The organism is Klebsiella sp. P1954, from assembly GCF_018199955.1.
GTDB classification, from domain to species: Bacteria; Pseudomonadota; Gammaproteobacteria; order Enterobacterales; family Enterobacteriaceae; genus Klebsiella; species Klebsiella pneumoniae.
In genome coordinates, this window is the sequence record NZ_CP073373.1 from 4,056,504 (window position 1) to 4,281,402 (window position 224,899).

231 protein-coding genes, 5 tRNA genes, 1 rRNA gene, 1 other RNA gene, 1 pseudogene and 1 other annotated feature (2 of these 240 only partly in view) are annotated in these 224,899 nt (G+C 57.8%); of the genes and pseudogenes, 136 read left to right on the forward strand and 103 right to left on the reverse strand.

Annotated elements, in window-relative coordinates; all coding sequences use genetic code 11:
* From mazG to eno, 3 genes are all read left to right on the forward strand, one after another.
* Positions 1-712, forward strand: partial view of a nucleoside triphosphate pyrophosphohydrolase gene (mazG, locus tag KB890_RS19535; protein ID WP_002915215.1) — the 3' portion only. The gene continues 80 nt to the left of window position 1, outside the view; the window shows 712 of its 792 coding nt (coding positions 81-792); its start codon lies beyond the left edge, outside the window; its stop codon occupies positions 710-712.
* Between the two features lie 280 nt (positions 713-992).
* The gene (gene pyrG / locus KB890_RS19540) at positions 993-2,630 is read left to right on the forward strand and encodes a glutamine hydrolyzing CTP synthase (RefSeq protein ID WP_004142808.1); all 1,638 of its coding nucleotides are present in this window, start codon (positions 993-995) and stop codon (positions 2,628-2,630) included.
* Between the two features lie 81 nt (positions 2,631-2,711).
* Positions 2,712-4,010 (forward strand): phosphopyruvate hydratase, encoded by a 1,299-nt coding sequence (gene eno, locus KB890_RS19545; RefSeq protein WP_002915213.1) that lies wholly within the window; start codon positions 2,712-2,714, stop codon positions 4,008-4,010.
* A gap of 63 nt (positions 4,011-4,073) precedes the next feature.
* Here eno and KB890_RS19550 read toward each other — a convergent pair whose 3' ends face one another.
* Entirely contained in the window at positions 4,074-5,183 is a 1,110-nt protein-coding gene (locus KB890_RS19550) for an SDR family oxidoreductase (protein ID WP_004181104.1), read from the reverse strand.
* A gap of 474 nt (positions 5,184-5,657) precedes the next feature.
* Here KB890_RS19550 and queE point away from each other — a divergent pair, with 474 nt between their 5' ends.
* The gene (queE, locus tag KB890_RS19555) at positions 5,658-6,329 is read left to right on the forward strand and encodes a 7-carboxy-7-deazaguanine synthase QueE (RefSeq protein WP_004181101.1); all 672 of its coding nucleotides are present in this window, start codon (positions 5,658-5,660) and stop codon (positions 6,327-6,329) included.
* Positions 6,330-6,369: 40 nt separating this feature from the next.
* On the opposite strand, the gene queD is transcribed toward queE, so the two are convergent.
* Complete coding sequence (gene queD / locus KB890_RS19560; RefSeq protein ID WP_004174641.1) at positions 6,370-6,735, reverse strand: 6-carboxytetrahydropterin synthase QueD; 366 nt, start codon at positions 6,733-6,735, stop codon at positions 6,370-6,372.
* A gap of 316 nt (positions 6,736-7,051) precedes the next feature.
* Here queD and cysJ point away from each other — a divergent pair, with 316 nt between their 5' ends.
* From cysJ to cysH, 3 genes are all read left to right on the forward strand, one after another.
* Complete coding sequence (gene cysJ, locus KB890_RS19565) at positions 7,052-8,851, forward strand: NADPH-dependent assimilatory sulfite reductase flavoprotein subunit (RefSeq protein WP_004149551.1); 1,800 nt, start codon at positions 7,052-7,054, stop codon at positions 8,849-8,851.
* Complete coding sequence (cysI, locus tag KB890_RS19570; protein ID WP_004142787.1) at positions 8,851-10,563, forward strand: assimilatory sulfite reductase (NADPH) hemoprotein subunit; 1,713 nt, start codon at positions 8,851-8,853, stop codon at positions 10,561-10,563. Before cysJ ends, cysI begins: the two co-directional genes overlap by 1 nt.
* A gap of 98 nt (positions 10,564-10,661) precedes the next feature.
* Entirely contained in the window at positions 10,662-11,396 is a 735-nt protein-coding gene (gene cysH, locus KB890_RS19575) for a phosphoadenosine phosphosulfate reductase (RefSeq protein ID WP_002915177.1), read from the forward strand.
* 72 nt (positions 11,397-11,468) lie between these two features.
* Here cysH and KB890_RS19580 read toward each other — a convergent pair whose 3' ends face one another.
* Positions 11,469-12,515, reverse strand: coding sequence for an aminopeptidase (locus tag KB890_RS19580; RefSeq protein ID WP_004174643.1), 1,047 nt, complete (start codon positions 12,513-12,515; stop codon positions 11,469-11,471).
* A gap of 246 nt (positions 12,516-12,761) precedes the next feature.
* Here KB890_RS19580 and cysG point away from each other — a divergent pair, with 246 nt between their 5' ends.
* The 13 genes from cysG to rpoS all read left to right on the forward strand — a co-directional run bounded on the left by cysG (position 12,762) and on the right by rpoS (position 23,992).
* Positions 12,762-14,168, forward strand: coding sequence for a siroheme synthase CysG (gene cysG, locus KB890_RS19585; protein ID WP_004217556.1), 1,407 nt, complete (start codon positions 12,762-12,764; stop codon positions 14,166-14,168).
* Positions 14,169-14,177: 9 nt separating this feature from the next.
* On the forward strand, positions 14,178-15,086 hold the full coding sequence (gene cysD, locus KB890_RS19590) for a sulfate adenylyltransferase subunit CysD (RefSeq protein ID WP_004181096.1): 909 nt from the start codon (positions 14,178-14,180) through the stop codon (positions 15,084-15,086).
* 9 nt (positions 15,087-15,095) lie between these two features.
* Positions 15,096-16,523, forward strand: a complete 1,428-nt coding sequence (gene cysN / locus KB890_RS19595; RefSeq protein WP_004181094.1) for a sulfate adenylyltransferase subunit CysN — start codon at positions 15,096-15,098, stop codon at positions 16,521-16,523.
* Positions 16,523-17,128: an adenylyl-sulfate kinase gene (gene cysC, locus KB890_RS19600; RefSeq protein WP_002915158.1), complete on the forward strand. Its 606-nt coding sequence runs from the start codon at positions 16,523-16,525 to the stop codon at positions 17,126-17,128. Before cysN ends, cysC begins: the two co-directional genes overlap by 1 nt.
* Positions 17,129-17,178: 50 nt before the next feature.
* Positions 17,179-17,505, forward strand: a complete 327-nt coding sequence (locus KB890_RS19605) for a DUF3561 family protein (RefSeq protein ID WP_002915157.1) — start codon at positions 17,179-17,181, stop codon at positions 17,503-17,505.
* A 140-nt stretch (positions 17,506-17,645) separates the two neighbouring features.
* A complete protein-coding gene (gene ftsB, locus KB890_RS19610) occupies positions 17,646-17,963 on the forward strand; it encodes a cell division protein FtsB (protein ID WP_002915156.1) in 318 nt (105 codons plus the stop codon).
* Positions 17,964-17,982: 19 nt separating this feature from the next.
* On the forward strand, positions 17,983-18,693 hold the full coding sequence (gene ispD, locus KB890_RS19615) for a 2-C-methyl-D-erythritol 4-phosphate cytidylyltransferase (protein ID WP_004174645.1): 711 nt from the start codon (positions 17,983-17,985) through the stop codon (positions 18,691-18,693).
* Positions 18,693-19,172 carry a 2-C-methyl-D-erythritol 2,4-cyclodiphosphate synthase gene (gene ispF, locus KB890_RS19620; RefSeq protein WP_004181093.1) on the forward strand — a complete coding sequence of 160 codons (480 nt, stop codon included), beginning with the start codon at positions 18,693-18,695 and terminating at the stop codon, positions 19,170-19,172. The genes ispD and ispF overlap by 1 nt, the downstream gene beginning before the upstream one ends.
* Entirely contained in the window at positions 19,169-20,218 is a 1,050-nt protein-coding gene (gene truD, locus KB890_RS19625) for a tRNA pseudouridine(13) synthase TruD (RefSeq protein WP_004185423.1), read from the forward strand. Before ispF ends, truD begins: the two co-directional genes overlap by 4 nt.
* Complete coding sequence (gene surE, locus KB890_RS19630) at positions 20,199-20,960, forward strand: 5'/3'-nucleotidase SurE (protein ID WP_004174648.1); 762 nt, start codon at positions 20,199-20,201, stop codon at positions 20,958-20,960. The genes truD and surE overlap by 20 nt, the downstream gene beginning before the upstream one ends.
* The gene (locus KB890_RS19635; protein ID WP_002915108.1) at positions 20,954-21,580 is read left to right on the forward strand and encodes a protein-L-isoaspartate(D-aspartate) O-methyltransferase; all 627 of its coding nucleotides are present in this window, start codon (positions 20,954-20,956) and stop codon (positions 21,578-21,580) included. The genes surE and KB890_RS19635 overlap by 7 nt, the downstream gene beginning before the upstream one ends.
* A gap of 125 nt (positions 21,581-21,705) precedes the next feature.
* Complete coding sequence (gene nlpD, locus KB890_RS19640) at positions 21,706-22,842, forward strand: murein hydrolase activator NlpD (RefSeq protein ID WP_004149542.1); 1,137 nt, start codon at positions 21,706-21,708, stop codon at positions 22,840-22,842.
* Between the two features lie 157 nt (positions 22,843-22,999).
* Entirely contained in the window at positions 23,000-23,992 is a 993-nt protein-coding gene (gene rpoS / locus KB890_RS19645) for an RNA polymerase sigma factor RpoS (RefSeq protein WP_002915106.1), read from the forward strand.
* A 52-nt stretch (positions 23,993-24,044) separates the two neighbouring features.
* Here the strand turns inward: rpoS and KB890_RS19650 are convergent, their stop codons facing one another.
* Complete coding sequence (locus KB890_RS19650; RefSeq protein ID WP_002915104.1) at positions 24,045-24,422, reverse strand: hypothetical protein; 378 nt, start codon at positions 24,420-24,422, stop codon at positions 24,045-24,047.
* On the reverse strand, positions 24,419-25,621 hold the full coding sequence (locus KB890_RS19655; protein WP_004181083.1) for an MFS transporter: 1,203 nt from the start codon (positions 25,619-25,621) through the stop codon (positions 24,419-24,421). Before KB890_RS19655 ends, KB890_RS19650 begins: the two co-directional genes overlap by 4 nt.
* A gap of 108 nt (positions 25,622-25,729) precedes the next feature.
* Here KB890_RS19655 and KB890_RS19660 point away from each other — a divergent pair, with 108 nt between their 5' ends.
* Complete coding sequence (locus KB890_RS19660) at positions 25,730-26,617, forward strand: LysR family transcriptional regulator (protein WP_004181081.1); 888 nt, start codon at positions 25,730-25,732, stop codon at positions 26,615-26,617.
* Between the two features lie 8 nt (positions 26,618-26,625).
* Here the strand turns inward: KB890_RS19660 and KB890_RS19665 are convergent, their stop codons facing one another.
* Entirely contained in the window at positions 26,626-27,033 is a 408-nt protein-coding gene (locus KB890_RS19665) for a MarR family winged helix-turn-helix transcriptional regulator (protein ID WP_002915102.1), read from the reverse strand.
* A 173-nt stretch (positions 27,034-27,206) separates the two neighbouring features.
* Between KB890_RS19665 and KB890_RS19670 the strand changes: the two genes are divergently transcribed.
* From KB890_RS19670 to KB890_RS19685, 4 genes are all read left to right on the forward strand, one after another.
* Positions 27,207-27,800 (forward strand): non-oxidative hydroxyarylic acid decarboxylases subunit B, encoded by a 594-nt coding sequence (locus KB890_RS19670; RefSeq protein WP_002915099.1) that lies wholly within the window; start codon positions 27,207-27,209, stop codon positions 27,798-27,800.
* Complete coding sequence (locus KB890_RS19675) at positions 27,800-29,227, forward strand: non-oxidative hydroxyarylic acid decarboxylases subunit C (RefSeq protein ID WP_004181079.1); 1,428 nt, start codon at positions 27,800-27,802, stop codon at positions 29,225-29,227. Before KB890_RS19670 ends, KB890_RS19675 begins: the two co-directional genes overlap by 1 nt.
* 10 nt (positions 29,228-29,237) lie before the next feature.
* The gene (locus KB890_RS19680) at positions 29,238-29,474 is read left to right on the forward strand and encodes a non-oxidative hydroxyarylic acid decarboxylases subunit D (RefSeq protein WP_002915098.1); all 237 of its coding nucleotides are present in this window, start codon (positions 29,238-29,240) and stop codon (positions 29,472-29,474) included.
* Between the two features lie 338 nt (positions 29,475-29,812).
* The gene (locus tag KB890_RS19685) at positions 29,813-29,965 is read left to right on the forward strand and encodes a Hok/Gef family protein (RefSeq protein WP_002915097.1); all 153 of its coding nucleotides are present in this window, start codon (positions 29,813-29,815) and stop codon (positions 29,963-29,965) included.
* 119 nt (positions 29,966-30,084) lie between these two features.
* On the opposite strand, the gene mutS is transcribed toward KB890_RS19685, so the two are convergent.
* From mutS to KB890_RS19735, 10 genes are all read right to left on the reverse strand, one after another.
* The gene (mutS, locus tag KB890_RS19690) at positions 30,085-32,646 is read right to left on the reverse strand and encodes a DNA mismatch repair protein MutS (RefSeq protein WP_004151059.1); all 2,562 of its coding nucleotides are present in this window, start codon (positions 32,644-32,646) and stop codon (positions 30,085-30,087) included.
* Positions 32,647-32,937: 291 nt separating this feature from the next.
* Complete coding sequence (locus tag KB890_RS19695) at positions 32,938-33,969, reverse strand: IS630-like element ISEc33 family transposase (RefSeq protein ID WP_004176137.1); 1,032 nt, start codon at positions 33,967-33,969, stop codon at positions 32,938-32,940.
* Positions 33,970-34,069: 100 nt separating this feature from the next.
* Positions 34,070-34,417, reverse strand: a complete 348-nt coding sequence (locus KB890_RS19700) for a DUF1493 family protein (protein WP_008806210.1) — start codon at positions 34,415-34,417, stop codon at positions 34,070-34,072.
* Entirely contained in the window at positions 34,402-34,851 is a 450-nt protein-coding gene (locus tag KB890_RS19705) for an STM2901 family protein (protein WP_004188736.1), read from the reverse strand. The genes KB890_RS19700 and KB890_RS19705 overlap by 16 nt, the downstream gene beginning before the upstream one ends.
* Positions 34,852-34,862: 11 nt before the next feature.
* Entirely contained in the window at positions 34,863-35,345 is a 483-nt protein-coding gene (locus KB890_RS19710) for an Hcp family type VI secretion system effector (RefSeq protein ID WP_002915094.1), read from the reverse strand.
* A 278-nt stretch (positions 35,346-35,623) separates the two neighbouring features.
* The gene (locus tag KB890_RS19715; RefSeq protein ID WP_004149516.1) at positions 35,624-36,403 is read right to left on the reverse strand and encodes a heme ABC transporter ATP-binding protein; all 780 of its coding nucleotides are present in this window, start codon (positions 36,401-36,403) and stop codon (positions 35,624-35,626) included.
* The gene (locus KB890_RS19720; RefSeq protein WP_004174663.1) at positions 36,396-37,391 is read right to left on the reverse strand and encodes a FecCD family ABC transporter permease; all 996 of its coding nucleotides are present in this window, start codon (positions 37,389-37,391) and stop codon (positions 36,396-36,398) included. Before KB890_RS19720 ends, KB890_RS19715 begins: the two co-directional genes overlap by 8 nt.
* Positions 37,391-38,209, reverse strand: coding sequence for a heme/hemin ABC transporter substrate-binding protein (locus tag KB890_RS19725; protein ID WP_004181072.1), 819 nt, complete (start codon positions 38,207-38,209; stop codon positions 37,391-37,393). Before KB890_RS19725 ends, KB890_RS19720 begins: the two co-directional genes overlap by 1 nt.
* Positions 38,206-39,237 carry a hemin-degrading factor gene (locus KB890_RS19730; protein ID WP_004181070.1) on the reverse strand — a complete coding sequence of 344 codons (1,032 nt, stop codon included), beginning with the start codon at positions 39,235-39,237 and terminating at the stop codon, positions 38,206-38,208. The genes KB890_RS19725 and KB890_RS19730 overlap by 4 nt, the downstream gene beginning before the upstream one ends.
* 71 nt (positions 39,238-39,308) lie before the next feature.
* Positions 39,309-41,672, reverse strand: coding sequence for a TonB-dependent receptor domain-containing protein (locus KB890_RS19735; RefSeq protein WP_017879808.1), 2,364 nt, complete (start codon positions 41,670-41,672; stop codon positions 39,309-39,311).
* Between the two features lie 215 nt (positions 41,673-41,887).
* Here KB890_RS19735 and KB890_RS19740 point away from each other — a divergent pair, with 215 nt between their 5' ends.
* A complete protein-coding gene (locus KB890_RS19740; protein WP_002915045.1) occupies positions 41,888-42,181 on the forward strand; it encodes an Rdx family protein in 294 nt (97 codons plus the stop codon).
* Between the two features lie 39 nt (positions 42,182-42,220).
* On the opposite strand, the gene KB890_RS19745 is transcribed toward KB890_RS19740, so the two are convergent.
* Positions 42,221-43,930, reverse strand: coding sequence for a thiamine pyrophosphate-requiring protein (locus KB890_RS19745; protein ID WP_004181065.1), 1,710 nt, complete (start codon positions 43,928-43,930; stop codon positions 42,221-42,223).
* Positions 43,931-43,965: 35 nt separating this feature from the next.
* Positions 43,966-44,907, reverse strand: coding sequence for an AEC family transporter (locus KB890_RS19750; RefSeq protein WP_002915041.1), 942 nt, complete (start codon positions 44,905-44,907; stop codon positions 43,966-43,968).
* Positions 44,908-45,091: 184 nt separating this feature from the next.
* Here KB890_RS19750 and KB890_RS19755 point away from each other — a divergent pair, with 184 nt between their 5' ends.
* Positions 45,092-45,979 (forward strand): LysR family transcriptional regulator, encoded by an 888-nt coding sequence (locus KB890_RS19755; RefSeq protein ID WP_004181063.1) that lies wholly within the window; start codon positions 45,092-45,094, stop codon positions 45,977-45,979.
* 66 nt (positions 45,980-46,045) lie between these two features.
* Positions 46,046-46,387 (forward strand): nitrous oxide-stimulated promoter family protein, encoded by a 342-nt coding sequence (locus tag KB890_RS19760; protein ID WP_004193741.1) that lies wholly within the window; start codon positions 46,046-46,048, stop codon positions 46,385-46,387.
* Between the two features lie 66 nt (positions 46,388-46,453).
* Here KB890_RS19760 and KB890_RS19765 read toward each other — a convergent pair whose 3' ends face one another.
* The 9 genes from KB890_RS19765 to KB890_RS19805 form a co-directional block, all read right to left on the reverse strand.
* On the reverse strand, positions 46,454-47,308 hold the full coding sequence (locus tag KB890_RS19765) for a metal ABC transporter permease (protein ID WP_004181059.1): 855 nt from the start codon (positions 47,306-47,308) through the stop codon (positions 46,454-46,456).
* A complete protein-coding gene (sitC, locus tag KB890_RS19770) occupies positions 47,302-48,150 on the reverse strand; it encodes an iron/manganese ABC transporter permease subunit SitC (RefSeq protein ID WP_004193683.1) in 849 nt (282 codons plus the stop codon). The genes KB890_RS19765 and sitC overlap by 7 nt, the downstream gene beginning before the upstream one ends.
* Entirely contained in the window at positions 48,147-48,968 is an 822-nt protein-coding gene (locus tag KB890_RS19775; RefSeq protein WP_004181057.1) for a manganese/iron ABC transporter ATP-binding protein, read from the reverse strand. Before KB890_RS19775 ends, sitC begins: the two co-directional genes overlap by 4 nt.
* Positions 48,965-49,882 (reverse strand): metal ABC transporter substrate-binding protein, encoded by a 918-nt coding sequence (locus tag KB890_RS19780; protein ID WP_002915032.1) that lies wholly within the window; start codon positions 49,880-49,882, stop codon positions 48,965-48,967. Before KB890_RS19780 ends, KB890_RS19775 begins: the two co-directional genes overlap by 4 nt.
* Before the next feature lie 178 nt (positions 49,883-50,060).
* Positions 50,061-51,023, reverse strand: coding sequence for a LacI family DNA-binding transcriptional regulator (locus KB890_RS19785; RefSeq protein WP_004181055.1), 963 nt, complete (start codon positions 51,021-51,023; stop codon positions 50,061-50,063).
* A gap of 56 nt (positions 51,024-51,079) precedes the next feature.
* Complete coding sequence (locus KB890_RS19790) at positions 51,080-51,994, reverse strand: ROK family protein (protein ID WP_004149504.1); 915 nt, start codon at positions 51,992-51,994, stop codon at positions 51,080-51,082.
* 50 nt (positions 51,995-52,044) lie between these two features.
* Complete coding sequence (locus KB890_RS19795; RefSeq protein ID WP_002914983.1) at positions 52,045-52,359, reverse strand: PTS lactose/cellobiose transporter subunit IIA; 315 nt, start codon at positions 52,357-52,359, stop codon at positions 52,045-52,047.
* Positions 52,360-52,382: 23 nt separating this feature from the next.
* Positions 52,383-53,705, reverse strand: coding sequence for a PTS cellobiose transporter subunit IIC (locus KB890_RS19800; protein WP_004145789.1), 1,323 nt, complete (start codon positions 53,703-53,705; stop codon positions 52,383-52,385).
* Between the two features lie 9 nt (positions 53,706-53,714).
* Entirely contained in the window at positions 53,715-54,029 is a 315-nt protein-coding gene (locus KB890_RS19805; RefSeq protein ID WP_002914979.1) for a PTS sugar transporter subunit IIB, read from the reverse strand.
* Between the two features lie 177 nt (positions 54,030-54,206).
* Here KB890_RS19805 and KB890_RS19810 point away from each other — a divergent pair, with 177 nt between their 5' ends.
* The 4 genes from KB890_RS19810 (at position 54,207) to KB890_RS19825 (ending at position 60,734) form a co-directional block, all read left to right on the forward strand.
* Entirely contained in the window at positions 54,207-55,478 is a 1,272-nt protein-coding gene (locus KB890_RS19810; RefSeq protein ID WP_004151052.1) for a PTS sugar transporter subunit IIC, read from the forward strand.
* Between the two features lie 262 nt (positions 55,479-55,740).
* A complete protein-coding gene (locus KB890_RS19815) occupies positions 55,741-57,078 on the forward strand; it encodes a maltoporin (protein ID WP_002914972.1) in 1,338 nt (445 codons plus the stop codon).
* A 12-nt stretch (positions 57,079-57,090) separates the two neighbouring features.
* On the forward strand, positions 57,091-59,283 hold the full coding sequence (locus KB890_RS19820) for a CBM35 domain-containing protein (protein WP_020324560.1): 2,193 nt from the start codon (positions 57,091-57,093) through the stop codon (positions 59,281-59,283).
* Positions 59,284-59,333: 50 nt separating this feature from the next.
* Positions 59,334-60,734: a glycoside hydrolase family 1 protein gene (locus KB890_RS19825; RefSeq protein ID WP_004181046.1), complete on the forward strand. Its 1,401-nt coding sequence runs from the start codon at positions 59,334-59,336 to the stop codon at positions 60,732-60,734.
* Positions 60,735-60,787: 53 nt separating this feature from the next.
* Here KB890_RS19825 and flhA read toward each other — a convergent pair whose 3' ends face one another.
* From flhA to hypA, 6 genes are all read right to left on the reverse strand, one after another.
* Positions 60,788-62,860 carry a formate hydrogenlyase transcriptional activator FlhA gene (gene flhA, locus KB890_RS19830; RefSeq protein ID WP_004174677.1) on the reverse strand — a complete coding sequence of 691 codons (2,073 nt, stop codon included), beginning with the start codon at positions 62,858-62,860 and terminating at the stop codon, positions 60,788-60,790.
* A 236-nt stretch (positions 62,861-63,096) separates the two neighbouring features.
* Complete coding sequence (gene hypE / locus KB890_RS19835; RefSeq protein WP_004149493.1) at positions 63,097-64,107, reverse strand: hydrogenase expression/formation protein HypE; 1,011 nt, start codon at positions 64,105-64,107, stop codon at positions 63,097-63,099.
* Entirely contained in the window at positions 64,104-65,225 is a 1,122-nt protein-coding gene (gene hypD, locus KB890_RS19840) for a hydrogenase formation protein HypD (RefSeq protein ID WP_004151048.1), read from the reverse strand. The genes hypE and hypD overlap by 4 nt, the downstream gene beginning before the upstream one ends.
* Positions 65,225-65,497: a HypC/HybG/HupF family hydrogenase formation chaperone gene (locus KB890_RS19845; protein WP_002914934.1), complete on the reverse strand. Its 273-nt coding sequence runs from the start codon at positions 65,495-65,497 to the stop codon at positions 65,225-65,227. The genes hypD and KB890_RS19845 overlap by 1 nt, the downstream gene beginning before the upstream one ends.
* Positions 65,488-66,360, reverse strand: coding sequence for a hydrogenase nickel incorporation protein HypB (gene hypB / locus KB890_RS19850; protein WP_004181043.1), 873 nt, complete (start codon positions 66,358-66,360; stop codon positions 65,488-65,490). The genes KB890_RS19845 and hypB overlap by 10 nt, the downstream gene beginning before the upstream one ends.
* 3 nt (positions 66,361-66,363) lie before the next feature.
* Positions 66,364-66,708 (reverse strand): hydrogenase maturation nickel metallochaperone HypA, encoded by a 345-nt coding sequence (gene hypA / locus KB890_RS19855; RefSeq protein ID WP_004145778.1) that lies wholly within the window; start codon positions 66,706-66,708, stop codon positions 66,364-66,366.
* A 209-nt stretch (positions 66,709-66,917) separates the two neighbouring features.
* Between hypA and hycA the strand changes: the two genes are divergently transcribed.
* From hycA to hycI, 9 genes are all read left to right on the forward strand, one after another.
* The gene (gene hycA, locus KB890_RS19860; protein ID WP_002914925.1) at positions 66,918-67,367 is read left to right on the forward strand and encodes a formate hydrogenlyase regulator HycA; all 450 of its coding nucleotides are present in this window, start codon (positions 66,918-66,920) and stop codon (positions 67,365-67,367) included.
* Positions 67,368-67,449: 82 nt separating this feature from the next.
* Positions 67,450-68,058 carry a 4Fe-4S dicluster domain-containing protein gene (locus tag KB890_RS19865; protein ID WP_004151047.1) on the forward strand — a complete coding sequence of 203 codons (609 nt, stop codon included), beginning with the start codon at positions 67,450-67,452 and terminating at the stop codon, positions 68,056-68,058.
* Positions 68,055-69,881, forward strand: coding sequence for a formate hydrogenlyase subunit 3 (hycC, locus tag KB890_RS19870; RefSeq protein ID WP_004181040.1), 1,827 nt, complete (start codon positions 68,055-68,057; stop codon positions 69,879-69,881). Before KB890_RS19865 ends, hycC begins: the two co-directional genes overlap by 4 nt.
* A 2-nt stretch (positions 69,882-69,883) precedes the next feature.
* Positions 69,884-70,807: a respiratory chain complex I subunit 1 family protein gene (locus KB890_RS19875; RefSeq protein ID WP_020324942.1), complete on the forward strand. Its 924-nt coding sequence runs from the start codon at positions 69,884-69,886 to the stop codon at positions 70,805-70,807.
* 16 nt (positions 70,808-70,823) lie between these two features.
* The gene (hycE, locus tag KB890_RS19880) at positions 70,824-72,533 is read left to right on the forward strand and encodes a formate hydrogenlyase subunit HycE (protein ID WP_004181039.1); all 1,710 of its coding nucleotides are present in this window, start codon (positions 70,824-70,826) and stop codon (positions 72,531-72,533) included.
* Between the two features lie 9 nt (positions 72,534-72,542).
* The gene (locus KB890_RS19885) at positions 72,543-73,085 is read left to right on the forward strand and encodes a formate hydrogenlyase complex iron-sulfur subunit (protein WP_004181037.1); all 543 of its coding nucleotides are present in this window, start codon (positions 72,543-72,545) and stop codon (positions 73,083-73,085) included.
* Positions 73,085-73,852: an NADH-quinone oxidoreductase subunit B family protein gene (locus tag KB890_RS19890; protein ID WP_002914891.1), complete on the forward strand. Its 768-nt coding sequence runs from the start codon at positions 73,085-73,087 to the stop codon at positions 73,850-73,852. The genes KB890_RS19885 and KB890_RS19890 overlap by 1 nt, the downstream gene beginning before the upstream one ends.
* Positions 73,849-74,259 (forward strand): formate hydrogenlyase maturation HycH family protein, encoded by a 411-nt coding sequence (locus KB890_RS19895; protein ID WP_002914887.1) that lies wholly within the window; start codon positions 73,849-73,851, stop codon positions 74,257-74,259. Before KB890_RS19890 ends, KB890_RS19895 begins: the two co-directional genes overlap by 4 nt.
* Positions 74,252-74,722 carry a hydrogenase maturation peptidase HycI gene (gene hycI / locus KB890_RS19900; RefSeq protein ID WP_004174683.1) on the forward strand — a complete coding sequence of 157 codons (471 nt, stop codon included), beginning with the start codon at positions 74,252-74,254 and terminating at the stop codon, positions 74,720-74,722. The genes KB890_RS19895 and hycI overlap by 8 nt, the downstream gene beginning before the upstream one ends.
* On the opposite strand, the gene KB890_RS19905 is transcribed toward hycI, so the two are convergent.
* From KB890_RS19905 to ascF, 3 genes are all read right to left on the reverse strand, one after another.
* Positions 74,719-75,027: a SymE family type I addiction module toxin gene (locus KB890_RS19905; RefSeq protein ID WP_002914883.1), complete on the reverse strand. Its 309-nt coding sequence runs from the start codon at positions 75,025-75,027 to the stop codon at positions 74,719-74,721. The genes hycI and KB890_RS19905 overlap by 4 nt on opposite strands.
* A 181-nt stretch (positions 75,028-75,208) precedes the next feature.
* Entirely contained in the window at positions 75,209-76,633 is a 1,425-nt protein-coding gene (locus KB890_RS19910) for a 6-phospho-beta-glucosidase (RefSeq protein WP_004181034.1), read from the reverse strand.
* A 26-nt stretch (positions 76,634-76,659) separates the two neighbouring features.
* On the reverse strand, positions 76,660-78,102 hold the full coding sequence (ascF, locus tag KB890_RS19915) for a PTS cellobiose/arbutin/salicin transporter subunit IIBC (RefSeq protein ID WP_002914879.1): 1,443 nt from the start codon (positions 78,100-78,102) through the stop codon (positions 76,660-76,662).
* Positions 78,103-78,369: 267 nt separating this feature from the next.
* On the opposite strand from ascF, the gene KB890_RS19920 reads away from it, so the two are divergent.
* The 4 genes from KB890_RS19920 (at position 78,370) to KB890_RS19935 (ending at position 83,300) form a co-directional block, all read left to right on the forward strand.
* Positions 78,370-79,383 carry a LacI family DNA-binding transcriptional regulator gene (locus tag KB890_RS19920; RefSeq protein ID WP_004174685.1) on the forward strand — a complete coding sequence of 338 codons (1,014 nt, stop codon included), beginning with the start codon at positions 78,370-78,372 and terminating at the stop codon, positions 79,381-79,383.
* Positions 79,384-79,519: 136 nt separating this feature from the next.
* On the forward strand, positions 79,520-80,047 hold the full coding sequence (hydN, locus tag KB890_RS19925) for an electron transport protein HydN (protein WP_002914875.1): 528 nt from the start codon (positions 79,520-79,522) through the stop codon (positions 80,045-80,047).
* Positions 80,048-80,055: 8 nt separating this feature from the next.
* Positions 80,056-82,290, forward strand: coding sequence for a carbamoyltransferase HypF (gene hypF, locus KB890_RS19930; RefSeq protein WP_020324940.1), 2,235 nt, complete (start codon positions 80,056-80,058; stop codon positions 82,288-82,290).
* Positions 82,287-83,300, forward strand: coding sequence for a HoxN/HupN/NixA family nickel/cobalt transporter (locus KB890_RS19935; RefSeq protein ID WP_020324937.1), 1,014 nt, complete (start codon positions 82,287-82,289; stop codon positions 83,298-83,300). The genes hypF and KB890_RS19935 overlap by 4 nt, the downstream gene beginning before the upstream one ends.
* A gap of 96 nt (positions 83,301-83,396) precedes the next feature.
* Here KB890_RS19935 and norW read toward each other — a convergent pair whose 3' ends face one another.
* Entirely contained in the window at positions 83,397-84,530 is a 1,134-nt protein-coding gene (norW, locus tag KB890_RS19940) for an NADH:flavorubredoxin reductase NorW (protein WP_002914823.1), read from the reverse strand.
* The gene (gene norV, locus KB890_RS19945) at positions 84,527-85,975 is read right to left on the reverse strand and encodes an anaerobic nitric oxide reductase flavorubredoxin (protein ID WP_004145759.1); all 1,449 of its coding nucleotides are present in this window, start codon (positions 85,973-85,975) and stop codon (positions 84,527-84,529) included. The genes norW and norV overlap by 4 nt, the downstream gene beginning before the upstream one ends.
* 187 nt (positions 85,976-86,162) lie before the next feature.
* On the opposite strand from norV, the gene norR reads away from it, so the two are divergent.
* Complete coding sequence (norR, locus tag KB890_RS19950) at positions 86,163-87,713, forward strand: nitric oxide reductase transcriptional regulator NorR (RefSeq protein ID WP_004890240.1); 1,551 nt, start codon at positions 86,163-86,165, stop codon at positions 87,711-87,713.
* On the opposite strand, the gene gutQ is transcribed toward norR, so the two are convergent.
* From gutQ to KB890_RS19985, 7 genes are all read right to left on the reverse strand, one after another.
* A complete protein-coding gene (gene gutQ, locus KB890_RS19955; protein ID WP_004174691.1) occupies positions 87,676-88,641 on the reverse strand; it encodes an arabinose-5-phosphate isomerase GutQ in 966 nt (321 codons plus the stop codon). The genes norR and gutQ overlap by 38 nt on opposite strands.
* Entirely contained in the window at positions 88,634-89,407 is a 774-nt protein-coding gene (gene srlR / locus KB890_RS19960) for a glucitol operon DNA-binding transcriptional repressor SrlR (protein ID WP_002914817.1), read from the reverse strand. The genes gutQ and srlR overlap by 8 nt, the downstream gene beginning before the upstream one ends.
* A gap of 66 nt (positions 89,408-89,473) precedes the next feature.
* Positions 89,474-89,833 carry a transcriptional regulator GutM gene (gene gutM / locus KB890_RS19965; RefSeq protein ID WP_020324935.1) on the reverse strand — a complete coding sequence of 120 codons (360 nt, stop codon included), beginning with the start codon at positions 89,831-89,833 and terminating at the stop codon, positions 89,474-89,476.
* Positions 89,834-89,990: 157 nt separating this feature from the next.
* On the reverse strand, positions 89,991-90,770 hold the full coding sequence (srlD, locus tag KB890_RS19970) for a sorbitol-6-phosphate dehydrogenase (RefSeq protein WP_002914815.1): 780 nt from the start codon (positions 90,768-90,770) through the stop codon (positions 89,991-89,993).
* Positions 90,771-90,782: 12 nt separating this feature from the next.
* A complete protein-coding gene (srlB, locus tag KB890_RS19975) occupies positions 90,783-91,145 on the reverse strand; it encodes a PTS glucitol/sorbitol transporter subunit IIA (protein WP_004174693.1) in 363 nt (120 codons plus the stop codon).
* A 13-nt stretch (positions 91,146-91,158) separates the two neighbouring features.
* Positions 91,159-92,139, reverse strand: a complete 981-nt coding sequence (locus tag KB890_RS19980) for a PTS glucitol/sorbitol transporter subunit IIB (protein ID WP_004181013.1) — start codon at positions 92,137-92,139, stop codon at positions 91,159-91,161.
* A complete protein-coding gene (locus KB890_RS19985) occupies positions 92,136-92,699 on the reverse strand; it encodes a PTS glucitol/sorbitol transporter subunit IIC (protein ID WP_002914812.1) in 564 nt (187 codons plus the stop codon). The genes KB890_RS19980 and KB890_RS19985 overlap by 4 nt, the downstream gene beginning before the upstream one ends.
* A 276-nt stretch (positions 92,700-92,975) precedes the next feature.
* Between KB890_RS19985 and mltB the strand changes: the two genes are divergently transcribed.
* Positions 92,976-94,055: a lytic murein transglycosylase B gene (gene mltB, locus KB890_RS19990; protein ID WP_004174694.1), complete on the forward strand. Its 1,080-nt coding sequence runs from the start codon at positions 92,976-92,978 to the stop codon at positions 94,053-94,055.
* Positions 94,056-94,187: 132 nt separating this feature from the next.
* Here the strand turns inward: mltB and KB890_RS27830 are convergent.
* Positions 94,188-94,268: pseudogene (locus KB890_RS27830) on the reverse strand (hypothetical protein); the annotation flags it as partial.
* 278 nt (positions 94,269-94,546) lie between these two features.
* Here KB890_RS27830 and KB890_RS19995 point away from each other — a divergent pair.
* From KB890_RS19995 to KB890_RS20085, 19 genes are all read left to right on the forward strand, one after another.
* Entirely contained in the window at positions 94,547-95,257 is a 711-nt protein-coding gene (locus tag KB890_RS19995; RefSeq protein ID WP_015958867.1) for a metal ABC transporter ATP-binding protein, read from the forward strand.
* A complete protein-coding gene (locus KB890_RS20000) occupies positions 95,254-96,117 on the forward strand; it encodes a metal ABC transporter permease (RefSeq protein WP_004149458.1) in 864 nt (287 codons plus the stop codon). The genes KB890_RS19995 and KB890_RS20000 overlap by 4 nt, the downstream gene beginning before the upstream one ends.
* Positions 96,118-96,124: 7 nt before the next feature.
* Positions 96,125-97,003 carry a metal ABC transporter substrate-binding protein gene (locus KB890_RS20005; protein ID WP_004174698.1) on the forward strand — a complete coding sequence of 293 codons (879 nt, stop codon included), beginning with the start codon at positions 96,125-96,127 and terminating at the stop codon, positions 97,001-97,003.
* 139 nt (positions 97,004-97,142) lie between these two features.
* Entirely contained in the window at positions 97,143-97,640 is a 498-nt protein-coding gene (gene pncC / locus KB890_RS20010; protein ID WP_004181009.1) for a nicotinamide-nucleotide amidase, read from the forward strand.
* Positions 97,641-97,730: 90 nt separating this feature from the next.
* On the forward strand, positions 97,731-98,789 hold the full coding sequence (recA, locus tag KB890_RS20015) for a recombinase RecA (protein ID WP_002914769.1): 1,059 nt from the start codon (positions 97,731-97,733) through the stop codon (positions 98,787-98,789).
* Positions 98,790-98,856: 67 nt separating this feature from the next.
* Complete coding sequence (recX, locus tag KB890_RS20020) at positions 98,857-99,357, forward strand: recombination regulator RecX (RefSeq protein WP_004181008.1); 501 nt, start codon at positions 98,857-98,859, stop codon at positions 99,355-99,357.
* 250 nt (positions 99,358-99,607) lie between these two features.
* On the forward strand, positions 99,608-102,235 hold the full coding sequence (alaS, locus tag KB890_RS20025; RefSeq protein ID WP_002914765.1) for an alanine--tRNA ligase: 2,628 nt from the start codon (positions 99,608-99,610) through the stop codon (positions 102,233-102,235).
* A gap of 363 nt (positions 102,236-102,598) precedes the next feature.
* On the forward strand, positions 102,599-102,784 hold the full coding sequence (csrA, locus tag KB890_RS20030; RefSeq protein ID WP_000906486.1) for a carbon storage regulator CsrA: 186 nt from the start codon (positions 102,599-102,601) through the stop codon (positions 102,782-102,784).
* A 322-nt stretch (positions 102,785-103,106) separates the two neighbouring features.
* A tRNA-Ser gene (locus tag KB890_RS20035) sits at positions 103,107-103,199 on the forward strand.
* A 4-nt stretch (positions 103,200-103,203) separates the two neighbouring features.
* Positions 103,204-103,280, forward strand: a tRNA-Arg gene (locus KB890_RS20040).
* Between the two features lie 150 nt (positions 103,281-103,430).
* A tRNA-Arg gene (locus tag KB890_RS20045) sits at positions 103,431-103,507 on the forward strand.
* Positions 103,508-103,568: 61 nt separating this feature from the next.
* Positions 103,569-103,645, forward strand: a tRNA-Arg gene (locus KB890_RS20050).
* Between the two features lie 228 nt (positions 103,646-103,873).
* Positions 103,874-103,950: transfer RNA gene (locus KB890_RS20055), tRNA-Arg, on the forward strand.
* Positions 103,951-104,304: 354 nt separating this feature from the next.
* On the forward strand, positions 104,305-104,619 hold the full coding sequence (locus KB890_RS20060; RefSeq protein ID WP_002914359.1) for a BON domain-containing protein: 315 nt from the start codon (positions 104,305-104,307) through the stop codon (positions 104,617-104,619).
* A 125-nt stretch (positions 104,620-104,744) separates the two neighbouring features.
* Positions 104,745-105,311, forward strand: a complete 567-nt coding sequence (gene yqaB, locus KB890_RS20065; protein ID WP_004174701.1) for a fructose-1-phosphate/6-phosphogluconate phosphatase — start codon at positions 104,745-104,747, stop codon at positions 105,309-105,311.
* A complete protein-coding gene (locus KB890_RS20070) occupies positions 105,308-105,736 on the forward strand; it encodes a YqaA family protein (protein WP_002914355.1) in 429 nt (142 codons plus the stop codon). Before yqaB ends, KB890_RS20070 begins: the two co-directional genes overlap by 4 nt.
* Positions 105,737-105,802: 66 nt before the next feature.
* Positions 105,803-107,359, forward strand: coding sequence for a glutamate--cysteine ligase (gshA, locus tag KB890_RS20075; protein ID WP_004180990.1), 1,557 nt, complete (start codon positions 105,803-105,805; stop codon positions 107,357-107,359).
* A gap of 156 nt (positions 107,360-107,515) precedes the next feature.
* Positions 107,516-108,031 carry an S-ribosylhomocysteine lyase gene (luxS, locus tag KB890_RS20080; protein ID WP_002914351.1) on the forward strand — a complete coding sequence of 172 codons (516 nt, stop codon included), beginning with the start codon at positions 107,516-107,518 and terminating at the stop codon, positions 108,029-108,031.
* A 52-nt stretch (positions 108,032-108,083) separates the two neighbouring features.
* Complete coding sequence (locus KB890_RS20085) at positions 108,084-108,851, forward strand: AraC family transcriptional regulator (protein WP_004149452.1); 768 nt, start codon at positions 108,084-108,086, stop codon at positions 108,849-108,851.
* On the opposite strand, the gene leuA is transcribed toward KB890_RS20085, so the two are convergent.
* The 14 genes from leuA to KB890_RS20155 all read right to left on the reverse strand — a co-directional run bounded on the left by leuA (position 108,830) and on the right by KB890_RS20155 (position 123,416).
* Positions 108,830-110,506 carry a 2-isopropylmalate synthase gene (gene leuA / locus KB890_RS20090; RefSeq protein ID WP_004180988.1) on the reverse strand — a complete coding sequence of 559 codons (1,677 nt, stop codon included), beginning with the start codon at positions 110,504-110,506 and terminating at the stop codon, positions 108,830-108,832. The genes KB890_RS20085 and leuA overlap by 22 nt on opposite strands.
* Before the next feature lie 136 nt (positions 110,507-110,642).
* Positions 110,643-112,181 carry a multidrug efflux MFS transporter permease subunit EmrB gene (emrB, locus tag KB890_RS20095; protein WP_002914342.1) on the reverse strand — a complete coding sequence of 513 codons (1,539 nt, stop codon included), beginning with the start codon at positions 112,179-112,181 and terminating at the stop codon, positions 110,643-110,645.
* A 15-nt stretch (positions 112,182-112,196) separates the two neighbouring features.
* A complete protein-coding gene (gene emrA, locus KB890_RS20100) occupies positions 112,197-113,369 on the reverse strand; it encodes a multidrug efflux MFS transporter periplasmic adaptor subunit EmrA (protein WP_002914339.1) in 1,173 nt (390 codons plus the stop codon).
* A 125-nt stretch (positions 113,370-113,494) separates the two neighbouring features.
* Positions 113,495-114,025, reverse strand: a complete 531-nt coding sequence (gene mprA / locus KB890_RS20105; RefSeq protein WP_002914337.1) for a transcriptional repressor MprA — start codon at positions 114,023-114,025, stop codon at positions 113,495-113,497.
* Positions 114,026-114,115: 90 nt separating this feature from the next.
* The gene (ygaH, locus tag KB890_RS20110) at positions 114,116-114,451 is read right to left on the reverse strand and encodes an L-valine transporter subunit YgaH (RefSeq protein ID WP_004174712.1); all 336 of its coding nucleotides are present in this window, start codon (positions 114,449-114,451) and stop codon (positions 114,116-114,118) included.
* Complete coding sequence (locus tag KB890_RS20115) at positions 114,441-115,187, reverse strand: AzlC family ABC transporter permease (protein WP_004180986.1); 747 nt, start codon at positions 115,185-115,187, stop codon at positions 114,441-114,443. The genes ygaH and KB890_RS20115 overlap by 11 nt, the downstream gene beginning before the upstream one ends.
* Before the next feature lie 178 nt (positions 115,188-115,365).
* Positions 115,366-116,364: a glycine betaine/L-proline ABC transporter substrate-binding protein ProX gene (gene proX / locus KB890_RS20120; RefSeq protein WP_004149446.1), complete on the reverse strand. Its 999-nt coding sequence runs from the start codon at positions 116,362-116,364 to the stop codon at positions 115,366-115,368.
* A 78-nt stretch (positions 116,365-116,442) separates the two neighbouring features.
* Positions 116,443-117,510 (reverse strand): glycine betaine/L-proline ABC transporter permease ProW, encoded by a 1,068-nt coding sequence (proW, locus tag KB890_RS20125; RefSeq protein ID WP_020324142.1) that lies wholly within the window; start codon positions 117,508-117,510, stop codon positions 116,443-116,445.
* The gene (gene proV, locus KB890_RS20130) at positions 117,503-118,705 is read right to left on the reverse strand and encodes a glycine betaine/L-proline ABC transporter ATP-binding protein ProV (protein ID WP_002914328.1); all 1,203 of its coding nucleotides are present in this window, start codon (positions 118,703-118,705) and stop codon (positions 117,503-117,505) included. The genes proW and proV overlap by 8 nt, the downstream gene beginning before the upstream one ends.
* Positions 118,706-119,061: 356 nt before the next feature.
* Positions 119,062-120,024, reverse strand: coding sequence for a class 1b ribonucleoside-diphosphate reductase subunit beta (gene nrdF, locus KB890_RS20135; protein WP_002914327.1), 963 nt, complete (start codon positions 120,022-120,024; stop codon positions 119,062-119,064).
* Positions 120,025-120,034: 10 nt separating this feature from the next.
* On the reverse strand, positions 120,035-122,176 hold the full coding sequence (gene nrdE / locus KB890_RS20140) for a class 1b ribonucleoside-diphosphate reductase subunit alpha (protein ID WP_002914325.1): 2,142 nt from the start codon (positions 122,174-122,176) through the stop codon (positions 120,035-120,037).
* The gene (nrdI, locus tag KB890_RS20145; protein WP_002914321.1) at positions 122,149-122,559 is read right to left on the reverse strand and encodes a class Ib ribonucleoside-diphosphate reductase assembly flavoprotein NrdI; all 411 of its coding nucleotides are present in this window, start codon (positions 122,557-122,559) and stop codon (positions 122,149-122,151) included. Before nrdI ends, nrdE begins: the two co-directional genes overlap by 28 nt.
* Positions 122,556-122,801, reverse strand: coding sequence for a glutaredoxin-like protein NrdH (gene nrdH, locus KB890_RS20150; protein ID WP_002914320.1), 246 nt, complete (start codon positions 122,799-122,801; stop codon positions 122,556-122,558). Before nrdH ends, nrdI begins: the two co-directional genes overlap by 4 nt.
* 183 nt (positions 122,802-122,984) lie before the next feature.
* Complete coding sequence (locus tag KB890_RS20155) at positions 122,985-123,416, reverse strand: carboxymuconolactone decarboxylase family protein (RefSeq protein WP_004145727.1); 432 nt, start codon at positions 123,414-123,416, stop codon at positions 122,985-122,987.
* 88 nt (positions 123,417-123,504) lie between these two features.
* On the opposite strand from KB890_RS20155, the gene KB890_RS20160 reads away from it, so the two are divergent.
* A complete protein-coding gene (locus KB890_RS20160; protein ID WP_004149442.1) occupies positions 123,505-124,857 on the forward strand; it encodes a MocR-like pyridoxine biosynthesis transcription factor PdxR in 1,353 nt (450 codons plus the stop codon).
* A 143-nt stretch (positions 124,858-125,000) separates the two neighbouring features.
* On the opposite strand, the gene KB890_RS20165 is transcribed toward KB890_RS20160, so the two are convergent.
* A complete protein-coding gene (locus KB890_RS20165) occupies positions 125,001-125,348 on the reverse strand; it encodes an ElaB/YgaM/YqjD family protein (RefSeq protein WP_002914293.1) in 348 nt (115 codons plus the stop codon).
* Between the two features lie 149 nt (positions 125,349-125,497).
* On the opposite strand from KB890_RS20165, the gene KB890_RS20170 reads away from it, so the two are divergent.
* Complete coding sequence (locus KB890_RS20170) at positions 125,498-125,860, forward strand: DUF2002 family protein (RefSeq protein WP_002914291.1); 363 nt, start codon at positions 125,498-125,500, stop codon at positions 125,858-125,860.
* An 85-nt stretch (positions 125,861-125,945) separates the two neighbouring features.
* On the opposite strand, the gene alaE is transcribed toward KB890_RS20170, so the two are convergent.
* On the reverse strand, positions 125,946-126,395 hold the full coding sequence (gene alaE / locus KB890_RS20175; protein ID WP_002914289.1) for an L-alanine exporter AlaE: 450 nt from the start codon (positions 126,393-126,395) through the stop codon (positions 125,946-125,948).
* Between the two features lie 728 nt (positions 126,396-127,123).
* Between alaE and stpA the strand changes: the two genes are divergently transcribed.
* Positions 127,124-127,525, forward strand: a complete 402-nt coding sequence (gene stpA, locus KB890_RS20180; protein ID WP_002914287.1) for a DNA-binding protein StpA — start codon at positions 127,124-127,126, stop codon at positions 127,523-127,525.
* A gap of 72 nt (positions 127,526-127,597) precedes the next feature.
* Here stpA and KB890_RS20185 read toward each other — a convergent pair whose 3' ends face one another.
* The gene (locus KB890_RS20185) at positions 127,598-127,777 is read right to left on the reverse strand and encodes a hypothetical protein (protein WP_002914284.1); all 180 of its coding nucleotides are present in this window, start codon (positions 127,775-127,777) and stop codon (positions 127,598-127,600) included.
* A 205-nt stretch (positions 127,778-127,982) separates the two neighbouring features.
* On the opposite strand from KB890_RS20185, the gene lpxO reads away from it, so the two are divergent.
* Positions 127,983-128,885 carry a lipid A hydroxylase LpxO gene (gene lpxO, locus KB890_RS20190; RefSeq protein WP_002914281.1) on the forward strand — a complete coding sequence of 301 codons (903 nt, stop codon included), beginning with the start codon at positions 127,983-127,985 and terminating at the stop codon, positions 128,883-128,885.
* On the opposite strand, the gene KB890_RS20195 is transcribed toward lpxO, so the two are convergent.
* The 3 genes from KB890_RS20195 to KB890_RS20205 form a co-directional block, all read right to left on the reverse strand.
* Complete coding sequence (locus tag KB890_RS20195) at positions 128,866-129,411, reverse strand: rhodanese family protein (protein ID WP_002914279.1); 546 nt, start codon at positions 129,409-129,411, stop codon at positions 128,866-128,868. The two genes, lpxO and KB890_RS20195, sit on opposite strands and share 20 nt — an antisense overlap.
* A 7-nt stretch (positions 129,412-129,418) precedes the next feature.
* Positions 129,419-129,718: an ArsR/SmtB family transcription factor gene (locus tag KB890_RS20200; protein WP_002914277.1), complete on the reverse strand. Its 300-nt coding sequence runs from the start codon at positions 129,716-129,718 to the stop codon at positions 129,419-129,421.
* Between the two features lie 75 nt (positions 129,719-129,793).
* The gene (locus KB890_RS20205) at positions 129,794-130,399 is read right to left on the reverse strand and encodes an FMN-dependent NADH-azoreductase (protein WP_004180979.1); all 606 of its coding nucleotides are present in this window, start codon (positions 130,397-130,399) and stop codon (positions 129,794-129,796) included.
* Between the two features lie 103 nt (positions 130,400-130,502).
* Between KB890_RS20205 and KB890_RS20210 the strand changes: the two genes are divergently transcribed.
* Positions 130,503-131,411 carry a LysR family transcriptional regulator gene (locus KB890_RS20210; RefSeq protein WP_004149434.1) on the forward strand — a complete coding sequence of 303 codons (909 nt, stop codon included), beginning with the start codon at positions 130,503-130,505 and terminating at the stop codon, positions 131,409-131,411.
* Between the two features lie 82 nt (positions 131,412-131,493).
* Here KB890_RS20210 and KB890_RS20215 read toward each other — a convergent pair whose 3' ends face one another.
* Positions 131,494-133,281: a sigma-54-dependent Fis family transcriptional regulator gene (locus KB890_RS20215; protein ID WP_004180977.1), complete on the reverse strand. Its 1,788-nt coding sequence runs from the start codon at positions 133,279-133,281 to the stop codon at positions 131,494-131,496.
* A 263-nt stretch (positions 133,282-133,544) separates the two neighbouring features.
* On the opposite strand from KB890_RS20215, the gene KB890_RS20220 reads away from it, so the two are divergent.
* The 5 genes from KB890_RS20220 (at position 133,545) to KB890_RS20240 (ending at position 140,899) form a co-directional block, all read left to right on the forward strand.
* Positions 133,545-135,065 (forward strand): acetaldehyde dehydrogenase ExaC, encoded by a 1,521-nt coding sequence (locus KB890_RS20220; protein ID WP_004174747.1) that lies wholly within the window; start codon positions 133,545-133,547, stop codon positions 135,063-135,065.
* A 701-nt stretch (positions 135,066-135,766) separates the two neighbouring features.
* Entirely contained in the window at positions 135,767-136,348 is a 582-nt protein-coding gene (locus KB890_RS20225) for a fimbrial protein (protein ID WP_004145710.1), read from the forward strand.
* Positions 136,349-136,542: 194 nt separating this feature from the next.
* Positions 136,543-137,205 (forward strand): fimbrial biogenesis chaperone, encoded by a 663-nt coding sequence (locus KB890_RS20230; RefSeq protein ID WP_004180976.1) that lies wholly within the window; start codon positions 136,543-136,545, stop codon positions 137,203-137,205.
* A 36-nt stretch (positions 137,206-137,241) separates the two neighbouring features.
* Complete coding sequence (locus tag KB890_RS20235; protein WP_004180975.1) at positions 137,242-139,797, forward strand: fimbria/pilus outer membrane usher protein; 2,556 nt, start codon at positions 137,242-137,244, stop codon at positions 139,795-139,797.
* 7 nt (positions 139,798-139,804) lie between these two features.
* Positions 139,805-140,899, forward strand: a complete 1,095-nt coding sequence (locus tag KB890_RS20240) for a fimbrial protein (RefSeq protein ID WP_004180974.1) — start codon at positions 139,805-139,807, stop codon at positions 140,897-140,899.
* Positions 140,900-140,911: 12 nt separating this feature from the next.
* Here KB890_RS20240 and KB890_RS20245 read toward each other — a convergent pair whose 3' ends face one another.
* From KB890_RS20245 to KB890_RS20265, 5 genes are all read right to left on the reverse strand, one after another.
* Positions 140,912-141,940, reverse strand: coding sequence for a fimbrial protein (locus KB890_RS20245; RefSeq protein ID WP_004180973.1), 1,029 nt, complete (start codon positions 141,938-141,940; stop codon positions 140,912-140,914).
* A 2-nt stretch (positions 141,941-141,942) separates the two neighbouring features.
* Positions 141,943-144,480 carry a fimbria/pilus outer membrane usher protein gene (locus KB890_RS20250; RefSeq protein WP_004180972.1) on the reverse strand — a complete coding sequence of 846 codons (2,538 nt, stop codon included), beginning with the start codon at positions 144,478-144,480 and terminating at the stop codon, positions 141,943-141,945.
* 29 nt (positions 144,481-144,509) lie between these two features.
* Positions 144,510-145,178, reverse strand: a complete 669-nt coding sequence (locus tag KB890_RS20255; RefSeq protein WP_004180971.1) for a fimbrial biogenesis chaperone — start codon at positions 145,176-145,178, stop codon at positions 144,510-144,512.
* A 41-nt stretch (positions 145,179-145,219) separates the two neighbouring features.
* Complete coding sequence (locus KB890_RS20260; protein WP_004180970.1) at positions 145,220-145,768, reverse strand: fimbrial protein; 549 nt, start codon at positions 145,766-145,768, stop codon at positions 145,220-145,222.
* Between the two features lie 103 nt (positions 145,769-145,871).
* Complete coding sequence (locus KB890_RS20265) at positions 145,872-146,489, reverse strand: LuxR C-terminal-related transcriptional regulator (RefSeq protein ID WP_004218900.1); 618 nt, start codon at positions 146,487-146,489, stop codon at positions 145,872-145,874.
* 353 nt (positions 146,490-146,842) lie between these two features.
* Between KB890_RS20265 and KB890_RS20270 the strand changes: the two genes are divergently transcribed.
* Complete coding sequence (locus KB890_RS20270) at positions 146,843-147,691, forward strand: transporter substrate-binding domain-containing protein (RefSeq protein WP_020323979.1); 849 nt, start codon at positions 146,843-146,845, stop codon at positions 147,689-147,691.
* A 55-nt stretch (positions 147,692-147,746) separates the two neighbouring features.
* Here the strand turns inward: KB890_RS20270 and KB890_RS20275 are convergent, their stop codons facing one another.
* The 9 genes from KB890_RS20275 to speB form a co-directional block, all read right to left on the reverse strand.
* A complete protein-coding gene (locus KB890_RS20275; protein ID WP_004180967.1) occupies positions 147,747-148,367 on the reverse strand; it encodes a hypothetical protein in 621 nt (206 codons plus the stop codon).
* 155 nt (positions 148,368-148,522) lie between these two features.
* On the reverse strand, positions 148,523-149,317 hold the full coding sequence (locus KB890_RS20280; RefSeq protein WP_004180966.1) for an SDR family NAD(P)-dependent oxidoreductase: 795 nt from the start codon (positions 149,315-149,317) through the stop codon (positions 148,523-148,525).
* Between the two features lie 60 nt (positions 149,318-149,377).
* Positions 149,378-150,310, reverse strand: coding sequence for a 2-hydroxyacid dehydrogenase (locus KB890_RS20285; RefSeq protein WP_004180965.1), 933 nt, complete (start codon positions 150,308-150,310; stop codon positions 149,378-149,380).
* Positions 150,311-150,315: 5 nt separating this feature from the next.
* The gene (locus tag KB890_RS20290; RefSeq protein ID WP_004180964.1) at positions 150,316-151,044 is read right to left on the reverse strand and encodes a class II aldolase/adducin family protein; all 729 of its coding nucleotides are present in this window, start codon (positions 151,042-151,044) and stop codon (positions 150,316-150,318) included.
* Positions 151,045-152,565 (reverse strand): amino acid ABC transporter permease/ATP-binding protein, encoded by a 1,521-nt coding sequence (locus KB890_RS20295; protein WP_004151026.1) that lies wholly within the window; start codon positions 152,563-152,565, stop codon positions 151,045-151,047.
* Between the two features lie 30 nt (positions 152,566-152,595).
* Entirely contained in the window at positions 152,596-153,399 is an 804-nt protein-coding gene (locus tag KB890_RS20300; RefSeq protein WP_004180963.1) for an ABC transporter substrate-binding protein, read from the reverse strand.
* A 19-nt stretch (positions 153,400-153,418) separates the two neighbouring features.
* Positions 153,419-154,486: an isopenicillin N synthase family dioxygenase gene (locus tag KB890_RS20305; protein WP_004180962.1), complete on the reverse strand. Its 1,068-nt coding sequence runs from the start codon at positions 154,484-154,486 to the stop codon at positions 153,419-153,421.
* Entirely contained in the window at positions 154,483-155,346 is an 864-nt protein-coding gene (locus KB890_RS20310) for a sugar phosphate isomerase/epimerase family protein (RefSeq protein ID WP_004145694.1), read from the reverse strand. Before KB890_RS20310 ends, KB890_RS20305 begins: the two co-directional genes overlap by 4 nt.
* Positions 155,347-155,356: 10 nt before the next feature.
* On the reverse strand, positions 155,357-156,307 hold the full coding sequence (speB, locus tag KB890_RS20315) for an agmatinase (RefSeq protein ID WP_004180961.1): 951 nt from the start codon (positions 156,305-156,307) through the stop codon (positions 155,357-155,359).
* Between the two features lie 115 nt (positions 156,308-156,422).
* On the opposite strand from speB, the gene KB890_RS20320 reads away from it, so the two are divergent.
* On the forward strand, positions 156,423-157,334 hold the full coding sequence (locus KB890_RS20320) for a LysR family transcriptional regulator (RefSeq protein WP_002914199.1): 912 nt from the start codon (positions 156,423-156,425) through the stop codon (positions 157,332-157,334).
* 413 nt (positions 157,335-157,747) lie between these two features.
* Positions 157,748-158,227: an RrF2 family transcriptional regulator gene (locus KB890_RS20325; RefSeq protein ID WP_000888203.1), complete on the forward strand. Its 480-nt coding sequence runs from the start codon at positions 157,748-157,750 to the stop codon at positions 158,225-158,227.
* Positions 158,228-158,296: 69 nt separating this feature from the next.
* Here KB890_RS20325 and oqxB read toward each other — a convergent pair whose 3' ends face one another.
* The gene (gene oqxB, locus KB890_RS20330) at positions 158,297-161,449 is read right to left on the reverse strand and encodes a multidrug efflux RND transporter permease subunit OqxB (RefSeq protein WP_004180960.1); all 3,153 of its coding nucleotides are present in this window, start codon (positions 161,447-161,449) and stop codon (positions 158,297-158,299) included.
* 23 nt (positions 161,450-161,472) lie between these two features.
* The gene (gene oqxA, locus KB890_RS20335; RefSeq protein ID WP_002914189.1) at positions 161,473-162,648 is read right to left on the reverse strand and encodes a multidrug efflux RND transporter periplasmic adaptor subunit OqxA; all 1,176 of its coding nucleotides are present in this window, start codon (positions 162,646-162,648) and stop codon (positions 161,473-161,475) included.
* Between the two features lie 333 nt (positions 162,649-162,981).
* Here oqxA and KB890_RS20340 point away from each other — a divergent pair, with 333 nt between their 5' ends.
* Complete coding sequence (locus KB890_RS20340; protein WP_004193671.1) at positions 162,982-163,344, forward strand: helix-turn-helix domain-containing protein; 363 nt, start codon at positions 162,982-162,984, stop codon at positions 163,342-163,344.
* Between the two features lie 10 nt (positions 163,345-163,354).
* On the opposite strand, the gene KB890_RS20345 is transcribed toward KB890_RS20340, so the two are convergent.
* Entirely contained in the window at positions 163,355-163,927 is a 573-nt protein-coding gene (locus KB890_RS20345) for a flavin reductase family protein (protein WP_004174789.1), read from the reverse strand.
* A gap of 211 nt (positions 163,928-164,138) precedes the next feature.
* Here KB890_RS20345 and KB890_RS20350 point away from each other — a divergent pair, with 211 nt between their 5' ends.
* Positions 164,139-165,023: a LysR family transcriptional regulator gene (locus tag KB890_RS20350; protein WP_004180957.1), complete on the forward strand. Its 885-nt coding sequence runs from the start codon at positions 164,139-164,141 to the stop codon at positions 165,021-165,023.
* Positions 165,024-165,147: 124 nt separating this feature from the next.
* Complete coding sequence (locus KB890_RS20355; RefSeq protein ID WP_004180956.1) at positions 165,148-165,948, forward strand: hypothetical protein; 801 nt, start codon at positions 165,148-165,150, stop codon at positions 165,946-165,948.
* A gap of 432 nt (positions 165,949-166,380) precedes the next feature.
* On the opposite strand, the gene KB890_RS20360 is transcribed toward KB890_RS20355, so the two are convergent.
* The gene (locus KB890_RS20360; RefSeq protein ID WP_048300141.1) at positions 166,381-167,406 is read right to left on the reverse strand and encodes a site-specific integrase; all 1,026 of its coding nucleotides are present in this window, start codon (positions 167,404-167,406) and stop codon (positions 166,381-166,383) included.
* A gap of 2 nt (positions 167,407-167,408) precedes the next feature.
* Positions 167,409-168,041: a phage repressor protein CI gene (locus KB890_RS20365; protein ID WP_048300140.1), complete on the reverse strand. Its 633-nt coding sequence runs from the start codon at positions 168,039-168,041 to the stop codon at positions 167,409-167,411.
* Between the two features lie 117 nt (positions 168,042-168,158).
* Here KB890_RS20365 and KB890_RS20370 point away from each other — a divergent pair, with 117 nt between their 5' ends.
* From KB890_RS20370 to KB890_RS20420, 11 genes are all read left to right on the forward strand, one after another.
* Positions 168,159-168,401, forward strand: a complete 243-nt coding sequence (locus KB890_RS20370; RefSeq protein ID WP_048300139.1) for a hypothetical protein — start codon at positions 168,159-168,161, stop codon at positions 168,399-168,401.
* Between the two features lie 32 nt (positions 168,402-168,433).
* Positions 168,434-168,943 (forward strand): phage regulatory CII family protein, encoded by a 510-nt coding sequence (locus KB890_RS20375; RefSeq protein ID WP_019704952.1) that lies wholly within the window; start codon positions 168,434-168,436, stop codon positions 168,941-168,943.
* A 7-nt stretch (positions 168,944-168,950) separates the two neighbouring features.
* On the forward strand, positions 168,951-169,151 hold the full coding sequence (locus KB890_RS20380; protein ID WP_019704179.1) for a phage filamentation protein Fil family protein: 201 nt from the start codon (positions 168,951-168,953) through the stop codon (positions 169,149-169,151).
* Entirely contained in the window at positions 169,115-169,456 is a 342-nt protein-coding gene (locus KB890_RS20385) for a DUF5347 domain-containing protein (protein WP_004174279.1), read from the forward strand. The genes KB890_RS20380 and KB890_RS20385 overlap by 37 nt, the downstream gene beginning before the upstream one ends.
* A 67-nt stretch (positions 169,457-169,523) precedes the next feature.
* On the forward strand, positions 169,524-169,757 hold the full coding sequence (locus tag KB890_RS20390) for a DUF2732 family protein (RefSeq protein WP_065804315.1): 234 nt from the start codon (positions 169,524-169,526) through the stop codon (positions 169,755-169,757).
* Positions 169,757-169,984, forward strand: a complete 228-nt coding sequence (locus KB890_RS20395; protein WP_065804317.1) for a TraR/DksA family transcriptional regulator — start codon at positions 169,757-169,759, stop codon at positions 169,982-169,984. The genes KB890_RS20390 and KB890_RS20395 overlap by 1 nt, the downstream gene beginning before the upstream one ends.
* Positions 169,981-170,868 (forward strand): DNA adenine methylase, encoded by an 888-nt coding sequence (locus KB890_RS20400; protein WP_065804319.1) that lies wholly within the window; start codon positions 169,981-169,983, stop codon positions 170,866-170,868. Before KB890_RS20395 ends, KB890_RS20400 begins: the two co-directional genes overlap by 4 nt.
* Complete coding sequence (locus tag KB890_RS20405) at positions 170,849-173,254, forward strand: replication endonuclease (protein ID WP_065804321.1); 2,406 nt, start codon at positions 170,849-170,851, stop codon at positions 173,252-173,254. Before KB890_RS20400 ends, KB890_RS20405 begins: the two co-directional genes overlap by 20 nt.
* Positions 173,255-173,440: 186 nt before the next feature.
* Positions 173,441-173,629, forward strand: a complete 189-nt coding sequence (locus KB890_RS20410) for a hypothetical protein (protein ID WP_004144689.1) — start codon at positions 173,441-173,443, stop codon at positions 173,627-173,629.
* A gap of 13 nt (positions 173,630-173,642) precedes the next feature.
* Positions 173,643-173,876, forward strand: a complete 234-nt coding sequence (locus KB890_RS20415) for a DinI family protein (RefSeq protein WP_094965546.1) — start codon at positions 173,643-173,645, stop codon at positions 173,874-173,876.
* A 75-nt stretch (positions 173,877-173,951) separates the two neighbouring features.
* Entirely contained in the window at positions 173,952-174,209 is a 258-nt protein-coding gene (locus tag KB890_RS20420) for a hypothetical protein (RefSeq protein ID WP_004174290.1), read from the forward strand.
* A 300-nt stretch (positions 174,210-174,509) separates the two neighbouring features.
* Here KB890_RS20420 and KB890_RS20425 read toward each other — a convergent pair whose 3' ends face one another.
* Both KB890_RS20425 and KB890_RS20430 read right to left on the reverse strand, forming a co-directional pair.
* On the reverse strand, positions 174,510-175,547 hold the full coding sequence (locus KB890_RS20425) for a phage portal protein (protein WP_094965540.1): 1,038 nt from the start codon (positions 175,545-175,547) through the stop codon (positions 174,510-174,512).
* Complete coding sequence (locus tag KB890_RS20430) at positions 175,547-177,310, reverse strand: terminase ATPase subunit family protein (RefSeq protein WP_094965538.1); 1,764 nt, start codon at positions 177,308-177,310, stop codon at positions 175,547-175,549. The genes KB890_RS20425 and KB890_RS20430 overlap by 1 nt, the downstream gene beginning before the upstream one ends.
* A gap of 139 nt (positions 177,311-177,449) precedes the next feature.
* Between KB890_RS20430 and KB890_RS20435 the strand changes: the two genes are divergently transcribed.
* The 26 genes from KB890_RS20435 (at position 177,450) to KB890_RS20560 (ending at position 196,253) form a co-directional block, all read left to right on the forward strand.
* Positions 177,450-178,283 carry a GPO family capsid scaffolding protein gene (locus tag KB890_RS20435; protein ID WP_094965537.1) on the forward strand — a complete coding sequence of 278 codons (834 nt, stop codon included), beginning with the start codon at positions 177,450-177,452 and terminating at the stop codon, positions 178,281-178,283.
* Positions 178,284-178,299: 16 nt separating this feature from the next.
* Positions 178,300-179,364: a phage major capsid protein, P2 family gene (locus KB890_RS20440; RefSeq protein ID WP_040025390.1), complete on the forward strand. Its 1,065-nt coding sequence runs from the start codon at positions 178,300-178,302 to the stop codon at positions 179,362-179,364.
* A gap of 3 nt (positions 179,365-179,367) precedes the next feature.
* Positions 179,368-180,018, forward strand: a complete 651-nt coding sequence (locus tag KB890_RS20445; protein ID WP_094965536.1) for a phage terminase small subunit — start codon at positions 179,368-179,370, stop codon at positions 180,016-180,018.
* 96 nt (positions 180,019-180,114) lie between these two features.
* Positions 180,115-180,579 carry a head completion/stabilization protein gene (locus tag KB890_RS20450; protein WP_094965534.1) on the forward strand — a complete coding sequence of 155 codons (465 nt, stop codon included), beginning with the start codon at positions 180,115-180,117 and terminating at the stop codon, positions 180,577-180,579.
* Positions 180,579-180,782: a tail protein X gene (locus KB890_RS20455; RefSeq protein ID WP_002896155.1), complete on the forward strand. Its 204-nt coding sequence runs from the start codon at positions 180,579-180,581 to the stop codon at positions 180,780-180,782. Before KB890_RS20450 ends, KB890_RS20455 begins: the two co-directional genes overlap by 1 nt.
* Positions 180,783-180,785: 3 nt before the next feature.
* Complete coding sequence (locus KB890_RS20460) at positions 180,786-181,001, forward strand: HP1 family phage holin (RefSeq protein WP_004144702.1); 216 nt, start codon at positions 180,786-180,788, stop codon at positions 180,999-181,001.
* A complete protein-coding gene (locus tag KB890_RS20465) occupies positions 180,982-181,491 on the forward strand; it encodes a lysozyme (protein WP_094965531.1) in 510 nt (169 codons plus the stop codon). The genes KB890_RS20460 and KB890_RS20465 overlap by 20 nt, the downstream gene beginning before the upstream one ends.
* Before the next feature lie 4 nt (positions 181,492-181,495).
* Entirely contained in the window at positions 181,496-181,879 is a 384-nt protein-coding gene (locus tag KB890_RS20470) for a DNZ54_00345 family protein (protein ID WP_094965529.1), read from the forward strand.
* Positions 181,876-182,304 carry an Rz-like lysis system protein LysB gene (gene lysB, locus KB890_RS20475; RefSeq protein ID WP_020323995.1) on the forward strand — a complete coding sequence of 143 codons (429 nt, stop codon included), beginning with the start codon at positions 181,876-181,878 and terminating at the stop codon, positions 182,302-182,304. Before KB890_RS20470 ends, lysB begins: the two co-directional genes overlap by 4 nt.
* Positions 182,192-182,437: an Rz1-like lysis system protein LysC gene (gene lysC / locus KB890_RS27605; RefSeq protein ID WP_225986739.1), complete on the forward strand. Its 246-nt coding sequence runs from the start codon at positions 182,192-182,194 to the stop codon at positions 182,435-182,437. The genes lysB and lysC overlap by 113 nt, the downstream gene beginning before the upstream one ends.
* Entirely contained in the window at positions 182,400-182,831 is a 432-nt protein-coding gene (locus KB890_RS20485) for a phage tail protein (protein ID WP_094965527.1), read from the forward strand. The genes lysC and KB890_RS20485 overlap by 38 nt, the downstream gene beginning before the upstream one ends.
* On the forward strand, positions 182,824-183,270 hold the full coding sequence (locus tag KB890_RS20490) for a phage virion morphogenesis protein (protein WP_094965524.1): 447 nt from the start codon (positions 182,824-182,826) through the stop codon (positions 183,268-183,270). The genes KB890_RS20485 and KB890_RS20490 overlap by 8 nt, the downstream gene beginning before the upstream one ends.
* Positions 183,271-183,338: 68 nt before the next feature.
* A complete protein-coding gene (locus tag KB890_RS20495) occupies positions 183,339-183,911 on the forward strand; it encodes a phage baseplate assembly protein V (protein WP_040025397.1) in 573 nt (190 codons plus the stop codon).
* A complete protein-coding gene (locus KB890_RS20500; protein WP_004174325.1) occupies positions 183,908-184,270 on the forward strand; it encodes a GPW/gp25 family protein in 363 nt (120 codons plus the stop codon). Before KB890_RS20495 ends, KB890_RS20500 begins: the two co-directional genes overlap by 4 nt.
* Complete coding sequence (locus KB890_RS20505) at positions 184,257-185,165, forward strand: baseplate assembly protein (RefSeq protein ID WP_094965522.1); 909 nt, start codon at positions 184,257-184,259, stop codon at positions 185,163-185,165. Before KB890_RS20500 ends, KB890_RS20505 begins: the two co-directional genes overlap by 14 nt.
* Positions 185,155-185,751 (forward strand): phage tail protein I, encoded by a 597-nt coding sequence (locus tag KB890_RS20510; protein ID WP_087830550.1) that lies wholly within the window; start codon positions 185,155-185,157, stop codon positions 185,749-185,751. The genes KB890_RS20505 and KB890_RS20510 overlap by 11 nt, the downstream gene beginning before the upstream one ends.
* 4 nt (positions 185,752-185,755) lie before the next feature.
* On the forward strand, positions 185,756-188,029 hold the full coding sequence (locus tag KB890_RS20515) for a tail fiber/spike domain-containing protein (RefSeq protein WP_159126271.1): 2,274 nt from the start codon (positions 185,756-185,758) through the stop codon (positions 188,027-188,029).
* 266 nt (positions 188,030-188,295) lie between these two features.
* The gene (locus KB890_RS20520) at positions 188,296-189,453 is read left to right on the forward strand and encodes a phage tail protein (protein WP_094965520.1); all 1,158 of its coding nucleotides are present in this window, start codon (positions 188,296-188,298) and stop codon (positions 189,451-189,453) included.
* 135 nt (positions 189,454-189,588) lie between these two features.
* Positions 189,589-190,761: a phage tail sheath protein gene (locus KB890_RS20525; protein ID WP_087830531.1), complete on the forward strand. Its 1,173-nt coding sequence runs from the start codon at positions 189,589-189,591 to the stop codon at positions 190,759-190,761.
* A gap of 9 nt (positions 190,762-190,770) precedes the next feature.
* Positions 190,771-191,286: a phage major tail tube protein gene (locus tag KB890_RS20530; protein ID WP_094965518.1), complete on the forward strand. Its 516-nt coding sequence runs from the start codon at positions 190,771-190,773 to the stop codon at positions 191,284-191,286.
* Positions 191,287-191,338: 52 nt separating this feature from the next.
* Positions 191,339-191,638: a phage tail assembly protein gene (locus KB890_RS20535; protein WP_004144716.1), complete on the forward strand. Its 300-nt coding sequence runs from the start codon at positions 191,339-191,341 to the stop codon at positions 191,636-191,638.
* Between the two features lie 14 nt (positions 191,639-191,652).
* Entirely contained in the window at positions 191,653-191,772 is a 120-nt protein-coding gene (locus KB890_RS20540; protein WP_002896220.1) for a GpE family phage tail protein, read from the forward strand.
* On the forward strand, positions 191,765-194,392 hold the full coding sequence (locus tag KB890_RS20545) for a phage tail tape measure protein (RefSeq protein WP_094965517.1): 2,628 nt from the start codon (positions 191,765-191,767) through the stop codon (positions 194,390-194,392). Before KB890_RS20540 ends, KB890_RS20545 begins: the two co-directional genes overlap by 8 nt.
* Positions 194,389-194,874 carry a phage tail protein gene (locus tag KB890_RS20550; protein WP_094965515.1) on the forward strand — a complete coding sequence of 162 codons (486 nt, stop codon included), beginning with the start codon at positions 194,389-194,391 and terminating at the stop codon, positions 194,872-194,874. The genes KB890_RS20545 and KB890_RS20550 overlap by 4 nt, the downstream gene beginning before the upstream one ends.
* A 5-nt stretch (positions 194,875-194,879) precedes the next feature.
* Positions 194,880-195,968 carry a phage late control D family protein gene (locus KB890_RS20555; protein WP_258237281.1) on the forward strand — a complete coding sequence of 363 codons (1,089 nt, stop codon included), beginning with the start codon at positions 194,880-194,882 and terminating at the stop codon, positions 195,966-195,968.
* Positions 195,969-196,034: 66 nt separating this feature from the next.
* Positions 196,035-196,253 carry an ogr/Delta-like zinc finger family protein gene (locus KB890_RS20560; RefSeq protein ID WP_022631378.1) on the forward strand — a complete coding sequence of 73 codons (219 nt, stop codon included), beginning with the start codon at positions 196,035-196,037 and terminating at the stop codon, positions 196,251-196,253.
* Between the two features lie 27 nt (positions 196,254-196,280).
* On the opposite strand, the gene KB890_RS20565 is transcribed toward KB890_RS20560, so the two are convergent.
* The 3 genes from KB890_RS20565 to smpB all read right to left on the reverse strand — a co-directional run bounded on the left by KB890_RS20565 (position 196,281) and on the right by smpB (position 197,744).
* Entirely contained in the window at positions 196,281-196,658 is a 378-nt protein-coding gene (locus KB890_RS20565; protein WP_023318902.1) for a hypothetical protein, read from the reverse strand.
* A 96-nt stretch (positions 196,659-196,754) separates the two neighbouring features.
* Positions 196,755-197,117, reverse strand: a transfer-messenger RNA (tmRNA) gene (ssrA, locus tag KB890_RS20570).
* A gap of 144 nt (positions 197,118-197,261) precedes the next feature.
* Positions 197,262-197,744 (reverse strand): SsrA-binding protein SmpB, encoded by a 483-nt coding sequence (gene smpB / locus KB890_RS20575; RefSeq protein ID WP_002914164.1) that lies wholly within the window; start codon positions 197,742-197,744, stop codon positions 197,262-197,264.
* Between the two features lie 149 nt (positions 197,745-197,893).
* Here smpB and KB890_RS20580 point away from each other — a divergent pair, with 149 nt between their 5' ends.
* Both KB890_RS20580 and KB890_RS20585 read left to right on the forward strand, forming a co-directional pair.
* On the forward strand, positions 197,894-198,331 hold the full coding sequence (locus KB890_RS20580; protein ID WP_004180955.1) for a type II toxin-antitoxin system RatA family toxin: 438 nt from the start codon (positions 197,894-197,896) through the stop codon (positions 198,329-198,331).
* Complete coding sequence (locus KB890_RS20585) at positions 198,321-198,611, forward strand: RnfH family protein (protein ID WP_004145682.1); 291 nt, start codon at positions 198,321-198,323, stop codon at positions 198,609-198,611. Before KB890_RS20580 ends, KB890_RS20585 begins: the two co-directional genes overlap by 11 nt.
* 66 nt (positions 198,612-198,677) lie before the next feature.
* Here KB890_RS20585 and bamE read toward each other — a convergent pair whose 3' ends face one another.
* The 3 genes from bamE to nadK all read right to left on the reverse strand — a co-directional run bounded on the left by bamE (position 198,678) and on the right by nadK (position 201,793).
* Positions 198,678-199,019, reverse strand: coding sequence for an outer membrane protein assembly factor BamE (gene bamE / locus KB890_RS20590; protein ID WP_002914160.1), 342 nt, complete (start codon positions 199,017-199,019; stop codon positions 198,678-198,680).
* Between the two features lie 147 nt (positions 199,020-199,166).
* On the reverse strand, positions 199,167-200,828 hold the full coding sequence (gene recN, locus KB890_RS20595) for a DNA repair protein RecN (protein WP_022631376.1): 1,662 nt from the start codon (positions 200,826-200,828) through the stop codon (positions 199,167-199,169).
* An 86-nt stretch (positions 200,829-200,914) separates the two neighbouring features.
* Entirely contained in the window at positions 200,915-201,793 is an 879-nt protein-coding gene (gene nadK, locus KB890_RS20600; RefSeq protein ID WP_002914158.1) for an NAD(+) kinase, read from the reverse strand.
* Between the two features lie 124 nt (positions 201,794-201,917).
* On the opposite strand from nadK, the gene grpE reads away from it, so the two are divergent.
* Positions 201,918-202,508: a nucleotide exchange factor GrpE gene (grpE, locus tag KB890_RS20605; protein WP_002914155.1), complete on the forward strand. Its 591-nt coding sequence runs from the start codon at positions 201,918-201,920 to the stop codon at positions 202,506-202,508.
* A 119-nt stretch (positions 202,509-202,627) separates the two neighbouring features.
* Here grpE and KB890_RS20610 read toward each other — a convergent pair whose 3' ends face one another.
* Together KB890_RS20610 and KB890_RS20615 are read right to left on the reverse strand one after the other, a co-directional pair.
* Positions 202,628-203,914 (reverse strand): HlyC/CorC family transporter, encoded by a 1,287-nt coding sequence (locus KB890_RS20610; protein ID WP_004149392.1) that lies wholly within the window; start codon positions 203,912-203,914, stop codon positions 202,628-202,630.
* A gap of 19 nt (positions 203,915-203,933) precedes the next feature.
* Complete coding sequence (locus KB890_RS20615; RefSeq protein ID WP_002914153.1) at positions 203,934-204,725, reverse strand: cytochrome C assembly family protein; 792 nt, start codon at positions 204,723-204,725, stop codon at positions 203,934-203,936.
* Positions 204,726-204,888: 163 nt separating this feature from the next.
* Between KB890_RS20615 and ffh the strand changes: the two genes are divergently transcribed.
* The 7 genes from ffh to KB890_RS20650 all read left to right on the forward strand — a co-directional run bounded on the left by ffh (position 204,889) and on the right by KB890_RS20650 (position 210,519).
* On the forward strand, positions 204,889-206,253 hold the full coding sequence (gene ffh / locus KB890_RS20620) for a signal recognition particle protein (protein WP_002914152.1): 1,365 nt from the start codon (positions 204,889-204,891) through the stop codon (positions 206,251-206,253).
* 259 nt (positions 206,254-206,512) lie between these two features.
* Positions 206,513-206,761 (forward strand): 30S ribosomal protein S16, encoded by a 249-nt coding sequence (gene rpsP / locus KB890_RS20625; protein ID WP_002914149.1) that lies wholly within the window; start codon positions 206,513-206,515, stop codon positions 206,759-206,761.
* Between the two features lie 18 nt (positions 206,762-206,779).
* Positions 206,780-207,328, forward strand: coding sequence for a ribosome maturation factor RimM (rimM, locus tag KB890_RS20630; RefSeq protein ID WP_004180952.1), 549 nt, complete (start codon positions 206,780-206,782; stop codon positions 207,326-207,328).
* Positions 207,329-207,359: 31 nt separating this feature from the next.
* A complete protein-coding gene (gene trmD / locus KB890_RS20635; protein ID WP_002914147.1) occupies positions 207,360-208,127 on the forward strand; it encodes a tRNA (guanosine(37)-N1)-methyltransferase TrmD in 768 nt (255 codons plus the stop codon).
* 39 nt (positions 208,128-208,166) lie between these two features.
* Positions 208,167-208,514, forward strand: coding sequence for a 50S ribosomal protein L19 (gene rplS / locus KB890_RS20640; RefSeq protein ID WP_002914145.1), 348 nt, complete (start codon positions 208,167-208,169; stop codon positions 208,512-208,514).
* 119 nt (positions 208,515-208,633) lie between these two features.
* A complete protein-coding gene (locus tag KB890_RS20645) occupies positions 208,634-209,092 on the forward strand; it encodes a DUF2946 domain-containing protein (RefSeq protein WP_002914119.1) in 459 nt (152 codons plus the stop codon).
* Positions 209,093-209,148: 56 nt separating this feature from the next.
* Complete coding sequence (locus KB890_RS20650; RefSeq protein ID WP_004180951.1) at positions 209,149-210,519, forward strand: PepSY-associated TM helix domain-containing protein; 1,371 nt, start codon at positions 209,149-209,151, stop codon at positions 210,517-210,519.
* Between the two features lie 8 nt (positions 210,520-210,527).
* Here the strand turns inward: KB890_RS20650 and KB890_RS20655 are convergent, their stop codons facing one another.
* Genes KB890_RS20655 through KB890_RS20665 form a run of 3 tightly spaced genes read right to left on the reverse strand, consistent with a single transcriptional unit; the run spans position 210,528 to position 212,749 of the window.
* A complete protein-coding gene (locus tag KB890_RS20655) occupies positions 210,528-211,010 on the reverse strand; it encodes an OmpA family protein (protein WP_004145671.1) in 483 nt (160 codons plus the stop codon).
* A gap of 13 nt (positions 211,011-211,023) precedes the next feature.
* Positions 211,024-212,247, reverse strand: coding sequence for a diguanylate cyclase DgcN/YfiN (dgcN, locus tag KB890_RS20660; RefSeq protein ID WP_004180950.1), 1,224 nt, complete (start codon positions 212,245-212,247; stop codon positions 211,024-211,026).
* A complete protein-coding gene (locus KB890_RS20665; RefSeq protein ID WP_004174804.1) occupies positions 212,240-212,749 on the reverse strand; it encodes a regulatory sequestration protein YfiR in 510 nt (169 codons plus the stop codon). The genes dgcN and KB890_RS20665 overlap by 8 nt, the downstream gene beginning before the upstream one ends.
* A 342-nt stretch (positions 212,750-213,091) precedes the next feature.
* Between KB890_RS20665 and aroF the strand changes: the two genes are divergently transcribed.
* From aroF to KB890_RS20680, 3 genes are all read left to right on the forward strand, one after another.
* Positions 213,092-214,162: a 3-deoxy-7-phosphoheptulonate synthase AroF gene (aroF, locus tag KB890_RS20670; RefSeq protein ID WP_002914114.1), complete on the forward strand. Its 1,071-nt coding sequence runs from the start codon at positions 213,092-213,094 to the stop codon at positions 214,160-214,162.
* Between the two features lie 9 nt (positions 214,163-214,171).
* Positions 214,172-215,293 (forward strand): bifunctional chorismate mutase/prephenate dehydrogenase, encoded by a 1,122-nt coding sequence (gene tyrA, locus KB890_RS20675; protein ID WP_002914113.1) that lies wholly within the window; start codon positions 214,172-214,174, stop codon positions 215,291-215,293.
* Between the two features lie 62 nt (positions 215,294-215,355).
* Positions 215,356-216,228 (forward strand): SMP-30/gluconolactonase/LRE family protein, encoded by an 873-nt coding sequence (locus tag KB890_RS20680; protein WP_004174805.1) that lies wholly within the window; start codon positions 215,356-215,358, stop codon positions 216,226-216,228.
* On the opposite strand, the gene pheA is transcribed toward KB890_RS20680, so the two are convergent.
* The 4 genes from pheA to bamD all read right to left on the reverse strand — a co-directional run bounded on the left by pheA (position 216,225) and on the right by bamD (position 218,983).
* Complete coding sequence (gene pheA, locus KB890_RS20685) at positions 216,225-217,385, reverse strand: bifunctional chorismate mutase/prephenate dehydratase (RefSeq protein ID WP_004150975.1); 1,161 nt, start codon at positions 217,383-217,385, stop codon at positions 216,225-216,227. The two genes, KB890_RS20680 and pheA, sit on opposite strands and share 4 nt — an antisense overlap.
* 24 nt (positions 217,386-217,409) lie before the next feature.
* Positions 217,410-217,534, reverse strand: a sequence feature (Phe leader region).
* Positions 217,486-217,533: a pheA operon leader peptide PheL gene (gene pheL / locus KB890_RS20690; RefSeq protein ID WP_100250063.1), complete on the reverse strand. Its 48-nt coding sequence runs from the start codon at positions 217,531-217,533 to the stop codon at positions 217,486-217,488. It overlaps the preceding feature by 48 nt.
* 105 nt (positions 217,535-217,639) lie before the next feature.
* A complete protein-coding gene (gene raiA / locus KB890_RS20695; RefSeq protein WP_002914111.1) occupies positions 217,640-217,975 on the reverse strand; it encodes a ribosome-associated translation inhibitor RaiA in 336 nt (111 codons plus the stop codon).
* Positions 217,976-218,245: 270 nt separating this feature from the next.
* A complete protein-coding gene (gene bamD, locus KB890_RS20700) occupies positions 218,246-218,983 on the reverse strand; it encodes an outer membrane protein assembly factor BamD (protein ID WP_004145664.1) in 738 nt (245 codons plus the stop codon).
* A 131-nt stretch (positions 218,984-219,114) separates the two neighbouring features.
* Between bamD and rluD the strand changes: the two genes are divergently transcribed.
* The 4 genes from rluD to KB890_RS20720 form a co-directional block, all read left to right on the forward strand.
* Positions 219,115-220,095 carry a 23S rRNA pseudouridine(1911/1915/1917) synthase RluD gene (gene rluD / locus KB890_RS20705; RefSeq protein WP_002914110.1) on the forward strand — a complete coding sequence of 327 codons (981 nt, stop codon included), beginning with the start codon at positions 219,115-219,117 and terminating at the stop codon, positions 220,093-220,095.
* A complete protein-coding gene (gene yfiH, locus KB890_RS20710; protein WP_004180948.1) occupies positions 220,092-220,823 on the forward strand; it encodes a purine nucleoside phosphorylase YfiH in 732 nt (243 codons plus the stop codon). The genes rluD and yfiH overlap by 4 nt, the downstream gene beginning before the upstream one ends.
* Before the next feature lie 129 nt (positions 220,824-220,952).
* Positions 220,953-223,526: an ATP-dependent chaperone ClpB gene (clpB, locus tag KB890_RS20715; protein ID WP_004150973.1), complete on the forward strand. Its 2,574-nt coding sequence runs from the start codon at positions 220,953-220,955 to the stop codon at positions 223,524-223,526.
* Positions 223,527-223,991: 465 nt separating this feature from the next.
* A 16S ribosomal RNA gene (locus KB890_RS20720) occupies positions 223,992-224,899 on the forward strand (it continues 632 nt past the right edge of the window).

Sequence of the window (224,899 nt, forward strand, 5' to 3'; positions counted from 1 at the left end):
GACCTTTGCCACCATCGCCCCTTACACCCTTGAGGAGACCTACGAGGTCCTCGATGCTATCCAGCGGGAAGATTTTGACGATCTGCGCGGTGAGCTGGGCGATCTGCTGTTCCAGGTGGTGTTCTATGCGCAAATGGCGCAGGAAGAGGGACGCTTTAACTTTGACGATATCTGCGCCGCCATCAGCGACAAGCTGGAGCGTCGCCACCCGCATATCTTCGGCGAGGCATCGGCGGGCAATAGCACGGAAGTCCTGGCCCGCTGGGAGCAAATCAAAAGCGCGGAGCGGGCGGAAAAAGCCCAGCATTCGGCACTGGACGATATTCCCCATAGCCTGCCGGCGCTGATGCGCGCGCATAAAATCCAGCGCCGCTGCTCGGCAGTGGGTTTCGACTGGACCTCGCTGGGCCCGGTGCTCGACAAAGTGCATGAAGAAATTGATGAAGTGATGCATGAAGCGCAGCAGGCGGTGGTGGATGAAGCAAAACTGGAAGAGGAAGTGGGCGATCTGCTGTTTGCCACGGTGAACTTATCCCGTCATTTGGGCGTCAAAGCCGAGGTGGCGCTGCAGAAAGCAAACCTCAAATTTGAGCGTCGCTTCCGCGAGGTCGAGCGTATTGTCGCCGCCCGAGGCCTGGAAATGACCGGCGTCGACCTCGATACCATGGAAGAAGTGTGGCAGGAAGTAAAACGCCAGGAAACTGATCTCTAACGGATTTTCGTGATCAAGCGCGATTTGTGTGATTTTATAAATAACAAGCGCTTGATTTACGTCAAAAACATTTCGCCAAAAGCGTCTATTTTCTCTTTCCGTTATGTCGTTGAAACACCATGTAGCCTGCCTCTTCGAGTTGTTCGAGTCGCAACACAGGTGCAACTTGAAGAACGAAGGGGAGGGGAAGAATGAAAGTTTGTGGCGTCACGCATGTTCGGGTATACTACTTTCCCGTCCTGGTTATTCCATCGTTTTACCCTAACTTCTCAGGTTCAGCATGACAACGAACTATATTTTTGTGACCGGCGGGGTCGTATCCTCTCTGGGTAAAGGCATTGCCGCAGCCTCCCTGGCAGCCATTCTTGAAGCCCGTGGTCTCAACGTGACCATCATGAAACTGGATCCGTATATCAACGTCGATCCGGGCACCATGAGCCCAATCCAGCATGGGGAAGTGTTCGTTACTGAAGACGGCGCAGAAACCGATCTGGACCTGGGCCACTATGAGCGTTTTATCCGCACCAAGATGACGCGCCGCAATAACTTCACCACCGGCCGTATCTACTCCGACGTGCTGCGCAAAGAGCGCCGTGGCGACTACCTGGGCGCGACCGTTCAGGTTATCCCGCACATCACTAACGCTATCAAAGAGCGCGTACTGGCGGGCGGCGAAGGCCATGACGTCGTGCTGGTGGAAATCGGCGGTACCGTAGGCGATATCGAATCCCTGCCGTTCCTCGAAGCGATTCGTCAGATGGCGGTAGAGATCGGCCGCGAGCATACCCTGTTCATGCACCTGACTCTGGTGCCGTACATGGCCGCCGCGGGCGAAGTCAAAACCAAGCCGACCCAGCACTCCGTGAAAGAGCTGCTCTCCATCGGTATTCAGCCTGATATTCTGATCTGCCGCTCCGATCGCGCGGTTCCGGCCAACGAACGAGCCAAAATTGCTTTGTTCTGTAACGTTCCGGAAAAGGCTGTGATTTCTCTGAAAGACGTCGATTCCATTTATAAAATTCCGGGCCTGTTGAAATCTCAGGGGCTGGACGATTATATTTGTAAACGATTCAGCTTAACTTGTCCGGAAGCAAACCTGGCCGAATGGGAACAGGTAATCTATGAAGAAGCTAATCCGGCAGGCGAAGTCACCATCGGTATGGTCGGTAAGTACATTGAACTGCCGGATGCCTACAAGTCGGTGATTGAAGCGCTGAAACACGGCGGTCTGAAAAATCGCGTTACCGTCAACATCAAGCTGATCGATTCGCAGGATGTGGAAACGCGCGGCGTCGAAATCCTCAAGGATTTAGACGCTATCCTGATCCCGGGCGGCTTCGGCTACCGCGGCGTTGAAGGCAAGATCGCCACCGCGCGCTATGCGCGTGAAAACAATATTCCTTATCTGGGCATCTGCCTGGGTATGCAGGTTGCGCTGATTGAGTTCGCGCGTAACGTAGCGGGTATGGAAAACGCCAACTCGACGGAATTTGTGCCAGACTGTAAATACCCGGTCGTGGCCCTGATTACCGAATGGCGTGACGAAGATGGCAACGTTGAAGTCCGCTCTGAGAAGAGCGATCTGGGCGGCACCATGCGCCTGGGCGCGCAGCAGTGCCAGCTGAGTGATGATTCTCTGGTACGCCAGCTTTACGGCGAGCCGACCATCACCGAGCGTCATCGTCACCGCTACGAAGTCAACAACATGTTGTTGAAACCGATTGAAGCTGCCGGTCTGCGCGTTGCGGGCCGTTCCGGGGATGATCAGTTGGTCGAGATCATCGAAGTGCCGAACCATCCGTGGTTTGTGGCCTGCCAGTTCCACCCGGAGTTTACTTCGACGCCGCGTGATGGACACCCGCTGTTTGCCGGCTTTGTGAAAGCCGCGAGCGAGTACCAGAAACGCCAGGCGAAGTAAAAAGAGTTTGAACGGCAATGCACCCATCCGGGTGCATTGTTTGTCTGGAGTTTTAGTTTAACTTGTACTGAGGAAAACCTAATGTCCAAAATCGTTAAAGTCATCGGTCGTGAAATCATCGACTCCCGTGGTAACCCGACTGTTGAAGCCGAAGTACACCTGGAAGGTGGTTTCGTCGGTATGGCAGCTGCTCCGTCAGGTGCTTCTACTGGTTCCCGCGAAGCGCTGGAACTGCGCGATGGCGACAAATCCCGTTTCCTGGGTAAAGGCGTAACCAAAGCTGTTGCTGCGGTAAACGGCCCGATCGCTCAGGCAATCCTGGGCAAAGATGCTAAAGATCAGGCTGGCATCGACAAGATCATGATCGACCTGGACGGTACTGAAAACAAATCTAACTTCGGTGCGAACGCTATCCTGGCCGTTTCTCTGGCGAACGCCAAAGCAGCTGCTGCGTCCAAAGGCCTGCCGCTGTACGCGCACATCGCTGAACTGAACGGCACTCCGGGCAAATACTCCATGCCGGTTCCGATGATGAACATCATCAACGGCGGTGAGCACGCTGACAACAACGTCGACATCCAGGAATTCATGATTCAGCCGGTTGGCGCGCCGACCCTGAAAGAAGCAGTACGCATGGGTTCTGAAGTGTTCCATCACCTGGCGAAAGTGCTGAAGTCCAAAGGCATGAACACTGCCGTTGGTGACGAAGGCGGCTACGCGCCGAACCTGGGTTCCAACGCCGAAGCGCTGGCTGTTATCGCTGAAGCGGTTAAAGCTGCAGGCTACGAGCTGGGCAAAGACATCACCCTGGCGATGGACTGCGCGGCGTCTGAATTCTACAAAGACGGTAAATACGTTCTGGCTGGCGAAGGCAACAAAGCATTCACCTCTGAAGAGTTCACTCACTTCCTGGAAGAGCTGACCAAACAGTACCCGATCGTCTCCATCGAAGATGGTCTGGACGAATCTGACTGGGAAGGTTTCGCTTACCAGACCAAAGTACTGGGCGACAAAATCCAGCTGGTTGGTGACGACCTGTTCGTAACCAACACCAAGATCCTGAAAGAAGGCATCGAAAAAGGCATCGCTAACTCCATCCTGATCAAGTTCAACCAGATCGGTTCTCTGACCGAAACTCTGGCTGCTATCAAGATGGCGAAAGACGCTGGCTACACCGCTGTTATCTCTCACCGTTCTGGCGAAACTGAAGACGCTACCATTGCCGACCTGGCTGTTGGTACCGCTGCAGGCCAGATCAAAACTGGTTCTATGAGCCGTTCTGACCGCGTTGCTAAATACAACCAGCTGATTCGTATCGAAGAAGCGCTGGGTGAGCAAGCGCCGTTCAACGGTCGTAAAGAGATCAAAGGTCAGGCTTAATCCTGTCCTTATGAAATAATCATGCCAGCCTTCGGGCTGGCATTTTTTTTACGCCTGCGGCCATTATTTAAAGTCGACGGCCATTTGCTGAGGGATCGACAACCCGCGGGTGGTTTCCACGCAGCGGTCGATGTAATCGGTAAAGCGCGGCGGTTTTGGCATCCCCATGCTCAGCAGCTTGTCGTTACTAAAGCGCACGTTCAGGGTGGCGAACGCGCCGTATAAGCGCATGGCTTTCAGCATCAGCCGCTCATTGCATGGCCCAAATATCCCTTTCAGTTCGCGTCTCATTTTGACCAGCGTTTCATAGCTCACCTGGGCGTACTTATCCCCCACCGGCGCCTGCTCCAGGGCCTGAGCCATCGCCAGGTCGATTTCGGCAAACTTCACGCTGTTCTCTTCGCCAGCAGAGATATGCACCACCTCGCCGTGAGCCAGAGGCTGGTTAAGCAGCATTAGCAGGGCGTCGGCGCAGTAGTCCACCGGGATAACGTCAATTCGGTCCTCCATGGAGCACATGAATTTCTGCAGCATCAGCCCCATGCTGAACACCCAGAAAATACTGCTGGAAGGCCGGCAGCCGTGATGGGTATGACCCACCACGATAGAGGGGCGGGCAATTACCAGCGGTAGCGTAGGGCACTGCTGCTGCATCAGCTGCTCGATGGTCGACTTCGAGTGGGTATATTCCACCAGGTGCTCAGCGCGTTCCCGAAACTCCGCGCTTTCGGCGACCAGTGAATCCGGTTCAGGCGAACATGACATCGCCGTACCGACGTGCAGAAAGCGCTGCAGACCCGTCACCTGCGCCATACGTTGCGCCAGGCGCAGCGTGCCCTCAACGTTAACCTTCCAGATAAGCGGGTTGCTGCCAAATGAGGCGACAGCGGCGCAGTTGAGGATGTGCGTGACCTGATCGAGGCGCGGATCGTTAAGAAAATGCTCCGGAGAGGCGAGATCGCCCAGCAGGATATGCTGCTGGCGCAACATCGCCAGCTTCTCCTCGGCGATGTTGAACTTACGCATGTTCTCTTTGACCCGTTCGAGGCCAGCCTCGGGGCTATCAGCACGTACCAGCAGCAGCAGATCTAACCGGGTTTCCTGATGGAGTATTTTCTCTAACGCGGCACCGCCCAGAAACCCCGTAACGCCGGTAATTAATAATGTGGTCATAAACGCTATCTCATTATGGTTGGTCTGCGGGATTCTAGGCGGGCAAAAGTAAACGACAATTAAATAAAAAAGGGGCCCGTTCAGGGCTTTATTAAGACCAGTTTAAGGTTATTATTACCGGGGGATAGAATTGGACTCGCAGATCGGCCAGATAATTCACTCTTTCATGTATCAGTTTGTACATTACTGTATTTTAAGGTTTTTTATTTTGGTTCTTGGACCTTTTATTTTATCCTGAATGACAGGAATAACATTTTCTGTTACATATTTCCCCCCGCGCGTCAGAATGCTATTTATTTTAATTCTTATCATGCTAATAAACTAAGCCAAAAGAAAAGATTGCCTTTTTAATCAATAATATTATTCCCGACACGGATATTGACGGAGGGGTAAAAAAGCGATCGCAGCGCAGGACAAGACCTGGGCAGCGAAATCTGCGATAATGAACGTTTATCACCCTAAACAGAGATGACTATGCAGTACCCGATTAACGAGATGTTCCAGACCCTGCAAGGCGAGGGTTACTTCACCGGCGTGCCTGCCATCTTTATTCGTCTGCAGGGATGCCCGGTAGGATGCGCGTGGTGTGACACCAAGCATACCTGGGACAAGCTGGCCGATCGGGAAGTGTCGTTGTTCAGCATCCTGGCGAAAACCAAAGAGAGCGACAAGTGGGGCCCGGCAAGCAGCGAGGATCTGCTGGCGATTATTGGGCGGCAGGGGTGGACAGCCCGCCACGTGGTCATTACCGGCGGTGAGCCCTGCATTCATGATTTAACGCCGTTAACCGCGCTTCTGGAACAAAACGGCTTTAGCTGTCAGATTGAAACCAGCGGCACCCATGAAGTACGCTGCAGCCCCAATACCTGGGTGACGGTTTCCCCGAAGGTCAACATGCGCGGTGGCTATGACGTGCTGTCTCAGGCCCTGCAGCGGGCGGATGAGATCAAGCATCCGGTAGGGCGCGTCCGCGACATAGAAGCGCTGGACGAACTGCTGGAAACGCTGAGCGATGACAAACCGCGGATCATCGCCCTGCAGCCGATCAGTCAGAAAGAAGATGCGACGCGCCTGTGTATCGACACCTGCATCGCCCGCAACTGGCGCCTGTCTATGCAGACGCACAAGTATCTGAATATTGCCTGATAAAAAAGCCCGGCAGCGTACTGACCGGGCTTTTTTTCGCTTACTCGCCGCGATAGACGCAGCCGGCGGTGCAGGTCTCTTTGACCATCACGGCGCTCAGCAGCGGCACCCGCGGTTTCATCTCATCCCAGATCCATTTGGCCAGCACTTCGCTGGTGGGGTTTTCCAGACCAGGGATATCGTTCAGATAATAGTGGTCGAGACGATCGTATGTCGGCTTAAAGGCGGCCTTCAGCTCGGCAAAATCCATGATCCACCCGGTATGGGGATCGACTTCACCGGTGATCTCCAGACGCACCATAAAGGAGTGGCCATGCAGGCGACCGCATTTGTGTCCTTCCGGGACGTGCGGCAGGTGGTGGGCGGCTTCGAAGGTGAAATCTTTAAACAGCGTGGTGGACATCATTGACTCTCAACAGGACGAAAAAAACCGCCGTAGGGTACCGGAAAGTACATTTTTTCGCATTAACTAAAACGGCCGTGAACAGAAAATGGATATGTTTATCTGCTTTATTTGATTTAATCTGTTATATTTCAAATGCTTACTTAATCGATTTTGTTGTTAATAACTACAACTAAAACAGGTTAGTCCATTTGGTTATTTATTATTTCCATCCCTTCTTTAATTGTTACTATGCCCGCCGTTAACCTTCTATTCTCTTCTGTTTTTGTCGCGCTGACAGGGTGCGAATAACAGCTTTGCTTACTGGAACAAACGACGCATGACGACACAGGCCCCACCTTCCAACTTGCTACCGCTCAACCCGGAGCAACTGGCGCGCCTTCAGGCGGCCACCACTGACTTCACGCCCACTCAGCTCGCCTGGGTATCTGGCTATTTCTGGGGCGTGCTGAATCAGCAGTCCGGCGCGGCGGTAGCCGCCCCCGCCCCGGCCGCCGAGGTACCGACGATCACGCTGATTTCCGCCTCGCAAACCGGCAACGCCCGCCGCGTCGCCGAAGCGCTGCGTGACGATCTGCTGGCGGCGAAGCTGAACGTGAAGCTGGTGAATGCAGGCGATTATAAATTCAAACAAATTGCTGCGGAAAAACTGCTGGTGGTAGTGACGTCCACCCAGGGGGAAGGAGAGCCGCCGGAAGAAGCGGTCGCATTGCATAAGTTCCTGTTCTCTAAGAAAGCGCCGAAGCTGGACGGGACTGCGTTCGCCGTCTTTGGTCTCGGCGATACCTCTTATGAATTCTTCTGCCAGTCTGGCAAAGATTTCGACAGCAAGCTGGCCGAGCTCGGCGCGGAACGTCTGCTCGATCGCGTCGACGCCGACGTTGAATATCAGGCCGCGGCCGCTGAATGGCGCGCGCGCGTGGTTGAGGCGCTGAAGGCCCGTGCGCCGGTCGCTGCGCCCGCTCAGCTGGCCACCAGCGGCGCGGTGAACGATATTCACACCAGCCCATATACCAAAGAAGCGCCCCTGACGGCGACCCTGTCGGTCAATCAGAAAATCACCGGCCGCAATTCAGAAAAAGATGTGCGCCATATCGAAATAGACCTCGGTGATTCCGGTCTGCGCTATCAGCCGGGCGACGCCCTGGGCGTCTGGTACCAGAACGATCCTCAGCTGGTGAAAGAGCTGGTGGAGCTGCTGTGGCTGAAAGGCGACGAGCCGGTGACCGTTGAGGGTAAAACTCTGCCGCTGTCGGAAGCCCTGCAGTGGCATTTTGAGCTGACGGTTAACACCGCGACTATCGTTGAAAACTACGCCACCCTGACGCGCAGCGAATCGCTGCTGCCGCTGGTGGGCGATAAAGCTCAGTTGCAGCAGTATGCCGCCGCGACGCCGATCGTCGATATGGTCCGTTTCTCTCCGGCGCAGCTGGACGCCGAGGCGTTAATCGGTCTGCTGCGTCCGCTGACGCCGCGCCTGTACTCCATTGCTTCCTCACAGGCGGAAGTGGAGAGCGAGGTGCATGTCACCGTGGGCGTGGTGCGCTATGAAATTGAAGGCCGCGCCCGGGCTGGCGGCGCCTCCAGCTTCCTCGCCGACCGCGTGGAAGAGGATGGCGAAGTCCGTGTCTTTATCGAACACAACGACAACTTCCGTCTGCCAGCCAACCCGGAGACCCCGGTGATCATGATTGGCCCAGGCACCGGTATTGCGCCGTTCCGCGCCTTTATGCAGCAGCGCGCTGCGGACGGAGCGCAAGGCAAGAACTGGTTGTTCTTCGGCAACCCGCACTTCACCGAAGATTTCCTCTATCAGGTGGAGTGGCAGAGCTATGTGAAGGAAGGTCTGCTGACCCGTATCGATCTGGCCTGGTCCCGCGATCAACAACAAAAAATCTATGTGCAGGACAAACTGCGCGAGCAGGGGGCCGAGCTGTGGCGCTGGATCAATGACGGCGCCCACATTTATGTCTGCGGCGACGCCAATCGCATGGCGAAGGACGTGGAAAACACCTTACTGGAAGTGATTGCCGAATACGGCGCGATGGACGCCGAAGCGGCGGACGAATTTTTAAGTGAGCTGCGCGTTGAGCGCCGTTATCAGCGAGATGTCTACTAATGAGCGAAAAACATCCGGGGCCTTTAGTGGTCGAAGGTAAACTGAGCGATGCCGAGCGCATGAAGCTTGAGAGCAACTACCTGCGCGGCACCATTGCGGAAGATTTAAACGACGGTCTGACCGGCGGTTTTAAAGGTGATAACTTCCTGCTGATCCGTTTCCACGGCATGTACCAGCAGGACGATCGCGATATCCGCGCGGAGCGCGCCGCCCAGAAGCTGGAGCCGCGCCATGCGATGCTGCTCCGCTGCCGTCTGCCGGGCGGAGTGATCACCACCACCCAGTGGAAGGCGATCGATAAGTTTGCCGCTGAGAACACCATTTACGGCAGTATTCGCCTGACCAACCGGCAGACCTTTCAGTTCCACGGCATTCTGAAAAAGAACGTCAAGCCGGTGCATCAGATGCTGCACTCGGTGGGGCTGGACGCGCTGGCCACCGCCAACGATATGAACCGTAACGTGCTGTGCACCTCCAACCCCTACGAGTCGCAGCTGCACGCTGAGGCCTACGAGTGGGCGAAAAAGATCTCTGAGCATCTGCTGCCGCGTACCCGCGCTTATGCCGAGATCTGGCTGGATCAGAAAAAGGTCGCCACTACCGACGAAGAGCCGATCCTCGGCCAGACCTATCTGCCGCGTAAGTTTAAAACCACGGTGGTGATCCCGCCGCAGAACGATATCGATCTGCACGCCAACGACATGAACTTCGTGGCGATCGCCGAAAACGGCAAGCTGGTGGGCTTTAACCTGCTGGTGGGCGGCGGTCTCTCTATCGAACATGGTAACAAAAAAACCTACGCCCGCACGGCGAGCGAATTCGGTTATCTGCCGCTGGAGCATACGCTGGCGGTGGCGGAAGCGGTTGTGACCACGCAGCGCGACTGGGGCAACCGTACCGACCGTAAGAATGCGAAAACCAAGTACACCCTTGAGCGCGTCGGTGTCGAAACCTTCAAAGCGGAAGTGGAGCGCCGGGCAGGCATTAAGTTTGAGCCGATCCGCCCGTACGAATTTACCGGCCGCGGCGATCGCATCGGCTGGGTGAAGGGGATTGATGATAAGTGGCACCTGACGCTGTTTATTGAAAACGGCCGCATTCTCGATTATCCGGGTCGTCCGCTGAAGACTGGCCTGCTGGAGATTGCTAAGGTCCATCAAGGCGAATTCCGCATCACCGCTAACCAGAACCTGATTGTCGCCAGCGTACCGGAAGATCAGAAGGCGCGGATCGAGAAGCTCGCGCGGGATCATGGCCTGATGAATGCCGTCACCCCGCAGCGCGAAAACTCGATGGCCTGCGTCTCCTTCCCGACCTGCCCGCTGGCGATGGCGGAAGCCGAGCGTTTCCTGCCGTCGTTTATCGACAAGGTGGAAGGGGTGATGAGCAAGCACGGCGTGAGCGATGAGCATATCGTCACCCGCGTCACCGGCTGCCCGAACGGCTGCGGCCGCGCGATGCTGGCGGAAGTGGGACTGGTGGGCAAAGCGCCGGGCCGCTATAACCTGCACATCGGCGGTAACCGCAACGGCACCCGCATCCCGCGGATGTACCGTGAGAATATTACCGAGTCGGAAATTCTCGACTCGCTAGACGAACTGGTAGGGCGCTGGGCGAAAGAGCGCGAAGCGGGTGAAGGCTTCGGCGATTTTACGGTGCGTGCGGGCATCATTCGCCCGGTGCTCGACCCAGCCCGCGATTTCTGGGAATAACATCCTGGTGCCCGGTGGCGCGTAGCGATCCGGGCCAGCGAAACCCGTAGGCCGGACGAACGCCGTGTCGTCCGGCAAAACAGGCAAACGAGGTTCATATGTCCGTACTCGATCTAAACGCGCTTAATGCATTGCCGAAAGTGGAACGCATTCTGGCACTCGCGGAAACCAACGCCCAACTGGAAAAGCTTGACGCCGAAGGGCGTGTGGCGTGGGCGCTGGAAAATCTGCCGGGAAACTATGTGCTGTCGTCGAGCTTTGGCATTCAGGCGGCAGTCAGTTTGCATCTGGTGAATCAGATCCGCCCGGATATTCCGGTGATCCTCACCGATACCGGCTACCTGTTCCCGGAAACCTATCAGTTTATTGACGAGCTGACGGACAAGCTCAAGCTGAACCTGAAGGTCTACCGCGCGGCTGAAAGCGCAGCCTGGCAGGAGGCGCGCTACGGCAAGCTGTGGGAGCAGGGCGTTGAGGGCATTGAGAAATACAATGAGATCAACAAGGTTGAGCCGATGAACCGGGCGCTGAAAGAGCTCAACGCGCAGACGTGGTTTGCCGGTCTGCGCCGCGAGCAGTCGGGCAGCCGGGCTACGCTTCCGGTGCTGGCGGTCCAGCGCGGGGTGTTCAAGGTGCTACCGATTATCGACTGGGATAACCGCACGGTGTATCAGTACCTGCAGAAGCACGGGCTGAAGTACCATCCGCTGTGGGATCAGGGCTATCTGTCGGTAGGCGATACCCACACCACCCGCAAATGGGAGCCGGGCATGGCAGAAGAAGAGACCCGGTTCTTCGGGCTTAAACGCGAGTGCGGATTGCACGAGGGTTAAGCTGTTAGCTCTTCCTCTGAGTGATAATTCAAAAAGAACACGCGGGCGATACCGCGCGTTCTTTTGTGCGTATTAGCTTTTCTTCTCCACCTTCGCCAGCTCTTTCACCAGCGGCAGCATGACTTTCACTACCTCGCGTCCGCGGTGTTCGATGCGCCCGGGCAGCGCGTGGTCGATATACTGCTGATTATCCAGCTGGACGTCATGCCAACTGGTTCCCTGCGGGAAACTGGCCGATTTGCTCCGCTGCTGATAGCCATCTTTTTTGCCGAGTGACCAGTTAGTCGCCTCGACCGACAGCACCGGGATCCCGGCGTTGTCGAAGACGCTGGCGTCATTGCAGCAGCTGGTGCCTTTCGGATAAGCCGGGTTGAGTCCCGGGTTGGTGTAGGCGGCGATGCCCTTGCTGCGAGCGATAGCCAGCGCGCGATCGCGGGTCAGCTTGCGCACCGAGGCCGGCGTGCTGCGGCCGCTGTTGAAGTAAAGCTTATCGCCCACCACCAGATTATCGAGATTGATCACCAGCAGGGTATTTTTCTTTTCCGCTTCGCTCATCCGCTGCAGCAGGTTTTGCGCGCCGAGACGGCCTTCCTCTTCACCGCTGGTGGCGATAAAGCGGATGCCATAGCGGGTAGGGACGTTCTTTAAATGCTCCGCCAGCTCCAGCAATACGCCAAGTCCCATCGCGTTGTCGTCGATGCCCTGCAGCGTCAGGCCGCCGAGGTTGTTCTCCACGTCTTTATCGCTCTGCGGCGCATAGGTGTCGAGGTGTGCCATGATAATAATCTGCTGGCGCACTTTACCTTCATGGGCGGCGATCACCGTACTGCCGGTGGCGTTATGCCAGTTCTTGCGCTGATTGCTGTCGGTATAGATATAGCGGGTATTGAAGCTTCGCACGTCGCTCTGATACCCCATCAGGGCGAACTGCTGGCGCAGATAGTCAGCTGAGAGCATTTCCGGCGGCGTTCCGGTCATTCGTCCCGGGAAGACGGTGGCGATATGGCGGGCCTGGCTACTGGCGGTGTCGCCCAGCGCGCTGAATGCGGGGGCGGCGGCAAAAACAAAACCGGTGCCGAGCGCCAGCGGAAGCAGACGGCGGCACAACGCGGAAAACATAAGGGGTCCTTACACGAACAAGACAATTTGACGCGTACAGTATGAAACTGTGACCGCGGTTAAACAATTTCAATTGCTCTTAAATAGCGGAAAAATAGCGCGTTAAGCACTTTTTGATATTTGTATTTCCGCCGCGTTATTCCTTTGTGTCACAACTCATTCCATTTCGTAATTTCATTTGCTCTAAGGCGCACCCTATAGTCGCAGTATCGCTGAATGTAAGAGAGTTGTTGCACCGTGGATTACTTGCCCCTTTTTGCCGAACTGAAACAAAGGCCCGTGCTGGTGATCGGCGGCGGCGAGATTGCTGAACGTAAGATCAAGTTCCTGCTGCGCGCCCAGGCGCAGGTGCAGGTGGTCGCTGAAACGCTGTCACCGGCGCTGGCCGATCTGGCTGCGCGCCAGGCACTCAGCTGGCGGGCGACGGAATTCAGCGACTCGCTGGTGGATGATGTCTTTCTGGTGATTGCGGCCACCGAGGATGAGGCGCTTAACCAGCGGGTATTTGCGGCAGCTAACGCGCGCTACCGGTTGGTCAACGTGGTGGATAACCAGGCGCTGTGCTCGTTTGTTTTCCCTTCTATCGTCGACCGTTCGCCGCTGCTGGTGGCGATCTCCTCCAGCGGTAAAGCGCCGGTGCTGTCGCGCATTCTGCGTGAAAAAATCGAAGCGCTGCTGCCGACGAATCTCGGTCGGCTGGCGGAATCAGCAAGCTACTGGCGCAACCATCTGAAAACCCGCCTGACGACTACCGAAGCGCGTCGCCGCTTCTGGGAGCGCGTCTTTACCGGCCGCTTCGCCAGCCTGATGGTGGCGGGCAACTCTGCGGAGGCGGAAAAAGCGCTGCAGGATGAGCTCGACAAACCCGAACGCGAGACGGGAGAAATTATTCTGGTCGGCGCCGGGCCGGGCGATGCCGGGCTGCTGACCCTTCGCGGTCTGCAGGCGATCCAGCAGGCGGACGTGGTTTTCCACGATCATCTGGTGACTCAGCCGGTTCTCGAGCTGGTGCGCCGCGATGCCGAGCTGATCTGCGTTGGCAAACGCGCCGGCGAGCATTCGGTGCCGCAGCATGAAACCAATCAGCTGCTGGTGGAGGCGGCGAAGGCGGGGAAAACCGTCGTGCGCCTGAAGGGCGGCGATCCGTTTATTTTTGGCCGCGGCGCAGAAGAGCTGCAGGCTGCCGCCGAGGCGGGGATCCCGTTCCAGGTGGTGCCGGGCGTCACCGCAGCCGCCGGGGCGACGGCCTACGCCGGTATTCCGCTGACCCATCGCGATTATGCGCAAAGCGCCGTCTTTGTCACCGGCCACTATAAGCCGGACAGCGCCCCCTTCGACTGGTCGCTGCTGGCGAAGAGCCAACAGACGTTGGCGATCTACATGGGCACCATGAAGGCAGCGGAAATCAGCGCCCAGCTGATCGCCCACGGTCGCGACAGCGACACGCCGGTGGCGGTAATTTCCCGCGGCACCCGTGACGATCAGCAGACGATAACCGGCACATTGCAACAACTCGAACACCTGGCGAAAGACGCCCCGATGCCCGCCCTGCTGGTGGTAGGCGAAGTGGTGCAGCTGCATCAGCAGCTCGCCTGGTTTCAACATACATCATCCGCCGAGGGGTTTAACGCTTCGGTGGTCAATCTGGCTTAAGGAACGGTTATGGACCAAAAACGACTCACTCACCTGCGGCAACTGGAGGCGGAAAGCATCCATATTATTCGTGAGGTGGCCGCCGAATTTTCTAACCCGGTAATGATGTACTCCATCGGGAAAGATTCCAGCGTAATGCTGCATCTGGCGCGCAAAGCGTTTTATCCGGGAACCCTGCCGTTCCCGCTGCTGCACGTCGATACCGGCTGGAAATTCCGTGAGATGTATGAGTTCCGCGACCGGACCGCTAAAGCCTACGGCTGTGAACTGCTGGTGCATAAAAATCCGGAAGGGGTGGCGATGGGCATCAACCCGTTTGTCCACGGCAGCGCCAAGCATACCGATATCATGAAAACCGAAGGCCTGAAGCAGGCGCTGAACAAATACGGCTTTGACGCCGCGTTCGGCGGCGCGCGTCGCGACGAAGAGAAATCCCGCGCGAAAGAGCGCATCTACTCCTTCCGCGACCGTTTCCACCGCTGGGACCCGAAAAATCAGCGTCCGGAGCTGTGGCACAACTACAACGGCCAGATTAACAAAGGCGAAAGCATCCGCGTCTTCCCGCTCTCCAACTGGACCGAGCTGGATATCTGGCAGTACATCTATCTGGAAAATATTGAAATCGTGCCGCTGTATCTGGCCGCTGAGCGTCCGGTGCTGGAGCGCGACGGTATGCTGATGATGATCGATGACGACCGTATCAATCTGCAGCCGGGCGAGGTGATTGAAAAACGGATGGTGCGTTTCCGTACCCTCGGCTGCTGGCCGCTGACCGGCGCGGTGGAGTCTGAAGCGCAGACGCTACCCGAAATTATTGAAGAGATGCTGGTATCGACCACCAGCGAACGTCAGGGGCGCGTCATTGACCGCGACCAGGCCGGCTCGATGGAGCTGAAGAAACGTCAGGGGTATTTCTAAGGAGCCGCCATGAACACGACCATTGCCCAACAAATTGCCAACGAAGGCGGCGTAGAAGCTTACCTGCACGCGCAACAGCACAAGAGCCTGCTGCGTTTTTTGACCTGCGGCAGCGTCGATGACGGCAAAAGCACCTTAATTGGCCGCCTGCTGCACGATACGCGCCAGATCTATGAAGACCAGCTCTCTTCGCTGCACAACGACAGCAAGCGTCACGGCACCCAGGGCGAAAAACTGGACCTGGCGCTGCTGGTGGATGGTTTGCAGGCCGAGCGTGAGCAGGGCATTACCATTGACGTGGCCTATCGCTATTTCTCAACGGAAAAGCGTAAATTTATTATCGCCGACACCCCGGGGCACGAGCAGTACACCCGTAACATGGCGACCGGCGCCTCCACCTGCGACCTGGCGATTCTGCTGATCGACGCCCGTAAAGGCGTGCTGGATCAAACCCGCCGTCACAGCTTCATCTCGACGCTGCTGGGCATTAAACACCTGGTAGTGGCGGTCAACAAAATGGATCTCGTCGAGTTTAGCGAAGCGCGCTTCAACGAGATCCGGGAAGATTATCTGACCTTTGCCGAGCAGCTGCCGGGCAACCTCGATATCCGCTTTGTGCCGTTGTCGGCGCTGGAAGGCGATAATGTCGCCAGCCAGAGCGCGAATATGCCGTGGTACAGTGGCCCGACGCTGCTGGAAGTCCTCGAAACCGTAGAGATCCAGCGGGTGGTCGAGAGCCAGCCGCTGCGCTTCCCGGTGCAGTATGTTAACCGTCCGAACCTCGATTTCCGCGGCTTCTCCGGCACGGTCGCCTCCGGTACCGTGCAGGTTGGCCAGCGTCTGAAGGTGCTGCCGTCGGGCGTCGAATCGAGCGTGGCGCGTATCGTCACCTTCGACGGCGACCTGCAGGAAGCCGCCGCCGGCGAAGCCATTACCCTTGTGCTGAAAGATGAAATCGACATCAGTCGCGGCGACCTGCTGGTTGACGCGCAAGCCTCGCTGCCGGCGGTACAAAGCGCCAGCATCGACGTGGTGTGGATGGCCGAACAGCCGCTGACCCCGGGCCAGAGCTACGACATCAAAATCGCCGGCAAGAAGACCCGCGCTCGCGTCGACGCTATCCGCTACCAGGTCGATATTAACAACCTGACCCAGCGTGAAGTCGAGTCTCTGCCGCTGAACGGCATCGGGCTGGTGGAGCTGACCTTTGACGAACCTTTAGTGCTGGATCCGTATCAGCAAAACCCGGTGACCGGCGGGCTTATCTTTATCGATCGCCTGACCAACGTCACCGTCGGCGCCGGGATGGTCAACGAGCCGCACCTGCAGGCATCGACTTCGGCATCACAGTACAGCGCCTTCGAGCTGGAGCTGAACCAACTGATCCGTAAACATTTCCCGCACTGGGACGCCCGCGACCTGCTGGGAGGCAAATAATGGCCCAGCATGACGAAAACGTCGTCTGGCATGCCCACCCTGTGACCCAACAGCAGCGGGAACAGCATCACGGCCATCGCGGCGTGGTGCTGTGGTTTACCGGCCTTTCGGGGTCGGGTAAATCCACCGTCGCCGGGGCGCTGGAGGAGGCCCTGCATGAGCGCGGCGTCAGCACCTATCTGCTGGACGGCGATAACGTGCGCCATGGCCTGTGCAGCGACCTGGGATTCAGCGATGAGGATCGCAAAGAGAACATTCGCCGCGTCGGCGAAGTGGCCAGGCTGATGGTCGATGCCGGGCTGGTGGTATTGACGGCATTTATATCTCCGCACCGTGCGGAACGGCAGATGGTGCGCGAGCGCCTCGGGGAAGGACGCTTTATCGAAGTGTTCGTCGATACCCCGCTGGCCATCTGCGAGGCGCGGGATCCGAAAGGATTGTATAAGAAAGCGCGGGCAGGGGAATTACGCAATTTCACCGGCATAGACTCGGTCTATGAGGCACCGGAAAAGGCGGAAATTCATCTGGATGGTGAACAATTGGTAACAAATTTGGTGCACCAACTATTAGACCTGCTGCAACAGAGCGATATTATCAGATCCTGAAACGGCAGCGGCATCGAGGGGTGCCGGTTGCCCGGTCTACAGGATTCGATATGCGCAATACCCAGAACCTCAGTATTATTCGTTCAGAACCGCCTCCGGCGATCGGCGACGAGACCACCTGGTCTTTGTCGGGCGCTGCCGTGGGCTTTATTTCGTGGCTGCTGGCGCTGGGTATTCCCTTCCTTCTCTATGGCAGTAATACACTCTTCTTTCTCCTCTACACCTGGCCATTCTTCCTTGCGTTGATGCCGGTGGCGGTGGTGGTCGGTATTGCGCTGCACTCTCTGCTCAATGGCAAACTGCTCTATAGCGTCAGCGCGACCATCCTGACCGTTGGGCTGATGTTTGCGCTACTCTTCCTCTGGCTGTTGGGATAACCCGTTGCTGGTATGAATCAAGCATGGGTATCGACAGCAAAAATATGGTACAGTCCCCGCGTTACGCGGCATCGTCCGCGCGCCCCGGTAGCGTACCCGGGCGAGTTTTGGGATGATGATGCCGTTTTTCAGGGGGCAGGATGGGTAAACTAACGCTGCTATTATTAGCTTTGCTGGTCTGGCTACAGTATTCGCTGTGGTTCGGTAAAAACGGCCTGCATGACTACACGCGGGTTAACGACGACGTCACCGCCCAGCAGGCGACTAACGCCAAATTAAAAGCACGCAACGATCAGCTGTTTGCCGAAATTGACGACCTCAACGGCGGGCAGGAAGCGATTGAGGAGCGTGCGCGCAATGAACTCAGCATGACCCGCCCGGGCGAAACCTTCTATCGTCTGGTACCGGATGCGTCTAAACGCAATCAGGCATCGGGGCAACAGCAGAACAATCGATAACCAGGCCCAGGATTACAACATGGCAGCCACTTTTCCGGGCGTTTGCGCCGTGGTGCCGGCAGCCGGTTTCGGCCGCCGCATGCAAACGGAATGCCCGAAACAATATCTCTCAATCGGTAACAAAACGATTCTCGAACACGCGGTCGCCGCGCTGCTGGCGGATGCGCGCGTCCAGCGGGTGGTGATTGCCGTCAGCCCCGGCGATCGCCGCTTCAGCCAGCTGCCGCTGGCGCAGCATCCGCAAATTACCGTGGTGGATGGCGGCGCTGAGCGCGCCGATTCGGTACTCGCCGGCCTGCAGGCGTTGCCGGAGGCGCAGTGGGTGCTGGTGCATGACGCCGCGCGCCCCTGCCTGCATCAGGACGACCTCAGCCGCCTGCTGTCGCTGTGCGAAACCAGCCGCGTCGGCGGGATCCTTGCGGCGCCAGTGCGCGACACCATGAAGCGCGCCGAGCCGGGCAAAACCGCTATCGCCCATACCGTCGACCGCAATGACCTGTGGCATGCGCTCACCCCGCAACTTTTCCCTCGCGAGCTGCTGGTGGATTGCCTCACTCGCGCGCTAAACGAGGGAGCCACTATCACCGATGAAGCCTCGGCGCTGGAGTACTGCGGCTTCCATCCGCAGCTGGTCGCCGGACGCGCGGATAATATTAAAGTGACGCGCCCGGAAGACCTGGCGCTGGCTGAATTTTACCTCACCCGTTCCCGACACCAGGAGAAAGCTTAATGCGAATTGGACATGGTTTTGACGTACACGCTTTTGGCGGTGAAGGCCCAATCATCATTGGCGGGGTACGCATTCCTTATGAAAAAGGGCTGCTGGCCCACTCCGACGGCGACGTTGCGCTGCATGCGCTGACCGACGCGCTGCTTGGCGCCGCGGCGCTGGGCGATATCGGCAAGCTGTTCCCCGATACCGATCCGGCGTTTAAAGGCGCCGATAGCCGCGAACTGCTACGCGAAGCATGGCGCCGCATTCAGGCCAAGGGCTATACGCTCGGCAACGTCGACGTCACGATTATTGCCCAGGCGCCGAAAATGCTGCCGCATATTCCGCAGATGCGCGTCTTTATCGCTGAGGATCTCGGCTGCCATATGGACGACGTCAACGTGAAAGCGACCACCACCGAGAAGCTCGGCTTCACCGGCCGCGGGGAAGGGATTGCCTGCGAAGCGGTTGCGCTGCTGCGTAAGGCCGACAAATGATCGCCTTTGACCAACTGACCTGGCTGCACGGCAAGCCGCAGAGCAGTGGGCTGCTGAAAGCCAATCCGGAAGATTTTCTGGTGGTGGAAGATCTGGGCTTTGCCCCGGACGGCGAAGGCGAACACGTGCTGGTGCGGATCCTGAAAAACGGCTGCAATACGCGCTTTGTCGCCGACGCGCTGGCGAAATTCCTTAAGATCCACGCCCGTGAAGTGAGCTTCGCCGGGCAAAAGGATAAGCACGCGGTCACCGAGCAGTGGCTGTGCGCCCGGGTGCCCGGCAAAGAGATGCCGGACCTGAGCAAATTTCAGCTCGAGGGCTGCCAGGTACTGGAATATGCTCGCCATAAGCGTAAGCTGCGTTTAGGCGCGCTGAAAGGCAACCAGTTTACCGTGATCCTGCGCGAGATTAGCGATCGCCAGGACGTGGAGACGCGTCTGCAGGCCATCGCTGAACGGGGAGTGCCGAACTATTTCGGCGCGCAGCGCTTCGGCATTGGCGGCAGTAACCTGCAGGGCGCCCTGCGCTGGGCGGAGAGCGGCGCGCCAGTGCGCGATCGCAATAAGCGCAGTTTTTGGTTGTCGGCAGCCCGCAGCGCGTTGTTTAATCAGCAAGTGAGTATTAGATTAAAAAAAACGGAATTTAATCAGGTCGTTGATGGCGATGCGCTACAATTAGCGGGGCGCGGGAGCTGGTTTGTCGTTACACCGGAAGAACTCGAGGTTTCGCAGGCGCGGGTGCATAACCGCGAACTGATGATTACGGCCACGCTGCCGGGCAGCGGCGACTGGGGAAGCCAGCGCGACGCCCTGGCTTTCGAGCAGGCCGCGATCGCCGAGGAAACCGCGTTGCAGGCGCTGCTGGTACGGGAGAAAGTCGAGGCGGCGCGCCGGGCGATGCTTCTCTATCCACAGCAGCTCAGCTGGAACTGGTGGGATGACGTAACCGTTGAACTGCGTTTCTGGCTGCCGGCGGGCAGCTTCGCCACCAGCGTGGTCAGGGAGCTTATCAATACAACGGGTGACTATGCGAATATTGCTGAGTAACGATGACGGGATCCATGCGCCGGGGATACAGACCCTGGCGAAGGCCTTAAGGGAGTTTGCCGAGGTCCAGGTGGTTGCACCCGATCGTAACCGCAGCGGGGCCTCAAATTCGCTGACGCTGGAATCGTCCCTGCGTACGTTTACCTTTGAAAATGGCGACATCGCCGTCCAGATGGGCACCCCGACCGACTGTGTCTATCTCGGCGTGAACGCGCTGATGCGCCCGCGTCCGGACATCGTGGTTTCCGGCATTAATGCCGGCCCCAACCTGGGCGACGACGTCATCTATTCCGGCACTGTGGCCGCGGCGATGGAAGGCCGTCATCTGGGGTTCCCCGCGCTGGCCGTGTCGCTGAACGGCTATCAGCATTACGATACCGCCGCGGCGGTAACCTGCACCATTCTGCGCGCCTTAAGCCGCGAGCCGCTGCGTACCGGGCGGATCCTTAACATCAACGTGCCGGATCTCCCGCTTGATCAAATCAAGGGCATTCGCGTGACCCGCTGCGGCAACCGCCATCCGGCCGACCAGGTGATCCCGCAACAAGATCCGCGCGGCAACACCCTGTACTGGATTGGCCCGCCGGGCGATAAGCGCGATGCCGGGCCGGGCACCGATTTTGCGGCAGTGGATGAAGGCTATGTTTCCGTGACGCCATTGCACGTCGATTTAACCGCCCATCAGGCGCATGAGGTGGTCACCGATTGGCTGGAACGTGTCGGGGTTGACAGGCAATGGTAAGTAAACGTGTTGAAAGTTTGTTGAATCAACTGCGCACGCAGGGCATCGTCGATGAACGTGTCCTCGAGGCGATCGCGCTGGTCCCGCGCGAAAAGTTTGTTGATGAAGCCTTTGAACATAAAGCGTGGGAAAACACCGCGCTGCCGATTGGCCAGGGGCAGACCATCTCCCAGCCGTATATGGTGGCGCGAATGACCGAGCTGCTGACGCTGACGCCGGAGTCGCGGGTGCTGGAGATCGGCACCGGTTCCGGCTACCAGACGGCCATCCTGGCGCATCTGGTGCATCACGTATGCTCGGTAGAGCGAATTAAGAGTTTACAGTGGCAGGCGCGTCGTCGCCTGAAACAACTTGATTTACATAATGTTTCAACCCGTCATGGCGATGGGTGGCAAGGTTGGCAGGCGCGGGCGCCGTTTGATGCCATTATTGTGACGGCGGCGCCGCCGGAAATACCGACCGCGCTGCTGGCGCAGCTGGATGATGACGGCGTGCTGGTGCTGCCGGTCGGCGAAGAGCATCAGTTTCTCAAACGGATCCGTCGTCGGGGCAACGAATTTATCATTGATACCGTCGAGGCCGTTCGCTTTGTTCCCCTGGTGAAGGGGGAGCTGGCCTGAGACCCGGATTATTCCAGGTTTTTTTTGCCTGACTTTAGGCGTAGGGTGGACACATTTTTCAGTGTCCTGGCCGGGCGCCGCCCGGTAAGCAAGATATTGGCAGTTAACATATTCCTGGGGGATAAATGAGCGCGGGAAGCACCAAATTTACCGTCAGCCGTATTGCGGCTCTTTCACTGGTTTCACTCTGGCTGGCCGGGTGTACCAACACCAATAATCCGCCTGCGCCGGTTAGCTCTGCCGGCGGCGCCGCCTCTTCCAGCACCAACTCCGGCATGCTGATTACGCCGCCACCCTCCGGCGTCAAGTCCGCTCCTCAGGCGCAGCCGATTCAGCCGATGCAGACCCAGACCATTCAGCCGCAGCCGGCGCCGGTGGCGCAGGAGCCGGTACAGACGGTAAATGGCCGGATCGTTTACAACCGCAAATATGGCGATATTCCGAAAGGTAGCTATACCGGCGGCAGTACCTATACGGTAAAACGCGGCGACACGCTATTCTATATCGCCTGGGTCACCGGCAACGATTTCCGCGACCTGGCGCAACGCAACAACATCCCGGCCCCGTACGCGCTGAACGTGGGGCAGGTACTGCAGGTCGGTAACGCCTCAGGCCAGCCGATCACCGGCGAAAACGCCGTTTCTCAGGCCAGCGCAAGAGCGAGCGGCGGTGCGACGACCAGCACAACTTCTGCACAAAAATCGACCGCGGTGGTTGCTTCACAACCGACTATTACGTATTCTGAATCTTCAGGTGAACAGAGTGCTACCAAGATGTTGCCTAATAATAAACCAGCGACCACAACCACAACGGTTGTCGCGCCGGTGACGGCACCAACAACGGTGAGCACAACCCAGCCGACTGCAAGCAGTACGTCAACCAGTTCGCCGATCTCAGCATGGCGCTGGCCGACTGATGGCAAGGTTATCGAGAACTTTAGCGGCGCGGAAGGCGGCAATAAAGGTATCGATATTGCAGGCAGTAAGGGACAGGCTATTGTCGCGACCGCCGATGGGCGCGTCGTCTATGCCGGTAACGCACTGCGCGGCTACGGTAATCTTATTATCATCAAACACAACGATGATTACCTGAGTGCCTACGCTCATAACGATACCATGCTGGTTCGGGAGCAACAGGAAGTCAAAGCGGGGCAGAAAATCGCTACCATGGGTAGCACCGGAACCAGCTCAACAAGATTACATTTTGAAATTCGTTACAAGGGGAAATCCGTCAACCCGCTGCAGTACTTACCGCAGCGATAATTTGGCAAAGTACGGATAAGCGAAGCATCAGCTAACAGGCGCCAGGGCGGTGTCTACGTTCCTCTCGCAGAGAGGGCAGGGGAAATCGTCCAGGCGTCGTTTGTTGATGTGCCGTGGAAGGTGCTTTGCTCAGGGATCACGGGTAGGAGCCACCTTTATGAGTCAGAATACGCTGAAAGTTCATGATTTAAATGAAGACGCGGAATTTGATGAGAACGGAATTGAGGTTTTCGACGAGAAAGCCTTAGTAGAAGAGGAACCCAGTGATAGCGATCTGGCTGAGGAAGAGCTGCTGTCGCAAGGCGCAACCCAGCGCGTACTTGACGCCACTCAGCTTTATCTTGGAGAGATTGGTTATTCCCCACTGCTGACCGCGGAAGAGGAAGTCTATTTCGCGCGTCGCGCACTGCGTGGTGATGTCGCTTCACGCCGTCGCATGATTGAAAGTAACTTGCGTCTGGTGGTGAAGATTGCCCGTCGTTACAGCAATCGTGGTCTGGCGCTGCTGGATCTGATTGAAGAAGGTAACCTCGGCCTGATCCGCGCCGTTGAGAAGTTTGACCCGGAACGTGGGTTCCGTTTTTCGACCTACGCGACCTGGTGGATCCGCCAGACTATTGAACGGGCGATCATGAACCAAACCCGTACGATCCGTTTGCCGATCCATATTGTTAAAGAGCTGAACGTCTATCTGCGTACCGCGCGCGAGTTGTCCCATAAGCTGGACCACGAGCCTAGCGCGGAAGAGATCGCCGAACAGCTGGACAAACCGGTCGATGACGTCAGCCGTATGCTGCGTCTGAACGAGCGCATCACCTCCGTGGATACTCCGCTGGGTGGCGATTCAGAAAAAGCGCTGCTGGATATTCTGGCCGATGAGAAAGAGAACGGCCCGGAAGACACCACGCAGGACGATGATATGAAGCAAAGTATCGTCAAATGGCTGTTCGAACTGAACGCCAAGCAGCGTGAAGTTCTGGCACGTCGTTTTGGTCTGCTGGGTTATGAAGCTGCCACGCTGGAGGATGTGGGCCGTGAAATTGGCCTGACCCGCGAACGCGTGCGGCAGATCCAGGTGGAAGGTCTGCGTCGCCTGCGGGAAATTCTGCAGGGACAGGGGCTGAATATCGAAGCGCTCTTCCGCGAATAAGACGTTTTCTGTCAAAAAGGCCCCCTCGAAAGTCGGGGCCTTTTTCTTTGGGCTAGCCGAGGCGGGTTTCCTGCAGATGGCGCCAGACAATTTTCCCTTCCGCTTGCTGAAAAATCGCCGTCGACCAGCGAACGTTCTGACTGCTATCCGCCAGCGTTTGGCTTTCACGATATAGCACTGCGGCGCCGTCGTGCCACTCGCTGATGATTTCCATCTGATCCACTACGATATCTAACCCCGGACGGCTGCCGCCGGCGTGGTGGAAAAAACGGCTCACCGTTGGGTAGTCCATCTTCTCACCGCTCAAGGGGATCATGGTAAAATCGGCGGCAAAACGCTTCATCAGCGCCTCAGCGCTTCCTTCGCCATGGCTTAACCAGCGTTCGATAAGGACATGGGCATCGAGGACTTCCTGCAGATAAGGATTCATGACTTCTCCAGAGTGGTGTGCAGGCGATGGATAATCGCCCGATTATTCAGCCGCAGGCAAAACAGCAGCGGCAACAGGGTAATGACGGCGGCGCTGATAAATACCCCCTGCCAGGCGTAGGCCGGCGGGAATACCCTCAGCAGCAGGGCGAGCAGGGCGCTGCCGGCAAAGAAGCTGAGCTGGCGGTTAAGATTCCATATCGCGCTGGCGTCAGGCATCTCTTCGGCAGGCGTATGCAGGAAAGCGCTGCTTTGCGCGGTGCTGCTGCATAAGCTGCCTCCGCCGCCCATCAGCGTAAAGGCCAGAATCAACAGCGCCAGCGGGCTGTCCGCATCGATCTTCAGCAGCAGCATGATCCCCATCGCCTGAAGCAGGCAGCCGATGATGACCAGCGGCCGGGGCCCGAAGCGGTTGAAATATCTGCCGGTAAAGGTGATGGCGGCAAACGAGGCCAGCGACCAGGGCACCATCAGGGCACCGATTGCCCCCGGCGCCATCTCGGTGACGCGTTGCAGGTAGTACATCCCCACCACGTTGACGCCAATAAACATCCCCGGCACGCAGAGGTAGATCAGCATCGCGAAGCGCAGCAGGGGATCGGCCAGCAGCGACAGTGGAAGAAAGCGAGTCGGGCGAACCGGACCGGGGGTGTCGTTCAGCCATCGCACCGCCAGCACAAAGGTTAGCAGAGCGACAGGCAGGCTGGCGAAAAAGACCCAGCGCCAACTGAACGCCTCGACTAACAGGCCGCCGATCGCCGGCGAGCAGGCGGGGGCCAGCAGGCCGACCAGCATCACCGCCGCCGACAGCTTCGCCCGCTCATGCGGCTGAAACAGCGGCCACGTCAGCGCCTGGCCGAGGGGGATTAACAGCCCGCCGCCCATCCCCTGCAGCGTCCGCCATAAAATCAGTTCGCTCAGGCTGTTGGCAAGTCCTGCCGCCAGCGCGCCGAGGCTGAACAGCCCCAGCGAGAGTAAAAACAGCCGTTTCGCCCCCCAGCGCTCGCTGAGCCAGGCGCTGAACGGCACAACGACCGTCAGACCGAGAATATAGGCATTACTGACCCACGCCAGCTGCGAGACGGAAACCGCCAGCGCGCGGCTGATTGCCGGAAAGGCGATGCTGGCGATAAACATATTGATCAAATCGAGAAAAAAGCCGAACAGAAAAACGGTGGCAACGCGGTGGCGGTAGGTCATGGTTCACTCCCTCAGACAGGCGGCTACTGTAAACCTGCCGCAGCGAGGGATAAACGGGACTAATCGGGATATACTGTCTGAATATTTTTGACAATCATCCGGACGACGATGCTTAATCTTCAGCGCGTGACCATGTTTATCGCCGTGGTAGATGCCGGCAGTTTCACCCTGGCCGCAGCGGCGCTGGGGCAGACCAAGGCGGTGGTCAGCTTTAACGTACGGCAGCTGGAAAATGAGCTGGGGGTGACGCTGCTGCTGCGTTCGACGCGGCGTTTGCGGCTCACTGACGCCGGGGTGCTGTTCTATCAGCGCGGGGTAGCGCTCCTGAACGCGGCGGAAAATCTCCAGGATGAGGTGCGGGCCAGCCATAGCGGCTTAAGCGGGGAGCTACGGATCACCACCACGCCGGAGTATGGCGCGCAGGTTATCATTCCAGCGCTGGCCGCGTTCGCCCGTCGTCATCCGGCGCTGCGGGTGCGCCACGTCTCCTCCTCCCATCATGCCGACCTCATTTCAGAACGATTTGATGTGGCGATACGCCTCGGTACGCTGGCCGATTCCCGCTATCGGGCGACGCGGATAGCCAGTTTCGCGATCCTGCCCGTCGCCTCTCCGGCCTGGCTGGCAAGCCATCCGGTGCAGACGCTGTCCGATCTGGCGCAAGCTGAGTGGATTATTCACGAGCGCCTGCCGACGCCGCTGCGCTGGCAGCTGCGCACGGATCACCAGACAGAGGTGGATTTCGCGATAGCCAGCGCGCCGCGGTTTTCTGCTGATAGCGCTACGGCGCTGATGAGCTTTGCTCTGGCGGGATGCGGCGTCGCCTTGCTGCCCGCATGGCTGGTAGCCAAAAAGGTGGCGCAGCGGGAGCTGGTGCCGCTCCTGCCGGAATACCATTTCCCACAGCAGGGTGTGTATGCCCTTTATCCCGACTCTCAGCATTTGCCGACCCGGGTGCGGGCATTTATTGACTTCCTGCGCGAGAAGGTCGGTTAAGCGCCCGTTCAGGGCGCCATCATTTTGTGCACCAGTCGGGAGAACTGCTCGCGCTCGTCATCGCTCAGGCGGCCGAGAAACTCGTCATCGACCTCATTGCCCTGCGGAATGGAACGGTTAAGCAACGCCTCGCCTTCGTCGGTCAGATAGACAAAACGGCGGCGTTTATCGGCCGGATCGTGCTCCCGGCGCACCAGGCCGCGCGCTTCCATTCGGCTGAGCATCTCCGCCAGCGTAGCCTTGGTGCTGACCGCCGCTTCAATCAGCGCCACCTGTTCGATCCCGGGGTGCTCCGCTACCGAGCGCATCACCGCATACTGAGGTTTAGTCAGGTCCGGCAACGCCTGCTGCCAGCGGGCGGTATGCTGTTGAAAAAGCTGGCGCAGCAGGTGGAATGCTTCGTTTCGTAACTCCATGAATACTCCGTAACAAAACTGTCACCTCTATGATAGCCGTTCGTACGCCTTTTTATACCCTTTCTGCGTTTTGATTAAAAATGCGCACGTATACGAACGATCTTGCCAATAAGAGTTGGAGGGGGTAGTTTAAATATAAAGTTCGTACACGAACAAAAGTAATGAGGTCTGGAATGAAACTGATTATTGGGATGACGGGGGCCACCGGGGCACCGCTTGGGGTGGCATTGCTGCAGGCGCTGCGCGATATGCCGGAGGTGGAAACCCATCTGGTGATGTCGAAATGGGCCAAAACCACCATCGAGCTGGAAACGCCCTGGACGGCGCGCGAAGTGGCCGCGCTGGCGGACTTTTCCCACAGCCCGGCAGACCAGGCCGCCACCATCTCATCCGGTTCATTTCGTACCGACGGCATGATCGTTATTCCCTGCAGTATGAAAACGCTTGCAGGCATTCGCGCGGGTTATGCCGAAGGGCTGGTGGGCCGCGCGGCGGACGTGGTGCTCAAAGAGGGGCGCAAGCTGGTGTTGGTCCCGCGGGAAATGCCGCTCAGCACGATCCATCTGGAGAACATGCTGGCGCTGTCCCGCATGGGCGTGGCGATGGTCCCGCCGATGCCAGCTTACTACAACCACCCGGAGACGGTTGACGATATCACCAATCATATCGTCACCCGGGTGCTGGATCAGTTTGGCCTCGACTATCACAAAGCGCGCCGCTGGAACGGCTTGCGCACGGCAGAACAATTTGCACAGGAGATCGAATAATGGCTTTTGATGATTTGCGCAGCTTTTTGCAGGCGCTGGATGACCAGGGACAACTGCTGAAAATCAGTGAAGAGGTGAACGCTGAGCCCGATCTGGCGGCGGCCGCCAATGCGACCGGACGCATCGGCGACGGTGCCCCGGCGCTGTGGTTCGATAATATTCGCGGCTTTAACGACGCTCGCGTGACGATGAACACCATCGGCTCGTGGCAGAACCATGCCATCTCGCTGGGCCTGCCGCCTAACACGCCGGTGAAAAAGCAGATTGATGAGTTCATTCGCCGCTGGGATAACTTCCCGGTGACGCCAGAGCGCCGCGCCAACCCGGCGTGGGCAGAAAATACTGTTGATGGCGATGATATCAACCTGTTCGATATTCTGCCGCTGTTCCGCCTCAATGATGGTGACGGCGGTTTCTACCTCGATAAAGCCTGTGTCGTTTCACGCGATCCGCTGGATAAAGATAACTTCGGTAAGCAAAACGTCGGTATCTACCGCATGGAAGTGAAAGGCAAGCGCAAGCTCGGCCTGCAGCCGGTACCGATGCACGATATCGCGCTGCATCTGCACAAAGCGGAAGAGCGTGGGGAAGATCTGCCGATCGCCATTACCCTCGGTAACGACCCGATTATTACCCTGATGGGCGCCACGCCGCTGAAATACGATCAGTCTGAATATGAGATGGCTGGCGCGCTGCGCGAGAGCCCGTATCCCATCGCTATCGCGCCGCTGACCGGCTTTGACGTGCCCTGGGGTTCGGAAGTGATCCTCGAAGGGGTCATTGAAGGGCGTAAGCGTGAGATCGAGGGGCCGTTCGGTGAATTTACCGGTCACTACTCCGGCGGTCGTAACATGACGGTAGTGCGTATCGACAAAGTCTCTTATCGCAGCAAACCGATTTTTGAATCGCTCTACCTCGGTATGCCGTGGACCGAGATTGACTATCTGATGGGCCCGGCGACCTGCGTACCGCTGTATCAGCAGCTGAAGGCCGAATTTCCGGAAGTGCAGGCGGTCAACGCCATGTACACCCATGGTCTGCTGGCGATCATCTCCACCAAAAAACGCTACGGCGGTTTTGCCCGCGCGGTGGGCCTGCGGGCGATGACCACTCCCCACGGCCTCGGCTATGTGAAGATGGTGATCATGGTTGATGAAGACGTCGACCCGTTCAACCTGCCGCAGGTGATGTGGGCGCTCTCCTCGAAGGTTAACCCGGCGGGAGACCTGGTGCAGTTGCCGAACATGTCGGTCCTTGAACTTGACCCAGGCTCCAGCCCGGCAGGCATTACCGACAAACTGATTATCGACGCCACCACCCCGGTTGCGCCGGACCTTCGCGGCCACTACAGCCAGCCGGTGCAGGATCTGCCGGAAACCAAAGCCTGGGCTGAAAAACTGACCGCTATGCTGGCCAACCGTAAATAAGGAGAAGAAGATGATTTGTCCACGTTGCGCCGATGAAAAGATTGAAGTCATGGCGACCTCGCCGGTGAAAGGGGTCTGGACCGTGTATCAGTGCCAGCACTGTCTTTACACCTGGCGAGATACCGAGCCGCTGCGCCGCACCAGCCGCGAACACTATCCGGAAGCGTTCCGCATGACGCAGAAAGATATCGATGAGGCGCCGCAGGTGCCGCACGTACCGCCGCTATTGCCGGAAGATAAGCGTTAATGAAAGGGGCCCGCTAAGTCGGGCCTTTTTTATATTTAGTACAATTATGGAAATTATTTTTTCATTAAATTAAAAAATTACGTGAAGGGTTAATATACCGGGATGACTTTGCGAGCCTGCATTCAGATTATTATAAAATTCGTCTGATTAATTCCTTGCAGATAAATTTCACGCCCTGACGAGTGTAGAATTGCGGCGGGTGCTTGAGGCTGTCTGGCCTTGAGCATTACCAGGACCCCAGACAGACGAAAGCCCCAGGAGATATTTCTATCAACTGAGGCTAGCGAATGAACATAGACAATTCAGATGTTAGTCTCTTCTTTGCAGGGAGGCAAGATATGCTGACAAAATATGCCCTTGTGGCAATCATCGTACTCTGTATTACGGTACTGGGATTTACGCTGTTGGTGCACAGCTCACTATGCGAGCTGAGTATTAAAGAGCGTAATATTGAGTTTAAAGCTGTTCTCGCTTACGAATCGAAGAAGTAGCATCCGCGCGAGGGCAACCCCGCGTATGGGTTGTCAGGACGCATCCTCTAGCACCCATTTTTTTGTTTACTAAAACGGCAGCGCTTCACAGCGCTGCCGTTTTTCACCTTAATGGGTGGCTAGACCAGGCTTTTCAGACGGTAGATCCACTCCAGCGCCTGACGCGGGGTCAGGGAGTCCGGATCAAGATTCTCCAGCGCCTCAACCGCAGGCGAGGTCTCTTCCGGGGCGGCGAGTAGCGACATCTGCGTGCCGTCGACCTGGGTCGCCGCCGCGTTGGGCGAGATACTCTCCAGCTCGCGCAGTTTCTGCCGCGCGCGCTTGATCACCTCTTTCGGCACCCCCGCCAGCGCGGCTACCGCCAGGCCATAGCTCTTGCTGGCCGCGCCGTCCTGCACGCTGTGCATAAAGGCGATGGTATCGCCGTGCTCCAGGGCGTCGAGGTGGACGTTGGCGACGCCTTCCATTTTCTCCGGCAGCTGGGTGAGCTCGAAGTAGTGGGTGGCGAACAGCGTCAGCGCCTTGATTTTGTTGGCCAGATTTTCCGCACAGGCCCACGCCAGCGATAGCCCGTCGTAGGTGGACGTGCCGCGGCCAATCTCATCCATCAGCACCAGGCTATGCTCGGTGGCATTGTGCAGGATATTGGCGGTTTCAGTCATCTCCACCATAAAGGTCGAGCGGCCGCTGGCCAGGTCATCCGCCGCGCCGACGCGGGTGAAGATGCGATCGATGGGCCCGATCTCCACCTTCTGCGCCGGGACGTAGCTGCCGATATAGGCCAGTAGCGCAATCAGCGCGGTCTGGCGCATATAGGTACTTTTACCGCCCATGTTCGGCCCGGTAATGATCAGCATCCGCCGCTGCGGCGCCAGCTGCAGCGGGTTGGCGATAAACGGCTCTTTCAGCACCTGCTCGACCACTGGATGGCGGCCTTCGCTGATGCGAATGCCCGGCTTATCGCTAAAGGTCGGGCAGCAGTAGTTCAGGGTTTCCGCACGTTCCGCCAGGTTGACCAGCACGTCCAGCTCGGCCAGCGCGCTGGCGCTGGTTTGCAGATCGGCGAGATGCGGCAGCAGCAGGTCGAACAGTTCGTCATAAAGCTGTTTTTCCAGCGCCAGCGCTTTGCCCTTGGAGGTCAGCACCTTATCTTCGTATTCCTTCAGCTCAGGAATAATGTAGCGTTCGGCGTTTTTCAGCGTCTGGCGGCGCACGTAGTGGATCGGCGCGAGGTGGCTCTGGCCGCGGCTGATCTGGATGTAGTAGCCGTGGACGGCGTTGTAGCCGACTTTCAGGGTATCGAGGCCCAGCCGCTCGCGCTCGCGGATCTCCAGCTTATCGAGATAATCGGTGGCGCCGTCGGCCAGCGCCCGCCACTCGTCCAACTCTTCGCTATAGCCCGGGGCGATGACCCCGCCGTCGCGGACCAGCACCGGCGGGGCGTCGATCACCGCGCGCTCCAGCAGTTCGCGCAGTTCGGTGAACTCGCCCATTTTCTCGCGCAATTTTTGCACCGGCTGACTGTCAACGTCGGCCAGCAGCTCACGCAGCAGAGGCAGTTGCTGCAGGGCATGACGCATGCGGGCAAGATCGCGCGGCCGGGCGGTACGCAGCGCCAGACGCGCCAGAATACGCTCCAGATCGCCGACCTGGCGCAGCACCGGCTGCAGCTCGGTATAGCGCTCCTGCAGCGCGCCGATGGTCTGCTGGCGCTCCACCAGCACGGCGGTATCGCGGACCGGCATATGCAGCCAGCGCTTGAGCATCCGGCTACCCATCGGCGTCACCGTACAGTCGAGTACCGAGGCCAGGGTGTTGTCGGTGCCGCCGGCCAGATTCTGGGTGATCTCGAGGTTACGGCGGGTGGCGGCATCCATAATGATGCTGTCCTGCTGGCGTTCCATGGTGATGGAGCGGATGTGCGGCAGCGAGGTACGCTGGGTGTCTTTGACATACTGCAGCAGGCAGCCGGCGGCGCACAGGCCGCGCGGGGCGTTTTCGACGCCGAAGCCGACCAGATCGCGGGTGCCGAACTGCAGGTTTAGCTGCTGGCGCGCGGTGTCGATTTCAAATTCCCACAGCGGGCGACGGCGCAGACCGCGGCGGCCCTCGATCAGCGACGATTCGGCAAAATCTTCCGCATACAGCAGTTCCGCCGGGTTGGTGCGCTGCAGCTCTGCCGCCATGGTTTCGCGGTCGGCCGGTTCGCTCAGACGAAAGCGCCCGGAGCTGATATCCAGCGTCGCGTAGCCGAAGCCTTTGCTGTCCTGCCAGATGGCGGCCAGCAGGTTGTCCTGGCGCTCCTGCAGCAGCGCTTCATCGCTAATGGTGCCCGGGGTGACGATACGCACCACTTTACGCTCGACCGGTCCCTTGGTGGTGGCCGGGTCGCCAATCTGCTCGCAAATGGCCACCGACTCGCCCTGATTGACCAGTTTGGCGAGGTAGTTCTCCACCGCGTGGTGGGGGATGCCGGCCATCGGAATGGGTTCGCCCGCGGACGCGCCGCGCTTGGTCAGCGAGATATCGAGCAGCTGCGAGGCGCGTTTCGCATCGTCATAAAATAGCTCGTAAAAATCCCCCATCCGGTAAAACAGCAGAATGTCAGGATGTTGCGCCTTTAGCTTGAGATACTGCTGCATCATCGGCGTGTGGGCGTCGAGATTGTCAATTGTGCTCATGGGGTGTTATCCAGATCCCTGATTTTAAATGGCTGCGATTTTGTAGTTGTCGTCGTTATCACATGGATGAGACATAATAACGGAGATGGGCAGGTGAGGGAAACCGACGAAAGCACGCGGCGCGATCCGGATTCCAGTTGCAGAGGGGGCGGGGTACCGTCACAGTAATTGAACCGCCGCCACGCGATCGTCTTCATACATTACGTTCGCCGTCGATGTTGTTCTGCCTTCTGGCCGTAGACCTCGTTACGACAACGGCTTGTGGTTGCTAAATAGCTGCGCCTAATACCGCTACACTTTTGCCTGACCATGTTTTCCTCCGGGGAATGGGCTGGCGGTTTCCATAAAATGGCGGACCTTTTTCAGTAACTGCCACATTGAGCGGCACTGATGATTACGGGTTATCGTGTCATGAAGTGCCTGCCATAGCCGTTCCACATGATTCACCCACGGCGAGTAAACCGGCTGGTAAATTACCCTGAACTTGGGATTTGCTTTCAACCAGCGCTGTGTTTCGCGGCTTTTATGGATAATGTAGTTATCAACGATCAGCGTGATTGTTTTCGCCCGCCGGTAAGTGGCTTTCAGGTGCTTCAGCAGAGCGATAAACAGCGCTGAACTTTTGCTGTTGCCGCCCACGTAGCTAACTTTACCCGTGCCACTGTGCAGTGCGCCGGCCAGATAGTATTTTTCGTTCTGCCCCGGAGTCACTACCCGTTTCTGCTGTCCGCGCAACTGCCAGTCCGCACCGATTTTAGGATTAAGGTGGATATCCACTTCATCTTCATAAAATACCGGATGCTCTGCGCTGCATTCATCCAGCGCTTTGTGGATTACCGCCATCTTTTCATCTTTATGTGGGTCACGGATACGCAGAGTTGGCGCGGCCCTGCGCCATACAAGCCCCGCAGATGGCAACCAGCGGCGAACGGTTGCTGCATGTAACTGGCAACCGGTTATCTCGTTGATTTTTATTGCCAGTAATTCGGTGCTCCAGCGTGAACGTTGATAACCAAAATCGCCGGGAGAATGCTTTATCAGCTCACGTAACAGGGTGCAGATATGTTCAAAAGGCCAGCGTCGGGAGCGCCCTGCGGGTAAGGATTTCAGGCCTTCAATACCTGAGTGCGTAAACCAGTTAATCCAGCGACCAACGGATGAACGGGCACAACAGAGAGTTCTGGCAACATCGCTGACCCGTTCACCCCGATGAAGCATCAGCATGGCCGTGAGTCTGCGGGCATGATTTTTATCGCGCGTTTTATGAATAGCTTTCTGCATCAGGCGTCGTTCGCCACGGGGTATTGGTGCTATGATCGGCATCGCTCAGTCCGGTTGGTGGTTTTGGTTGGTTTGGCGATTGATCAGATCGCACAATCCGGGCTGAGTTCCCTTTCAGTGATCTACTATTCCGCGCAGCTATTTAGTCGTAAAGCCATTTACCTGCTTTTGCTGATTCGGCAAACATTTTGATAGTTAAAGGTTTACGCGTTTTTTCTACATCTTCTCGTTTTACTTTAAACCACCGAGTTAGCATTGGAGTATTCTCCCAAGGGAAATAACACGACCATTTAACACTGGAAAGATCAACATTAAATTTTTGTTCAAATTTATTTAAAGCGTCATGCAGATCGTCGCCGGGAGCATCAAATAAGTCATAATCAAGTTCCAATGGGATTTCTTTCCAATTTTTATCTAAACGGGTTGAGATCTCATCTTTAAACAAGTCTAAAACCTGATCTTGAATGCTTTTCATTAAAAGGATGTCCATTGTATACGGTCTTTGGGGCGAGCTATTAGGTTGTATTTTTCCTGAGTTTTTCTTGAAACTTGATAAATTGAGTTTACAAGTCCTATCCAACCTAACCACGGAACATAACGGGCGATAACAGCAGCAAGACTATTCGTTTTTCTCATTCTTACACCAACGGGTGTAGGAACCCTAATACCAAATGGAGTTTTTGCATTTCTCAGAAGCATCCTTCCATATTTAGAAACAACACTTGTTCCTTTTATTGCCTCTCCTGGCTTTGTTCTGGTTTTTAGCCAAGGTTGCCCGGCGAGGATAGCGGCACCAGATTCAATACCAATGCCAAGTTCGTCACAAAATTGTTCAAGAAAAATGACATCAAAAAGTTCACCAGCCGAAAGATTGGATTGTCCGTGATAGAAATAGGTTCCATTTAGTTCTTCTGTCGTATCCATTTGCTCATCTATTATGCTGTTTGTCTTTCATTCCAGGCATCGGTGAAAATTATATTTCCGTCACAATGTTTCCAGGTGATCTTCTCATATCTAAGTTCGACAGATTCAAGATGATTGTTGTTCTTGTCTTCTGGGGAAGCCATTGTAGGAGATATTGATACGATTCGGACGCCTTCAAGTAGCATATTGAAGTATTCCACTTCTTGACCAGCATCGCTGATTTTATACCATTTGATTTCAGCAGATTTCAGGTTCTGACCAGTAGCTACTGCTTTGTAGAGGTATGGACTGGAATAGTCGAATTCTTTAACGATGATCATTGGTGAGTGCTGACGAGTGCCGGTAGGCTTGCCAGTGGCATTATCAGTGGGAATGGAGAGATTGTGATGAAACCCTTTAAATTCGATGCTGAACTCCCTGTCTGCAACATCACAACCACCTTTGATTAGTGCCCCACCGTCGTCGTATATCCACATATTACCTGGAATAGCCATGCTTCTTCTTCCCTCTATTATCATTAGTAAGAAAACAGTGTATCGAGTTGATTAAGCGCAGTAAATAATCAATGTGTCGTTTTTGGATTAATACGGGAAATATCTTCTCTGTAATGATGGTTTATATTTAAAAATAGCTGTCGTAAATATTTCATTGGGTTATTACGCCATTGGTATAGATTTTAAATATAAATGACCCTCAATAATATAATGCAGGCAATTATTGCCAGAAAGCGTAAGCGCGGCGCGATCCGGATTCCAGTTGCGCCGCGCGGGGATTATGGCGCCAGATAAACCTGGGGGACCGCGTTGTCCGGGTGCTGGACGAGGCGGACATCCGCCCCGTACCAGCGATGGATAACCGGCTGCTGGATCACCTCCTGCGGCGTGCCCTGGGCGACCAGATGGCCCTGGTGGAGCAGCAGGATGCGGTCGGCCCACAGGGCGGCGAGGTTAAGGTCATGCAGCACCACGCAGACGTGCAGTTGCCCGCCGGCGGTGAGCCGTTTGAGCAAACGCAGCAGGTGCTGCTGATAGTAAAGGTCCAGCGCCGAGGTGGGCTCATCGAGAAACAGCCAGCCCTGCGGCGCGCCGTCGCGCCATAGCTGCGCCAGACAGCGGGCCAGCTGTACCCGCTGCTGCTCGCCGCCGGAGAGGCCGGGATAGCGGCGACCGGCAAGGCCATCGCAGCCGGTGACGGCCATCACCGCCGCCAGCACCGCCGGATCCGCCGTCGCGCCCCACGGTGAGCGTCCCATGGCAATGACCGTTTCCACCGTCCAGTCGGCCTGCAGGGCCGTTCGCTGCAGCATGACCGCCCGCCGGCGCGACAGCGCCTCGGGGGACCAGGCCTCCAGCGGCTTGCCTGCAAGATGGCGGGTGCCGCTGTCCGGAGTCAGATAGCCGGTCAACAGGCGCAGCAGAGTGGATTTCCCGGCGCCGTTCGGCCCGATAAGCGCCGTCATCTCGCCGCCGCGCAGCGCGACGGAGACGTTGTCGATAATCTGTCGTTTACCAAGGTGAAGTGACAGCCCCTGGGCGCAGTATTCATTAACCATGTCTGGAGTTCTCCCGACGAAAGACCAGCCACAGAAACCAGGGGGCGCCCAGCAGGCTGGTGAGCAGACCGACCGGTATCTCCGCCGGCGCCGCCACGGTGCGGGCCAGGGTGTCGGCCAGCAGAAGCAGGATCGCGCCGGCCAGCAGCGAGCCGGGGATCAGTCCGCGATGGTCAGGTCCCAGCCACAGGCGCATCAGGTGCGGCACCACCAGGCCGATAAAGCCGATGACTCCGCTGATGGCCACCGCGACGGCCACCAGCACCGCGCTGCACAGCAGCAGCCAGCGCTGCAGCGCCTGCACGTTGACCCCAAGATAGTGCGCCTCTTCATCGCCAAGCTGCAGCAGATTGAGGCGGGACGCCATCCACCACACCGCCAGCGCCGCCGGGATAATCAAGGTCGCGGCCACCAGCAGCGTCGGCCATTCGGCCTGGCCCAGACTGCCCATTCCCCACAGCGACAGCTGGCGCAGCTGGGCGTCATTGCTCAGCCAGGACAGGACGCCGACCAGCGCGCCGCACAGCGCGTTGATGGCGATCCCCACCAGCAGCAGGCGCGACAGCGAACCCTCCTCCGCCCGACTGAGGATGAAAATCACCACCATCACCGCCAGGCTGCCAATAAACGCCGCCAGCATCGGCATATACAGAGCGATCAGCCCCGCAGCGGAGAACGGGAGCACCAGCCAGCTGGCCACCGCCAGCGCGGCGCCGCTGCTGATGCCCAGCAGGCCCGGGTCGGCAAGCGGGTTGCGAAACAGCCCCTGCATCACGCAGCCGGAGAGGGCCAGCGCCGCGCCCACCAGCAGGGCCAGCAGCACCCGCGGCAGACGGATGGTCAGCCAGATATGGCGCAGCATGTCATCCCCGGAAGGCAGCAGGTTGACCAGCGGCAAGCGCATGGCGCCGAGGGTGGTGGCAAACAACGTCAGGGAGACCAGCAGCAGCGTCATCAGCAGCAAACGGCGAGCGAGGGCAGGGCGCATCAGGGCAACTGCTCCGCTTTGTTTCTCAGCGCGATTATCGCCTGCGGTGTGCGCGGCCCGAAGCCCAGCAGGGCCATATCGTCGATCGTCAGCAGCTGTTTATGACGCCCCGCCGGGGTCTGCGCCAGGCCGGGCAGTTTCCACAGCCCGGCTTCGCCGCCCATCCCTTTGAGACCATCGGCGGAGATCACCACCAGATCCGCCTGGCTGGCGGCGACCCCTTCCTGCGACATGGCGCGATAGTGGTCGAAGCCCTGCATCGCGTTCTGCAATCCGGCGGCGCGAATGGCGCCATCGGCCGCGGTATGCTGTCCGGCCACCAGGGTATTCATTCCGCCGTGGCTGAGAATAAACAGCACCCGCTTAGCAACCGGCTGCGTGGGAATGGCGGCGATCTGCTGCTGAAGCTGCTGGCGCAGCGCGTCGCCTGCCGCCGTTTTGCCTAACGCTTCGGCAATGACAGCAACTTTGTTATCGATCGCGGACAGACTTTCGCCGCCCGGCACGTTCACCACCTTCACCCCGCTCGCCTGCACTTTGTGTAAGACCAGCGAGGGCTGCGCCTGGGCGCTCGCTAACACCAGCTGCGGGCGTAACGCGAGGATCCCCTCGGCGTTCAGCTGTCGCAGGTAGCCGACGTCCGGCAACTTTTGCGCCGCCGGGGGCCAGCTGCTGGTGCTGTCCCGCGCCACCAGGCTCTCCTCCGCGTGAAGGGCATAAACGATCTCAGTGACATCTCCGCCGAGTGTGACGAGCCGCTCAACGGCGGCGTGACTCAGCAGCGGGAAAGCGATCAAGAGCAGTAACCAGCGCATCATGCGGGCTGCCCTTCACGGGTCAGGCGGTCTACCTGCTGGCGCCATTGCGTCTGCTCGGGGTGCCCCTCGCTGCGCTGGCCGTAGAGCTGGGCAATCTGGGTGCCGTCTTTAGCGAACAGTTCGACGCTGGTGACGTGTCCGTCCGAAGTCGGCTTGCGGGTCACCCACACTTCATCGACGCTCTCTTCGCGCAGATGCAGGGTAAAAGTAGTATTGAAGATATTCAGCCAGCCGCGCATGGGGGCCAGCTTTTCCAGGGCGCCGGTAAAGATCTGCACGCAGCCGCGATTGCCGACGAAAATCATGATTTCATTGCCCTCCTGGCGCACCGTCTCCAGCAGCGACGGCAGCGCATGGCGATCCACGCGGCAGGCGAGGTCGTCGCTCACCAGACGGAAGGCCTGCTGGCGGGAAAGCTGATATTTACGCAGCAGACCAAAGAACTGGTGAACGTCGGTCATCGCGCGCCAGTCGTTCTCCAGGGCGGCGCCGTCGGCGGTATCGGCATATTTCACCGGCTCCAGCGGGCGCAGGGTCAGCGGTGCCGGCGCCGCCACCCGATATTCCGCGATCAGGGTCTCCCAGGCCGTCATGTCGGTCTGCGTGGTCGCATAGACTTTCAGCAGGGCGTCGCCGTGGTGGTCGAAAAACTGGATGCTCTGACGGCCATTATCGTTCAGATGGAAGGCGCTGGCCCACTGGCTGAGGAACAGACGCAGGTCGAGCGCGCGCGGGTTCAGCACCAGCCCGGCGTGGCCGCTGAGGTGCTGGTGCGTGAACTGGCCCACCTGCTCATGCACGGCATACTCGTTGCGGCAGATGCATTTGGTTTCGCCGACGCGCTCCAGGGCGGCAATCAGCGCCCGGGCGTCATCGCTCAGGCGCACGGCATCATGGCCGAGGCGGGCGGCGGTCAGCTCGGCTTCGCTGATCCCCATTTCCGCGGCGATATCGCGGGCATATTTCGCGGTACTGGCCGCTTTGGTGGCCTGGTAGCGCTGCCACAGGTCAGGGTGTGCATTTGGCATAATCATATCCTTCTCGACGATGAATATCCCCGGCCGGCGGGCCGGGGGCAGGTGCGTTATTATTCGGGCAATCAGAAGTCGACGTTGACGCCCAGCTGCCAGGTCCGGCCCGGCATCACCGCCAGCGCTTTATCGTTGGCGTCCTGGTTGGTGCCGGTCTCGATATTGCGGCTGCTCAGGTAATCCCAGTATTTACGATCGGTGAGGTTGTAGACCCCGCCATTGAGGCGCACGTTTTTCGCCACCTGCCAGTACGCGGTCCAGTCCAGCATGCCGTAGCCCGGCACGCGCATATAGTCGCTGCTGGCATCGGTGATGGCGGATCCGCTGTTGCTGTAGCTTTCGCGGTTGGTGGCGGTCGCCTGTTTCCCTTTGACAAAGGTCGCCGTCAGGGCGGTGCCGTAGCGTTTCGCCGGATCGTCCCACGCCACGCCGACGATGGCTTTCATTGGCGCCACGCTGTCGAGGTCGACGTATTTATCGCCGCTGTAGCTGGATTTCGATTTCCCTTCGCTATAGCCGAGGGCGAGGGTGGCGCTCAGGCCGTCCACCTGCTCAAACCAGGTGCCAAAGTTAAATTTGGTGCTAATCTCACCGCCGTAGATATAGGCTTTATCGCGGTTTTCCGCCTGATAAATGGTGTAGATGTTCGACGGCACATTCGTGAACTGGCCCGGATTGTTGGCGCGGGTATAGCGGGTATAGGCGATAAAGTTCTTATAGCTGTTGTAGAACAGCGCCGTGCGCAGGGTGATGCCTTCGGTAACTTCCCCTTTCAGCCCCCACTCGAGATTATCGCTGGTTTCCGTCTTCAGATCGGTATTGCCGATCAGGGCATACTGCTGGCTGCCGGCGTAGCTGGAGCCGAGGTTCCAGGAGCCATACAGCTGGCTGGCGTTGGGGAACTGCGCCCCGCGCTGGTACTGCAGGTAGGTCATCAGGCGCGGGGTGAGGTCGTACTGGAAGGTCAACGACGGCAGAACCTGGGTATCGCTGTTTTTGCCGTACAGATTCGCCACCGACGATTCGCTCAGCACGCTGCTGTTGGCGGCGAGATCGGACAGATTTTCCGGCTTAGTCGATTGATGCACCACGCGCACGCCGGGAATAACGGCGAAGTTGTGGCTGTCGAGATCGAAGTTGATCTTATCCTGGACAAAGCCGCCGAGGGTGTAGCTGCGGCTGTCTGCCTCCGGCTGCATGATCTCGCTGTAAACGCTGGGGATCGGCGACTGGCTGAACGGCCGCTGGGTTTTGCTGGTGCTGGCGTTGAAACCGGCGCTCAGATCGTGGCGGCCCAGGGTTTTCGCCAGCGCGGTCTGCAGGCCCCAGGTGTCGGTATCGTAGTTAGAGTTCACCGTCTGCATTCTGCGGGTGACGCTGTCCGGCATATAAGTCCAGTCATGGGCTTCGGTATGCTGGTAGTAGATTTTTGTGGAGACGCTGTCGAGGTAGTCGTTCATCGGCGTCCAGTCATCCTTCAGGCTCAGGCCCCAGCGCCGGGTCTGGCTGGTCTGGTTGGCGGTGCCGATGGTGCTGTTGCCGCTGGAGTCCCAGGTATCGTAGTGGGTGTGGTTGGTTTTATGGTAATAGTCGAAGGTGCTGGTCAGCTTGTGCTCATCGTTAGGCTGCCAGATCCCGGAGGCCAGAAAAGCATCGGAGTGCCAGTTCGCCGGGTAGGCGTCGACGGTGCCGCTGTTGTTTTCGGTTTCCTGGCCGTCACGGCGGCTATAGACCAAAATCCCGCGCAGGAACTCATCGCCGCCGGCGACGGTCACCCCGTTGTGCCAGCTGCGATCCGCAGAGTCGTAACCGCTGCGGTAGCCGAAGGCGCTGGTCTTGCCCGGACGCAGGTAATCATCCGCTGATTTCGGGCGGAAGGAGACATTCCCCCCGATAGCGCTGTTGGCCGTTTCCGTCGAGGTGGCGCCGGACTGGATATCCACGCTGCCGTACATATACGGGTCGATATAATCGCGGCCGATGCCGAAGGTGTTGAGCCCGGCGCGGCCGACGTAGCCGCGGCCGGTGGCGTTGGGTTGCGCGATACCGTCCACGTCGATGCCGACGCGGTTGCTCTCCATACCGCGAATGTTGTAGCCGGTGTAACCTCCGCGGTCGAAGCCGCTTTTGCCGTTGCCGGAGCCGCCGCTGGCCCCGGTGGCGCTGATGAGCGGCTCATAGCGCATGATCGAGCCAAAATCGTTAGCGCCTTTATCCTCCAGCTCCCGGGCGCTGATGCTGTGTTCGCTACCGGCTTTCTGCACCGGCGCGGGGGCGGTGACGGTCATTTGTTCCGAGGTGTCATCCACCGCCTCGCCGCTAACGGCGGAAGTGTCTGCTGCGATGGCAGAAGTCTGATAAATTGCTGCAAACAAAGAGGTCACCAGCAGGCGTTTTTTACACCATGCTGCTGACGGAGTCGATTTGTACATAGTCGCCACGCCTTGATCGTTATTAGTATCGGCTCACGCGTTACTTCCAGAGATGCAGGTTGCTCCGTCTTTTCCGTTGCGGATGGGGTCTCACTCCATTTGTTGATTGCGAATGGTAATGATAGGTATTATCGTTTGCAACAAAATAATCATGTGTTCTTCATTTAAACTGCACTTTGTTTACAATTTGCCCTTTCAGACTTAGCGAGACGACGATGAACTCAAAAGCGGCCATCACCATCACCTACTGTTCCCAGTGCAACTGGATGCTGCGCGCCAGCTGGATGGCGCAGGAGCTGTTACATACCTTCAGCACCGACATCGCCTCGGTGACGCTGGTGCCGGGGACCGGCGGGATCTTCACGATCGATGTCGACGGTCAGCAGATCTGGGAGCGCAAGCAGGATGGCGGTTTTCCGGATGCGGCCGAGCTGAAACGCCGGGTGCGCGATGTCTGCTTCCCAGAGAAGCCGCTGGGCCATGTGGATAAAGGTGACCAGAAGGGGTGACAACCCCCTCCGGACGACAAGCGCCCGGAGGAGAAGCCGTTAGCGGGCTAACTGCACGTCAACCAGCACGCTCTGTCGGCGGGTGCGTATGAGGGATACCGCTTCTTCCAGCACGCCGGGGAGATCTTCGGCCCGGGAAACCGACAGGGCCGCCGCGCGGCTGGAGGCGGCGATCGCGGCGAAATCCGGCGAGGTGGTAAAGGCGGTGGCCGGAATGGTTTCCGCGCGGGCCGCGTAGCCGTCCGGGTAGAGCGCTTTGGTGCCGCCCGCGACCGCGCCCCATCCGCCGTTATTTCCGACCACGACGAGGACAGGCAGCTTCATTACCTCCGCAATATGGTGGCAGACCGCAGGGTTGGCGAACAGGTACGACCCGTCGCCGACGGCGGCAATAATCAGCTCTTCCCGGCGCGCAAGCTGCAGCCCCAGCGCGATGGGCAGGGCTTCGCCCAGGCCGCCGGCCAGCGCTTCCTGGTAATAGCTCTCGGCATGGGTCAGTCCGGCAAACTGCGGCAGCGTGGTCAGTTCAGAAACGATCCGGCCGCGGTGTTGATTAGCCAGATGGCCGAGGCAGTAGCTGAGCCAGGGTTTGGTAATGGCCCCGGTCTGGCTGGCATGGAGAAGCGCGTCGCGCTGGTTTTTCTGTTGCTGGATGCGGTTCTGCGTATATGCCGCCCGCTCCGCCACATGCTGCTGGCGGGCGGCCTGCAGCGGGCGCAGCGCCTCTTCCAGCAGGCTGAAGACTTCATCGGTCTCGCCCGCCAGGTTGATGTCCGCGCGATAGCCGCGCACCGGGTAGCGGGAGAAGAGCGGATCGGGGCCCATCTGGATCACGGTGCAGTCCTGGCGACAGTCGCCCTCGGCGATCATCCATGGCGCCTGCGAGTCGACCACCAGAATTACATCGGCGTCAGCGAGCCAGACGCTGGGATCAGCCCCGGCGAGCAGGGGATTATCGGCGCTTAGGGTAACCTCGGTGCCCCAGTATTCCACCAGAGGGATCGCCCATTCGCGCACCAGACTATCGAGGCGCGCAAAGCCTTCCGCCGTTCGGGCGCCGCGCTGGGCGAAGATGACCGGGTGTCTGGCGCAGGCGATTGCCTCGGCTGCACGGGCGATATCTTCCCGGACTGGCGCATAGCGGACCGGCTGCTGCGAAGGGCCAGCCTGCAGCGCGGCCTCATCGACGGCAAAGGTTTCGCACAGTGGCTCACGCGGTAAGCTCAGGTAGACCGGCCCTTTCGGCAGGGAGCTGGCGATCGCCCAGGCCCGGTCAACATGCTCGCCGATCTGATCGGCCAGCCGCAGTTCAAAATCCCACTTTACGGATTCACGGATCAGCGCCGCCTGGTCGCGCATCTCCTGGCCGTAGCCAATCGGCGTATTACGGCAGCCGAAGTGGGAATGTTCGCTTATCGGCGTGCGGCCGCCAAAAATCAGCACCGGAATATTGCTGTTCGCCAGATTGATGACGCCGCAGGCGGCGTTGGCTAGCCCGACGTTGGTGTGAACCATCACCGCCTGCACCTTGCCGGTGCCGAGGTAATAGCCATGGGCCATGCCGATGGCGGCGTTTTCATGCGGGCAGATCACTAACTCCGGTACCTTTTGCCCGGTCGCCCGGGCCTTTGCCCAGGCTTCAATGACTGGAGGATAATCGGTGCCCGAGTTGATAAAAATATACGCCACGTCCAGCGCCTGTAGCCGATGCAGTAACAGTTCAGCAGCCGATAATGTGATAGAGGCCATATTCTCTCCGTATTCACGCGGTGTAATCGCGGTAATTAAAAGGTTAAGAAAATAAATCCGCCCATCGTAATGATGGAGGCAATAATACTCAGCGCCATCGTCGAGGCCATTTCCTGCTCGCCGGTTTTATACTGCATAGCAATAATTATCGCGATGGAGCCTACCGGGATAGCCATCGTCAATACGACTTCCTTTATTTGCTCCATGCTGAAGCCCATTTTTAATAAAATGAGATAGCAGGCGCCGGGGACCAGAATATTGCGGGCGATAACGGTGATAATGGTAGCGGTGGTGATAACAATGCTGCGCGTATAGAGCACGATCCCGGCGGCAAACAGCGCCAGCCCGCCAGAGGCTTTGCCCAGCAGACCCAGCGACATCGAGATAGTCTGCGGAATATGGATATCCGCCAGCACGATGATCAGGGCGATCACCGGCGACCAGACCACGGGTTGTTTAATGGCGTTCACCACCCGTGCGCCAAAGGAAATATGCTGGCTCTTATCGCCGGTGGCGACCGACATCAGTATCATCACCAGCGGCAGCTGGAAGACGTTTTGCGTGATGCTGGACACGGTGATCAGCGACGCGCTGACGGTGCCAAATAAAAAGGCCAGCACCGAGGTGCCGATAAACGGGACTGCCGGCGAGCCGATGGCCAGCGCCTGCAGCGTACTGAGGGCGAGGTCGCGTCGAAACAGATAGCGGGCGACCAGTAAGGGAATGACGAAGCTGAGAATCAGCGCCAGGATGATAGCCACGGCGACCGGGCCCATGGTCATGACGATGTGTCGCGGCGTCATCACCATATTGCTGAAAATACTTAGCGGCAATGCGTAGAGCATCACAATTTTATTGATGTCTCCTGCCTGCTGCCAGTTAAAGTCTTTTCGTTTACCGCTAATATAGCCGATGATGACGGTAATGATGACCGGTAATATAGCGCCTGAAATTAATAGAATATTGTTCTGTGTCATGGTGATATATTCTCATTATAAATTATCTTCGGTTCAAAAATGTGTTTTGCCGTGGGTGGTGAGATAAATAAATCCTTTTGAAGTATGCGTTCCGGTGATTTTTGAGCGTATTGATAGCGATATTTATTCGCTAAAAAAGGGCGCAGGGGAAATGCAAAAACCGTTTATTCAATGAGTAAATATCATGCCAATGAAATTTAAGCAGATTCAGGCATTTATTACCGTCGCCCGCGAAGGCAATATGACCCTGGCCGCAGAGAAAATGGGGATCACCCAGTCGGGACTGAGCCGACTGCTATTGAGCCTGGAAGCGGACCTGAGCGCATCCTTATTCGAACGACATAAGCACGGCATGGCGTTGAGCGAATATGGCAGCGCCTTTTTACCCTACGCGCTGACGATGCTGAATACCGAACAAAAGGCGCGCGAGGAAATTGAGCTCATCCGTGGCGCCGGGAAAGGCATTCTGCGGATTGGCTGCGTTTCCAGTCTGCTGACCAGCCATTTCATCGATAAGCTGGCGGCTTTCCATCAGCACCATCCCCAGATCCATCTGCGGATCGTCGACCGCATTGACTCCGAGCTGTATAAGCTGTTGCTGATGCACGACATCGATATCGCCCTCTGCGGTCCCTTACCGCATGATGAGAAAATCGTGGTGCGGGGCAAAATTAACTGGCAGGACCGGATCTGCATCGTCGCCAGGCAGCATCACCCGCTGCATCAGGCGGCGGACGTCACCCTGGAGGCGATGCTGGACTATCCGTGGATCATGCCGCCGCCGTCTAGTACGCCAATGAACATCCTGGCGGATATCTTTCGCGCCCGGCAGTTGCCCTGTCCGCAACCGGTTATTGAGTGCGCCTCATCCTCGGCCATTAAGGCCTTTCTGTGCGAGAGCGATCTGTTAACGTCGATGCCGGCCCCGGTTTACCGACACGAAGAAGCGCTTGGCCTGCTGCGCCCGTTTGAGCTCGAGGGCAGCGTTTTTATCCGGGATTTCTATGCCTACAGCCATTTCGGGGTTCTGTCCGGGGCAGCCCTGCAGTTGATTCAGCATCTGAAGCAGTGAGTCTGGTCGGGTATGGATATTAAGGTGTATGATAAATGCATCTTAAAAAAGACGAAAGGCAGGGAGATGGGGAAGCGTATCGAACGGGAAAAAATGACGATTCAGCGGATGATTGCCCTCTACCAGCGGCGTAGTCCCGAGGCGCAGGCCGATGATGCGCACTATCAGGCGCTGAACGCCTACGCTGACAAGCGCCTTGATAAGTGCGTGTTTGGCGAGAACAAACCGGCCTGCAAGCAGTGTCCGGTGCATTGCTACCAGCCGGCGAAGCGCGAGGAGATGAAGCAGATTATGCGCTGGGCCGGGCCGCGGATGCTCTGGCGCCACCCGATCCTCACTGTTCGCCATCTGCTGGACGACAGGCGCCCGGTGCCGCCGCTGCCGGAAAAATATCGACCGAAAAAGTAGCGGCTTTCCCTGGTCAGCGCTGCGCAGCCGGGCGACAAGTCGTGCTCTTGTAGCCCCGGCAAGGCGTTAGCCGCCACCGGGGATAATTGCTGAAGTTTTCTGTTTCTGACTATCGCGGATCGTGCTTGCGACAAAGGCGACCACAAACAGCGCGGTAAACAGCACCACGATAGTCGGCGCTGGCGCGCTGTCGAGATAAAACGCCAGCCACACCCCTCCCGCCGAGCAGCCGATGGCCACCGCTACCGCCAGCAGCAGGGCGTGGATAAAGCGTCTCACCAGCAGAAGCGCGATCGCCCCGGGGGCAATCAGCAGCGAAATCGACAGAATAATCCCCACCGACTGCAGCGTCGCGACGATGGTCAGGGCGATCATGCACAGCAGGCCGTAGTGCAGCAGTCCGCCGCGCAGGCCGCTGGCTTTAGCCTGCGTTGGATCGAAGGCGTGCAGCAAAAAATCCCGCCATTTGAGACCGATAATCAACGCAATCACCAGTGCGATCGCCGTCGTTTGCCCAATATCGCTGAGGGAGATCCCCAGCATATCGCCGAACAGGATATGGTCGAGATGAACATCGGACTGGATCGCTACGTACAGCACCAGTCCGGCGCCAAACATGCCGGAGAAGACAATCCCCATGATGGTATCGCGCTTGAGTCGGCTGTTATCGTCGAGAAAACCGGTCGTCACGGCGCACAGCAGACCGGCGATAAACGCGCCGATGGCGAAGGGGATGCCGATAATGTAGGCCAGCACCACGCCCGGAAAGACCGCGTGGCTCATGGCGTCGCCCATCAGCGCCCAGCCTTTGAGCACCAGAAACACCGACAGCAGCGCGCAGGGAATGGCGACGACGATCGATATCGCTATCGCATTGACCATAAAAGGAAACTGGAACGGGGCCAGGAACAGGTTCAGCATGCGGCCTCCCTGGCGCGGCGGCGGCTGGCCAGCAGGCCGTGCTTCGGCGCGAAGATAAAGGTGATGAGGAACAGCAGCGTTTGCGCGACCACGATAATGCCGCCGGTGGCGCCGTCGAGATAGTAGCTGAGCCAGGCGCCGAAGAAACTGGTCAGGCTGCCGATAGACACGGCGATAGCCAGCAGGCGCGGGAAGCGATCGGTTAACAACCACGCGGTAGCCCCGGGAGTGACCACCACGCAGATGACCAGAAAGGCGCCGACGGTCTGCAGCGCCGCCACGGTGCAGGCGGCCAGCAGGGTAAAGAACAGCAGCTTCAGGCCGCGGGTGTTCAGGCCAATCGAGCGGGCATGGTGTTCATCAAAGAAGGTCACCATCAGGTCTTTCCATTTCAGCAGCAGAATCGCCATTGAGATAAAGCCGATCGCCGCCAGCTGGATAATATCCTCCGGGGCGATGGCCAGAATATTGCCGAGGATGATGGTCTGGATATTCACCGACGTCGGATTCAGCGACACCATAAACAGCCCGATCCCGAAGAAGGAGGAGAAGATCAGCCCGATAATAGCATCTTCTTTTAGCCGCGACCGCTGTTGCAAAAACAGCATGCTGCCTGCCGCCAGACCGCCGGAGAGAAATGCGCCGAGCGCGAAGGGCAGGCCGAGCATATAGGCCCCGGCGACGCCGGGTACAATCGAGTGGGAGAGGGCGTCGCCAATCAGCGACCAGCCTTTGAGCATCAGGTAGCAGGAGAGAAAGGCGCAGACGCCGCCCACCAGCGCCGACACCCACATCGCATTGAGCATATAGTGATAGCCAAACGGCTCCAGCAGCCAGCTCATCGTGGGCCTCCCGCCGCGCGCCGGCTGATAAACGGCCGCTCGTCATCGGTGATAACCTGCGCTTCCCCGCCTGTGAGCGCGACGTGGCGCAGCACGCCGCTGAAAGCCCGCTCCAGATTCTCGGCAGTGAAGGTGGTTTCTGTCGGGCCGCTGGCCAGCACGGTGCCTTTCACCATCACCGTATAATCACAAAATTCGCTCACTGACCCGAGGTTGTGGGTGGAGACCAGCATGGTACAGCCCTCATCGCGGAGCTCGCGCAGCAGGCTGATGATCCGCGCTTCGGTCTGCACATCGACGCCGGTGAAAGGTTCATCCAGCAGGATCACCTGACCCTGCTGAGCGATGGCGCGGGCAAGAAAGACGCGCTTTTTCTGCCCGCCGGAGAGCTCGCCAATCTGCCGATGGCGGAACTCGCTCATGCCCACGCGGGCCAGCGCGGCATCGACAATCTCGCGATCGCGCGGCTTTGCCCGCCGCAGCCAGCCCATATGGCCGTAGCGGCCCATCATCACCACATCCTCCACCAGCACCGGGAAGGACCAGTCCACCTCTTCCGACTGCGGGACATAGGCGACCAGGTTCTGGCGCAGTGCGCGGTTGACCGGCTGGCCGAGTATGGCGATCTCGCCGTGACCAACGCGCACAAAGCCCATCAGCGCTTTAAACAGCGTGGATTTACCCGAGCCGTTAACCCCCACCAGCGCGGCAATGGAGCCGCGCGGCACGCTGAACGAGGCGTCGCGCAGGGCAGTGTGGCCGTTGCGCCAGGTGACGGTGAGCTGGTCGACATACAGTCCCGCTTGCGCTGCATTCATGGCTGCTTCCTCATCCCGTCCTGGATACCGTTGACGATGGTTTCGGTGGTGACGCGCAGCAGGTCGAGCCAGGTCGGCACCGGGCCGTCGGCGGCGCTCAGCGAATCGACATACAGCACGCCGCCGTAGTGGGCCCCGGCTTCCCGCGCCACCTGACGCGCCGGTTTATCGGAGATGGTGCTTTCGCTGAAGATGGTCGGGATGCGTTCTTTCTTCATGGTGTCGATAACCTTGCGCACCTGTTGCGGGGTGCCCTGCTGGTCGGCATTGATCGGCCACAGATACAGTTCGCGCAGGCCATAGTCGCGGGCCAGATAGGAGAAGGCTCCCTCGCTGGTGACCAGCCAGCGCTTATCCGCCGGCAGCTGCGCCAGTCTGGCCTGCAGCGGCGCCATCGTCTGACGGATCTTCTCTTTGTAGGCCTCGGCGTTACGGCGATAGGTGTCGGCGTGAGGCGGATCGTACTTCACCAGCGCATCGCGAATGTTATCGACATAGATCAGGGCGTTATCTGCCGACATCCAGGCATGGGGATTGGGCTTCCCGCTATAGGGGCCCGCGCTGATGCCCATCGGCTGGATCCCCTCGCTGACCACCACCTCCGGAACGCCCTGTAAGTGCTGATAAAAACGGGCAAACCACCGTTCGAGATTAAGCCCATTGCTGAGGATCAGCTGCGCCCCCTGCGCGCGTTTGATATCGCCGGGCGTGGGCTGGTAATCATGGATCTCCGCGCCCGGTTTGGTGATGGAGCTGACGACGGCGGCGTCGCCGGCTACGTTCTGCGCCATATCGGCGATAACCGTGAAGGTGGTGATAACCCTGAATTTCTCCTGCGCCGAGGCCGGCGTCGCGGCCAGCAGAGCCAGCGCGCTGGCCAGCAGCAATGATTTCAGCGGTGTCAGGTGTAGCATAGGATCCCTCGCAATGGTGTGGTTAATTTCCCAGCGTTTATAGCCATTGCTATGTTATATAGCACAAGCTATTTATAAATGAAAATAATTCTTATTTGCATGAGTGGGTAATAATGAGCCGGGAAACGAAAGCGCGAAAAGGGGAGGTAAGTCTGGCCCGGCGCCAACCGGGCGAAGATCAAGAAATATCGGCGACCGACTGGCGCGGGATCAGGCGGCCAGCCAGCGAGCGGCCCTCGGTAGCGAAGGTTGGCCGGTCGTCAATCAGGCTGCGAATACGCTGAATACAGTTATCCAGCAGCGCCTCCAGTGGCCAGGAGATGCAGGTCAGCGGCGGGTAGAGCAGCGAGGCGAGCGGGGAATCCTCAAGGCTCAGCAGGGAGACCTCCTGCGGGACGGCGATGGTGAATTCGCGCAGCAGACGCATCGCCTCAGCCGCGTAGCGGTCGCGTTTAACGATAATGACTGAGTATTTACTGAAGCTGTTAATTAAGGTCAGCAGCGCCTGCTCGACGTCATCGTTGGCCGTCAGCACCAGCTGACGGTTAAAAGGAATGGAGTAGTTCTGCAGGACGTTGCGGTAGCCTTCCAGCATCTGACGGCTGGCATCGTCGCTATCGCTGTCCACCAGCAGGGCGATGTTGCGGTGTCCCTTGCCAATCACATAGCGGCAGGCGCTTTCGGTGGCAAAGGCGAAGTCATAGCCCTGGCTGTTGCTCCCGGCGACGCCGAAGCGGTCAAAGGCGATAACGTTGCGCGGCGCGTCGGCGGCAACGGCGCCCAGCACCACCACCGCCACGCACTGGCGCTGCAGATCGTCGATTACCGCCGCCTGCTCTACCGGGTCGCTGACGTACTGGACCAGCAGGCTTTTATTCAGCCCTTTCAGCGCCTGAGAGAGCAGCGGCAGCAGACGTGCGCCGTGGCTTTCGTCCTGCGCGGAAATCACCAGACCAACGTGGCTGGATGTCTGACTGGCGAGGTTTTGCGCGGCAAAGCTCGGGCGATAGTTGAGTTCTTCAACGGCCCGCAGCACAGCTTCCCGGCTCTCTTCGCGCACGCCCCGGGTGCCGGTCAGCACGCGGGATACCGTCGCTCTTGAGACATTCGCTAATCTTGAAACATCATCAATCGTTGGCATGGCTTTTTCTGTCTGAACATTTTCGCCTAGCTTAACATACCTGCTGAAAAAAGTGTCTACCGCTGCCCTTGCGCGGCGCCGGGAAGCCGGGGCAGCCAGGCCGCGCCGCGCACGCCGCTGGCGTCGCCGAAACGGGCCGGTTTGATCTGCGTGCGGCAGGTGTCGGAGAAGATCCACGGCACGATGGCGGCAGGCAGATCGCGATAGATCTGGCTGACGTTGGACAGACCGCCGCCCAGCACAATCACCTGCGGGTCGAGAATATTGATCACCGACGCCAGGCTGCGGGCAAAGGCATCGATAAAGTGTCGCCAGTGGGCCAGCGCGCGCGGATCGCCGTTTTGCGCCGCGGCGACAATGGCTTCCGCACGGGCTTGTTCCCCATAGCGGCGGGCGAAGCCGGTGCCGGAGAGAAAGCTTTCGATGCAGTTCGTTTTGCCGCAGTAGCAGGGCTGCGGCGGGCCATCGCGCTCAGGAGTATAGCCCGGCAGCGGATTATGCCCCCACTCCCCGGCGATAGCGTTGGGGCCGCTGAGCAGCTGTTGATGAACGGCGATCCCGCCGCCGCAGCCGGTACCGATAATCACCCCGAAGACGGTGGTAGCTCCGGCGCCGGCGCCATCCACCGCCTCCGAAAGGGTGAAGCAGTCGGCATCGTTTGCCATCCACACCGGCTGGCCAAGCTGCTGCATGATATCCCGGCGCAGATCGTGACCGTTGAGCACCAGGCAGTTGCAGTTTTTAATGCGTCCGCTTTGCGGATCGATAGCCCCTGGCAGGCCGATCCCCAGGGTGAACGGCTGCGGGCTGACCGCGCGAATATCGGCAATCAGGGTCAGCAGCTGACGCATAAAGGCGTCATAGCTCTCTTTGTGGGTCGGCCGGCGCAGGCGCTGGACGCATTCGCCCGCCGGGTCCAGCAGTACGGCTTCCATTTTGGTGCCGCCAATATCTATTCCAAGATGTAACATAGTGACCTCGGGGAATCAGGCCCGGCCAGCGCGTCTGGCCGGGCAAGGCGCTAGGCGTGAAGCGGCTGCGCGCGGTAAATCGCAATCAGTTCGGCAATCAGCTCTTTCGCCAGAATGGATGTCATCAGGTGATCCTGAGCATGGACCATTACCAGCGTCATTTTGGTTTTTCCCTCGCCTTCGTCAGCTTCGATAAGCTGGGTCTGTACAAGGTGAGCTTCGCGGGAATAGTGCGCCGCTTCCTGCATTTTGGCGTCGGCGGTGGCGAAATCACCCGCTTTAGCGGCGTGCAGCGCTTCGTAGCACAGGCTACGTGACTGGCCGGCATTGATGATAATCCCCATCACCTGTTCTTCTAATTCCATGATTATCCTCTGAATCGTTAGCGTTAAGCGGTCTGCGCCGCGTTGTCAGCCTGGCCGACGGCGTTTTCACGCTCCTGGGCCAGCAGCTGTTTTTCGTAAGCTTTGAGAAATGGCAGGTACATCACCATGGCGGTGGCCATACAAATGAGGCACAGGATCACCGGGCTAAAGCTCCAGTTCGCCGCCCACGAGGCGCCGATAGGCGCCGGCGTTGTCCATGGCGTCATCGACACTACGCGGCTGACCAGGTCCAGCTTCAGCGCGAAGTACGCCAGGGTCGCGTTCACCATCGGCACCAGCACGAACGGCAGGAAAAATAGCGGGTTCATGATGATTGGCGCGCCGAAGAGGATCGGTTCGTTGATGTTAAATACGCCCGGCACGACCCCCATCCGGCCGATCGTCCGCAGATGCACGGCCTTGCTGCGCAGCAGCATCAGCGCCAGCGGCAGGGTGGAGCCGACGCCGCCGATCAGCAGATAGTGATCCCAGAAGCCCTGGACATAGATGTGCGGGATAGCGGTGCCAGCGGCCATGGCCGCCTGATTGACCGACAGGTTGGCCATCCAGAACGGGTTCATGATCCCGGTGACGATCAGCGCGCCGTGGATCCCGGCGAACCACAGCACCTGACAGACCAGCACCGACAGCAGGATCGCCGGCAGCGTATCGGAAGCCGCGACCAGCGGCTTCACCAGCGACATGATCGCTTCCGGAATGATCATCCCCAGCTGGGCTTCGATAAACAGGTTCAGCGGATGCAGCGTCAGAATGATCGCCAGCACCGGGATCAGGATTTCAAACGAGCGCGCCACCCCGGCAGGCACTTCCGGCGGCAGGCGAATGGTGATGTTATGCCGTTTGAGGAAGGCGTACAGCTCGGTGGAATAGATGGCCACCAGAATGGCGGTAAAGATCCCCTGACCGGAGAAGTAGGCAGTAGAGATCTGGCCATCTTTCAGCGGCGCGGCTACCAGCAGAAACGACATCAGCGACAGCATCCCGGCGGTCAGCGAGTCCAGATGATGGTGTTTGGCGAGGCTGGCGGCGATCCCGACGGCGATAAACAGGGTCATCACCCCCATGCTGAAGTTGAACGGCAGCATCAGCGCATCGCGATGATCGAGCGAAAATTGCAGCCAGGCGCGGGCGAATCCCCACGTCGTATCCGGAGAAAACGGCGGGAAGATAAACACCAACAGGAACGAGCCGACGATCATAAAGGGCAGGGCAGTGATAAAGCCATCGCGGATCGAGGTGACATATTTTTGCTGGCCGATCGCGCCGGCCAGCGGCGTGATCTGCCGTTCGATCACGTCGATCAGTTTAGCGTACAGAGAGCTCATGATCTTTCCTTAGTTCTTGTTTTCGATAAGGGAAAGGGCGAAATCAAGGACCGCGGCGCCTTTTTGCATGCCGTAGTCCATCATATTGATGGGTTCGACGCGGATACCGTATTTATCCGCCTGTTTTTGCAGATCCTGCTGCATGTATTTCACCTGCGGCCCCAACAGCACCACCTGATAATGGCCAACCTGTTCGGCAAACTCCGCTACGCCATAGGCGTTGATCTCTACCGGCAGGCCCCGCTGTTCGGCTTCCGCAATCATTTTTTTCATCAGCAGGCTGGTGGACATGCCTGCCGAACAACACAACATAATTTTTTTCATAATTACCGCTCCTGATGAGGTTGGATGAGCGGACTATAGTCAAAATGGATGCATTACGGAAAGCGCTTTCCGTTTGTGGATTTATTAATTGTGACCATGATCACCTATGGCAGGCTTTCACTTTCCGGTGTTGTGGGCGATCATCCCGGCGAGACAACCATTCGCAAAGGTAGGAGTATGAACATTCAGTTAATGAATGTGGCCGTGGACATCATCGAGCAGCGGCTGGCGCCGCTGGCGAACGTTCTGACGCGCAACAACCACATTACGGCGATGCGCGATAGCTTTGCGCTGGCTATGCCCTTTGTGATTGTTGGCAGCCTGTTAGTTCCCATTTTGTTTCCGCCCGTTTCCATCGACGGCGCCTCGCGTTTCGGCCAGGTCTATTTGCTGCTGCGGCCTATCCTGCTGCCGACCTTTCAGCTAACTATTGGCCTGGTGGCGCTGATTGTCGCCTTCGGCGCCAGCGCCAGTCTCGCCAAGCAGTACCGTCTGCCGGAACGGCTCTGCGGTTTAACCGGGTGTCTGGCTTTTCTGCTGTTTATCGGCTTTCGCGAGACTGCGGTGAGCAATGTTTATCTCGGCGGTATGGGGATATTTACCGCCCTGATATCCAGCACCTATTCCATTGAGATAATTCGCTTTTTCTACAAAAAAGGCTGGTGCATTCGCTTGCCTGATGAAGTGCCGCTGATGACCCGCAATGGCTTTCAACTGCTGATCCCGCTGCTGGTGGTGATGCTGTCGATAAGCGTGATGAATGCCATACTGCTGCAGACCACCGGACGCATCGTACCGGAGTTGATCAGCGAAGCGGTGCGGCCGCTGGTGCTGGCGTCCGACACGCTGATGGCGGTACTTATCTCTTTATTTATCTGTAACTTACTCTGGTTTATCGGTATCCACGGCGCGCTGATCATCACCGGGATCATGAACCCCTTCTGGATGACCTATCTGTTTGAAAATCAGCAGGCGCTGGCGGCGGGTTCGCCAACGCTGCCGCATATTTATCTGCAGGGGTTCTGGGATTTTTACCTGCTGATCGGCGGTATTGGCTCCACTTTGCCTCTGGTGCTGATGGCGATGCGCAGCCGCTCGCGGCAGCTGAAAAGCGTGGCCAAGATTGGCCTGCTGCCGTCGCTGTTTAATATCAACGAGCCGATACTGTTTGGTTTTCCGGTGATCATGAACCCGGTTTTTTTACTGCCGTTTCTCTTTGTTCCCCTGATAAACGCCTGTATCGCATGGTATTTAACTCAGCTGGGTATCCTCGATCGCGCGGTGGCGATGCTGCCATGGTCGATGCCTTCCCCGCTGGGGGCGGCATGGTCGGCGAACGGCAGCTGGAAAAATTTGTGCATGAGCCTGTTCGCGATGTTTAACGCCTGGATGCTCTATCGCCCCTTCTTCAAAGTGTACGAACGTCAGCTCGCGGAAACCGAACGCTGATCCTCTCGCCGTCGGCGGCTTATCCCCCGGCGGCACCTGCTCATCTGCTCCTCCTTCCGCTCCACTGCCGGCGCCCGGCGGCATTCTTGTCATTTTATGTGATCAGTCTCACGAATATATTCGCCGCAGAGCTAATTTTGTGAACCAGATAGGCAATTATGGAAAGCGCTTTCCGTAAGTGGATGTACATTTCCGTTTTTGATCCGTAAATTTCCCCTCCGTTATCGGTTCGTGTTAACAAACATAACGTGGGAAAAAAATAATGATAAAGCTGAAACACTCAATACCTCTGGCTCTCCTCTCGCTGGCAGGGGCCAGCAGCCCGGCCTGCGCCGATCCGAAGTATGATTTTGCGCTGCATGGCTATATCCGCTCCGGGATCCTGGCGAACTCCGATGGCAACCGCGCGGACTCCGTCGGCTTGATGCCGGACGGTAAGTGGCGACTGGGCAACGAAGAAGACACCAAGATCGAACTGATCCCCACCGTGACGCTGACGGCGGACAGCGGCGTGGTGGCGAAAGTGCAGGCCAACCTCACTCACCAGTCGAAATGCACCTCCGACTGGAACTGTCAGGATGACGATGGCCATGACGTACAGTTTCGTGAAGGGTTCGCCGAGCTGAGCAATCTGGATTTTGCGCCGGAGATGACCTTCTGGGCCGGTAAGCGCTATAGCAGCTCCAACACCTCCAGCCATCAGTTCGACTGGGAGTACATTCAGTACAACGGCACCGGCGGCGGCTTCGACAACATGGATCTCGGCTTCGCCCGCTTCGACGCCGGGGTGTACGCCTTTTCACCCACCGATGAAACCAAAGCCTACCCGGTGGATAAGGGAGATCAGGGCTACCCGGATGACTATTCCCTCAACCTGTGGCTGAAAAAGATCGCGGGGACAGGCTTCGATCTGGAGCTGATCGGCCACCACATGAACCGTAACGAAAACCATCCGACTTCCGCCGAGAAGGGCTATGGCGTGACCGGTATTTATAACTTTGACGGCTTCTATGGTCTGACCGGAGGATACTCCCGCCTCGCATTGCAGTACGGGAAAGGGCTGGCGGCGGGTGACTCGCTGGGTAAAAACGGCTGGGGCTGGGCCAACCTGGAAAACACCCAGTCCTGGCGAGTGGTGCTGGATAGCGTGGCCTCGATGGGCGATCTGGAGATCTCGACCTTCGCTTTCTGGCAGAAAGATAAAAACTACCGCTGGTGGACGGAAGATGAAAATGGCTGGGGACGCTCGATGTGGGTCGCTGGTATCCGCCCTTATCATCAGATCACCCGCAACTTTGCCATGCAGTACGAGCTGGGCTACGAATACCTGGATGACAAAAACTACAAAGGGGTAAACGGCAAAGGCAAAGGCGGCCTGACCAAAGTCACCGTTGCGCCAACGCTGACCTTTGACTCCGGTTTCTGGGCGCGTCCGCAGCTGCGCTTCTTCGTCACCTACGCGAAGTGGGATAAAGGTGTCTCCGATGCATTAGACGGTAACTACAACTGGGATACCAATACCATCACCGCCGGCGGGTATTCCCGCAGTGGCTCTACCGACACCGTTAACTTCGGCGTACAGGCCGAGGTCTGGTTCTAAGGAGAGAGAACGATGAAGCCGATGAAAAACATGCTGCTGATGGGGCTGCTGTCCGCGCTGGCGTCCGGCGGGGCGCTGGCCGCCGAGCGCTCGCACTTTACGCACTTTATCACTCGCGACGGCGCCACTCTCAAGGACGGCGACAAGGTGTTTCGTTTCGCCGGGATCCACGCGCCGGAGCTACACCGCATTGAAGACGACGCCCGCGGCCCCTGCAGGGCAGATCCGCGCGGCTGGGGGCAATACTTTAAATGGCCAACGGCCCAGGAGCAGCAAAACTGGATCCAGGCGATGGTGCAAACCGGGGCGAAAGCCCAGCGCGTCTACGTGCTGTCGGTGCAGCAGGAATTTGATAAGGCCTGCGGGCGCGAGACCCATATTCTGGCGCCGGAAACGGCGGACGGCATGCCGCGGCTGAATGAGAAAGCCATGCGGGTGTATGACAACATGATTGCCGAAGCGGATAAACAGGGATTGCGTCTGATCCTGCCGTTTATCGACCACTGGTGGTGGTGGGGCGGGCGCGAGCAGCTGGCGGCGTTCTATCATGAAAAAGCGGAAGACTTTTATCGGACCGATAGCAAGACCTTCAAAGCCTATCTGGATGTGATCCGCCAGGTTATCACCCGGACAAATACCGTCACCGGCCGCGCCTATTATGATGAAAAGGCGATCATGGCCTGGGAAACCGGTAACGAGCTGGAGGATACCAACGCCGATTTCCTGCATCAGACCGCGGCGTGGATTAAAAAATGGGCCCCTCATCAGCTGGTGGTAGATGGCACCTATAAGAAAATCAATTCCTTTGCGCTGACCGACCCCAATGTGGATATCGTCAGCAATCACTATTACACCAATGCCGATAATAACCATCCCGGGCAGGTGACGCAGGATCTGCGCGCCGTCGGCGGGCAAAAAGTCTATCTCGTCGGCGAGTTTGGCCTGCTGCCGGCGGATCAACTGAACGCCATTATGCAGTCGATTGTTCACAGCGAGGTCAACGGGGCGCAAGCCGCCGGCGGGCTTATCTGGGGCTTCCGCGGCCATCGTCACGACGGCGGCTTCTACTGGCATAAGGAGTCGACCGGGCACTACAGCTACCACCTGCCGGGGTTTGCCAAAGAAGGCGAAGCGAACCAGGAGCAGGCGGTGGTCGATCTGGTGCGCACCGCCGCGGCGCAGATGGCCGGGCAGCAGACGATGGCACCGCTGCCGAAGCCGGACGCGCCTTTGCTGCGCGAAACCACCTCGCCCTTCGCGATCAACTGGATGGGCGCTGCGGTAGGACGCAGCTACGATGTCGAACGCGCCGCCTCACCGACCGGGCCGTGGACGGTGGTGGGCCGGGATATCTCCGATGGCGTTAACGAATGGAATCCGGAAACCATGGTTCTGTTCCGCGACGATTATCGTCAGCTTCAGCTCGGGCACACGTATTACTACCGGGTGACGGCGAAAAACGAGAGTGGTCGTTCGGCCCCTTCCAATGTGATTAGCGTGCAGCATAGCGAGGAGAATCAGCCACCGGTTGTCACGCTGGAACCGGCCCTAACCACCACGCAGGACCAGGGCGTCGAGCTTACGGCCAGCTGGCAGGACGATGGCCTGCCGTCGCGAGAGGTTAAGGTGGGCTGGCAGCACGCCGGCGATGGCCAGGTGCATTTCTGCCATGCCGGTCGGGCTCAAACCCGGGCCTGGTTTACGACGCCAGGTACCTATGCGCTGACGTTCACGGCGGACGATGGGCTGTTGAAAAGCAGCAAAACCGTGACCGTGACGGTGGGCGAGGCGGCGGGGAAAGCGCCAGCGGATTTCTGTCGTTATCACGGCGAAGTTTATGGCGTGGCTGAGGGGCGGCTGACGGTGATGAAGAGTGATAAAGACGCGCTGGCAGTTGGTGAGGACGGCTTCCTCGGCCCATTTGCCAACGAGGGGGATAAGGTCAGCTGGCAGGTGCAGGCGCCGTGGAGCGGTCAGTTCCTGCTCAATGTAACCTTCAACGGCAAATGGGGCGGTAAGCAGAACTCATTTGTCGTCAACGGGGGCGCTCCGCAGACCGTGGCCTTCCCGCAGACGGATGAGCAGGGCCAGCAGCTGCGGATACCGGTGACGCTTAAAGCCGGGAGCAATCAGATTGACTTCGGCCGCTTCGCCGGCGACTGGGGCTATATGTTCATTAAATCGATCGAAGTGGTCGCTGAGTAGTACGTTCAGGCTGCGCCAGACGGGCGCAGCCTTTTTTCGAAGGAGAGGTTATGCAGCAGTATCAGTTTCCGCAAGGGTTCCTGTGGGGGGCGGCGGCGTCCGGCCCGCAAACGGAAGGGGTCACCAATAAGCGCCATCGTTCCATCTGGGACAGTTGGTTTGCCGAACAGCCGGAGCGATTTTATCAGCAGGTAGGGCCGCAGACCGTGTGTGATACTTATCATCAGTATCCGCAGGACGTGGCGCTGATGAAACAGACCGGCTTCAACTCATTTCGTACCTCGATACAGTGGTCACGACTGATCGCTGATTTGGAAACCGGCGCGCCGGACCCGGACGCGGTGCGTTTTTATCACGCCTATCTGGATGAGATGATCGCCAACGGCATTGAGCCGATGATCAATCTCTACCACTTTGATATGCCGGAAGCGCTGCAGAAACAGTACGGCGGCTTTGAATCGGCGCACGTAGCCGAGCTGTTTGCCCGCTTTGCCCGCACCGCCTTTAGCCTGTTTGGCCATAAGGTTAAATACTGGATAACCTTCAACGAGCCGATTGTGCCGGTTGAGGGAGGCTACCTGTACGACTTTCACTATCCATGTAAGAAAGATGGCCGGCTGGCGGCGCAGGTGGCGTTTAACATTATGCTGGCGCACGCCAAAGCGGTAACGGCTTATCGTGAACTGGCGCTGGCGGGCGAGATCGGCGTGGTGCTCAACCTGACCCCGAGCTATACCCTCACCGACAGCGACGCGGATAAAAAAGCCGCCGGGTATGCCGACCTGTTTTTTAACCGCAGCTTCCTTGACCCGCTGGTAAAACATGAATTCCCCAAAGCGCTGTGCGAGATCCTTGCCGCCCACGACTGCCTGCCGACGACCAGCAAAGACGACGCGGCGTTGATCCTCAGCGCGGATATCGATTTTCTTGGGGTAAACTATTATGTGCCGCGGCGGGTAAAAGCGCGTGAGAGCGAATATGACCTCGATTATTTCACCCCGGAATACTATTTCGAAAACGCGGTGAACCCGCAGGGCCGCTTTAATCCTTATCGTGATAACAACGAGATCCTGCCGCAGGCGATCTATGACATTGCCGCCAATATTCGCGATAACTACGGCAATATTAAGTGGTATCTCGCGGAAATCGGCATCGCGATGGATCGACAATCAGAGGGCGAGCCCGGGGCGGACGGGGTGATAGACGATACTTTCCGCATCCAGCTGATGGAGGAGCATCTGGTGCAGCTGCATCGGGCGATAGCCGACGGCGCGAACTGCTTTGGCGTGCACCAGTGGACGTTTATCGACAACTGGTCGTGGATCAATGCCTTCAAACGGCGCTACGGCTTCTGGCGACTGGATCTGGAGACCGGCGAGCGACAGATAAAACGCAATGCGCTGTGGTTTGCCGAACTGGCGTCCAGCAACGGTTTTACCAGCGATAAATAGCGCGCTGCGCCAGCGCTCCCTCTCTCCGGCGCGGAAAGGGGGAGCGCGCGAGGTTACACCAGTTCGTCTTTATTAATACCCAGCCGCTTCATGCGTGACAGGAGCGTGGTGCGCTTGAGCCCCAGCCGCTGGGCGGCGCCTTTCGGCCCGGCCACCACGCCGTTGCTCTCCTTCAGCACCCGGACGATCAGCTGATATTCATCCTCACCTTCCTCAGGCAGGACCGCCGGCGTCCGCGGGGCTTCCACGATATCCCGCTCCGGCAGGGAGAGCTGCAGTACGTTGCCGCGGGTGAGCAATACCGCCCGTTCGATAACGTTTTCCAGCTCGCGCACGTTGCCCGGCCACTCCATACGCGTCAGAGTGCGCAGGGTTTCCGCCGGAATGCTGTCGATATTGCGCCCCATGCGGCGGGCGATTTTAAAGGTAAACGCCTTCACCAGCAGCGGGATATCGTCGGGACGTTCGCGCAGCGGCGGCAGGTGGATCGGGAACACGTTGAGCCGGTAGTAGAGATCGCTGCGGAATTCCCTGTCGATAACCATCTGCTTGAGATCGCGGTTGGTGGCGGCGATCAATCGAACGTCGGTCTGAATCAGCTTGTTGCTCCCCAGACGTTCGAACTCCTGCTCCTGGAGGACGCGCAGCAGTTTGGGCTGCAGTTCCAGCGGCATATCGCCCACTTCATCGAGGAACAGGGAGCTTTTGTCCGCCAGTTCGAAGCGGCCGATACGCTGGGCGCTGGCCCCGGTGAACGCGCCGCGTTCGTGGCCGAACAGATCGCTCTCCAGCAGCCCGGCGGGCATCGCCGCGCAGTTCATCTTCACCATCCGCCGACCGTTGCGTCCGCTGAGGTTGTGGATAGCGCGGGCGATAAGCTCTTTGCCGGTGCCGGTTTCGCCGAGGATCAGCACGGTGCTGTCGCTGTGCGCCACCATCTCTACCTGCTTGAGCACATTGTTCATCGCCTCGCTGCGGCCGATAATCTCCCCGAATTCGCTCTCGACATTATTGAGCTGCTCGGTGAGGGCGAGGTTCTCATCCACCAGCCGCTCTTTCAGGCGCTGAATTTCGCGGTAGGCGAGGGCGTTATCGATAGCGATCGACACCCGCTCGGCGATCTGCCGCAGCAGCTTGAGATTGGTGGTGGTGAAAACCTGTTCGTCGCACTGCGCCAGCTTAAGCACCCCGAGCAGGGTATTGCCGGACATCAGCGGCAGCAGGCACAGGGTCTGGATCTTATTGCCCCACATCTCGAAGAGCATTTTCTCATACGGCGCGAGAGTGTCATGTTCGTGCAGATTAAGCAGCAGCATCTCTTTGCTTTTGAACACGCGCTCGGTGAGGGTGCCGGCTTCATCCACCTCGCTCTGGTCGTGAACCGGGTGGCTGGCGTCAAGATAATGCGTGGAATAGATGTTGAGCTTCCCCTTGCGGTCGCTGCGCAGCACCACGCTGATGGCGTCGATCCGGAAGTAGCGATGGATCTCTTTCGCCACCTCGCTGACCAGCTCGTCGATATCCAGTCGCGAGAGCACCGCGTTGGTGATCGCCACCAGGATGCGAAAGTTGTCGCGCTCGTGGCACAGCAGATCGTAATCGACGTTATTGCTGACCCGGTTCTGAATCTGTTCGGTGACGACGGCGACGATCTGCGCGAAGGTATGCAGCCGCTGGAACTCTTTCTCGCTCCACGGCCGGTTGTCACGGCGGAGGAATTCGCAGCCGCCGAAGATCCGCCCGTCCGCCGCCAGCGGCAGCAGCGAATAGTATCCGAACGGACGATACAGTCCGCTGCGGATAAGCTGCGGCCAGGTGTCGGCAAAGGTTTCATGATCGCAATGCAGGGCATCCGGCCGGGAGAGTAAGCGACGCACCGGACCGTGGGCCAGGACGGTTTCATCCTCGTAGCTTACCGGATGGCCGGCCTCATCGCAGGCGTACCTGGCCGCGCGGTGATTACCCGCGTTCCACAGGATGATGGCCGCCTCATCGGCCAGCGCGGACTGTTGCACCAGACGGGTCAGGGTTTCGCTTAGCGCGGCCAGATCGGGCTGCTGTAATAAAAGCCGGGTGATATCGAACAGCCCCTGCTGGCCGAGATCGCTCATCGGTGTATACGACATTGCTTACGTCCAAAACGCGCCGACAACGCGGCGCATAAGAAAATGATGGTACAAATAATAGTATGTTAATAAAGCGGTTATTGCCGCTTTAACCCATCCATGGGCGCCCGCTGGTTTGGGCAAAATAATTACGCTGGCTTTTTCCCGGCTCGCGCTGCGCTTAGCCGGGCTACATATGCGCGCAGTTTTGTAGCCCGGATAAGGCGCCAGCCGCTATCCGGGACCCGACGCCGTCGTTAACAAATTCTCGGCAGCGGTTCGGCGTGGGGAAGATCGAGCGTCCGCTTCACGCCGTACAGCCCAACGGAACGTACGCCCGGGCGGACGACCACTTCGCCGATTATCGCCGCATCGCGTCCTAACGCGTGAGACCGCAAATGCGCCAGCACGTTTTCCGCCTCGTCGCGGGCGACGGCGAGCACCAGCTTGCCTTCATTGGCGAAGTTCAGGGCGTCCAGACCAAGCAGCTCGCAGACGCCGCGCACCGTGTCGTTGACCGGCAGCGTTGCCTCCTGCAGTTCGATGCCGCAGCCGCTGGCGGCGGCGAACTCATGGGCGACCGCGTTAACCCCGCCGCGGGTGGCGTCGCGCAGGGCTTTCACTCCGCTCAGCGGGCGCAGGGTCTGGATAAGCGGCGTCAGCACCGCGCAGTCGCTGGACAGCGCGCCGTCCAGCCCCATCTGCTCGCGCAGGTTAAGGATGGTGGCGCCATGATCCCCCAGCGTGCCGCTGACCAGCAGCACATCACCGGCGCTAATCTGCTGCGTCCCCCAGCGAATGTCCGCCGGGATGGCGCCGATGCCGGCGGTGTTAATAAACAGCTTATCCGCCGCGCCGCGCGGCACCACTTTAGTGTCGCCGGTGACGATGGCGATCCCTGCCGCCCGGGCGGTGTCGGCCATGCTGGCGACCACCGCTTCCAGGGTGGCCATCTCCAGCCCCTCTTCGAGAATAAAGCCGCAGGAAAGATAGCGCGGGATGGCGCCGCTGACCGCCACATCGTTGGCGGTACCGCAGACGGCAAGCTTGCCGATATTGCCGCCGGGAAAGAACAGCGGGTCAATCACGTAGCTGTCGGTGGAGAAGGCGAGGCGGTCCCCCTGGGCGGCGAGCGCCGCCAGATCGAGGCGCGCCTGATCCTCCTGCTCCGCCAGCCAGGGGTTGGCGAAGGCCTGCATAAACAGGTCGCCGATCAGCTGCTGCATTGCCTGTCCCCCGCTACCGTGGGCTAACTGGACGCTTTTCATACTTCATTTTCCTGACTGCGATATTGATACCAGGCGGCGCAGGCCCCTTCAGAGGAGACCATTAGCGCGCCAAAGGCGCTTTGCGGATTGCAGGTGCTGGCGAAGAGCGGGCACTGGTGCGGTTTACAGCGGCCGGTCAGCACCTCGCCGCAGCGGGCGCGCGGGTCGTCGCACACGCGCTGCGGCGCCGGGCGAAAATGCGCCTCGGCATCGAAGCGCTGATAGGCTGGCGTAAGCTGCACGCCGGAGTCGCTGATGACCCCCAGGCCGCGCCATTCGCTGTCGCCATCCAGGCGGAAGACGTCGGCCATCGCCGCCTGCGCCAGCGGGTTGCCCTCATCCGGCACCACGCGACGGTACTGATTTTCCACATCGCTGCGCTGCGCTATTGTCTGCTCAACCAGCATCACCGCGCCTTGCAGTAGATCAAGCGGTTCGAAACCGGCGACCACTAAAGGACGGTGATAGTCGCTGGCGATAAAGCCGTAGGCCTCGGTGCCGATCACCATACTGACGTGGCCCGGGGCGAGAAAGGCGTCGATTCCGTTCTCCGGCTGGTCCAGCAGGCTGCGCAGGGTCGGCAGCAGGGTGATGTGCTGGCAGAAAAAGTAGAAGTTATCGACGTTGCGCTCTCGCGCCTGACGCAGGGTCAGGGCGGTAGCGGGCATGGTGGTTTCGAAACCGAGACCAAAAAAGACCACCTCGCGCTGCGGATTTTGCTGCGCCAGCCGCAGAGCGTCCATCGGCGAGTAAACGATGCGGACATCGGCGCCGCGGGCTTTCGCCTGCAGAAGCGAGCCGTTTTTACCCGGCACGCGCATGGCGTCGCCGAAGGTGCAGAAGATCACTCCCGGGCGGCTGGCAATCTCAATGCAGGCGTCGATGCGCCCCATCGGCAGGACGCACACCGGGCAGCCGGGACCATGAATAAATTCGATGTTCTCCGGCAACAGCTGGTCGAGCCCGAATTTAAAAATGGCATGGGTATGGCCGCCGCAGACCTCCATGATGCGCAGCGGTCGCGCGGCGGTGTGCGGCAGCAGACGAGCACGCTGCTGAAGATGGGCCACCAGCTGCATCACCTGTTCGGGGGCGCGGTATTCATCTACGTAACGCATTATCGCTCCTCGCCGTACAGCAGCGCGCCGACGTCCGGCTCCACGTCAAACATATTTTGCAGCGCCTCGAGGGTGTCGCGGGCTTCGGCTTCATTAATGACGCTCATGGCGAAGCCGACGTGCACCAGCACCCACTGGCCGAGCCGCGGCTGGCCCTGCTCATCAACGGCGCCGACCAGCGTCAGGTCGACGTCGCGCTGAATACCGCAAACTTCCACCTTCGCCAGCACGCCGTCGATGGCGCAAATTTGTCCCGGAATGCCTATGCACATCGCTGCGTCTCCAGCCAGGTGAGCCATTGCTCCATGCCTTCGCCGCTGGTGGCGGAGACAAGAATAATTTCAATATGCGGATTGACCTCGCGGGCGCAGGCCAGGCACCGCTCAACGTCGAAATTGAGATACGGCAGCAGGTCGACTTTGTTGAGCAGCATCAGGCTGGCGGCGGCGAACATATGCGGATACTTCAGCGGTTTGTCTTCGCCTTCGGTGACCGACAGCACCGCCACCTTATGGCGCTCGCCGAGATCAAAGCTGGCCGGGCAGACCAGGTTGCCGACGTTTTCGATAAACAGAATGCCGCGGTCAGCCAGCGGCAGGCGCGGGGCGGCGTCGGCGATCATCTGGGCGTCGAGATGGCAGCCTTTCCCGGTATTGACCTGAATCGCCGGGGTGCCGGTGGCGCGAATGCGGGCGGCGTCATTGACCGTTTGCTGATCGCCTTCAATCACCGCGCAGTCGGCGCGTCCTTTCAGCCGGGTGAGGGTTTCGGTGAGCAGGGTGGTTTTGCCGGAGCCGGGGCTGGAAACCAGATTCAGCACCAGCTGCTGTTTTGCTGCGAAGCGTGCGCGGTTGCGTGCCGCCAGGCGGTTGTTTTTATCCAGCACGTCGATCTCCACTTCCAGCATCCGCCGCTGGCTCTGCCCCGGGGCGTGGGTACCCGCTTCGCCGTGGCCGTAATGCAGGTCGCCCTCTGGCGTGCGGGTGGGGGCGAAGTGGTCGGTTTTGACACCGGTGATGGTCATCGTCTGGCGTGGGGCGGGCGCGAAGGGGGCGCTGCGGAACGCGGAATGCGGGTTTCGTTCGTCTCCTTCAATATAGAGGTTGCCTTCGCCACAGCCGCATGTTGTACACATAATTTACTCCAATTCTAAACGCTGAATCTGTAAGCCATCATCCGCCACGATCTGCAGCTGGTCGTTATTGCAGTGCGGGCAGCGGCGAACGTGCTGCGAGACAAGATGGACGTACTGCTGACAGCGATCGCACCAGCATTCAGCCTGTTGTTCGGTGATATGCAGTTCGCACCCCTCCGCCAGCGTGCCGCGGCAGACCAGCTCAAAGCAGAAGGTCAGGGCGCTGGCTTCCACGCAGGAAAATGCGCCGACCTTAAGCCACACGCCGGTAACCCGCCGCGCGCCGGCCTGCTGCGCCTGTTGTTCAATAATTTCCAGCGCCCGCTGGCTGAGGGTGATTTCGTGCATAGTCGCCTCCGTATCGCGATGCGCCTTCTATGCAATAACGATGCCAGAATGAAATCGTCGTGGCAGTCAATGTCGATGTCGACGCCCCGGGGCTGTCATCGACATGTCGCATCGGCAGAGGTCGATACAAAAACATAGTTAAATCAATTAAATAAAACCTGGCATGAAAAATGCTTAGAGGGTGCATCTCATGCTACGGAGAAACCGATATGACTATTTGGGAAATAAGTGAAAAGGCGGATTACATCGCCGACCGTCACCGGCAGCAGCAGGAGCAGTGGCACATCTACTGTAATTCGCTGGTTCAGGGGATCACCTTGTCGAAGGCCCGCCTGCATCACGCGATGAGCTGCGCGCCGGACAAAGAGCTGTGCTTCGTGCTGTTCGGCCATTTTCAGGTGTTCGTCGCCCTCGCGGAAGGCTTCAACAGCCACACCATCGAGTACTACGTCGAAAACAAAAACGGCGGTGATAAGTATCTGATTGCTCAGGCCACCCTCGCAATGGATGGCACGGTGGACGGCCGCATCAGCAACCGCTCCCGCGACCAGGTGCTGGAGCACTATCTGGCGATTATCGCCACCGTCTATGACCGTCTGTATGACGCCATGGAACAAGACCAACCGGTGGATTTAAGCCATCTGGCGCTGACCCACTGATCGTAAGGTGTCGACACGTGTCGAAAATGACACCTGCGCAACCTGATTTCGTCAAAAATGACTTTCACCCGAGGATGACCCGGTGAACCGTTTTGTAATTGCTGACTCCACTGTCTGTATCGGCTGCCGCACCTGCGAAGCCGCCTGCTCTGAGACGCATCGCCAGCACGGCCTGCAGGCTATGCCGCGGCTGCAGGTGATGCGTAATGAAAAAGAATCGGCACCGCAGATGTGCCACCACTGTGAAGATGCTCCCTGCGCCACCGTCTGCCCGGTTAACGCCATCCAGCGCGTCGATGGCGCGGTCCAGCTCAACGAGAGCCTGTGTGTAAGCTGCAAACTGTGCGGCATTGCCTGCCCGTTCGGCGCCATTGAATTTTCCGGCAGCCGCCCGCTGGATATCCCGGCGAATGCCAATACCCGGCTGGCGCCCCCCGCGCCGCCGGCGCCGGCGCGCGTCAGCTCGCTGCTTGACTGGGTACCGGGCGTGCGCGCTATTGCCGTGAAATGCGACCTCTGCCACTTCGATGACCAGGGCCCGGCCTGCGTGCGGACCTGTCCGACCAACGCGCTGATGCTGGTGGATAGCCGTGATATCGCCCAGGCCAGCAAGCGTAAACGCCAGCTGACCTTTAATACCGACCTTGGCGACTTGTCGCTGTTCCAGGCGCAACAGGGGGAGAGGGAATGAGTGTAATTGGATTAGTGAATCAGGCGGTGGCGTGGTATGCCGCCAGCGCCGTACTGGCCTTTCTGTTTGCCATGCGCAAACCGCTCAGCGGCGCCATTGCCGGGATCGGCGGCGCGGTGGCCAGCGCCATGCTGGTGGTCGCCGGCGGCGCCGCGCTGCTGATGCCGGAGCGGATCCACGGCGGCATGCTGCAGTTTCTCCACCTGACGATACGGGTAGGGGGCGTCAACGCGCTGTGGCTGCTGGCCATCGGCCTGTCGGCGCTGCCGGTGTCATTGTTCAATATTAGCTGGCATCGCCACCCGCAGGTGAAGCCCAACGGCCCGCTGGTCAACCTGCTGCTGGCCGCCGCGACCTGCGCGGTGGTGGTGACCAATATCGGTTCACTGGTGGTGATGGCGGAGATCATGGCGCTCTGCGCGGCGTTTCTCACCGGCTGCGCCGCCTCCGGTAAGCTGTGGTTTGCCCTGGGGCGTCTCGGTACTCTGCTGATGGCCTGGACCTGCTGGCTGGTGTGGTCAACCTACGGCACCCTCGAGCTGGCGCAGATCAACCTTCAGGCGGTGGATATGATGCAGAACCCGCTGCTCTGGCTGCCGGGTCTGGTGGGGTTCGCCCTGCTGGCCGGGGCGATCCCGCTGCACGGCTGGGCGCCGCAGGCTCACGCCGGGGCCAGCGCGCCGGCCGCCGCGCTGTTTTCCACGGTGGTGATGAAAGTCGGTCTGTACGGCATGCTGACCGTTTCGCTGGCCGGCGGCGTGCCGCCGCTGTGGTGGGGCGTGATGCTGCTGGCGCTGGGGATGATCACCGCCTTTATCGGCGGACTGTATGCGCTGATGGAGCATAACATTCAGCGCCTGCTGGCCTATCACACCCTGGAGAATATCGGCATTATCCTGCTGGGGCTGGGCGCCTTCGTCACCGGCGTGGCGACCCGCAACAGCACGCTGATGGTGCTGGGCTTTATCGGCGGCATGTATCATCTGATTAACCACAGCCTGTTCAAAACCACGCTGTTCCTCGGTGCCGGAGCGGTGTGGTTCCGCACCGGCCATCGCGATATCGAGAAGCTGGGCGGCATCGGTAAAAAAATGCCGCTGATCTCCCTCGCCATGCTGGTGGGGCTAATGGCAATGGCGGCCCTGCCGCCGCTGAACGGCTTCGCCGGCGAATGGGTTATCTATCAATCCTTCTTCAAAATGAGCACTGGCGACCTGTTTATTGGCCGTCTGCTGGGGCCGCTACTGGCCGTTGGCCTGGCGATCACTGGCGCACTGGCGGTGATGTGTATGGCGAAAGTCTATGGCGTGACCTTCCTCGGCGCGCCGCGGACGAAAGAGGCGGAAAACGCCACCTGCGCCCCCTGGCTGATGACCCTGAGCGTGGTGCTGGCGGCGGTCTTCTGCCTCGTTGGCGGCATCGCCGCGCCGTGGCTGCTGCCGCTGGTGAGCGGCGCCTTCCCGGTGCAGGCTCAGGTATCGAGCGTGGTGTCGCAGCCGATGATCGCGCTGCTGCTTATTGCCTGCCCGCTGCTGCCGTTCCTGCTGATGATCTTCTTTAAAGGCGATCGCCTGGCGGCGCGCTCGCGCGGCGCGGCGTGGGTCTGCGGTTACGACCACGAGCAGTCGATGGTGGTAACGGCCCACGGCTTTGCCATGCCGGTGAAAGAGGCCTTTGCGCCGCTGCTGAAGCTGCGTCACTGGCTGAATCCGGTGCGTCTGGTGCCGGGCTGGCAATCGGCCTCGGCGCCGGCGCTTCTGCGCGGGATCGCGCTGGTTGAGCTGGCGGTGCTGGTGGTGATTGTCATTTCGCGAGGAGCCTGAGAATGAGTCTGTTAATTGCATTGCTACAGGCGCTGGTGCTGTTTGCCGTCGCGCCGCTGTTGTCCGGGATCGTTCGCGTCGCCCGCGCGCGGCTGCATAACTGCCGTGGACCGGGGGTACTGCAGGAGTATCGCGATATCCTGAAACTGCTTGGCCGCCAGAGCGTCGGTCCTGACGCCTCGGGCTGGGTGTTTCGCCTGACGCCGTACGTCATGGTGGGCGTGATGCTGACCATCGCCACCGCGCTGCCGGTGGTGACGGTAGACTCCCCGCTGCCGGTGCTGGGGGATCTCATCACCCTGATCTACCTGTTCGCCATCGCCCGTTTCTTCTTTGCCATTTCCGGTCTGGACACCGGCAGCCCGTTTACCGCGCTGGGCAGCAGTCGCGAAGCGATGCTCGGCGTGCTGGTGGAGCCGATCCTGCTGTTGGGCCTGTGGGTGGCGGCGCAGGTCGCCGGCTCGACCCATATCAGCGCCATCACCGATACCCTTTACCACTGGCCGGCGGCGCGCAGCATTCCACTGATTCTGGCGTTATGCGCCTGCGCCTTCGCCACCTTTATCGAGATGGGCAAACTGCCGTTCGATCTGGCGGAAGCGGAGCAGGAGCTGCAGGAAGGGCCGCTGTCGGAATACAGCGGCAGCGGCTTTGGCATCCTGAAGTGGGGCATCAGCCTCAAACAGCTGGTGGTGCTGCAGATGTTTGTCGGGGTCTTCTTTCCGTGGGGCCAGATGACCAGCTTCAGCGTCGGCGGCCTGCTGCTGGCGCTGGTGGTCGCCATCGTTAAGCTGGTGGTTGGGGTGCTAATTATCGCGCTGTTTGAAAACAGCATGGCGCGTCTGCGTTTTTGTGCCACCTCCCGCGTCACCTGGGCCGGGTTTGGTTTCGCCTTTTTAGCTTTCGTCTCCTTGCTGGTGGCGTGATTAAGAGAGTTTGAGCATGTCTGAAGAAAAAATCGGTCAACACTACCTTGCGGCGCTGCACCAGGCCTTTCCCGGCGTGGTGCTGGACGAAGCCTGGCAGACCAAAGACCAGTTAACCATCACCGTGAAGGTCAATTACCTGCCGGAAGTGGTGGAGTTTCTCTACTACCAGCAGGGCGGCTGGCTGTCGGTGCTGTTCGGCAACGATGAACGTAAGCTCAACGGCCACTACGCGGTCTATTACGTGCTGTCGATGGAGCAGGGCACCAAATGCTGGATCACCGTGCGCGTGGAAGTGGACGCCAACAAACCGGAATACCCGTCGGTGACGCCGCGCGTCCCGGCGGCGGTATGGGGCGAGCGCGAAGTGCGTGATATGTACGGCCTGGTGCCGGTCGGTCTGCCGGACGAACGCCGGCTGGTGCTGCCGGACGACTGGCCGGACGAACTCTATCCGCTGCGCAAAGACAGCATGGATTATCGCCAGCGTCCGGCGCCGACCACCGACGCCGAAACCTACGAGTTTATTAACGAGCTCGGCAGCAAGAAAAACAACGTGGTGCCGATCGGCCCGCTGCACGTCACCTCTGATGAACCTGGCCACTTCCGCCTGTTCGTTGACGGCGAGAACATTATCGACGCCGACTACCGCCTGTTCTACGTCCATCGCGGGATGGAAAAGCTGGCGGAAACCCGCATGGGTTATAACGAAGTGACCTTCCTGTCGGACCGGGTGTGCGGCATCTGCGGCTTCGCCCACAGCACCGCTTACACCACCTCGGTGGAGAATGCGATGGGCATCGTGGTGCCGGAGCGGGCGCAGATGATTCGCGCCATTCTGCTGGAGGTGGAACGCCTGCACTCGCACCTGCTGAACCTCGGTCTGGCCTGCCACTTTACCGGCTTTGACTCCGGCTTTATGCAGTTCTTCCGCGTGCGCGAAACCTCGATGAAGATGGCAGAGATCCTTACCGGCGCGCGTAAAACCTACGGCCTGAACCTGATCGGCGGGATCCGCCGCGACCTGCTGAAAGAGGACATGATCCAGACCCGTCATCTGGCGCAGCAGATGCGTCGCGACGTGCAGGAGCTGGTGGATATGCTGCTCAGCACGCCGAATATGGAACAGCGTACCGTCGGTATTGGCCGTCTGGACCCGGAAATCGCCCGCGACTTCAGCAACGTAGGCCCGATGGTGCGCGCCAGCGGCCACGCCCGCGACACCCGCGCCGACCACCCGTTTGTCGGTTACGGCCTGCTGCCGATGGAAGTTCACAGCGAACAGGGCTGCGACGTGATATCTCGCCTCAAGGTGCGGATCAACGAGGTTTACACCGCGCTGAATATGATTGATTTCGGTCTCGATAACCTGCCGGGCGGCCCGCTGATGGTGGAGGGGTTCACCTATATTCCGCACCGCTTCGCGCTGGGCTTCTCCGAGGCGCCGCGCGGCGACGATATCCACTGGAGCATGACCGGCGACAACCAGAAACTGTATCGCTGGCGCTGCCGGGCGGCGACTTACGCCAACTGGCCGACCCTGCGCTATATGCTGCGCGGCAACACCGTTTCCGATGCGCCGCTGATCATCGGCAGCCTCGACCCGTGCTACTCCTGTACTGACCGCATGACCGTGGTCGATGTACGCAAGAAGAAGAGCAAAGTGGTGCCATACAAAGAGCTGGAGCGCTACAGCATCGAGCGTAAAAACTCGCCGCTGAAATAAGGAATCGCCATGTTTACCTTTATTAAAAAAGTTATTAAGACCGGCACCGAGACGCACGCCTACCCGCTGGAGCCGATGCCGGTGGACAAAAACTTTCGCGGCAAGCCGGAGCATACGCCACAGCAGTGTATCGGCTGCGCGGCCTGCGTGAACGCCTGCCCGTCGAACGCCCTGACGGTCGAGATCGATCTGGCCACTAACCAGCTGGCGTGGCAGTTCAATCTCGGGCGCTGCATCTTCTGCGGTCGCTGTGAAGAGGTGTGCCCGACGGCGGCGATTAAGCTGTCGCCGGAGTATGAGCTGGCGGTGTGGAAGAAAGAGGATTTCCTCCAGCAGTCGCGCTTCGCTATCTGCCACTGCCGGGAGTGCCAGCGTCCGTTCGCGGTGCAGAAGGAGATCGACTACGCCATCGCGCTGCTCAAGCATAACGGCGATACCCGCGCCGAGCTGCACCGCGAAAGCTTCGAAACCTGCCCGGAATGCAAGCGCCAGAAATGCCTGGTGCCGTCCGATCGTATTGAACTGACCCGCCACATGAGGGAGGCCAGCTGATGAGCACTTTACTTGGCCCACGCGATGAAAACGGCATTCCCGTGCCGATGACGGTGGATGAATCCATCGCCAGCATGAAGGCCTCGCTACTGAAGAAGATTAAACGTTCGGCCTACGTCTACCGCGTCGACTGTGGCGGCTGCAACGGCTGCGAAATCGAAATTTTCGCCACCCTTTCGCCGTTGTTCGACGCTGAACGCTTCGGGATTAAGGTGGTGCCTTCGCCGCGCCATGCCGATATTCTGTTGTTTACCGGGGCAGTGACTCGCGCGATGCGCTCCCCGGCGCTGCGCGCCTGGCAGTCGGCGCCGGATCCGAAGATCTGTATCTCCTACGGCGCCTGCGGCAACAGCGGCGGCATCTTCCACGACCTGTACTGCGTCTGGGGCGGTACCGATAAAATCGTACCGGTCGACGTCTATATTCCGGGCTGCCCACCGACGCCAGCCGCCACGCTGTACGGCTTCGCCATGGCGCTTGGCCTGCTGGAGCAGAAAATTCATGCCCGTCTGCCGGGTGAGCTCGACGAACAGCCGACCGAGCTGCTGCATGCCGATATGGTGCAGCCTCTGCGGGTGCGCATCGATCGCGAAGCGCGGCGTCTGGCGGGCTACCGCTATGGACGGCAGATTGCCGATGACTATATGCGTCTGCTTGGCCAGGGCGACAGCCAGGTGCTGCGCTGGCTGGAGGCGGAGAAAGATCCGCGTCTGACCGAGATCGTCACCCATCTCAACCAGGTGGTCGAGGGGGCGCGTATCCGATGAGCGAGACGGTGGTGTTCAGTCAGCTGAGCCGTAAATTTATTGATGAGAACGACGCCACGCCGGATCAGGCGCAGCAGGTGGTCTATTACAGCCTGGCGATTGGCCACCACCTCGGCGTCATCGACTGTCTGGAGGCGGCGCTGAGCTGCCCGTGGGACGCGTATCTGGCATGGATCGCCACCCTTGAGGCCGGAAGCGCCGCGCGGCGCAAAATGGAGGGCGTGCCGAAGTATGGCGAAATCGTCATCGACAGCAGTCATGTGGCGATGCTGGCCAACGCCTTTGATAAAGCGCAGTCCGCGCAGACCCCGCAGCAGCAGGCGTGGAGCAAAACCCTGCTCAGCATGCTGCATGATATTCACCAGGAGAGCGCCATCTACCTGATGGTGAGGAGATTACGTGACTGACGTTTTACTCTGTGTCGGCAACAGCATGATGGGCGACGACGGCGCCGGCCCGCTGCTGGCGGAGATGTGCGCGGCGAACCCGGCCGGCCAGTGGGTGGTCATCGACGGCGGCAGCGCGCCGGAAAACGACATCGTGGCGATCCGCGAATTACGCCCCGAACGCCTGCTGATTGTCGATGCCACCGATATGGGCCTAAACCCCGGCGACATTCGCATCATCGATCCCGACGACATCGCCGAGATGTTTATGATGACCACCCATAACATGCCGCTCAACTATCTGGTCGATCAGCTGAAAGAGGACGTCGGCGAGGTGATTTTCCTCGGCATTCAGCCGGATATCGTCGGTTTTTATTATCCGATGACCCAGCCGGTGAAAGAGGCCGTTGCCCGGGTGTATCAGCAGCTGGCAGGCTGGCAGGGCAAGGGCGGCTTTACTCAGCTGGAGGCCGCGGACGACTAGCCCTGCGGCGAACCGGGCTCTCCGCCGGCGCACGACTGGCCGGAAGGGAGCCCCGTTCCCGGCGCTGCCAGCTCAAGATTCTCTATCACTAATTTACCGGGCGACACCGAGACTCTGACCTGCGTGCCGACCGGAAACCCCGCCTGCTCCAGCCAGTCGCCGTTTAAGCTTAATGCCGCGTGGCGGGTGTAGCGCCGCGTCTCCCGCGTTTTGCGGTCCTCATGGCGTTTTCTGACATATCCCACGGTTAACTGGCGAATGGCCCTGGCTATCCCTCTGGCTGCGGTAGGGTGCTGTGCGCTCATGATGTGCTCCTTGCTGAAGATACCCCTGTAAAAGTACTGGATAAATTACCAGTTATTGTAAACCGGTGGCAAACCAGAAACTGGAATCAGGCTCGAGAAAAAAGCATGTAATGGATGCAACAGATAGCCGACGTCCGTCCCCCGGTTATCGCGGGGAACGGGCGCGGGTGGGCGAGGGTGCTTAGTCGAGATCGGCGCCGTTACTGGCTATCACCTTCTGGTACCAGAAGAATGACTTTTTACGCTTACGCGCCAGGGTGCCGTTGCCGGCATCGTCGCGATCGACATAGACAAAGCCGTAGCGCTTGCTCATCTCGCCGGTGGACGCCGAGACCAGATCGATGCAGCCCCAGCTGGTGTAGCCCATTACCGGAATGCCGTCGCCGATAGCATCGCGCATTGCCCTGATGTGCTCGCGCAGGTAGCTGATGCGATAGTCGTCATTGATGTCCCCATTGGCATCGATCTCATCGCGGGCGCCAAGCCCGTTTTCCACCAGGAACAGCGGTTTCTGATAGCGGTCGTACATCATGTTCATGGTGATGCGCAGGCCCAGCGGGTCGATGCCCCAGCCCCATTCGCTGGCCGGAATGTGCGGGTTCTTCAGCGACTTGACGATGTTGGCGGCATTGGTGTTGCTGGCGTTCATCTCCGCCGAGGCGCAGCGCGACGCGTAGTAGCTAAAGGAGACGAAATCGACGGTGTTTTTGAGGATCTCGTCATCGCCCGGCTGTTTCGCAATCGTGACCCCTTTTTCCCGGAACACCCGCGCGGCCCACACCGGATAGGCGCCGCGGGCCTGGACATCGATAAAGAACAGGTTTTCGCGGTCCTTCTCCAGCGCCATCCATACATCTTCCGGCTTGCAGGAGTAAGGGTAGAAATTACCGCCGGCCAGCATACAGCCGACCTGATTTTGTGGGTTAATCTCATGGGCGATTTTCGTCGCCAGCGCGCTGGCCACCAGCTCGTGATGCGCGGCCTGATACTTCACCTGCTCCTGGTTTTCACCCTCTTCAAACACCAGACCGGCGCCGGAGTAGGGGCTGTGCAGCATGATGTTGATTTCATTGAAGGTGAGCCAGTATTTCACCAGGCCGTCAAAAGCTTCAAAGCAGGTGCGGGCGTAGTGGCTGAAAAAATCCACCATTTTGCGGTTGCGCCAGGAGCCGTACTCCATCACCAGATGCATCGGCACGTCGAAATGGCACAGGGTGACCAGCGGCTCGATACCGTGCTTTTTGCACTCCTCGAACAGTGAGCGATAGAAGGCGATGCCCTGCGGATTCGGCTGCTGTTCGTCGCCGCGTGGGAACAGGCGGCTCCAGGCGATGGAGGTGCGAAAGACGCTGAACCCCATCTCGGCCATCAGGGCGATATCTTCTTTATAGCGATGGTAAAAATCGATCGCCTGGTGGCTGGGGTAAAATTCGTCTTCACGCAGCGTAAAGCGCTTCTCCAGGCCTAATTTTACCGGCAGGCGATGGGCGCCGTGGGGAAGGGTATCCACGGTGGTCAGCCCCTTACCGCCTTCAAGATAAGCGCCTTCAGACTGGTTGGCGGCCAGTGCGCCGCCCCATAAAAATCCCTGTGGGAAACTCGCCATGCATTACCTCATTATCAATAGTGTATTCAGGCGTGGGATGCCTGGGCCCGGGCCTGGCGCGCTCTGGCGTCGGCAGCGGCCTGCTCAACGGGAATGTCCTCAAAGCCAAGGATCAGCGTCAGGGCAAACGACAGCACCACCGACAGCGCCATCACGCCAAACACCCAGACGATGGTCATTGGATTGGCCGGATCGAAAAACTGCACGCTGGTAAACAGCCCCGGCGCCGCCATCGAATGGCTGGCCAGTCCGGCAATACCTGCCACCGCGCCGCAGATAAAGCCGCTGATTAAGCTGGCGATCAGCGGGCGCTTCAGGCGCACCGCCACGCCATACAGCGCCGGTTCGGAAATCCCGGCCAGAATCGCCGATGCCGCGGCGGCCAGCGCCGTCTGGCGCAGCTCCGGGTTTTTGGTTTTCCACGCTACCGCCAGCGAAGAGCCGCCGAGCGACAGGTTGGCGCCGATCTCCGATGGCATCACCATACCCTCTTTGCCGGTTTCGGCGATGGTCTGAATGATGGTCGGCGTAAAGACGCGGTGCATACCGGTCATCACCAACAGCGGCCACAGCCCGCCCATGATCGCCACCGACAGCCAGCCGAGATAGCTGTGGATCGTATACACCAGCGCGGAAATGGCGCTGCCGATCCAGATGCCCAGCGGGCCAATCAGCAGGATCGCCAGCGGGGCGGCGATCAGCACGATCAGCATCGGCTTCAGAAAGTTTTTCGTCACCGCCGGGGTAATGCGATCCACCCAGCGCTCGATATACGACAGGCACCAGGTCATCACCAGCGCCGGGATCACCGTATAGGTGTATTTCACCGCGGTAACCGGAATAAAGGCGAATTCAACGTGTTCTCCCTGGGCGGCTTTGGCCATCAATTCGATAAACCCAGGATGCACCAGCACCCCGGCGATGGCGATAGCCAGCGACATATTAGTTTTGAATTTCACCGCCGCGGAGGCGGCCACCATCAGCGGCAGGAAGAAAAATGCGCCGTCGCCGATAAGCGCCAGCAGGGTCAGCGTCGGCGAGCCTTTCGGCAACGCGCCGCTCATCTCGAGGATCATCGCCAGCAGCTTGACCATCGATCCGCCGATAATCGCCGGGATCAGCGGTGACATGGTGCCGATCAGCGCGTCGAGGATCCCGGCGCCGATGCGTTTCAGGGTCAGCGGCGCTTTGCCCTGCGGCTCAGCCGGGCGCAGGTCGCCAGGCAGCAGATTCACCACCTCGCGGTAGGCCTGGGAGACAGTGTTGCCGATGATCACCTGGCACTGGTTATCGCTGCGCACGACGCCGAGCACCCCGGCCAGCCCTTTCAGGGTAGAGCTATCGACCTGTTCGTCGTCTTTAACCACGAAGCGCAGACGGGTCATGCAGTGGGTAACGGCGGCGACGTTGTCGACCCCGCCGATTGCCGCGACTATCTGTTGCGCCAGGGCTGCATAATTTTTCGACATCGGATTTTATCCTGTTTATCAATAGGGTACTGATCTGCCACCGCCCCGCATCGCCGGGCGATACCATGTTTTTATAGGAAACCGGTTCCACAAAATCATGGTGAGTTTCAGTTAATTTCACAAGAAATAAAAAAATATGATCTCAATTTTGTGATTTTGATCGCTAAGCGTCGCCGTGAGCCGGATCGCGTTGGTGAACAGGGGAGTGCTGTAAAAGCGGGAAACGTGCAGTACACTGCCTGCAACTTTTGCAACAGGAAGAATCACATGGCAACGATGCTGGAGGTCGCAAAGCGCGCGGGGGTATCGAAGGCGACCGTTTCGCGGGTGCTGTCGGGCAACGGCTATGTCAGCCAGGAGACCAAAGACCGGGTGTTTAAGGCGGTGGCGGAGAGCGGCTACCGGCCAAATCTGCTGGCGCGCAACCTGGCGACCAAAACCACGCAAACCCTCGGCCTGGTGGTGACCAATACCCTGTACCACGGCGTCTATTTTAGCGAACTGCTGTATCACGTGGCGCGGATGACGGAGGATAAAGGGCGGCAGCTGATCCTGGCCGACGGCAAGCACAGCGCGCAAGAGGAGCGGGAGGCGATCCAGTACCTGCTGGATCTGCGCTGCGATGCGATCATCATCTACCCGCGCTTTCTCACCGTTGATGAGATGGACGAGATCGTTGAGAACCACTCGCAGCCGATCATGGTGCTTAATCGCCGCCTGCGCCGCCACGCCAGCCACTGCGTCTGGTCCGATCAAAAAGCCTCGGCGATGCGGGTAGTGGAGCGGCTGATTGCGCTTGGCCATCGCGATATCGCCTTTATTACCGGCTCCCTTGACTCTCCCACCGGCGTCGAACGCCTCGCCGGCTACAAAGACGCGCTGGCTGGCCACGGCATCGCCCTGAACGAGGCGCTTATCGCCGAAGGGCGCTGGACGCCGGAAACCGGGGCGGCGGGGGTGGAGAGCCTGCGTCAGCGCGGGGTTACCTACAGCGCGCTGGTGGCGAGCAATGACGATATGGCCATCGGGGCGATGAAGCAGCTTCACCAGCTGGGCGTTAAGGTGCCAGAACAGGTCTCGGTGGTGGGGTTTGACGATATTGCTCTTGCGCCGTATATGGTGCCGTCGCTCGCCAGCGTCCGGGTGCCGGTGACGGAGATGATTAAAGAGAGCATCAATCGGCTGATCTTTATGCTGGATGGCGGGGAATTCAACTTTCAGCAAAGCTTTCCCGGAGCGCTGATTGAACGCGAGTCGCTGGTGGCGGGCCCCTGTGCCTGACGTCGTCAGCTGTCATCGTCACTACTGACGATGACAGCAAACCGCAGCTATAATAGTCTTTATAATCAATACATTAAAAAATTGGAACGTATTATGCATACTCCGGCGCGTAACCTTCTTACTGCTGGAGAAATGGATGAACCGTTTCATTATCGCCGATGCGAGCAAATGTATCGGCTGTCGCACTTGCGAAGTGGCCTGCGTGGTATCCCATCAGGAACATCAGGACTGCGCCTCCCTGACGCCTCACACCTTTCAGCCGCGTATTCACGTGATCAAAGGGGTCAATGTTTCCACGGCGACCGCCTGCCGTCAGTGTGAAGACGCCCCCTGCGCCAATGTCTGCCCGAACGGCGCCATCAGCCGCGATAAAGGCTTTGTCCATGTGATGCAGGAGCGTTGCATCGGCTGCAAAACCTGCGTCGTCGCCTGCCCGTACGGGGCGATGGAGGTGGTGGTGCGCCCGGTGATCCGCCATAGCGGCGCCGGACTGAACGTCGTGGCGGAAAAAGCCGAAGCCAACAAGTGCGATCTCTGCTTCCACCGCGAGAGCGGCCCGGCCTGCATGGAAGTCTGCCCGACGCATGCCCTCGTGTGCGTTGACCGCAACAAACTTGAGCAGATGAATATCGAGAAACGTCGCCGTACGGCGCTGGCCTGGTAAGTCAAGGCATGAACGGGGTGCAAATCCGCATTCGCGGTAAAGTGCAGGGGGTGGGGTTCCGCCCCTTTGTCTGGCAGCTGGCCCGGGCGCAGGCCCGCTGCGGCGATGTCTGTAACGACGGCGACGGCGTACTGGTGCGGCTGGTCGGGGGCGACGACGGTTTTACTGCCGCTCTGGCTGACCACTGCCCGCCGCTGGCGCGGATCGACAGTACCGCCTGCATTCCCTATCGCTGGGCGGCCACGCCGCAGGATTTCACCATCCGCGAGAGCGGGGCGGGACGGATGCGGACTCAGATTGTGCCCGATGCCGCGACCTGCCCGGCGTGCCTCGCGGAGATGAACGATCCCCGGGCACGCCGCTACCGCTACCCCTTTATCAACTGCACCCACTGCGGCCCGCGGTTAACCATTATTCGCGCCATGCCCTACGACCGGCCCTTCACCGCAATGGCGCCGTTCCCGCTCTGTTCCCCTTGTGAAGCGGAATTCCGCGATCCTGCCGATCGCCGTTTTCACGCCCAGCCGGTGGCCTGCCCCGACTGCGGGCCGCGACTGGAATGGCGGGCAGAGGGGGAAACGCTGGACGGCGAGGCGGCGCTGCAGGCGGCTATCGCCCGGCTGGCGGCGGGCGACATCGTGGCGATAAAAGGCATCGGCGGCTTTCATCTGGCCTGCGATGCCGGTAACCCCGCTGCCGTTGCCACGCTGCGGGCGCGAAAACACCGCCCGGCAAAACCGCTGGCGGTAATGCTGCCGACGGCAACGGGCTTACCCGCCGCCGCCGCGGCGCTGATGGGCTCCCCGGCGGCGCCCATCGTACTGATTGCCAAAGCGCAGGTCTCCGGCCTGTGCGACGAAATAGCGCCAGGGCTTGCGGAAGTTGGGGTGATGCTGCCGTCTAATCCGCTGCAGCATTTGCTTCTGCAGGGCCTGGCGCGCCCCATCGTAATGACCTCCGGCAACCTTAGCGGCCGTCCGCCGGCGTTAAGTAATGCTCAGGCGCTCAATGAGTTAGCCGACATTGCCGACGGCTTTCTCTTGCATAATCGCGACATCGTACAGCGGATGGATGATTCACTGGTGCGCTCAAGCGGTGAAATGCTGCGCCGCGCCCGGGGCTACGTCCCGGACGCGCTGCCGCTGCCGCCGGGGCTAGGAGACATCCCGCCGCTGCTGGCTCTCGGCGCGGATATGAAAAATACCTTCTGCCTGGCGCGCGGCAGCGAAGCGGTGCTGAGCCAGCACTTTGGCGATCTTGGCGAGGAAGGTGTTGAACAGCAGTGGCGCAGCGCCCTGCAGCTGATGCAGAGCATTTACGCGTTTGTGCCGCAGCGGGTGGTGGTTGATGCCCATCCCGGCTATCGTTCAACGCAGTGGGCGGCCTCCCTGCCCCTGCCGCTGGAGACAGTGCTGCATCACCATGCGCACGCCGCGGCATGCCTGGCGGAGCACCGCTGGCCGCTTGACGGCGGGGACGTTATCGCCCTGACACTCGACGGTATTGGTATGGGGGAGAACGGCGCGCTGTGGGGCGGGGAGTGCCTGCGGGTCAACTATCGCGAATGCGAACATCTTGGCGGGCTGCCGGCCGTCGCGCTGCCAGGGGGGGACCTGGCGGCACGCCAGCCGTGGCGAAATTTGCTGGCCCACTGTCTGGCATTTGTCCCTGACTGGCAGGATTATCCGCAGGCCGCCACCCTGCGCCAGCGCAACTGGCCGCTGCTGGCGCAGGCCATCGAGCGCGGGATTAACGCGCCGCGCGCCTCATCCTGCGGACGGCTGTTTGATGCCGTTGCCTGCGCCCTGGATTGCGCGCCGGAGAGTCTGAGCTATGAAGGCGAAGCGGCCTGTCGGCTGGAGGCGCTGGCCGCCAGCTGCCCCGGCGTCAGCCACCCGGTTACGCTGCCGTGGCGCGACGACGCGCTGGATTTAGCGACCTTCTGGCGGCAATGGCTGAGCTGGCAGGCGACTCCGGCGCAGAAAGCGTGGGCTTTCCACGACGCCCTGGCCTGGGGACTGGCGGCGATGGCCCGCGACTGCGCCACCGTCCGCGGCATCGACACGATGGTCTGCAGCGGCGGGGTGCTGCATAACCGCCTGCTGGCGGCGCGATTGACCTTTTATCTGGCGGATTTTACTCTGCTGTTTGCACAGCAGTTGCCGGCCGGTGACGGCGCAATCGCCTATGGTCAGGCGGTGATCGCCGCCGCCCGCTGGCAGGCTCAAGGAATACAACCATGATAATGACAGTTTTACGCCAGCAGCCGCGCGCCGCGGGTCTGGTGCTGGGGTTGATCGCGGCGAATTTACTGGCCTGGTGCTGGGCGCTGCAGGCCTTTGGCGACAGCGGCGCGCTGATGGCCGCCAGCCTGCTGGCCTGGGGCTACGGCCTGCGCCACGCGGTGGACGCCGACCATATTGCGGCGATTGATAACGTGACCCGCAAGATGATGCAGCAGGGGCGGCGGCCTTTCGCCGTCGGGGCGTGGTTTTCGCTGGGCCACTCATCGATTGTGGTGCTGGCCTCGGCGGCGATTGCCGCGACCGCCACCGCCTTCAGCACGCAGATGAGCTGGCTGCATGATACCGGCAGCGTCATCGGCACCGCCGTGTCGGCCCTGTTTTTACTGGCGATGGCCTTTATCAACCTGGTGATTTTACGCAGCGTGTGGCGCAGCTTTCAGGCATGGAAGCGCGGGGAGCCGGTGAGCGACGAAATCGTCAGCGGCGGCGGGGTGATGAGCTGGCTGTTTGGCAAGACCTTCCGTCTGATAAGCCGCAGCTGGCAGATGTACCTGGTCGGTTTCCTGTTTGGCCTCGGTTTTGATACCGCCACCGAAATCGGCGTACTGAGTATCTCCGCCGCCGGCGCGTCGAGCGGGATTTCCGTCTGGTCGATTATGGTCTTTCCGGCACTGTTCGCCAGCGGTATGGCGCTGGTGGATACCCTCGATAACGTGCTGATGGTCGGCGCCTACGGCTGGGCGTTCAGCAAACCGCAGCGCAAGCTCTATTACAACATGACCATCACCGGCACCTCGGTGGTGGTGGCGCTGTTTATCGGCGGCCTGGAAGCGCTGGGCCTGCTAATGGATAAGTTTGCGCTCAGCGGCGGAATATGGCGCTGGGTAGGGGCGTTAAACGACAACCTCGGCGACGCCGGATTTGTGGTGGTTGGGTTGTTTGTCGCCTGTTGGGCGCTATCGGTGCTTAACTATCGCTGGCGCGGCTACGACAATCTGGCGCGCTAGGCTGGATATGTTCCCGGCTTGCGCTGCGCTTAGCCGGGCTACCAGGACAATACCGTAGCCCGGCTAAGGCGTTTACGCCGCAAGCCGGGAAAACCATCAACTTACCAGTTGTTTGAGCAGCGCAAAGGCTTCCTTCATTTTGTCTTCACTCACCACAAAGGCCCGCAGCTGGTTTTCGGCATCCACGCCTTTCGCCACCAGCCCCTCTTTGGCGGCCACGATATTCCACGTCAGATCGTCGCGGCGGGTGTCGCCGGCCAGATGCAGCGGCAGATCCGGGGTTTTCACCTTCACCAGCATTGGCGGCAGCTTGAGTTCTCCCGCCTGCGCCAGCAGATTTTTACTCAGGCACATGGCGCTGAGTAAAATCGGCTGCAGGAACGGCAGTACCACGCCGTTGATTTCCGCACAGTCGCCGAGCGCATAAATCGCCGGGTCGCTGGTTTGCAGCTGGCTATTGACCACAATACCGCGGTTAATCTGCAGTCCGGCGTGGCGCGCCAGCGACGTTTCCGGGCGCAGGCCGGCGGCGGCCACCACCGCATCGACGGTTATCGCGCGCTGGCGATCGAGACTGACGCGAATGCCGTCGGCGGTTTGCTCCAGCCCCTCCAGCTGCGTTTTCAGCATCAGATGTACGCCCATCTCGGTGAGCCGATGCTGCAGGCGGCTGCTGGCCTCCGGCGGCATCAGCGCCGCCAGCACGCTGGCGGAGTTATCGACTACCGTTACCGCTTTACCGGCGCGGCAGAAATCCATCGCCAGTTCGCAGCCAATCAGGCCGCCGCCGACGATCAGCACGCGCTTCGCGTCGTGCAGCCGGCTCTGCGCCGCGCCATATTCGCGCTGGCTATTGAGCGTTAGCATCAGCTCGCGCCCCGGCACCGACGGGATAAACGGCGTCGCGCCGGTGGCCAGCACCAGTTTGTCGTAGCGCCACTGGTTATCGTGGCTCTTCACTAACCGGTTTTCGGCGTCGATATCGCTTACCCAGGTATGGGGAAACAGACGCAGAGTGTACTGCTCGGCGAACTCGCCGGCACTTTGCAGGGTCAGATCGTCGGCCTTCTGTCCGCGGCTGATGACATGGCTGAGGTCCGGTTTGTTGTATTCATCCATGCTATCGGCGGCGATGAGGGTCAGCGGGATTTGCGCATCCTGCTTACGAATATTTTTCACCAGCTGGCGGGCCGCGAAGCCCGAGCCGATGATGACGATGCCATCACTCATTTTGCCTCCGTCGCCAGTACGTCAAAGACATCTTTGCCAAGAGAACACTCAGGGCAGAGGAAATTGTCCGGCACTTCGCTCCACGGCGTACCCGGCTGTACATCCTGATTAGGTTCGCCTTTCGCCGGGTCATAGACCCACTGGCACACGCTGCACTGCATCATGGGACCGAGATCGGCGGCCGCGGCGGCGGCACAGGCGCAGTCTTGTGGTTCCGGCGTTGTCGCTGCTTCAGCAACCGGCAGCGGCGAGAGGGCCCATTGGCGGGCGATGTCGCGACCGTGTTGGCGGCACAGCTCCAGCGCGTCGATATCCGGGCGCCATTTGGCTTTCAGGCTCAGCGACATCTCAAAGCCGGCATCCTGCAGGCGGGTGGACAGGCGGTCTACCGCGCCGCCGCTCCAGCCGTGCGAGCCAAAGGCGCTGGCGCGTTTATTGCGAAAACGCAGCCCGGTCATCTCTTCCACCAGCCCGGCGATTTTCGGCATCATCACGTTGTTCATGGTGGACGTGCCGACAAGTACGCCTTTCGAGCGGAAAACATTGGTGAGGATGTCGTTTTTGTCGCTGCGGGCGACGTTAAAGATTTTCACCGCTACCCGTGGGTCAACCTCGGTGATCCCCTGGGCAATGGCGTCCGCCATCATGCGGGTATTATTGGACATGGTGTCGTAAAAGATGGTGATGCGATCTTCCTGATAATCCGCCGCCCACTCGAGGTATTTCTCGACGATTTGCGTCGGGTTATCGCGCCAGACCACGCCGTGGGAGGTGGCAATCATCTCCACCGGCAGGTTGAAGCCGAGGATTTCAGTAATTTTCGGCGTCACCAGGCGGCTGAAGGGCGTCAGGATGTTGGCGTAGTAGCGCTGGCACTGTTCGTACAGTTCAGTCTGGTCCACTTCATCGTTGAACAGATGTTCGTCGCAATAGTGCTGGCCGAAGGCGTCGTTGCTGAACAGCACCGCGTCGCCGGTCAGGTAGGTCATCATGCTGTCCGGCCAGTGCAGCATCGGCGTTTCCACGAAGATCAGCTGTTTACCGTTACCGATGTCGAGAGTATCGCCGGTTTTCACCACGTGGAAGTTCCACTCCGGATGATGATGGTGGCCGTTGATCGAGTCGATGGCGTTGGCGGTGCAGTAGATCGGCGTATCCGGGATCTGCATCATCAGTTCGGTCAGCGCGCCGGCATGGTCCTCTTCGGCGTGGTTAATGACGATATAGTCGAGGTCGGCGAGGTCGATTTCGCGGCGCAGGTTCTGTACGAACTCGCGGCTGAATTTATGATCGACGGTATCGATCAGCACGTTTTTCTCTTCGCGGATGAGATAGCTGTTGTAGCTGCTGCCGCGCAGCGTTTTATATTCGGTGCCGTGGAAATCACGCACTTCCCAGTCACGTTGGCCAACCCAAAGAATGTTATTTTTCACCACAATAGACATAGCAACCTCAATCAATACAGTGTGTTTAAACTCAGTTGACTGGCTTATATCAAGTTGCGTGCCAACTTTTTAATTCATTGATAATTATCTGTTTTTAATTTTTTCTGATTTTGGTTGTTGTCAAAATGACAATGGTTAAAATAGTCGATATGACAATGCGTATTGTCAAAATGACAATGGAGCGGCAATGAGTTTTTCCGTCGACGAGCTGGCGAGAATCGCCATAGATTTACAAAGCGATATTGGTCACACCGACCGCTTTTCGCGCCTGATTACTACCCTGCGGCAAATTCTTGGCTGCGATGCCTCGGCGCTGCTGCGCTATGAGGCGCATCAGTTTGTGCCGCTGGCGATCGATGGCCTGGCGCAGGATGTGCTCGGTCGGCGCTTTGCCCTGGAAGGACACCCGCGGCTGGAGGCGATTGCGCGCGCCGGGGATGTGGTGCGCTTCCCGGCGGATAGCGACCTGCCCGACCCCTATGACGGGCTGATCCCCGGTCATGAGAGCCTCAAAGTCCATGCCTGCGTGGGACTGCCGCTGTTTGCCGGGCAGACGCTGATTGGCGCGCTGACCCTGGACGGCATGGATGCCGATCGTTTCGATAGCTTCAGCGATGAAGAGCTGCGGCTGATTGCCGCGCTGGTGGCCGGGGCGCTGAATAATGCGCTGCTTATCGCCCGCCTTGAAGCGCAAAACGTCCTGCCGGCGCAGGCGGTGAATTACCCGCTGCCGGAGCGCCAGGAGATCATCGGCCTGTCGGGGCCCATGCTGCAGCTGAAAAAAGAGATCGATATCGTCGCCGCCTCGGATTTAAACGTGCTGATCAGCGGCGAAACCGGCACCGGCAAAGAGCTGGTGGCGAAGGCGGTGCATCAGGGGTCACCGCGAGCCGCCAACCCTCTGGTGTACCTCAACTGCGCGGCGCTGCCGGAAAGCGTAGCGGAGAGCGAGCTGTTCGGCCATGTGAAAGGGGCATTTACCGGGGCTATCAGCAACCGCAGCGGTAAATTTGAGATGGCGGATAATGGCACCCTGTTTCTTGACGAAATCGGCGAACTGTCGCTGGCGTTGCAGGCCAAACTGCTGCGCGTGCTGCAGTATGGCGATATTCAGCGCGTCGGCGATGACCGCAGCCTGCGGGTCGATGTGCGGGTGCTGGCGGCGACGAACCGCGATCTGCGCCAGGAGGTGGTGGAAGGGCGCTTTCGCGCCGATCTGTACCATCGGCTGAGCGTCTTCCCGCTGTCGGTTCCGCCGCTACGCGAGCGGGAAAGTGACGTGGTGCTGCTGGCGGGCTATTTCTGCGAGCAGTGCCGCCTGCGGATGGGGCTGGCGCGGGTCATTTTGGCTGAGGCGGCGCGAAACCGGCTGCAGCAGTGGTCCTGGCCGGGCAACGTGCGCGAACTGGAGCATGCTATCCATCGGGCGGTGGTGCTGGCGCGGGCCACCCAGGCCGGTGATGAAGTGGTCCTGGAGCCGCAGCATTTCCAGTTTGCGGTGGCGGCGCCGATGTTGCCGACTGAGACGGCGGCAGCGGCGCCCGCGACGGGAAACATCAATCTGCGCGAGGCGACCGACTCTTTTCAGCGAGAAGCCATTAGCCGCGCGCTGGAGGCGAACCAGGGCAACTGGGCGGCGACCGCCCGAGCGCTGGAACTGGACGTCGCCAACCTGCATCGGCTGGCGAAACGTCTGGGGCTTAAAGGATCCCCGCCTGGTAAAAGTTCTGCAGGTTAATGGCGCCGACCAGTTGGCCGTTCTCATCCACTACCGGCGCGGCGCTGATTTTGTGTTTCATCAGCCGCTCTTTGGCTTCCACCGCGCGGCTATCCGCCTGCAGCGTTACGCCGTTGCGGGTCATCGCCCGAGTGACGCCATCGTTGAGCGTACCGCCAGCAACCAGCCAGCGGCGCAGGTCGCCGTCGGTGAAAACGCCCTGCACGCGGTTGGCTTCATCGCAGACCGCCACCAGGCCGAGTCCGGTTCGGCTTAGTTCGAGCATAGCGTCCATGACGTTGGCCTCGGTATTGACCCGCGGCACTTCTTCATCACGACGCATCAGGTGATGCACTTTGTTCAGCAGCCGCGCGCCGAGGGCGCCCGCCGGGTGGGAACGGGCGAAATCCTCTTCATTGAAACCGCGCGCCTGCATCACCGCCATCGCCAACGCGTCGCCCAGCATCAGCGTATTGACGGTGCTGGAGGTTGGCGCCAGATGCATCGGGCAGGCCTCGCGCTCCACGGCGATATCCAGCACCGCTTTCGCCGCCAGCGCCAGCGGCGAGGTGGATTTGCCGGTCATCGCCAGCAGCGGAATGCCTTTTTCTTCCAGCCGCGGCACGATGAGATCCAGCTCTTTCGCGCTACCGGAGTAGGAGATAAACAGCATCACGTCGCGGCTATCGAGCATGCCGAGATCGCCGTGCAGGGCTTCCGCCGGATGGACGAAAAAGGCCGGGGTGCCGGTGCTGGCGAAGGTTGCCGCCAGCTTTTTACCGATGTGGCCGGATTTACCGATACCGGAGACAATCAGTTTGCCCTCGCAGTGGATAATGGTTTCCGCCGCGCGGATGAAGTCGTCGCCCAGGCGCTCCGGCAGGCGGCTCGCCTCCTGCAGCTCAAGCATCAGGGTCTGGCGTCCGGCCTCTAACAAAAAGTTACTCATGATGTTCTCCAGTAATAATGACTTCAATGCCTTTGGCTTCCAGCGCCCGCTGGAATTCCGGGTCAATATCGGCATCGGTAATCAATTTATCCACGCGTTCAAGGCCGCAGACAATATTGGGGCTTTTACGACCAAACTTGGATGAGTCGGCCATCAGGATCACTTCGCGGGCGGCGTTGCACATCGCTTTGCTGACGGTATAGACCTCATTAAAGGTAGTGACTCCGGCGTTCAGATCGATACCGTCGGTGCCCATAAACAGCTTGTCGAAGCTGAACTGTTCGAAGGCGTTTTCCGCCAGCTGGCCGTGAAAAGAGGCCGATTTTTTACGGAAGGTGCCGCCCGGCATCAGGATGGTCTGCTCGTTATCGAACTCTGATAGCGCGTTGACGATATGCAGGCTGTTGGTCATCACCGTGATGTTATTAAAGTGACTCAGCAATGGCACCATCTGCAGCACGGTGCTGCCGGCGTCGAGGATAATTGAATCGCCATCGTGGATGTATCGCACGGCGGCCTCGGCAATCTGCGCTTTTTTATGGGTGTTGATCAGCGTCTTATGGTCAATCGGCGGATCGGCTTCATCCTTGTTGAGTACCACGCCACCGTAGGTGCGAATGACGGTGCCGGCGTTTTCCAGCGTGACCAGATCCTTGCGGATGGTGGTGCCAGTGGTATCGAAGTGTTGCGCCAGCTCTTCGACCGAGCATTTTCCCTGCGACTGCAGGAACTCGAGAATGGCTGCCTGGCGCTGACGTGGTTTCATAGGCGTCTATCCTGCGTTTAAGTTTCGAAGTGATAATTTCGCAAGATATTTACTTTTACAACGAAATTATCCATGTTTCGGATTAAGCGCTAATGATAGTGCATTCTGACAGCGCGGATCATGGGGAAAGATCACATCAGGCTGCAATTCCGCAATATGTTTGCCTGCCAGAGCCGGGATCTTTTGCGGACTGGCGAAAATGGTGAAGCCTTTCATCAGCAGCGTGTCGCAAATGCGGTCGTTATCATCGACGGCGATGGCGACGATGGCGCGCGGTTGAAAGCGCCCGGCGGAGCGGCCGACGCCCACCCGCCCCTGCTGGCACAGGCTATCAAAGGCGCGATTGAAGCGGCGGATCTGCCAGCCGCCAAAGGCCAGCTGGGTAAGCCAGGCGATGGCGGCGACGATGATTAATGCAGTAACCATAGGTCTCTCCTTAAGGGGGGCGGGAACAGCCCAGGTCACGGCGCGAGCGCCTAACCCGAGCGACCCGCGGTGCCGTTTTTTTGTCGGGTGGCGGCTAACGCCTTACCCGACCTACAGTTTTGTAGCCCGGATAAGCGCAGCGCCATCCGGGAACCTGTTAAAACATCACCTGGCCGCCGGTGACGTTGATCGACTGCCCGGTGCAGTACGACGCCTGTGGGCTAGCGTAAAACATCAATACGTTCAGCACATCCTGATATTCGCAGCCGCGCTTCAGCGGCACCTTGTCGATGTAGTACTGCTCGACTTCGCTCTCATCGATACCGAGCTTGGTGGCATACTGCGGCAGCAGCGACTGGAACATCGGCGACTTCAGCAGATTGCCGAGCATCAGCGAATGCACGGTAATGCCATATTCCGCCAGATCCAGCGCCAGCGACTGGGTCAGCCCGACGCCGCCGAACTTCGCCGCGCTGTAGCCGGAGTTGTGCTTACTGCCGACTTTGCCGGATTTCGAGTTGATCTGAATGATCCGCCCCTTAATACCGTCGCGGATCATCAACCGCGAGAACTCGCGGGCGCAGAGAAAATAGCCCACCAGATTGACCTGCAGCGAGCGGTCGAAATCCCCCAGCGCGAAGTCGCTAATAAACGCCGCCTTGGCGATCCCGGCACTGTACACCAGCAGGTCGACGCGCGAAAAAATCTCATCCACCCCGTGGGCCAGGGCGGTGACGCTGGCCTCGCTGGTGGCGTCGGCGCCGAAGCCGTACGCCATACCTTCGCCATACTCAGCGTTAATCTCCTGGGCGACGCGGCTGGCTTTTTCGCTCTGAATATCGACCACCGCCACGCGGTAGCCTTCGGCGGCCAGCCCGCGGCACAGAAACTCTCCTAAGGTTTGTCCACCGCCAATGACAACAGCAACCTGATTCATCTCTCTCTCCTTTTAAGCAACAAACTTCAGTACGCAGCCGGGCGCGATGGCGTCCGGCACCGGGCCCGCCACATGGACGGTACCTGGGAACTCCGCTTCACGATGGCCGTCAAAGCGCAGGGTGATGTGGCCCAGCTCGCGCAGGTTTTGTTCAGCGACCTCGCCGACGGCGGTCACCGGGTAGCGCTGTTCGCCAAGCTGCAGCTCTGCCCCCGGCTGCAGCGTGCCAGCAAGCTCGCCGTGGTTGTGAATAAAGCAGTACTCTTCGATATCCGCCGGGGCGCCCTCGCGGAAGGTGATCAGCATTTGCTCTTCCAGCGCCATCGTCGCGCAGGCGCCGATGTGCGTAATGGTGGTCTGGTAAATCACAGTCATCTGCAGGAACCTCTTACTGGTAAATAAATCCGGAAACGAACCACGCGATCAGCACCGTTGGTGCGCCGGTCAGAAAGCGGCTGACCAGCACTGACGGCACGCCGACGCGCACGGTATCCTGGCGGGCTTCGGCTAGCGACAGGCCTACCGGAATAAAATCGCAGGCGGCCTGGGCGTTAATGGCGAATAGGGCGGGCAGGGCGAGGTGCGGCGGAATGTTGCCGAGGCCGATTTGAACGCCGATCAGCACGCCGATCACCTGGGCAATAACCGCGCCGGGGCCGAGAAACGGCGACAGCAGCGGGAAAGAGCAAATCAGCGCCAGGGTTACCAGCCCCAGCGGATGGCTGGCGAGCGGCGCCAGGCCGTGGGCGATCCAGTCGCCGATGCCGGAGGCCATGATGATGCCGATCAGCGCCGAGACGAAAGCCATAAACGGCAGAATGGTTTTCAGCACCGTATCAATGGTGTCGCGCCCGGCCTGGAACAGCACCGCCACCACCGAACCCATGCCCATCCCGACCTTCGCCAGCAGGCCATCGCTCTGTTCAGTAATCTTCTTGCTGGTGTCGTAATCGCGACCCGCGCTCTTGTTTTCCGCCGGCGGCTCGGAAACCCCTGCGCTGTCGGGAGCGATGCACTGGATGTTGTCCTCTTTGACGCCGGAGACATAAATATCTTCCGTGATGTACTGGGCCAGCGGCCCTGATTTGCCGGTGGCATGAATATTCACCGTCGGGATGCGGCGCTTAGGATAGAGCCCGCAGCGCAGGGTGCCCCCGCAGTCGATAATTGCCACGCCGATGTTGCTTTCCGCTGGTTCCCCCTCTTTAAACCCGTCCACCGGCTGCCAGCCGGTCAGGCTGGCGATGCGGTCAACGATCGCCGGGCGGGTGCCGGCGGTGATATAGACGATCTTTTTGCCTTCGACGGCGTCGAGCTCAAGCGGGCCGCCCCAGCCGCCGGTGCCTTTCTCTATACGAATACGGGTCATGATGTCGCTCCTGACAGATGCACTTTCTGGGAAAGCTGAATCGCCATTTTTCTCTCGAAAATCGAGGTGGTCAGGTCGGTGACCCAGCCGCGGAAGAAGTTAGTCACCAGCCCGACCAGCAGGTAGCTCACCGCCAGCGGACCGAGCGGTAGGCCGAGGGTAGTGAGGCCGTTGGCGATGCCGAGATAGACGAACAGCTCGCCGGGGTTGATATGTGGAAACAGCCCGTTCATTGAGTGGCAGCTATACGACGCCGCCGCGTAATAGCTGGGCTTGTACTTCTCTGGCATAAACCGGCCGAGGCTTAACGTCATTGGGTTACAAAACACGAAGGTGCCGATGCAGGGTAGCAGCAGGTAGCGGGAGATTGGGTTTCCTGCGCAGCGCTGCGCCAGCTTCTCGATCCGCTGCTGGCCGATAAAGTTGATCAGCGCGTTCATGATCACCAGCAGGCTGATCAGCAAGGGGAGGATCCCGGTCACCATGCCGGTAAATACCTCGCCGCCTTTCTGAAACAGGCCGATAAACCACTCCGCGCCGTGGGTCACGACGTCAATCATTGTTCTCTCCTTCAGCATGTTATTTTTCTTGCTAATCGCAGGCTGATTTTAATCATTTTGAAAGGTTTAAAAGTGTTAAATGGATCGCAAAATGAAAGATAAATATTTTATTTTGAAAGATGATGCGGGCGAGATGAAATGTTGCAGGGCATGAAAGCACGCACGGGAGGAGCCGTTGAAGGACTATTTTGTCTACAAACAGATTGTCGCTTTCTTGTTGGTCGTCGCATGCTTTACCATAATTATCCCTTGCTGAATTTGTTAAACGGAATTCCCATGTTGAAGCGTCGCTATCTGGCTTTACTTCCCCTTTGTGTGCTCCTCGCTGCCTGCAGCAGCAAACCCAAGACCCCCGCGGAAACGGAGATGGCGAGTGGAACCGGCGGCTTTTTGCTGGAACCGCAGCATAACGTGATGCAGATGGGCGGCGACTTCGCCAACAACCCGGCGGCGGCGCAGTTTATCGATAAGATGGTGGCGAAGCACGGCTTCGACAGGCAGCAGCTGCAGGAGATCCTGTCGCAGGCAAAGCGCCTGGATTACGTCCTGCGGCTGATGGATCGTCAGGCGCCGACCGGCCTGCCGCCAACCGGGCCGACCGGCGCCTGGCTGCGCTACAAGAAACAGTTCATTACCCCGGATAATGTGCAGAACGGCGTGGTGTTCTGGAATCAGTATCAGGACGCGCTCAACCGCGCTTATCAGGTTTACGGCGTGCCGCCGGAAATCATCGTCGGCATTATCGGCGTGGAGACTCGCTGGGGCCGGGTGATGGGCAAAACCCGGATCCTCGACGCGCTGGCGACGCTGTCGTTTAGCTACCCGCGCCGCGCCGAATACTTCTCGTCGGAGCTGGAAACTTTCCTGCTAATGGCGCGCAGCGAAAGCGACGACCCGCTGGATCTGAAAGGCTCTTTCGCCGGGGCGATGGGCTACGGTCAGTTTATGCCGTCCTCCTATAAGCAGTATGCGGTCGATTTTAACGGTGACGGACATATCAACCTGTGGGACCCGGTGGATGCTATCGGCAGCGTGGCCAACTACTTCAAACAGCATGGCTGGGTGAGCGGCGATCTGGTGGCGGTGCAGGCGCTGGGGCAGGCCCCGGGGCTGGAGAATGGTTTCAAGACTAAATACAGCGTTTCGCAGCTGGCGGCCGCAGGGCTGACCCCGACCCAGCCGCTGGGTAACCATCAGCAGGCCAGCCTGCTGCGGCTGGACGTCGGCACCGGCTATGAGTACTGGTACGGGCTGCCGAACTTCTACACCATCACCCGCTACAACCACAGCACCCACTACGCGATGGCCGTCTGGCAGCTGGGTCTGGCGGTTGCGCAGGCCCGCGGCGGTTATTAATCCTTTCATCCGGCTGACAATTTCCCCAGCCTCCCCGGATAACGGCGCGTAGCGCCTTATCCGGGTTACGGTCCGGTATCCGGTTGCTAGCCACGGTAAGCGCAGCGCGACCTGGGGAGAGTTCAATGACAGCTTGTCGCCCATCGGCAACACTGCGGCTACGTTACGCGCCGTCATCCGCACGTTGGCGGCGGAGTTCGCCAGCGCCTTATCCGGGCTACGGTCTGGTATCCGGTTGCTAGCCCCGGGAAGCGCAGCGCGACTGGGGGATGACGCCGAGGAGGCCGCGCTTATCCCCCCGTTTTTTCCCGTCTCCATGCCTCTTGTTGACCTTTGTTACATTTCCGCTGACTGACGCTGATTTACATTCTTTCTTCGCTTCGTTATTGTTATGTTATAACATTAAATTGAGGCGGGGATATGTTCACATCGATTTTTATGGCATCCGGCGCGGCGCGCGCGGCTATCGCAGGCGTGCTGCTGGCGGCGCTATGGTTAGCAACCTGGTGGGCGGTGACGCTGCCATGATTGAACTGGAGCAGCTGGTCGCCGGCTATGACGGGGTAGCGATCACCCCTCCGCTGAGCGGGATGATATGCCCCGGCAGCCTGACGGCGATTGTTGGCCTCAATGGCTGCGGAAAATCAACGCTGCTGAAAACCCTCGCCGGGTTTCTTCCGCCGGTCAGTGGCCGCCTGCGCTGGCAGGGAAAACGGCCGGTGATCGGCTGGCTGGCGCAGCGCCATGCCCTCGAGTCGCAGTTTCCTCTCAACGTGCAGGATGTGGTAAGCCAGGGCGCATGGCCTGGCGTGTCGCTGCTGCGCGGTCTGGGGGGCGGCACCCGGCGACGCATCGGCGCGGTGCTGGAGCGGGTCGGGCTGGCGGGCCTGGCGAAAACGCCGATCGAAGCGCTCTCCGGCGGCCAGTTTCAGCGCATGCTATTTGCCCGGGTGATGGTGCAGCAGGCGCCGCTGGTGATGCTCGACGAGCCCTTCACCGGTATCGACGAAGCGACCAGTCGCGAACTAATGGATTTGATCCTCGAGATGCACCGGCAGGGACAGACCATCCTGGCGGTGCTGCATGATAACCAGCGGGTGGCCGACTTTTTCCCCGAGACGCTGCTGCTGACTCCCCAGCGCGCCTGCTGGGGCGCTACCCGGGCGGTGCTCCCGGCCTTCAGTCATGTGAGGTCGGCATGATCTGGCACACCTTCTTTCAGCCTTTCATTGAATTCGGCTTTATGCGTCGGGCCCTCGTGGTGTGTCTGGCGCTGTCGCTGAGCACCACCATGCTGGGCGTCTTCCTGCTGCTGCGGCGCATGAGCCTGATGGGCGATGCGCTGTCGCACGCCATTCTCCCCGGCGTGGCGGTGGGGTATCTGCTGAGCGGCATGTCGCTGCTGGCCATGACCCTCGGCGGCTTCATCGCCGGCATCGTGGTTGCCCTGGTGGCCGGGTGGGTGAGCCGGCGGACACCGTTAAAAGAGGACGCCAGTTTTGCCGGATTTTATCTGGGCTCGCTGGCCCTGGGCGTCACCCTGGTGTCGCTGCGCGGCTCCAGCGTGGACCTCCTGCATCTGCTGTTTGGCTCCATTCTGGCGGTCGACCGCGATGCGGCGCTGTTTGTCAGCGGCGTCGCCAGCCTGACGCTATTGTGCATTGCGCTGTGCTACCGCGGTCTTGTCAGCGAGGCGTTCGACAGCGCCTGGCTGCAGGTGAATCACCGGCGGCTGCCTGCGCTGCTGCATGGGCTTTTTCTGGCGCTGCTGGTGCTTAATCTGGTGGCCGGGTTTCAGGTGCTCGGCACGCTGATGGCGGTAGGGGTAATGATGCTCCCGGCGGTCGCCGCGCGCTGCTGGGCGCGCACGCTGCCGGGCATTCTGCTGCTGGCGGCGGGAATGGGCGCGCTCTGCGCCTGGCTGGGATTAAGCCTCTCCTGGGCGATTAGTCTTCCCGCCGGGCCCGCTATTGTGCTGACCGCCAGCGCACTGTTTTTTGTTTCGCTATTTTTTGGCACGCGCAGCCGGCTGCTGGTCGGTTGGCGCACATTGATGGGGTAAGGAAATGATGAAACGTAGTGCAATAGTGGTCGCGCTGGCCCTCGGCCTGATGGCGCAGGGGGCCATGGCGAAAACGCTGAATGTGGTAAGCAGTTTTTCGGTGTTGGGTGATATAGCGCAGCAGGTCGGCGGGGAGCATGTCCATGTGGATACCCTGGTCGGCCCGGACGGCGATCCGCACACCTTCGAACCGTCTCCGAAGGATAGCGCGCTGCTCAGCAAGGCCGACGTGGTGGTGGTTAACGGCCTGGGGCTGGAAGGGTGGCTGGATCGCCTGATTAAGGCCTCTGGTTTTAAGGGCGAGCTGGTGGTGGCATCGAAAGGCGTCAAGACCCATACCCTTGATGAAGAGGGTAAAACGGTGACCGATCCCCACGCCTGGAACAGCGCAGCGAACGGCGCATTGTATGCGCAGAATATCCTCGATGGTCTGGTGAAAGCCGACCCGGAAGATAAAGCGGCGTTGACCAGCAGCGGCAAGCGCTATATCGACCAGCTGACGTCTCTCGACGGCTGGGCGAAAGCGCAGTTCAGCGCCATTCCGCTGGCCAAGCGCAAGGTCCTGACCAGCCATGACGCTTTCGGCTATTTTGGCCGGGCTTATCACGTGACCTTCCTCGCGCCACAGGGGCTCTCTTCAGAGAGCGAGGCCAGCGCGGCGCAGGTGGCGGCGCTGATTAAGCAAATCAAAGCGGATGGCGTCCATACCTGGTTTATGGAGAACCAGCTTGACCCGCGGCTGGTGAAGCAGATTGCCAGCGCCACCGGCGCGCAGCCGGGGGGCGAACTCTATCCGGAAGCGCTATCTAAGCCGGGCGGCGTCGCCGATAGTTACGTCAAAATGATGCGTCACAACGTTGAGCTTATCGCTAACAGCATGAAGTAACAGGTTGTCTGGTCGTCCTGGTTATCACAGGACGACCCATTTCTGGATCCCCCCTCGTAAAATCGCCACTTCATCCCCATATCTCTGTCGAAAGTGCTATCTTTGATGGCCTCTTTATCCGGAGCAAAGCGGGGCGATAATGACCGATTCAGAATTAATGCAGCTAAGCGAGAAGATTGGCCGGGCGCTGAAGGCGCGTGGGGCGACGGTGACCACGGCGGAATCCTGTACCGGCGGCTGGATTGCGAAATCGATCACCGATATTGCCGGCAGCTCGGCGTGGTTTGAACGCGGCTTTGTCACCTACAGCAACGAAGCTAAATCGCAAATGATCGGCGTCAGCGAAGCGACGCTGCGCGACAACGGCGCGGTAAGCGAACCGGTGGTGGTGGAGATGGCGATTGGCGCGCTGCGCGTGGCGCGTGCGGATTATGCCATCTCCGTTAGCGGCGTCGCCGGGCCGGATGGCGGCAGCGTCGAAAAGCCGGTCGGCACGGTATGGTTCGGCGTCGCCAGCGTGAGCGGGCAAGGGGTGACGCGGCGGGAATGCTTTGCCGGAGACCGCGAAGCGGTGCGTCGTCAGGCGACGGCCTATGCGCTAAATCTGCTCTGGCAACAATTTCTACAAAACACTTGATACTGTATGACTATACAGTATAATTGCCTCAACTGAACAAATATTAACGGCGAAGCGAACACGCTTTACCCTGCATGATTAGGAGTAACAATGGCGATCGACGAAAACAAACAGAAAGCGTTGGCGGCTGCACTGGGCCAGATCGAAAAGCAATTCGGTAAAGGCTCCATCATGCGCCTGGGTGAAGACCGCACCATGGATGTGGAAACCATCTCCACCGGCTCGCTTTCTCTGGATATCGCGCTGGGCGCCGGCGGTCTGCCAATGGGCCGTATCGTCGAGATCTACGGTCCGGAATCCTCCGGTAAAACCACCCTGACGCTGCAAGTTATCGCCGCAGCGCAGCGTGAAGGTAAAACCTGTGCGTTCATCGATGCTGAACATGCGCTGGATCCTGTCTATGCACGCAAACTGGGCGTCGATATCGACAACCTGCTGTGTTCTCAGCCGGACACCGGCGAGCAGGCGCTGGAGATCTGTGACGCGCTGGCGCGCTCTGGTGCGGTTGACGTTATCGTCGTCGACTCCGTCGCGGCGTTGACGCCGAAAGCGGAAATCGAAGGCGAAATTGGCGACTCTCACATGGGCCTTGCGGCGCGTATGATGAGCCAGGCGATGCGTAAGCTGGCGGGTAACCTGAAGCAGTCCAACACGCTGCTGATCTTTATCAACCAGATCCGTATGAAAATTGGCGTGATGTTCGGTAACCCGGAAACCACTACCGGTGGTAACGCGCTGAAGTTCTACGCCTCTGTGCGTCTGGACATTCGCCGCATCGGCGCGGTGAAAGAGGGCGACAATGTCGTCGGCAGCGAAACCCGCGTCAAAGTGGTGAAAAACAAGATCGCCGCGCCGTTTAAACAGGCCGAATTCCAGATCCTCTACGGCGAAGGCATCAACTTCTACGGCGAGCTGGTAGACCTCGGCGTAAAAGAGAAGCTGATTGAGAAAGCGGGTGCCTGGTATAGCTACAACGGCGACAAAATCGGTCAGGGTAAAGCGAACGCGATCACCTGGCTGAAAGAGAACCCGGCGGCGGCGAAAGAGATTGAGAAGAAAGTGCGCGAACTGCTGCTCAACAATCAGGATGCGAAGCCAGACTTCGTTGTTGACGGCAACGACGCAGAAGAAACCGAACAGGATTTCTGATATCGTCTGCAAGACTGACAGGGCTGCTTAGGCAGCCCTTTTGCTTTGTGAGATTATCGAGGTGCCTGTGACTGAACCTTCATCACGCCGCTCCGGCTACGCCCGCCTGCTGGACCGTGCTATCCGCATTCTGGCGATGCGCGACCACAGCGAGCAGGAGCTGCGACGCAAGCTGGTCGCTCCGGTGATGAGCAAAAACGGTCCTGAGGCGCTGGACGTCACCCCCGACGAGCTGGAGCAGGTTGTCGCCTGGTGTATCGAAAACCGCTACCTTGACGACAACCGCTTCGTCGGCCAGTTCATCGCCAGCCGGAGCCGCAAAGGCTATGGTCCGGCGCGCATTCGCCAGGAGCTCAGCCAGAAAGGCATTGCGCGCCAGGTCGTTGACCAGGCGATGCGCAAATGCGATATCGACTGGGTGAGCCTTGCCAGGGAGCAGGCACAGCGTAAATACGGCGAACCGTTACCTTCCGCCTTTACTGAAAAAGTGAAAGTTCAGCGATTCCTGCTTTACCGCGGCTACCTGATGGAAGATATCCAGGAAATCTGGCGAAATTTTGCAGATTGACCCATCCGGGATTTTACTTCGCCGTAAAGAAAACTTATCTTATTCCCACTTTATTCCGTCGGGCCGCTGGTTGTGACTGTGCAGGCAGCGGCCTGGGCGATTATTCCTTTACACAAAATCATTCAAGCTGCATCAGGGCGGCAAGAGAGACTCTCTTTCGCAACGTACGTCAGTTCGGTGCCGGAAGAGCAAGCGCAGCCAGGACAGAGGCGACTTGAAGGATGACGTGTAGCTTGATTTCAGGATAATTATGAGCAAGAGCACCGCTGAGATCCGTCAGGCGTTTCTCGACTTTTTCCATAGCAAGGGACATCAGGTAGTTGCCAGCAGCTCCCTGGTGCCGCACAACGATCCGACCCTGCTGTTTACCAATGCAGGGATGAACCAGTTCAAGGATGTCTTCCTTGGTCTCGACAAACGTAATTATTCGCGTGCGACCACCGCACAGCGTTGCGTGCGTGCGGGTGGTAAACACAACGATCTGGAAAACGTCGGTTACACCGCGCGTCACCACACCTTCTTTGAAATGCTGGGCAACTTCAGCTTTGGCGATTACTTCAAGCAGGATGCCATCAAATACGCGTGGGAACTGCTGACCGGTGAGAACTGGTTCGCGCTGCCGAAAGAAAAACTGTGGGTTACCGTTTACGAGACCGATGACGAAGCTTTCGACATCTGGGCCAATGAAGTAGGCGTTCCGCGCGAGCGTATTATCCGCATCGGCGACAACAAAGGCGCGCCGTTTGCTTCTGACAACTTCTGGCAGATGGGCGACACCGGTCCGTGCGGCCCGTGCACCGAAATCTTCTTTGACCACGGCGATCACATCTGGGGCGGCCCTCCGGGAAGCCCGGAAGAAGATGGCGACCGTTACATTGAGATTTGGAACATCGTCTTCATGCAGTTCAACCGTCAGGCTGACGGTACCATGGAGCCGCTGCCGAAGCCGTCCGTCGACACCGGTATGGGTCTGGAGCGTATTGCCGCGGTGCTGCAGCACGTTAACTCCAACTATGACATCGACCTGTTCCGCGATCTGATCGCCAGCGTGGCGAAAGTCACCGGCGCGACCGATCTGACGAACAAGTCGCTGCGCGTTATCGCCGACCACATTCGCTCCTGCGCCTTCCTGGTTGCCGACGGCGTGATCCCGTCGAATGAAAACCGCGGCTACGTGCTGCGTCGTATCATTCGCCGCGCGATCCGTCACGGCAACATGCTGGGCGCGAAGGACACCTTCTTCTGGAAACTGGTTGCCCCGCTGATCGATGTGATGGGCTCCGCCGGCGACGAGCTGAAGCAGCAGCAGGCTCAGGTTGAGCAGGTGCTGAAAACCGAAGAAGAGCAGTTTGCCCGCACCCTCGAGCGCGGCCTGGCGCTGCTGGATGAGGAGCTGTCGAAGCTGAAAGGCGACACCCTGGACGGCGAAACCGCCTTCCGTCTGTACGACACCTACGGCTTCCCGGTCGACCTGACCGCCGATGTGTGCCGCGAGCGCAACATCAAGGTTGATGAAGCTGGTTTTGAAGCCGCGATGGAAGAGCAGCGCCGCCGCGCGCGCGAGTCCAGTGGTTTCGGCGCCGACTATAATGCGATGATCCGCGTTGACGGCGCCTCTGAATTTAAAGGCTACGATCATCTGGAGCTGAACGGCAAGGTTACCGCCCTGTTTATCGACGGCAAAGCGGTGGATAGCGTTAGCGCTGGCCAGGAAGCGGTGGTGATCCTTGACCAGACCCCGTTCTATGCGGAGTCCGGCGGCCAGGTGGGCGATAAAGGCGAATTAAAAGGCGCGGGCTTCTCCTTCGCAGTCAGCGACACGCAGAAGTACGGCCAGGCTATTGGTCATATCGGTAAAGTCGCCAGCGGCACACTGAAAGTGGGTGACGCGGTGCAGGCCGACGTAGATGAGGCTCGCCGTCAGCGTATCCGTCTCAACCACTCCGCGACGCACCTGATGCACGCGGCGCTGCGCCAGGTGCTCGGCACCCATGTGGCGCAGAAAGGTTCGCTGGTCAATGATAAAGCGCTGCGCTTTGACTTCTCGCATTTTGAAGCGATGAAGCCGGAAGAAATTCGTGCGGTGGAAGACCTGGTCAACGCGCAGATCCGTCGTAACCTGGCTATCGAAACCAACATTATGGATATCGATGCCGCGCGCGCATCCGGCGCCATGGCGCTGTTTGGCGAGAAATACGACGATCGCGTGCGCGTTCTGCGGATGGGCGACTTCTCCACGGAGCTGTGCGGCGGGACTCACGCGGCGCGTACCGGCGATATCGGCCTGTTCCGCATCACGTCAGAGTCCGGCACCGCTGCTGGCGTGCGCCGTATCGAAGCGGTGACTGGCGAAGGCGCGATGGCCATCCTGCATGCGCAGAGCGATCAGCTCAATGATATCGCTCAGCTGCTGAAGGGTGACAGCCACAATCTCGGCGAGAAGGTTCGCGCCGCGCTGGAGCGTACCCGTCAGCTGGAAAAAGAGCTGCAGCAGCTGAAAGAGCAGGCTGCGGCGCAGGAGAGCGCAAACCTCTCCAGCAAAGCGGAAGAGATTAACGGCGTTAAGCTGCTGGTCAGCGAACTGACCGGCGTTGAGCCGAAAATGCTGCGTACCATGGTTGACGATCTGAAGAACCAGCTCGGTTCGACGATCGTTGTATTAGCTACGGTAGCGGATGGTAAGGTTTCTCTGATTGCAGGTGTGTCTAAGGATGTGACAGACCGCGTGAAAGCAGGGGAGCTGGTTGGTATGGTCGCCCAGCAGGTGGGCGGTAAAGGGGGCGGTCGTCCGGATATGGCGCAGGCCGGTGGTACCGATGCGTCTGCTCTCCCTGCAGCGTTAGCCAGTGTGAAAGGCTGGGTCAGCGCAAAACTGTAATAACTATAAACGCATTTACCCTAAATAATTCGAGTTGCAGGAAGGCGGCGACGCAGCGAATCCCCAGGAGCTTACTCAAGTAAGTGACTGGGGTGAGCGAGGAAAGCCAACACACATGCAACTTGAAGTATGACGGGTATAGGTGCCATAACCAGAGGGTTATGGCACCTTGCGTCAGAAACACTGATAACGATAAAGTCGGGTTGAAATTGTGTATATCGGCTAAACTTAGGTTTAACAGAATGTGATGCCATGACTGCTTATACCCTAAGGTATTTGTCATCGCTTACTTTTTGGCGTTATATGATGGATAATGCCGGGATACGAGAGACCCGACTCTTTTAATCTTTCAAGGAGCAAAGAATGCTGATTCTGACTCGTCGAGTTGGTGAGACCCTCATGATTGGAGATGAGGTCACTGTGACAGTTTTAGGGGTGAAGGGTAACCAGGTTCGTATTGGCGTAAACGCCCCTAAAGAAGTGTCTGTTCACCGTGAAGAGATCTACCAGCGTATTCAGGCTGAAAAATCCCAGCAGTCCAGTTACTAAGGTTTCCGCGCCTCGCTGTGCAGTGAGGCGCATCACTTACCGCCGCTTTTTCCCTTTTTCTGTTTTTTCCCCCTGCGCCATACCGCTTTTCATTACCCTTTGCCGCTTTGGTCGTTTGGCGTTATGCCAGCGTCAGGGCTGATTTCCTGTTGATAAATTGCCCTTTTTGCCGTTTTTGCACGCGAATTGCGTGCGAAGTGTGCAAACGAAAAAAGGTCTCGAAAAAGTGTTTGACTTATAAGTACCAGAAAGTAATATGTGCGCCATCGCAGCGACGAAGAGCAGAAACAAGTTCTTCGAAGCACTCGAAAGAGGCGTGTGTGGTGAGGTGGCCGAGAGGCTGAAGGCGCTCCCCTGCTAAGGGAGTATGCGGTCAAAAGCTGCATCCGGGGTTCGAATCCCCGCCTCACCGCCATTTTGCATCCGTAGCTCAGCTGGATAGAGTACTCGGCTACGAACCGAGCGGTCGGAGGTTCGAATCCTCCCGGATGCACCATCTTCTTTCTGAATTAAGAGAGAAGAGCGCTGTGAAAGCAGCGGCCCGCAGTGCGAGGCATAATCGAGTCACTCTACCGATTAGGCCATCATACTCAGTGTGGCATGTGTTAGTTGTGACACTGACGCGTAGTAAAGCAAGTTTCCCGATGCATCCGTAGCTCAGCTGGATAGAGTACTCGGCTACGAACCGAGCGGTCGGAGGTTCGAATCCTCCCGGATGCACCATTCTTTAATAAGAATGGCAAATCGCGAAATTTGATATCAGAATTACAGCAGTAATCCCGATGCATCCGTAGCTCAGCTGGATAGAGTACTCGGCTACGAACCGAGCGGTCGGAGGTTCGAATCCTCCCGGATGCACCATATTCTCCTTGATAACAGCGACGATGTTGTTTTATGGTCTGCGAAATTATCGCCAGCACCAGGGAGGATAACGTTGCGTAAGCAACGGCCCGTAGGGCGAGGCGCAGCCGAGTAATCCTCCCGGATGCACCATATTCTCCTTAGTAACAGCAACATTGTTGTTATCTGGTTTGCGAAACCATCGTAAGTGCCAGGAGAGTAACCCCGCAGTAAAATAGCTTTCCCGATGCATCCGTAGCTCAGCTGGATAGAGTACTCGGCTACGAACCGAGCGGTCGGAGGTTCGAATCCTCCCGGATGCACCATATTCTCCTTAGTAACAGCGACGATGTTGTTTTATGGTCTGCGAAATCATCGCCAGCACCAGGGGGATAACGTTGCGTAAGCAACGGCCCAAAGGGCGAGGCGTAGCCGAGTCATCCTCCCGGATGCACCATATTCTCCTCAGTAACAACGACGATGTTGTTGCGTAGGCTGCGAAATTATCGCCGCACTCGTTCTGAATGCATAATCTTCACTCTTCTCTCACCATCCCGATTACCTCGTTTTCCATCACTGGCTTCATCCTGACTTTTTTATTGGCAAGACGCGCTTTCCACTATAATTTATCCTTGTATATCAGCGTTATCAGGCTGAGATAAATGCAAGGAGAGAAATCCATGAAATGGTTCAAAGCAATACCTGCTTTTTGCGCGACGCTGCTGGTAACGACGGCCCTCGCTGGCTGTGCGGGATCGGCTACAAAGGAGAGTACGGGCGGCTATATTGACGATACCGTGGTGACCACCAAGGTGAAAACGGCGCTCTTTAACGATAAAGACATTAAGTCCTCAGAAATTAGCGTCCAGACCTTTAAAGGCCGCGTCCAGCTGAGCGGATTTGTCTCCTCCGCGGAGAGCGCTAAACGAGCCGTAGAAGTCACACGCCGAGTGCAGGGCGTGCGAATGGTCGAGAACGATCTGCGTATTAAATAAGGCTGGTTATCCGGCCTAATGTTTGGGGGCGCCTGAGGGCGCCTTTGTCGTCTGCGCCGCTGGCCGCGACAACGGCGGGCTTTTGCGTTACAGTAATCATTCCCAAACCGGTTGGTGAGAAGACAATGTACGAAGGTTACGCAGGACTGATCTTTGATATGGATGGCACCATTCTCGATACCGAGCCGACCCATCGGCAGGCATGGAACGAGGTGTTGGGCCGCTACGGTATGCGTTTCGACGAACAGGCGATGGTCGCGCTCAATGGCTCACCAACCTGGCGAATCGCCCAGGCGATTATCGAACTCAACCAGGCCGATCTCGATCCACATCGCCTGGCGCAGGAAAAAACCCAGGCCGTCAAAGCGATGCTGCTGGACAGCGTACGCCCGTTGCCGCTGATTGAGGTGGTTAAGGCATGGCACGGCCGTCGCCCGATGTCGGTGGGAACCGGCAGCGAGAGCGCCGTCGCCGAAGCGCTGCTGGCGCACCTGGGGCTGCGTCATTACTTCTCCGCGGTGGTGGCGGCCGATCATGTGGTCAACCATAAACCCGCGCCCGATACCTTCCTGCTGTGCGCCGAGCGCATGGGCGTCGCGCCGGAAAAATGCGTGGTCTTCGAAGATGCCGACTTTGGTCTGCAGGCGGCGAAGCGCGCGGGAATGGACGCTGTAGACGTGCGTTTGCTGTGAGCGACGCGCTGTCACTCACCTCGCTGTTTGCCAGTAGCTTTTTAAGCGCCACGCTGCTTCCCGGCAATTCGGAGGTTGTGCTGGTGGCTATGCTACTTGCGGGGGTCAGTCATCCGTGGTGGTTAGTATTAATAGCAACAATCGGCAATAGCCTTGGAGGGGTAACTAACGTTATTCTGGGGCGCCTGTTTCCGCTGCGCAAAACCTCGCGCTGGCAGGAGCGGGCGGCCGGCTGGCTTAAGCGCTACGGCGCGGTCACGCTGTTACTGAGCTGGGCGCCGGTTGTCGGCGATTTACTGTGTTTGCTGGCGGGATGGATGCGCATTTCCTGGGGACCGGTACTCTTTTTCTTATGCCTTGGTAAGGCGCTGCGCTATATCGCTATTGCGGCAGCGACGCTTCAGGGCATGACGTGGTGGCACTAATTGGACTGACAGTTCATCCATTACAATTATGCTTATTCAAACGATTTCGACAGGCGGGAGGTCAAATTGATCCCGGACGTATCACAGGCGCTGGCCTGGCTGGAAAAACATCCGCAGGCTCTGCAGGGTATTCAACGTGGTCTGGAGCGGGAAACGCTGCGCGTGAACGCAGACGGCACCCTTGCAACGACCGGTCACCCTCCGGCGTTAGGCTCAGCGCTGACGCATAAATGGATTACCACCGATTTTGCCGAAGCTTTACTTGAGTTCATTACGCCAGTAGATGGCGATATTGAGCATATGCTGACCTTTATGCGCGATGTCCATCGCTATACCGCGCGTCAGATCGGTGATGAGCGGATGTGGCCGCTGAGTATGCCATGCTATATCGCCCCCGGTCAGGATATTGAGCTGGCGCAGTACGGCACCTCTAACGTGGGGCGCCTGAAAACGCTATATCGCGAGGGGCTGAAGAACCGCTATGGCGCGCTGATGCAGACTATCTCCGGCGTGCACTATAACTTCTCCCTACCGATGGCCTTCTGGCAGGCTAAATGTGGTGTGGAAGACGCTGAGAGTGGTAAAGAGGCCATTTCGGCGGGCTATTTCCGCTCAATTCGTAACTACTATCGCTTTGGCTGGGTGATCCCCTATCTGTTCGGCGCCTCGCCGGCGATTTGCGCTTCGTTCCTGCAAGGAAAGCCGACGACGCTGCCCTTTGAGGAGACGGGCAACGGCATGTATTACTTGCCGTACGCCACCTCGCTGCGCCTCAGCGACCTTGGTTATACCAATAAGTCGCAAAGCAATCTCGGAATTACGTTTAACGATCTGCACGAGTATGTGGCAGGATTGAAGCGGGCGATTAAAACGCCGTCGGAAGAGTACGCCAAAATCGGGCTGCAGAAAGACGGCAAGTATCTGCAGATCAACAGCAACATTCTGCAGATTGAAAATGAACTTTATGCGCCGATCCGCCCGAAACGCGTCACCCGTCGGGGCGAAACCCCGTCCGATGCGCTGTTGCGCGGTGGTATTGAGTATATCGAAGTGCGTTCGCTGGATATCAATCCGTTCTCGCCGATCGGCGTTGACGCCCAGCAGGTGCGTTTCCTCGACCTGTTTATGGTCTGGTGCGCGCTGGCCGACGCGCCGGAGATGAGCAGCGATGAGCTGCTGTGCACCCGCACCAACTGGAATCGGGTGATTCTGGAAGGGCGTAAGCCGGGCTTAACGCTGGGGATTGGCTGCGAAAGCGCGCAGTTCCCGCTGGCTCAGGTGGGCAAAGATCTGTTCCGCGATTTACGCCGCGTGGCGCAGACCCTGGACAGTATCCACGGTGGCCAGGCATATCAGCAGGTCTGCGACGAGCTGCTGGCCTGCTTTGACGATCCGGAATTAACCTTCTCAGCCCGCATTCTGCGTTCTATGATTGAAGAAGGCATTGGCGGTACCGGCCGTGCGCTTGCCGATCGTTACCGGACGCAGCTGCGCGAAGAGCCGCTGGAGATCCTGAGCGAAGACGATTTTATCGCCGAGCGCGACGCGTCGGTGGCGCGACAGAAGAAAGTGGAAGCTGAAGACAGCGAGCCGTTTGAGGCGCTGCTGGCGCGGCACGCGTAGCGCTGGAAAAGAAAAAGGCCACATCACTGTGGCCAAACTTTCATCTCTGATTCAGGGATGATGATGATAATAAATGCGCGTCTTTCATATACTGAGACTCGCGGCTGAACAAAGAGTTCATTTTATTTTAAAAAAATTCACTCCCGGAGGTGACGAATGCCGTTGTTAGATAGTTTCACAGTCGACCATACCCGAATGGAAGCCCCAGCGGTGCGTGTCGCGAAGAAAATGAACACGCCGCATGGCGATGAAATCACCGTTTTCGATCTGCGCTTCTGCGTACCGAACCAGGAAGTGATGCCGGAACGCGGTATCCACACCCTGGAGCATCTGTTCGCTGGCTTTATGCGCGATCATCTGAACGGGAATGGCGTGGAAATTATCGACATTTCGCCAATGGGCTGCCGCACCGGCTTCTATATGAGCCTGATTGGTACGCCGGACGAGCAGCGCGTCGCTGACGCCTGGAAAGCGGCGATGGCCGATGTGCTGAAGGTGAAAGATCAGAACCAGATCCCGGAGCTCAACGTCTACCAGTGCGGGACTTACACCATGCACTCGCTGGAAGAGGCCCAGGACATCGCTCGTCATATCATTGAGCGCGATGTGCGCATCAACAGCAACGACGAACTGGCGTTGCCGAAAGAAAAACTGCAGGAACTGCACATCTAGTGCTTCCGCCACGGCCCGACGCCTGTCGCCGGGCCGCTCTTCTGACGCCGCGATGACGACGACGCTTTCCTTCTCCTTTCAGCACCGCCCTTTGGTGCCCTTTGCCCATGATTATGCCCACGGTGACCAGGAAGACTGGCATCAACATGACTGCGCCCAGCTGCTGCATATACTAAGCGGCGTGGTGCGGGTCGCGACGCCGGTAGGCTACTGGGTGGTGCCGCCCGGGCGCGGCGTCTGGCTGCCGGCGGGAACGCCGCACGCGCTGCGCATGACCGGCAACGTGGCGGCGCGCACCCTGTTTATCGATCCGCTGGCGCGCGCCGATCTTCCGGCGGGCTGCCAGATCGTACAGATCACGCCGCTGCTGCGGGAACTGATCGTGTCATCCCTGGCGCTGGCGGAACGCTATGCCCCCGCCAGCCGCGACGAAAGAATTTATGAACTGATCCTCGATGAGATCCGCGGGATGGCGATCCTGCCGTTTGGCCTGCCGGAGCCGCAAAGCGAAACGCTGCGTCGGCTGTGCCAGCAGGTACGCGAGGCGCCGGGCGAGGCCTGGAGCAGCGGCCAGGCGGCGAAGGCGTGCAGCATGAGCGAGCGAACCCTAAACCGCCATTTTCAGCAGCAGACTAGCCTGACGTGGAGCGAGTGGGTGCGCCGGGCGAAGCTAATGGAAGCGCTGGTGCGCCTGGCGCAGGGCCACTCCGTGCTGCGGGTGGCGCTGGAGCTGGGCTACGGTAGCCACAGCGCCTTCAGCGCCATGTTTCGTCGAGTGATGGGCGTCGCCCCCAGCGACTATTTTCGTCCCCCGGCCTGATCGGCGGCGCTGAGCGCATTGCACAGCGCCTGCAGCGAGGCGCGCGCCACGTCATTATCGATACCCACGCCCCAGTAGCTTTCTCCTTGCGGAAAAACGCAGCGGATATAGGCCACCGACCGGCTGTCGCTGCGCGCGCCGAGGGTATGCTCATGATAGTCCTTGATCATAAACGGCTGCCGAAACAGCGCGCTGAGCCCGCTGGCTGCGGCGGAGAGCAGGCCGTTGCCCTGGCCCTGCAGGCGTCGGGTTTCGCCGTGGTGACGCAGCGTTGCCTGCAGGGAAAGCTGGCCATCCTGCTGGCTGGCGCTCTGATAATCGAGCAGCGTCAGCGCCGGCTGCGCCTGCAGCCCGTAGCGCGTGCGGAACAGCTGCCACAGCGCATGGTGGGTCATCTCTTTGCCGTCGCTATCGGTGGCTTGCTGAACGTGCTGGCTGAAGTCCTGCTGCAGCCCGCGGGGCAGTTTCAGACCATGATTTTGTTCGATAAGCCAGGCGCTGCCGCTCTTCCCCGACTGGCTGTTGACGCGGATCACCGCCTCATAGCTGCAGCCTATATCTTGCGGGTCAATGGGCAGGTAGGGCATCTGCCACGGATCGCCAGGCTGACGGGCATCAAACCCTTTTTTGATCGCATCCTGATGGGAGCCGGAGAAGGCGGTGTAAGCCAGACTTCCCGCCCACGGGTGGCGCGGGTGAACGGGGATCTGGTTGCAGTTTTCCACCACCTCCACCACCCGGTTCATCTGCTCGAAGCGAAGCTCAGGGTCGATGCCCTGGCTGTAGAGGTTCATCGCCAAAGTCACCAGACAGACGTTGCCGGTGCGTTCGCCGTTGCCAAACAGGCAGCCTTCTACCCGATCGGCGCCGGCCATCACCGCCAGCTCGGCGCTGGCGACGCCGGTGCCGCGATCGTTATGCGGGTGCACGCTGATGCAGACCTCGCCGCGGCGGGAGAAGTGGCGGCAAAAATACTCGATCTGATCGGCATAGACGTTGGGGGTGTTGACTTCCACCGTCGCCGGCAGATTGACGATCATCGGTCGCTCGGCGCAGGGCTGCCAGACATCCGCCACCGCTTCGCAAATCTCAAGCGCAAACTCGGGCTCGGTGAAGCAGAAGGTTTCAGGCGAATATTCATATTGCCAGCGGGTCTCCGGCTGCTGTTCGCACTGCTGACGGATAAGCCGGGTGGCGCGGGTCGCGAGGGCGATCACCTCGGCCTTGTCCATGCCGAAAACCAGCTCGCGGAACAGCGGCGCGATGGCATTGTAGAGGTGGACGGTAGCCCGGCGGGCGCCGCGCAGCGCCTCAAAGGTGCGCAGGATCAGCGGGTCTCGCGCCTGGGTCAGCACCTGGATGGTGACATCCTCCGGGATGCGCTGTTCGTCAATCAGCTGGCGGACAAAGTTGAAATCGGTTTGTGAGGCGGAAGGGAAGGCGACTTCAATCTCTTTAAAGCCGCACTCCAGCAGCAGATCCCAGAACTGCAGTTTGCGGGCGCTGTCCATGGGCTCCGCCAGCGCCTGGTTGCCGTCGCGCAGGTCAGTCGACAGCCAGCGCGGGGCGTGGCTGATTTGCCGGTCTGGCCAGCGGCGGTCAGGCAGGGCGATCGGCGGATAGGGACGGTACTTTTCAGCAGGATGGCTCAGCATAGTGTTCTCCTTAATGGTCAGCCTTTATCCTGCCCGAGCGCAGGGTGACGGGCTTTCGCAAACGAGACAGAAACTAGCGAGAACTGGACAACCTGACGCCGTAAAAAAGGGACCCGGAGGTCCCTTTATGTGAGGCCTAGTGCGCGCCGCCGCCGCCTCCGCCGGCGCTGAACGGTGGTCTGGCGAACCACACCAGCCCCAACAGCAGGATGAAAATAGCCGCAGAAATCCAGAAGATTTCGTTGGCGGAGATAATCAGCCCCTGGTTGGTTATCTGCTGCGCTATCCAGCCGGACGCCTGCTGCTGCGTCATTCCCATGCCCTGCAGCTGATCGTATATCTGCTGCGCGTTGGGGTTAAAGGGGGTCACCGATTCGGTGAGCTGCGCATGATGCAGCGCCTCGCGGTTGGTCCACAGGGTGGTGGTGATCGAGGTCCCGATGGAGCCGGCAAGGGTACGGGTGAAGTTCGACAGGCTCGACGCCGCCGCCAGCCGCTCCGGCGGCAGGCCGGAGAGGGTGATGGTGGTCAACGGCATGAAGAAGCAGGCCACCGCGAAGCCCTGGATAAACTGTGGCCACGCCGAGGCGCCAAAGTCCATCCCCGGTTCGAAGGTCCAGGCGCGCCAGTAGAAGCAGACCGCGTACATAATAAAGCTGAAGGTGACCAGCCGCCGCATGTCGAGCTTATGCGCGAAGCGGCCGATAATCGGCGACAGAATGACCGGGATCACCCCCACCGGCGCCGACGCCAGGCCGGCCCAGGTCGCGGTGTAACCGTAGACCTCCTGCAACAGCTGCGGCAGCAGCACGATGGCGCCGAAGTAGAGCATATAGGCCAGACTGATACAGAGGCAGCCGATGGTGAAGTTGCGCGACTTAAATAGCGACAGATCGACAATCGGGTTATCGTCGGTTAGCTCCCAGACGATCAGGAAGCTTATCGCCACCACCGCCACGATGGTCAGAATGATAATCTCATTGGAGGAGAACCAGTCCAGCTCTTTACCCCGGTCCAGCATCACCTGCAGGCTACCGATACCGATGATCAGCAGCGCCAGACCGACACCGTCGATCCGCCGCTGTTCGGTTTTGGTTTCCCGGTTGCGCAGGGTCTGCAGGGTCATCAGCACCACCGCCACGCCAATGGGCACGTTGATAAAGAAGATCCAGCCCCAGTGATAGTTATCGCTGATATAGCCGCCGAGGATCGGACCGCAGATGGGCGCGACAATCACCGTCATTGACCACAGCGCCAGAGCGATAGAGCGCTTCGCCGGGGGATAGTTGCTGAGCAGCAGACTTTGCGACAGCGGGATCAGCGGTCCGGCGACGATCCCCTGAATGACGCGGAAGAAAATCAGCATCGTCAGGCTGTTGGAGACGCCGCAGGCCCAGGAGGCAATGGCGAAGGCGGTGGTTGACCACAGGAACAGCTTCACCTCGCCGACGCGCTTGGCCAGCCAGCCGGTGATCGGGATGGAGATGGCGTTAGCGACCCCGAACGAGGTGATGACCCAGGTCCCCTGGCTCAGCGACGAGCCAAGGTTGCCGGCAATGGTCGGGATCGCCACGTTGGCGATAGTGGAATCCAGCACCTGCATGAACGTCGCGAGCGACAGCGCAATGGTCATAATGACCAGCTGCGCGCCTTCCAGCGGTTTTTGCTGTTGCATTACACTCACCCCGAATTATCCGGCGTTGGCCTGAATGATCTCGTCTATCAGCTTATTAACCGGATCGAGAGCGATTTCGCGGGCATTGCTCTCGTAAACCGGGGAGCTCCGCACCTGGCTGGCCAGCATTTCACCATCGCGATCGGTGGTGTTGACTTCCACCAGCGTCGAGAGGCCGATGCGCAGCGGGTGTTCCGCTAGTTGTTTTTCATCCAGCTCGATACGAACCGGCAGACGCTGTACCACTTTGATCCAGTTGCCGGTGGCATTCTGCGCCGGCAGCAGAGAGAAGGCGCTGCCGGTGCCCATATCCAGACCGACCACTTTACCGGTGTATTTCACGTCATCGCCATAGATATCGCTGATCACGGTGGCCGGCTGGCCGATACGCATATGCGCCAGCTGAGTCTCTTTAAAGTTAGCATCGATCCACAGGTTGGTCGCCGGGACCACCGCCATCAGCGGCGTGGTGGTGCCAATCTGCGCGCCAGGCTGTACCGAGCGACGGGAAACGTAGCCGCTAATCGGGCTGACGATCTGCGTACGCTGCAGGGCCAGCCAGGCGTTACGCACTTCGGTGGCCGCCTGGAGCACCGCCGGCTGCTGTTCCAGCCTGGTGCCCAGCACGATCGCCTGGTTGGCGTTGTACTGCTGGATTGCCACGTCGAGTTCGGCCTGTGCGCTGGCGACGGTATCGCGGGCGTGCTGCAGCTCTTCGCGGCCAATGAGGTTCGCGGCGCCCAGCGGGATGCGGCGGTTCAGGTCAGCCTGCGCCTGGGCGAGGGCGGTTTTTTTGACGTCGATATTTGCCTGCAGCTGCTTGCTGTTGATCATCTGCTGGCGGGTCTGACGCACGCTGGCGGCCAGTTGGGTCTTAGCCTTTTCAAACGCCTGTTGGGCATCGGTCCGATCGAGCGTGACCAGCGGATCGCCTTTCTGCACGTAGTCCGTGTTGTCAGCCCAGACTTTGGTCACGCTGCCCGCGACCTGAGCCATAATTTGTACCTGATTCCCTGCCACGTAGGCATCGTCGGTCTCTTCGTAGTGACGCAGTACCAGAAACCAGTAAATCCCATATGCCACGGCAATAATAATGAAGAGCAATGTCAGCAACAGAAGGGCGCCTTTACGCTTTCCTTTTTTGCTGCCTGGTTGCTGCGGGGTTTGGCTCTCCGCATTTGCACTCATGTTATTCTCCACGATCTTATTATTTCACATCGGCTGAGCCGACCTGTTTATCAGAAAGGCCAGCAGAGATCTGCTGGCCTGGCTGTTTTCCTTGCAACGTAAAAATGGGCTGAGCGACGCCGCCCTTAGCGTAGAGAGTCCGCTAGCACGCCTTCTTCTTCCATCTGATCAAGGCGGCTCAGGAGTTTGCGGGTGATGTGTTCGAGCTGATCTTTTTCGCTGGTGCTAAGTGAAGACCACAGCTGATGCAGGCAGTTATGCTGCGGCGGCAGGACTTCACGCAAAAACTGATGGCCCTTTTCGGTCAGTTGCAGATGCAAACAGCGACGATCGTTATCGCTCTCGCGGCGCTCAATCCAGCCGCGTTTTTCCAGTTCATCAGCGATACGGGTGGCGTTGGTACGTGACGAGCCCAGCGCACAGCTCAGCTCGGACGGCTGGATGCTGTGGTTTTCCTGTGACTCCAGCGTAATCAGCGCCATAAATAATGTCTCGTTAATTCCCTGCGCTTTGAGCATTTTATTGCGATTTTCCAGCAGCTTACCTTGCATATGCATGCAAAGACGAGTTAACAGGATCTCCTGAAACGGGAAATCTTCATGGCGGCTGGCGCGGAACTTGAGCATTTGCTCAATGGGAGTAAACGAACTATCCATTTGGGTATGACCTCATTAATTACAGCCGATATAATAACTATTGTGACAAATAAATCAAATGAATTATTGACCAAAATTGATACGTAAAGCTTAGAGCCCGTTGGTGATTTTCCATGCCAGACCATAGGCAAACGCCGACAGCAGGGTCGGGACAATGATGCTGCGGGTTTTCCAGAAGGCGGCCCCCAGCACCAGGAAGCCGGTCAGCGTCGGCGCCAGGCGATGGGCATCGGCGAGGATCTCCGGCACGCTGGAGACCACCAACAGCGCGCAAATCGAGGCGATGCCAATGGTATCCAGCAGCACGCTGACCGGGCCGCGGCGGGCAGGACGGGCGTGGCCGGCGCGCAAACGCAGAGGAAGATAGCGAAAGAGATAGTTGACGCCGCCGACTATCACCCCGAGCAGAAGGACTTCACTGTTCATCCGGCATCCCCTTGAGCATGGCCTGAAGCAGCGCCGTCAGACACCCGCAGACAATTCCGGCGAGGATCGCCGCCGGAATGGAAAATAACAGAATGCCGCCCAGCGCGCCCGCCAGCGCCGCCGTGACGCAGAGTGACTGCTGACGCTGGAAAGAGGCCAGCAGGAAGCTCATAAACAGCGCCGGCAGCATAAAGCCGAGGGCGGCTTCCACCGCCGGATAATCCACCAGCAGGCCGTTGCCGGACCAGGCGCCGGCCAGCGTGCCGCACACCCACGATGCCCACGAGGTAAAAGCGAGACCGAGCATCCAGTTTTCGCTCCAGCGGCGGTTATCGCGAACCAGCCTGGCGGTAGCGGCGGCGAAAACCTCATCGGTCAGGCCGAAGGCCCAGAGGGCGGTTTTCTTTTTATCCAGCGCTGAGCGAATGCGGCTGCGCAATGAGGGGCCATACAGCACGTGGCGGACATCCATCGCCATCACCGTCAGGGCGGCGACCCACAGCGAACTGCCGGCGGCCAACATGGCGGTGATCACAAACTGGCTGGCGCCGGCGTAAATAATGCAGGAGAAGAACAGGCTTTCCAGCGGGGTGAAGCCCAGCCGGGTGGCATTGAGTCCGAAGGCGAATGCCACCGGAAGGTAGCTGATGACGATGGGGAGACTGTCTTTGATGCCTTCGCCGACGGTGGCGACGCGTTCAGGTAAGGCACAGGTTAAGGGCGCGGGGTTTTCCATATGAATAACTTATCGCTGGATCCATGTGAAGGTGGCAATTTGACCGATGTCTCCACCTTAACAGAGCGCGATGCGCCTTAACACTATGGAAATTCCTGGAATCGCTTTTCTATGACCTGGCCACGAGAAAGGGGGCAAGGGGGCCGGATAAGGCGCTGGGCCTTATCCGTGAGCGGGTTTACTGCTGCGCGGCGAGGGCGGTTTTCACCCAGCTGTCGAACAGCGGCTGGTGGGCTTTGATCCAGCCATCAACGTGGCCGTTAATGTCGGCTTCGGAAGCATGGCCTTCATGCATCATCGCATTCTCGGCGTTGATGTCGGCGATCGGCAGCTTCATGATGCTAAACAGAGTGGCGGCGGCCGGATTTTTCTCCGCCCAGGCTTTGTTAGCGACGATGTGCATGGTGTTCACCGGGAAGCCATAGTTGGCGCCGTTGGCCAGTTTGGTGTCGATGTTTTTCTGCTCGCCCGGAAGGGAGGAGAACGGCACCTGCAGCCAGACGACGTCCTTGCCAGGCTTCAGCACGTCGCTAACCCAGTACGGTGTCCAGGTGTAGTAGAGCACCGGTTTACCCTCTTTATACCGGGCAATGGTGTCGGCCATCATCGCCGCGTAGTTGCCCTGGTTATGGGTGACGGTTTTGCTCAGGCCATAGGCGTCAATCTGATGGTTAATCACTGCTTCGCAGCCCCATCCTGGGGTACAGCCGGTGAGATCCGCTTTACCGTCATTGTTGGTATCAAACAGTTTGGCGATCTGCGGATCTTTGAGCTGATCGATGGAGGTGATGTGGTACTGCTCAGCGGTTTTTTTGTCGATCAAATAGCCCTGGGCGGCGCCTGAGACGTACACTCCTTTGCGATAGAATTTGTTATCACCGCCCGCCGCGGCGTACATGTCATCGTGCAGCGGTTGCCAGTTGGTGGCGATAAAGGTGGTATCTCCGGCGGCAATCGACGTATAGGCAACGTTATAGTCCACTTCGCTGGGTTTCTCGACGGTGTAGCCCAGCTTCTCCAGCGCGCGACTGACCAGCAGGGTCTGGAAGCTCTCTTCGGAGATAGTGCTCTGAGCGGGCTTCACCGTAATCCCTTTACCCGGCAGGTCGGCGGCGAAGGCGCTGGTGGCGAGCAGGGTGGCAAAGGCGGCGGTGGCCAACATCGTACTATGTCGCATGGTGGTTCCTCTTATTGTTTAACGGGAAGGGCCGCTCCCGGGCATCGGCTGGTGTCGGGGAGCGGCGCTGTTATCGACTTATCGACAGAAAGGGCGAGTGATAAGCCCCAGCGGGCCGGTGGTGTACCAGCGGCGGTTGCCGCGACTGCGGGCGTCGCGACCGACGGCCTGGGTGAGGCGGTCAAGAATAATCGCCAGGATCACGATCCCCACCCCGCCGACGGTCGCCAGGCCCATATCCAGGCGACCGATACCGCGCAGCACCATCTGGCCGAGGCCGCCGACGGCGATCATCGAGGCGATCACTACCATCGACAGGGCCAGCATCAGGGTCTGGTTAACCCCGGCCATAATGGTGGGCATGGCCAGCGGCAGCTGCACCTTAAACAGCAGCTGGCGCGGGCTGGCGCCAAATGAGCGCGACGCTTCGATCAGATCCGCAGGCACCTGGTTTATCCCGAGGATGGTCAGACGGACGATCGGCGGCAGGGCGAAGATAATCGTCACCACCACGCCCGGTACGTTGCCGATGCCGAACAGCATCACGATCGGCACCAGATAGACGAACGCCGGCGTGGTCTGCATGGCATCCAACAGCGGGCGGATGATTTTCGCCGCCAGCGGGCTGCGCGCTAGCCAGATCCCCAGCGGCAAGCCGATAACCATGCAGAACAGCAGGGCGGTGAGGACCAGCGCCAGAGTGACCATGGCTTGCGACCACGCGCCGATGGCGCCGATGGCAATCAGCGATACCAGAGTGGCGACCCCCATGCCGAGGCTGGAGATCTGCCAGGCGATTAGCGCGAAGACGATAATCGCCACCGGCGCCGGCATCCCCAACAGCAGCTGCTGGAAGGCGCTGAGGATGTAGTCGATCGGCACGCGGATCCCCTGGAACAGCGGACGGAAGTGCAGCACGATCCAGTCGATGGCGTGGGTCACCCAACTGTCGAGCGGGATCAGGGTCTTATGGAACGGATCCATGATATTGAACTGTTCCGGCTGCGGCGCCGGGGCGCTGTGCAGCCAGTCGGCGCCGCCGCCATTAGCCGGCGCGGCAGTAGAGGCGCCACCCCAGGCGTCGGCAGCCTGCGCGGCGCTGTCGGTTGACGGGGCGCTGCCCCATGGATTGGTCTGATCAGCCATGATTCACCCCCTCGCGATCTAAAGCCTGGAGCAACATCCGTTTGGAAATGATGCCAATATATTGTTGTTCTTCATCCACTACCGGCACGGCGCACGGAGCGTGGCCGACGTGGGAGAGCAGATCGCTGAGCGGGGTTTGCGCTTCCACCGCCAGCGGGGCGTCAATCAGCGCCGCCTCGATCCCCTGCCCGGCGCTGAGGGCTGTTTTCAGAGAATCAATCGAGACAATCCCGACAAAGCGATTACCGCGCTCTATGACATAGCCATATTCCCGGTCTTCATCCTGTAATAATTTCAGCGCCGAACGGGGGCCAAAACCAGGCGTTTTACGAATCAGGCCAACCGGGCTGCGGCGGGCAATATCTTTCGCGCTGAATACCTGGCTAATATCCACGCCGCGGAAGAAGGTGCGCACATAATCATTGGCCGGATTATTTAATATTTCATCCGGAGTGCCGACCTGGACCACTTCGCCATTTTGCATAATGGCGATACGATCGCCAATTCGCATGGCTTCATCAAGGTCATGGGAAATAAAGACGATAGTGCGTTGATGCTTCGCCTGTAATTTGATGAGCTCATCCTGCATTTCGGTACGAATGAGCGGATCGAGCGCAGAGAAGGCTTCATCCATTAACAGAATATCGGGATTAATCGCCAGGGCGCGAGCTAAACCGACGCGCTGGCGCATGCCGCCGGAGAGTTCATCCGGCCAGGCGTGGGCATAATTCTCCAGCCCCACCTGACGCAGCGCCTCCCGGGCTTTTTGCTCTCGTTCGGCGGCGGGAACGCCGGCAAGCGCCATGCCAAACGCCGTGTTGTCGAGCACGCTCATGTGCGGCATCAGCGCAAAGGACTGAAAAACCATCGCAATTTTCTTGCGACGCACCTCGCGCAGCTCGGCATCCGACATTTTGGCGATATCGACCCCGTCAATCAGCACCTGGCCGCGGGTGGGTTCAATCAGGCGATTGAGAAGGCGAACCATGGTGGATTTCCCCGAGCCGGAGAGCCCCATGATGACGAATATCTCGCCTTCTTCAATGGCCAGACTGGCGTCTTTGACGCCAAGCGACAGCCCCGTTTTTTCCAGTATTTGCGCTTTGTTGAGTCCTTTCTCAATATATTTGAAAGCACGGTGTGGATGCTCGCCAAATATCTTATAAAGATTTTTGATTTCTAATTTAATTGCCATGCAATAGAGAAGTTCCTGTTATTTGTTTATTGCGATATGATACCCGATGGTGATTATGATCTTTTTACACCCTAACATACTCAGATTCTGTGACAACCCTCAATGGCAAACTCTCGGCAAAATCAGATGGGGACAACTGTGGCTAAGCCCCCGTGATATAAGGGCTGGGCGGTAATTTGTTGTTGGTAATATTTTTTGATTATCTTTGGATAATTCGACTGAAATGGACCGGTTTTCTGCTAAATATGACGAAGTGATGACTGTTAGGTCATGGAGAGAATATTTGGTGGATTAAACGCTATTTTGTGAAATTAATCACCAGGAATCCGCCTGCGATATTCCTGGTGAAAGTACGGTTAAAAGTCCCAATCGTCGTCGGCGGTCTCTTCCATTTTTCCTATCACGTAGGAGGAGCCGGAACCGGAGAAAAAGTCATGGTTTTCGTCGGCGTTGGGCGACAGCGCTGCGAGGATTGCCGGATTGACCGCCGCCATCTCCGCCGGGAACAGCGCCTCGTAGCCGAGGTTCATCAGCGCTTTGTTGGCGTTGTAGCACAGGAAAGCGCTGACGTCGTCGAACCAGCCGCTCTCGCCGTACAGCTCCCGGCTGTAGGCCAGTTCGTTGTCGTAAAGATCCATCAGCAGATCGAGGGCGAAATTTTTCAATTCTTCGCGCTTGCCGGGGCTGACGATCTCCAGTCCTTTCTGGTACTTGTAGCCGATGTAATAGCCATGCACCGCTTCATCGCGAATGATCAGGCGGATCAGATCCGCAGTGTTGGTCAGCTTTCCCCGGCTGGAGAAGTACATCGGCAGCCAGAAGCCGGAGTAGAAGAGAAAGGATTCGAGGAACACGCTGGCGATTTTTTTCTTCAGCGGCTCGTCGGCCTGATAGTAACCCAGCATCAGCTGCGCCTTGCGCTGCAGGGGATCGCAGCTTTCGCTCCAGGCGAAGGCGGCATCCACCTCCTTGCTGTGGCACAGCGTGGAAAAGATGGAGCTGTAAGAGCGGGCATGAACCGCCTCCATAAAGCTGATGTTCGACAGCACCGCCTCCTCATGCGGGGTTAAGGCGTCCGCCATTAGCGCCGGGGCGCCGACGGTGTTCTGAATGGTGTCAAGCAGGGTCAATCCGGTAAAGACGCGAATGGTCAACTGCTGCTCCGCCGCGCTGAGGGTTTGCCAGGCGGGAATGTCGTTCGACAGCGGCACTTTCTCCGGCAGCCAGAAGTTGCTGGTGAGACGGTTCCAGACCTCAAGATCTTTATCGTCATCAATGCGGTTCCAGTTGATTGCGCTGACGCGCGTTAAATGGGTCATCCTGTTCTCCTTACAGCGCGCAGGACACGCAGCCTTCAATTTCAGTGCCTTCCAGCGCCAGCTGGCGCAGACGGATGTAGTAGAGCGTCTTGATGCCTTTCTTCCAGGCGTAAATTTGCGCCTTGTTGATATCGCGGGTGGTGGCGGTATCGGGGAAGAACAGGGTCAGCGACAGCCCCTGGTCGACGTGGCGCGTCGCCTCGGCGTAAGTGTCAATGATCTTCTCCGGCCCTATCTCATACGCATCCTGGTAGAGGGCCAGATTGTCGTTATTCATAAATGGCGCGGGGTAGTACACCCGTCCGGTTTTCCCCTCTTTGCGGATCTCAATCTTCGAGACGATCGGGTGAATGCTGGAGGTGGCATGGTTGATGTACGAGATCGAGCCGGTGGGCGGCACCGCCTGCAGATAGCGATTGTAGATGCCATAGCGCATGACATCGTCGCGCAGCTGGCGCCAGCTTTCCCGGTCGGGCAGAGAGATGCCGGCGCGGGCGAACAGCGTGCGCACCCGTTCGGTTTTCGGCTGCCACTCCTCCTGCAGATATTTGTCGAAGTACGCCCCGCTGGCGTAGCGCGACTGCTCGAAGCCGGCGAAGCGCTGGCCGCGCTCGCGGGCCAGCTGCATCGAGGTGTGCAGCGCGTGCCAGGTCACGGTGTAGAAGTAGATATTGGTGAAGTCCAGCCCCTCCGGGCTGCCGTAGGCAATGCCTTCCCGCGCCAGGTAACCGTGCAGATTCATCTGCCCCAGGCCGATGGCGTGGGAGGCCGCGTTGCCGGCCGCCACCGAGGGAACCGACTGAATATCGCTCATGTCGGACACGGCGGTCAGGGCGCGCACCGCGGTGGCGATTGTGCGGCCGAAATCCGGCGAGTCCATGGTGTGGGCGATGTTCAGCGAGCCGAGGTTGCAGGAGATATCTTCCCCGATATGCGCATAGCTGAGGTCTTCATTATAGGCGGACGGCGTACTGACCTGCAGGATCTCCGAACACAGATTGCTCATGGTGACCCGCCCGGCCACCGGACTGGCGCGGTTCACGGTGTCTTCAAACATGATGTACGGGTAGCCGGATTCAAACTGGATCTCCGCCAGGCGCTGGAACAGGTCGCGGGCGCGGATCCAGCGCTTGCGGACCCGCTCGTCGGCCACCAGCTGCGGATAGAGGTCGCCGATGGCGCAATCGGCGAAAGGTTTGCCGTACAGCCGTTCGACGTCATAAGGCGAGAACAGGGCCATCTGCGCATCTTCTTTCGCCAGCTGGAAGGTGATATCAGGGATCACCACCCCCAGCGACAAGGTTTTGATGCGGATTTTCTCATCGGCATTTTCACGCCGGGTATCAAGAAAGCGTAAAATATCGGGATGGTGAACATGCAGCCAGACCGCACCCGCCCCCTGGCGGGCGCCGAGCTGATTGGCATAGGAGAAGGCGTCCTCCAGCATCTTCATCACCGGCACCACCCCAGAAGACTGGTTTTCGATGCGCTTGATCGGCGCCCCGGCCTCGCGCAGGTTGGAGAGTAAAAAGGCCACCCCGCCGCCGCGCTTCGACAGCTGTAGCGCCGAGTTCACCGCCCGGCCGATGGACTCCATATTATCCTCAATACGCAGCAGGAAGCAGGAGATCAGCTCCCCGCGCTGCTGTTTGCCAGCGTTAAGGAAGGTCGGTGTGGCGGGCTGAAAGCGGCCGCTGAGTATCTCCTCCGTCAGCTGCCGCGCCTGCTGTTCATCGCCCCGGGCCAGCGTCAGGGCCACCATCACGCTGCGTTCGGCGAAATCCTCGAGGTAGTGCTTGCCGTCAAAGGTCTTCAGCGCATAGCTGGTATAGAACTTCCAGGCGCCGAGGAAGGTCTGAAAGCGAAACGGAGCGCGCCGGGCATGGGCGAACAACGCCAGCACAAACCCGCGGTCATAGCCGGCCAGCACCTGCGGATCGTAATAGCCCTCGCTGACGAGCCAGCTGAGCTTATCCTCCTGGCTGGGGAAGGTGAGGGCGTTGGGCTGAACCTGGGTCGCCATAAAGGCCTCAACCGCCTGGCGATCTTTCTCAAACGGGATGCGGCCCTCGCTGTCGTACAAATTCAGCATCGCGTTGAGGGCGTGAAAATCCACGGCGGCGGTTATACGTTCTGCGGTTGTCGTTGCCAAAATTCGCTGACTCCTTTACGCACGGTGTTGATATCGTCGGGGGTTCCCATCAGCTCGAAGCGGTAGAGATAGGGCACGGCGCATTTTTGCGCGATGACATCTCCGGCACGCCCCCAGCCGTCGCCAAAGTTGCGATTGCCGGCGGCAATCACTCCGCGGATCAGCTGGCGGTTATGCACGTCGTTTAAAAAGCGGATCGCCTGACGCGGTACCGCGCCGGCGGTGCCGCCGCCGCCATAGCTGGGAACGATGAGAATATAGGGCTCGTCTACCCGCAGATGTTCACGCTCGTTCAGCGGGATGCGCACCGCCGGCAGCCCCAGGCGCTGCACAAAGCGATGGGTATTCTCCGAACGGCTGGAGAAGTAGACGATGAGGCTCATGCGCTGGCCGCCGTAAAGGAGGGGCGCAGGCGATTGATCATATCCGGGCGGAAGCCGCTCCAGCGCAGCTCACCGGCGATCACCACCGGCAGCTGGCGAAATCCCTGCTCGCGCAGGGTGTCGGCGGCATCCGGCTGCTGGTCGACGTTGACCATTTCAAAGGCCAGTCCCCGGCTCTCCATGGCTCGCCGGGTGGCATGGCACTGCACGCAGTCATTTCGAGTGTAAATAATAATGCGCATGATTCGTATTTCCATTTGAGATAACAGCACGGCGCTAAACATAGCGTCGAACGTAGTGGGCCATTCGATAAGGAAATACTAGATGTAGTTATTTAAAACTTCAACCACTCAATATATAGCGTTTTTGGCAAGTGAGTCCCCCGCCGGGATAGATCGGCGGAGGAGGGGGGAGGCTGTGCGGAACTACAGGCGCATGGCCACGGCGAGGCGGTTAAAGGCGTTCATCAGACTGACGGCGAAGGTCAGATCGCTTATCTGACGCGGGGTAAAATGTTCGCGCAGCGGCTGGTAAACCTCATCTTCCGCATGGCTGGTGGCAATGTCGGTGACCGACTCGGCCCAAGCCAGCGCCGCGCGTTCGGCAGGAGTAAAGTGGGCGCTTACCCGCCAGCCCGCAAGGGCATCCAGTTTGCTTTGTGCCATGCCGCCTTTGCGCAACGCCTGACTATGTTTCTCAAGACAGAAGGCGCAGCCGTTGATCTGCGAGACGCGTAAATAAACCAGCTCTACCAGGGCGTTGCCCAGCTCGCTTTTCTCCAGCGCGATGCTGGCCTGTACCAGCCCTTTATAGACTTCCGGGCTCAGTTCACTGAATGGCTGACGTAATTGGTTCATGGTGTTCTCCTCTCTAAGACGGCAGCCAAAATAGCACTATAATGGACTGCAAAAGATAGCCATATTGTGATGAAAAAAGCAGACCATAATGGAAGCGATTAACCTCCCGCTTTATCAGCGTATCGCCCGCCAGTTGAAATCGGCGATTGAACGTGGCGAACTGACCCCGGGCAGCCGTTTGCCCGCCAGCCGGGTGTACGCTCAGGAGCAGGGCGTCTCCCGGGCGACCATCGAAAACGCCTGGGGAGAGCTGGTCGCCCAGGGATGGCTCGAGCGGCGTGGGCAGGCGGGGACCTTTGTCAGCGAGCGGCTCAGCCCGCGCCAGCTGGCGCCGGTACCGCCAGTGCAACCGGCCGCGCCGACGGAGCCGCTGCCGTTTCAGATGGGGCTGCCGGCGCTGGATCTCTTTCCGCGCGGGCAGTGGGCGCGGGTGATGGGGCGTCGGCTGCGGACGCAGTCGCGGTTCGATCTTGCACCCGGCGATCCCGGCGGCGATCCGCTTCTGCGCCAGGCTATCGTCGATTATCTACGCCTGTCGCGCAGTATCGACTGTCAGCCGGATCAGGTGTTGATCACCGGCAGCTATGCCGCCTCCATGAACCTTATCCTGCGTACCCTGGCGCAGCCGGGACAGCATATGTGGATGGAAGATCCGGGGTATCCCTTTATCCGGCCGGTCGTCGAGGCTGGGCAGCTGGCGGTGGATGCGATTCCCGTGGACGACGAAGGGATGGACGTCGGCTGGGGCCAGCGTCATCACCCGCAGGCGCGATTTGCCCTGCTCACACCAGCCCATCAGAGTCCGCTGGGGGTCGCGCTGTCGCTTCCCCGACGCCGCCAGCTGCTGGCGTGGGCCGCGGAGCGCGACGCGTGGATCATTGAGGACGATTACGATAGCGAGTTTCGCTATCACGGCAAACCGCTGCCGCCGCTGAAAAGCCTTGATGCGCCGCAGAGGGTCATCTACGCGGGCACCTTCAGTAAGTCGATGTTCCCGGCGCTGCGCACCGCCTGGCTGGTGGTGCCGACCCCGCTGGTGGCGCGTTTTCACCAGACCGCGGAGCGCCAGTCCTGCACCGTTCCCACCCTGTGGCAGCAGACGCTGGCGGATTTTATCCAGCAGGGACATTTTTGGCGTCATTTGAAGAAAATGCGTGCCAGCTATAGCCAGCGTAGACAGTGGCTGGAGTCGGCTCTGCAGGCGCAGGGCTTTCAGGTCACGCCGCAGCTGGGGGGAATTCAACTGGTTATGTCGGTCAGCGGCGACGATCGGCTGCTCGCGCGGCGGGCGGTTGTGGCCGGGCTGGCGGTGCAGGCGCTGAGCGACTGGCGGATTCGCCACGCGGGCGAGGGGGGATTATTGATGAGTTTTACCAATATACGTTCGCCGGCGATGGCTGACGGACTTGCCCGACGGCTGAGAGAGGCGATCGCGATTTGATGGCGCTTAAGTCGGGGAAGCAGAAAAACCCCTGCGGCCAGAGGCGCGCAGGGGCTGACGCGTATTTGTTATCTTCATTGCCTTCCGTAAAGCTCGCGGGCTACCGCGCGCCAATCGCGCGGCGGCAGCCGACGCTTAAGCTATTATCGACGTAAATTGAGCAATACGCCAATAAATACCCCGACGGCGGCGGCGGCGCCCACACTGTGCCACGGTTTATTGCGCACGTAGGTATCGGCACAGCCCAGCGCATCGCACGCTGCCTGGCGCGCATCCAGCGCCGCCTGCTGCACCCGGTTGTGGCCATTAAGACGGGCACGAGTCTCTTTTAACAGCGACTGCGCTTTGACACGCGCCGCTTCCGCTTCCTCTTTGGCGTCACTGCCCCATGATTTCAGCACCTCTTCCAGCGTATCCGCTAATTGGCTGACATCGTTATGAATATCTTCGGCGTTCTCGTCAAAATTGTTGCGGTTCACATGGTTAGCCATCGTTATCTCCCTTAATTCCATCGAGTGAGTAAGTGTAGGACAAGATTTTGAATTATGCTTACTGTTGTGGTTTCTGGAATTTTCCGAAAGCACTGTCCTTAATGAATAAGGTAAGGTCAATGTGCGGTAAAAGATAACGAGGAATCAGTATGTATTTAAGACCCGATGAGGTGGCGCGTGTTCTTGAAAAAGCCGGCTTCACCATGGATGTTGTGACGCAAAAAGCGTACGGCTATCGCCGCGGCGATAATTATGTTTATGTGAACCGCGAAGCGCGCATGGGGCGAACAGCGTTAGTTATTCATCCGGCGTTAAAAGAGCGCAGCAATATGCTGGCCGAACCAGCTTCAGATATCAAAACCTGTGATCATTATGAACAGTTTCCGCTGTATTTAGCCGGGGATGCGCAACAACATTATGGTATTCCGCATGGATTTAGCTCACGCATGGCGCTTGAGCGTTTTCTGAATGGGCTATTTGGCGAAGCCCAGCCGGCAATGTCGACGAATTAATACGGCGATAGGCATTTAAGGATCCAGGCGAGGCGGGCTGGCGGGAAGAGGCGACTGGCAGAGCCAGTCGCTGCTAACGCGTTGGTCAGGCCTTCGCCTGCTGATAGGGCGCCACGCGGAACAGGCGGCGGCAATAGTCGAGGAAGTAGCCGTAGGCGGCGCCCATCATCATCGATACCGCCAGGTTCGAGCTCACCGCGGCGACAATCTGGTGCCAGTCAGCACCCACGCTCCACAGAATAGCGACATACACCGGCGACTGAAAGGTGACGTAGGCCAGCACGTCGGCCATATTTTTCATCCACCTGGCTGGGCTGATGCGCCGGGCCTGACGCATGGCGAAATCGCGATAAATCCCATAGGGTACGGCAATAATAATGTTGACCGGGATCGCCACCAGACGCGACGATAACGACTGCTCAAACGTCATACCAGAGAGAAAAATTTCGATCATCATGTTGACGACGGTGCAGTAAACCACCATCGCAAAGGTGTCTGCAACCGCATGCCGCAAGCGGGAGTGCGCAGAGAACATCGGAGTGCTCCTCGAAAATGAAGTCATTAACGCCGAAAAATGCGCGTTGGTATAGCGTTTTTGGGCTGCCTGTTTTGATGTGCGTAGAGTATATCTCTGCATTAAAAGTGGCAACTAGCTATAAATTTTTATTTATCGCCTTTTTGTCGATAAAATACTCTGCGCTGGTTTGTTTTTTGTTCGTTACGCTACTTTTATTCCTGTTTTTGCAAATATCAATATTTATCAATGTGTTACTCTTGATTGCGAAATCGAGACTGGCCGAGGGAACGGCGCCTGATAGCCAACCATGGCGCAACATCACGCGAGTGTGTGATTCCGCTCTCTTTTAGGATTTTTTATGCCGTAAGTCGCGTTTTTATGGTGAAAAATTCTGAATTGCGAATTGTTGTTTTATTCCCGTTTTCTGATTAACTATTCACTGTGGCCAAAGGTATGTATCAGTGCGGCCACGTATGAACAGCAGGTAACCCGCTGACCATAAAGCTAATATTCCTGGCGAGAACGGTGGTTTTTCCCGTCATTCTGCCTTTTTTATTTATTCACTCTCTTTTTTGCCTGTGCTTATGAAAAAGGCTCAGGTATTTGCCAATATAGTTCCAGGGGATAACCGCTAATATCCACCTTATATATTTATCTGGACAACCGAAGGCTGGAAATAAATAAACGTTTCTATTACACTTGCCGCGTTGTATCTTTTAATTTGCTATTTGGAATTTTTTAATTTTATGTCTTCAATGTTACACAAACTGAATAATATCCGTTCACTGCGTGCCCTGTCCCGTGAATTCTCCATTGACGTGCTTGAAGAGATGCTGGAAAAGCTCAGGATCGTCACTGAAGAAAAACGTACGCAACAGCAGCAGGCAGCTCAGCAGCAGGCTGAATATCAGGAGAAAGTGAATACCTGGCTTGAACTGATGCGCGCCGACGGTATTTCTCCTGACGAGCTGGTGGCCGATATTCAGCCGCCAAAGGCGGGAGGCAAAAAGCGTCAACCGCGCCCGGCGAAATATCGTTATACCGATCATACTGGCGCAGAGAAAACCTGGACCGGACAGGGAAGAATGCCGAAGCCGATTGCCGAGGCTGTCGCCCAGGGTAAATCGCTGGATAGCTTTTTAATTTAACGCCTTCGGGCCAGCGCCAGGCCGGTGGTGAGAGACCCACCGGCCTGGCCTTATGACTTTAAGCGAGGGGCTTTAGCAGACGCCGAAGTCTCCCTCTTCCTGATACGGCGTGACCTCGTCCGACTTCAGCGAATAGCGCTCTCCCTGCTCCTGTGCGGCCTGAACCACCACCAGTTGCTCCCCTTGCACTTCCACCACTTTCAGTTTTGGTCCGCCCGCTCGGGGTTGTACCAGATCGCCGACAGCAAACATAATTCACTCCTCACTGTTAACACCATGGATAAACCTAAACCATAGCTCAACGCCCGCTCACTGAACACCGGGCGTGCTGTTTTTTGTTAAAACAATTTGGAGTTATATGTATTAACATTGTTAATGTTTTGCTGGCGCCATACCGCTGCTGAGAAAGGGGGACGGCGAGGGTAGGGTTACCACCAATCAGGTCAGGAAAGACACCATGAAGTATATCATTCTGTTGATCATTGTTATTGCTGTACTGTATGTCCATTACCGCGGACGGGTGCGCTATCGTTTCTGGCGGCAGCTCTCCGACCATTCCACATTTACCGCGCCGCTGAATGGATTTATGTATTTATTTTCCCGCGTGCCGAATACGCCTTATCTGCGGCCGGAGATGTTTCCCGAGCTGGCGATATTGCAGCAAAACTGGCAGGTTATTCGCGACGAAGGTCTCCACCTTCAGCAGCTGGAGCAGATTAAAGCGGCCGATAAATATAACGATGCCGGGTTTAACTCATTTTTCAAAACCGGCTGGAAACGCTTTTATCTGAAATGGTATGAGGATGCCCATCCTTCCGCCAGCCAGCTCTGTCCGCAAACTACCGCGCTGCTGCGCGATATCCCGTCGGTGAAAGCGGCCATGTTCGCCACTCTGCCGGACGGTAGCCGTCTGCCGCGCCATCGTGACCCCTACGCCGGCTCGCTACGCTTTCATCTGGGCCTGGCAACGCCGAACGATGACCGCTGCTTTATCGAGGTGGATGGCCAGCGTTACAGCTGGCGCGATGGAGAAGGCGTGCTGTTTGACGAGACCTATATCCACTATGCGGAAAATACCAGTGGTGAGAATCGCCTGATTCTGTTCTGCGATATTGAACGGCCGATGCGCTACCGCTGGGCGCAGAAAGTTAACCACTGGCTGGGACGCCATCTGATGAGCGCCGCTTCGGCGCCCAACGATATCGGCGATCGCACCGGCGGGATTAACCGGGCGTTTCGCTATATTTACCAGATCCGTATTGTTGGTAAGCGGTTGAAAAAATGGAATAAGACGGTCTATTACATCGTCAAATGGCTGCTCTTCGGCGGCATTGCCTGGCTTATCTGGAGCGCGTTTTAACCCCCTGGCGCCGGTTCCACGGCATGGTCGCCAGCAGACGCGCCATGCCGCAAAAGCCGGTTACGCCGGCGAAGGTGAGCCCGGCGCCGACCGCGCCGCTGAGCAGGAAAAAGCCGCCGTTAACGGTATAGCCCAGCAGCACCCCCAGTAAAATCAGGACGCCAGCGGCAATTTGCACCTGGCGCATCAGCGGCAGCGGCTGCGATGAATCTTCCACTACCGGCAACCCCGCGGCTTTCCACGCCTGAATTCCTCCTGCCAGCAGGCAGGTCTGCGCCGGCGCGGCGGCCGCGGCCAGACGAATCGCATTATTCTGCGTCCGGGAACCCGCCTGGCAGTGAAAGATGACCGTCTCTCCGGCCCGGGCATTGAGGGGCGCACCGCTGGTCAGAGTGGCGAGCGGCACCAGCTCGGCATCGGGGATATGTTCGCGCGCATATTCATCCGCATCGCGGATATCAATCAGTCTGGCGCCCTGGGCAATCTGCGCCTGGGCCTCGGCGGGAGTTAAGGTGGCGATGGTCATAGGATCCTCACGGGCAATAGAGCGTTTTCAGCGTATTGATCACCTGCTGTACCGCAGGGTGAGTAATGAAATAGTGGATACGCTGGGCGTCGCGCTCGCTGTCGATCAGCCCCTCGTCACGCATCCGCGCGAGGTGTTGCGAGGTGGCGGAGGGGCTCAGCCCTGTAGCCCGGGCGAGTTCGCCGGCGCTGGCCCTGGGCGCATCGCACAGCATGCACAGGATCAGCAATCGGTGAGGATTGCTCATCGCTTTCATCAGCGCGGCGGCTTCTCCGGCGCGGGCCTGCAGGTCTTCAGGTGTGGTCATTTATTTTAGCTTTGTCTAAATTTAGATAACTCTAAAATAAAAAGGCCGCCAGCGCCAGCACAATTTCTCCACGACTCAGGCCGGAACGGCGAGCCGGGCAATCTGCGCCCGGGCGCTGGCGATCCCGGCGTCGCGACCATGCGGGCGATTGTCCAGCCCTTCGGCATAGATAAATTCCACCTCCTGGATCCCCATCAGCCCCAGTACCGCGCGCAGATAGGGCGTGACGGCGTCGGTAGTTTCTCCCTGGTGAATACCGCCGCGGCTGCTGACGACCACCGCCCGGACGCCCTCCACCAGCCCCTGCGGCCAGCTCTCGGTGTAGCGAAAGGTTTCCCGCGCCCGCGCCACGAGGTCGAACCATTTTTTTAGATCGGTCGGGACGTTGAGGTTATACATCGGCGCGCCAATCACCAGCAGGTCGCTGGCCTTTAACTCGGCGATAAGCTGGTCGGAGAGGGCGACCACCTCGCGGATAGCAGGCTGCGGATCCACTGCCCCGCGCAGGGCGGCGAACAGGGGGCGATCCAGCGTTGGCAGCGCCATGGCGCTGAGATCGTGTTCGGTGAGCCGATCGCCGTGTCCCGCCGCCTGGCGCGCCGCGAGAAATTCGTTAATCAACTGATTGGTCAGGGATGTTTCGCCATTAATGCTGGATTTTAAAACCAGAACGTTAGCCATGGTGAGTGCCTCAAATGAAAGATAGAAGCAAAGACTAACACTGTCTTTTTTGTCTCAGGAGTGACATTATTATTCCCTATTGTATCCCGTAAGGAACCAATCTGTGCGCGACGATCTGAATGCGATCCCGGTATTTGTCACCGTGGTCGAGAGCGGCAACTTTGCCAGCGCGGCGGCGATCCTCCATGTGACGCGTTCGGCGGTGGGAAAAACCATTGCCCGGCTGGAAGCGCGTCTCGGCGTGGCGTTATTCCAGCGTACCACCCGACGGCAACTGCTGACGGAAGAGGGGGAGCAATTCTATCTCCAGTGCCGGGAAGCGCTGGAGCGCATCCGCGAGGCCGAAGAGACGCTGCAGCGCGGCAAAGATGAGGTGCAGGGGCGGCTGCGGGTGTCGCTGCCGGTGCTGTTTGGCCAGCGCTGCGTGGCACCGCTGCTGTTCCGCCTCAGCCAGCGCTATCCGTTACTGAAGCTCGAGCTCCACTACAGCGACCGGCAGGTCAATCTGCTGGAGGAGGGGTTTGATCTTGCGGTGCGTATCGGGAGCCTGGCCGATACCGGGTCGCTGCGGGCCCGTGCGCTGGGAGAGCACGGCATGGTGCTGTGCGCGGCGGCGGAGTACCTGCGCCAGCAGCCAGCGCCGCAGACTATTGCCGGGTTGAACGAGCACCGTACCCTCGGCTATCTGCACAACGGCCAGCTGCAAAAATGGCAACTGTATGACCCGCAGCAGGGCGACGTGCGCTTCAGTCCGCAGACGTGGCTGATACAGGATGATTTTGCCGCCATCGCGGCGGCAGTGCAGCAGGGGATGGGCATCGCCTGGCTGCCGGACTGGCTGGTGGCGCAGGCGCTTGCCGATGGGACATTGCAGCAGGTGTTGGCGCCCAGCGCTCAGGTGCGTTTCGCCATCCACGCGGTATGGCCGGAGGGGCCGTGGCTGCCGCAAAAAACGCGGGCGGCGATCGATGCCCTGCGGGAAGGGCTACCTCTTACCGCAACACCTGGTTAGCGCAGAGAGATATAACCGCCATCTATGGCGGCGGAGGTTTTCCGACAGCGTGCAAGCTACCGGCGCGCTTTACGCCATAGCCTCAGCGACGAGGCCGTCCGGCACGGGCGGCACGGCGGTACAACGTGCTGCGGGCGATACCCAGCATCTGCGCCGCCCGGCTGACGTTGCCGTTGACCCTGGCCAGGGTATCGACAATCAACTGCTCATCATGGGCCTGCAATCCCCCGCGCGGCAACGGCGCAGGCGCGGCGCGATACGCCTCCGGCAGCGCGTCGGGCGTCAGCGTGTCGCCCTCATCGGCGAGAGCCAGCATTACCTTCAGGACGCTCTGCAGCTGGCGTACGTTTCCCGGCCACGGCAGCTGGCTGAGGTGAACCAGCAGCGCGTTTGAAAGCGTCACCCGGCGTGAAGCACCGCCCAGGTCGTGCCACAGGGTGGCGATAAAGGTTTCCAGCGCCGGCCACTCGCGCAGCGGAGGCAGCGCCAGGGCGTATTCCCGCAGGCGCCACAGCAGATCTTCACGGAATTCTCCGGCGCTGACCCGCTGGGTCAGGTTGCGGTGGGTGGCGCAGATCAAGGCGAAATTCACCGGCACGCTGCGGCTGGCGCCCAGCGGAGCGACCTCTTTCTCCTGCAGGACGCGCAGGAGGCGGGTCTGCAGCGCCAGCGGCATATCGCCGATCTCATCAAGAAACAGCACCCCGCCGTCAGCCTCGCGGATTTTACCGATATAGCCATTTTTGCTGGCGCCGGTAAACGCCCCCGGCTGGTAGCCGAAGAGCTCGGATTCGATCAGCGATTCCGGAATGGCGGCACAGTTAATGGCGACAAATTTACCGCTGCGCCAGCGGCTGTGCCGGTGCAACGTGCGGCTGACATACTCTTTGCCGCTGCCGGTTTCTCCTTCAATGCACAGGGCGATGCCGGCGTTGAGCAGCCGCAGCAGCTTTTCGCCTTCGCGCGGACTGGTAAAGGGGAGATGCATGGCCGGCGGGGCGCTTACCGCCACCCGGCGGCGGGTGGGCGCCCGCAGGCGATAATGGTAGCGGCCCTGCGGCGTGGTCAGCGGCAGCGGGACGCTGACCGCCGTTTGCGTCAGCGTCGGAAAAAGCGAGGCAAAGGTGAGCTGGCCAAACTGCGCCGCGCTCAGGCCGAACTCGCGCATCGCCAGCCGGTTGCCGGCGGTGAGGACGTTGTCGGAAAAGACCAGCAGCAGCTCCTCGACGCTGTCGAGTTTGTCCACCTGCCGGTGCAGGCTCATCAGCCACTGCTCAGGATGCAGACTCTGTTTCACCCACAGATATTCAATTTGCTTTGCCGCCGCTTTTACCCAGCCAAAGGTGTGCTGGTGGGGAAAATTCGCCGGGCCGGAGATATCCAGCACCCCGGCGATGCTTCCGTCCGGTCGCTGGAGCGGCATCGCCGCGCAGTACAGATTCTGGTTGCGGGTAAGAAAGTGCTGGCGGCCATCGATCTCGCAGCCATCGTCAATCGCCAGCGCGGTGCCGATGGCGTTGGTCCCGCGCCCGCTTTCACTCCACAGATTGCCGGGAGCCAGCGCCACGCGCTGGGCCTTTTGCAGCGCCTGGGTATCGCCGAGAGTATGCAGCACCAGGCCGTCGGGGTCGGAAAGGATCACCACCGACTGCAGGTCTGCGACCTGGCGCGACAGGGCTTCCACCACCGGCTGCGCCAGCTGCTGCAGGCCGCGGTGGCTGGCGAGCCGGTCCGCCAGCTCGCCGGCGCCGAGGCGGGGAAAATCCTCGGTGGCGGGATCCAGCCCGTAGCGCTGGCAGCGAGACCACGAATCGCTCAGCAGGGGATTCGCATTAACCTCTGGTGCGAGAAGAAAGGGATTGCCTGCCATAGGGCACCTCTGGGTCGATGTTGCTGTGTTGCAATATTGTAGCCATTTGGTTTATTTGATGTTGCGATTCGCAACACATAAGTGGAAACCCGTGCGACAGTGGCTGACCATCTGCTCGGTTAGTGAAGGCAACGTATTAATAAATAAAAATATTTAAAGAAAATAAAAAACTGGCATAACCCCTGCAAAGTGAGAAGCGTTCGGCGGCAAATTTAAAAAATCAATATGCCGCTGTGTCTCAACCCTACAGAAGGAGATTTGCGATGCGTTATGCACATCCTGGCCAGCCCGGCGCCGTGGTTTCATTTAAATCGGCTTACGGCAACTTTATTGACGGTAGATTTGTCGAGCCGCTGAGCGGTGAATTCTTTATGAATACTTCGCCGGTCGACGGCAGCAACATTGCGCAGTTTCCCCGCTCGGATGCCAGAGACATTGACTTCGCCCTCGACGCCGCCCATCGCGCGGCGCCGGCGTGGGGTAAAACCTCAGTGCAACAGCGCTCCAGGCTGCTGCTGCAGGTCGCCGATCGTATTGAACAGCATCTGGAATATCTGGCGGTGGCGGAGAGCTGGGACAATGGGAAACCGATCCGCGAAACGCTTAACGCCGACCTGCCGCTGGCGGTGGACCATTTTCGCTACTTCGCCGGCTGCCTGCGCGCCCAGGAGGGTAGTACCGCCGAAATTGACGAAACCACGGTGGCCTATCATTTCCATGAACCGCTGGGGGTGGTCGGACAGATTATCCCGTGGAACTTCCCGCTGCTGATGGCCGCGTGGAAGCTGGCCCCGGCCCTGGCGGCGGGGAACTGCGTGGTGCTCAAACCGGCGGAACAGACGCCGCTAAGCATTACCCTGCTGCTGGAGCTGATCGGCGATCTGTTCCCGGCCGGGGTGCTTAACGTGGTGCAGGGTTTCGGCAAAGAGGCGGGCGAGGCGCTGGCCACCAGCAAGCGTATCGCCAAGCTGGCGTTTACCGGCTCCACGCCGGTCGGGCGGCATATTCTCGCCTGCGCGGCGGAAAATATTATCCCCTGCACCGTCGAGCTGGGGGGGAAATCGCCCAACATCTACTTCGCCGACGTGATGGACGGAGAAGAGGAATTTATTGAGAAGGCGGTGGAGGGGCTGGTGCTCGGCTTCTTCAACCAGGGTGAGGTCTGTACCTGCCCGTCGCGGGCGCTGATCCATGAATCCATCTATGAGCCCTTTATGGCACGGGTCATGGAGAAGGTGGCGCAGATCCGCCGCGGCGATCCGTTAGATACCGACACCATGATCGGCGCTCAGGCTTCCCGCCAGCAGTTCGACAAGATCCTCTCCTATATTCAGATTGCCCGGGAAGAGGGTGGGCAAATTCTGACCGGAGGCGAGCGGGCGGCTATCGCGCCGGCGCTGGATAATGGCTTTTATATTCAGCCCACGCTGATTAAAGGTCGCAACGATATGCGCTCCTTCCAGGAGGAGATCTTTGGGCCGGTGATCGGGGTGACCACCTTTAAGGACGAAGCGGAAGCGCTGGCTATCGCCAATGAGACCCAGTTTGGTCTCGGCGCCGGGGTGTGGACGCGGGATACCAACCTCGCCTATCGCATGGGTCGCGGCATTAAAGCCGGTCGCGTGTGGACCAACTGCTATCATGTCTACCCGGCGCATGCGGCGTTCGGCGGCTATAAACAGTCCGGCGTCGGCCGGGAAACGCACAAGATGGCGCTGGATGCCTATCAGCAAACCAAAAACCTGCTGGTGAGCTACGGCACCGCGCCGCTGGGCCTGTTCTGAAGTCCATCTCATTTCTGACCGATCCTCAGTCCGCAATCCATTCGGGTTGCGGATTTTTTTTTACTTCAAAATAACCATTTGAAGATGGTGGCTATTTTGCCTGCGGCAGCGCCCATGTATTTATGTCACTTATGTATTGGCTTTCACTTGAAAATAAAAACACTTCCATAATAAGGGATTAGCGGGTGGAGGTGGCGCACCCTGGCGTCGTTTGTGTAGAAATTATGAATATTAATACCAGGAAAATTCCTAATTTTTGTGTACGCTCTGACGAGCGCACAATAAAACAAGACGAATTTTTGAACAATTGTCTTTAAATTTGTTAATTGAATTGATCTGTTGTTGTTTAAAGGTATTTGAATTTCTTTTGTATAGATATGTAAATTAACATTGAAAAGCCATTTCAAAAATTAAATATATGGCGAACATAGCTATTAACTTATAGTTAACATCCCCCCGGGTTGCCTTTTGATACTTCGGGTAATATATTTATTTCGCACATCAAAATAACTCTTTTTTCTTCTGTTTGTTATTCATGGCCATCTATTGGCGAAATAAGGCAGAGTAGAGGGGGATGTGCCTAATATCCTGCGGAAGGAACGCAACGTACATTTACAGGGAGGAGCTGACGAGCCGTTTCGCGATAGCTTTAGGGCTATTGTCGATGATGGAAAATATGTTCGTTAACGATGAGATAAATAATGAAAAAACAACCTCGATTTATAACCATCCTCATAGGAGCGCTGCTTTCTGGCGTAGCCTTGCAGGCTACCGCGGCCAACACTATCAATCCTGACTCGGGCACCAGTTCGGAAGGCGCCGGCGGGCAGGTCATCTTCAATGGGTCAATCACCGACAGCTCTTGCAACGTCGATAGTAGTTCTAATGGCCAGAAGGTTGATCTGGGCAAATGGGCCAGCAACTATTTTACCGGCACTGGTTTTGAAACCACCAAAACCCCCTTCCATATCAAAGTGAAAGATTGCCCGGCCAGCGTGACTACGGTCGCCGTGCTGTTTGACGGCGCGCGCGATCAGTCTGATAACTCCCTGCTGGCCATCAACGGCGGCGCCAGCGGCGTAGCGATTAAGCTGTATGAGCACGATCGGTCGACGGCTGTCAGCCTCGGTAAAACGTCAGCCAAACAGACGGTCACTCCGGGTACCAGCGGCGGCACCGGCTCTGCCGACCTCGAGTTTTACGCCGACTATATCTCCACCGCGGCGACCGTGACGGCAGGTAAAGCCGACGGTACAGCTAATTTCAATATGATTTATAATTGATCTAATTGCGCGTTATTCAGAGTCAGCCCACTGCGTCTTGATTAATTACAGATAGCTAATGTGTTAATTGTCATGAAGTCACGAAATATATTCGTGACGGTATAGTTGTTTTTGCTAATTATCCCGTCGAGTACTGGCTCTGTTATTCACTGCTTTATTTTGTTGTCTGTTCAACTTTTACCTGATGGTAAGTCATGATGAAGAAAATAATTGCCGTTGCGGCTTTTCTGCTGTGCACCACGGCAGCGCAGGCCGGTATTGTCATGGGTGGAACCCGTGTGATTTATCAGGAAGGGAAGCGTGAAGCCGCTATTTCAGTCACCAATGCCGATACCCATACGCCCTATCTGGTGCAGTCGTGGGTGGAAAATTACGCGGAAAACGATAAGGCCAGGGTGCCCTTCATTGTAACGCCGCCCTTGTTCCGTCTCGATCCGGAGCAAAATAACGTTCTGCGGATTAACTTTATTGGCGCCTCGCTGCCCCGCGACCGTGAATCGGTCTTCTGGCTGAACGTCAAAAGTATCGCCCCGACGCGTCAGGGCGAGGTGAATAAGCTGCAGGTGAATATTAAATCGAAATTCAAAATCTTCTATCGCCCCAACGACCTGGCGGGCGACCCGGCAAAGGCCTGGCAGCAGCTGAAGTTTAGCCAGTCCGGCGGTCGGCTGACGGTGATAAATCCCACTCCCTACTTCGTCTCTTTTTACGCCGTCGAGGTGGGCGGGCAAAGCATCGACGATCCCGGCATGGTGGCTCCCTTCGGCGAGAAAACGTGGCCGGTGAGCGGGCACGGCACCGTCAAATGGCGGGCGATTAACGACTACGGCGGCGTCAGCGATTTCGCCCAGCAGTAATTCCCCTTTTTGATGAGCTTACCGGACGGCGCCAGCATGAAAAGAATAACAACAGCCAGGGTGCGGGAGTATGCCTTGTTGCCCGTTACCGCCGGGCGGGCGGTGGCGCTGGCGACGGTGCCGACGATGATGTTTTGTCTCAGTCCGTTGAGCCGGGCGCTGGCCGACGACTATTTTGACCCGGCGGCGCTGGAGTTTGCTGATCCGCAGCAGCAAACCTCCGATCTGCACTACTTCGCCAAACCCGGCGGCCAGCAGCCGGGGACTTATCCTGTCACCGTGGTGGTTAATGACCAGGAGCTGGGTCAGGCTGATATCACGTTTGTTGACGATGGCGGGCAGCTGCGCCCGGTGCTGACGCCCGGTCAGCTGGCGGAGTATGGCGTCAACGTCAGCGCGTTTCCCGCCTTTCAAGCGCTGCATGAAGGCGAAACCTTCACCCGGATCGAGAAGTTTATTCCCGACGCCAGCAGTCGGTTCAGCTTCGCTAACCAGCGCCTGACGCTGAGTATTCCCCAGGCGGCGATGAACGTGCAAAGCCGCGGCTATGTCGATCCGTCGCGCTGGGACGATGGCGTGCCGGCCGCGTTTGTCGATTACTATTTTTCCGGCGCGCAAATAAAGAACGCCGACGAAGGGGAGAGCAGCCGCTCAAACTATCTCAATTTACGCAGCGGCCTCAACCTGGGCGCCTGGCGACTGCGCAACATCTCCTCAATGCAGTATGACCAGCAGCGCCGGCACTGGGATACCCAGAGCATCTGGCTGCAGCGCGATGTCCGCTCGCTGAAGAGCTTGCTGCGGATCGGCGATACCTACACCACCGGCGATGTGTTTGACAGCATACAGTTTCGCGGCGTCCAGCTGATGTCTGACGATGAAATGCTCCCGGACAGCCAGCGCGGCTTTGCCCCCACCATTCGTGGCGTGGCGCACAGCAATGCCAAAGTGACCGTCTCTCAGCACGGGTATGTGATCTACGAGACCTTTGTGTCGCCGGGGGCGTTCGCCATCAGCGATCTCTACCCCACCTCGCAGAGCGGCGATCTGGAGGTGAAGGTGACCGAGAGCAATGGCGCGGTGCGTACCTTTACCCAGCCCTATTCCGCGGTGCCATATATGCTGCGCGAAGGACGCGGCAAATTCAGTCTCAGCGCCGGCCGCTACCACTCCGGGGGGGAGTCGGTGCGCTCGCCGGAATTTCTGCAGGGCACTTTGTTCTACGGTTTGACGGCGGGATTCACCCTCTACGGTGGTACGCAGCTGGCCCGGGACTATCAGGCGTGGGCGCTGGGCCTGGGCCGCGGTTTTGGCGAGTTCGGATCGCTGGGAGGGGATGTCACCCAGGCCGTCACCCGTACGCCGTCGGGCAAGCGCTATACGGGCCATTCGCTGCGCGCTCAGTATCAGAAAAATTTTGTCAGCTCGGGCACTGCGTTCAGCCTCGCCAGCTATCGCTACTCGTCAAGCGGCTATTACGATTTTGCCGAAGCCAGCGCCCTTGAAAGCGCCCAGGGGCAAGTAGACAACCGGCGTCGCCGGGAAGAGCTGTCGGTGTCGCAAAGCCTTGGTGGCCTGGGCAGTCTGGCGGTTTCCGCCTGGTCGCAGGAGTACTGGCATCGGCAGAGTCGGGATGAGACGGTGCACCTTGGGTTCTACAGCGCCTGGAAAGGGATCTCCTGGGGCGTGGGCTATTACTACACCCGCACCAGCGGCCAGCAAAAAAATGACCGCTCCTGGTCATTCAATATCAATATTCCGCTGGGTGGTCCGCTGTCCGACAGCGCGGTGAGCTACAACACCACCTCGGACAGCAATGGCTATACCTCGCAGCAGATGTCGCTGTATGGCGCGGTGCCGACGCGGCCAAATCTGTTCTACTCGGTTCAGCAAGGTTATGGCAACCAGGGACGAGGCAGCAACAGCAGCGCCTCCCTGGACTACCACGGCGGCTTCGGCAACGCCCAGATCGGCTATCGCCATGACGCCGCCAGCAACCAGTTGACCTGGGGAGGCGCCGGCTCGGTGGTCGCGCATCCGCACGGCGTCACCTTTGGCCAGACGGTGGGTGAGAGCTTCGCCATCGTCCGGGCGCCGGGGGCCGCCGGCGTGGCGGTGCAAAACGGCAACAATGTGCACACCGACTGGCGCGGCTATGCCGTGGTGCCCTCCCTGACCGCCTACCGGAAAAATGTCATTACCCTCGATACGGAGTCGATGGCCGACGACACCGACGTCGACCAGCAGGGGCAGACCGTGATCCCCGGCGGCGGCGCGGTGGTGATGGCCAACTACCAGACCCACATTGGCAACCGGGTGCTGTTTACCCTGCGCAATGCCCAGGGGCCGCTACCGTTTGGCGCCAGTGCGCGGCTGGTCAAGGAGGAGGAGAGCGGCAATCCGCCGGGCGGCATGGTGGCCGACGGCGGCCAGGTGTATCTCAGCGGCGTGCCGCAGGAGGGAACCCTGGCGGTGAGTTGGATCGTCAACAATCAGTCGCAGAGCTGCACGCTGCATTTTCATCTTCCGGATAACCCACAGCAGAGTCTGAATACGGTGAAAACCGTCTCCGGACTGTGCCAGACACGCTGAGGCGGCTATGAAATCTGTTTTTCGTCTACTTCCTTTCCTCTTTCTGCTGGGGCTGAGCGCCTATCTTCCCGGCGTGCGGGCTGAAACCTGCCGCGCAAATATCGGCCAGACCACGGTCAATATTCCTAATATCAAATATTTACCCACGCTGCCGGTCAATACCCAGATGACCAGCGCGATGGCGGATAACGGCAGCGGGATCCCTTTTTCCTGCGACCTGCAGCTGCCGACGGCGAGCGCCAAACGCATCGTCTATAAGCAGCTGAAAACCGGCGGCTCGCCGATGGTGATTAACGGACAGCATGTCTACCCCAGCGCTATCGACGGCATTGGTTACGCCCTCAGCTTCCAGTGCGCCGGCGGCCCGATGCGTGCCATCGATGGCAGCCACTCCGCCGGCGGCGAGTCGGTGGTGGTATGCGACAGTGCGACGCTCCCGGCGCTGATGACGCAGCAGCAAACCACGGTGAGGATTGCGGTAACCTTCTATAAAACCGGAACGGTGCAACTGGCGGACGGGACGCATACCAACTCGCCGCCGCTGCCGCAGGTGGGGGAGATGACCATTGAACAGCAGACCAGCGCAAGCGCCAGCTTTGTCGCCAGCGCGCCGGTCAGCATCGATATCGCCGCCCTGAATGTGGACATTGGCAGCAGCGGCAGCTGCCAGGTAGCGACATCGACGATCCAGGTCAGTCTGGGTACGGTTAACCGGGGGGAGTTTCATGGCAAAGGGACTACCGGCGGCCAGGCGAAGCGCTTTTCGATTCCGGTCTTCTGTCCGACGCCGACCGACGTGCGCATCGGCTTTTTCGGCGTCAGCGTGGAGAGCGATACCCTGGCCCTGAGCCAGGCCAGCAACAGCGCCAGCGGCGTCGGCGTGAAGCTGACCTACGGCAATAACCCCGGTGCGGCAGTGCCCGACGGCACCAGCGTTAAGATCAATGAGGCCAGCAACTTGCCGATCCTGAAAAGGGTGACCGGCGCCAGCGCCGGTACCGCCGAGGCGATCAATTTCAACGCCCAGTATGTGCAGACTGACGCCACGGTGGGAGCCGGTACGGCCAACAGCATGGTGACTTTCGCCCTGGAGTATAACTAGCCTGGGGCGGCGTTATTCAAAGGTCACGGTGATTTTGGCGGTCGCGGAAAAAGGCCCCAGCTTCGGCGTTCTCGACAACCAGAGCAGCCCCGCCGTATAGGTGCTCGCGAGGGTCGCTCCCGTTGCCAGCGTAAAGTGAATCGGAGCATTCATCTCAATACGTGGAAGCATACTGGCGTTTGGCGAGATGACAATGCCGAAGCCGCTGTCCGGCTGCGGCAAAATAATGGCGCTCTCCTGTATCGTATTAGTGGTGCTAAACGTAGCAAGCATAGCTTCGGTCCCGCAATCACTGCCGTTACCCTGCTTGACCAGACCATAGGTGACGGTAAAGGGGCGTGTTTTTTCATAGTAGCCCGGTCGGGCGTTACCGGCAGGAATATCGCCAAAGTTAATTTCGCTTGGCGAAATAGATACCGTGGGGACGCAGGCCATTGTTCTGATACGGTTCAGGCCGGTAATGAAAAGATTATAGTTGGCGCCAGCGGTGCCGTTACGTAGACCGCCTTGGCCATCTACCTGAAAAAGCGACAATTTTAGGTTATCGTCTATTTTACCATCCCCGGTCACGCTGCGGCCCGTCGAGATGATATAGACCTGGTAAACCAGGCTGAATGTCTGCCCTATGGCCGGGGACTTACAGGTATTCCCGCTTTTATCACACAGCGTCGCCGGGCCAATCTCCACCGATTTTTTATTTTGTAGCAGATAGTCGATGCCGTTGTAAGTAATGCCTACCTGGATAAAGTTGGGCAAGCTGCTGGCTTTATTTTCCGGATCCAGCCAGAAATAGGCGCTTTCACCGTTCGGAAAATTATCGGTATCTTCGCAACTGAAGGTGGCGGTAATAGGGCTGGAGACCCATATCTTTTTATTGGCAATAAGCTCGCTGCTGGAGACTTTAATGATGCTCTCGATATTCACGACTTCGCTGATCGTGGACGAGGTGGTCTTGCAGGTCAGCGCCTGCGCCGGGAAGGCGCTCAGCATGAACAGAACGGAAAGCCATGTCAGAAATAACGTATCGCTAAGTCGGCGCATAATTACCTCGAGGGGGTTACTGTGCAGATTAAGGATAATTCACGCCAGGCCGTCGCCTGCTGAGGCTCCTGGCGCAGTTCGGGCAGGGTGATTTCGCAGCTTTGCTGGTGCGTTTCGCCCCATTTTATCTGCAGTTTTTCGCCTGAATCGACTCCGCTGACATAGACATCTCCTCCCGGGCCGACCAGACCATTGCTGATCCCACTGGCGCGATATAGCTCGGCGCCCAATGGTGGATAGCTGCCGTCGGCGAGGGTGGTGTGGATCAGCACGCTATATCCCCGGAACGTATCAAAGCGCACCCGGGTAATTGCCCCGCGGGTAGGCACGGTATCCGCCACTGCGTTAGGGACATCAAGAAAGGCATCGAAGTCCTGAGGGTTGAGCGCGACAGAATTGACCCGATAGGGAACGCTTTGTGGTACGACCGCGTAGCCGAATGGATCGATGCGCACGCCGGTCTGATTCTCTATCCCTACCCCCTGAGCGTCTTTGGCTTCCACCAGCGCAAAGGTTGAGCCCAGCGGTTGCGAGAGGGTAACGCCGCCGCGGTGTGCCACCACGCCGCCGCTCAGATTCAGACTCGCCTGACGATGGCTTTTGCTGTAGGCGTAGCCGGTATACAGGTTACCGTACTGGCCGAGATAACCCAGGCTGGCGCTGTTGGTGCTATGGCTGGTGTCATCATAGGCGCTGGTGACGGCCCAGCTCAGGCGACCATCATCGAGCAGCGTGCCGTTTACCCCAGCCTGCCCGGACGTGCCAGACGATTTACTGTGGGCGAGGGTAAATGCGGTATTGATCCGGCGGTTTTCTTGCAGAGTAAAAGGGATGGAAACGCGCAGTGTGATGCTATTGTCGTCATGCGTGAAGTGGCTACGCGTATTCTGATAGTACAGACCATAGTTCACGTTATGGATAGTGCTGTTAAAACCCGCCTGCAGAGAGATATCACTTCCTGAGCTATTCCAGTAATTTTGCTGGCTGAAGTTAAGGAAGAAAGCGCTGTTCTTACCGAGAGTTTGCCGGGCAGAAATATCAAAGCGATGCTTTTTATTATAAAACCAGGACGTGTAATAGTGTTGGGGAGCGCTTGCCTGCCAGCTTTCGTCTTCGTCAGAGGGCCAGTAATCATTTTCGTACAGGCCATTGTGCCAGCGTCGACGCTCGTTAACCGCATCGCTGAGGCTATAATAACCTGCCGTTGAGTAACGGTAGCCCGCGATTTGAAAGTCGGTCTTGCTCGATAAAAAGGATTTAGCATACAGAAAACGCACGCTCCCTCCCTGCTTGCGCTGGCCATTCGCCAGCGTCGTTCCCGCCAGCGTATAGTCGGCTGAGAGGGCGCCAATCTCCCCCAGATTGCTACCGACGCCAAAAGCGCCGGCGCGATAGTTCTCCGCGGCAAGGGCGCCACCGTACAGTGTGAAGGTATTATTCAGGCCATAAGAGAGCGAGCTTTGCATCAGGGCGGGGGCATAGCCGTCAGCGCCGTCATGATACTTACCCGCCGACAACTGATAATTCCATTGGCCTGCCCGCACCAGCTGTGGCAGGGTGGTGTAGGCGACAGTAAAGGTCGTCTGGCTACCGTCGGCTTCAATGACGGTTACGTAGAAATCACCGCTGCGGTTAACGGCGCTGATATCATTTAGCTCAAAGGGACCGGCTGGGACGTTCTCGCTGTAAATCAGATAGTTGTTCTGCCGAACTTCCACCCGGGCATTGCTGTTGGCCACACCGCGAATGACCGGCGCGAAGCCGGTCTGGCTGCTGGGGCGCATTTCGGCATCGGTGCCAAGCTGTACGCCGCGAAACTGGACGCTATCGAAGACGCTGTTGTCGGTACTGGTCTGGCCGACGACAAGCCGGCTGCGCCAGGGAATGATGTTCGTTTCCGCCCAACTGGCGATGCTTTGCCACTTATCCGCCTGGCCGCTGAACTTATTCCAGTAGGCATTATTGCGCAATCGCCACGATGCAATATTGATCCCGCTGTTTAGCGAAAGATATTGATACTGGTGGCTGCCCCCGTCGCCATTATTGGCATCGGTAGAATAGCTGTAGTTGACGAAGGCAGCGTTAATACCTTCATCAAAGCGCATGGGGGAAACATAGTCACGGGGATAGTGCTCAATATATTGCTGAGGGATATGAATGATCAGCCGATGATTAGCGATATCCAGTTGTTGCTCTGCCTGGCGGATCGTCTGCGACAGCGCGAAACAGGGCTGGTGGTCATCGTCAATCTTTACTCCATAGCGGATATATTCCGCCGCGCTCAGGCAGGGGGCCAACCCGCCGTGTGCGCTATCCTCTGAGAAGCGAACGGGGCGACTGTCCACCAGCAGATCGTTAATGTAAATATTAACGTCATAGGTGCCCGGCATGACGTCGCCATCGCTGGCGACAAACTGATTAAAAGCCAGCGGGTCGATACCGTTCACAAACTGGGCATTATAGCGTTCCGCACTGTCTGCCGGTAACGTGATGGAGATTAACCATGCGCTGGCAAAATAGCGTAATTTACTATCGTCCATCACTCTATCTCCCTAAAGAGGTGCGACGTTTATTTTTTTATTGGAATATCAACAACGGCGCCGTAATCATTAATATATTTCATTTTATGCAAGCGCTGCATTCTGGCGATATTGACAGCGTGGTGACTGTACGGCAGCAACATAAAGTTTTTCAGAGGATAGATTTTGCCTTTGTTGTCGATCGCCTCGGCATTAATAACCGTAATATGCAGTGGGCTGTTGTTAGTAAAAGATAACGTGTTAGCGCTTTGCTGCCACTGCAGATTTTCAACGGCTTTGGGCAGCGATGTGGCAATTCCTTGCGGGCGATAAAATAGTTTTAATCGAGTGCGAATTGCGAACTGCAGGATGTTATTTTCCTCAGGCGCAGGAGGGACCTCCTGAATATTCACCCAAAACAGACTTTCCCTGTCGGCAGGAAGACCGGTTCCTGAGTAAATAAAGCGCAGTTGTGCCGATTGCTCGGGGCGTAATTTGACCAGGGGCGGCGTTGCCACAATGGGTAAGCCGCTGCTGGGGGTCTCCGGACCCGTATCAAGCCAGGTCTGGACGATATAGTTTTTGCTGCTTCGGTTGTTAATTTTCAGACTGGCCGATTTATCTTTGCCCGAATAAATAACCCGTGAGGCATCGATGGTAATGGCCGCCTGGGTCTGAAAAGCCAAAGCGCCTATGATCACTGCCAGCAGCGTTTTCATATCTTACCCCTTATCCGCGTCGTGCCGTCCCTGGCCAGGCGTTATTGCTGTATAATGGTAAACCTGGCGGTCGCATTGCCGTCGCCAGCTTCGGCGTTGTCTTTATCCCAGGTATAGTAATAGGCTTTCAGGTTGAAGGTACCGGTGCCATCGGCATTGACCGTAATACGCGGGTCGACTTTGGGATCGAAAGGTTTATCGAGCGTGACAGGGGTATTATTGCGGTCGGTTAGCTTAATGCCGACTTTTTTAGCTGTAGGATTACCCGCATCGAGAGCCAGTACGTTAGTGATAGGCGCCTCGGTGGCTGATGCACCGTCGAGCACAATATAGTACGTGCCCTCGTCACAATCTTTGACGCTAATATTGACCCCAACTTCTGGCCCGGTGCCATTGGTATCATATTTTAATTTAGACAGCGGAACAGCGCCCATCTTAACTTCAATGAGACCGTCATTATTGCCGCTTGCCAGTTTGCAAGTTGAGTTGACAATTGTACCTGAAAAATACAGCGTACCGTCCGCCGCGGAGGCATAGTGTGAGGTCAAGCCGACGAGTGCCATTGCCAGGCAAAGTGATTTCATTTTCATAGCCAATTCCTTCTGTTGTGACCCTGGGAAGCTAATAGCCAGGCGTACTCATTGACGCTGCATAAGCCGTTAGCTCTGTTGTTGTGATAGCCATAAAGCGAACTTATCCCCCCTCCAGGGAGTGCAGGAAATGATACAGGCCTGCAATATTGCGGACATTGAGTTTCTGGTAGATGTTTCTCCGATAGTGACTGATCATCATATTGCTAAGGTCGGTGGCCTGAGCAATTTTCTTATTATTTAAACCTGAGATGATATAGGGGAGAAGAGAGTCCTCCTGTTTCGTAAGTTTAATATTGACACAACTGTCCAGCGAGCTAATTGATTTTCTGAACACTTTAATACAGCGATGATCAGACGCATTCTGTAAGTATTTCTGCAGCCGTTGGGTAACATCTATATAATCAAGCACGATCGTCGAAATAGAGTTTATAATAATGTTTTCGACTGGATCGGCAAGAATCTCACTTTTAACGACAAAAACGATATCGCCATGAATGATCTTTTTTTTACGATAGAGCAGTGCGGCTAGTTGTTGAATGTCCGGGTGGCTATAGTCCACGATAATGGTTCTGGCTATGGTTAGACTTTTATCATTCACGTCAGAAATATTATCCAGAAACAATGTTTGACTATACCGACGTTGAGCACTCATGGTCATGTTAACCAGAGACCGGATGCCATTAATAAAAAATTTATTGGCGGAAATGATAATAATCATAATGTATTTCCTTATACACTGCTTCTGTAACCAAGTATTACTGCTGGAGAGGAAGGGAGTAAATAAGATGATAAGCAGGATCATTAGAAAAATCCTAATGAAAGATGTTGCATGAAGTGTTTTTACTTATTAATCAGAAGGTTATAATTTAAGATTCAACTATTAACGCATAAGAGAAAAGTAAAATAAACGATAATAAATAATATATTAAACGTATAGCCAGGAATAAAATATGAATGCGCTGCGGGGCATTTTACTGAAAGTCAAAACAACCAGCAAGCTCACAGCGAGAAAGAGGATTAATTAACGTTTTGCCCCACGTCGGGTTGTATGTCCCGGTGTTTAAAAATAGGATGAATGCCCTGGCTCGCGCGGCGGATACTGTGACTGATGCGGCCGGTCACTCTGGCATGAAAAACGATAACTTTAAGGATGGCGAAATGAGACTGACGGTGGGGCTGGCGCTGACGCTGGCGATAATGACCTGCGGCGCCCAGGCGCGCGATATGCAATCCATCGAGCACAGCGGTGAACTGAAGGTGGGCGTGCCGGGCGATTACGCGCCGCTGGCGTTTCGCAATGCCGCCGGCGAACTGCAGGGCTATGACGTGGACATGGCCCGCGATCTCGGGCGCACGCTCGGGCTGAAGGTGAGCTTCGTCTACACCAGCTGGCCCGCGCTCGCCGCCGATCTGCAGGCGGACAAGTTTGATATTGCGATGGGTGGGGTTACCGAGACCCCGGCGCGGGCGCAAGCCTTCGCCCTCAGCCATCCGGTGGTGGCGAACGGAAAAATCGCCTTAGCCAACTGCCAGGCCGCCCCGCGGCTCGGTTCGCTGGAAAAAATTGACCGCCCGGACGTGAAAGTGGTCGTCAACCCTGGCGGCACAAACCAGAGCTTTGTCGATGAGCACATCAAGCAGGCGCAAATTATCCGCGTGCAGAACAATGTCGATAACCTGCAGGCGCTGCGGCAGAAAACGGCCGATATGATGGTGACCGATCTGATTGAAGGCGACTATTACCAGAGCAAAGAGCCCGGCGTGTTCTGCGTTGCCAACGAAACGCCATTCGCCGGCACCGCCAGCAACAAGGTGTATATGATGAGTAAAGATAACCCGGCGCTGCTGAAGAAAGTGAATCAGTGGCTGGATAGCCAGGACAAAGAGGTTCTCAAACGGAAGTGGAAAATTCGCGGTTAACCGCGGCGGCGCGCCACCGCCGGCAGACACGCCCGGCGGTGGCTATCGTCCACGATTAGCGCTGCGGCGACAGCGCCTGTCGCGCCAGACCGCGAAAGTAGCAGGCGTAGCCCAGGGTGGCGGTCAGGCACAGCATATAGCCAAACGACTCGCTGCCTTCCTCCACCGTATTTTTTACCACCCGGGCGTAGTTCTCTTCCAGCACGGCGTACCACAGGCCGTGCATGCCAAACAGCCGCGAGAAGACCAGAATCGCCAGCAGGCCGCTAATCATCATCCCGTAATACGGGGTGCGGGTATACTCCGCCAGCTGCGACAGGGTCTGACGCAGATGGCGCAACGGCAACAGCAGCGACCCCGCGGTGGCCAGCAGGGCAAACCACACCCAGCTGCCGTGGGAGAGTAAATCAAACAGGCCATCCAGTTCGCGGATCAGCATGGCGAGAAAGAAGCCGCCGATGAGGATATTGCTATAGCGCAAGTGGGCATATTTCCGCGCCAGCAGCAGATGAACCAGCACGATAGCGGCCAGCACGCTCTCCTGGACCACTTCGGTGAGCGACACCTCCGGGATGTCGTTGCCAAACACCCGAATATCCACCCACAGGCAGAGTACCGCGAGGGCGGCTGCGACCGCCGCGCCGAAAAAGAAAAGCAAGCTTCGTAACAGAGACATTAACACCACAACTTATGCTTAAAACAAATATCATAAGTTCTGGGAATACATGTTCCTGTTCACTTTGTGCGACTTTGCGGCTGTTTTTTAACATTTTGCGCTTTTTAGCGCCCGGGAAGGCGGCAGGGGAGGGAGCTCCCCTGCATAAAGGGGATTCAGAGAATATCATCCACCACGCCGCCATCGACGCGCAGCGCGGCGCCGGAGGTGGCTGACGCCTGCGGCGAGCAGACGTAGACCACCATATTGGCGACCTCTGCCACCGAGGCCGCCCGCTGGATCACCGAGCTCGGACGATGGGTCATGACAAACGCTTTCGCCAGTTCCTCCAGCGACTGGCCGGTTTTCGCCACGTCGTCTTTCAGCATCTCGGCAAAGCCGTCGGAAATCGTCGGCCCTGGCAGTACGCTGTTAACGGTCACTCCGCTGCCGGCGACATATTTCGCCAGGCCGCGGGCCAGCGACAGCTGCGCGGTCTTGGTGACGCCATAGTGGATCATGTCCGCCGGGATATTGCGCGCCGATTCTGAGGAGATAAACACCACCCGCCCCCAGCCTTTACTGACCATCGCCGGGAGCAGCCCCCGCGACAGGCGTACGCCGGACATGACGTTGGTCTGCCAGTAGTTGTCCCAGGTCGCGTCGTCGGTGGCGTAGAAATCCTGCGGGCCATAGATCCCGGCGTTATTGACCAGAATATCGACGCCGGTCACGGCCCGCAGCAGCTGCGCTGCGCCGTCGGCGTCGCTGAGGTCGGCGATGGCGGGGCGCGCCTTCGCGCCCGGCACCTCATTTTGCAGCCGGGCGATCGCGGCGTTCACGCTCTGCTCGCTGCGCCCGTTAAGGATGACCTCTGCGCCGCTCTCCGCCAGGCCTTTGGCGATGGCGAAGCCAATACCCGCCGTGGAGGCGGTGACCAGCGCGACTTTTCCCGCTAAATCAATCTTCATGTTCATGCCTTCTGGTTGTGGATCTCCTATTAAGCGTAGCAGCGGCGATATAGCCGGGGATCAGTAACCGGCGTGCTTATTGACCAGGTTTTTCAGCGGCAGCCCGCGGCGCTGGCGCTGAATGTTCTCCAGCAGCTGGCGGGCGATCACCTCGGCAGAGGCCGCAGAGGCCATATGTGGGGTGATGACCACCTGCGGATGGCGCCACAGCGGATCGTCCGCCGGCAATGGCTCCTGCGGGAAGACGTCGAGCACCGCCCCGGCGAGCTGGCCGCTCTCCAGCGCCGCCAGCACATCCTCATTGACCATATGCTCTCCGCGGCCGCAGTTGATTAACACCGCCCCGGCGGGGAGCCGGCTGAACAGCGGCGCGGCGAGGATACCCCGGGTCTGCGCGGTGAGCGGCAGGAGGTTAATCAGCCCGTCAAGCGACCCAAGAAAGTGGTCGAGCGCCTCCTCGCCGCGATAGCAGGTGACGCCAGCCAGCTGCTTTTCACTGCGCGACCAGCCGGAGACCCGATAGCCGAGGCGGGCCAGCTGGTCGGCGATATAGCCGCCAATTTCGCCGAGCCCCATAATGCCGATATGGAAGTCGGCGGCGGCGCGCTGGGGATAGAGCTTCCAGGTTTGGGTCTGCTGGTGGGCCAGCGCCCGGTCGAAATGGCGCTGAAACCACAGGACGCTCCACAGGGCATATTCGAACATGCCGTGGCGAAAATCTTCATCGATCACCCGGCACAGCGGGATCTCGCTGGCGAACAGCGCGGGCGGCAGATGATCGACCCCGGCGGACGCGGCCTGGATCAGCTTCAGCCCCGGCGAACGGGTCAACAGCTGCGGGTCCGGGAACCAGCAGCTGGCGTACTGGGCGTCGCGCGCCGCCTGGTGATGGGGCAGAAGCGCCGTGACGTCGGGAAACTGCTGCAGGGCGGCGCAGATATCGCGGGCGAAATCCGCGTCGTTACAATCCACCACGATAGTGATATCAGACATAGGCGTTAGTCTTTGTAAGAGGTATCGAGACGGTCAAGACGGCGCAGCCACGCCTGCCAGACCTGTTGACGTTCATGCTCCACGCCCATCAGCTGCTCGCAGGCGTGCTGGCTAAGGTGCGGGGCGATGGTGTGGATCGGGCTGAGGGCCGCCAGCTGGGCGGCGGCCATCTGGATCTCGCAGGCGCGGTTCAGGTAGTACATGATGTAAAACGCGTCAGCCACGGTGCGGCCCACCGACAGCAGGCCGTGGCTCTGCAGGATCATAGCGATATTATTCCCCAGCGAGCGCTGGATGCGCGCCCGTTCGTCGAGGTCAAAGGCCACCCCTTCATAGGGATGGTAGCCGACGCGCTGGTAAAACTCGGTGCTGATCTGGTTGAGCTGCAGCAGGCCATCCTCGCAGGCGGCCACCGCCATCCCCGGCAGCGTATGGGTGTGGATCACGCAGTGGGCGTCTTCCCGGGCCATATGCACCGCGCTATGGATGGTAAAGCCCGCCGAGTTAGCCGGCGCGTCGCCCGCTACGACCTTGCCCTGCATATCCACTACGATCAGGTTGCTGGCGGTGACTTCGTCAAACATCATGCCGAAGGGATTAATTAAAAAACGCGGCTCGCCGTCGCCGGGCAGGCGCACGGAGAAGTGAGTGTAGAGGGTATCCTCCCAGCCGAACAGCGCCGCCAGCCGGTAGGCGGCGGCCAGCTGCTGGCGCAGGTGTTGCTCAGTTGCCATTTAGCGTACTCCCATAAATTCACGGATTCGTTGCAGAGAAGGCGCCTCCAGCGGGCTGCGGATCACCTGCGGGGCGATATCGGCCTGCACCACGCCGTTCTCCATCAGCACCACGCGGTCGGAAATCGACAGGGCGAAGTCCATCTCGTGAGTGACAATCAGCATGGTCATGCCTTCGCGGGCCAGCGACTGAATGACCTTCAGCACTTCGCCTACCAGCTCGGGATCCAGCGCCGAGGTCGGTTCGTCAAACAGCATAATGTCCGGCTTCAGCGCCAGCGCCCGGGCGATCGCCACGCGCTGCTGCTGGCCGCCGGAGAGCTGTCCGGGGTACTTGTGGGCATGGGCCAGCAGGCCGACGCGGTCGAGCAGCGCCAGGGCCTGCTCGCGGGCGACCGGCTGGTCCAGCAGCTGGTGATAGCGCGGGGCCAGCATCACGTTGTCGAGCACCGTGCGGTGGGGGAACAGGTTGAAGCTCTGGAAGACCATGCCGATGCGCCGTACCCCGGCGCGCATCTGGCGTTTGTCGACGATAGCTCCGCCCTTAAGATAGTCCTCGCCGTAGAGAATGATCTCCCCGCCATCAAGGCTTTCGAGGGCGTTGATGGTGCGGATCAGGGTGGTTTTGCCGGAGCCGGACGGGCCGATGATGCTGATCACCTCCCCGTTCTCCACCTGCAGATCGATGCCTTTCAGCACCTCATGCTGACCCCAGGATTTGCGAATGCCCCGCAGATCGAGCGCCGGCGGCGCGCCGTTGACGGCCGGGGTGTTGCTCTCTTCGCTCAGCGCCGGCAGGCTCTGGCGCAGCGCCTGGCATTCCGCCTCGCTGAGGGTTTGCGGACGCTTACGCTGAATATCGAGACGATTTTCCAGCGCCCGGAACAGCCAGGTGAAGACGGTAACCACCATCACGTAGTACACCGCTACCGCCAGCAGGGTCTCCATCACAAGGAAATTCTGCGCATACAAGCGCTGGCCGGTGAGCAGCAGCTCGGGTAAGGAGACCACCGACAGAATCGAGCTCAGCTTAATGATGGTGATGTATTCATTGATCAGCGTCGGTAGCGAGATGCGAAACGCCTGAGGGATCACGATCAGCCGCTGGATGCCGATAAAGCTGAAGCTCAGCGCATGGCCCGCCTCGCTCTGCCCCTTGGCCACCGACAGCAGCCCGCCGCGGTGGATCTCCGCCATATAGGCCGCCTCGGTGACGGTCATCGACACCAGCCCGGCGATAAACGGCACCCCGAGCAGCGGCTGGGTCACCGGAAACAGCTGCGGCAGGTTGTAGACAAACACCAGCAGCACCATCAGCGGCACGCTGCGAAAAAACCAGATATAGAGTTCGACGGGGATCTTCACCCAGCGCGGCGCCGAGAGCTTCGCGCAGGCTAACAGAAAACCGACCACCAGGCCGATCCCCCAGGACAAGGTGCTGATTACGATGACAGTCACGCACGCCTGCCAGAATGCCCCAATGCTAAACAATGAAAAAAAGTATCCCCAATCGAACGCCATACTGACTCCTGTTGCGCAGTGCTTATTGTCTTAATCGATGCTTTCTAAGTTGTATTTTTTGATCAACGCGGCATATTGGCCGTTGGCCTTCAGCGTGGCCAGGGTGGCCTTGATCGCCTCCGCCAGCTCGGTGTTGCCTTTGGCGACGTAGATCCCCAGCGGCAGCGGGTAGACCAGGCGCGTAGAGCTTATCGCCAGGCGGCCGCGGCTCTTGTCGACGATGATCTGCGCTGCCGGGGCAATCTCAAGCTGAGCGCCGATGTTCTTCGACAGCAGCGCCTGGGAGGCTTCCGGCGCCGTCGGGAACTCCTGAATGGTGATGGCCGGTTTGCCGTTTTTCAGGCACCACTCATCGGAGTGTTTTTTCAGGCTGGTCACCCAGGTGGTGCCCGCCTGCAGACCGACCTTCACACCGCACAGCTCATCTTCGGTTTTCGGCTGCACCGCGCCGCCCTTCAGGGCGATGATCGACGCGCCGGAGAGGGCGTAAGGGATGGCGTCGGCCTGTTTCTGGCGCTCCGGCGTCACGTACATCCCGGAGATCACCGCGTCATATTTCTTGCCGATGCCGAGAATCAGGCTGGTGAACTTGGTGTCGATCAGCTGCGGTTTGGCCTGCAGATGTTGGGCGATCAGCGCGGCAAACTCCGGGTCGAGACCGACGATATTGTTATTGCTGTCATAGGACTCAAACGGCGGGTAGGTGACCTCCATTCCCACCTTAAAGACGCCCTCGGTCAGCAGTTCCGCCGCCTGGGTGACAGGGGAGAAACAGGCGCTGACGGCAAGGGTAAGCGCGACACGGCGCGAGATTATTTTCAGGGTGCTAGTCATCATGGATCCTCACGGGTGGTTAGGGGGTTTTTTGCTGTGCCTGTTTTTTCAAATGGCCAAACGTATTGGTGCCGCGCGCGCGCTCCGGTAGCTGAAGTTCACCGCGATTGACCTTTTCGCGCAGGTAGCGATAGGTTTGCAGGGCCTGGCTCCACATATGCTCTCCGATGCTGAGCTCCTGATATTCACCGGCTTCGCCGGCGGCGAGAAAAGTCGGCAGCGGACGGATCAGCGTGTGGTAATCGCAGGCGAAAAACAGCGGGAAGGAGTACCGCTCCTGCGGCACTTTGCGCACCCGGTGGGCTGTAGCAACAAATGTGCCAGCGCTGAGCACTTCCAGCATGTCGCCGATATTGATCACGAACGCCTCTTCTCCGGCGGCGTTCTTGACGGGAGGTGCATCGATCCACACGCTTTCTTCATTGAGAACTTCAAGGCCGGGCTGGTCGGCGAGCAGCAGGGTGAAGCACTCATAGTCGGTGTGTGCACCAATTCCGGGAACATCTTCGACGCTGGCGTCGAACGGGTAATGGATCAGCCGCAGCTTAGCCGGCGGGCAGGTCACCATCGGTTTGAAATACCCTTCCGGCAGGCCGAGCGCGAGGGCGAAAGCGTCGAACAGACGGTGGCCGAGGGCGAAAACCGCGTCGTAGTAGGCCAGCACCCGCGCGCGGAAATCCGGCAGATCGGGCCACTCGTTGGCGCCGATCAGCGGCGTACCGGCGAGCACCAGCGGATGGTCATCCGCTGCCTGGAAGCCGATATCGAAAGCCTCTTTATGGTCCGGCTTGCCGGAGCCGTAGATCTCTTCTCCTTCCGGAACGTAGCCCTTATGGCTTTTGGAGTGGCCGATGTAATAGTTCATCTTCTCCTCCATCGGCAGGGCGAAGATCTGCTTCGCCGCCTCGCGGACGCCGGCGATCAGCGCCGGGTCGATACCGTGGCCGGTGATGTAGAAAAAGCCCACCTCGCGCGCCGCGCGGCCGATGGCGTCGGCCACCGCCTGACGCCTGGCGAGGTCATCGCCGGCCAGATCGCGGATATCGATGGTCGGGAGTTCAGTAAAAGCGTGCTTCACGGCGGTCATGGCTGCGGTTCCTGTTCAGTGAGCGATAAAAACTGCTGAAAGTGGGCCTGCTGGCGCGTGGCCATCCAGGCGTTGAGCGACCAGAGATCGGCCACCGGAACGTTGGTGAACGGCAGATGGTGCAGATAGCCGTCGGCGCCAAACTCCGGGGTCAGCGTGGTCTGCGGGTAGCCGCGCTGGCGCTGCGAACGCCAGATTTGCTGCCAGAAGCGCTCGGCAAAAGCCAGCGCCGGCTGATACTCAGGCGCCGCCGGGTGCGGCACCTGCGGCCCCTGGTCGTAGCCCACCCGGGCCTGCACGTGATGCACGCGGTCGATAAAGGCGCTGAAGTCATCGCTGGGGTCATCCAGCAGGCGCTCGCTGACCACCACCCAGTGGCTGATGTCGGCGGTAAAGCGCAGCTGGGGGAGCTGCTGAATGATCTCCAGGGTGAGCCACGGGCTGTACAGCGAGGTGGCGCGATGGGTTTCAAAGCTGCAGGTCAAACCAAACCCGGCGGCCAGCTCGTGCGCCTTGCCGAGAAAATCGACCTGCTGCGCCAGCGGCCAGCGATCGTTGCCCGCCAGCAGATTGACAAAGCGCGGGTTGAGGCTGCTGGCCTCGGCGAAGCGGGTCTGCAGGCGCGCCAGATGCTGCTCGGGCGTTTCATGCTGGGCGGGGAGCACCCCGCCGCCGCTGAAAAGAATGGCGATATACTCCAGCCCCGACGCCTGCAGGCGGTCGGCGAGCTGCCGCCGCTCGGCCACCGTTAACGGCACGCGGGCTTCGATGCCGCAGCAGCCGACGCGCTGCAGTTCATCCAGCGTTTGCGGCCAGGGGGTCGTCACTCCCCAGAGAGTGCGAAAGCATTTCAGCTCCATGGCGGCTTCCTCAGGCGTACTTCACGCCGGGCAGGACGCAGAGCATCTCGTACAGCAGGTTGGCCGCCAGCTGGGAGGTATTACCGCTCACGTCGTAGGGGGGCGAGACCTCGACCAGATCGGCGCCAATCAGGTTCAGGCCGCGGCAGCCGCGGACGATCTCCAGCGCCTGAATGGAGGTCAGACCGCCAACTTCCGGCGTCCCGGTTCCTGGAGCCCAGATGGGATCGAGGCTATCGATATCAAAGCTGAGATACACCGGCCCGTCGCCCATCTGCTGGCGGACTTCGGCCATCAGCGGCGCCAGCGAGGTATGCCAGCACTGCTCCGCCTGCACCAGACGAAAGCCCTGGTCAACGCCCCACTGGAAGTCGCCGGCGGCATAGCCCTGGGCGCGCTGGCCAATCTGCACCACCCGTTTGAGGTCGAGCAGTCCCTCCTCAACGGCGCGGCGGAAGGTGGTGCCGTGGGCGATTTTCTCTCCGAACATCTCATCATTGGTATCGGTATGGGCGTCGACGTGGATGAGGCCCACCGGACCATGTTTTTTGGTCAGCGCCCGCAGGATCGGCAGGGTAATGGTGTGGTCCCCGCCGAGGGTCAGCGGGATCAGCGGATAACTATTCAAACCGGTGTAGTAATCTTCGATAATTTGCACCGATTTGAGCAGGCTGTAGGTATTGATCGGCACATCGCCGATATCAGCCACCAACAGCGAGTCGAACGGCGCGGCGCCGGTCGCCATATTGTACGGACGGATCATCACCGATTCGGCGCGAATATAGCGTGGTCCGTAGCGCGTGCCCGAGCGCTGCGAGGTGCCGATATCCAGCGGAATGCCGACAAATGCCGCGTCAAGTCCCTGTAAATCTTCGATAAACGGCAGGCGCATCATTGTGGCGCGTCCGGCGAAGCGTGGCATCTCATTGCCACCCTGCGGTTGGTGAAAGAGGTTATCCATGTCTGCTCCTGAATCTGACGGATGAAACGTAACAGGAGAGATAGTGCGCAACCCGCGCTGGACTTTACATCGTCTGGCGTAAATACTCAGTTCATTTATTGGTGAACTAAATACGATGCATCACGACGCCAGCCTCAATATTCGCCAGCTGCAGGTTTTCGAGGCGGTGGCCCGCCTGGAGAGCTACAGCCGGGCCCAGCAGGAGCTGGGTATTTCGGTCTCCGCCATCAGCAATGCCATGTCGCAGCTGGAGGGACAGCTCGGCTTCACCCTCTGCCAGCGCGGGCGCGGCGGCTTTTCTCTGACCGAGAAAGGTCAGCAGTTTTTACAGCAGGCGATCCGCGTACTGAGCGAACTCAATGAGCTGGAGCGGCAGTCGGCGCTGCTCAAAGGGGAGCACAGCGGCACCCTGTGCATCTCGACGCTCGACTCCATCGAGACCGAAACGGCGCTCTCGCTGCCGGTGGTTCTGCGCAGCTTCAGCGACAAATTTCCCCATGTGCATATCAAACTGATTATCCGCACCCCGGCGGAGCAACTGAACGGCGTGCTGAACAACCATATCGACCTGGCTATCGGCAGCTACAACTCGCAGGTGCATAACATCATCAGCGAGCCGCTGTACCGTGAACAGCACTGGCTCTACTGCAGCGATCTGCACCCGATGTTCTTCAGCCGCCAGCTCGATAAAGAGCAGATCAGCCAGTGCCCGCTGGTGACCCGCAGCTACTGGAACACCAGCGATCTCCGCCGTCGGGGCTTCAGCAAAGGGAGCGCCACCGTCGAGACCGTCGACGCCCAGCTGCTGCTGATCCTCTCGGGGAAATATATTGGCTATCTGCCGGAGCATTACGCCTGGCCGTGGATCAAAGAGAACCGCCTGCGGGTGCTGCTGCCCAACGAGTTTGGCTTTCAGTCGCCGTTCTCGGCCATCTGTAAGCGCGGGCGCAGCAATGAGCCCTACCTGAAAGCGTTCCGCGACTTGCTGAAGAAAAATACGGTAGCGCGGCCGAAGTGGAATTATTAAGCGGGGCGGGCGCTTCCCTGCGCCGGGGTGGTGATTTTCGCGCTTAGCGCGCTGCCCGGCGGGGGAGTTTTCCCGGTTCAAAAAACGAACGGCAGCCGGTAGCCCGCCCGGGCTGCGGCTGCCAGGCAACTGCCTCCAGGTTATCCACAGGGTTAGGCGCCGCTGGTGTGGACAGGTCGCGGGGCGACAGGGCGCGGCTAGCGGAACAAAGGATGGCGTTTGCGTTAAATAAAACGGTACGAAGGGGAATCTGTGTTTGCCCCGCCTTTGCCCGTGAAATCAGAAAATTTACTTCGCAGGCTAACCGCAGATTGCTTCAAAAAAATTCCCGTATTTGTTATATTGTTGTTCATTGATTATTCACCTCTGCGGTGCCAAAAAGAACAAGATTCACCGCAACCCAGGACACTGCCATGTTAGATTACCGCTTCCCGACAGCTTTGCAGATGGTTCTCAGCGTAGCAATGGCGGAGCAGATGGGTGAACGTTCGACGAGTGCGATTCTGGCCTACGGCCTGGAAGCGAACCCGAGCTTTATCCGTAAACTAATGGTTCCGCTAACTCGTGACGGCATTATCGTCTCCACGCTTGGCCGCAACGGCTCAATTCATCTTGGCCGTCCGGCGGACAAGATCACCCTGCGTGATATCTATCTTTCGGTTATCGAAGATAAAAAACTGTGGGCGTCGCGTCCTGACGTCCCGGCCCGCTGCGTGGTCAGCGCCAACGCCTGCTGGTACTTCAAATCGGTTGCCGACGAAGCAGAGCAGGCTTCGTTAAACGTCCTCGCTCGCCATACCGTGGCCAGCGCGCTGGAGGCGGTCAAAAACGCCGATACCAGCGGCTGCGACCCGGTGCCGGAAATGATCGCCCGCTTTAAAAAAGCGCATTAATCATTTTCTGGTGACGAAAAAAAACCGCCTTCAACTTGTGAAGGCGGTTTTTTTGTTATCTGCTGCAGGCTAGGCGAGCAGATCCTCCTGGACCGGCTTCCTGCGGGTCACCAGTTTCCGCAGCGTCACGTAAAACACCGGCGTCAGGAACAGACCGAAGAGCGTCACGCCCAGCATCCCGGAGAATACCGTGATCCCGGTGACGCCGCGGACTTCCGCCCCCGCGCCGTGGCCGAGGATCAGCGGAATGGTCCCGGCGATAAAGGCGATGGAGGTCATCACGATCGGGCGCAGACGCAGGCGGCACGCCTCCAGCGCCGCTTCCATGATGCCTTTCCCCTGGATCTCCAGCTCGCGGGCAAACTCGACGATCAGAATGGCGTTTTTACAGGCCAGGCCCATCAGGACCACCAGACCCACCTGCACGAAGACGTTGTTATCGCCCCCGGTCAGCCAGACGCCAAACAGCGCGGAGAGCATCGTCATCGGTACGATAAGGATCACCGCCAGCGGCAGGGTCCAGCTTTCATACAGCGCGGCCAGCACGAGGAACGCCAGCAGCACCGCCACCGGGAAGACGATCAGCGCCGTGTTGCCCTGGGTGGCCTGCTGGAAGCTGAGATCCGTCCACTCAATATTCATCCCATTCGGCAGGATCTGCTTCGACAGCTCCTCCAGATGCGTCATCGCCTGCGAAGAAGAGAGGACCCGCGGATCGGCATCGCCAATCAGGTCCGCCGCCGGATAACCGTTGTAGCGGATCACCGGATCCGGCCCGTAGGTGGTACTGATATTCACCATACTGCCGATCGGCACCATTTCGCCCTGATTATTGCGGGTGCGCAGATTAGCAATATCTTCCACGCTCTCGCGGAATGGCCCATCGGCCTGGGCCATCACGCGCCAGGTACGCCCGAACTGGTTAAAGTCATTGACATAAGACGAGCCGAGATAGGTCTGCAGCGTACCGAATAGCTCGGTTAGCGATACCCCCTGCGCTTTCGCCTTATCGCGATCGACCTGCACGTCCAGCTGCGGCACGTTAGCCTGGTAAGTCGAGATCGGGAAGTGCATCCCCGGCGTCTGCATAATCGCCCCGGACATCGCATTCACCGCGCTTTGCAGCGCGCCATAGCCCAGCCCTCCGCGATCCTGGATGTACAGGGAGTAGCCGGAACCCTGACCCAGTCCTAAAATCGGCGGCGGCAGGATGGAGAAGCCAAAGCCCTGCTGGATTTGCGCGATTTTGGCGTTAATCTCCGCGTTAATTTCCGCCGCCGTGTGTTTGCGCTGGTCGAACGGTTTCAGGCCAAAAAAGACCGTCCCGGTATTCGGCGTGTTGGTGAACTGCAGCGCGTTAAGCCCCGGGAAAGCGACCGCATAGTCGACCCCTTCGGTATTCATCCCGATCTCGCTCATTTTGCGGATCACCGCGTCGGTGCGCGCCAGCGACGACCCTTCCGGCATCTTCACGCCGCCAATGAGATACAGCTTATCCTGGGTGGGAATAAACCCGCCGGGGACGACTTTAAACATCACCCCAGCGGCGCAGAGCAGCAGCAGATACACCGCAAACACCGCGCCACGGCGTCCGAGGGTTTTGCTCACCAGCCCCTGATAGCCGTTCGAGCTGCGCAGGAAAAAGCGGTTAAACGGACGGAAAATCCAGCCAAACAGACGATCGATCAGCCGGGTAGGGAGGTCTTTCTTCGCGCCGTGCGGCTTTAACAGCAGGGCCGCCAGCGCCGGGGAGAGCGTCAGCGAGTTGATGGCCGAGATCACCGTCGAGATGGCGATGGTCACCGCGAACTGTTTGTAGAACTGGCCGGTGACCCCGGAGAGAAACGCCATCGGCACGAACACCGCACACAGCACCAGCGCAATGGCGATAATCGGCCCGGAGACCTCACGCATCGCCTGATGCGCCGCGGCAAGCGGCGCAAGCCCCTCTTCGATATTACGCTCGACGTTCTCCACCACCACGATGGCGTCGTCCACCACGATACCGATAGCCAGTACCAGCCCGAACAGGCTCAGGGTATTCAGCGAGAAGCCCAGCAGATAGAGAATGCTGAAGGTACCCACCACCGATACCGGCACCGCGATCAGCGGGATAATCGACGCGCGCCAGGTCTGCAGGAACAGGATCACTACCAGCACCACCAGCACTACCGCCTCCAGCAGCGTCTGCACCACCGCGCGGATGGAGTCGCGGACGAAAACCGTCGGGTCGTACGGCGCCGCCCATTGCATATCTTCCGGGAAGCGGGTGGCCAGCTCGGCCATTTTGGCGCGTACCGCGTTCGACAGATCGATGGCGTTAGCGCCGGGTGACTGGAAGATACCGATCCCGACCGCATCCTTATTGTTGAGCTGGGAGCGCAGCGCATAGCTACCGGAACCCATCTCGATGCGCGCCACGTCGCGCAGGCGGACCAGCGAGCCATCCTGCGCCGTTTTCAGAATGATATTGCCAAACTCTTCTTCGGTATGCAGACGGCCCTGGGCGTTAATGGAGATCAGGAAATCGCTCTCCTGCGGCAGCGGCTCGGCGCCAAGCTGTCCGGCAGACACCTGGACGTTTTGCTCCTGCATCGCCGTCACCACATCCGAGGCCGTCAGACCGCGGGCCGCGACCTTATTGGGATCCAGCCAGACGCGCATCGCATATTCACCGGAGCCAAAAATCTGGATCTGGCCGACGCCGGGCAGGCGCGCCAGCTCATCCTTCACTTTCAGCGTGGCGTAGTTGCGCATATACAGCGAGTCGTACTTACCGTTTGGCGAAAACAGATGCACCACCAGGGTCAGCGTCGGAGACTGCTTCTGGGTGGTGATCCCCAGACGGCGTACATCCTCCGGCAGACGCGCTTCGGCCTGCGCGACGCGGTTCTGCACCTGAACCTGCGCCTGATCCGGGTCGGTACCCGGGCGGAAGGTGACGGTGGTGACCAGCACGCCGTCGGAGCCGGCGACCGATTTCATGTACATCATGTTTTCAACGCCGTTGATCGCTTCCTCCAGCGGCGTCGCCACGGTCTCGGCAATCACTTTCGGGTTGGCGCCGGGATACTCCGCGCGCACCTGGACGCTCGGCGGGACGACATCCGGATATTCGCTCACCGGCAGCAGTGGGATAGCGATTAACCCGGTGATAAAAATTAAAATCGACAGCACCGCGGCGAAAATCGGCCTGTCGATAAAAAAGCGGGAAAAGTCCATGTCTTGGATTCTCTGATTAGGGATCAGTTAAGGGTGGCGCTGGAGGTCATGGCAACAGTTTTGGCGTTAACCGGCATACCCGGCATAAACACTTTTTGTAAGCCGTCGACGATGACGCTATCCCCAGGATTCAACCCCTTCTGAACGATGCGTAAACCGTCAGCCAGCCGCCCTGGGGTAATGTCGCGGCGCTGTGCTTTACCATCTTTATCAACGATATAGACGTATTTACGATCCTGATCGGTCAGTACCGCTTTGTCGTCGATCAGCGTGGCTTTGAACTCTGCGCTGCCCGGCAGACGCACGCGGGCAAACAGCCCCGGTGTGAACAGACGCTGCGAGTTATCCAGCAGCGCACGCATGCGGATGGTGCCGGTACTCGGCGTTAACTGATTATCGAGAAAATCCACTTTGCCCTGGTGGGGGTAACCTTCCTCGCCAACCAGGCCAATCTCCACCGGGAGCGCCTGATTATCGCTGGACGCGCCTTGCCCGCGGCGGGCGAGGTTTTGATAGTGGAGGTAGGTTGACTCGTCGACGTCAAAGTAGACGTACACCGTCTTCTGCGAGACCAGGGTGGTGAGCACGCTGGCGGTGTCGCCCGCGGTGACCAGGTTACCGCTGGTGATCAGCGCCCGGCTGGCGCGGCCGTCAATAGGGGCGGTCACTTTGGTGAAGTCGAGGTTAAGCTGCGCGGCATCCACCGCCGCCTGCGCGGCGCGAATGTCGGCCTGCGCCTGAACCGCGGCTGACCGGCGCTGCTCCCACTCTTCACGGGAGACGAGGTTGGTATGGACTAATTTATCGGTGCGGTTCGCCTCGCTTTGCGCCAGGCTGGCCTGCGTTTTGGCTCTTGCCAACGCCGCCTGCGCCTGCTCCAGCGCGGCGCGATAGGTTCTGTCATCTATCGTGAACAGCACCTGGCCCTTTTTCACCTCCTGGCCGTCGGTGTAATTCACTTTATCAATGTATCCCGAGACGCGAGGGCGAAGCTGAACGCTCTCCACCGCTTCAATGCGACCGTTAAAACTATCCCACTGACTGATCGACTTCACCAGCACCTTAGCGGCGCTGACCGTCGGGGCGGGAGGCGCAGCATTCTGCGCGACGCTGTCGTCGCAGCCGACGAGCAGAAAGGAGAGCATCATCGCGCCGAGCGCGGTCAGGTGAATGTTTCCCCAGGTTTTTTGCAGGCTCATTATTTTTATTCCGGTAAATGTAGCCGCCGGGCAAGACGCAGCGTGAGAAGCCGCGCCACTTCCTTTGTCCGGGCTGGCTTAAGGCCATTTGTGTCGATCATCGCCACAAAACTGTAACAATTTCGAATACACTATCGCGGCGATTGTAGGAAGGCGCTTAACTAAGTGCAAGAATAATTGTTGCACTTTATGTGCGGTCCAGGGGGAGATAAAAAACCGCGATCCCGGCGTGGATTTAAATGTAACAATAAAACTTGCATTTTGTGTAAAAACAGGCCACCTTTAAATACAACTGACAAAGATGCTTTTAACCGGCCGCGAGGGGGTAACATGATGAACACTGGCGCCATCATTCAGGATCTGATTGACTGGATCGACAACCATCTTGATAGCCGTCTGGATATTGACACCGTTGCCCGACGAGCCGGCTATTCGAAGTGGCACCTGCAGCGGATCTTCAAAGAACATACCGGGCAGCCCCTCGGAGAATATATTCGGGCGAAAAAGCTGCAAAAGTCGATCGAACGCTTGGCCCACAGCAACGAGCCGATCCTGAACGTGGCGATTGCCCTCGGCTTTGATTCCCAGCAGTCCTTCAACCGCAGCTTCAAGCGCCAGTACGGCAAGGCGCCCGGCGTCTGGCGCCGGAGTATCAGCCGCTCTGTTGCGCAGACATCTCGTCAGCGATCCGCATGACCGGGGAGGGTCAGTCCTGACCCGGCCCATGATCGAATTTGCTGCCTTTGCCGATGGCATAGAACTGCCCGCCTGCGACATAGTGAACGGTCCGTAGCTCGTCCGGCGCATCATCAAAGATCCAGTGTCCGTTGCGGAATACCCGGTCATCGCTCCAGGCGGCGACGATATCGCCCATAAACAGATTGTGTTGCTGCTGAATGTCCGGGTAGGGCATCACTTTGCACACCAGCCAGCCCGCACAGCCTGCCACAAGAGGAAGATCAAATTCCGGCTGATAAAAGAAGGGGATGGTGTCATTTTTATCCGGCGCGTCGGCATAGCTGCGCCCGCCAGCGTAGAGGACGGTTGCCATCTGGCTGACTACGGGGATCTGCACCACGAAATAGCCGCTCTTTTCCACCAGCTGACGAGTGAAAGCCTGGGTGCCAATATAGGCCACCACTTTTCGCTCGCCTGCCAGCCCAACCCAGGCGGCTGACATGACATTTTCGACGCCATCATATTTTGCGGAAATCATGGTGGTGGACCCGACCTGCAATAAACGATAGGCCTTACTTATTTCGACAGGCTGAACGGACATGGTTTTTCCTTTGTGCATGCTATTTAACGTAATGATTATCTGGATATTTATTGAGGGCATGTTCATTTTCGGGCCCTCTTTCGTAATCCACCGTGCAACGATACGCCAGGCGATTAAGCGTAAAAAGGTGCGTAAATTGTTTTCATTATTCATAATCCACGAATAATCATGCCGTCTGTCGGTAAGCTGCTCGCTACAGGAGAGAAAGAAGGTGGATCGTATTCAGGCTATGCAGATGTTTATGCGCGTCGCGGAGGCAGGAAGCTTCGTGCGTGCCGCGGAAACCCTTTCCCTGCCGGCCTCCACTGTCACCAATACCATTAAAAACCTTGAAAAATACCTGAAGGTACGGCTGCTGAACCGGACCACAAGGCGGGTGAGCCTTACGCCGGAAGGGATGCAGTATCTGGCGCAGTGCCGGGAAATTCTCGCCCTCATCGAACATAGTGAATCCACCCTGAGCGAGTCTGTCGCGCGGCCTCAGGGGCGCCTGCGGGTTGATATGCCCGCGGGCATCGCGCATTTCATCGTCATGCCGCATCTGCCGGACTTTTACCGGCGCTATCCCGATATCTACCTGATGATCGGCGTCAGCGATCGCCAGGTCGATCTCATTCAGGAAGGCGTCGACTGCGTGATACGAACGGGAGAGCTGAACAACTCCAGCCTGGTGGCCCGCCCTCTGGGCCGCTTTCGCTGGGTCACCTGCGCGTCACCGGACTATCTCAGGGAATATGGTGTGCCGCCGTCACCGGAGGCGCTCTCTCAGCACCGGGCTGTGCATTATTTCTCCGGTCAGGCGAGGCGGGCCGATGAGTTCCGCTTCGTTCGCCATGGCGAGACCTTTTCTGTACCCGTCAGCGGCAACGCCGCGGTGAATGAAACGGGGCTCTATATAAAAATGTGCCTGGCAGGATTTGGGCTGGCGCAGCTGGCGGAGAATATCGTTGCTGACCACCTGCAGGAGGGGAGACTGGTGGAAGTGCTGACGGACTGGCAGCCGCCCCCGGTACCCGTCACATTGCTCTATCCGCACCAGCGCTTTCTCTCTCCCGCCGTGCGGGCATTTGCTGAGTGGATGAGCGAGGTGGTTTGAGGGGAGTATTGCTTGCATTTAGCGCTTCGCGATGGAGGGTAGGGTTCCAGCAGAAATATCTGGTCTGCTGATGAATCACTCGATATTCTGTAATGCTTTGTCTTTTTTGTGAACAGGAAAAAGTATGCTTAATACGCTACCCGATTTACACAGAAGTTTTGCAGAGCAACTGAAGCTTAAATTACAGTCTGATTCGCGGATCCACTCCCTTCTCGCCGGCGGCTCGTTTATCCATGGCGGATTTGATCAATACTCCGATCTGGATTTCGTGGTGGTGATCGACCCTCTCTATTATGACGAAATCATGGCTCAGCGTATGGCGTTCGCCGGAACGCTCGGCCATCTGCTACATGCTTTCACCGGGGAACACGTCGGTGAGCCTCGCCTGCTGATCTGCCTGTTTGGCCCGGAACTTCTGCATGTCGATCTGAAATTTATCACCCTGGACATGCTCACTCAGCGCGTTGAGGAGCCTGCCGTGCTATTTACCCGTGATAACGATGCTCTCAAGCGACAGCTGGCAAAATTTAGCGCGCACTGGCCGAACATGACGCCGGAGTGGTTTGAGTCCCGGGCCTGGATCTGGCTGCATTATGCCGTGGTTAAACTGGGCAGGGGGGAACTCTTCGAAGCGCTGGGGATGCTGTCTTTCTTCCGGGAACAAGTGCTGGGACCGATGCTGTTTCGTCGCGCCAATCTACCGCAACGCGGCGTTCGTCGAATAGAAGCCCTCGGCATTGATCCCGATGGCCTGCTGACTTCCACTCTGGCAACACACGATCGTCACTCCGTCGGGATTGCCATTCGAAGGGCTGCTGACGCTTATGTCAACCTGCGGGCTGATGCGCTGCCTGACAATATCGCAGACGATGCGGCGCGTCGGGCGGTCCTTGCCATGCTGGACGCGTATTCTCACAAGGGGTAAATCTATCCCTCCGGCCGCGGACGCGGCCGGAGGGTGAAAGGTGTCGTTGGTGGTCTAATTCTGAGAGGGATGGGTTGCCGGGTAATTGGTAACGCGAAAACAACAGAGCTTTTCGTTGGGCCCATCAATGGGCCTAAAAGGTGCGGATTTCATGAGTTCTCTTCGGACGTCGTGGGGCAAATTGAGGGCACAAAAAAGCCCGCAGGGCTTGCGCCGTGCGGGCTCTCAGGACTTCATCGGATGACTCTGGTAATCACCGATGGAGAATTTTGGTGGAGCTGGCGGGAGTTGAACCCGCGTCCGAAATTCCTACATACCATCTTAACACACGTTAAAACAATGAATTACGAAATAAATCATGATGTTAGTTTTACGTGAGATTATCGCGTTTTATGCCGTTTTAACTCTCTGCCGCCATTTCGCCGCCACAATTTAGCGGCTCCATCCCAGATTGTGAAGGGGGTTTTTTGTCACTGCATCTTCGAGATGGTCAGGGGCAAAGTGGGCATAAACCATGGTCATTTTTATATCAGCGTGCCCCAGTATATCTCTAAGCACCAGTATATTGCCGCCGTTCATCATGAAATGGCTGGCGAAGGTATGGCGTAGAACGTGAGTACATTGGCCTTCTGGTAGCTCAATGCCAGCCCGTTTGATTGCTCTCTCAAATGCTTTTCGGCAGGGGGTAAATAGTTTTCCACGGTTACGCGGGAGTTCATCAAACAATTCCTGAGAGATAGGTACAGTTCTGTTTTTTTTGCCTTTGGTCTTTGTATAGGTAATGCGGTATTTTGAAATTTGATGGCCCTGCAGGTTTTCGGCTTCGCTCCAACGTGCACCGGTAGCCAGGCAAATTTTAGCCACCATAAGAAGGCTGGGACTTGAAGAGTCTGAGCAGGCGTCCAGCACGCGTTTTATTTCTTCAGGTGCTAGGAAGGCAAGCTCACCCTCGGCGATTTTAAACGTCGGTAATCCAGCTAGCGGGTTAGGTGCAGACCAGTGCCCTAATTTTTTTAGCGTACCGAAAACCGATGATAAATTGCGTTGTTCGAGATTAACGGTACGAGGCTTCACTGGCGACATAAAGCTGCCGTCCTCGTTTCTTATTTCACCCTTTAGCCTGGCCTCGCGATATTTAGAGAAATCACCTGCGGTTATTTCCGAGGCTATGGGATCGCCTAATCCGTTACAGATGATTTTCAGCTTTGCCATTAACCTTTTAGGGTCAGCGAGGGTTTGACCATACAGGGAGTGCCATTGTTCGATAACCTCTGACAGATGCCGACGATCTTCCTTCTCACCCAGCCATGGTTTTTTGTCCACTTCATCCATGGTGAAGTTTTCAAATGCTATAGCCTCGCCTTTAGTCACGAACTGCTTACGCACGCGCTTACCGTTGCGCCCGGTCGGGTAGCACTCACACAACCACTTTCCATTGGGCTGTTTTCTGATGGTCATGATCAGACGCTCTTAATTACTTTGACGGCTCTGCCTAACACTTCAATATCATCAATAGCACATTCAAAAGATGACTCGCCTTGATGAACAACCAGCCTGTTACCTGGTATACGGGCTAATTTGACGATGCTTTTTATCCCATCAATATCTACTAGCCACACCCCGTTAACCGGCGGGGTAATCGCGCGGTCAATTAGGTATGCGTCATTGTCAGCATGAATCAAGATCGGGTTGTTCAGATCATGAGGGATAAGGCTACTATCCAATATGACCTTCCCATGCTCCACCAGTGAGCCGCCGATCAGGGATGCTTTATCAAGTTCAGGCGCAACTACTTCAGAAAGGGACCTTACCTGTGTCGGGGTCACAGAATCAAAACTGTTTTCCTGCCCAGGGGCGCCGTGTTTATCACCTTGACCAGTTGTTAGCCATCTTAGCGACAAACCAGTTTCAAGGGCGCACTGGATTACCCATTCCGCCGGGAAACTGTCACGTAAGTATCTGTTTGCCATCGTGCTTTTTGATACACCTAAGTGATCGCAAAGCTGCTGGCGCGAGTTGAAGTTATAAGCTTGAATCAGCCTATTTATTGCATCGCGTCCACCGCTGTCATTACCCACTTTGATTGATCTCATAAGCAAAACCCTTGACGTACACAAAATGCGATCTTAATATCCATTCAAGGTTTGAAAAACAAACCTAAAACCATATAAAACGAGATAAAACGTATTCAAACTAAGAGATACTGCACTATGAGTACTGACATTTCAATTCGTGTACCTAAAGAGGTTGCAACTCCGGCGGAGTTCGCGGAGTGGGAGGGCTTAACCCGTGGGTCTGTATATCAAAAAATTCATCACGGCAAGCTCGCAAAGTATCTGAAACCAAAGGATAAAAAGGAGGGGCGCTGTGTAATTTATTACCTCAAGTTCAAGCAGGACCAGATTCGCGAGTCTCTGGGTCACTCCAACTTCCGCATCATTGTTGGTCAGTAAGTCCAATTATGAGAACTTTTGGAGCGACGAACATGTTTGATTTCAGGATTTCCAAACATCCGCATTTTGATGAAGCCTGCCGGGCTTTCGCGCTGCGTCACAACATGGCGAAACTGGCAGAACGCGCGGGAATGAATGTCCAGACACTGCGCAATAAGCTAAACCCTGACCAGCCGCACCAACTTACCGCACCGGATATCTGGCTGCTTACTGATCTGACCGAGGATTCAGCGTTGGTTGATGGTTTCCTGGCGCAGATCCACTGCCTACCGTGCGTGCCGCTAAACGAAGTCGCGCGCGAAAAGATGCCGGAATATGTTCTAAAAGCTACGGCAGAAATCGGCCGCGTGGCTGCCGGCGCTGTTTCCGGCGAAGCGCACACAACGGCAGGGCGCCGCCAGATTGTTGATAGCATCAATTCAGTTACTCGACTGATGGCATTAACCGCAGTGACGTTGCAGGCGCGCCTGCAGGCAAGCCCGGCGATGGCCAGCACCATTGATACAGTTACTGGCCTGGGCGCCTCGTTTGGTTTGATCTGAGGTGGCTATGTTGAATAACCAACCATCAATCGCATCGCTTCTCGTTAAGCAAAGTCCATCACCGCATTTCGGGCATGGCTGGATCATGGGTAAAGATGGCAAGCGCTGGCACCCGTGCCGCTCGCAGGATGCGCTGCTGGCTGAACTGCGTACTAATAAACAGGGGAAACCATGGCTATTGAAGGCGATTCTGCGACTGTTCCACTAAGTCCGGGACATCGGCTGGATGGCCTGAATCATATTGCAGAGCTAAGGGCGAAAGTGTTCGGCTTGAATATAGAACCTGAACTGGAGCGTTTTATTAGTGATATGCGGGACCAGCGAGATATTAACCATAAACAAAATGAGCGTGCCTTAGCCGCCATATTCTTTATGGCTAAGATTCCGGCGGATCGTCATAACGTCAATATGAATGAGCTGACGACTGACGAAAAGCGGGAGCTGATAAAAGCAATGAACCATTTTCGTGCAGTGGTGAGCTTATTTCCAAAGCGGCTAACCATGCCGAATTAACCAGTAACAGAAATTAATGGCGTAAACCCGCCGGGCATTCTTTTGCCAAAATTCAGGAGAGTCAACAATGCGAAATATCGAAACTCGTTCCAACAAAATCGGCCCGGATGATGCAGGTCTTAACCAGATGCTGACAGAGGCCCGCATGGAAGAACGCCGAGCACGTGCTGCGGCAATGGCTGCCCGCCTTGATAGCCTGGCGTGTCACATCACATCGCGCCAGCTTAATCACGTGGAGGCAGCGGAGATGCTGCGCGTTGCTGCGGAAAACATCCAGAACGAAGCGCAGGAGATCCACTGATGGCTGATTCTATGGACCTCGTACAGCAGCGCGTTGAAGAAGAACGCCAGCGGCACATCCACACCGCCCGCAGTAAAGAGCCGGGCGTTTCCCGCGTTTTATGCATCGAATGTGATGCGCCAATCCCGCCCGCTCGCCACCGTGCGCTTCCCGGCGTGCAGTGCTGCATCACCTGTCAGGAAATCGCAGAGCTGAAAGGCAAACACTACAATGGGGGTGCTATATGAGCACCATCCTGAAATGGGCGGGCAATAAGACCGCCGTCATGCATGAACTGAAAAAGCACCTGCCTGCAGGCCTGCGACTGGTTGAACCTTTCGCGGGTTCCTGCGCTGTGATGATGGCGACAGAGTATCCTCATTATCTTGTCGCGGATATTAATTCAGACCTGATTAATCTTTATAAGCAGATTGCATTTAACTGCGAGAAATTTATTACTAACGCTAAAGGGTTCTTTGCCAGCACTAATAGCGAAACCTCTTATTACAATATTCGTCAGGATTTTAATCATTCATCTGAAACTACTGATTTCTGGAAGGCTGTATTTTTCCTTTATCTTAATCGCCACTGTTATCGTGGATTGTGCCGTTATAACAGGAAAGGTGAATTTAACGTTCCATACGGGAATTATAAAAAACCATATTTCCCGGAAGACGAAATCAGAGCATTTGCAGAGAAAGCAAAACGCGCCACCTTCATTTGTGCCAGCTATGAGGAAACTTTAGCAATGGTCAAAGTAGGTGATGTGATTTATTGCGACCCACCTTATGACGGTACATTTACCGATTATCACACTGATGGTTTCAATGAGCTTGAACAGCGTCGCCTGGCGACGACTCTTGATGTACTGGCATCAGCAGGCCATCAGGTTGTTGTGTCGAACAGTGAAACCGAGCTGACGAACGCGATTTACCAGAGTTTTACCCGCCACCGTATTAACGCAAAACGCAGTATGGGCGTTGCCGGTGGTGATGGTAAGTCTGCAACTGAAATTATCGCTGTTTCTCAACCTCTGATCTGGTCCGGGTTTGATCTGGCGGCGTATCCAGTCGTGAGTGCGTCTTACGAAACTTTCCAAAGAGAGTATTTGTGTGAGCCATCACGACGTTAAAAACTACGGCGGTGCAGATGATGCCGCCACTGCTTTTGTCTGGAATGCCCCGAAAAAAGCGGTTAACCCGTATGTGGACCCGGCGGAAGTTGCGCCGGTGTCTGCGCTTTCAAACCTGATCGCCCTCTACGCCAGCGACAACGAGCAGGAGCAGCTGCGCCGTGAGGCGATGAGCGATGAGGTCTGGGAACGCTATTTCTACAATAAAGCCCGTGATCCTGTTCAGCGTGAAATGGAGCAGGACCGGCTGATCAGCCGTGCCAAAATGGCCCGCGAGCAGCAGCGGTTTAATCCCGATCTGGTGATTCTGGCAGACGTAAGCGCTGAACCATCACATATCAGCAAGCCACTGCTTGAGCGCATTAAATATTTCGAGGGCCTGGGAAAGCCGAAGGCATATTCCCGCTATCTACGTGAAACCATCAGGTCGTGCCTTGAACGCCTGGAGCGCGTGCGTGCCAGCCAGGTTTCTGCGTCATTCCGGTTTATGGCGAGCCACGACGGGCTGGAGGGCCTGCTGGTTCTGCCGGAAATGAACCAGGAGCAGGTTAAGCGGTTATCTACCCTGGTGGCGGCACACATGAGCATGTGTCTGGATGCTGCCTGCGGTGAGCTGTTTGCGGATGAAGACGTTACGCCGGAAGAGATCCGCCGGTCATGGGAAAGGGTGGCCGCTGAGGCCATGCGCCTTGATGTTATTCCGCCTGCTTTCGAGCAGCTGCGCCGTAAAAAGCACCGCCGTAACCCGGTCCCATACGAACTTATTCCGGGTTCGCTTGCCCGTATGCTCTGTGCTGACTGGTGGTATCGCAAGCTGTGGCAGATGCGGTGTGAATGGCGGGAAGAACAGCTGCGCGCCGTCTGCCTGGTTAACAAAAAGGCGTCCCCGTATGTCAGCTATGAGGCCGTGATCCATAAACGCGAACAGCGCCGCAAATCGCTGGAGTTCTTCCGCTCCCATGAGTTGACCAATGAGCAGGGCGATACGCTGGATATGGAGGACGTGGTAAACGCCAGCAGCAGCAATCCGGCGCACCGGCGCAACGAAATGATGGCCTGCGTTAAAGGGCTGGAGCTGATCGCAGAAATGCGTGGTGAATGCGCCGTGTTCTATACCATCACCTGCCCGTCACGCTTTCACGCAACGCTCAATAACGGCAGGCCAAACCCGAAATGGACCAGTGCCACGGTCCGGCAGAGCAGCGATTATCTGGTGAATATGTTCGCCGCCTTCCGTAAGGCGATGCACAAAGCCGGGCTGCGCTGGTATGGCGTCCGCGTTGCTGAGCCACACCATGACGGCACCGTGCACTGGCACCTGCTGTGCTTCATGCGCAAAAAAGACCGCAAATCCATCACCGCGCTGCTGCGTAAATTTGCCATCCGTGAGGACCGCCAGGAGTTGGGCAACAATACCGGCCCGCGTTTTAAGTCTGAGCTGATCAACCCGCGCAAGGGTACGCCTACCAGCTACATCGCGAAGTACATCAGTAAGAACATCGACGGGCGTGGCCTGGCTAACGAAATCAGCAAAGAAACCGGCAGATCACTGCGGGACAATGCCGAACATGTCAATGCCTGGGCTTCGCTGCATCGCGTCCAGCAATTCCGCTTTTTCGGTATACCGGGCCGCCAGGCTTATCGCGAGCTGCGTTTGCTGGCAGGCCAGGCCGCGCGACAGCAGGCCGATAAAAAAGCAGGTGCGCCGGTACTGGATAACCCGCGTCTGGATGCCGTGCTGGCGGCAGCTGATGCCGGGTGTTTTGCCACCTACATCATGAAACAGGGCGGCGTACTGGTTCCGCGTAAACATCACCTGGTCCGCACGGCTTATGAACTCAATGACGAGCCATCAGCCTATGGCGATCACGGCATCCGTATTTATGGCATCTGGTCCCCGATTATTGAGGGCCGGATTTGCACGCATGCGATGAAGTGGAAAATGGTTCGTAAGGCCGTTGACGTTCAGGAGGCGCCAGCCGACCAGGGCGCTTGCGCCCCTTGGACTCGTGGCAATAACTGTCCCCCTGTGGAAAAAATGAACGAAAACGGGGCCGTAAGCGGGCATGATTTACCGGATATTGCGGGTATGGATGAGCGGGAGGTGCAGGAGTATCTCCATAGCATGAGCAAAAAAGAGCTGAGGGAGCTAAACGCACGGCTTCGCATGGTTAAGCCTAAGCGCCGGAAAGGGTACAGGCAGGATGTGGATAATCAGCAGCGCCTGCAGCTGGAGTATGAACTTAAATCGAGAGGCTTTGATGGTTCGGAGGCGGAGATCGATCTGCTTCTGCGCGGCGGCAGTATTCCATCCGGTGCCGGTCTGCGTGTTTTTTACCGGAACCAAAGGCTGCAGGAAGATGATAAATGGCGCCAGTGGTACTGATGAAGGGGCACAATTAATGCCTTTATCTCACCATATGGGACACATCTGATTGAATGATAAAAACTATTTTACAGGAAGAAAATCATATTATACTGTATGCATATCCAGTGGATGCATGTACAGTATAGCCATATCCTTTTGTGGGGATATGGCAACGGATATCCCGTAGTGAGGATAGGAGGGGAAATGCAGGACTACCTTTTGGAGTCGTTAAAGCTCCAGCGTATTGATTTTTTTATCAAGCTTGTAGCGGCTAGTGAGTGCAGCGATGAAGAGAAGCGACTTGCTATCCAGTGGGTTTCTGAGCTGACTGATGAATTAATGGCGAAAATTCGTAGCCATGAATACAGCCGGTCAATGGATGTTTCCAGTTAGGGGGATGATCTCCATGCGTGTCGAAATAATGATTGATAAAGAGCAGAAAATTAGCCAGGCGACACTGGAAGCACTCGAAACCGAACTTTACCGCAACCTGATCCCTTTATATCCCAAGATGGCGATCCGCATTCGCAAAGGCAGTGCCAACGGTATCGAGTTGACCGGCTTAAAACTTGATGAGGATAAGCAGCGGGTAATGGAAATTATGCAGCAGGTCTGGGAAGACGATAGCTGGCTGCATTAACAAAACGTTGCAGGCGATAAAACTGGTTTTTACCGCCTGCAAGGTTGAACAACGAGCAAGGCGAGGCGTTAGGCTATGGGGTCTAAAGACAGTAATTATCAGGTTATTTATCGCTATGAGCCGCTGCCGAAGTTTGTTCCGGGTGGTTGGGTGCTTTTTCAGCGGCCAAAATCCTGCGGCGGCGGGTTCTGGCTGGGTAAAACCTATGATGGTGTTTTTATGCTTGAACTTGATCGCCCAGTTCCCTTGGATGAGGGGATTAAGTACATCATCCTTTCATCGCGAGTAGCTGAAAACTTTATGGATTTTGACGAGGATTTCAGGCTAACCTGAAAAAAAAGAGAGTGCATGACTATGCCGCATGAATCTGCATGATCGTTTGAGGATCGTTTTAGCTCCGGCCCGCCAGTTCTGGCGGGCTTTTTCATATCTCATGCAGGTGCATGAAAACCACTACACAAAGCGGGCAGGCGTGGCGGGGATACGAGCGCGCGCAACGGGGTGAAATGGTGAAAATCCGGCGCATTTTCCGGGCCGCTGACGGGCGGACGGGGAAGGGGGTAGAACGGAGAGGCAAAAAAATAGCGCCTCGCAGGGGGCTGCTGAGGCGCTTATAGAGGGTGTTACGCTGGGTCAGTCTTCCTGCAGGTCCAGCGTATAGGGGTCGAATCGGATCACCTCTTCGCCCAGCCACTTATTCAATTCCTGCAATCGTTTCTGCAGTGGCATCAGTTCGTTGCGGACAAAGACGCGGCTGGCCTTTTCCACGTCACCGAACCCGCCAGTATTGTTGGGAATGATGCCCATCATCTGCGGGGGGACGCGGTGCGCAGCCATCATGTCATCACGGCTCACGTTTTTGATATTCAGAAACTCATCCTTTGCCGCGACTTCTGACAGTGGGATGATCTGGATGCCGTCCTTTTTACCGTTGGGCGAATACATAAACAGGTTACGGAAGTTGCCCGGCCCTTTGGCGCTTTTCATGGCCTGGCGGATGTTGTTCACGTCCTCCTGATTCTGTGCCGCGTCTGTCATGTACATGATGAAACCGGCGTGACTGCCGTTGATGTAATACTTACGGCGAAACAGCGTAGCCGACTCGTTGAGCAGTGTTGACGGGATGGCGGAGAGATAGCCGGGCAGCCCGTAGATTTCCTGGTTAATGTCCGGCTCCATCAGGTGAAAGATGCTACCTGTTGTGAACTCATAGGGCTGTATAGTAAGCCCATATTGCACAAACCAGTAAGTGTCGAGGTCAAGACCTCGCCGGGTGTACTTCGCCAGTGATGGCTCCAGTGACAGGACCCCGCCCAGCCTGTTCGTCCGTTTTTCAAGATAGGCGTTACCGAACACCAGATAGTCCTGGACGAAACGGGCAAAAGCCTGCTGGCTGAGCAGGCGGTGGGGGATGTAGGTACTGCTGAGAATGTCACGCTTAACGGCAATCGGTGAGCTGTGATGTACAGCGGCGCGATAGGTCCGCGCCAGCCCGTCAAAGCTCACCGGCGGCTCATACCAGCGGTCCATTTGCACACATTCTACGTAGTCCAGAAGTTCGCGGCGGTCCAGTACCGGAATGGGATCGCCAAAACTGAACGCCTGGGTAGTCGCTGCATCATTGGGTTGTACGTCAGGTGGTATCACATCCTGTGCGGTATTCTCAGTCATTAAAAAATCTCCACAATGTTGCTGGTATTGGCGGCTTCGCCCTGCAGCGGTTCGTTAAACAGTGCGTGCATCGTTGCCCAGGCCAAATCTGCGTGGCTGGCTTCTTCGCTACGGCTGGCTTCGTAGGTAGGGCGGTTTCCGCTGGCGGTGGTGGTGCGGCGGATAGCCATAAATGACTGCGCAATGTCGGTATGCCCGGCGTCAAACTCCAGACGGCGGTGGCTGATAATGTCGTATGCCTTGAGCACCAGGGCGTTTTTGACGTTGGGGTTATAGACAAACTCCCGCACGGCAGGGAAAAAGCCTTTTACGTTTTCATAAACACCGTGACCGACGCCGGTGGAGTCAATGCCGATGTAGGTCACGTTATACTGCTGAGTCAGTTTGCGGATGGCCTCTGCCTGGGCGCGGAAGTCCATTCCGCGCCACTGGTGACGCTCAAGGATGCGGAACTTACCGCCGGGTACAGTAGGCGGGGCAATGACTACGCAGCCAGCGCTGTCACCGTTCTGGGTGCCTTTCGCCGGGTCATAGCCGATCCAGACTTCGCGCCAGCCAAACGGACGCAGGGCCAGCGCCTGAAAGTCTTCCCAGACTTCCCAGCTGTCCACCATGCAGGCCTGCAGGTCAGCGAGGGGGAAAACGGAGGCGAGATCGTCGATGAATTCACACATCAGCAGGTTCTGGTACTCGTCGGGGCTGTACTCCAGGCGCAGCTGGTCGAGGTCGAACAGGTTGCAGCCACCGCGCACGGCGTCCTCCACCGTCACGATCTGTCTGAACTGACCGTCAGCGCAAAGCAGACCGGCAGCAAGGGCTGAGTGGGTCAGGTCGATATCAACGCGATCAGCTTTTGCCCGCCCGCGATTGAACAGGGCGCCGGACCAGAACGGGTAAGCGCTGTGCGTCAGGCTGGAAGGCGTGGAGAAATAGGTCTGGCGCCATTTCTTGTGCAGCGCCATGCCGGAGGCGACTTTACGTAGCTCCTGAAATTTCGGGATCCAGAAATACTCATCAAGATACAGGTTGCCGTGGTAGCTCTGCGCGGTGCGGGCGTTGGTCCCGAGAAAATACAGTGTGGCGCCGTTTGGCAGCACCATGGGATCGCCTTTTAATTCCACGTCGACTTCTTTGGCAAACTCGATGATGTACTGCTTAAAAACATGTGCCTGGGCTTTACTGGCTGACAGGAAAATCTGGTTTCGCCCTGTCATAAGGGCGTCCATCAGCGCTTCACGCGCGAAATAATACGTAGCGCCGATCTGGCGCGATTTAAGCACGTTGCGGATGCGGTGCTTAATTCCTGCTTCCCACCAGTGACGCTGATATTCAAACATTCCGTTGCGGAAAATTTCTTCCAGCTTTTCGATCTGTTCGTCGCTGAACTGGTTTTTTTCAGGTTGTTTGCGGGGGCCGCGGTTGCGGTTTTGCACGTTGGGGTTAAGGTCCGCCTCATTACCGCCGTTGTTAAATTTACCGATGCGGGCGTGGCGCTCGGACTGGCGCGCCAGCAGGTCTATTTCTTTAAAGTCTTTCCCTTCCTTGTGCTCCTTCATGATTAGCTGGCAATAGCGGGCGGCAGTGGTGAGCTGCATCTGATCGAGTGGGCCATATTCGCCCCACTTGTCGCGCTTTTTCCAGCTGTGAACGGTTGCAACTTTTTCGCCCAGCATTTCAGCAATGCGGGCTACGCGGTATCCCTGAAAATACAGCAGTAATGCCTGCCTGCGGGGATCGAGGTCTGCGGGGGTCATCGTTTCCATGGCACAAACATACGGCCTTGCCTGGCGCCTTTCCCCGGCTGGCCTTTGTATGGTTTACCGCACAAGGTCCGCGCGTTGTTTCACCCCCTCCATCGCAGCAACCATAAGGCCTCACAGAGTTATTTGATGGAGTCGGCACATGGCTGTAAAAGCAAAGCGCTTCCGCATCGGTGTGGAAGGGGCAACGACAGACGGGCGCAATATTGAGCGTGCCTGGCTGGAACAGATGGCGGCGAGCTATGACCCGCAGGTGTATACCGCGTTGATTAATCTGGAGCACATCAAGGGTTACACCCCTGATAGCCCTTTCCGCCGTTTCGGGACCGTGGATAAGCTGGAGGCTGAGGAGATTACAGACGGCCCGCTGAAAGGGAAAATGGCCCTGTATGCGTGGATCACCCCGTCAGAGGACCTGGTGGCGTATACCCGTAATCTGCAAAAGCTGTTTACCTCGATGGAGGTCAATACCAGTTTTGCCGATACCGGCAAAGCCTACCTGGTTGGTCTGGCGGCGACGGATGATCCCGCAAGCCTCGGTACTGAAATGCTGCAGTTTAGCGCCAGCGCCAGAAGTAACCCCCTGGCAGGCCGCAAGCAAAACCCTGAAAACCTCTTTACCGCCGCAGAAGAAACGCTGATCGAGTGGGAAGAAGTCCAGGACGAAAAACCCTCCCTGTTTTCCCGCGTTGCCGCGATGTTCACCAAAAAAGAACAGAACGATGAAGCGCGTTTTTCTGACGTGCATCGCGCGGTGGAGCTGATTGCTACTGAACAGCAAAACCTGAGCGAACGTACTGATCACTCCCTGTCTGCGCAGGATGCGCGCATTGCTGAGCTGGAAGCCTCCCTGCAGGAACAGCAGACCGCTTTTGCTGAACTGGAGCAGCGGCTGAGCCAGGAAGACAGCCGCAAAGATTATCGCCAGCGCGCGCCGGGCGGAAACGCACCGGCAGGCACACTGACCAATTGCTGATGGAGCATAAGAACCAATGAAAAAGAAAACCCGTTTTGCCTTTAACGCCTACCTGCAGCAGCTGGCACGCCTGAACAATGTGGAAGTGGAAGAACTTTCCAGCAAATTCACCGTTGAGCCGTCGGTACAGCAGACGCTGGAAGACCAGATCCAGCAGTCCGCTGCATTTCTGACGCTGATTAACATCACCCCGGTGGATGAGCAGTCAGGCCAGCTGCTGGGTCTGGGTGTCGGTAGCACGATTGCCGGTACCACGGATACCACCGCCAAAGAGCGCGAACCAACTGACCCGACGCTGATGGAAGACGTGGAATACAAATGCGAACAGACCAACTTTGATACGGTGCTGACCTACGCAAAGCTTGACCTGTGGGCAAAGTTCCAGGATTTCCAGGTGCGGATCCGTAACGCCATCGTGAAGCGCCAGGCTCTGGACCGCATCATGATCGGGTTCAACGGCGTGAAGCGTGCCAAAACCTCTGACCGCGACGCCAACCCGATGCTGCAGGACGTAAATAAGGGCTGGCTGCAAAAAATCCGCGAAGATGCGCCGGATCATGTCATGGGCAGCGAAACCAAAGACGGCGTGACCACCAAAGGCGCCGTGAAGGTTGGTAAGGGTGGCGATTATGCCAACCTGGATGCCGTGGTGATGGATGCGGTCAACGAGCTGATCGACCCGGTATATCAGGATGATGATGATCTGGTGGTGGTCTGTGGCCGTGAGCTGCTGTCTGACAAGTATTTCCCGCTGGTTAACAAAGACCAGGAGAACACGGAGAAGCTGGCCGCTGATCTGATCATCAGCCAGAAACGCATGGGTGGACTGCAGGCTGTACGCGCGCCGTATTTCCCTGCGAATGCACTGCTGATCACCCGTCTGGATAACCTGTCCATTTACTGGCAGGAAGATACCCGCCGTCGTTCTGTTATCGATAACCCGAAACGTGACCGGATCGAGAATTTCGAGTCCGTCAATGAAGCGTATGTGGTTGAGGATTACCGCTGCGCGGCGTTGGTCGAAAACATCCAGATGGGGGATTTCAGCGCGCCAGCTGTACCGGAAGGCGAGGGGGCGTAACGCATGAGCCTGAGTCCCGCACGGCAGCACCGCCTGCGCGTCCAGGCTGAACAGGCCGCCCGACAGGGCGGCAATGTTCGCCACGCGACGGGGTATGACCTGATGCTGATGCAGCTGGCGGAGGACCGCCGCCGCCTGAAAGGTATCCAGTCCACCGTGAAGAAAGCCCAAATCAAAGTGGAACTGCTGCCCAGTTATTCCGCCTGGGTGGAGGGGGTGCTGGCTGCTGATGGTGCCCGGCAGGATGACGTGGTGATGTTTGTGATGCTCTGGCGTATCGATGCCGGGGATTATGCCGGTGCGCTGGATGCAGGGCGTCATGCGCTGCGGCACGGATGGGTGATGCCCATCGGAAACCGTAACGTCCAGACGGTGCTGGCAGAGGAAATGGCAGACGCTGCGCAGGCCGCTCTGCTGGCAGGTGAATCTTTCGATGCCGGGTTGTTACTGCAGACACTGGAGCTGACAGACGGCCAGGATATGCCAGACCAGTCACGGGCACGCCTGCATAAAGCGATTGGCGCTGTACTGACCGAAACCAGCCCGGCCTCCGCCCTGAATCACATCAATCATGCGCTGCAGCTTGATCCACGCTGTGGCGTCAAAAAAGAAAAACAGCAGCTGGAGCGCAGATTGCGCAATGACAGCCGTTAACGGAACGTGCCCCGCGCACGGGCGGCACGGGGTGGCGAAAGGCTTTTGCCACATCAAAACCCCGTCCACCGCCCACTATTTCAGGAGAAAGCCCGCATGAAGTTTGTTGCGCCTGAGCAGGCGCCGGAACAGGCGGAAATTATCAAAAATACGCCGTTCTGGCCCGATGTTGATTTATCAGAGTTTCGCAGCGTGATGCGGACGGATGGCACGGTGACGTCACCCCGTCTCGGACAACTCATCCGGTCTGCGATGTCAGAGGTCAATGCGGAGCTGTACGACTTCCGCAAGCGCCAGCAGGCGCTGGGATTTATGACGCTGGCCGATGTACCGGCGGACTTGCTGGACGGTAAAAGCGAACGTATTCACCACTACCACAACGCCGTTTATTGCTGGGCACGTGCGCAGGTGAATGAGCGTTACCAGGACTATGACGCCACGGCCTCCGGTGTGAAAAGGGGGGATGAGCTGGCGGAGACCAGCGGCGATCTGTGGCGTGATGCGCGCTGGGCAATTAGCCGGGTCCAGGATGCGCCTCACTGTACGGTGGAGCTGATCTGATGAAAGTGCGTGCGTACCAGGGTGACACGGTGGACGCGCTTTGCTGGCGTCATTACGGACGCACGCAGGGCGTCACGGAGCAGGTATTGCAGGCAAATCCGGGGCTGGCTGAGCACGGCCCGTTCTTACCACACGGGCTGCAGGTGGATCTGCCGGATATTGCCACCACTTCCACGGTGCAGACCGTCCAGTTATGGGACTGAAATATGACGCTTGAACGGATCAGCGCCTTCATCACGTACTGCATCGCTGTACTGCTGGCATGGATGGGAGATTTATCGCTTAAGGATGTGTCGACAGTGGGCGGTGTGTTGATTGGCGTGCTGATGCTGGCCATCAACTGGTACTACAAACACAAAACCTACCAGCTGCTGCGCGGCGGAAAAATTACACAGGGGGAATATGAATCCTTCAACCGTTAAACGCTGCCTGGTAGGGGCGGTGCTGGCGATTGCCGCCACCCTGCCGGGCTTTCAGCAACTTCATACCTCAGTGGAAGGGTTGAAGCTGATAGCCGATTACGAGGGCTGCCGCCTGCAGCCGTATCAGTGTGATGCGGGGGTGTGGACCGATGGCATTGGCAATACGTCCGGCGTGGTGCCGGGGAAGACCATCACGGAACGGCAGGCCGCTGGAAGTTTCATCACCAACGTTTTAAGGGTGGAGAAGGCGCTGGATCGCTGTGTCCTGGTGAGCGTACCGCAGAACGTCTATGACGCGCTGGTATCGCTGGCCTTCAACGTCGGCACGGGCAACGCCTGCAGCTCAACCATGGTGAAGTTTATCAATCAGAAGCGCTGGCGCGAGGCCTGCTATCAGTTACCGCGCTGGGTATACGTCAAAGGCGTATTTAATCCGGGGCTGGACTACCGCCGCGCGCGGGAGCTGTCCTGGTGCTTAAAAGGAGCGTAACGAAATGAAAAAGAAACTGATCGGTGGGTTATTTTCGGTGCTGTACACGGCGCTGATAATTTTTAGTCTCTTTGTTCCAAACAGTATTGTTCCGGCACTGGTTACAGCCTTGACCTGGGTAGCCTGCCTGCTGAGCTGGGGAGCGGTGCTGCTTTGCATGGCTGGATGGTATGCGGGCGGCACTCATCGGGGAGAGGCTAAGCAGGCGCTGACGCGCTTTTTCAGTACGCCAGGAAACCAGGTGATCAGATGGGCAAGGTGTTCACTGCTTGTGTTTTTTCTCGCCTTTACGGGCCACGTTGTCACCCTGGTATTTTATCTGCTGACGCTGGCCGCGCTTAAGGTTCTGCGTGCGCAGATTATTGATGCGGAGCCGGTGACGGTATGACAAAGGCGCTGGCGGTAATTCTGGCGCTGGTTGTGCTGGCGCTTGGCTGGCAGTCATGGCGGATGAAGGAGGCCAGCCAGACCATCGAGCAGCAAGGGCGGGATCTGAAAACGACAGGCGAAAAACTGGCAAAAACGAATAGCCAGCTGATTGCTTTGTCCATCCTGTCCGAAACCAATAACCGGGAACAGGCAAGGCTTTACGCGGCGGCAGAAAGTACAAACGCGCTGCTGCGAAGCCGTCAGCGCAGAATTGAGGAGTTAAAACGTGAAAATGAGGATTTACGCCGCTGGGCTGACACTCTTCTGCCTGCTGACATTATCAGGATGCGCGAACGTCCAGCCCTCGCCGGAGGTGCTGCTTACCGTGAATGGTTGTCCCAGGGTGACGCAGTGCCGCCTGGAAAAGTCGGCGGCACGCACTAACGGTGATCTGCTGACCGCGCTGGATGAAGCAGAGGCGGCCTGGGCGGTCTGCGCTGACAAAGTGGACACGATAATTTCCTGTCAGGAGCGAAACAGTGAACAAGCCTCAATCCTTACGCCGCGCCCTGAATAACGCGGTGCCATATGTCCGTGATAACCCGGATAAGCTGCATTTGTTCGTTGATAACGGATCGGTGGTGGCAACCGGGGCAGCGTCACTTTCATGGGAATATCGTTACACCCTGAATGTGGTGATTGTGGATTTCAGCGGCGATCAGGGGTTATTGATGGCGCCGGTGGTGGCCTGGTTAAGGGAAAATCAGCCGGATGCCATTCATAACCCGGAACTGCGGGAAAAGTTGCTTTCCTTTGAAGTCGATATTTTGCGCAATGATATCTGTGATATCAGCCTGAACCTGCAACTGACAGAGCGTGTGATAGTCAGCGCTGACGGTGACGTGTCCAGCGTCGAAGCGGTGCCGGAACCGGGTGAACCGGACGAAATGTGGGTGGTGAGCCGTGGCTGAGCTGCAGGAAGTTGACGCCTGGTTAGATGCGTTGCTGGCGGGACTGGAGCCTGCCGCACGTAAGCGCATGATGCGGGAGCTGGCGCAGCAGCTGCGCCGCAGTCAGCAGAAAAATATCAGGATGCAGCGCAACCCGGACGGGACGGCTTACGAGCCGCGTCGCGTGACGGCCAGAACGAAACAGGGCCGCATCCGTCGGCAGATGTTTGCAAAACTCCGCACCACAAAATACCTGAAAGCCGTCGCCAGCCAGGACTCGGCAAGCGTCGAGTTTGAGAGCCGGGTACAGCGCATAGCCCGCGTGCATCACTATGGCTTGCGTGATCGGGTCAGCCGTAAAGGGCCGGAAGTCAAATATGCAGAGCGCCGGTTGCTCGGCATCAATGATGAATCAGAAGACATTACGCGAGACATCTTACTGCGTTGGTTGTCACAGTGATTTTGTGTCAGGGATGACACAACCCGCCACGCTGCCGCACTCCCTCCGCGCGTGGCAATCTTGCCTTCATGAATACGCAATTAACCGAAATCATGCGCCTTATCACCAATCTGATCCGCACCGGCATTGTGACCGAAGTGGACCGGGACGGCTGGCTGTGCCGGGTGAAAACGGGCGACCTCGAAACCAACTGGATTAACTGGCTGACCTACCGTGCAGGTAAATCACGTACCTGGTGGTGCCCGTCTCCAGGGGAGCAGGTGGTGCTGTTCAGCCTGGGCGGCAATCTGGAAACAGCCTTTGCGCTTCCGGCCATCTACTCCAACGCCTGCCCGCCACCGTCAGACTCTGAAAGTGCGGACGTGACCGCATACGAGGATGGCGGCTGGTTCGAATACGACCCCGCCACCGGGCGCTGGATTATTCGCGGCGTGAAAAGCGTGCTGATTGAGTCTTCGCAGGTTGTCTCCTGCAAAACCGGTGAGTTTGTGATCGAGGCTGACACCACCCGTATTAACAGCAACGTGATCCTGAACGGCGATGTGACCCACGGCGGCGGCGCGATGACGTCAAACGGCGTCGTTGCTGATAAGCATAAACACCCTGGCGACAGTGGCGGAACGACGGGAGATCCATTTTGACGCTCTATATCGGGATGAGCCGCGATACCGGCAGAGCCATAACGGAAACTGACCACCTGCGCCAGTCGGTGCGTGACATTTTGCTGACCCCGCAAGGGAGCCGGCTTGCGCGCCGGGAGTATGGTTCCCTGCTTTCAGCGCTCATTGACCAGCCGCAAAACCCGGCGCTGCGCCTGCAAATCATGGCTGCGGTGTATGTGGCGCTGCGACGCTGGGAGCCGCGGCTGCAGCTGGACACCATCACGGTTAACAGCAGCAGCATGGATGGCGCAATGGTTATTGAGCTGGCAGGCCAGCGTAATGACGGCGTGCCCGTGTCCCTTTCCGTATCGACAGGAGCAGACAATGGCCGTTATTGACCTTTCCCAGCTGCCGCCGCCGCAGATTGTGGATGTGCCGGATTTTGAAACCCTGCTGTCTGAGCGCAAGGCTGAATTTGTCGCGTTATTTCCGGCAGAAGAACAGGAGGCCGTGGCCCGCACCTTAACGCTTGAATCTGAGCCGGTGGTGAAAATGCTGCAGGAAAATGTGTACCGGGAGTTGCTGCTGCGCCAGCGGATTAACGAGGCGGCGAAAGCCGTGATGGTGGCCTATTCCGGCGGGGATGACCTGGACAATTTAGGCGCGAATAACAACGTACAGCGCCGGGTGATTACGGCTGCGGACGACACCACAACGCCGCCCACGGAGGCGGTCGTGGAATCTGACGCGGATTATCGCCAGCGCATCCCGGCCGCATTTGAGGGGATGAGCGTTGCCGGTCCCGTCGGTGCGTATGAATATCACGCCCTTAGCTCGGATGGTCGGGTGGCCGATGCCTCGGCGTTCAGTCCGGCACCGGCGGAAGTCGTTGTGACGGTTCTGGCCCGCGACGGTGATGGCACCGCGTCGGATGATTTGCTGCATGTGGTCGGGGCTGCCCTGAATGATGAAGCCGTGCGCCCTGTGGCGGACCGGGTGAGCGTTCGCTCTGCTGAGATTATCCGCTATGAAATTGATGCGGTTTTGTATGTTTACCCCGGCCCGGCGAAAGAGCCGATTCTGGCGGCGGCGAAAGCGCAGGGTGCGGCATACATCAACGAGCAGCGCCGCCTGGGACGTGACGTGCGGTTATCGGCGATTTATGCCGCATTGCATGTCCAGGGCGTGCAGCGGGTGGAGCTGATGAAGCCCCTGGCTGACATGGTGTTAGATAAAACGCAGGCTTCCTTCTGTACTGACTTTAAAGCAGAAATTGGTGGCTCTGATGAATAGCCTGTTACCGCCGGGATCGTCCGCGTTGGAGCGCAGGCTGGCAATGGCCTGTTCTGGAATAAGCGATTTAAACGTGCCGCTGCGCGACCTGTGGAACCCGTGGAAATGCCCGGTGAAATTCCTGCCATATCTGGCGTGGGCCTTCTCTGTCGATGGCTGGGATGAAAGCTGGAGTGAGCAGGAGAAAAGAACGGCTGTCAGTGAATCATTCTGGCTCCATCAGCGGAAAGGGACAATAGCAGCAATCCGCCACGTAGTAGAAAAAATGGGTTATTCCATCTCTATCGAGGAGTGGTGGAATATTGCAGACCCGGCAGGGACATTCCGGCTTGAGGTTGATGTGAATGATATTGGTATCACATCAAGAATTCTGGATGAGTTAACCAGATTAATTAACGTTACAAAGCCTGTAAGTCGGCACCTGGCGCAGCTCAATATATCCGCAAAAGTGAGAGGGGATATTCATGTCGGCTCAACGTTATGCAGCGGCGACATTATCAGTATTTATCCGGCCGATTATGAGGCTGAAGACAGCATTATTTACAACGGCGTGATTTTCCACGACGACAATTTTAATTACGGGTAAGACTATGGCCAGAATTCCAGAATCCTCATCGTGGGAAGAAGAGATTGAGCTGATTTCCAGGCGCGAGCGCGTTTCCGGAGGGCTGGACGGTGTGGCAAACCGACCGCTCAAAAGCCTGGCTAATCGCACCCGCTACCTTAAGGGAAAGTCCGATGAATCAGAACGTCTTGTCGCTGAAAAAGTCAGTGCGGTAAAGACATTTGAGGAAGGCGCGACCCTGGCATCGCCGCGGGAAGAAATCCTCTATGGCAAATATCGCCTTGTGTGGACGGGCGATTTTCCAAAGACCGTACCAGCAGGCAGCACGCCAAAAGAAACCGGCGGGACGGGGGCGGGGGCCTGGGCTTACACTTCAGATGCTGTTATTCGCCAGAGTCTGGGAGCGGATGATGGCATGAAGTTGCTCGGAAGATGCCGCAGCCTCTCTTCACTCCGGGCGACTGAACCCACCGAAACGAATCAGGCCATTATCCTGCGACGAGCAGTGCAGGATGGTCATGACATTAATGTGACGCTCTGGTATGACGCAGAAGACACTGAAACCCCTGATGACGGGTATTCCGTTTTCGTCACCGGTAAAGGTGCCCGCTGGAAAGCAGACATATCCAGAGGGATTGATATTCGCCTGGCGGGTCTTTTGGCTGACAACTCCAATCTCGGATCGGTGCTGAATACCATCTTTAGTGGTGAAATAGAGAGGGTTAAAGCGGCTGGCACCATCAAAGGGGCCATTACCTCCGTTTTTATTCCGGCATCACGTCGTCCGTACACGATTGACGAGCCTGTATTTATTCCGTCATTTATGTGCCTGAGTACAGACGGGTATGTCTATATGAATTACCCATCTGCGACAGGCAGCGCGTTCAGTATTAATAACGCATCACTGGATATCAGTTCTGGCGGGATGTCGTCTAACCCGGCAGATGTTCAGGGCTGTAAAATATTTAATGCGAATGGGGGAAGGTTCATTCTTACCGGCCCGGGAGGAAATGTATCTACAGGTACCGGACTTTACGTCGGCGACCCCAATACCAGCGTTTTCGCCGTTCGCGATTTAATGATTTGTGACCTGACAATCATCGGCTTCAAATACGGAATTCAGATAACGGCGCGTAATAATTTCATAAACACGTTTTATGGGATTATCTCAATGCTGAACCAGTACGGTGTTTATGTCTCAGGTGGTCAGGCCCTGAACGCCGGCGAGAAAATGATTTTCGAAAAATGCACAATCGGGAATAACTCTGTTGCGCATTTCTGGTTTCAGGCTCCGATGTGGCACTACATCAACAACTGCTCACTGGATTACACCAGTGCTGATGTATTCCTGGTAGGGAATCTGTCTCAGGTATCAAGGATTCTCATTCAGGGCGGCCATGTTGAAGGGGTTCCGGGTTATCTGGTGAACTGTCCTGCCGCGCCGGGGATACCAGTTAAGGTGCAGTTCCGTGACACCCAGCTCTATATGAACGGCGCCAACAACTCCATGCGTCAACTTATCCATGCGCCGGGTGGTGGTTGTGCGGTTTCTTTTGAAGAGTGCGACTGGACGTTTACTGAATATTTTGAAAGCTCTCAGTACATTTCGCTGAGCGGTTATAGCGACGGCACTGAGGCGAATAACCGCTGCGTGATTACCAATAAAAGCCCCCGCGTTACCGGGCTGCGTAGCTCACAGATTCTTCCGCGATATAACAATGGCCTGATGGGCTGGCGATTCAATTTTGTCGGAACAGAGGGTGCATCGATTCTTAACCTTACCGATGCCAACACAAAAATCACGGTGTCCAGTGCAAATACTGACGTCAGCGCAAAATACGGCGCAGCAACCAGCGACGGCGCGAGGACGATTGAGATTACCACAGCCGCAGCAACTGATGTCGTCGAGCTGCTGCTGACCCCGTATTATCCGGCAAAAACTCGCCCGGCATGGTGTGGCGGCGCATCGGTTAATATTGCAGGCGTCACAGCAGGGGAATGCGACATGTACCTCGTTGCACGCACCTACGAAGAGCCAACGCTTTCTTTCAACAGTACAACCTCTGTCATTACTACTAACCGCGCTGTTGTGACGAACTATGTTTCCGACGTTATCAATGTGAGCGAAATTTTCAGCAAGGACGGAACGCCGCTGACAGCGGCCGATTACGTGGGGGTCTGGCAGAGCGTGAGCCAGGCGCAGTACGCTGACTCCTGCCGGTTAGCGCTGAGATTTACAGGGTTTGTCGGTACCGTAAAAGTGAAACTCCCGGTTTTTTGGCAAGCTTCGGTTCTGTGAGGTGTTATGTATTATTTACGGAAAAGACAATCAGTCGATAATCTGAATCAGTATGAAATATCAAAAAGCGAAACGGGAGATATTATTGTTGCCTTCGATACGGAAGACGTGGAAAGGGCAATCGATGACTCAATAAATCATATTATTAATTCACTTGGGATAAAGACGCAATTCGGTGTTTCTGTTTCCTGATAACGGAAGAAAAATATCAGGGGGCCGCGTGGCGCGTAAATAGCAATCATCAGGCTGACACGGAATCAATCAAAATGAGTAAAATTTTTAAATCTGTCATAACCCTCGCAGGGCGTGAAAAAATCGCATCTGCAATAGTTAACGGCAACAAAGTTATATTTTCAGAAATGTCAGTGGGTGATGGTGGCGGCGCTGCAACTACGCCCGGTGATGAGCAGACTTCGCTGGTTCGTGAAGTTTTTCGAACTCAACTGAACAGCCTGAAACTGTCCGATACCGAAAATATAATTATCGCAGAGATGATAATCCCGCCAGAAGCGGGCGGATTTACCATCAGAGAGGCCGCGCTGTTTGATGATGCCGGTGTGTGCATGGCAGTTGCCAACGTCCCGGAAACGTATAAACCAGTACTGGCGGAAGGTTCGGGGCGTTTTACCATTCTCCGCATCTGGCTGGCGGTCAGCAGTACCGAAGCTGTCGAGCTGGTCGTTGATCCGGGTATCGTGCTGGCAACCGTAGAAGATGTGATTAACACCGGTAATGAGATTAAAGATTATACCGATGAGCAGTTAAGCGAGCACGCAGGCTCAAGGGATCACCCTGACGCCACACTGGAAGAAAAAGGCTTTACCCAACTGAGCAATGCTATTGACAGCAGCGATCAGGATAAAGCCGCAACCCCCCTTGCGGTAAAGCGAGCCATCGAATCAGCCATACGCGCGGCATGGGAGCTGGATAACCCTGTCGGCACCGTAAAATTTTACGCGCAGAACGTTGACCCTAATGAGCGCTACCCGTGGACGGAATGGATCTATACCGGGGAAGATAAAACTATTCGCGTGGCAAAGGCCAGCGGTGCGAATATCGGCAAGACTGGCGGCAGCGATACCGCCACACTCCAGCAGGCCAACCTGCCCGCTGTGCAGATTGACGTGAGTGGCGAAACCAGCGAGCAGCCAGAGCAGAAGCTGACGACCACGCGCGGCGGTGTTCACAATCATGGTGGCGTGGCCGGTAAGGATGACCCCTGGGAGATTGGCGGCGATGTTCGGCAGCTCTTTAACCCGAAAGAGCTGGGTGTGACCGATGACGCCGGAGAGCACGACCACGAAGTCACGGTACCGGCGCACAAACACACGACCAGCGGCAAAACCGATAACCTGGGTGAAGGGAAGGCGTTTAGCGTAGTGGAGGCTCACACCCTGCTGATGTGCTGGAGCCGCGTCGCCTGAATATCCCGATAAATCAGCCCCGACAAGGGGCTTTTTTCTGCCTGCATTTGTGCCATCCACGGTACAACGGGCATCAACGGCTTGCGGTGAATGATTTCCCTACCATGGGTGAACCCCTAAACAGGAGATTCATTCATGGCGCAAGACTATCACCATGGCGTGCGTGTTGTTGAAGTTAACGACGGCACCCGCTCTATCACGACGGTGAGCACGGCGATTGTAGGCATGGTATGCACCGGCGATGATGCCGATGCCTCCGTGTTCCCGCTCAATAAGCCGGTTCTGCTTACCGATGTACTGACCGCAAGCGGCAAAGCGGGCGAGTCCGGCACGCTGGCCCGCTCACTGGATGCCATCGCAGACCAGGCAAAATCTGTCACCGTTGTAGTGCGTGTTGCCCAGGGCGAAACCGAAGCGGAAACCACCTCCAATATTATCGGCGGCGTAACCGCTGACGGTAAGAAAACGGGCATCAAAGCGCTGCTTTCGGCGCAGTCGCAGCTGGGCGTGAAGCCGCGCATTCTGGGCGTGCCGGGCCATGACACGCAGGCTGTTTCCACTGAACTGTTAAGCGTGGCGCAGAGCCTGCGCGGCTTTGCGTACCTGTCTGCCTACGGTTGTAAAACCGTGGAAGAAGCGATTGCCTACCGCGAAAATTTCAGTCAGCGAGAAGGGATGTTGATCTGGCCTGATTTCATCAACTTTGACACGGTGCTGCAGGCGGATGCGACTGCTTACGCCACTGCCCGCGCGCTGGGTCTGCGTGCAAAAATCGACGAGCAGACCGGCTGGCACAAAACCCTTTCTAACGTGGGCGTCAACGGCGTAACCGGCTTGTCTGCGGATGTGTTCTGGGATCTGCAGGACCCGGCGACCGATGCCGGACTGCTGAACCAGAACGACGTCACCACCTTGATCCGCAAGGATGGTTTCCGTTTCTGGGGTTCCCGATGCCTCAGCGATGACCCGTTATTCCAGTTTGAAAACTACACCCGTACCGCGCAGGTGCTGGCAGACACCATGGCGGAGGCGCATATGTGGGCGGTGGACATGCCGCTTAACCCTTCGCTGGCTCGCGACATTATCGAAGGTATCCGCGCCAAAATGCGCAGCCTGGTAAATCAGGGCTACCTCATCGGCGGTGATTGCTGGATTGATGACAGTGTGAATGACAAAGACACGCTGAAAGCCGGGAAACTCTGGATCGACTACGACTATACGCCAGTGCCGCCACTGGAAAACCTGATGCTGCGCCAGCGCATCACTGACCGTTACCTGGTGGATTTCACCACCCGCGTAAGCGCATAAGGGGGACCCATGGCCTTACCACGTAAGTTAAAACACCTGAATATTTTTAACGCCGGTAACAACTGGATGGGCATTGCTGAATCCGTCACCCTGCCGAAATTCACCCGCAAGCTGGAAAACTACCGCGGCGGCGGTATGCCCGGTTCAGTTGGTATCGATCTGGGGCTGGATGATGGCGCGCTGGATACGGAAATGACCATCGGCGGTACGGAGGCGCTTCTGTTTAAACAGATGGGCAAAGCCACGGTGGACGGCGTGCCGCTGCGCTTTACCGGGTCTATTCAGCGCGACGACACCGGCGAAGTGCAGGCCGTTGAGCTGGTCGTACGTGGGCGCCACAAAGAGGTGGATTCCGGAGAGTGGAAAACCGGCGAGAGCAATTCCACCAAAGTCAGCAGCGTTAACTGTTACGCGAAGCTGACCATTAACGGTGAAGTGCTCTATGAGGTCGATGCGATCAACATGATTGAAGTTGTTGATGGTGTTGACCTGATGGAAGAACACCGTAACGCCATCGGTCTGTAATTTTTTCCTGGCGCGCGAGGTCGCGCCAGCCAACCCATAACAGGAAAAGAGCATGAGTGAGAAAACAGAAGCAACGGTGAAACTGGATAGCCCGATTAAGCGCGGTGATACCACGATTACGGAAATTGTGCTGCGTAAGCCGCAATCTGGCGCGCTGCGCGGTACGCGACTGCAGGCGGTGATGGAGATGGACGTGGCCTCTATGATGACCGTGATCCCACGCATCTCCACACCAACCCTGACCCCGCAGGAAATGGCGGACCTCGACCCGGCAGACCTGGCCGCGATGTCTGTCGAGGTGGTCCTTTTTTTGTTGCCGAAGTCGGCACTTGCCGATTTGCCGACAGCCTGACGGTAGATGACCTGGTGGCGGATATCGCCACGATCTTTCACTGGCCGCCGTCCGTCACTGACGTTATGCCGCTGACGGAAGTGCTGGAGTGGCGGCACAGAGCGATAATGCGTAGCGGGGCCAGCGATGAGTGATAAAAACCTGCGCCTGCAGGTGGTTCTGAATGCGGTTGATAAACTCACCCGCCCTTTAAAAAATGCGCTGGCTGGCTCGAAGGAGCTGGCCTCCGGCATCCGGCAGACCCGTGATCAGCTTAAACGGCTTAACGACGCGGGGAGCCAGTTAAAATCTTTTGATCAACTCTCACAGAGCCTGAACCGGACCAGCAACGAGCTGGACCAGGCGAGGCTGCGTGCGCAGATGATGACGCGCGAGCTGGCAGCGCTCGAATCCCCCACGAAAAAACAGACGCAGGCGCTTGAGGCGCAATGGCGCGCCGTATCACGCCTGGAACAAAAGCAGGGGCAGGAAACGCGGCAGATGGCTGCAGCCAGGGCGGAGCTGTACCGCCTTGGCATCTCTGCGGGCGGTGGCGCCCGTGAAACGGCCAGAATTACCCGCGAAACGGATCGCTATAACCAGCAGCTGGCAGAGCAGGAGCGGCGCTTGCGAGACGTGGGCGAGCGCCAGCGTAAGCTGAATGCGATCAGGGCCAAAGCTGACAAGATGCGCGACGTGCGTAACAGCCTGGCGGGGAACGGGGCCGGGATGATGGCGGCCGGGGTGACAACGGGCGCGACCTTGCTGGCGCCCATTCGCGCCTACTCGGAATCAGAGAACGCCGCTAACCAGCTGGCAGGCTCAATGATGGGACCGGGCGGAAAGGTGGCGCCTGAGTTCCTGAAGCTGAACAAGCTGGCGATTGCCCTGGGGGACCGGTTGCCCGGTACCACGGCAGATTTTCAGAACATGATGACCATGTTACGCCGTCAGGGGATGTCAGCGCAGGTTATCCTGGGCGGGCTGGGTGAGTCGGCGGCTTACCTTGGCGTGCAGCTGCAGATGGCGCCGACGGAGGCAGCAGAGTTTGCCGCAAAACTGCAGGATGCCACGCAGACCACCGAAAAGGACATGATGAGCCTGATGGACGTAATCCAGCGGGGTTATTACGCGGGCGTTGACCCCGGCAATATGCTGCAGGGTTTTTCGAACATTGGTAGTGCAATGGATATTATCCGTCAGAAGGGATTGGGGGCAACGAAGGTATTTGCACCATTGCTGGTGATGGCGGATCAGATGGGGATGGCTGGCGAGTCAGCAGGGAATGCCTACCGTAAAATATTCCAGGCTGTCATGGATACCAAAAAAGTTAATAAAGCCAATTCTTCAATTAAAGGGGCTGGGGTTAAGTTAGATTTTACTGACGGAAAAGGAGAGTTTGGTGGACTGGATAAGCTATTTGCCCAGCTTGAAAAGTTAAAAAAATTAAATACAGAGCAAAGGCTTGCGGCACTTAAAACGGTTTTTGGTGATGATGCCGAAACGCTAAAAGTATTAAATAACATGATCAGTAAAGGGATGTCTGGTTATCGTGAAACAGTAGCGAAGCTGGAGAACCAGGCAACCCTGCGCGAGCGCGTCGATGCATCGCTTAATACCCTGGGCAACAAATGGGAAGCCGCTGGCGGCTCCTTTACCAACGCCATGGCGAGCATCGGTGAAACCGTCGCGCCGGTGCTGAAAAATATAGCGGACTGGCTGGGTAATCTGGCGTCCGCGCTGGATGGTTTTGTGAAGCGTCATCCGCAACTGACGGCGGCGCTATTTAAAATTGCGGCCGTATTTGCCGTGGTAGCTACCGCAGCGGGTGTGGTGTCACTGGCCCTGGCATCCATTCTGGGTCCTATGGCGGTAGTGCGGGTAAGTGCTGGCATTCTCCAGCTTAAATTTGCTTCTGCGTTTGGTCTGATAAAGCAGGTGATTGGTGGTGCGGGCCAGGCGGTCCTCTGGTTAGGCCGGTTGATGATGGCTAACCCCATTCTGGCGATAGTTGGCCTGATTGCGATGGGAGCCATCTATATCTGGCAGAACTGGGAAACGCTGGGGCCGAAGTTTAAAGCACTCTGGGATGCCATCACGTCAGGGGTGTCAGTAGCCTGGGCTGTGATTAAGCAGACCATAAGCAGCAAATGGGATGAAATTTTGAGTGATGTTGCCGCGCTGCCCGCAAAATTTAAAGCGGTGGGCGGGGCGATTATTGACGGCATCCTGAGTGGTATCAATGAGAAATGGGAAACGCTTAAGAGCAAGCTGGCATCGGTCAAAAGCTATCTCCCGGACTGGATGACCGGCGGCGATAATTCGCAGGGCGCCTCACCGCAGAAAAAGACCCCAGGATTTTTCGCGGGGATGTATGACAGCGGTGGTTATATTCCACGTGGGCAGGTGGGTATTGCAGGCGAGAATGGCCCGGAGCTGATTAACGGTCCGGCCTATGTGACCAGCCGCAGGAGAACGGCCGCGCTGGCGTCCGTAGTCGCCGGAATGATGGGGGGAGCAATGCCAGCAGAGGCCGCACCGCTTCATCCCATGAGTCTACCGGCAGCTTCATACCGTCCTGTAACTGATAAGCCAGCAGGCAGCCAGCCTGTATTCCAGTTTGAAACCCATGCGCAAATTATTATCCAGGCTCTGCCCGGTCAGAGCGCGCAGGATATTGCGCAGGAAGTTGCACGGCAGCTTGATGCGCGCGAGCGACGCATGAAGGCGAAGGCCCGCAGCAATTTCAGTGATCAAGGGGGGTACGATTCATGATGATGGTCCTGGGCTTGTTTGTGTTTCAGCTGCGCACGGTTCCCTATCAGCAACTGCAGTATCAGCGGAACTGGCGCCATGTGACCAACAACCGCGTTAATCGCCGTCCGACAACGCAATTTTTGGGGCCAGATAACGATCAGCTGACGCTCTCCGGCGTCCTCATGCCGGAAGTGACCGGCGGCCGGTTGTCGTTGCTGGCGCTGGAGCTAATGGCAGAGAAGGGGAAGGCGTGGCCGCTGATCGAGGGTGGTGGGACTATCTACGGCATGTATGTGATTGAGAGCCTTAACCAGACGAAAACGGAATTTTTCGCCAGTGGAGAAGCCAGGAAAATAGAGTTTTCGTTGGGGCTTAAACGGGTGGATGAGTCCCTGTCTGAAATGTTCGGCAGTCTGAGCGATCAGCTTAGCAGTCTGCAGGATTCTGCCGCCGCCGCAGTAGGGAACATCAGATCCACGGTGGGAGGGTTGCTGCAGTGAGCGAGATGGCTGATTTACTCAACCTCGGAAGCAAGACCCCGGCCTTTCGGATCGTGATTGAAGGTAAAGATGCCACGCAGACGCTGGATAAACGTCTGCTGGGTATGACACTGACCGACAACCGCGGATTTGAAGCTGACCAGCTTGATCTGGAGCTGGACGACGCCGACGGACTGGTAATTATGCCGCGTCGTGGCGCAGTGATTTCTCTGGCGCTGGGATGGAAAGGCGAGCCGCTGTACTCAAAAGGTAAGTTTACCGTTGACGAAATAGAGCATAGCGGCAGCCCGGACAGGCTGACAATCCGTGCCCGTAGTGCTGATTTCAGGGAAACGCTGAATGTCCGGCGTGAGAAGTCCTGGCACAAAACGACAGTGGGCGATGTGGTGAAAGACATTGCCGCACGGCACAGACTTAAAGTTGCTATAGGAAATGCTGTTGCTGCGATGGCGCTGGATCACCTGGACCAGACCAACGAAAGCGACGCCAGCTTTTTAATGAAGCTGGCGCGGCAGTATGGCGCGATTGCCTCAGTAAAGGACGGTAATCTGCTGTTTATCCGGCAGGGACAGGGGAAAACAGCAAGTGGTAAACCGTTGCCGGTCATCACTATTACCCGTAAGGACGGAGACAGCCATCGGTTTAGCCTGGCTGACAGGGGAGCATATACGGGTGTTATCGCTCACTGGCTGCATACCCGGGAACCGGAAAAGAAAGAAACTGCAAAGGTGAAGCGACGCCGGAGGACGACAAAACCCAAAGAGCCGGAAGCAAAGCAGGGGGATTACCTGGTCGGAACGGATGAGAATGTGCTGGTTCTGAACCGTACCTATGCGAACCGCAGTAATGCAGAACGGGCTGCAAAAATGAACTGGGAGCGGCTGCAGCGCGGTGTGGCGTCATTTTCTCTTCAGCTGGCAGAAGGCCGCGCGGATCTCTATACGGAAATGCCCGTTAAGGTCAGCGGCTTTAAACAGCCCATTGATGATGCGGAATGGACCATAACAACGTTAACGCACACGGTTAACCCGGATAGCGGATTTACGACCAGTATCGAACTGGAAGTGAAAATAGATGATCTCAATATTGAATAATTGGTTCTCTATATTGATATTGTGTATTATTAACGCGACTTCAGAGGCGGCGGCGGAGAAACGGAAATGATGAATTGCCCAAAATGCGGACATGCGGCGCATACACGAAGTAGCTTTCGAGTAACAGACCAGACAAAAGAGCGGTATTGTCAGTGCCAGAACATCAATTGCGGTGCTACGTTTATTACTCACGAAACCGTCGTGAGGTTCATCATGACGCCAGGTGTAATTGATAACGCCCCGCCGCATCCGGCAACAAGCGGGCAGGGGCATATGAATTTTTGAGCTTTTAACCTACAAATCGAAGAGGGTTTACGGAATAGGTTTGATAAAGCTTTGCCTGTAAGCCCGCGCTTCATCAAAAGTCATCTTGCCCGTGTTTTTACATTCAGCACCGCCAGCATCTATCTCAAAACCTTGATCAAGTGAGACGTTGAGCAACCTAATCTTCTTAATTGTTTCGGGTTTCCACTTATGCATTGATAGGTCAGTGCAAATGCCTTCAAACATTGCATCAGCTGCATCAGGGTGCAACTTCTGTTTGCTATATTTGATCGAGAGTACTCCGCTTTCCAGGCTATGCGTCCTTGTGTCAAATACAGCAATTAAATTTTCTATCGAGTCCGGGATTTTGTCGGCGAAAACGTTACATGAAGCCAAGAGTAACAGCATCAAAAGAGATTTTTTCATATCAGTAGTCCTTTGCATGGTTAAATGTCTGCCGCCATTTTGCCGCCACGGTCCAAAAAAAAGGGGCTACGCTTTCACGTAACCCCTTGTTTTATTTGGTGGAGCTGGCGGGAGTTGAACCCGCGTCCGAAATTCCTACATCCTCGGCACTACATGCTTAGTCAGTCTTTACATTCGCTTGCCAGCTGCGGACAGACACGCCACTAACAAACTAGCCTGATTAGATTTAACGCTTCAACCCCAGGCAGGGCATCCACGCGATCTCTTTTGGGTTTGACCTCTCTTTGATCCCCGTCTTAAGAGCGGAAGCTAGGGAGAGAGGGCTCAGAGCAGGTTATTAAGCTGCTAAAGCGTAGTTTTCGTCGTTTGCGACTATTTTTTGCGGCTTTTTACGAGGCCAACCGCCCCTCGGCATGCACCTTGGGTTTCGCAAATCCCGTCGAATCCAGAATCAGCCCCAATGTGTAGGTCAAGTATAACAGATTTGTGAATGTCGTTACCAGCCCCATCACGCAGGATTATTTCAGCAGGGTGGACGAAAAAGCAGCATCAACAAGGATATAGCGTAAGGGCCAGCGAGAGCTGGCCCTCGGGGAGGGGAAATTAACGTCCGGCGTGCTTCATAATACGCGCCTTATCCAGCGCCCATTCACGATCTTTCAGGTCGGTACGCTTGTCGTGCTGTTTCTTACCTTTGGCGACGCCGATTTTCACTTTGCACCAGGCGTTCTTCCAGTACAGCGACAGGGCGACGACGGTGTAACCTTCGCGGTTAATGCGGCCGTACAGCGTGTCGAGTTCGCGCTGGTTGAGCAGCAGCTTACGGGTGCGCGTCGGGTCGCAGACATAGTGGGTGGAAGCCACGGCCATGGGCGTAAAGTTGGCGCCGAACAGGAAGGCCTCGCCATCCTTCAGGATGACATAGCTATCGCCGATGTTGGCTTTGCCTGCACGCAGGGATTTGACCTCCCAGCCCTGCAGGGCGAGACCAGCCTCGTATTCATCTTCGATAAAGTATTCGTGACGGGCGCGTTTATTCAGCGCAATGGTGGCTGATCCAGGTTTGTGGGCTTTTTTCTTAGTCATAATGTCCTGAAGTCATCGTCTTATACACAGTTACCTCGATCGCATCCTGCGAGGTGTACTGCGCATCTTAGCACGAGTTGCGGCACAGCGTTTTTTTTAGCAGCAGATAAATGATATTATTTGCACTGTGTTTAAATGTGGAACCTGCTATGCCTCAGATTAGCCGTACTGCGCTGGTGCCTTTCAGCGCGGAACAGATGTATCAACTGGTAAACGATGTGAAGTCCTATCCTGATTTTCTGCCAGGCTGCACCGGTAGCCGCGTGCTGGAATTGGGGCCGACGCAAATGACGGCGGCGGTTGATGTGTCCAAAGCCGGCATCAGTAAGACCTTCACCACACGCAATACACTGACCAGCAACCAGAGCATTTTGATGAGCCTGGTGGATGGCCCGTTCAAGAAGCTGATTGGCGGCTGGAAGTTTATTCCGCTGAGCCCCGAGGCCTGCAAAATAGAATTCCATCTCGATTTCGAGTTTACCAATAAACTGATTGAGATGGCTTTTGGCCGGATCTTCAAAGAGCTGGCCGCTAACATGGTGCATGCGTTCACTTCGCGCGCCAAAGAGGTTTACAGTGCCGGCTAATATTCGTGTTGAAGTCGCCTACGCGCTGCCTGAAAAGCAGTATCTGCAGCGGGTCACCCTGGACGAGGGGGCGACGGTCGAGCAGGCGATTATCGCCAGCGGTCTGCTGGCGCTGCGTGATGACATCGATCTGGCGAAAAACAAGCTGGGTATCTACAGTCGTCCGGTAAAGCTGCATGACGAAGTTCACGACGGCGACCGGGTCGAAATCTATCGACCGCTGATCGCAGACCCGAAAGAGCTGCGTCGCCAGCGGGCAGAGAAAAGCGCCGCAAAGTAACCTGCAGCAGACCGGCTATCAGCCATAAAAAAAGCGCTCACCGAGCGCTTTTTGCTTTTCCGGGCCTTACTGACTGGTCAGCGCAGGCTTGTTATCAATGTTAGTCAACACACCGCCGCTGTTGAAGGTCAGGGTCAGGGTCTGCTGAGTCACTTTCTGGTGGCCCGGCTCCTGACGGAAGACATAGAACCAGGTATTGGTGCCGAACGGATCCGTCATCATTGGCGTCCCCAGAGCATAAGCTACCTGCTGTTGCGTCATACCGACACGAATTTTTGCTACATCGTTTGGTGCCAGATAGTTACCCTGGTTGATGTCAGGACGGTAAACCACTCGTTCCAGAGTGGAACAGCCTGCGGTCAACATAAGAAGAACCGCTGCGGCAGCAGTCAGCGTTTTACAGCGCATAGTGATTTGATTCCTTTTTGGGCCCGAGCAGTACGTGGCTCATCTGTAATATGCCGATAATAATAGACCTTCGCGCCGTTGGAAACCTCCGGCTGCAGGTCAGCAGGCAATTTGCTGTTCACTATGACCCTGTGAAAATCAAAAAGTTTACGCCGCAAGCAACTCTTTCGCGTTCGCCAGGGTGTTGCGCGTGACTTCGCTGCCGCCCAGCAGACGGGCCAGCTCCTGCAAGCGAGCACGTTTATCCAGCGGCTGCATATGGGTTTCGGTCATCTCGCCATCGGTCTCTTTGCAGACAAAGAAATGATGGTGGCCGCAGCCTGCGACCTGCGGCAGGTGGGTCACGCACATCACCTGCGTGGACTCGCCCAGCTGGCGCAGCAGCTTGCCGACCACGGCGGCGGTCGGGCCGCTGATGCCGACGTCCACTTCGTCGAAAATCAGCGCCGGGGTTTCCATTTTACGCGCGGTGATCACCTGAATCGCCAGCGCAATGCGCGACAGTTCGCCCCCGGAGGCCACTTTGGCGATTGGCTGCAGCGGCTGACCTGGGTTAGTGGTGACGCGGAACTCAATATGGTCGGCGCCGTCGGCGGTGAGATGGCGTTCATCGAACGCGACCTCAATCGCGAAGACCCCGTGCGGAATCGAAAGTGAGTGCATACTTTCGGTGATAAGCTGGGTCAGCTCGTCGGCGCTGGTCTGGCGCAGGGCATGCAGCTGGCGCGCGGTCTCCAGCGCCAGCTGATGATGTTCGACCACCTGCTGGCTGAGGGATTCCAGCGAGCCGGCGCTGTCGTCCAGCAGGCGCTGCTCTTCCAGCATCGCCTGATAAACCGCCGGCAGCTCTTCCGGCATCACCTGATGTTTACGCGCCAGCGCGATTTGTCGGGAAATCCGTTGCTCAAGTTCAAACAGACGGTTCGGATCGAGATCCAGACGGTCATGGTAGTGGCGCAACTCGTCGCTGGCCTCGCTGAGCTGAATGGCCGCCTCTTCCAGCATATCCAGGACGCCGGAAAGCTTGCTGTCCATGCCCACCAGCTCGCTGACCAGCTGCTTCGCGGTATAAAGCTGGCTCTGCAGATTGGCCTCTTCGCCGTCCGCCAGTACCGTAAGGGCGTGCTGGCAGGTGCTGAGCAGCTGGCCGCTGTTGGCCAGGCGCTTGTACTCTTCGTCAATCTGCTCGAATTCTCCCGGCAGCGGGTTAAATTCGTTCAGCTCTTTAAGCTGATACTGCAGCAGATCGGCGCGGGCGGCGCGCTCCTGGCTCTGCTGCTGATGCTGGGCCAACTCGCGGCAGCTCTGGTGCCACTGGCGATAGTGCTCGGCCATACGCTGAGTAAGCGCATACTCACCGGTATAGCCGTCGAGCAGCGTTTTTTGGTGTTCGGGTTTGGTCAGCAGCTGGTGGGCATGCTGGCCGTGGATCTGGATCAGCAGCTGGCCCAGCTCGCGCAGCTGCGAGAGCGGGACGGCGGTGCCGTTGATGAAGCCGCGCGAGCGGCCGTCGGCGCTGATCACCCGGCGAAGTAAACACTCACGCCCGCTCTCCAGCTGATTCTCTTCCAGCCAGCGCTGGGCGGCAGGGGTATCTTTCAGCGCGAAGCGCGCGCACAGGTCGGCACGGGTGGCGCCGCGACGCACCATGTCGGCTTCCGCTCTGCCGCCGAGGCACAGCCCCAGCGCGTCGATGGCAATGGATTTCCCGGCGCCGGTTTCCCCGGTGATGGCGGTCATGCCGCTGTGGAAATCAATTTCCAGTTCACGAACGATAGCAAAATTACTGATGGTGAGTTGCGCCAACATAGCTGCCTTCCTGTATGAAAAACCAATACTGTGTTTTCGTACAGTATAGACTGGTTTTTTATCCAGTAAAGAGGCAGCCGTGAAAATCAGAACAATTTTTTCGACCAGCCGAGCTTGGTGCTTAATGTATTGAAATAGCTGTAATCTTTAGGGTGAATCAGATTGAGGTGATAATCACAGCGGCGAATGAGGACATCTTCGCCATCCTGGATCGGCAGGGCAATCTGGCTGTCGCAGCTGATCTCCAGATCGCTGCAGCGGTGAGAGAAGCGTAGGCGGATGGTGCTGTCGCCGTTGATCACCAGCGGTCGCGCTGAAAGGGTGTGCGGGAACATCGGCACCAGGGTGATGGCGTCCAGCGACGGCGTAAGGATTGGGCCGCCGGCCGACAGCGAATAGGCGGTGGAGCCGGTCGGAGTGGAGATAATCAGGCCATCGGATCGCTGAGAGAACGCAAAGACTTCGTCGATATAGACTTCGAACTCAATCATATGCGCCACTTTGCCGGGGTGCAGCACCACTTCGTTGATGGCGGTGCTGATACGTTTCTGGCAATCCTGCTGACACACCTGGGCCTCCAGCAGAAAGCGTTTCTCGGCGATGTAGTGGCCTTCCAGCACGTCGGCGAGCTGCTGCAGGGCGTTGTCCGGGTCAAGGTCGGTGAGAAAGCCGAGGTTGCCGCGGTTAATGCCGATGACGTTAATGTCGTAACGGGCCAGGGTCCGCGCCGCGCCGAGCATATTGCCGTCGCCGCCCACCACCACCGCGAGGTCGGCCTGTTGGCCAATCTCCGCCAGCGTGCCGGTTTTCACGTTGCTGAGCTGAAGTTCATGGGCGATCTGCTGTTCAACCAGCACTTCATACCCTTTGCTGCACAGCCAGCGCCAGAGCATTTCATGTGTGGTCAGGGCGGTGGGGTGACGAGGATGTCCCACAATGCCGATACACTTGAAATGGTTCTTCATGATCTGGATGTCCTTGCGTGAAATGAAATAGTGACAATCTGTCCGCTTCCCTTGAAACCCGGAAACTGATCCCCATAATAAGCGAAGTTAGCGAGATGAATGCGAAAAAAACGCGGAGAAATTCATGAGTAGTAAAGAACAGAAAACGCCTGAGGGGCAAGCCCCGGAAGAAATTATCACGGAGCAGCACGACGACGTTGAGGCAGTAGAGCCTGAAGTTTCGGCTGAGCAGGTGGATCCGCGCGATGAAAAAATTGCGAATCTGGAAGCCCAGCTGGCTGAAGCGCAGAAACGTGAACGTGAAGTGATGCTGCGTGCCAAAGCCGACGAAGATAACCTGCGTCGCCGTACCGAGCAGGATATCGAGAAAGCGCACAAATTCGCGCTGGAAAAATTCGTCAATGAACTGCTGCCGGTGATCGACAGCCTGGACCGCGCGCTGGAAGTGGCCGACAAGGCTAATCCGGAGCTGGCGCCGATGGTGGAAGGGATCGAACTGACCCTGAAATCTATGCTGGACGTAGTGCGTAAGTTCGGCGTGGAAGTGATCGCCGACACCAACGTTCCGCTGGATCCGAACGTCCACCAGGCCATTGCGATGGTCGAGTCTGAAGATGTGGCGGCGGGCAACGTGCTGTCCGTGATGCAGAAAGGTTATACCCTGAACGGCCGTACTATTCGCGCCGCGATGGTGACGGTAGCGAAAGCGAAATAACGCTTGCTGCCTTGCTCAACGGCTGCCTGCGGGCGGCCGTTTTTTGTGTCATCGCTGCTGGCGCGAGATAAAAAAACGGCGGGCCGCAGCCCACCGTGATATTACTTCCTTCGCTCGCGCTACTCCGCGACGCTCTCGCGTAATGATTTCACCGGCATCACTTTCACCTGTTTGATCATGTTGTCCTGCACGTCGAGGATATCTATATCGTACTGCTCAATGCGCACGCGGGTGCCCGGGACCGGGATCTCTTCCAGCGCTTCGAGGATAATACCGTTGACGGTGCGCGCTTCATCTTCCGGCAGGTGCCAGTTAAACGCTTTGTTGATTTCGCGAACGTTGGCGCTGCCGTCGATAATCACCGTGCCGTCGTTAAGCGGGGTCACTTCCTCCGCCAGGGTGGGTGACATGGAGGTGGTGAAGTCGCCGACAATCTCTTCAAGAATATCTTCGACGGTGACCAGCCCCTGAATATCGCCGTATTCATCGACCACCAGACCGACTTTCTTTTTATTGCGCTGAAATTTCACCAGCTGGGTGCTGAGCGGCGTGCCTTCCGGCACAAAGTAGATCTCATCTGCCGCCCGCAGCATGATCTCTTTTGTGAACTCTTTCTTTTCCGTCATCAGACGGTAGGCTTCGCGAACGCGCAGCATGCTGATGGCATCGTCCAGCGAATCGCGGTAGAGCACGATGCGGCCATGCGGGGAGTGGGTCAGCTGGCGGACGATAGATTTCCAGTCATCATTGATATCGATGCCGACAATCTCATTGCGCGGCACCATGATGTCGTTAACGCTGACCTTCTCCAGGTCCAGCACCGACAGCAGCATATCCTGATTGCGTCGTGAGATTTGTGAACGGGATTCATTCACAATCGTGCGCAGTTCATCTTTGCTCAGGGCGCTGCTGATGACGGTATCGGTGCGGATGCCCATCATGCGCATCAGTATGCGGGTGATGGTATTCAGCAGCCACACCAGCGGCATCATCAGCACCTGCAGGGGCGCCAACAGGAAGCTGCTGGGGTAGGCAACCTTTTCCGGATAGAGGGCGGCGATGGTCTTCGGCAGCACTTCGGCAAATACCAGCACCACAAAGGTAAGTACGCCGGTGGCGATCGCGACGCCGGCGTCGCCGTACAGGCGCATGCCGACGATGGTGCCCAGCGCCGAGGCGAGAATGTTGACAAGGTTATTGCCGATCAGCACAAGGCTAATCAGGCGGTCCGGCTTGCGCAGCAGCTTCTCCACGCGCTTGGCGGGGCGGTTGCCTTGTTTCGCCATGTGGCGCAACCGGTAGCGGTTCAGCGTCATCATGCCGGTTTCGGAACCGGAGAAATAGGCAGAGATAATCACCATGACGATCAGCGTTATGATCAGCGTGGTGGTGGAGATATGTTCCACGTAGGATTCCTTAAAAGACTTAGCTCACGAACTGCTGCAGCACGCGGCTACCAAAATAGGCCAGCGTCAGCAGACCGGCGCCAGCGACGCTGAACCAGACCACACGACGTCCGCGCCACCCTTCATGATAGTGCCCCCACAGCAGGACGATATAGACGAACCACGCAATAATCGACAGCACCGCTTTATCGATATTTTCGCTGCTGAACAGATTGTGCATGTAGAACAGGCCGCTGCACAGCGTCAGGGTCAGCAGCACCACGCCGACCTGGGTGATGTGGAACATTTTGCGCTCAATGCTCATCAGCGGCGGCATTTCGCTGCTGAAGGCCAGCTTTTTATTCTTGAGCTGGTAGTCGATCCACGCCAGCTGCAGCGCATACAGCGCGGCAATGATCAGCGTGGCGTACGAGAAGAGCGACAGGCCGATATGCACCAGCATCCCCGGGGTGGTTTCCAGGTGGGTGATATATTCGTTAGGCACGAATGTGGCGAAGGCCAGGTTGATCAGCGCGAAGGCATAGACGATAGGCAGCAGCAGCCAGCCGCGATTGCGCGAGGCCACGATAGTCATCACCGTACAGATCATCAGGCTGACCAGCGACCCGACGTTCAGTAAGCTGAGATTTTGCCCGCTCTCGCCGCCGGGGAATATCCGTGCTTCCAGCGCAAAAGCATGGCAGATCAAGGCGATAGTCGCAGATAAAATCGCCATTCGCCGCCAGCTGCTGTTTTTTTGCAGCAAGCCGGGGATAATCAGCGCGAGGCTGACGGAGTAGGCGACAAGGGCGAGTAGAGCAAAAACAGGCATAGGTGTCGGCTGTTGGCTAAATAAGAAAGAGAAGCAGTATAACGTTAGCAGGCCTCTGCTCCAACCGTTGCAGCACATTCAGATTGATGTCGTGTTATACTCCGCCACATTCGTTTTGTGTGTCGCTGCGGCGACCGACCGTTTCCACCTCAGGCGAGAGACAATGTTTGATAATTTAACCGATCGTTTGTCGCGTACGCTGCGCAACATTAGCGGCCGCGGACGCCTTACAGAAGACAATATTAAAGACACCCTGCGCGAAGTGCGCATGGCGCTGCTGGAAGCGGACGTTGCGCTTCCGGTGGTCCGTGATTTCATCAGCCGCGTCAAAGAGAGCGCGGTCGGCCATGAAGTCAATAAAAGCCTGACTCCGGGTCAGGAGTTCGTCAAAATCGTCCGCAACGAGCTGGTGGCGGCGATGGGCGAAGAGAACCAGACGCTCGACCTGGCCGCGCAGCCGCCGGCCGTGGTGCTGATGGCTGGCCTGCAAGGTGCTGGTAAAACCACCAGCGTCGGTAAGCTGGGGAAATTCCTGCGCGAGAAGCACAAGAAGAAAGTGCTGGTCGTTTCCGCGGACGTTTACCGCCCGGCGGCGATCAAACAGCTGGAAACCCTGGCCGAGCAGGTCGGCGTCGATTTCTTCCCGTCTGATGTCGGGCAGAAGCCGGTTGATATCGTCAACGCGGCGCTGAAAGAAGCGAAACTCAAATTCTACGACGTGCTGCTGGTGGATACCGCCGGTCGTCTGCACGTTGACGAAGCGATGATGGACGAAATCAAGCACGTCCACGCCGCCATTAACCCGGTTGAAACCCTGTTCGTCGTCGATGCGATGACCGGTCAGGATGCGGCGAATACCGCGAAGGCCTTTAACGAAGCGCTGCCGCTGACCGGCGTGGTGCTGACCAAAGTGGACGGCGACGCCCGCGGCGGCGCGGCGCTGTCGATTCGCCATATTACCGGCAAGCCGATTAAATTCCTCGGCGTCGGCGAGAAAACCGAAGCGCTGGAGCCGTTCCATCCGGACCGCGTCGCTTCCCGTATCCTCGGCATGGGCGACGTGCTGTCGCTGATCGAAGATATCGAGAGCAAGGTTGACCGCGCGCAGGCCGAGAAGCTGGCCTCCAAGCTGAAGAAAGGCGACGGTTTCGACCTCACCGACTTCCTTGAGCAGCTGCGCCAGATGAAAAACATGGGCGGCATGGCCAGCCTGATGGGCAAGCTGCCGGGCATGGGGCAGATCCCGGACAACGTGAAAGCGCAGATGGACGACAAAGTGCTGGTGCGTATGGAAGCGATCATCAACTCGATGACACTGAAAGAGCGCGCTAAGCCGGAAATCATCAAAGGTTCGCGTAAGCGCCGTATCGCCGCCGGCTGCGGCATGCAGGTGCAGGATGTGAACCGTCTGCTCAAGCAGTTCGACGACATGCAGCGCATGATGAAGAAGATGAAGTCGAAAGGCGGCATGATGAAGATGATGCGCGGGATGAAAGGGATGATGCCGCCAGGCTTCCCGGGTCGTTAAAAACAAGGGCATAAGGCTATCTTGTTTGCCATTTTAGCGCCGGGGTGTGCTCGCCATCCTCACGTACTACCTGTACGTTACAGTGGTTGCGCACACGCTGGTACTAAACTGGCTGCACCGCCGACGGCCTTTTACAGCAGACTTATCAACTGCTGATTGCATTTTCCCCAGAAATCAGTAAAATTTTCGGGCTTTTAATATGACACCGGGCTCCGTTCCTCGATGGGGCCCGGTTGTTTTATTCACACAAGAGGATGTTATGGTAACTATTCGTTTAGCACGTCACGGCGCTAAAAAGCGTCCGTTCTACCAGGTTGTTGTCACCGACAGCCGTAATGCACGCAACGGTCGCTTCATCGAGCGCGTTGGTTTCTTCAACCCGATCGCTAACGGTGCGGAAGAAGAAACTCGCCTGGATCTGGATCGTATCGCTCACTGGGTTGGCCAGGGCGCTACTGTTTCCGATCGCGTTGCCGCGCTGATCAAAGCCGCTAACAAAGCAGCTTAATCTGTCACGGTGGTCATGATGAGCAAGCAACACACCGCGCAAGCACCTGTTGATCCGATCGTATTGGGGAAAATGGGTTCTTCCTACGGTATCCGTGGTTGGCTCAGAGTGTTTTCCTCCACCGAAGACGCCGAAAGCATTTTTGACTATCAGCCCTGGTTAATCCAGAAGGCGGGTCAGTGGCAGGTCGTTGAGCTGGAAAGCTGGCGCCACCACAATCAGGACATCATCATCAAGCTGAAAGGCGTTGACGATCGTGATGCCGCGAATCTACTGACTAATTGCGAAATTATCGTGGATTCATCGCAGTTGCCGGAGCTGGAAGAGGGTGACTACTACTGGAAAGACCTGATGGGCTGCCAGGTAGTTACGACGGAAGGCTATAGCCTCGGTAAAGTCATCGATATGATGGAAACCGGGTCGAATGACGTGCTCGTCATCAAGGCAAACCTGAAAGATGCATTTGGTATCAAGGAGCGGTTGGTTCCGTTCCTCGATGGGCAGGTTATCAAGAAAGTCGATCTCACTATGCGTACTATCGAAGTAGATTGGGATCCTGGTTTTTAAATTCTCCGGATAAACGGTAAAAGACGGCGCTATGTGGATTGGCATAATTAGCCTGTTTCCTGAAATGTTCCGCGCAATTACCGATTACGGGGTAACTGGCCGGGCAGTAAAAAATGGCCTGCTGAGCATCGAAAGCTGGAGTCCTCGCGACTTCACGCATGACCGGCACCGTACCGTGGACGATCGTCCTTACGGCGGCGGACCGGGGATGCTAATGATGGTGCAACCCTTACGGGATGCCATTCATGCAGCAAAAGCCGCGGCAGGTGAAGGCGCGAAGGTGATTTATCTGTCACCTCAGGGACGCAAGCTTGATCAAGCGGGCGTCAGCGAACTGGCAACGAATCAGAAACTGATTCTGGTGTGCGGTCGCTACGAAGGGATAGACGAGCGCGTAATCCAAACCGAAATTGACGAAGAATGGTCAATCGGCGATTACGTTCTCAGCGGTGGTGAATTACCGGCAATGACGCTGATTGACTCCGTTTCCCGGTTCATTCCGGGAGTACTGGGCCATGAAGCATCGGCAACGGAAGATTCCTTTGCTGATGGGTTGCTGGATTGCCCCCACTATACCCGTCCTGAAGTGTTAGAGGAGATGGAAGTACCGCCAGTATTGCTGTCGGGAAACCATGCTGAGATACGTCGCTGGCGTCTGAAGCAGTCGCTGGGCCGCACCTGGCTTAGAAGACCTGAACTTCTGGAAAACCTGGCTCTGACTGAAGAGCAAGCAAAGCTGCTGGCGGAGTTCAAAACTGAACACGCGCAACAGCAGCATAAACATGATGGGCAGGCGTGAGCCCCCAATATCAGTTTACCCAGGATAAGAGATTAAATTATGAGCAACATTATTAAGCAACTTGAACAAGAACAGATGAAGCAGGACGTACCTTCCTTCCGTCCGGGTGATACCGTGGAAGTGAAAGTATGGGTTGTTGAAGGTTCCAAAAAACGTCTGCAGGCATTCGAGGGCGTGGTTATCGCTATTCGTAACCGCGGTCTGCACTCTGCATTCACTGTTCGCAAAATTTCCAACGGCGAAGGCGTTGAGCGTGTCTTCCAGACTCACTCTCCGGTAGTTGACAGCATTGCTGTTAAACGTCGTGGTGCTGTACGTAAAGCTAAACTGTACTACCTGCGTGAGCGCACTGGTAAGTCTGCTCGTATCAAAGAGCGTCTTAACTAAGATTCGCTTTCGCGACATCCTGATAGAAAGGGCTGGCCAGATGGCTGGCCCTTTTTTTATCTTTGTTGTAACCATCGTGATGTAAATCATTTACAATACGCCCTCTATACGGAGGGGCGGTGGTCAGTAACAGTTTTCAGCAAACGACACCTAAACGGCGAGCCGCCTGGCTGGCGCTGTTGGCGATCCTGCTGATCGTGGTGGCCCCGCTAATCTCCGTCTCCCTGCAAAAAGACCCCATGAGCGCCATGCCCGGCATGCACCACGCCATGATGATGGATAGCTCGTCCGCGAGCATGGCGCAGATGCCCGGGCACAAGATGGCGATGATGCACAGCACAGACGGCGCTACGCATACCGGACACGAAATGCCGCTGGACCATGCCGAAGCGTGTGGCTATTGCGTGCTGTTAGCCCATGTCCCGGGGCTCCTTTTCGCGCTGGCGCTGTTCGTCGCCATGCTCCTGCGGCGCATTCGCCTGCCGGTTTCTCGCCCGGTATTAAAGCACTGGCACTACTTTCCCTGGCTCTACCCCGAAACCCGCGCCCCGCCGCGGTTGTCTGCTTTTTCCCTTTAATAAAAATCAATCTGCGCACCGCGCAACGACCTCTTTTGCTTTAAAAAAGGAAAAGTATGACAACCTGCACCTCGCGCGCGGCATGGCTGAACCTGCTGCGTCGCCTCCATTTCTATATTGGTCTGTTTATCGGACCGTTTATCTTTGTCGCTGCCCTGACCGGTACGTTGTACGTGGCGACGCCGCAGCTGGAAAACTGGCTCTATCACGACGCGCTGCATGGCCTTGCCGAGGGGACTCCGCAGCCGCTCAGCGCCCAGATTGCGGTGGCCGAAGAAGCGACCCAGGGCAATCTGCGGCTGCTGGCGGTGCGTCCGGCGCCTGCGTTGGGCGAGACCACGCGCATTATGTTTGCCGATCCGGGTCTCGGAGAGTCGGAATCCCGGGCTATTTTTGTCGATCCGATCGCGCTGCGGGTGAAGGGCGATATGACGGTCTACGGCACCAGCGGCATCCTGCCGCTGCGCCAGTGGATTGATTATGCGCATCGCTCTCTGCTGCTGGGCGACAGCGGGAGGTTATACAGCGAACTGGCCGCCTCCTGGATGTGGGTGGCCGCGCTCGGAGGCATTGCCCTGTGGGCGATGACGCGTCCAAAACGGCGGCTGAATAACGCCCTGCAGAACCATCGTCGGCTGCACGTGACGCTGGGCTGGGGCTTACTGGTGGGTATGCTGCTCTTCTCCGCCACCGGCCTGACCTGGTCGCAATGGGCCGGCGGCAATGTGGACAAAATGCGGGCAGCGTTCGGCTGGCTGACGCCGCAGGTCAATACCCAGCTGCATGGCGAGATGCCGATGACGCACGATCCCCATGCCGGACATCATATGGATGCGATGGCCATGGCCCAGCATCAGCCGGCGCTGCAGCTGGCCCAGTTTGACCAGGCGCTGGCGGCGGCCCGTCAGGCGGGGCTGAACGCCAGCCGGCTGGAGATCCGTCTGCCAGTGTCAGACGACCGCGGCTGGACGGTGAATGAGATCGACCGTCGCTGGCCGACGCAGGTGGACGCGGTGGCGATCGATGGCGCCACGATGCAGGTGGTGGATCGCACGCGTTTTGCCGACTTTCCGCTGATGGCGAAGCTCACCCGCTGGGGCGTCGATTTCCATATGGGGATCCTCTTTGGTCTGGCGAATCAGCTGCTGCTGGTGGGATTTGGCTGCGCGCTGTGCGTTACCATCGGGGTGGGGTACCGGTTATGGTGGATCCGCCGTCCGCCTCAGGCGGCCTGGGATCCGGCGCATTCGCTGCTGCAGGCGTGGCTGTCGCTCGCCTGGCCTGCCCGAAGCCTGGTGCTTGGGCTGGCGTTTGCCCTTGGATTGGCCATGCCGTTAATGGGAGCCAGCCTGCTGCTGTTCATTGCCGTTGACTACCTGCGCTGGCGCGCGGCAACGGCAATGAGGATGATGAAGTCCAGCGACTAAGTGAAGACTTACGGCGTGCTGATGACCACCGTTACCCGGCGGTTTTCGGCGCGCCCGGCCGCCGTGTCGTTGCTGGCGATCGGGTATTTTTTGCCAAGGCCGCGGGTGACTAAATTACTGCGTGGGACATGAGCGCCTTCCGCCCAGGCATCGGCCACGCTGTTGGCCCGCTTAAGCGACAGGGCTTCATTGTAGCTATCTTCACCATAATTATCGGTATGGCCTTCAAGGCGGCTATGGGTGATCCCGGTAGCCGCCAGCCGCGAGGCCATCGTGGTGATCTGCTGGCGGCTGTCGGGACGTAGTCGGTAGTCATTCTTGTCAAACAGGATGCTATCGGATAAGCCCAGGGACCAATCGCCATTGCTTTCAGTGAAGCCGTAAGATTTCATCGCCGCCACCTGCTCCGGGGTAAATTTTCCCTGAGGAGCCTGGCAACCTGTCAAAAGCGCCGCCGCCATCAGGGCGGGGACGAAATATTTTCTGATCATAATGAGTCCTTTATTATTTCAGCGTCTGCTGGATACGTTGGTTTTTCATCCGATACATATTCTGATCGGCAAGTTCTTGCAGTGATTCCGCGGTGGCGTGCTCCCACGCCAGGGCATAACCGACGCTCAGCGAGAGCGTGGCGCTATGACCGTTGTGCAGGTTGAATGGCGGAAGAAATTTTTCCGTTAGCGCCTGGCACAGGGCCTGCACTTCTGCTTCCGAGCGCACCTCGCGCAGCAGAACGGCAAACTCATCGCCGCCAAGACGCCACGCCAGATGGCGTTTACCGGCAAAAGTCATCAGGCGGCTGGCGACCTCCATCAGCACTTTATCGCCCGCCGCATGCCCCCAGTTGTCGTTAATCAGTTTGAAATTATCGCCATCAAGAAACAGCAATGCCGAGGTTTGATGATCGACTTCATTCTGCATCAGCTCGGCGAGCGCGTTACGAAAGGCGGCGCGGTTAGCCAGGCCGGTCAACGGATCGTGTAACGAACTGCGCAACAGCTGCGCGTTTTTGGCCTGCAGCTGGCGCTGCCAGTCCTCCATTTCCCCCAGCAGGCTGTTAAAGTCCTGGGCGAAAAGATGGAACTCCTCGATACGCTCCTCCGGCACCCGCCGGGAGAAGTGGCGGTTTTCACGTATATCATGCACGACCTCAGTGATGCTCTGCAGGGCGGCGACGATCCCCCGGTGTAGGGAGTGGGTCAGCAGCAGGGCGATGAACGAGGCGAGCAGAATGCTGCCGGTCAGCACCAGAATCGAGATACCGAGAAAGTGGCTAATCAGTTCATCAAGCGCGGTCAATCTCAGCTCGCCGATTTGTTTGCCCTGGTGCCAGATGGGCTGCACCGTGGGCTCCGGAAACAGCCATTTACTGATAAGCCCGCTCACTTGCTCTTTATTGGCCAGCGGTTCATGGCGCCACGCGGCGAAGTGCTGCATCTGGCCGTTTAGCACGATTGCCTGGGAGATCTGCCCTTGCTTGCCCAACGACGCGAGGGTCTCCTCTGCCGCCGCGCTGTCGCCAAATACCAGGGCGGCTTCGAGGCTGCGCCCCATGGTCGCGGCAGTGAGCTCAAGATTTTTCTGCGCGTACTGCTTGAGCGTGAAGATTGAGGCTGTACTCAGCAGCAGCCAGACCAGCGTCATGGAGATCACCACGCTTATCACGCTAATGCGACGGAGCGCGCGTTTGAAAGTCGGGCGCGGAGTCTGTGAAAAGTCCTTATTCATGTGGTTTCTTCCGGGCAAGCATCAGGACGTCCGGGTTAACCCGAACCCCGCTGTGCGTCAGAACGTCCAGATTAACGGAGAAGCGGACCCGGTCGTCATTGATGATCAGGCAAAACGCGCTACCAATTGAACAATCCGTATTTTGTTCTGCGATGAGTAACAGCGGCCTCGGGCCATAGCGGCGAGTGAGTTCTGACTGTTCAGTCGGCGATTCGCTGCCAAAATAAAAACCATCGCAGGTCGTTTTTAACGCTTCTTCACGATTACGTACTATCACCGGTTGATAGGGTAATGCATCCGGATCTTCATGAGCCAGGCTATGGGTGAAGCGTGATGAGGCAAAAATGCACAGCTTTGGCGCTCCTGTTAATGACGGCCAACGGGTGTAGGTCACGATCCCGGAAACAATAGCGCGAACATGTTCTGAAGGTCCGGCAGCAAAAACAGGAGATACCGCGATGAGAAAAAATACAGTCAATAAAAGACGGTGTAATACTGTCATTAACGCTTCCGTCAAAGTCGCCATAGCGCGGGAAAAGCCGCTGCCGATGCCCGGCGAAGAATACCACTGTTAATAAAACCCGTCATTAGATGCGCCCTTTGCTTTGGGACAATTCTCACCAGGATTTTTCGTAGTACCGATACCGTGGGTGCGCAAGTTTGGCTTGTTTTTCCTATGTGTAAATATTGTTATACGCATCGCGCCATTGTGAGTGGCAATTAATTCGTTGGTGTAAATTAAAATTTACGGAATATGGATTGAATTCTTTACTTTGTGTGGTATCGTTACGTCATGCCCTCGGAGGCAACCCTTATCGCAAACGAGCTACACAGGATCGCAATCATGCAAAAAGACGCGCTGAACAACGTACATATTACCGACGAACATGTATTAATGACCCCGGAGCAACTGAAGGCGGAATTCCCGCTGAGCGTCGAGCAGGAAGCGCAGATCGCGCACGCCCGTCAGACCATTTCGGATATCATCGCCGGTCGCGATCCGCGCCTGCTGGTGGTATGTGGTCCTTGCTCCATTCACGATCCGGAAGCTGCGATTGAATATGCTCGTCGGTTTAAAGCCCTTGCCGCAGAGGTCAGCGATAGCCTCTACCTGGTGATGCGCGTCTATTTTGAAAAACCCCGTACCACAGTCGGCTGGAAGGGGCTGATTAACGATCCGCACATGGATGGTTCGTTTGATGTTGAAGGCGGCCTGAAGATTGCGCGTCGTCTGCTGGTCGAGCTCGTCAATATGGGACTGCCGCTGGCGACGGAAGCGCTGGATCCCAACAGCCCGCAGTACCTCGGGGATCTGTTCAGCTGGTCCGCTATCGGCGCGCGTACCACGGAATCACAAACGCACCGCGAAATGGCCTCTGGCCTGTCGATGCCGGTCGGCTTTAAAAACGGTACCGATGGTAGCCTGGCCACGGCTATCAACGCCATGCGCGCCGCGGCGATGCCGCACCGTTTCGTCGGCATCAACCAGGCCGGGCAGGTCTGCCTGCTGCAAACGCAGGGTAATCCGAACGGCCATGTGATCCTCCGTGGCGGCAAGGCGCCGAACTACGGTCCGGAAGATGTGGCGAAATGCGAAAAAGAGATGGCGCAGGCGGGACTGAAGCCGTCGCTGATGGTAGATTGCAGTCATGGGAACTCCAATAAAGATTTCCGCCGCCAGCCGGCCGTGGCTGAATCCGTGGTCGCGCAGATCAAAGATGGCAACCGCTCCATTATCGGCCTGATGATCGAAAGTAATATCCACGAAGGCAATCAGTCCTCTGAACAGCCGCGTGAGGCGATGAAATACGGCGTCTCGGTGACGGATGCCTGCATCAGCTGGGAGACTACCGAGGCGCTGCTGCGTGAACTGGATAAGGATCTCCGCGGCCACCTGGCGGCCCGTTTGGTTTAAGAGGAAAGTATGGTTGCTGAACTGACCGCGTTACGCGATCAAATTGATGAAGTGGATAAAGCGTTGCTTAGCCTGCTGGCTAAGCGTCTGGAGCTGGTGGCCGAAGTCGGCGAGGTGAAGAGCCAGTATGGCCTGCCGATTTACGTCCCGGAGCGCGAGTCGGCGATGCTCGCCTCCCGACGTGAAGAGGCGGCTGCGCTCGGCGTACCACCGGATCTGATCGAGGACGTTCTGCGTCGCGTGATGCGGGAATCCTATTCCAGCGAAAACGACAAAGGCTTCAAAACCCTGCAGCCGAATCTGCGGCCGGTGGTCATCGTCGGCGGCGGTGGGCAGATGGGCCGTCTGTTTGAGAAGATGTTAACGCTGTCCGGCTACCAGGTGCGTATTCTGGAAAAAAACGATTGGGCCCGGGCGGCGGATATCGTCGCCGATGCCGGCATGGTTATCGTCAGCGTACCGATTCACACCACCGTGGAGACGATCGGCAGGCTGCCGCCCCTTCCGGCGGATTGCATTCTGGTTGACCTTGCCTCGGTGAAAGCGGAGCCGCTGCAGGCGATGCTGGCGGCGCATCAGGGCCCGGTTCTTGGCCTGCACCCGATGTTCGGTCCGGACAGCGGCAGCCTGGCGAAGCAGGTGGTGGTCTATTGTGATGGCCGCCAGCCGGAGGCCTATCAGTGGTTCCTCGAACAAATCCAGGTTTGGGGCGCGCGGCTGCACCGCATCAGCGCCGTTGAGCACGATCAGAACATGGCCTTTATTCAGGCGCTGCGCCACTTTGCCACCTTCGCCTATGGCCTGCACCTGGCGGAAGAGAATGTACGTCTTGAGCAACTGCTGGCGCTCTCGTCGCCCATTTACCGACTGGAGCTGGCGATGGTAGGCCGTCTGTTTGCCCAGGATCCGCAGCTGTACGCCGATATTATTATGTCATCGGAAAACAACCTGGCGCTGATTAAGCGCTACTACCAGCGTTTCGGCGAAGCGATCGGCCTGCTGGAGCAGGGCGATAAGCAGGCGTTTATCGACAGCTTCCGTAAAGTCGAACACTGGTTTGGCGATTACGCCCAGCGTTTCCAGAGCGAGAGCCGCACGCTGCTGCGTCAGGCGAACGATAATCGGCAGTAAAGCGAAAAAGATGTATACAATAAAGCCAGCGACCGCTGGCTTTTTTTATAGGAATGACAACGATGGCTGAACCACAACCGCTGTTTGACTACACCGGATACCTGCCGGAATGCCCGACCTGGAGCGAGGCAGAACAGGCCCTCTACTGGGCTGATATCATGGAATGTGAAATTCACCGCTACGATATCCGCAGCGGAGAACACCAGGTGCTGCAGTTTCCGGAGGAGGTCGGCTGTTTTGCCCTGCGCGAGAAGGGCGGGTTTATCGTGGCATTGCGCAGCGGCATCTGGCTGACCGACGCCCACGGCCTGCTGCGGCGGAAAGTCTGCGATAACCCGAGCAACCCGGAGCTGGCGCGGTTTAACGACGGCGGGACCGATCGCGATGGGCGCTTTTATGCCGGTACCTTCTGGGGGCCTGGGGATTACAACGGCGCGCTGCTGATGCGAGTGGATAACGACCTGCAGCCGAAAGTGATCCAGTGTGACATCCATGGCGCCAATGGCCTGGCCTTTAGCGCCGACCGGCGCTGGATGTATACCTCTGATACGCCGAACGCCGTGATCTACCGTACGCCGCTGGATGAGCAGGGTGAGCCTGGCCGACGCGAAGTCTTTCGCCGTTTTCAGCCTGGCGAAGGGATCCCTGACGGGGCGGCGATCGACGTGGAGGGATGTTACTGGAGCGCAATGTTTGACGGCTGGCGGATCGCCCGTTTCTCGCCGCAGGGCGAGGAGCTGGAATCCTACCCGATGCCGGTTCGTTGCCCGACGATGGTCTGCTTCGGCGGGGCGGATATGAAAACGCTCTATATCACCACCACCCGGGAAAACATGGAGGACGATGAGCTGGCGCAGTATCCGCTGTCAGGCGCCATCTTCACCCTGCCGGTAGCGGTGGCAGGGATGAAGAAATTACCGTTCCGCGAATGTTAAACCGGATCCACCGGGACCACGTTTTCGCTAGGGTAGCAGCCGAGGACCTTCATGGAGCGGGTGATATCCGCCAGCTCCTTCAGCGCCTTGCGCATGGGCAGCGAATCCAGGTTGGCCTGAATATCGAGATAAAACATCTCTTCCCAGGGATTGCCGTGGATCGGGCGGGATTCCAGTTTGGTCATGATCAGATTGTGGTTGCGCAGCACCAGCAGGGCTTCCACCAGGGCGCCCGCCTGCTGACCGGTCGCCATTAACAGCGTGGTCTTGGCCGGCACCTGATCGGAGACGTTCACCGCTTTGCGCGCCAGGACGAGGAAGCGCGTGATGTTCTGCGTCTGGTTGGCCTGGCAGTGCTCCAGCACCTGCAGACCATACAGAGCGCCGCCCGCTTCGCTACCCAGGGCCGCGACGGCCGGGGAGTTCGCCTGCGCCACTTTTTCCATTGCCGCCGAGGTGCTCTCGGTATACTCAATCTTCCAGTGCGGGTAGCGGCTCAGGTACTGGCTGCACTGCTGGAACGGCTGCGGATGGCTGTAAACGGTCTGAATTTTATCGGCATCCGTCGAGGTGCTCACCAGTACGCAATGATCGATAGGGATCGTCAGCTCGCCAACGATCGACAGGCTGGTGTGCTGCAGCAGATCGTAGACGTCGTTGATCCCGCCGGAGCTGGTGTTTTCAATCGGCACCACCGCGTAATCGGCCTGGCCGGTTTCTACCTGATTAAAAATATCGGCGAACTTCGCGCAGCCGCTCTCAATAAACTGCTCAAAGTGGCGAGCGGCGTACTGACGCGCCGCCAGATGCGAGTAAGAGCCCTTGGGACCGAGGAACGCCACGCGGGCCGAATGCGGGTTAATTTTATTCAGATGCTGCTGCAGCAGGGTTTGCTGGGTAAGAACAGAGTCTTCGATAATCAGCTGGAACAGGCGGGTGATATAGTGCGCATCCAGATTATGGCGCTTGCCGATAGTCATCAGGCGCTCCAGCAGATCGCGTTCGCGGTCAATATCACGCACCGGACGATGGGAGGCCAGTTTGGCTTTTCCAACCTCAACAGCCAGTCCGCGGCGCTCCGCCAGCAGAGCAAGCAGCTTCTCGTCCAGGGCGCTTATCTTATCGCGCAGCGCCAGTAATGGGTTTTCCTCGGTCATAGATGTTGCCTTTGTTGTTATCAAATAAAAAAGGCCTCCCGGGTGGGAGGCCTTATTGTTCGTCTTCGCATTCTTTCTTATACGACGAATTGCCTCCCGGTCAGGGGAAGGTAAAAAAGAATGCGAAGAAGAACGGGACAAGTTTCATGGTAAATTCCTTTAGGTAGTGGGGATTACAGTACCTGTACTGTTTTCACTCTGTCAATAAAAAACGCGCCCGAAGGCGCGTGGCATGACACAACTTAAGTTAAGGATTACTCTTCTTCTTCCACAAAGCCTGCCTCTTTCACCGACGTCGCGGCGCGGCGGGCTTCCCCTTTGTGTTGCACTTTATTGAGCTGCCGTTCCAGCTTGTTGATCAATTCGTTAATGGCGGCGTACATATCTTCATGACGCGCACTGGCAACCAGATGGCCGTTTGGCGTGTTGATGGTTGCATCAGCGATAAAACCCTGCGGCTCCTTAGACAGAATGATGTGCGGGTTGATTAAATGAGTTTGCCACTTATCCAGTTTGGCGAGACGGTCTGCGACATGCTGGCGGATTGCCGGAGTAATTTCCATTTGTTTACTGGTAATGTTCATTGTCATAAATTTTACCTCTTGTCTTTCCCGTCTTGGTGAATCCAGCATACCTTTCCCAATGTCAAAATGTGTGATCTAAATCACATTTTATTGTCACTTTTTGTCAACAAATTCATTTTGTGAGACAGGGCAGGAAGAAGTGAGATTTTACTTGTCGAACCCGATAAAGCAGGCCATATTTGATGAGTTAACCCGGCGCTAAACCGCTTCAGCTCGTCGGGAAACGTATAAAAAAACGGCAGCCAGTGGCTGCCGTTTGCGATCGATGAGTCAGGCTCAGGTGTTCTTGCTGTTCGCGGCGATAATCTTCGCGACTTTGTCCGCCTGAGCGTTCATTTGCATCTGACGATAGGCGTTTTCCATCTTCGGCAGGGCATCGCGGGTGGCCTGGGTATCCGGATAATTACGCATCATCCCTTCCACACGGTTAACCACGGCAACCCATGCGCCACGATCGGTGTAGTAATCCACGACCGACAGCTCATATTTGGCCAGACGATCTTTCAGGAACACCATGCGTTTATAGGCGTCAGTGGCGTACTGGCTGTTCGGATAACCACGCACCAGTTTGGAGAAGTCATTGAAGGCATCGCGCGCGTGCTGCGGATCGCGGTCGGAGCGATCAACGCCGAAGAAGCCCTGAAGCGCGCTGTCATCCAGGGCCATGTTGGTCAGGCCGCGCATATAGATGACATAGTCGATGTTCGGATGGGTGGGGTTCAAACGCATGAAGCGATCGATAGCCGCCTGAGCCAGAGGAAGATCGGCGTTTTTATAATACGCATAAATCAGATCCAGCTGTACCTGTTGGGAATAAGGGCCGAATGGATAACGATTATCCAACGCTTCCAGTTGCGTTATCGCCTGTTTCCAGTTACCGTCCTGCAGTTTTTGCTGGGCGGTCGCGTAGATTTCATTCGGCGGATTATCAGGCACCTCTTCCTTAGAGCCGGAGCAACCCACCAAAGCCAGGCTCAGTGTGGCGGCTGCCACCAGGTATTTCATGCGCGTCATGACGTTTTGACTTCCTCAAAATGTTTATGCGGGAGAATCTCTGTTCCTGCTCCCGATTAAGACCAGCTACAATAGCACACTATATTAAACGGCAAAGCCGTAAAACCCAACGTTAAACGAAGAAGCTGTATATGGCACAACGAGTACAACTCACCGCAACGGTGACCGAAAATCAACTCGGTCAACGCTTAGATCAGGCTTTGGCCGAATTGTTCCCTGATTATTCGCGATCGCGGATAAAAGAATGGATCCTCGACCAACGCGTATTAGTCAATGGCACCATTGGCGATAAACCGAAAGAAAAAGTGCTGGGGGGAGAACGCATCGCTATCGATGTCGAAATCGAAGAAGAGGCGCGCTTCCAGCCGCAGGATATTCCGCTCAATATCGTTTACGAAGATGATGACATCATCGTGATCAATAAACCGCGCGATCTGGTTGTACATCCTGGCGCGGGCAACCCTGACGGTACTGTGCTGAATGCGCTGCTGCACTACTATCCGCCTATTGCCGATGTGCCGCGCGCGGGTATTGTTCATCGTCTGGATAAAGACACCACCGGTCTGATGGTGGTGGCGAAAACCATTCCGGCGCAAACCCGGCTGGTGGAGTCGCTGCAGCTGCGCGAGATCACCCGTGAATACGAAGCGGTGGCGATCGGTCATATGACCGCCGGTGGCACAGTGGAAGAGCCGATCAGCCGTCACCCGACCAAGCGTACCCATATGGCGGTGCATCCGATGGGCAAACCGGCGGTGACCCACTACCGCATTATGGAACATTTCCGCATCCATACCCGCCTGCGTCTGCGTCTGGAAACCGGTCGTACACATCAGATCCGCGTGCATATGTCGCATATCACCCATCCGCTGGTAGGCGACCAGGTCTATGGCGGCCGGCCGCGTCCGCCGAAGGGCGCGTCGGAGGAGTTCATCACCGCGCTGCGTAAATTCGACCGCCAGGCGCTGCATGCCACCATGCTGCGCCTGTATCACCCGATCTCCGGCATTGAAATGGAGTGGCACGCGCCCATCCCACAGGATATGGTCGAGCTCATCGAGGCGATGCGCGCCGATTTTGAAGCCCATAAGGACGATATTGACTGGTTATGACGAAACTGATTGTACCGCAGTGGCCAATGCCCGGCAGCGTGGCGGCCTGTAGTTCTACCCGCATCGGCGGCGTGAGTCTGCCGCCCTATGACTCGCTCAACCTGGGCGCCCATTGCGGCGACAATCTGCAGGATGTCGAAGAAAACCGGCGGCGGATGTTTGCCGCCGGCGGCTTGCCGTCTTACCCGGTTTGGCTGGAGCAGGTCCATGGCACCGAGGTTCTGACGCTGGACGGCGGACCCTATCAGTCGAAACGCGCGGATGCCTCTTATAGTCGTACGCCAGGGACCGTCTGCGCGGTGATGACCGCTGACTGCCTGCCGGTGCTGTTCTGTAACCGCGACGGCACCGAAGTCGCCGCGGCGCACGCGGGATGGCGCGGCTTATGCGAAGGGGTTCTGGAAGCGACGGTTGCTCGTTTCGCCGATAAAGCCGAAAATATTATGGCGTGGCTGGGGCCCGCCATCGGTCCGCAGGCGTTTGAGGTGGGACCGGAAGTCCGGGATGCCTTTATGGCGAAGGACGAGAATGCGCACCGGGCTTTTCGTCCGGCAGGCGAAAAATATTTTGCTGATATCTACCAACTGGCGCGGCAGCGTCTGGCAAACGTCGGCGTTGAGCTGATTTTCGGCGGCGATCGCTGCACGCTAAGCGAAAAGGATGATTTTTTCTCTTACCGGCGCGACAAGACCACCGGTCGTATGGCAAGTTTCATTTGGCTGATATAACCTAGAGAATCAAGACGATCCAGAAGGCAAACTTATTTTTCACATAGTTCGGGTCTTTAACCTTGAATAATTGAGGGATGACCTCATTTAATCTCCAGTAGCAAATTTGACCTGTTTATGGGAGGAGTTATGCGTCTGGATCGTCTTACCAATAAATTCCAGCTTGCTCTTGCCGATGCCCAGTCGCTCGCACTCGGGCACGACAACCAATTCATCGAACCTCTTCATTTAATGAGCGCCTTGCTGAATCAGGAAGGGGGATCGGTACGTCCTTTATTAACCTCGGCGGGCGTGAATGCCGGGAAACTGCGCACTGACATCGAACAGGCCTTGAGCCGTTTACCGCAGGTGGAAGGCACCGGCGGCGATGTGCAACCTTCTCAGGATTTAGTGCGGATCCTCAACCTTTGCGACAAGCTGGCGCAAAAGAAAAAGGACAACTTTATTTCGTCGGAACTGTTCGTTCTGGCGGCGCTTGAATCACGCGGTACGCTGACCGACCTTTTAAAATCCGCCGGAGCAACAACCGCCAACGTGACTCAGGCGATTGAACAAATGCGCGGAGGGGAAAGCGTGAACGATCAGGGTGCCGAAGACCAACGTCAGGCATTGAAGAAATTTACTGTCGATCTCACCGAGCGTGCCGAGCAGGGCAAGCTGGATCCGGTGATCGGCCGTGATGAAGAGATTCGCCGTACCATTCAGGTACTGCAGCGTCGTACCAAAAACAACCCGGTGCTGATCGGTGAACCCGGGGTGGGTAAAACGGCAATCGTCGAAGGCCTGGCGCAGCGTATCGTCAACGGCGAAGTACCAGAAGGGCTGAAAGGCCGTCGGGTATTGGCGCTGGATATGGGGGCGCTGGTGGCCGGGGCGAAATACCGCGGTGAGTTTGAAGAGCGTCTGAAAGGCGTGCTGACCGACCTGTCCAAACAGGAAGGCAACGTCATTCTATTTATCGACGAACTGCATACCATGGTTGGCGCTGGTAAAGCCGACGGCGCGATGGATGCGGGTAACATGCTGAAGCCGGCGCTGGCGCGTGGTGAACTGCACTGCGTCGGGGCGACGACGCTTGATGAATACCGTCAGTACATCGAAAAAGACGCCGCGCTGGAACGTCGCTTCCAGAAAGTGTTCGTCGCCGAGCCTTCGGTAGAAGATACCATCGCGATTCTGCGCGGTCTGAAAGAACGTTATGAGCTGCACCACCACGTGCAGATCACTGACCCGGCTATCGTGGCGGCGGCGACCTTATCGCATCGCTATATTGCCGACCGTCAGCTGCCGGATAAAGCCATCGACCTCATCGATGAGGCGGCATCCAGCATCCGTATGCAGATTGACTCCAAACCGGAAGAGCTGGACCGCCTCGATCGGCGTATTATCCAGCTGAAACTGGAACAGCAGGCGCTGAAGAAAGAGTCTGATGAGGCGAGCCTGAAGCGTCTCGATATGCTCAACGAGGAGCTGGCGGATAAAGAACGGCAGTACTCGGTGCTGGAAGAAGAGTGGAAAGCGGAAAAAGCGTCGCTCTCCGGCACCCAGACTATTAAAGCCGAGCTGGAACAGGCGAAAATCGCTATCGAACAGGCGCGTCGCGTCGGCGATCTGGCGCGGATGTCCGAGCTGCAGTACGGCAAAATTCCGGAACTGGAGAAACAGCTGGCGGCTGCCACTCAGTCCGAAGGGAAAACCATGCGTCTGCTGCGTAATAAAGTGACGGATGCTGAAATCGCCGAAGTGCTGGCTCGCTGGACCGGTATCCCGGTCTCCCGCATGATGGAAAGCGAGCGTGATAAACTGCTGCGTATGGAGCAGGAGCTGCATCATCGGGTGATTGGCCAGGATGAAGCGGTTGAAGCGGTATCCAACGCTATTCGCCGCAGCCGTGCCGGGCTGTCCGATCCGAACCGGCCGATTGGTTCGTTCCTGTTCCTCGGTCCAACCGGGGTCGGTAAAACCGAGCTGTGTAAAACGCTGGCTAACTTTATGTTCGATAGCGACGACGCGATGGTGCGTATCGATATGTCCGAGTTTATGGAGAAACATTCCGTCTCGCGTCTGGTCGGTGCGCCTCCGGGATACGTCGGCTATGAAGAGGGCGGTTACCTGACCGAGGCGGTGCGCCGTCGTCCTTATTCCGTCATCCTGCTGGATGAAGTGGAAAAAGCGCACCCGGATGTGTTCAACATTCTGCTGCAGGTACTCGACGACGGGCGTCTCACCGACGGGCAGGGGAGAACGGTCGACTTCCGTAATACGGTAGTCATCATGACCTCGAACCTCGGTTCCGATCTGATTCAGGAACGGTTCGGCGAGCTGGACTACGGACATATGAAGGACCTGGTGCTGGGGGTAGTCAGCCAGAACTTCCGTCCGGAGTTCATCAACCGTATCGACGAAGTGGTGGTCTTCCATCCGCTGGGCGAGAAACATATTGCCTCTATTGCCCAGATCCAGCTGCAGCGTCTGTATAAACGTCTGGAAGAGCGCGGATATGAAGTGCAGATGTCCGATGAGGCGCTGAAGCTGCTGAGCGCCAACGGTTACGATCCGGTATACGGCGCGCGGCCATTGAAACGTGCTATTCAGCAGCAGATTGAGAACCCGTTAGCCCAGCAGATCCTTTCCGGTGAGCTGGTTCCGGGTAAAACCATCGAGCTGGTAGTAAAAGACGACCGCATTGTGGCAGTGCAGTAAATCACAAAACGACAAAAACGAGCCCAGCGGGCTCGTTTTTGTTTAAAAACCAGGCAAGAATTAAAACTCAATACCTGATTTGGTTGAAAAGTGAGCGGTTGAATTCTTTTTTTGAATTTATCCTTGTCACTTCAGAATTACCCCCTATAATGCGCCTCCACTGACACGGAACAACGGCAAACAAGCCGCCGGGCCAGGAGGATTCAGCGACGGAAATCGACGTTGAAAGCCGACAGAGAAAAGCAAAATAAGCGCTTGACTCTGAATGAGGAAAACGTATTATACGGGACCTCGCGACAGAGCGCTAAAGCGCGTCGCAACTGCTCTTTAACAATTTATCAGACAATCTGTGTGGGCACTCAAAGTGACATGGATTCTTAACGTCCTCGGACGAAAAATGAATACCAAGTCTCAAGAGTGAACACGTAATTCATTACGAAGTTTAATTCTTTGAGCATCAAACTTAAATTGAAGAGTTTGATCATGGCTCAGATTGAACGCTGGCGGCAGGCCTAACACATGCAAGTCGAGCGGTAGCACAGAGAGCTTGCTCTCGGGTGACGAGCGGCGGACGGGTGAGTAATGTCTGGGAAACTGCCTGATGGAGGGGGATAACTACTGGAAACGGTAGCTAATACCGCATAACGTCGCAAGACCAAAGTGGGGGACCTTCGGGCCTCATGCCATCAGATGTGCCCAGATGGGATTAGCTAGTAGGTGGGGTAACGGCTCACCTAGGCGACGATCCCTAGCTGGTCTGAGAGGATGACCAGCCACACTGGAACTGAGACACGGTCCAGACTCCTACGGGAGGCAGCAGTGGGGAATATTGCACAATGGGCGCAAGCCTGATGCAGCCATGCCGCGTGTGTGAAGAAGGCCTTCGGGTTGTAAAGCACTTTCAGCGGGGAGGAAGGCGTTAAGGTTAATAACCTTGGCGATTGACGTTACCCGCAGAAGAAGCACCGGCTAACTCCGTGCCAGCAGCCGCGGTAATACGGAGGGTGCAAGCGTTAATCGGAATTACTGGGCGTAAAGCGCACGCAGGCGGTCTGTCAAGTCGGATGTGAAATCCTCGGGCTCAACCTGGGAACTGCATTCGAAACTGGCAGGCTAGAGTCTTGTAGAGGGGGGTAGAATTCCAGGTGTAGCGGTGAAATGCGTAGAGATCTGGAGGAATACCGGTGGCGAAGGCGGCCCCCTGGACAAAGACTGACGCTCAGGTGCGAAAGCGTGGGGAGCAAACAGGATTAGATACCCTGGTAGTCCACGCCGTAAACGATGTCGATTTGGAGGTTGTGCCCTTGAGGCGTGGCTTCCGGAGCTAACGCGTTAAATCGACCGCCTGGGGAGTACGGCCGCAAGGTTAAAAC

Excerpts from the sequence above, each read along its gene's own strand:
- pyrG (WP_004142808.1), top strand. The coding sequence starts at position 993 with ATGACAACGAACTATATTTTTGTGACCGGCGGGGTCGTATCCTCTCTG.
- eno (WP_002915213.1), top strand. The coding sequence starts at position 2,712 with ATGTCCAAAATCGTTAAAGTCATCGGTCGTGAAATCATCGACTCCCGT.
- KB890_RS19550 (WP_004181104.1), bottom strand. The coding sequence starts at position 5,183 with ATGACCACATTATTAATTACCGGCGTTACGGGGTTTCTGGGCGGTGCC.
- queE (WP_004181101.1), top strand. The coding sequence starts at position 5,658 with ATGCAGTACCCGATTAACGAGATGTTCCAGACCCTGCAAGGCGAGGGT.
- queD (WP_004174641.1), bottom strand. The coding sequence starts at position 6,735 with ATGATGTCCACCACGCTGTTTAAAGATTTCACCTTCGAAGCCGCCCAC.
- cysJ (WP_004149551.1), top strand. The coding sequence starts at position 7,052 with ATGACGACACAGGCCCCACCTTCCAACTTGCTACCGCTCAACCCGGAG.
- cysI (WP_004142787.1), top strand. The coding sequence starts at position 8,851 with ATGAGCGAAAAACATCCGGGGCCTTTAGTGGTCGAAGGTAAACTGAGC.
- cysH (WP_002915177.1), top strand. The coding sequence starts at position 10,662 with ATGTCCGTACTCGATCTAAACGCGCTTAATGCATTGCCGAAAGTGGAA.
- KB890_RS19580 (WP_004174643.1), bottom strand. The coding sequence starts at position 12,515 with ATGTTTTCCGCGTTGTGCCGCCGTCTGCTTCCGCTGGCGCTCGGCACC.
- cysD (WP_004181096.1), top strand. The coding sequence starts at position 14,178 with ATGGACCAAAAACGACTCACTCACCTGCGGCAACTGGAGGCGGAAAGC.
- cysN (WP_004181094.1), top strand. The coding sequence starts at position 15,096 with ATGAACACGACCATTGCCCAACAAATTGCCAACGAAGGCGGCGTAGAA.
- cysC (WP_002915158.1), top strand. The coding sequence starts at position 16,523 with ATGGCCCAGCATGACGAAAACGTCGTCTGGCATGCCCACCCTGTGACC.
- KB890_RS19605 (WP_002915157.1), top strand. The coding sequence starts at position 17,179 with ATGCGCAATACCCAGAACCTCAGTATTATTCGTTCAGAACCGCCTCCG.
- ftsB (WP_002915156.1), top strand. The coding sequence starts at position 17,646 with ATGGGTAAACTAACGCTGCTATTATTAGCTTTGCTGGTCTGGCTACAG.
- ispD (WP_004174645.1), top strand. The coding sequence starts at position 17,983 with ATGGCAGCCACTTTTCCGGGCGTTTGCGCCGTGGTGCCGGCAGCCGGT.
- ispF (WP_004181093.1), top strand. The coding sequence starts at position 18,693 with ATGCGAATTGGACATGGTTTTGACGTACACGCTTTTGGCGGTGAAGGC.
- truD (WP_004185423.1), top strand. The coding sequence starts at position 19,169 with ATGATCGCCTTTGACCAACTGACCTGGCTGCACGGCAAGCCGCAGAGC.
- surE (WP_004174648.1), top strand. The coding sequence starts at position 20,199 with ATGCGAATATTGCTGAGTAACGATGACGGGATCCATGCGCCGGGGATA.
- KB890_RS19635 (WP_002915108.1), top strand. The coding sequence starts at position 20,954 with ATGGTAAGTAAACGTGTTGAAAGTTTGTTGAATCAACTGCGCACGCAG.
- nlpD (WP_004149542.1), top strand. The coding sequence starts at position 21,706 with ATGAGCGCGGGAAGCACCAAATTTACCGTCAGCCGTATTGCGGCTCTT.
- rpoS (WP_002915106.1), top strand. The coding sequence starts at position 23,000 with ATGAGTCAGAATACGCTGAAAGTTCATGATTTAAATGAAGACGCGGAA.
- KB890_RS19650 (WP_002915104.1), bottom strand. The coding sequence starts at position 24,422 with ATGAATCCTTATCTGCAGGAAGTCCTCGATGCCCATGTCCTTATCGAA.
- KB890_RS19655 (WP_004181083.1), bottom strand. The coding sequence starts at position 25,621 with ATGACCTACCGCCACCGCGTTGCCACCGTTTTTCTGTTCGGCTTTTTT.
- KB890_RS19660 (WP_004181081.1), top strand. The coding sequence starts at position 25,730 with ATGCTTAATCTTCAGCGCGTGACCATGTTTATCGCCGTGGTAGATGCC.
- KB890_RS19665 (WP_002915102.1), bottom strand. The coding sequence starts at position 27,033 with ATGGAGTTACGAAACGAAGCATTCCACCTGCTGCGCCAGCTTTTTCAA.
- KB890_RS19670 (WP_002915099.1), top strand. The coding sequence starts at position 27,207 with ATGAAACTGATTATTGGGATGACGGGGGCCACCGGGGCACCGCTTGGG.
- KB890_RS19675 (WP_004181079.1), top strand. The coding sequence starts at position 27,800 with ATGGCTTTTGATGATTTGCGCAGCTTTTTGCAGGCGCTGGATGACCAG.
- KB890_RS19680 (WP_002915098.1), top strand. The coding sequence starts at position 29,238 with ATGATTTGTCCACGTTGCGCCGATGAAAAGATTGAAGTCATGGCGACC.
- KB890_RS19685 (WP_002915097.1), top strand. The coding sequence starts at position 29,813 with ATGCTGACAAAATATGCCCTTGTGGCAATCATCGTACTCTGTATTACG.
- mutS (WP_004151059.1), bottom strand. The coding sequence starts at position 32,646 with ATGAGCACAATTGACAATCTCGACGCCCACACGCCGATGATGCAGCAG.
- KB890_RS19695 (WP_004176137.1), bottom strand. The coding sequence starts at position 33,969 with ATGCCGATCATAGCACCAATACCCCGTGGCGAACGACGCCTGATGCAG.
- KB890_RS19700 (WP_008806210.1), bottom strand. The coding sequence starts at position 34,417 with ATGGACATCCTTTTAATGAAAAGCATTCAAGATCAGGTTTTAGACTTG.
- KB890_RS19705 (WP_004188736.1), bottom strand. The coding sequence starts at position 34,851 with ATGGATACGACAGAAGAACTAAATGGAACCTATTTCTATCACGGACAA.
- KB890_RS19710 (WP_002915094.1), bottom strand. The coding sequence starts at position 35,345 with ATGGCTATTCCAGGTAATATGTGGATATACGACGACGGTGGGGCACTA.
- KB890_RS19715 (WP_004149516.1), bottom strand. The coding sequence starts at position 36,403 with ATGGTTAATGAATACTGCGCCCAGGGGCTGTCACTTCACCTTGGTAAA.
- KB890_RS19720 (WP_004174663.1), bottom strand. The coding sequence starts at position 37,391 with ATGCGCCCTGCCCTCGCTCGCCGTTTGCTGCTGATGACGCTGCTGCTG.
- KB890_RS19725 (WP_004181072.1), bottom strand. The coding sequence starts at position 38,209 with ATGATGCGCTGGTTACTGCTCTTGATCGCTTTCCCGCTGCTGAGTCAC.
- KB890_RS19730 (WP_004181070.1), bottom strand. The coding sequence starts at position 39,237 with ATGCCAAATGCACACCCTGACCTGTGGCAGCGCTACCAGGCCACCAAA.
- KB890_RS19735 (WP_017879808.1), bottom strand. The coding sequence starts at position 41,672 with ATGTACAAATCGACTCCGTCAGCAGCATGGTGTAAAAAACGCCTGCTG.
- KB890_RS19740 (WP_002915045.1), top strand. The coding sequence starts at position 41,888 with ATGAACTCAAAAGCGGCCATCACCATCACCTACTGTTCCCAGTGCAAC.
- KB890_RS19745 (WP_004181065.1), bottom strand. The coding sequence starts at position 43,930 with ATGGCCTCTATCACATTATCGGCTGCTGAACTGTTACTGCATCGGCTA.
- KB890_RS19750 (WP_002915041.1), bottom strand. The coding sequence starts at position 44,907 with ATGACACAGAACAATATTCTATTAATTTCAGGCGCTATATTACCGGTC.
- KB890_RS19755 (WP_004181063.1), top strand. The coding sequence starts at position 45,092 with ATGCCAATGAAATTTAAGCAGATTCAGGCATTTATTACCGTCGCCCGC.
- KB890_RS19760 (WP_004193741.1), top strand. The coding sequence starts at position 46,046 with ATGGGGAAGCGTATCGAACGGGAAAAAATGACGATTCAGCGGATGATT.
- KB890_RS19765 (WP_004181059.1), bottom strand. The coding sequence starts at position 47,308 with ATGCTGAACCTGTTCCTGGCCCCGTTCCAGTTTCCTTTTATGGTCAAT.
- sitC (WP_004193683.1), bottom strand. The coding sequence starts at position 48,150 with ATGAGCTGGCTGCTGGAGCCGTTTGGCTATCACTATATGCTCAATGCG.
- KB890_RS19775 (WP_004181057.1), bottom strand. The coding sequence starts at position 48,968 with ATGAATGCAGCGCAAGCGGGACTGTATGTCGACCAGCTCACCGTCACC.
- KB890_RS19780 (WP_002915032.1), bottom strand. The coding sequence starts at position 49,882 with ATGCTACACCTGACACCGCTGAAATCATTGCTGCTGGCCAGCGCGCTG.
- KB890_RS19785 (WP_004181055.1), bottom strand. The coding sequence starts at position 51,023 with ATGCCAACGATTGATGATGTTTCAAGATTAGCGAATGTCTCAAGAGCG.
- KB890_RS19790 (WP_004149504.1), bottom strand. The coding sequence starts at position 51,994 with ATGTTACATCTTGGAATAGATATTGGCGGCACCAAAATGGAAGCCGTA.
- KB890_RS19795 (WP_002914983.1), bottom strand. The coding sequence starts at position 52,359 with ATGGAATTAGAAGAACAGGTGATGGGGATTATCATCAATGCCGGCCAG.
- KB890_RS19800 (WP_004145789.1), bottom strand. The coding sequence starts at position 53,705 with ATGAGCTCTCTGTACGCTAAACTGATCGACGTGATCGAACGGCAGATC.
- KB890_RS19805 (WP_002914979.1), bottom strand. The coding sequence starts at position 54,029 with ATGAAAAAAATTATGTTGTGTTGTTCGGCAGGCATGTCCACCAGCCTG.
- KB890_RS19810 (WP_004151052.1), top strand. The coding sequence starts at position 54,207 with ATGAACATTCAGTTAATGAATGTGGCCGTGGACATCATCGAGCAGCGG.
- KB890_RS19815 (WP_002914972.1), top strand. The coding sequence starts at position 55,741 with ATGATAAAGCTGAAACACTCAATACCTCTGGCTCTCCTCTCGCTGGCA.
- KB890_RS19820 (WP_020324560.1), top strand. The coding sequence starts at position 57,091 with ATGAAGCCGATGAAAAACATGCTGCTGATGGGGCTGCTGTCCGCGCTG.
- KB890_RS19825 (WP_004181046.1), top strand. The coding sequence starts at position 59,334 with ATGCAGCAGTATCAGTTTCCGCAAGGGTTCCTGTGGGGGGCGGCGGCG.
- flhA (WP_004174677.1), bottom strand. The coding sequence starts at position 62,860 with ATGTCGTATACACCGATGAGCGATCTCGGCCAGCAGGGGCTGTTCGAT.
- hypE (WP_004149493.1), bottom strand. The coding sequence starts at position 64,107 with ATGAAAAGCGTCCAGTTAGCCCACGGTAGCGGGGGACAGGCAATGCAG.
- hypD (WP_004151048.1), bottom strand. The coding sequence starts at position 65,225 with ATGCGTTACGTAGATGAATACCGCGCCCCCGAACAGGTGATGCAGCTG.
- KB890_RS19845 (WP_002914934.1), bottom strand. The coding sequence starts at position 65,497 with ATGTGCATAGGCATTCCGGGACAAATTTGCGCCATCGACGGCGTGCTG.
- hypB (WP_004181043.1), bottom strand. The coding sequence starts at position 66,360 with ATGTGTACAACATGCGGCTGTGGCGAAGGCAACCTCTATATTGAAGGA.
- hypA (WP_004145778.1), bottom strand. The coding sequence starts at position 66,708 with ATGCACGAAATCACCCTCAGCCAGCGGGCGCTGGAAATTATTGAACAA.
- hycA (WP_002914925.1), top strand. The coding sequence starts at position 66,918 with ATGACTATTTGGGAAATAAGTGAAAAGGCGGATTACATCGCCGACCGT.
- hycC (WP_004181040.1), top strand. The coding sequence starts at position 68,055 with ATGAGTGTAATTGGATTAGTGAATCAGGCGGTGGCGTGGTATGCCGCC.
- KB890_RS19875 (WP_020324942.1), top strand. The coding sequence starts at position 69,884 with ATGAGTCTGTTAATTGCATTGCTACAGGCGCTGGTGCTGTTTGCCGTC.
- hycE (WP_004181039.1), top strand. The coding sequence starts at position 70,824 with ATGTCTGAAGAAAAAATCGGTCAACACTACCTTGCGGCGCTGCACCAG.
- KB890_RS19885 (WP_004181037.1), top strand. The coding sequence starts at position 72,543 with ATGTTTACCTTTATTAAAAAAGTTATTAAGACCGGCACCGAGACGCAC.
- KB890_RS19890 (WP_002914891.1), top strand. The coding sequence starts at position 73,085 with ATGAGCACTTTACTTGGCCCACGCGATGAAAACGGCATTCCCGTGCCG.
- KB890_RS19895 (WP_002914887.1), top strand. The coding sequence starts at position 73,849 with ATGAGCGAGACGGTGGTGTTCAGTCAGCTGAGCCGTAAATTTATTGAT.
- KB890_RS19905 (WP_002914883.1), bottom strand. The coding sequence starts at position 75,027 with ATGAGCGCACAGCACCCTACCGCAGCCAGAGGGATAGCCAGGGCCATT.
- KB890_RS19910 (WP_004181034.1), bottom strand. The coding sequence starts at position 76,633 with ATGGCGAGTTTCCCACAGGGATTTTTATGGGGCGGCGCACTGGCCGCC.
- ascF (WP_002914879.1), bottom strand. The coding sequence starts at position 78,102 with ATGTCGAAAAATTATGCAGCCCTGGCGCAACAGATAGTCGCGGCAATC.
- KB890_RS19920 (WP_004174685.1), top strand. The coding sequence starts at position 78,370 with ATGGCAACGATGCTGGAGGTCGCAAAGCGCGCGGGGGTATCGAAGGCG.
- hydN (WP_002914875.1), top strand. The coding sequence starts at position 79,520 with ATGAACCGTTTCATTATCGCCGATGCGAGCAAATGTATCGGCTGTCGC.
- hypF (WP_020324940.1), top strand. The coding sequence starts at position 80,056 with ATGAACGGGGTGCAAATCCGCATTCGCGGTAAAGTGCAGGGGGTGGGG.
- KB890_RS19935 (WP_020324937.1), top strand. The coding sequence starts at position 82,287 with ATGATAATGACAGTTTTACGCCAGCAGCCGCGCGCCGCGGGTCTGGTG.
- norW (WP_002914823.1), bottom strand. The coding sequence starts at position 84,530 with ATGAGTGATGGCATCGTCATCATCGGCTCGGGCTTCGCGGCCCGCCAG.
- norV (WP_004145759.1), bottom strand. The coding sequence starts at position 85,975 with ATGTCTATTGTGGTGAAAAATAACATTCTTTGGGTTGGCCAACGTGAC.
- norR (WP_004890240.1), top strand. The coding sequence starts at position 86,163 with ATGAGTTTTTCCGTCGACGAGCTGGCGAGAATCGCCATAGATTTACAA.
- gutQ (WP_004174691.1), bottom strand. The coding sequence starts at position 88,641 with ATGAGTAACTTTTTGTTAGAGGCCGGACGCCAGACCCTGATGCTTGAG.
- srlR (WP_002914817.1), bottom strand. The coding sequence starts at position 89,407 with ATGAAACCACGTCAGCGCCAGGCAGCCATTCTCGAGTTCCTGCAGTCG.
- gutM (WP_020324935.1), bottom strand. The coding sequence starts at position 89,833 with ATGGTTACTGCATTAATCATCGTCGCCGCCATCGCCTGGCTTACCCAG.
- srlD (WP_002914815.1), bottom strand. The coding sequence starts at position 90,770 with ATGAATCAGGTTGCTGTTGTCATTGGCGGTGGACAAACCTTAGGAGAG.
- srlB (WP_004174693.1), bottom strand. The coding sequence starts at position 91,145 with ATGACTGTGATTTACCAGACCACCATTACGCACATCGGCGCCTGCGCG.
- KB890_RS19980 (WP_004181013.1), bottom strand. The coding sequence starts at position 92,139 with ATGACCCGTATTCGTATAGAGAAAGGCACCGGCGGCTGGGGCGGCCCG.
- KB890_RS19985 (WP_002914812.1), bottom strand. The coding sequence starts at position 92,699 with ATGATTGACGTCGTGACCCACGGCGCGGAGTGGTTTATCGGCCTGTTT.
- mltB (WP_004174694.1), top strand. The coding sequence starts at position 92,976 with ATGTTGAAGCGTCGCTATCTGGCTTTACTTCCCCTTTGTGTGCTCCTC.
- KB890_RS19995 (WP_015958867.1), top strand. The coding sequence starts at position 94,547 with ATGGTTAGCAACCTGGTGGGCGGTGACGCTGCCATGATTGAACTGGAG.
- KB890_RS20000 (WP_004149458.1), top strand. The coding sequence starts at position 95,254 with ATGATCTGGCACACCTTCTTTCAGCCTTTCATTGAATTCGGCTTTATG.
- KB890_RS20005 (WP_004174698.1), top strand. The coding sequence starts at position 96,125 with ATGAAACGTAGTGCAATAGTGGTCGCGCTGGCCCTCGGCCTGATGGCG.
- pncC (WP_004181009.1), top strand. The coding sequence starts at position 97,143 with ATGACCGATTCAGAATTAATGCAGCTAAGCGAGAAGATTGGCCGGGCG.
- recA (WP_002914769.1), top strand. The coding sequence starts at position 97,731 with ATGGCGATCGACGAAAACAAACAGAAAGCGTTGGCGGCTGCACTGGGC.
- alaS (WP_002914765.1), top strand. The coding sequence starts at position 99,608 with ATGAGCAAGAGCACCGCTGAGATCCGTCAGGCGTTTCTCGACTTTTTC.
- csrA (WP_000906486.1), top strand. The coding sequence starts at position 102,599 with ATGCTGATTCTGACTCGTCGAGTTGGTGAGACCCTCATGATTGGAGAT.
- KB890_RS20060 (WP_002914359.1), top strand. The coding sequence starts at position 104,305 with ATGAAATGGTTCAAAGCAATACCTGCTTTTTGCGCGACGCTGCTGGTA.
- yqaB (WP_004174701.1), top strand. The coding sequence starts at position 104,745 with ATGTACGAAGGTTACGCAGGACTGATCTTTGATATGGATGGCACCATT.
- luxS (WP_002914351.1), top strand. The coding sequence starts at position 107,516 with ATGCCGTTGTTAGATAGTTTCACAGTCGACCATACCCGAATGGAAGCC.
- KB890_RS20085 (WP_004149452.1), top strand. The coding sequence starts at position 108,084 with ATGACGACGACGCTTTCCTTCTCCTTTCAGCACCGCCCTTTGGTGCCC.
- leuA (WP_004180988.1), bottom strand. The coding sequence starts at position 110,506 with ATGCTGAGCCATCCTGCTGAAAAGTACCGTCCCTATCCGCCGATCGCC.
- emrB (WP_002914342.1), bottom strand. The coding sequence starts at position 112,181 with ATGCAACAGCAAAAACCGCTGGAAGGCGCGCAGCTGGTCATTATGACC.
- emrA (WP_002914339.1), bottom strand. The coding sequence starts at position 113,369 with ATGAGTGCAAATGCGGAGAGCCAAACCCCGCAGCAACCAGGCAGCAAA.
- mprA (WP_002914337.1), bottom strand. The coding sequence starts at position 114,025 with ATGGATAGTTCGTTTACTCCCATTGAGCAAATGCTCAAGTTCCGCGCC.
- ygaH (WP_004174712.1), bottom strand. The coding sequence starts at position 114,451 with ATGAACAGTGAAGTCCTTCTGCTCGGGGTGATAGTCGGCGGCGTCAAC.
- KB890_RS20115 (WP_004180986.1), bottom strand. The coding sequence starts at position 115,187 with ATGGAAAACCCCGCGCCCTTAACCTGTGCCTTACCTGAACGCGTCGCC.
- proX (WP_004149446.1), bottom strand. The coding sequence starts at position 116,364 with ATGCGACATAGTACGATGTTGGCCACCGCCGCCTTTGCCACCCTGCTC.
- proW (WP_020324142.1), bottom strand. The coding sequence starts at position 117,510 with ATGGCTGATCAGACCAATCCATGGGGCAGCGCCCCGTCAACCGACAGC.
- proV (WP_002914328.1), bottom strand. The coding sequence starts at position 118,705 with ATGGCAATTAAATTAGAAATCAAAAATCTTTATAAGATATTTGGCGAG.
- nrdF (WP_002914327.1), bottom strand. The coding sequence starts at position 120,024 with ATGACCCATTTAACGCGCGTCAGCGCAATCAACTGGAACCGCATTGAT.
- nrdI (WP_002914321.1), bottom strand. The coding sequence starts at position 122,559 with ATGAGCCTCATCGTCTACTTCTCCAGCCGTTCGGAGAATACCCATCGC.
- nrdH (WP_002914320.1), bottom strand. The coding sequence starts at position 122,801 with ATGCGCATTATTATTTACACTCGAAATGACTGCGTGCAGTGCCATGCC.
- KB890_RS20155 (WP_004145727.1), bottom strand. The coding sequence starts at position 123,416 with ATGAACCAATTACGTCAGCCATTCAGTGAACTGAGCCCGGAAGTCTAT.
- KB890_RS20160 (WP_004149442.1), top strand. The coding sequence starts at position 123,505 with ATGGAAGCGATTAACCTCCCGCTTTATCAGCGTATCGCCCGCCAGTTG.
- KB890_RS20165 (WP_002914293.1), bottom strand. The coding sequence starts at position 125,348 with ATGGCTAACCATGTGAACCGCAACAATTTTGACGAGAACGCCGAAGAT.
- KB890_RS20170 (WP_002914291.1), top strand. The coding sequence starts at position 125,498 with ATGTATTTAAGACCCGATGAGGTGGCGCGTGTTCTTGAAAAAGCCGGC.
- alaE (WP_002914289.1), bottom strand. The coding sequence starts at position 126,395 with ATGTTCTCTGCGCACTCCCGCTTGCGGCATGCGGTTGCAGACACCTTT.
- stpA (WP_002914287.1), top strand. The coding sequence starts at position 127,124 with ATGTCTTCAATGTTACACAAACTGAATAATATCCGTTCACTGCGTGCC.
- KB890_RS20185 (WP_002914284.1), bottom strand. The coding sequence starts at position 127,777 with ATGTTTGCTGTCGGCGATCTGGTACAACCCCGAGCGGGCGGACCAAAA.
- lpxO (WP_002914281.1), top strand. The coding sequence starts at position 127,983 with ATGAAGTATATCATTCTGTTGATCATTGTTATTGCTGTACTGTATGTC.
- KB890_RS20195 (WP_002914279.1), bottom strand. The coding sequence starts at position 129,411 with ATGACCATCGCCACCTTAACTCCCGCCGAGGCCCAGGCGCAGATTGCC.
- KB890_RS20200 (WP_002914277.1), bottom strand. The coding sequence starts at position 129,718 with ATGACCACACCTGAAGACCTGCAGGCCCGCGCCGGAGAAGCCGCCGCG.
- KB890_RS20205 (WP_004180979.1), bottom strand. The coding sequence starts at position 130,399 with ATGGCTAACGTTCTGGTTTTAAAATCCAGCATTAATGGCGAAACATCC.
- KB890_RS20215 (WP_004180977.1), bottom strand. The coding sequence starts at position 133,281 with ATGGCAGGCAATCCCTTTCTTCTCGCACCAGAGGTTAATGCGAATCCC.
- KB890_RS20220 (WP_004174747.1), top strand. The coding sequence starts at position 133,545 with ATGCGTTATGCACATCCTGGCCAGCCCGGCGCCGTGGTTTCATTTAAA.
- KB890_RS20225 (WP_004145710.1), top strand. The coding sequence starts at position 135,767 with ATGAAAAAACAACCTCGATTTATAACCATCCTCATAGGAGCGCTGCTT.
- KB890_RS20230 (WP_004180976.1), top strand. The coding sequence starts at position 136,543 with ATGATGAAGAAAATAATTGCCGTTGCGGCTTTTCTGCTGTGCACCACG.
- KB890_RS20235 (WP_004180975.1), top strand. The coding sequence starts at position 137,242 with ATGAAAAGAATAACAACAGCCAGGGTGCGGGAGTATGCCTTGTTGCCC.
- KB890_RS20240 (WP_004180974.1), top strand. The coding sequence starts at position 139,805 with ATGAAATCTGTTTTTCGTCTACTTCCTTTCCTCTTTCTGCTGGGGCTG.
- KB890_RS20245 (WP_004180973.1), bottom strand. The coding sequence starts at position 141,940 with ATGCGCCGACTTAGCGATACGTTATTTCTGACATGGCTTTCCGTTCTG.
- KB890_RS20250 (WP_004180972.1), bottom strand. The coding sequence starts at position 144,480 with ATGGACGATAGTAAATTACGCTATTTTGCCAGCGCATGGTTAATCTCC.
- KB890_RS20255 (WP_004180971.1), bottom strand. The coding sequence starts at position 145,178 with ATGAAAACGCTGCTGGCAGTGATCATAGGCGCTTTGGCTTTTCAGACC.
- KB890_RS20260 (WP_004180970.1), bottom strand. The coding sequence starts at position 145,768 with ATGAAAATGAAATCACTTTGCCTGGCAATGGCACTCGTCGGCTTGACC.
- KB890_RS20265 (WP_004218900.1), bottom strand. The coding sequence starts at position 146,489 with ATGATTATTATCATTTCCGCCAATAAATTTTTTATTAATGGCATCCGG.
- KB890_RS20270 (WP_020323979.1), top strand. The coding sequence starts at position 146,843 with ATGAATGCCCTGGCTCGCGCGGCGGATACTGTGACTGATGCGGCCGGT.
- KB890_RS20275 (WP_004180967.1), bottom strand. The coding sequence starts at position 148,367 with ATGTCTCTGTTACGAAGCTTGCTTTTCTTTTTCGGCGCGGCGGTCGCA.
- KB890_RS20280 (WP_004180966.1), bottom strand. The coding sequence starts at position 149,317 with ATGAAGATTGATTTAGCGGGAAAAGTCGCGCTGGTCACCGCCTCCACG.
- KB890_RS20285 (WP_004180965.1), bottom strand. The coding sequence starts at position 150,310 with ATGTCTGATATCACTATCGTGGTGGATTGTAACGACGCGGATTTCGCC.
- KB890_RS20290 (WP_004180964.1), bottom strand. The coding sequence starts at position 151,044 with ATGGCAACTGAGCAACACCTGCGCCAGCAGCTGGCCGCCGCCTACCGG.
- KB890_RS20295 (WP_004151026.1), bottom strand. The coding sequence starts at position 152,565 with ATGGCGTTCGATTGGGGATACTTTTTTTCATTGTTTAGCATTGGGGCA.
- KB890_RS20300 (WP_004180963.1), bottom strand. The coding sequence starts at position 153,399 with ATGACTAGCACCCTGAAAATAATCTCGCGCCGTGTCGCGCTTACCCTT.
- KB890_RS20305 (WP_004180962.1), bottom strand. The coding sequence starts at position 154,486 with ATGACCGCCGTGAAGCACGCTTTTACTGAACTCCCGACCATCGATATC.
- KB890_RS20310 (WP_004145694.1), bottom strand. The coding sequence starts at position 155,346 with ATGGAGCTGAAATGCTTTCGCACTCTCTGGGGAGTGACGACCCCCTGG.
- speB (WP_004180961.1), bottom strand. The coding sequence starts at position 156,307 with ATGGATAACCTCTTTCACCAACCGCAGGGTGGCAATGAGATGCCACGC.
- KB890_RS20320 (WP_002914199.1), top strand. The coding sequence starts at position 156,423 with ATGCATCACGACGCCAGCCTCAATATTCGCCAGCTGCAGGTTTTCGAG.
- KB890_RS20325 (WP_000888203.1), top strand. The coding sequence starts at position 157,748 with ATGTTAGATTACCGCTTCCCGACAGCTTTGCAGATGGTTCTCAGCGTA.
- oqxB (WP_004180960.1), bottom strand. The coding sequence starts at position 161,449 with ATGGACTTTTCCCGCTTTTTTATCGACAGGCCGATTTTCGCCGCGGTG.
- oqxA (WP_002914189.1), bottom strand. The coding sequence starts at position 162,648 with ATGAGCCTGCAAAAAACCTGGGGAAACATTCACCTGACCGCGCTCGGC.
- KB890_RS20340 (WP_004193671.1), top strand. The coding sequence starts at position 162,982 with ATGAACACTGGCGCCATCATTCAGGATCTGATTGACTGGATCGACAAC.
- KB890_RS20345 (WP_004174789.1), bottom strand. The coding sequence starts at position 163,927 with ATGTCCGTTCAGCCTGTCGAAATAAGTAAGGCCTATCGTTTATTGCAG.
- KB890_RS20355 (WP_004180956.1), top strand. The coding sequence starts at position 165,148 with ATGCTTAATACGCTACCCGATTTACACAGAAGTTTTGCAGAGCAACTG.
- KB890_RS20360 (WP_048300141.1), bottom strand. The coding sequence starts at position 167,406 with ATGACCATCAGAAAACAGCCCAATGGAAAGTGGTTGTGTGAGTGCTAC.
- KB890_RS20365 (WP_048300140.1), bottom strand. The coding sequence starts at position 168,041 with ATGAGATCAATCAAAGTGGGTAATGACAGCGGTGGACGCGATGCAATA.
- KB890_RS20370 (WP_048300139.1), top strand. The coding sequence starts at position 168,159 with ATGAGTACTGACATTTCAATTCGTGTACCTAAAGAGGTTGCAACTCCG.
- KB890_RS20375 (WP_019704952.1), top strand. The coding sequence starts at position 168,434 with ATGTTTGATTTCAGGATTTCCAAACATCCGCATTTTGATGAAGCCTGC.
- KB890_RS20380 (WP_019704179.1), top strand. The coding sequence starts at position 168,951 with ATGTTGAATAACCAACCATCAATCGCATCGCTTCTCGTTAAGCAAAGT.
- KB890_RS20385 (WP_004174279.1), top strand. The coding sequence starts at position 169,115 with ATGGCTATTGAAGGCGATTCTGCGACTGTTCCACTAAGTCCGGGACAT.
- KB890_RS20390 (WP_065804315.1), top strand. The coding sequence starts at position 169,524 with ATGCGAAATATCGAAACTCGTTCCAACAAAATCGGCCCGGATGATGCA.
- KB890_RS20395 (WP_065804317.1), top strand. The coding sequence starts at position 169,757 with ATGGCTGATTCTATGGACCTCGTACAGCAGCGCGTTGAAGAAGAACGC.
- KB890_RS20400 (WP_065804319.1), top strand. The coding sequence starts at position 169,981 with ATGAGCACCATCCTGAAATGGGCGGGCAATAAGACCGCCGTCATGCAT.
- KB890_RS20410 (WP_004144689.1), top strand. The coding sequence starts at position 173,441 with ATGCAGGACTACCTTTTGGAGTCGTTAAAGCTCCAGCGTATTGATTTT.
- KB890_RS20415 (WP_094965546.1), top strand. The coding sequence starts at position 173,643 with ATGCGTGTCGAAATAATGATTGATAAAGAGCAGAAAATTAGCCAGGCG.
- KB890_RS20420 (WP_004174290.1), top strand. The coding sequence starts at position 173,952 with ATGGGGTCTAAAGACAGTAATTATCAGGTTATTTATCGCTATGAGCCG.
- KB890_RS20425 (WP_094965540.1), bottom strand. The coding sequence starts at position 175,547 with ATGACTGAGAATACCGCACAGGATGTGATACCACCTGACGTACAACCC.
- KB890_RS20430 (WP_094965538.1), bottom strand. The coding sequence starts at position 177,310 with ATGGAAACGATGACCCCCGCAGACCTCGATCCCCGCAGGCAGGCATTA.
- KB890_RS20435 (WP_094965537.1), top strand. The coding sequence starts at position 177,450 with ATGGCTGTAAAAGCAAAGCGCTTCCGCATCGGTGTGGAAGGGGCAACG.
- KB890_RS20440 (WP_040025390.1), top strand. The coding sequence starts at position 178,300 with ATGAAAAAGAAAACCCGTTTTGCCTTTAACGCCTACCTGCAGCAGCTG.
- KB890_RS20445 (WP_094965536.1), top strand. The coding sequence starts at position 179,368 with ATGAGCCTGAGTCCCGCACGGCAGCACCGCCTGCGCGTCCAGGCTGAA.
- KB890_RS20450 (WP_094965534.1), top strand. The coding sequence starts at position 180,115 with ATGAAGTTTGTTGCGCCTGAGCAGGCGCCGGAACAGGCGGAAATTATC.
- KB890_RS20455 (WP_002896155.1), top strand. The coding sequence starts at position 180,579 with ATGAAAGTGCGTGCGTACCAGGGTGACACGGTGGACGCGCTTTGCTGG.
- KB890_RS20460 (WP_004144702.1), top strand. The coding sequence starts at position 180,786 with ATGACGCTTGAACGGATCAGCGCCTTCATCACGTACTGCATCGCTGTA.
- KB890_RS20465 (WP_094965531.1), top strand. The coding sequence starts at position 180,982 with ATGAATCCTTCAACCGTTAAACGCTGCCTGGTAGGGGCGGTGCTGGCG.
- KB890_RS20470 (WP_094965529.1), top strand. The coding sequence starts at position 181,496 with ATGAAAAAGAAACTGATCGGTGGGTTATTTTCGGTGCTGTACACGGCG.
- lysB (WP_020323995.1), top strand. The coding sequence starts at position 181,876 with ATGACAAAGGCGCTGGCGGTAATTCTGGCGCTGGTTGTGCTGGCGCTT.
- KB890_RS20495 (WP_040025397.1), top strand. The coding sequence starts at position 183,339 with ATGAATACGCAATTAACCGAAATCATGCGCCTTATCACCAATCTGATC.
- KB890_RS20505 (WP_094965522.1), top strand. The coding sequence starts at position 184,257 with ATGGCCGTTATTGACCTTTCCCAGCTGCCGCCGCCGCAGATTGTGGAT.
- KB890_RS20515 (WP_159126271.1), top strand. The coding sequence starts at position 185,756 with ATGGCCAGAATTCCAGAATCCTCATCGTGGGAAGAAGAGATTGAGCTG.
- KB890_RS20520 (WP_094965520.1), top strand. The coding sequence starts at position 188,296 with ATGAGTAAAATTTTTAAATCTGTCATAACCCTCGCAGGGCGTGAAAAA.
- KB890_RS20525 (WP_087830531.1), top strand. The coding sequence starts at position 189,589 with ATGGCGCAAGACTATCACCATGGCGTGCGTGTTGTTGAAGTTAACGAC.
- KB890_RS20530 (WP_094965518.1), top strand. The coding sequence starts at position 190,771 with ATGGCCTTACCACGTAAGTTAAAACACCTGAATATTTTTAACGCCGGT.
- KB890_RS20535 (WP_004144716.1), top strand. The coding sequence starts at position 191,339 with ATGAGTGAGAAAACAGAAGCAACGGTGAAACTGGATAGCCCGATTAAG.
- KB890_RS20545 (WP_094965517.1), top strand. The coding sequence starts at position 191,765 with ATGAGTGATAAAAACCTGCGCCTGCAGGTGGTTCTGAATGCGGTTGAT.
- KB890_RS20550 (WP_094965515.1), top strand. The coding sequence starts at position 194,389 with ATGATGATGGTCCTGGGCTTGTTTGTGTTTCAGCTGCGCACGGTTCCC.
- KB890_RS20555 (WP_258237281.1), top strand. The coding sequence starts at position 194,880 with ATGGCTGATTTACTCAACCTCGGAAGCAAGACCCCGGCCTTTCGGATC.
- KB890_RS20560 (WP_022631378.1), top strand. The coding sequence starts at position 196,035 with ATGATGAATTGCCCAAAATGCGGACATGCGGCGCATACACGAAGTAGC.
- KB890_RS20565 (WP_023318902.1), bottom strand. The coding sequence starts at position 196,658 with ATGAAAAAATCTCTTTTGATGCTGTTACTCTTGGCTTCATGTAACGTT.
- smpB (WP_002914164.1), bottom strand. The coding sequence starts at position 197,744 with ATGACTAAGAAAAAAGCCCACAAACCTGGATCAGCCACCATTGCGCTG.
- KB890_RS20580 (WP_004180955.1), top strand. The coding sequence starts at position 197,894 with ATGCCTCAGATTAGCCGTACTGCGCTGGTGCCTTTCAGCGCGGAACAG.
- bamE (WP_002914160.1), bottom strand. The coding sequence starts at position 199,019 with ATGCGCTGTAAAACGCTGACTGCTGCCGCAGCGGTTCTTCTTATGTTG.
- recN (WP_022631376.1), bottom strand. The coding sequence starts at position 200,828 with ATGTTGGCGCAACTCACCATCAGTAATTTTGCTATCGTTCGTGAACTG.
- nadK (WP_002914158.1), bottom strand. The coding sequence starts at position 201,793 with ATGAAGAACCATTTCAAGTGTATCGGCATTGTGGGACATCCTCGTCAC.
- grpE (WP_002914155.1), top strand. The coding sequence starts at position 201,918 with ATGAGTAGTAAAGAACAGAAAACGCCTGAGGGGCAAGCCCCGGAAGAA.
- KB890_RS20615 (WP_002914153.1), bottom strand. The coding sequence starts at position 204,725 with ATGCCTGTTTTTGCTCTACTCGCCCTTGTCGCCTACTCCGTCAGCCTC.
- ffh (WP_002914152.1), top strand. The coding sequence starts at position 204,889 with ATGTTTGATAATTTAACCGATCGTTTGTCGCGTACGCTGCGCAACATT.
- rpsP (WP_002914149.1), top strand. The coding sequence starts at position 206,513 with ATGGTAACTATTCGTTTAGCACGTCACGGCGCTAAAAAGCGTCCGTTC.
- rimM (WP_004180952.1), top strand. The coding sequence starts at position 206,780 with ATGAGCAAGCAACACACCGCGCAAGCACCTGTTGATCCGATCGTATTG.
- trmD (WP_002914147.1), top strand. The coding sequence starts at position 207,360 with ATGTGGATTGGCATAATTAGCCTGTTTCCTGAAATGTTCCGCGCAATT.
- rplS (WP_002914145.1), top strand. The coding sequence starts at position 208,167 with ATGAGCAACATTATTAAGCAACTTGAACAAGAACAGATGAAGCAGGAC.
- KB890_RS20650 (WP_004180951.1), top strand. The coding sequence starts at position 209,149 with ATGACAACCTGCACCTCGCGCGCGGCATGGCTGAACCTGCTGCGTCGC.
- KB890_RS20655 (WP_004145671.1), bottom strand. The coding sequence starts at position 211,010 with ATGATCAGAAAATATTTCGTCCCCGCCCTGATGGCGGCGGCGCTTTTG.
- dgcN (WP_004180950.1), bottom strand. The coding sequence starts at position 212,247 with ATGAATAAGGACTTTTCACAGACTCCGCGCCCGACTTTCAAACGCGCG.
- KB890_RS20665 (WP_004174804.1), bottom strand. The coding sequence starts at position 212,749 with ATGACAGTATTACACCGTCTTTTATTGACTGTATTTTTTCTCATCGCG.
- aroF (WP_002914114.1), top strand. The coding sequence starts at position 213,092 with ATGCAAAAAGACGCGCTGAACAACGTACATATTACCGACGAACATGTA.
- tyrA (WP_002914113.1), top strand. The coding sequence starts at position 214,172 with ATGGTTGCTGAACTGACCGCGTTACGCGATCAAATTGATGAAGTGGAT.
- KB890_RS20680 (WP_004174805.1), top strand. The coding sequence starts at position 215,356 with ATGGCTGAACCACAACCGCTGTTTGACTACACCGGATACCTGCCGGAA.
- pheA (WP_004150975.1), bottom strand. The coding sequence starts at position 217,385 with ATGACCGAGGAAAACCCATTACTGGCGCTGCGCGATAAGATAAGCGCC.
- raiA (WP_002914111.1), bottom strand. The coding sequence starts at position 217,975 with ATGACAATGAACATTACCAGTAAACAAATGGAAATTACTCCGGCAATC.
- bamD (WP_004145664.1), bottom strand. The coding sequence starts at position 218,983 with ATGACGCGCATGAAATACCTGGTGGCAGCCGCCACACTGAGCCTGGCT.
- rluD (WP_002914110.1), top strand. The coding sequence starts at position 219,115 with ATGGCACAACGAGTACAACTCACCGCAACGGTGACCGAAAATCAACTC.
- yfiH (WP_004180948.1), top strand. The coding sequence starts at position 220,092 with ATGACGAAACTGATTGTACCGCAGTGGCCAATGCCCGGCAGCGTGGCG.
- clpB (WP_004150973.1), top strand. The coding sequence starts at position 220,953 with ATGCGTCTGGATCGTCTTACCAATAAATTCCAGCTTGCTCTTGCCGAT.